At 66.4% G+C, this 223,592-nt stretch carries 220 protein-coding genes, 2 tRNA genes and 1 pseudogene (2 of these 223 cut by a window edge); 117 read left to right on the forward strand and 106 right to left on the reverse strand.

Translation table 11 applies throughout. From position 1 onward, the window contains the following. The 7 genes from ACFQ24_RS20860 to ACFQ24_RS20890 all read left to right on the forward strand — a co-directional run. Positions 1-947 carry the end of a glycoside hydrolase family 3 N-terminal domain-containing protein gene (locus ACFQ24_RS20860; protein WP_380914782.1) on the forward strand. It extends 1,414 nt beyond the left edge of the window, so 947 of the gene's 2,361 nt are visible here — the last part of the coding sequence; the start codon falls outside the window, past its left edge; the stop codon is at positions 945-947. A gap of 14 nt (positions 948-961) precedes the next feature. Continuing rightward, a complete protein-coding gene (gene manD, locus ACFQ24_RS20865) occupies positions 962-2,173 on the forward strand; it encodes a D-mannonate dehydratase ManD (protein WP_380914784.1) in 1,212 nt (403 codons plus the stop codon). Between the two features lie 5 nt (positions 2,174-2,178). After that, positions 2,179-3,477, forward strand: coding sequence for an MFS transporter (locus tag ACFQ24_RS20870; protein WP_380915443.1), 1,299 nt, complete (start codon positions 2,179-2,181; stop codon positions 3,475-3,477). Beyond that, positions 3,474-4,886, forward strand: a complete 1,413-nt coding sequence (gene uxaC, locus ACFQ24_RS20875; protein ID WP_380914786.1) for a glucuronate isomerase — start codon at positions 3,474-3,476, stop codon at positions 4,884-4,886. Before ACFQ24_RS20870 ends, uxaC begins: the two co-directional genes overlap by 4 nt. Next, positions 4,883-6,367, forward strand: coding sequence for a mannitol dehydrogenase family protein (locus tag ACFQ24_RS20880; protein WP_380914788.1), 1,485 nt, complete (start codon positions 4,883-4,885; stop codon positions 6,365-6,367). Before uxaC ends, ACFQ24_RS20880 begins: the two co-directional genes overlap by 4 nt. Before the next feature lie 123 nt (positions 6,368-6,490). Next, the gene (locus tag ACFQ24_RS20885) at positions 6,491-9,409 is read left to right on the forward strand and encodes a TonB-dependent receptor (protein ID WP_380914790.1); all 2,919 of its coding nucleotides are present in this window, start codon (positions 6,491-6,493) and stop codon (positions 9,407-9,409) included. A gap of 114 nt (positions 9,410-9,523) precedes the next feature. Beyond that, on the forward strand, positions 9,524-10,747 hold the full coding sequence (locus ACFQ24_RS20890) for an SGNH/GDSL hydrolase family protein (protein WP_380914792.1): 1,224 nt from the start codon (positions 9,524-9,526) through the stop codon (positions 10,745-10,747). Here the strand turns inward: ACFQ24_RS20890 and ACFQ24_RS20895 are convergent. Continuing rightward, a complete protein-coding gene (locus ACFQ24_RS20895; RefSeq protein WP_380914794.1) occupies positions 10,731-11,222 on the reverse strand; it encodes an Lrp/AsnC family transcriptional regulator in 492 nt (163 codons plus the stop codon). The two genes, ACFQ24_RS20890 and ACFQ24_RS20895, sit on opposite strands and share 17 nt — an antisense overlap. A gap of 98 nt (positions 11,223-11,320) precedes the next feature. On the opposite strand from ACFQ24_RS20895, the gene putA reads away from it, so the two are divergent. From putA to ACFQ24_RS20920, 5 genes are all read left to right on the forward strand, one after another. Next, on the forward strand, positions 11,321-14,923 hold the full coding sequence (gene putA / locus ACFQ24_RS20900) for a trifunctional transcriptional regulator/proline dehydrogenase/L-glutamate gamma-semialdehyde dehydrogenase (RefSeq protein ID WP_380914796.1): 3,603 nt from the start codon (positions 11,321-11,323) through the stop codon (positions 14,921-14,923). A 101-nt stretch (positions 14,924-15,024) separates the two neighbouring features. Then, positions 15,025-15,618: an SRPBCC family protein gene (locus ACFQ24_RS20905; protein WP_380914798.1), complete on the forward strand. Its 594-nt coding sequence runs from the start codon at positions 15,025-15,027 to the stop codon at positions 15,616-15,618. Beyond that, entirely contained in the window at positions 15,618-16,802 is a 1,185-nt protein-coding gene (locus ACFQ24_RS20910) for a zinc-dependent alcohol dehydrogenase (RefSeq protein WP_380914800.1), read from the forward strand. The genes ACFQ24_RS20905 and ACFQ24_RS20910 overlap by 1 nt, the downstream gene beginning before the upstream one ends. Positions 16,803-16,826: 24 nt before the next feature. Then, a complete protein-coding gene (locus ACFQ24_RS20915) occupies positions 16,827-17,615 on the forward strand; it encodes an SDR family NAD(P)-dependent oxidoreductase (protein ID WP_380914802.1) in 789 nt (262 codons plus the stop codon). A gap of 119 nt (positions 17,616-17,734) precedes the next feature. Beyond that, positions 17,735-17,917: a hypothetical protein gene (locus ACFQ24_RS20920; protein WP_380914804.1), complete on the forward strand. Its 183-nt coding sequence runs from the start codon at positions 17,735-17,737 to the stop codon at positions 17,915-17,917. Here the strand turns inward: ACFQ24_RS20920 and ACFQ24_RS20925 are convergent. The 8 genes from ACFQ24_RS20925 to ACFQ24_RS20960 all read right to left on the reverse strand — a co-directional run bounded on the left by ACFQ24_RS20925 (position 17,879) and on the right by ACFQ24_RS20960 (position 27,810). Further along, positions 17,879-18,190 (reverse strand): hypothetical protein, encoded by a 312-nt coding sequence (locus tag ACFQ24_RS20925; protein ID WP_380914806.1) that lies wholly within the window; start codon positions 18,188-18,190, stop codon positions 17,879-17,881. The genes ACFQ24_RS20920 and ACFQ24_RS20925 overlap by 39 nt on opposite strands. Positions 18,191-18,280: 90 nt before the next feature. Beyond that, entirely contained in the window at positions 18,281-20,671 is a 2,391-nt protein-coding gene (gene treY / locus ACFQ24_RS20930) for a malto-oligosyltrehalose synthase (RefSeq protein WP_380914808.1), read from the reverse strand. Continuing rightward, a complete protein-coding gene (locus ACFQ24_RS20935) occupies positions 20,668-22,395 on the reverse strand; it encodes a 4-alpha-glucanotransferase (RefSeq protein WP_380914810.1) in 1,728 nt (575 codons plus the stop codon). The genes treY and ACFQ24_RS20935 overlap by 4 nt, the downstream gene beginning before the upstream one ends. Before the next feature lie 2 nt (positions 22,396-22,397). Next, positions 22,398-24,098, reverse strand: coding sequence for a malto-oligosyltrehalose trehalohydrolase (gene treZ, locus ACFQ24_RS20940; RefSeq protein ID WP_380914812.1), 1,701 nt, complete (start codon positions 24,096-24,098; stop codon positions 22,398-22,400). After that, positions 24,095-26,200: a glycogen debranching protein GlgX gene (gene glgX, locus ACFQ24_RS20945; protein ID WP_380914814.1), complete on the reverse strand. Its 2,106-nt coding sequence runs from the start codon at positions 26,198-26,200 to the stop codon at positions 24,095-24,097. Before glgX ends, treZ begins: the two co-directional genes overlap by 4 nt. A 47-nt stretch (positions 26,201-26,247) precedes the next feature. Next, positions 26,248-26,475 carry a DUF2934 domain-containing protein gene (locus ACFQ24_RS20950; protein WP_380914816.1) on the reverse strand — a complete coding sequence of 76 codons (228 nt, stop codon included), beginning with the start codon at positions 26,473-26,475 and terminating at the stop codon, positions 26,248-26,250. 91 nt (positions 26,476-26,566) lie between these two features. After that, complete coding sequence (locus ACFQ24_RS20955; protein ID WP_380914818.1) at positions 26,567-26,917, reverse strand: hypothetical protein; 351 nt, start codon at positions 26,915-26,917, stop codon at positions 26,567-26,569. Positions 26,918-26,922: 5 nt separating this feature from the next. Next, complete coding sequence (locus ACFQ24_RS20960; RefSeq protein WP_380914820.1) at positions 26,923-27,810, reverse strand: iron-containing redox enzyme family protein; 888 nt, start codon at positions 27,808-27,810, stop codon at positions 26,923-26,925. A 227-nt stretch (positions 27,811-28,037) separates the two neighbouring features. Here ACFQ24_RS20960 and ACFQ24_RS20965 point away from each other — a divergent pair, with 227 nt between their 5' ends. The 3 genes from ACFQ24_RS20965 to ACFQ24_RS20975 are packed head-to-tail and all read left to right on the forward strand — an operon-like array spanning position 28,038 to position 30,784. Beyond that, positions 28,038-28,193: a hypothetical protein gene (locus ACFQ24_RS20965; protein WP_380914822.1), complete on the forward strand. Its 156-nt coding sequence runs from the start codon at positions 28,038-28,040 to the stop codon at positions 28,191-28,193. Then, on the forward strand, positions 28,183-28,737 hold the full coding sequence (locus tag ACFQ24_RS20970; protein ID WP_380914824.1) for a CinA family protein: 555 nt from the start codon (positions 28,183-28,185) through the stop codon (positions 28,735-28,737). Before ACFQ24_RS20965 ends, ACFQ24_RS20970 begins: the two co-directional genes overlap by 11 nt. Further along, on the forward strand, positions 28,724-30,784 hold the full coding sequence (locus tag ACFQ24_RS20975; RefSeq protein ID WP_380914826.1) for an NAD(+) synthase: 2,061 nt from the start codon (positions 28,724-28,726) through the stop codon (positions 30,782-30,784). The genes ACFQ24_RS20970 and ACFQ24_RS20975 overlap by 14 nt, the downstream gene beginning before the upstream one ends. 4 nt (positions 30,785-30,788) lie before the next feature. Here ACFQ24_RS20975 and ACFQ24_RS20980 read toward each other — a convergent pair whose 3' ends face one another. Together ACFQ24_RS20980 and ACFQ24_RS20985 are read right to left on the reverse strand one after the other, a co-directional pair. Then, complete coding sequence (locus ACFQ24_RS20980) at positions 30,789-31,520, reverse strand: Crp/Fnr family transcriptional regulator (RefSeq protein WP_380914828.1); 732 nt, start codon at positions 31,518-31,520, stop codon at positions 30,789-30,791. A gap of 209 nt (positions 31,521-31,729) precedes the next feature. Further along, positions 31,730-32,368, reverse strand: coding sequence for a Crp/Fnr family transcriptional regulator (locus ACFQ24_RS20985; RefSeq protein WP_380914830.1), 639 nt, complete (start codon positions 32,366-32,368; stop codon positions 31,730-31,732). Positions 32,369-32,585: 217 nt separating this feature from the next. On the opposite strand from ACFQ24_RS20985, the gene ACFQ24_RS20990 reads away from it, so the two are divergent. After that, a complete protein-coding gene (locus ACFQ24_RS20990) occupies positions 32,586-32,825 on the forward strand; it encodes a DUF6894 family protein (RefSeq protein ID WP_380914832.1) in 240 nt (79 codons plus the stop codon). 46 nt (positions 32,826-32,871) lie between these two features. Then, positions 32,872-33,618 (forward strand): Crp/Fnr family transcriptional regulator, encoded by a 747-nt coding sequence (locus tag ACFQ24_RS20995; protein ID WP_380914834.1) that lies wholly within the window; start codon positions 32,872-32,874, stop codon positions 33,616-33,618. A gap of 7 nt (positions 33,619-33,625) precedes the next feature. Here ACFQ24_RS20995 and ACFQ24_RS21000 read toward each other — a convergent pair whose 3' ends face one another. From ACFQ24_RS21000 to ACFQ24_RS21035, 8 genes are read right to left on the reverse strand one after another with little or no spacing between them, the layout of a single operon-like run. Continuing rightward, entirely contained in the window at positions 33,626-34,633 is a 1,008-nt protein-coding gene (locus ACFQ24_RS21000) for a UDP-glucuronic acid decarboxylase family protein (RefSeq protein ID WP_380914836.1), read from the reverse strand. 29 nt (positions 34,634-34,662) lie between these two features. Beyond that, a complete protein-coding gene (locus ACFQ24_RS21005; RefSeq protein WP_380914838.1) occupies positions 34,663-35,739 on the reverse strand; it encodes a CgeB family protein in 1,077 nt (358 codons plus the stop codon). Then, entirely contained in the window at positions 35,736-36,842 is a 1,107-nt protein-coding gene (locus ACFQ24_RS21010; RefSeq protein ID WP_380914840.1) for a CgeB family protein, read from the reverse strand. The genes ACFQ24_RS21005 and ACFQ24_RS21010 overlap by 4 nt, the downstream gene beginning before the upstream one ends. Before the next feature lies 1 nt (position 36,843). After that, positions 36,844-37,959, reverse strand: coding sequence for a CgeB family protein (locus ACFQ24_RS21015; RefSeq protein WP_380914842.1), 1,116 nt, complete (start codon positions 37,957-37,959; stop codon positions 36,844-36,846). Then, complete coding sequence (locus ACFQ24_RS21020; RefSeq protein WP_380914844.1) at positions 37,956-39,041, reverse strand: glycosyltransferase family 4 protein; 1,086 nt, start codon at positions 39,039-39,041, stop codon at positions 37,956-37,958. The genes ACFQ24_RS21015 and ACFQ24_RS21020 overlap by 4 nt, the downstream gene beginning before the upstream one ends. After that, positions 39,038-40,105 carry an SDR family NAD(P)-dependent oxidoreductase gene (locus ACFQ24_RS21025; RefSeq protein WP_380914846.1) on the reverse strand — a complete coding sequence of 356 codons (1,068 nt, stop codon included), beginning with the start codon at positions 40,103-40,105 and terminating at the stop codon, positions 39,038-39,040. Before ACFQ24_RS21025 ends, ACFQ24_RS21020 begins: the two co-directional genes overlap by 4 nt. Continuing rightward, positions 40,102-41,214 (reverse strand): NAD-dependent epimerase/dehydratase family protein, encoded by a 1,113-nt coding sequence (locus ACFQ24_RS21030; RefSeq protein ID WP_380914848.1) that lies wholly within the window; start codon positions 41,212-41,214, stop codon positions 40,102-40,104. The genes ACFQ24_RS21025 and ACFQ24_RS21030 overlap by 4 nt, the downstream gene beginning before the upstream one ends. A gap of 27 nt (positions 41,215-41,241) precedes the next feature. After that, a complete protein-coding gene (locus ACFQ24_RS21035) occupies positions 41,242-41,517 on the reverse strand; it encodes a hypothetical protein (protein ID WP_380914850.1) in 276 nt (91 codons plus the stop codon). Between the two features lie 8 nt (positions 41,518-41,525). Here ACFQ24_RS21035 and ACFQ24_RS21040 point away from each other — a divergent pair, with 8 nt between their 5' ends. Genes ACFQ24_RS21040 through ACFQ24_RS21065 form a run of 6 tightly spaced genes read left to right on the forward strand, consistent with a single transcriptional unit; the run spans position 41,526 to position 47,085 of the window. Beyond that, positions 41,526-42,158: a histidine phosphatase family protein gene (locus ACFQ24_RS21040; protein ID WP_380914852.1), complete on the forward strand. Its 633-nt coding sequence runs from the start codon at positions 41,526-41,528 to the stop codon at positions 42,156-42,158. Then, positions 42,155-42,964 (forward strand): TIGR04290 family methyltransferase, encoded by an 810-nt coding sequence (locus ACFQ24_RS21045; protein WP_380914854.1) that lies wholly within the window; start codon positions 42,155-42,157, stop codon positions 42,962-42,964. The genes ACFQ24_RS21040 and ACFQ24_RS21045 overlap by 4 nt, the downstream gene beginning before the upstream one ends. Continuing rightward, positions 42,961-43,884 carry a glycosyl hydrolase gene (locus tag ACFQ24_RS21050; protein ID WP_380914856.1) on the forward strand — a complete coding sequence of 308 codons (924 nt, stop codon included), beginning with the start codon at positions 42,961-42,963 and terminating at the stop codon, positions 43,882-43,884. Before ACFQ24_RS21045 ends, ACFQ24_RS21050 begins: the two co-directional genes overlap by 4 nt. Positions 43,885-43,895: 11 nt before the next feature. Beyond that, positions 43,896-45,017 (forward strand): inositol-3-phosphate synthase, encoded by a 1,122-nt coding sequence (locus ACFQ24_RS21055; protein WP_380914858.1) that lies wholly within the window; start codon positions 43,896-43,898, stop codon positions 45,015-45,017. Beyond that, a complete protein-coding gene (locus ACFQ24_RS21060; protein ID WP_380914860.1) occupies positions 45,014-46,018 on the forward strand; it encodes an MDR/zinc-dependent alcohol dehydrogenase-like family protein in 1,005 nt (334 codons plus the stop codon). Before ACFQ24_RS21055 ends, ACFQ24_RS21060 begins: the two co-directional genes overlap by 4 nt. Continuing rightward, positions 46,015-47,085, forward strand: a complete 1,071-nt coding sequence (locus ACFQ24_RS21065; protein ID WP_380914862.1) for a Gfo/Idh/MocA family protein — start codon at positions 46,015-46,017, stop codon at positions 47,083-47,085. Before ACFQ24_RS21060 ends, ACFQ24_RS21065 begins: the two co-directional genes overlap by 4 nt. Here ACFQ24_RS21065 and ACFQ24_RS21070 read toward each other — a convergent pair. The 5 genes from ACFQ24_RS21070 to ACFQ24_RS21090 form a co-directional block, all read right to left on the reverse strand. Beyond that, positions 47,028-48,308 carry a Coenzyme F420 hydrogenase/dehydrogenase, beta subunit C-terminal domain gene (locus tag ACFQ24_RS21070; RefSeq protein WP_380914864.1) on the reverse strand — a complete coding sequence of 427 codons (1,281 nt, stop codon included), beginning with the start codon at positions 48,306-48,308 and terminating at the stop codon, positions 47,028-47,030. The two genes, ACFQ24_RS21065 and ACFQ24_RS21070, sit on opposite strands and share 58 nt — an antisense overlap. 92 nt (positions 48,309-48,400) lie before the next feature. Then, a complete protein-coding gene (locus ACFQ24_RS21075; protein WP_380914866.1) occupies positions 48,401-49,468 on the reverse strand; it encodes a polysaccharide pyruvyl transferase family protein in 1,068 nt (355 codons plus the stop codon). 12 nt (positions 49,469-49,480) lie between these two features. Next, complete coding sequence (locus ACFQ24_RS21080; RefSeq protein WP_380914868.1) at positions 49,481-49,897, reverse strand: DUF6165 family protein; 417 nt, start codon at positions 49,895-49,897, stop codon at positions 49,481-49,483. Between the two features lie 4 nt (positions 49,898-49,901). Then, positions 49,902-50,840, reverse strand: coding sequence for a hypothetical protein (locus ACFQ24_RS21085; protein WP_380914870.1), 939 nt, complete (start codon positions 50,838-50,840; stop codon positions 49,902-49,904). A gap of 10 nt (positions 50,841-50,850) precedes the next feature. Further along, positions 50,851-51,327, reverse strand: a complete 477-nt coding sequence (locus ACFQ24_RS21090) for a DUF4142 domain-containing protein (protein ID WP_380914872.1) — start codon at positions 51,325-51,327, stop codon at positions 50,851-50,853. A 235-nt stretch (positions 51,328-51,562) separates the two neighbouring features. Here ACFQ24_RS21090 and ACFQ24_RS21095 point away from each other — a divergent pair, with 235 nt between their 5' ends. Genes ACFQ24_RS21095 through ACFQ24_RS21105 form a run of 3 tightly spaced genes read left to right on the forward strand, consistent with a single transcriptional unit; the run spans position 51,563 to position 53,954 of the window. Beyond that, positions 51,563-52,204: a class I SAM-dependent methyltransferase gene (locus tag ACFQ24_RS21095; RefSeq protein ID WP_380914874.1), complete on the forward strand. Its 642-nt coding sequence runs from the start codon at positions 51,563-51,565 to the stop codon at positions 52,202-52,204. A gap of 50 nt (positions 52,205-52,254) precedes the next feature. Continuing rightward, entirely contained in the window at positions 52,255-53,187 is a 933-nt protein-coding gene (locus ACFQ24_RS21100) for an ABC transporter ATP-binding protein (protein ID WP_380914876.1), read from the forward strand. Beyond that, positions 53,184-53,954: an ABC transporter permease gene (locus ACFQ24_RS21105; protein WP_380914878.1), complete on the forward strand. Its 771-nt coding sequence runs from the start codon at positions 53,184-53,186 to the stop codon at positions 53,952-53,954. Before ACFQ24_RS21100 ends, ACFQ24_RS21105 begins: the two co-directional genes overlap by 4 nt. Before the next feature lie 46 nt (positions 53,955-54,000). On the opposite strand, the gene ACFQ24_RS21110 is transcribed toward ACFQ24_RS21105, so the two are convergent. From ACFQ24_RS21110 to ACFQ24_RS21130, 5 genes are all read right to left on the reverse strand, one after another. Beyond that, positions 54,001-54,321: a hypothetical protein gene (locus ACFQ24_RS21110; protein WP_380914880.1), complete on the reverse strand. Its 321-nt coding sequence runs from the start codon at positions 54,319-54,321 to the stop codon at positions 54,001-54,003. Positions 54,322-54,414: 93 nt separating this feature from the next. Next, positions 54,415-55,725, reverse strand: a complete 1,311-nt coding sequence (locus tag ACFQ24_RS21115; RefSeq protein WP_380915445.1) for an MATE family efflux transporter — start codon at positions 55,723-55,725, stop codon at positions 54,415-54,417. A gap of 99 nt (positions 55,726-55,824) precedes the next feature. Next, positions 55,825-56,760, reverse strand: coding sequence for a DUF808 domain-containing protein (locus ACFQ24_RS21120; RefSeq protein WP_380914882.1), 936 nt, complete (start codon positions 56,758-56,760; stop codon positions 55,825-55,827). A gap of 85 nt (positions 56,761-56,845) precedes the next feature. Next, positions 56,846-57,076, reverse strand: coding sequence for a hypothetical protein (locus tag ACFQ24_RS21125; protein WP_380914884.1), 231 nt, complete (start codon positions 57,074-57,076; stop codon positions 56,846-56,848). Continuing rightward, positions 57,073-57,402 carry a hypothetical protein gene (locus tag ACFQ24_RS21130; protein WP_380915447.1) on the reverse strand — a complete coding sequence of 110 codons (330 nt, stop codon included), beginning with the start codon at positions 57,400-57,402 and terminating at the stop codon, positions 57,073-57,075. The genes ACFQ24_RS21125 and ACFQ24_RS21130 overlap by 4 nt, the downstream gene beginning before the upstream one ends. 115 nt (positions 57,403-57,517) lie before the next feature. Here ACFQ24_RS21130 and ACFQ24_RS21135 point away from each other — a divergent pair, with 115 nt between their 5' ends. After that, a complete protein-coding gene (locus ACFQ24_RS21135) occupies positions 57,518-57,820 on the forward strand; it encodes a plasmid stabilization protein (protein ID WP_380914886.1) in 303 nt (100 codons plus the stop codon). Between the two features lie 23 nt (positions 57,821-57,843). Beyond that, positions 57,844-58,221 (forward strand): VOC family protein, encoded by a 378-nt coding sequence (locus ACFQ24_RS21140; protein WP_380914888.1) that lies wholly within the window; start codon positions 57,844-57,846, stop codon positions 58,219-58,221. An 89-nt stretch (positions 58,222-58,310) separates the two neighbouring features. Here the strand turns inward: ACFQ24_RS21140 and rplI are convergent, their stop codons facing one another. From rplI to rpsF, 3 genes are read right to left on the reverse strand one after another with little or no spacing between them, the layout of a single operon-like run. Beyond that, positions 58,311-58,910: a 50S ribosomal protein L9 gene (rplI, locus tag ACFQ24_RS21145; protein WP_380914890.1), complete on the reverse strand. Its 600-nt coding sequence runs from the start codon at positions 58,908-58,910 to the stop codon at positions 58,311-58,313. Positions 58,911-58,923: 13 nt separating this feature from the next. Further along, on the reverse strand, positions 58,924-59,148 hold the full coding sequence (gene rpsR, locus ACFQ24_RS21150) for a 30S ribosomal protein S18 (RefSeq protein WP_004212076.1): 225 nt from the start codon (positions 59,146-59,148) through the stop codon (positions 58,924-58,926). Between the two features lie 14 nt (positions 59,149-59,162). Then, positions 59,163-59,585, reverse strand: coding sequence for a 30S ribosomal protein S6 (gene rpsF, locus ACFQ24_RS21155; protein ID WP_380914892.1), 423 nt, complete (start codon positions 59,583-59,585; stop codon positions 59,163-59,165). A gap of 285 nt (positions 59,586-59,870) precedes the next feature. Between rpsF and ACFQ24_RS21160 the strand changes: the two genes are divergently transcribed. Beyond that, on the forward strand, positions 59,871-61,271 hold the full coding sequence (locus tag ACFQ24_RS21160) for a GntP family permease (RefSeq protein ID WP_380914894.1): 1,401 nt from the start codon (positions 59,871-59,873) through the stop codon (positions 61,269-61,271). On the opposite strand, the gene ACFQ24_RS21165 is transcribed toward ACFQ24_RS21160, so the two are convergent. From ACFQ24_RS21165 to ACFQ24_RS21195, 7 genes are all read right to left on the reverse strand, one after another. Continuing rightward, on the reverse strand, positions 61,268-61,669 hold the full coding sequence (locus ACFQ24_RS21165) for a BLUF domain-containing protein (RefSeq protein WP_380914896.1): 402 nt from the start codon (positions 61,667-61,669) through the stop codon (positions 61,268-61,270). The two genes, ACFQ24_RS21160 and ACFQ24_RS21165, sit on opposite strands and share 4 nt — an antisense overlap. Positions 61,670-61,809: 140 nt before the next feature. Then, a complete protein-coding gene (locus ACFQ24_RS21170; RefSeq protein WP_380914898.1) occupies positions 61,810-62,175 on the reverse strand; it encodes an RcnB family protein in 366 nt (121 codons plus the stop codon). Between the two features lie 123 nt (positions 62,176-62,298). Further along, the gene (locus ACFQ24_RS21175; protein ID WP_380914900.1) at positions 62,299-62,901 is read right to left on the reverse strand and encodes a class I SAM-dependent methyltransferase; all 603 of its coding nucleotides are present in this window, start codon (positions 62,899-62,901) and stop codon (positions 62,299-62,301) included. Positions 62,902-62,946: 45 nt separating this feature from the next. After that, on the reverse strand, positions 62,947-64,152 hold the full coding sequence (locus ACFQ24_RS21180) for an ABC transporter permease (protein ID WP_380914901.1): 1,206 nt from the start codon (positions 64,150-64,152) through the stop codon (positions 62,947-62,949). A gap of 190 nt (positions 64,153-64,342) precedes the next feature. After that, complete coding sequence (locus tag ACFQ24_RS21185) at positions 64,343-65,044, reverse strand: ABC transporter ATP-binding protein (protein WP_380914903.1); 702 nt, start codon at positions 65,042-65,044, stop codon at positions 64,343-64,345. Positions 65,045-65,047: 3 nt separating this feature from the next. Then, a complete protein-coding gene (locus ACFQ24_RS21190; protein ID WP_380914905.1) occupies positions 65,048-66,607 on the reverse strand; it encodes an efflux RND transporter periplasmic adaptor subunit in 1,560 nt (519 codons plus the stop codon). Then, a complete protein-coding gene (locus ACFQ24_RS21195; protein WP_380914907.1) occupies positions 66,604-68,082 on the reverse strand; it encodes an efflux transporter outer membrane subunit in 1,479 nt (492 codons plus the stop codon). Before ACFQ24_RS21195 ends, ACFQ24_RS21190 begins: the two co-directional genes overlap by 4 nt. 159 nt (positions 68,083-68,241) lie before the next feature. Between ACFQ24_RS21195 and fabD the strand changes: the two genes are divergently transcribed. The 5 genes from fabD (at position 68,242) to mltG (ending at position 72,911) form a co-directional block, all read left to right on the forward strand. Continuing rightward, on the forward strand, positions 68,242-69,177 hold the full coding sequence (gene fabD / locus ACFQ24_RS21200) for an ACP S-malonyltransferase (RefSeq protein WP_380914909.1): 936 nt from the start codon (positions 68,242-68,244) through the stop codon (positions 69,175-69,177). A gap of 69 nt (positions 69,178-69,246) precedes the next feature. Beyond that, a complete protein-coding gene (gene fabG, locus ACFQ24_RS21205; protein ID WP_380914911.1) occupies positions 69,247-69,987 on the forward strand; it encodes a 3-oxoacyl-[acyl-carrier-protein] reductase in 741 nt (246 codons plus the stop codon). 193 nt (positions 69,988-70,180) lie between these two features. Next, complete coding sequence (locus tag ACFQ24_RS21210; protein WP_007689016.1) at positions 70,181-70,414, forward strand: acyl carrier protein; 234 nt, start codon at positions 70,181-70,183, stop codon at positions 70,412-70,414. 184 nt (positions 70,415-70,598) lie between these two features. Next, positions 70,599-71,858 (forward strand): beta-ketoacyl-ACP synthase II, encoded by a 1,260-nt coding sequence (gene fabF, locus ACFQ24_RS21215; RefSeq protein WP_380914913.1) that lies wholly within the window; start codon positions 70,599-70,601, stop codon positions 71,856-71,858. A 54-nt stretch (positions 71,859-71,912) separates the two neighbouring features. Further along, positions 71,913-72,911, forward strand: coding sequence for an endolytic transglycosylase MltG (gene mltG, locus ACFQ24_RS21220; protein ID WP_380914915.1), 999 nt, complete (start codon positions 71,913-71,915; stop codon positions 72,909-72,911). Between the two features lie 4 nt (positions 72,912-72,915). On the opposite strand, the gene ACFQ24_RS21225 is transcribed toward mltG, so the two are convergent. Then, a complete protein-coding gene (locus ACFQ24_RS21225; RefSeq protein WP_380914917.1) occupies positions 72,916-73,338 on the reverse strand; it encodes a sugar transporter in 423 nt (140 codons plus the stop codon). 112 nt (positions 73,339-73,450) lie between these two features. Here ACFQ24_RS21225 and ACFQ24_RS21230 point away from each other — a divergent pair, with 112 nt between their 5' ends. Both ACFQ24_RS21230 and ACFQ24_RS21235 read left to right on the forward strand, forming a co-directional pair. After that, on the forward strand, positions 73,451-73,990 hold the full coding sequence (locus ACFQ24_RS21230; RefSeq protein WP_380914918.1) for a peroxiredoxin: 540 nt from the start codon (positions 73,451-73,453) through the stop codon (positions 73,988-73,990). Beyond that, positions 73,987-74,496, forward strand: a complete 510-nt coding sequence (locus ACFQ24_RS21235) for a 2'-5' RNA ligase family protein (protein ID WP_380914920.1) — start codon at positions 73,987-73,989, stop codon at positions 74,494-74,496. The genes ACFQ24_RS21230 and ACFQ24_RS21235 overlap by 4 nt, the downstream gene beginning before the upstream one ends. A 3-nt stretch (positions 74,497-74,499) precedes the next feature. On the opposite strand, the gene ACFQ24_RS21240 is transcribed toward ACFQ24_RS21235, so the two are convergent. Then, entirely contained in the window at positions 74,500-75,726 is a 1,227-nt protein-coding gene (locus ACFQ24_RS21240) for an NAD(P)/FAD-dependent oxidoreductase (protein ID WP_380914922.1), read from the reverse strand. Between the two features lie 94 nt (positions 75,727-75,820). Beyond that, positions 75,821-75,897: transfer RNA gene (locus ACFQ24_RS21245), tRNA-Met, on the reverse strand. A 347-nt stretch (positions 75,898-76,244) separates the two neighbouring features. Between ACFQ24_RS21245 and ACFQ24_RS21250 the strand changes: the two genes are divergently transcribed. The 4 genes from ACFQ24_RS21250 to ACFQ24_RS21265 all read left to right on the forward strand — a co-directional run bounded on the left by ACFQ24_RS21250 (position 76,245) and on the right by ACFQ24_RS21265 (position 80,301). Continuing rightward, positions 76,245-77,654, forward strand: coding sequence for a circularly permuted type 2 ATP-grasp protein (locus ACFQ24_RS21250; RefSeq protein WP_380914923.1), 1,410 nt, complete (start codon positions 76,245-76,247; stop codon positions 77,652-77,654). Between the two features lie 4 nt (positions 77,655-77,658). Continuing rightward, positions 77,659-78,591: an alpha-E domain-containing protein gene (locus ACFQ24_RS21255; RefSeq protein ID WP_380914925.1), complete on the forward strand. Its 933-nt coding sequence runs from the start codon at positions 77,659-77,661 to the stop codon at positions 78,589-78,591. Between the two features lie 27 nt (positions 78,592-78,618). Continuing rightward, on the forward strand, positions 78,619-79,473 hold the full coding sequence (locus tag ACFQ24_RS21260; RefSeq protein ID WP_380914927.1) for a transglutaminase family protein: 855 nt from the start codon (positions 78,619-78,621) through the stop codon (positions 79,471-79,473). A 90-nt stretch (positions 79,474-79,563) separates the two neighbouring features. Then, positions 79,564-80,301: a peptidase gene (locus ACFQ24_RS21265; protein WP_380914929.1), complete on the forward strand. Its 738-nt coding sequence runs from the start codon at positions 79,564-79,566 to the stop codon at positions 80,299-80,301. A gap of 51 nt (positions 80,302-80,352) precedes the next feature. Here the strand turns inward: ACFQ24_RS21265 and ilvD are convergent, their stop codons facing one another. Then, positions 80,353-82,203, reverse strand: coding sequence for a dihydroxy-acid dehydratase (gene ilvD, locus ACFQ24_RS21270; RefSeq protein WP_380914931.1), 1,851 nt, complete (start codon positions 82,201-82,203; stop codon positions 80,353-80,355). 215 nt (positions 82,204-82,418) lie between these two features. Between ilvD and ACFQ24_RS21275 the strand changes: the two genes are divergently transcribed. Next, positions 82,419-83,096 carry a L,D-transpeptidase family protein gene (locus tag ACFQ24_RS21275; RefSeq protein WP_380914933.1) on the forward strand — a complete coding sequence of 226 codons (678 nt, stop codon included), beginning with the start codon at positions 82,419-82,421 and terminating at the stop codon, positions 83,094-83,096. 82 nt (positions 83,097-83,178) lie between these two features. On the opposite strand, the gene ahpF is transcribed toward ACFQ24_RS21275, so the two are convergent. From ahpF to ACFQ24_RS21295, 4 genes are all read right to left on the reverse strand, one after another. Continuing rightward, a complete protein-coding gene (gene ahpF / locus ACFQ24_RS21280; RefSeq protein ID WP_380914935.1) occupies positions 83,179-84,759 on the reverse strand; it encodes an alkyl hydroperoxide reductase subunit F in 1,581 nt (526 codons plus the stop codon). A gap of 169 nt (positions 84,760-84,928) precedes the next feature. Next, a complete protein-coding gene (gene ahpC, locus ACFQ24_RS21285; protein WP_373933601.1) occupies positions 84,929-85,492 on the reverse strand; it encodes an alkyl hydroperoxide reductase subunit C in 564 nt (187 codons plus the stop codon). Positions 85,493-85,658: 166 nt separating this feature from the next. Further along, positions 85,659-85,868: a toxin-antitoxin system HicB family antitoxin gene (locus ACFQ24_RS21290; RefSeq protein WP_380914937.1), complete on the reverse strand. Its 210-nt coding sequence runs from the start codon at positions 85,866-85,868 to the stop codon at positions 85,659-85,661. Positions 85,869-85,875: 7 nt separating this feature from the next. Next, the gene (locus ACFQ24_RS21295; RefSeq protein ID WP_380914939.1) at positions 85,876-86,763 is read right to left on the reverse strand and encodes an SPFH domain-containing protein; all 888 of its coding nucleotides are present in this window, start codon (positions 86,761-86,763) and stop codon (positions 85,876-85,878) included. 136 nt (positions 86,764-86,899) lie between these two features. On the opposite strand from ACFQ24_RS21295, the gene ACFQ24_RS21300 reads away from it, so the two are divergent. Beyond that, a complete protein-coding gene (locus ACFQ24_RS21300) occupies positions 86,900-87,886 on the forward strand; it encodes a threonine ammonia-lyase (protein WP_380914941.1) in 987 nt (328 codons plus the stop codon). A gap of 4 nt (positions 87,887-87,890) precedes the next feature. Here ACFQ24_RS21300 and ACFQ24_RS21305 read toward each other — a convergent pair whose 3' ends face one another. Genes ACFQ24_RS21305 through ACFQ24_RS21325 form a run of 5 tightly spaced genes read right to left on the reverse strand, consistent with a single transcriptional unit; the run spans position 87,891 to position 93,459 of the window. Beyond that, positions 87,891-89,204 (reverse strand): DUF3422 domain-containing protein, encoded by a 1,314-nt coding sequence (locus ACFQ24_RS21305; RefSeq protein WP_380914943.1) that lies wholly within the window; start codon positions 89,202-89,204, stop codon positions 87,891-87,893. 58 nt (positions 89,205-89,262) lie between these two features. Next, positions 89,263-90,024 carry a TIGR02186 family protein gene (locus ACFQ24_RS21310; protein WP_380914945.1) on the reverse strand — a complete coding sequence of 254 codons (762 nt, stop codon included), beginning with the start codon at positions 90,022-90,024 and terminating at the stop codon, positions 89,263-89,265. Then, positions 90,024-90,938 (reverse strand): sulfite exporter TauE/SafE family protein, encoded by a 915-nt coding sequence (locus ACFQ24_RS21315; RefSeq protein WP_380914947.1) that lies wholly within the window; start codon positions 90,936-90,938, stop codon positions 90,024-90,026. The genes ACFQ24_RS21310 and ACFQ24_RS21315 overlap by 1 nt, the downstream gene beginning before the upstream one ends. Before the next feature lie 56 nt (positions 90,939-90,994). Next, entirely contained in the window at positions 90,995-92,065 is a 1,071-nt protein-coding gene (locus ACFQ24_RS21320) for a hypothetical protein (RefSeq protein WP_380914949.1), read from the reverse strand. Then, positions 92,062-93,459: a glycosyl transferase family protein gene (locus ACFQ24_RS21325; protein ID WP_380914950.1), complete on the reverse strand. Its 1,398-nt coding sequence runs from the start codon at positions 93,457-93,459 to the stop codon at positions 92,062-92,064. Before ACFQ24_RS21325 ends, ACFQ24_RS21320 begins: the two co-directional genes overlap by 4 nt. A gap of 303 nt (positions 93,460-93,762) precedes the next feature. On the opposite strand from ACFQ24_RS21325, the gene ACFQ24_RS21330 reads away from it, so the two are divergent. From ACFQ24_RS21330 to ACFQ24_RS21350, 5 genes are all read left to right on the forward strand, one after another. Next, positions 93,763-93,936: a hypothetical protein gene (locus ACFQ24_RS21330; RefSeq protein WP_380914952.1), complete on the forward strand. Its 174-nt coding sequence runs from the start codon at positions 93,763-93,765 to the stop codon at positions 93,934-93,936. A gap of 36 nt (positions 93,937-93,972) precedes the next feature. Further along, positions 93,973-94,329, forward strand: a complete 357-nt coding sequence (locus ACFQ24_RS21335) for a hypothetical protein (protein ID WP_380914953.1) — start codon at positions 93,973-93,975, stop codon at positions 94,327-94,329. Positions 94,330-94,473: 144 nt separating this feature from the next. Next, positions 94,474-95,673 carry an ADP-forming succinate--CoA ligase subunit beta gene (gene sucC, locus ACFQ24_RS21340; protein ID WP_380914955.1) on the forward strand — a complete coding sequence of 400 codons (1,200 nt, stop codon included), beginning with the start codon at positions 94,474-94,476 and terminating at the stop codon, positions 95,671-95,673. 96 nt (positions 95,674-95,769) lie between these two features. Continuing rightward, positions 95,770-96,519 (forward strand): electron transfer flavoprotein subunit beta/FixA family protein, encoded by a 750-nt coding sequence (locus tag ACFQ24_RS21345; protein WP_380914957.1) that lies wholly within the window; start codon positions 95,770-95,772, stop codon positions 96,517-96,519. A gap of 21 nt (positions 96,520-96,540) precedes the next feature. Further along, entirely contained in the window at positions 96,541-97,470 is a 930-nt protein-coding gene (locus tag ACFQ24_RS21350; protein WP_380914959.1) for an electron transfer flavoprotein subunit alpha/FixB family protein, read from the forward strand. Between the two features lie 199 nt (positions 97,471-97,669). Here ACFQ24_RS21350 and ACFQ24_RS21355 read toward each other — a convergent pair whose 3' ends face one another. From ACFQ24_RS21355 to ACFQ24_RS21370, 4 genes are all read right to left on the reverse strand, one after another. Further along, a complete protein-coding gene (locus tag ACFQ24_RS21355) occupies positions 97,670-97,882 on the reverse strand; it encodes a hypothetical protein (RefSeq protein WP_380914961.1) in 213 nt (70 codons plus the stop codon). Positions 97,883-97,970: 88 nt separating this feature from the next. Further along, entirely contained in the window at positions 97,971-98,252 is a 282-nt protein-coding gene (locus tag ACFQ24_RS21360; RefSeq protein ID WP_380914963.1) for a hypothetical protein, read from the reverse strand. 12 nt (positions 98,253-98,264) lie between these two features. Continuing rightward, positions 98,265-98,741, reverse strand: a complete 477-nt coding sequence (locus ACFQ24_RS21365) for a hypothetical protein (RefSeq protein WP_380914965.1) — start codon at positions 98,739-98,741, stop codon at positions 98,265-98,267. Between the two features lie 98 nt (positions 98,742-98,839). Continuing rightward, positions 98,840-99,820, reverse strand: a complete 981-nt coding sequence (locus tag ACFQ24_RS21370; RefSeq protein ID WP_380914966.1) for a hypothetical protein — start codon at positions 99,818-99,820, stop codon at positions 98,840-98,842. 216 nt (positions 99,821-100,036) lie between these two features. On the opposite strand from ACFQ24_RS21370, the gene ACFQ24_RS21375 reads away from it, so the two are divergent. Together ACFQ24_RS21375 and ACFQ24_RS21380 are read left to right on the forward strand one after the other, a co-directional pair. Then, entirely contained in the window at positions 100,037-100,456 is a 420-nt protein-coding gene (locus tag ACFQ24_RS21375) for a hypothetical protein (protein WP_380914968.1), read from the forward strand. A gap of 1 nt (position 100,457) precedes the next feature. Further along, positions 100,458-101,027, forward strand: a complete 570-nt coding sequence (locus ACFQ24_RS21380; protein ID WP_380914970.1) for a hypothetical protein — start codon at positions 100,458-100,460, stop codon at positions 101,025-101,027. 277 nt (positions 101,028-101,304) lie between these two features. On the opposite strand, the gene uvrA is transcribed toward ACFQ24_RS21380, so the two are convergent. Then, complete coding sequence (gene uvrA / locus ACFQ24_RS21385) at positions 101,305-104,238, reverse strand: excinuclease ABC subunit UvrA (RefSeq protein WP_380914972.1); 2,934 nt, start codon at positions 104,236-104,238, stop codon at positions 101,305-101,307. Positions 104,239-104,685: 447 nt separating this feature from the next. On the opposite strand from uvrA, the gene ACFQ24_RS21390 reads away from it, so the two are divergent. Together ACFQ24_RS21390 and ACFQ24_RS21395 are read left to right on the forward strand one after the other, a co-directional pair. Next, positions 104,686-105,591 (forward strand): hypothetical protein, encoded by a 906-nt coding sequence (locus tag ACFQ24_RS21390; RefSeq protein WP_380914974.1) that lies wholly within the window; start codon positions 104,686-104,688, stop codon positions 105,589-105,591. A 574-nt stretch (positions 105,592-106,165) separates the two neighbouring features. Next, positions 106,166-106,531 carry a UrcA family protein gene (locus ACFQ24_RS21395; RefSeq protein ID WP_380914976.1) on the forward strand — a complete coding sequence of 122 codons (366 nt, stop codon included), beginning with the start codon at positions 106,166-106,168 and terminating at the stop codon, positions 106,529-106,531. A 275-nt stretch (positions 106,532-106,806) separates the two neighbouring features. Here the strand turns inward: ACFQ24_RS21395 and ACFQ24_RS21400 are convergent, their stop codons facing one another. Together ACFQ24_RS21400 and ACFQ24_RS21405 are read right to left on the reverse strand one after the other, a co-directional pair. Beyond that, complete coding sequence (locus ACFQ24_RS21400) at positions 106,807-107,568, reverse strand: LytR/AlgR family response regulator transcription factor (RefSeq protein ID WP_380914978.1); 762 nt, start codon at positions 107,566-107,568, stop codon at positions 106,807-106,809. 7 nt (positions 107,569-107,575) lie between these two features. Further along, positions 107,576-108,688: a sensor histidine kinase gene (locus ACFQ24_RS21405; RefSeq protein WP_380914980.1), complete on the reverse strand. Its 1,113-nt coding sequence runs from the start codon at positions 108,686-108,688 to the stop codon at positions 107,576-107,578. 149 nt (positions 108,689-108,837) lie between these two features. Here ACFQ24_RS21405 and ACFQ24_RS21410 point away from each other — a divergent pair, with 149 nt between their 5' ends. The 5 genes from ACFQ24_RS21410 (at position 108,838) to ACFQ24_RS21430 (ending at position 111,066) form a co-directional block, all read left to right on the forward strand. Beyond that, entirely contained in the window at positions 108,838-109,074 is a 237-nt protein-coding gene (locus ACFQ24_RS21410; protein ID WP_380914982.1) for a hypothetical protein, read from the forward strand. 79 nt (positions 109,075-109,153) lie between these two features. After that, on the forward strand, positions 109,154-109,408 hold the full coding sequence (locus tag ACFQ24_RS21415) for a hypothetical protein (RefSeq protein WP_380914984.1): 255 nt from the start codon (positions 109,154-109,156) through the stop codon (positions 109,406-109,408). 65 nt (positions 109,409-109,473) lie between these two features. After that, entirely contained in the window at positions 109,474-109,887 is a 414-nt protein-coding gene (locus tag ACFQ24_RS21420; RefSeq protein ID WP_380914986.1) for a hypothetical protein, read from the forward strand. 165 nt (positions 109,888-110,052) lie between these two features. Beyond that, entirely contained in the window at positions 110,053-110,601 is a 549-nt protein-coding gene (locus ACFQ24_RS21425; RefSeq protein ID WP_380914988.1) for a hypothetical protein, read from the forward strand. 165 nt (positions 110,602-110,766) lie between these two features. Further along, on the forward strand, positions 110,767-111,066 hold the full coding sequence (locus ACFQ24_RS21430; protein ID WP_380915449.1) for a GIY-YIG nuclease family protein: 300 nt from the start codon (positions 110,767-110,769) through the stop codon (positions 111,064-111,066). Positions 111,067-111,173: 107 nt separating this feature from the next. On the opposite strand, the gene ACFQ24_RS21435 is transcribed toward ACFQ24_RS21430, so the two are convergent. From ACFQ24_RS21435 to ACFQ24_RS21490, 12 genes are all read right to left on the reverse strand, one after another. Next, a complete protein-coding gene (locus ACFQ24_RS21435; RefSeq protein WP_380914990.1) occupies positions 111,174-112,040 on the reverse strand; it encodes an SDR family oxidoreductase in 867 nt (288 codons plus the stop codon). A gap of 81 nt (positions 112,041-112,121) precedes the next feature. Next, on the reverse strand, positions 112,122-115,049 hold the full coding sequence (locus ACFQ24_RS21440) for a PAS domain-containing protein (RefSeq protein ID WP_380914992.1): 2,928 nt from the start codon (positions 115,047-115,049) through the stop codon (positions 112,122-112,124). Between the two features lie 150 nt (positions 115,050-115,199). After that, positions 115,200-115,361, reverse strand: coding sequence for a hypothetical protein (locus ACFQ24_RS21445; protein WP_380914994.1), 162 nt, complete (start codon positions 115,359-115,361; stop codon positions 115,200-115,202). A gap of 26 nt (positions 115,362-115,387) precedes the next feature. Beyond that, the gene (locus ACFQ24_RS21450; RefSeq protein WP_380914996.1) at positions 115,388-116,155 is read right to left on the reverse strand and encodes a ZIP family metal transporter; all 768 of its coding nucleotides are present in this window, start codon (positions 116,153-116,155) and stop codon (positions 115,388-115,390) included. A 10-nt stretch (positions 116,156-116,165) separates the two neighbouring features. Further along, positions 116,166-116,678 (reverse strand): ferritin-like domain-containing protein, encoded by a 513-nt coding sequence (locus ACFQ24_RS21455; protein WP_380914998.1) that lies wholly within the window; start codon positions 116,676-116,678, stop codon positions 116,166-116,168. A 12-nt stretch (positions 116,679-116,690) separates the two neighbouring features. Next, entirely contained in the window at positions 116,691-117,647 is a 957-nt protein-coding gene (locus ACFQ24_RS21460; RefSeq protein WP_380915000.1) for a manganese catalase family protein, read from the reverse strand. A 26-nt stretch (positions 117,648-117,673) separates the two neighbouring features. Then, positions 117,674-117,928 (reverse strand): hypothetical protein, encoded by a 255-nt coding sequence (locus ACFQ24_RS21465; protein ID WP_380915002.1) that lies wholly within the window; start codon positions 117,926-117,928, stop codon positions 117,674-117,676. A 237-nt stretch (positions 117,929-118,165) separates the two neighbouring features. Continuing rightward, the gene (locus ACFQ24_RS21470) at positions 118,166-119,107 is read right to left on the reverse strand and encodes an alpha/beta hydrolase (protein ID WP_380915004.1); all 942 of its coding nucleotides are present in this window, start codon (positions 119,105-119,107) and stop codon (positions 118,166-118,168) included. Positions 119,108-119,133: 26 nt separating this feature from the next. Further along, positions 119,134-121,773, reverse strand: coding sequence for a glycoside hydrolase family 3 C-terminal domain-containing protein (locus tag ACFQ24_RS21475; RefSeq protein ID WP_380915006.1), 2,640 nt, complete (start codon positions 121,771-121,773; stop codon positions 119,134-119,136). Between the two features lie 130 nt (positions 121,774-121,903). After that, on the reverse strand, positions 121,904-123,046 hold the full coding sequence (locus tag ACFQ24_RS21480; RefSeq protein ID WP_380915008.1) for a glycoside hydrolase family 43 protein: 1,143 nt from the start codon (positions 123,044-123,046) through the stop codon (positions 121,904-121,906). A 192-nt stretch (positions 123,047-123,238) separates the two neighbouring features. Next, positions 123,239-124,777 (reverse strand): tryptophan halogenase family protein, encoded by a 1,539-nt coding sequence (locus tag ACFQ24_RS21485; protein ID WP_380915010.1) that lies wholly within the window; start codon positions 124,775-124,777, stop codon positions 123,239-123,241. Between the two features lie 65 nt (positions 124,778-124,842). Next, complete coding sequence (locus ACFQ24_RS21490) at positions 124,843-127,728, reverse strand: TonB-dependent receptor (protein ID WP_380915012.1); 2,886 nt, start codon at positions 127,726-127,728, stop codon at positions 124,843-124,845. Positions 127,729-128,008: 280 nt separating this feature from the next. On the opposite strand from ACFQ24_RS21490, the gene ACFQ24_RS21495 reads away from it, so the two are divergent. From ACFQ24_RS21495 to ACFQ24_RS21510, 4 genes are all read left to right on the forward strand, one after another. Beyond that, positions 128,009-128,692, forward strand: coding sequence for a SapC family protein (locus ACFQ24_RS21495; protein WP_380915014.1), 684 nt, complete (start codon positions 128,009-128,011; stop codon positions 128,690-128,692). 16 nt (positions 128,693-128,708) lie between these two features. After that, positions 128,709-129,719: a cupin-like domain-containing protein gene (locus ACFQ24_RS21500; protein ID WP_380915016.1), complete on the forward strand. Its 1,011-nt coding sequence runs from the start codon at positions 128,709-128,711 to the stop codon at positions 129,717-129,719. 50 nt (positions 129,720-129,769) lie between these two features. Next, positions 129,770-130,837 (forward strand): alpha/beta hydrolase, encoded by a 1,068-nt coding sequence (locus tag ACFQ24_RS21505; RefSeq protein WP_380915018.1) that lies wholly within the window; start codon positions 129,770-129,772, stop codon positions 130,835-130,837. A gap of 91 nt (positions 130,838-130,928) precedes the next feature. Continuing rightward, a complete protein-coding gene (locus ACFQ24_RS21510) occupies positions 130,929-132,890 on the forward strand; it encodes a sialate O-acetylesterase (RefSeq protein WP_380915020.1) in 1,962 nt (653 codons plus the stop codon). Positions 132,891-132,905: 15 nt separating this feature from the next. On the opposite strand, the gene ACFQ24_RS21515 is transcribed toward ACFQ24_RS21510, so the two are convergent. The 6 genes from ACFQ24_RS21515 to ACFQ24_RS21540 form a co-directional block, all read right to left on the reverse strand. Beyond that, positions 132,906-134,816, reverse strand: coding sequence for an NPCBM/NEW2 domain-containing protein (locus ACFQ24_RS21515; RefSeq protein ID WP_380915021.1), 1,911 nt, complete (start codon positions 134,814-134,816; stop codon positions 132,906-132,908). Continuing rightward, positions 134,813-137,146 carry a glycoside hydrolase family 95 protein gene (locus tag ACFQ24_RS21520; RefSeq protein WP_380915023.1) on the reverse strand — a complete coding sequence of 778 codons (2,334 nt, stop codon included), beginning with the start codon at positions 137,144-137,146 and terminating at the stop codon, positions 134,813-134,815. Before ACFQ24_RS21520 ends, ACFQ24_RS21515 begins: the two co-directional genes overlap by 4 nt. Beyond that, positions 137,143-138,705 (reverse strand): glycoside hydrolase family 43 protein, encoded by a 1,563-nt coding sequence (locus tag ACFQ24_RS21525; protein WP_380915025.1) that lies wholly within the window; start codon positions 138,703-138,705, stop codon positions 137,143-137,145. The genes ACFQ24_RS21520 and ACFQ24_RS21525 overlap by 4 nt, the downstream gene beginning before the upstream one ends. Then, on the reverse strand, positions 138,702-140,372 hold the full coding sequence (locus ACFQ24_RS21530) for a glycoside hydrolase family 43 protein (protein ID WP_380915027.1): 1,671 nt from the start codon (positions 140,370-140,372) through the stop codon (positions 138,702-138,704). The genes ACFQ24_RS21525 and ACFQ24_RS21530 overlap by 4 nt, the downstream gene beginning before the upstream one ends. A gap of 67 nt (positions 140,373-140,439) precedes the next feature. Then, on the reverse strand, positions 140,440-141,426 hold the full coding sequence (locus tag ACFQ24_RS21535; protein WP_380915029.1) for a glycoside hydrolase family 43 protein: 987 nt from the start codon (positions 141,424-141,426) through the stop codon (positions 140,440-140,442). A gap of 24 nt (positions 141,427-141,450) precedes the next feature. Beyond that, the gene (locus ACFQ24_RS21540; protein WP_380915031.1) at positions 141,451-143,115 is read right to left on the reverse strand and encodes a carboxylesterase/lipase family protein; all 1,665 of its coding nucleotides are present in this window, start codon (positions 143,113-143,115) and stop codon (positions 141,451-141,453) included. A 248-nt stretch (positions 143,116-143,363) separates the two neighbouring features. Here ACFQ24_RS21540 and ACFQ24_RS21545 point away from each other — a divergent pair, with 248 nt between their 5' ends. Both ACFQ24_RS21545 and ACFQ24_RS21550 read left to right on the forward strand, forming a co-directional pair. Then, positions 143,364-144,260: a hypothetical protein gene (locus ACFQ24_RS21545; RefSeq protein WP_380915033.1), complete on the forward strand. Its 897-nt coding sequence runs from the start codon at positions 143,364-143,366 to the stop codon at positions 144,258-144,260. 140 nt (positions 144,261-144,400) lie between these two features. Continuing rightward, positions 144,401-145,444, forward strand: a complete 1,044-nt coding sequence (locus ACFQ24_RS21550) for a LacI family DNA-binding transcriptional regulator (RefSeq protein WP_380915035.1) — start codon at positions 144,401-144,403, stop codon at positions 145,442-145,444. Here ACFQ24_RS21550 and ACFQ24_RS21555 read toward each other — a convergent pair. Beyond that, positions 145,408-147,042, reverse strand: a complete 1,635-nt coding sequence (locus ACFQ24_RS21555; RefSeq protein WP_380915037.1) for a glycoside hydrolase family 43 protein — start codon at positions 147,040-147,042, stop codon at positions 145,408-145,410. The two genes, ACFQ24_RS21550 and ACFQ24_RS21555, sit on opposite strands and share 37 nt — an antisense overlap. Further along, entirely contained in the window at positions 147,039-148,283 is a 1,245-nt protein-coding gene (locus ACFQ24_RS21560; RefSeq protein WP_380915039.1) for an MFS transporter, read from the reverse strand. Before ACFQ24_RS21560 ends, ACFQ24_RS21555 begins: the two co-directional genes overlap by 4 nt. Before the next feature lie 352 nt (positions 148,284-148,635). On the opposite strand from ACFQ24_RS21560, the gene ACFQ24_RS21565 reads away from it, so the two are divergent. Both ACFQ24_RS21565 and ACFQ24_RS21570 read left to right on the forward strand, forming a co-directional pair. Beyond that, on the forward strand, positions 148,636-151,545 hold the full coding sequence (locus tag ACFQ24_RS21565; RefSeq protein ID WP_380915041.1) for a TonB-dependent receptor plug domain-containing protein: 2,910 nt from the start codon (positions 148,636-148,638) through the stop codon (positions 151,543-151,545). Between the two features lie 402 nt (positions 151,546-151,947). Then, positions 151,948-153,801, forward strand: a complete 1,854-nt coding sequence (locus ACFQ24_RS21570) for a glycoside hydrolase family 127 protein (RefSeq protein ID WP_380915451.1) — start codon at positions 151,948-151,950, stop codon at positions 153,799-153,801. Positions 153,802-153,832: 31 nt separating this feature from the next. Here ACFQ24_RS21570 and trmB read toward each other — a convergent pair whose 3' ends face one another. The 5 genes from trmB to ACFQ24_RS21595 form a co-directional block, all read right to left on the reverse strand. After that, a complete protein-coding gene (gene trmB / locus ACFQ24_RS21575) occupies positions 153,833-154,540 on the reverse strand; it encodes a tRNA (guanosine(46)-N7)-methyltransferase TrmB (protein ID WP_380915043.1) in 708 nt (235 codons plus the stop codon). 256 nt (positions 154,541-154,796) lie between these two features. Then, positions 154,797-154,976 carry a hypothetical protein gene (locus tag ACFQ24_RS21580; RefSeq protein WP_380915045.1) on the reverse strand — a complete coding sequence of 60 codons (180 nt, stop codon included), beginning with the start codon at positions 154,974-154,976 and terminating at the stop codon, positions 154,797-154,799. A gap of 270 nt (positions 154,977-155,246) precedes the next feature. After that, positions 155,247-156,452: a methionine adenosyltransferase gene (gene metK / locus ACFQ24_RS21585; RefSeq protein WP_380915046.1), complete on the reverse strand. Its 1,206-nt coding sequence runs from the start codon at positions 156,450-156,452 to the stop codon at positions 155,247-155,249. 60 nt (positions 156,453-156,512) lie between these two features. Next, positions 156,513-158,141: an apolipoprotein N-acyltransferase gene (gene lnt, locus ACFQ24_RS21590; protein ID WP_380915453.1), complete on the reverse strand. Its 1,629-nt coding sequence runs from the start codon at positions 158,139-158,141 to the stop codon at positions 156,513-156,515. 8 nt (positions 158,142-158,149) lie between these two features. Beyond that, positions 158,150-158,788 carry a YqaA family protein gene (locus tag ACFQ24_RS21595; RefSeq protein WP_380915048.1) on the reverse strand — a complete coding sequence of 213 codons (639 nt, stop codon included), beginning with the start codon at positions 158,786-158,788 and terminating at the stop codon, positions 158,150-158,152. Positions 158,789-159,011: 223 nt separating this feature from the next. Here ACFQ24_RS21595 and ACFQ24_RS21600 point away from each other — a divergent pair, with 223 nt between their 5' ends. The 5 genes from ACFQ24_RS21600 (at position 159,012) to ACFQ24_RS21620 (ending at position 162,348) form a co-directional block, all read left to right on the forward strand. Next, positions 159,012-159,794, forward strand: a complete 783-nt coding sequence (locus tag ACFQ24_RS21600) for a hypothetical protein (protein ID WP_380915050.1) — start codon at positions 159,012-159,014, stop codon at positions 159,792-159,794. A 72-nt stretch (positions 159,795-159,866) separates the two neighbouring features. Further along, positions 159,867-160,481, forward strand: a complete 615-nt coding sequence (locus tag ACFQ24_RS21605) for a DJ-1/PfpI family protein (RefSeq protein ID WP_380915052.1) — start codon at positions 159,867-159,869, stop codon at positions 160,479-160,481. A 65-nt stretch (positions 160,482-160,546) separates the two neighbouring features. Then, complete coding sequence (locus ACFQ24_RS21610; protein WP_380915054.1) at positions 160,547-161,194, forward strand: glutathione S-transferase family protein; 648 nt, start codon at positions 160,547-160,549, stop codon at positions 161,192-161,194. A gap of 150 nt (positions 161,195-161,344) precedes the next feature. Continuing rightward, positions 161,345-161,911: a hypothetical protein gene (locus ACFQ24_RS21615; RefSeq protein ID WP_380915056.1), complete on the forward strand. Its 567-nt coding sequence runs from the start codon at positions 161,345-161,347 to the stop codon at positions 161,909-161,911. Positions 161,912-162,000: 89 nt separating this feature from the next. After that, positions 162,001-162,348 (forward strand): hypothetical protein, encoded by a 348-nt coding sequence (locus tag ACFQ24_RS21620; RefSeq protein WP_380915058.1) that lies wholly within the window; start codon positions 162,001-162,003, stop codon positions 162,346-162,348. A gap of 82 nt (positions 162,349-162,430) precedes the next feature. Here the strand turns inward: ACFQ24_RS21620 and ACFQ24_RS21625 are convergent, their stop codons facing one another. The 3 genes from ACFQ24_RS21625 to ACFQ24_RS21635 form a co-directional block, all read right to left on the reverse strand. Then, complete coding sequence (locus tag ACFQ24_RS21625; protein ID WP_380915060.1) at positions 162,431-163,159, reverse strand: hypothetical protein; 729 nt, start codon at positions 163,157-163,159, stop codon at positions 162,431-162,433. 276 nt (positions 163,160-163,435) lie between these two features. Further along, the gene (locus ACFQ24_RS21630; RefSeq protein WP_380915062.1) at positions 163,436-163,627 is read right to left on the reverse strand and encodes a hypothetical protein; all 192 of its coding nucleotides are present in this window, start codon (positions 163,625-163,627) and stop codon (positions 163,436-163,438) included. An 81-nt stretch (positions 163,628-163,708) separates the two neighbouring features. Next, on the reverse strand, positions 163,709-163,948 hold the full coding sequence (locus ACFQ24_RS21635) for a hypothetical protein (protein ID WP_380915064.1): 240 nt from the start codon (positions 163,946-163,948) through the stop codon (positions 163,709-163,711). Between the two features lie 148 nt (positions 163,949-164,096). Here ACFQ24_RS21635 and ACFQ24_RS21640 point away from each other — a divergent pair, with 148 nt between their 5' ends. The 11 genes from ACFQ24_RS21640 (at position 164,097) to ACFQ24_RS21690 (ending at position 172,207) form a co-directional block, all read left to right on the forward strand. Then, positions 164,097-165,413: a M28 family peptidase gene (locus ACFQ24_RS21640; protein ID WP_380915066.1), complete on the forward strand. Its 1,317-nt coding sequence runs from the start codon at positions 164,097-164,099 to the stop codon at positions 165,411-165,413. A gap of 31 nt (positions 165,414-165,444) precedes the next feature. Next, positions 165,445-166,752, forward strand: a complete 1,308-nt coding sequence (locus ACFQ24_RS21645) for a DNA-packaging protein (RefSeq protein ID WP_380915455.1) — start codon at positions 165,445-165,447, stop codon at positions 166,750-166,752. Between the two features lie 83 nt (positions 166,753-166,835). Then, the gene (locus ACFQ24_RS21650; protein ID WP_380915068.1) at positions 166,836-167,468 is read left to right on the forward strand and encodes an NAD(P)H-dependent oxidoreductase; all 633 of its coding nucleotides are present in this window, start codon (positions 166,836-166,838) and stop codon (positions 167,466-167,468) included. Positions 167,469-167,527: 59 nt separating this feature from the next. Continuing rightward, complete coding sequence (locus ACFQ24_RS21655) at positions 167,528-167,866, forward strand: hypothetical protein (RefSeq protein ID WP_380915070.1); 339 nt, start codon at positions 167,528-167,530, stop codon at positions 167,864-167,866. Between the two features lie 109 nt (positions 167,867-167,975). Next, positions 167,976-169,097, forward strand: coding sequence for a phage portal protein (locus ACFQ24_RS21660; protein ID WP_380915072.1), 1,122 nt, complete (start codon positions 167,976-167,978; stop codon positions 169,095-169,097). A gap of 15 nt (positions 169,098-169,112) precedes the next feature. Then, the gene (locus ACFQ24_RS21665; protein WP_380915074.1) at positions 169,113-169,421 is read left to right on the forward strand and encodes a DUF6127 family protein; all 309 of its coding nucleotides are present in this window, start codon (positions 169,113-169,115) and stop codon (positions 169,419-169,421) included. Continuing rightward, positions 169,418-169,819: an HK97 family phage prohead protease gene (locus ACFQ24_RS21670; RefSeq protein ID WP_380915076.1), complete on the forward strand. Its 402-nt coding sequence runs from the start codon at positions 169,418-169,420 to the stop codon at positions 169,817-169,819. The genes ACFQ24_RS21665 and ACFQ24_RS21670 overlap by 4 nt, the downstream gene beginning before the upstream one ends. Positions 169,820-169,895: 76 nt before the next feature. Then, positions 169,896-171,011, forward strand: coding sequence for a phage major capsid protein (locus ACFQ24_RS21675; protein WP_380915078.1), 1,116 nt, complete (start codon positions 169,896-169,898; stop codon positions 171,009-171,011). A 79-nt stretch (positions 171,012-171,090) separates the two neighbouring features. Continuing rightward, the gene (locus tag ACFQ24_RS21680; RefSeq protein WP_380915080.1) at positions 171,091-171,627 is read left to right on the forward strand and encodes a head-tail connector protein; all 537 of its coding nucleotides are present in this window, start codon (positions 171,091-171,093) and stop codon (positions 171,625-171,627) included. Next, positions 171,624-171,806 (forward strand): hypothetical protein, encoded by a 183-nt coding sequence (locus tag ACFQ24_RS21685; RefSeq protein ID WP_380915082.1) that lies wholly within the window; start codon positions 171,624-171,626, stop codon positions 171,804-171,806. Before ACFQ24_RS21680 ends, ACFQ24_RS21685 begins: the two co-directional genes overlap by 4 nt. Next, positions 171,803-172,207, forward strand: coding sequence for a DUF3168 domain-containing protein (locus ACFQ24_RS21690; protein WP_380915083.1), 405 nt, complete (start codon positions 171,803-171,805; stop codon positions 172,205-172,207). Before ACFQ24_RS21685 ends, ACFQ24_RS21690 begins: the two co-directional genes overlap by 4 nt. A gap of 102 nt (positions 172,208-172,309) precedes the next feature. Here ACFQ24_RS21690 and ACFQ24_RS21695 read toward each other — a convergent pair whose 3' ends face one another. Further along, on the reverse strand, positions 172,310-172,633 hold the full coding sequence (locus tag ACFQ24_RS21695) for a hypothetical protein (protein WP_380915085.1): 324 nt from the start codon (positions 172,631-172,633) through the stop codon (positions 172,310-172,312). Between the two features lie 55 nt (positions 172,634-172,688). On the opposite strand from ACFQ24_RS21695, the gene ACFQ24_RS21700 reads away from it, so the two are divergent. From ACFQ24_RS21700 to ACFQ24_RS21750, 11 genes are all read left to right on the forward strand, one after another. After that, positions 172,689-173,096 (forward strand): phage major tail protein, TP901-1 family, encoded by a 408-nt coding sequence (locus ACFQ24_RS21700; RefSeq protein ID WP_380915087.1) that lies wholly within the window; start codon positions 172,689-172,691, stop codon positions 173,094-173,096. Continuing rightward, positions 173,093-173,401 carry a gene transfer agent family protein gene (locus tag ACFQ24_RS21705; RefSeq protein ID WP_380915089.1) on the forward strand — a complete coding sequence of 103 codons (309 nt, stop codon included), beginning with the start codon at positions 173,093-173,095 and terminating at the stop codon, positions 173,399-173,401. Before ACFQ24_RS21700 ends, ACFQ24_RS21705 begins: the two co-directional genes overlap by 4 nt. Then, entirely contained in the window at positions 173,398-173,595 is a 198-nt protein-coding gene (locus ACFQ24_RS21710; RefSeq protein ID WP_380915091.1) for a phage tail assembly chaperone, read from the forward strand. Before ACFQ24_RS21705 ends, ACFQ24_RS21710 begins: the two co-directional genes overlap by 4 nt. Before the next feature lie 12 nt (positions 173,596-173,607). Continuing rightward, complete coding sequence (locus ACFQ24_RS21715) at positions 173,608-174,168, forward strand: tail tape measure protein (RefSeq protein ID WP_380915092.1); 561 nt, start codon at positions 173,608-173,610, stop codon at positions 174,166-174,168. Positions 174,169-174,179: 11 nt separating this feature from the next. Beyond that, positions 174,180-176,510, forward strand: a complete 2,331-nt coding sequence (locus ACFQ24_RS21720) for a DUF2460 domain-containing protein (RefSeq protein ID WP_380915094.1) — start codon at positions 174,180-174,182, stop codon at positions 176,508-176,510. Beyond that, entirely contained in the window at positions 176,507-177,328 is an 822-nt protein-coding gene (locus ACFQ24_RS21725) for a DUF2163 domain-containing protein (protein WP_380915096.1), read from the forward strand. The genes ACFQ24_RS21720 and ACFQ24_RS21725 overlap by 4 nt, the downstream gene beginning before the upstream one ends. After that, a complete protein-coding gene (locus ACFQ24_RS21730) occupies positions 177,325-177,696 on the forward strand; it encodes a peptidoglycan endopeptidase (RefSeq protein WP_380915098.1) in 372 nt (123 codons plus the stop codon). The genes ACFQ24_RS21725 and ACFQ24_RS21730 overlap by 4 nt, the downstream gene beginning before the upstream one ends. A gap of 30 nt (positions 177,697-177,726) precedes the next feature. Then, complete coding sequence (locus tag ACFQ24_RS21735) at positions 177,727-179,928, forward strand: phage tail protein (protein ID WP_380915100.1); 2,202 nt, start codon at positions 177,727-177,729, stop codon at positions 179,926-179,928. A gap of 32 nt (positions 179,929-179,960) precedes the next feature. Further along, on the forward strand, positions 179,961-180,458 hold the full coding sequence (locus tag ACFQ24_RS21740; protein ID WP_380915457.1) for a DUF2793 domain-containing protein: 498 nt from the start codon (positions 179,961-179,963) through the stop codon (positions 180,456-180,458). Between the two features lie 200 nt (positions 180,459-180,658). Next, positions 180,659-181,720, forward strand: a complete 1,062-nt coding sequence (locus ACFQ24_RS21745; protein ID WP_380915102.1) for an OmpA family protein — start codon at positions 180,659-180,661, stop codon at positions 181,718-181,720. Between the two features lie 437 nt (positions 181,721-182,157). Beyond that, entirely contained in the window at positions 182,158-182,694 is a 537-nt protein-coding gene (locus ACFQ24_RS21750; protein WP_380915104.1) for a superoxide dismutase family protein, read from the forward strand. A gap of 88 nt (positions 182,695-182,782) precedes the next feature. Here the strand turns inward: ACFQ24_RS21750 and thpR are convergent, their stop codons facing one another. Next, the gene (gene thpR / locus ACFQ24_RS21755) at positions 182,783-183,325 is read right to left on the reverse strand and encodes an RNA 2',3'-cyclic phosphodiesterase (protein ID WP_380915459.1); all 543 of its coding nucleotides are present in this window, start codon (positions 183,323-183,325) and stop codon (positions 182,783-182,785) included. 191 nt (positions 183,326-183,516) lie between these two features. Between thpR and ACFQ24_RS21760 the strand changes: the two genes are divergently transcribed. Continuing rightward, complete coding sequence (locus ACFQ24_RS21760) at positions 183,517-184,263, forward strand: Bax inhibitor-1/YccA family protein (RefSeq protein WP_380915106.1); 747 nt, start codon at positions 183,517-183,519, stop codon at positions 184,261-184,263. Positions 184,264-184,342: 79 nt separating this feature from the next. Here the strand turns inward: ACFQ24_RS21760 and ACFQ24_RS21765 are convergent, their stop codons facing one another. After that, a complete protein-coding gene (locus ACFQ24_RS21765; RefSeq protein WP_380915108.1) occupies positions 184,343-184,969 on the reverse strand; it encodes a glutathione S-transferase family protein in 627 nt (208 codons plus the stop codon). 151 nt (positions 184,970-185,120) lie between these two features. Here ACFQ24_RS21765 and ACFQ24_RS21770 point away from each other — a divergent pair, with 151 nt between their 5' ends. From ACFQ24_RS21770 to ACFQ24_RS21785, 4 genes and pseudogenes are all read left to right on the forward strand, one after another. Next, on the forward strand, positions 185,121-185,828 hold the full coding sequence (locus ACFQ24_RS21770; RefSeq protein WP_380915110.1) for a VIT1/CCC1 transporter family protein: 708 nt from the start codon (positions 185,121-185,123) through the stop codon (positions 185,826-185,828). A gap of 41 nt (positions 185,829-185,869) precedes the next feature. Next, positions 185,870-186,415 (forward strand): glutathione peroxidase, encoded by a 546-nt coding sequence (locus tag ACFQ24_RS21775; protein WP_380915112.1) that lies wholly within the window; start codon positions 185,870-185,872, stop codon positions 186,413-186,415. Beyond that, positions 186,412-187,725, forward strand: coding sequence for a M20/M25/M40 family metallo-hydrolase (locus ACFQ24_RS21780; protein ID WP_380915114.1), 1,314 nt, complete (start codon positions 186,412-186,414; stop codon positions 187,723-187,725). The genes ACFQ24_RS21775 and ACFQ24_RS21780 overlap by 4 nt, the downstream gene beginning before the upstream one ends. Before the next feature lie 80 nt (positions 187,726-187,805). After that, a pseudogene (locus ACFQ24_RS21785) lies at positions 187,806-188,441 on the forward strand (trimeric intracellular cation channel family protein); the annotation flags it as partial. Positions 188,442-188,457: 16 nt separating this feature from the next. On the opposite strand, the gene sppA reads toward ACFQ24_RS21785, so the two are convergent. Further along, on the reverse strand, positions 188,458-190,341 hold the full coding sequence (gene sppA, locus ACFQ24_RS21790; protein WP_380915115.1) for a signal peptide peptidase SppA: 1,884 nt from the start codon (positions 190,339-190,341) through the stop codon (positions 188,458-188,460). A 154-nt stretch (positions 190,342-190,495) separates the two neighbouring features. On the opposite strand from sppA, the gene gpmA reads away from it, so the two are divergent. From gpmA to ACFQ24_RS21830, 8 genes are all read left to right on the forward strand, one after another. Beyond that, a complete protein-coding gene (gene gpmA / locus ACFQ24_RS21795; RefSeq protein ID WP_380915117.1) occupies positions 190,496-191,182 on the forward strand; it encodes a 2,3-diphosphoglycerate-dependent phosphoglycerate mutase in 687 nt (228 codons plus the stop codon). A gap of 85 nt (positions 191,183-191,267) precedes the next feature. Further along, positions 191,268-191,756, forward strand: coding sequence for a 5-(carboxyamino)imidazole ribonucleotide mutase (gene purE, locus ACFQ24_RS21800; protein ID WP_380915119.1), 489 nt, complete (start codon positions 191,268-191,270; stop codon positions 191,754-191,756). 10 nt (positions 191,757-191,766) lie between these two features. Beyond that, positions 191,767-192,837, forward strand: coding sequence for a 5-(carboxyamino)imidazole ribonucleotide synthase (locus tag ACFQ24_RS21805; protein WP_380915121.1), 1,071 nt, complete (start codon positions 191,767-191,769; stop codon positions 192,835-192,837). Between the two features lie 35 nt (positions 192,838-192,872). Continuing rightward, the gene (locus tag ACFQ24_RS21810) at positions 192,873-193,373 is read left to right on the forward strand and encodes a dihydrofolate reductase (protein ID WP_380915461.1); all 501 of its coding nucleotides are present in this window, start codon (positions 192,873-192,875) and stop codon (positions 193,371-193,373) included. A gap of 8 nt (positions 193,374-193,381) precedes the next feature. Next, complete coding sequence (locus ACFQ24_RS21815; protein WP_380915123.1) at positions 193,382-194,308, forward strand: bifunctional riboflavin kinase/FAD synthetase; 927 nt, start codon at positions 193,382-193,384, stop codon at positions 194,306-194,308. Positions 194,309-194,351: 43 nt separating this feature from the next. Continuing rightward, positions 194,352-197,192, forward strand: coding sequence for an isoleucine--tRNA ligase (ileS, locus tag ACFQ24_RS21820; protein ID WP_380915125.1), 2,841 nt, complete (start codon positions 194,352-194,354; stop codon positions 197,190-197,192). Beyond that, entirely contained in the window at positions 197,189-197,704 is a 516-nt protein-coding gene (gene lspA, locus ACFQ24_RS21825; RefSeq protein WP_380915127.1) for a signal peptidase II, read from the forward strand. The genes ileS and lspA overlap by 4 nt, the downstream gene beginning before the upstream one ends. Then, positions 197,701-198,117 carry a DUF3035 domain-containing protein gene (locus ACFQ24_RS21830; RefSeq protein ID WP_380915129.1) on the forward strand — a complete coding sequence of 139 codons (417 nt, stop codon included), beginning with the start codon at positions 197,701-197,703 and terminating at the stop codon, positions 198,115-198,117. Before lspA ends, ACFQ24_RS21830 begins: the two co-directional genes overlap by 4 nt. 325 nt (positions 198,118-198,442) lie before the next feature. Here the strand turns inward: ACFQ24_RS21830 and dxs are convergent, their stop codons facing one another. The 7 genes from dxs to ACFQ24_RS21865 are packed head-to-tail and all read right to left on the reverse strand — an operon-like array spanning position 198,443 to position 204,561. After that, positions 198,443-200,359, reverse strand: coding sequence for a 1-deoxy-D-xylulose-5-phosphate synthase (dxs, locus tag ACFQ24_RS21835; protein WP_380915131.1), 1,917 nt, complete (start codon positions 200,357-200,359; stop codon positions 198,443-198,445). A 40-nt stretch (positions 200,360-200,399) separates the two neighbouring features. Next, positions 200,400-200,918 (reverse strand): AAA family ATPase, encoded by a 519-nt coding sequence (locus tag ACFQ24_RS21840; RefSeq protein ID WP_380915133.1) that lies wholly within the window; start codon positions 200,916-200,918, stop codon positions 200,400-200,402. Continuing rightward, a complete protein-coding gene (gene pnuC / locus ACFQ24_RS21845) occupies positions 200,915-201,484 on the reverse strand; it encodes a nicotinamide riboside transporter PnuC (protein ID WP_380915135.1) in 570 nt (189 codons plus the stop codon). Before pnuC ends, ACFQ24_RS21840 begins: the two co-directional genes overlap by 4 nt. Before the next feature lie 19 nt (positions 201,485-201,503). Further along, complete coding sequence (locus ACFQ24_RS21850; protein WP_380915137.1) at positions 201,504-201,971, reverse strand: Fur family transcriptional regulator; 468 nt, start codon at positions 201,969-201,971, stop codon at positions 201,504-201,506. Between the two features lie 45 nt (positions 201,972-202,016). After that, positions 202,017-202,343 (reverse strand): DUF423 domain-containing protein, encoded by a 327-nt coding sequence (locus ACFQ24_RS21855; protein ID WP_380915139.1) that lies wholly within the window; start codon positions 202,341-202,343, stop codon positions 202,017-202,019. Then, on the reverse strand, positions 202,340-204,139 hold the full coding sequence (locus ACFQ24_RS21860) for a cation:proton antiporter domain-containing protein (protein WP_380915141.1): 1,800 nt from the start codon (positions 204,137-204,139) through the stop codon (positions 202,340-202,342). The genes ACFQ24_RS21855 and ACFQ24_RS21860 overlap by 4 nt, the downstream gene beginning before the upstream one ends. Continuing rightward, positions 204,139-204,561, reverse strand: coding sequence for an iron-sulfur cluster assembly scaffold protein (locus ACFQ24_RS21865; protein ID WP_380915143.1), 423 nt, complete (start codon positions 204,559-204,561; stop codon positions 204,139-204,141). The genes ACFQ24_RS21860 and ACFQ24_RS21865 overlap by 1 nt, the downstream gene beginning before the upstream one ends. A gap of 111 nt (positions 204,562-204,672) precedes the next feature. Between ACFQ24_RS21865 and ACFQ24_RS21870 the strand changes: the two genes are divergently transcribed. Together ACFQ24_RS21870 and ACFQ24_RS21875 are read left to right on the forward strand one after the other, a co-directional pair. Continuing rightward, the gene (locus ACFQ24_RS21870; protein WP_380915145.1) at positions 204,673-205,131 is read left to right on the forward strand and encodes a YaiI/YqxD family protein; all 459 of its coding nucleotides are present in this window, start codon (positions 204,673-204,675) and stop codon (positions 205,129-205,131) included. Next, on the forward strand, positions 205,128-206,300 hold the full coding sequence (locus ACFQ24_RS21875; protein ID WP_380915147.1) for a BaiN/RdsA family NAD(P)/FAD-dependent oxidoreductase: 1,173 nt from the start codon (positions 205,128-205,130) through the stop codon (positions 206,298-206,300). The genes ACFQ24_RS21870 and ACFQ24_RS21875 overlap by 4 nt, the downstream gene beginning before the upstream one ends. Positions 206,301-206,327: 27 nt before the next feature. Here ACFQ24_RS21875 and ACFQ24_RS21880 read toward each other — a convergent pair whose 3' ends face one another. Both ACFQ24_RS21880 and ACFQ24_RS21885 read right to left on the reverse strand, forming a co-directional pair. Next, a complete protein-coding gene (locus tag ACFQ24_RS21880; protein WP_380915149.1) occupies positions 206,328-208,034 on the reverse strand; it encodes an ATP-binding protein in 1,707 nt (568 codons plus the stop codon). Between the two features lie 146 nt (positions 208,035-208,180). Beyond that, a complete protein-coding gene (locus ACFQ24_RS21885) occupies positions 208,181-210,229 on the reverse strand; it encodes a transglycosylase domain-containing protein (protein WP_380915151.1) in 2,049 nt (682 codons plus the stop codon). A gap of 110 nt (positions 210,230-210,339) precedes the next feature. Between ACFQ24_RS21885 and ACFQ24_RS21890 the strand changes: the two genes are divergently transcribed. Continuing rightward, positions 210,340-210,534 carry a hypothetical protein gene (locus tag ACFQ24_RS21890; protein WP_380915153.1) on the forward strand — a complete coding sequence of 65 codons (195 nt, stop codon included), beginning with the start codon at positions 210,340-210,342 and terminating at the stop codon, positions 210,532-210,534. Here ACFQ24_RS21890 and ACFQ24_RS21895 read toward each other — a convergent pair. Further along, on the reverse strand, positions 210,531-211,847 hold the full coding sequence (locus tag ACFQ24_RS21895; RefSeq protein ID WP_380915154.1) for an MFS transporter: 1,317 nt from the start codon (positions 211,845-211,847) through the stop codon (positions 210,531-210,533). The genes ACFQ24_RS21890 and ACFQ24_RS21895 overlap by 4 nt on opposite strands. A 142-nt stretch (positions 211,848-211,989) precedes the next feature. Here ACFQ24_RS21895 and pgsA point away from each other — a divergent pair, with 142 nt between their 5' ends. From pgsA to ACFQ24_RS21910, 3 genes are read left to right on the forward strand one after another with little or no spacing between them, the layout of a single operon-like run. Beyond that, positions 211,990-212,568, forward strand: a complete 579-nt coding sequence (pgsA, locus tag ACFQ24_RS21900; protein ID WP_380915156.1) for a CDP-diacylglycerol--glycerol-3-phosphate 3-phosphatidyltransferase — start codon at positions 211,990-211,992, stop codon at positions 212,566-212,568. A gap of 3 nt (positions 212,569-212,571) precedes the next feature. Then, complete coding sequence (gene moaD, locus ACFQ24_RS21905) at positions 212,572-212,826, forward strand: molybdopterin converting factor subunit 1 (RefSeq protein ID WP_380915158.1); 255 nt, start codon at positions 212,572-212,574, stop codon at positions 212,824-212,826. After that, a complete protein-coding gene (locus ACFQ24_RS21910; RefSeq protein WP_380915160.1) occupies positions 212,823-213,266 on the forward strand; it encodes a molybdenum cofactor biosynthesis protein MoaE in 444 nt (147 codons plus the stop codon). The genes moaD and ACFQ24_RS21910 overlap by 4 nt, the downstream gene beginning before the upstream one ends. Here ACFQ24_RS21910 and ACFQ24_RS21915 read toward each other — a convergent pair. Both ACFQ24_RS21915 and ACFQ24_RS21920 read right to left on the reverse strand, forming a co-directional pair. Beyond that, entirely contained in the window at positions 213,263-214,192 is a 930-nt protein-coding gene (locus ACFQ24_RS21915; protein ID WP_380915162.1) for a hydrogen peroxide-inducible genes activator, read from the reverse strand. The two genes, ACFQ24_RS21910 and ACFQ24_RS21915, sit on opposite strands and share 4 nt — an antisense overlap. 38 nt (positions 214,193-214,230) lie before the next feature. Further along, on the reverse strand, positions 214,231-215,004 hold the full coding sequence (locus ACFQ24_RS21920; protein WP_380915164.1) for a sulfite exporter TauE/SafE family protein: 774 nt from the start codon (positions 215,002-215,004) through the stop codon (positions 214,231-214,233). Between the two features lie 169 nt (positions 215,005-215,173). Between ACFQ24_RS21920 and epsC the strand changes: the two genes are divergently transcribed. Together epsC and ACFQ24_RS21930 are read left to right on the forward strand one after the other, a co-directional pair. Further along, positions 215,174-215,890, forward strand: coding sequence for a serine O-acetyltransferase EpsC (gene epsC / locus ACFQ24_RS21925; protein WP_380915166.1), 717 nt, complete (start codon positions 215,174-215,176; stop codon positions 215,888-215,890). Beyond that, entirely contained in the window at positions 215,890-216,228 is a 339-nt protein-coding gene (locus tag ACFQ24_RS21930) for a DUF2794 domain-containing protein (protein ID WP_380915168.1), read from the forward strand. The genes epsC and ACFQ24_RS21930 overlap by 1 nt, the downstream gene beginning before the upstream one ends. A gap of 11 nt (positions 216,229-216,239) precedes the next feature. Here the strand turns inward: ACFQ24_RS21930 and ACFQ24_RS21935 are convergent, their stop codons facing one another. After that, entirely contained in the window at positions 216,240-217,298 is a 1,059-nt protein-coding gene (locus tag ACFQ24_RS21935) for a hypothetical protein (RefSeq protein WP_380915170.1), read from the reverse strand. Positions 217,299-217,437: 139 nt separating this feature from the next. On the opposite strand from ACFQ24_RS21935, the gene ACFQ24_RS21940 reads away from it, so the two are divergent. Beyond that, positions 217,438-218,382: an NAD(P)H-dependent flavin oxidoreductase gene (locus tag ACFQ24_RS21940; RefSeq protein ID WP_380915172.1), complete on the forward strand. Its 945-nt coding sequence runs from the start codon at positions 217,438-217,440 to the stop codon at positions 218,380-218,382. Here ACFQ24_RS21940 and ACFQ24_RS21945 read toward each other — a convergent pair. Beyond that, positions 218,326-219,243, reverse strand: a complete 918-nt coding sequence (locus ACFQ24_RS21945; protein ID WP_380915174.1) for an alpha/beta fold hydrolase — start codon at positions 219,241-219,243, stop codon at positions 218,326-218,328. The two genes, ACFQ24_RS21940 and ACFQ24_RS21945, sit on opposite strands and share 57 nt — an antisense overlap. A gap of 120 nt (positions 219,244-219,363) precedes the next feature. Then, positions 219,364-221,328 (reverse strand): hybrid sensor histidine kinase/response regulator, encoded by a 1,965-nt coding sequence (locus ACFQ24_RS21950; RefSeq protein WP_380915176.1) that lies wholly within the window; start codon positions 221,326-221,328, stop codon positions 219,364-219,366. Between the two features lie 166 nt (positions 221,329-221,494). On the opposite strand from ACFQ24_RS21950, the gene ACFQ24_RS21955 reads away from it, so the two are divergent. From ACFQ24_RS21955 to cysD, 4 genes are all read left to right on the forward strand, one after another. Beyond that, on the forward strand, positions 221,495-222,403 hold the full coding sequence (locus ACFQ24_RS21955; protein WP_380915178.1) for a sugar kinase: 909 nt from the start codon (positions 221,495-221,497) through the stop codon (positions 222,401-222,403). Between the two features lie 49 nt (positions 222,404-222,452). Further along, a tRNA-Gly gene (locus ACFQ24_RS21960) sits at positions 222,453-222,526 on the forward strand. A gap of 35 nt (positions 222,527-222,561) precedes the next feature. Beyond that, a complete protein-coding gene (locus ACFQ24_RS21965; protein ID WP_380915180.1) occupies positions 222,562-222,948 on the forward strand; it encodes a hypothetical protein in 387 nt (128 codons plus the stop codon). Between the two features lie 147 nt (positions 222,949-223,095). Next, positions 223,096-223,592 carry the 5' portion of a sulfate adenylyltransferase subunit CysD gene (gene cysD / locus ACFQ24_RS21970; protein ID WP_380915182.1) on the forward strand. The gene runs 427 nt beyond the window's last position, so only the first 497 of its 924 coding nucleotides appear in the window; it begins with the start codon at positions 223,096-223,098; its stop codon lies beyond the right edge, outside the window.

Consider the following 223,592-nt stretch of genomic DNA (forward strand, 5'->3'; position numbering starts at 1 on the left):
CGCTGCTGGAGGGCATCACCGCGAAGCTCAAGGGCAAGGCGGAGGTCGTCCATGCGCAGGGCGTGTTCATCACGCAAAGCGAGGATCGGTCCGCCGATCAGGTGCTGCTGGCGGACCCGGCCAAGAATCGCGACTTGATCGCGCAGGCGGTGGAGGTTGCGAAGTCGGCCGACATCGTGATCCTAGCCGTCGGCGACACCGAGCAGACCAGCCGCGAGGGCTTTGCGAAGAACCATCTGGGCGACCGCACCAGCCTGGATCTGGTGGGCGAACAGAATGACCTGTTCGTGGCGATGAAGGCGACCGGAAAGCCCGTGGTGGTCTGCGCCATCAACGGCCGCCCGCCCAGCTATCCGACCGTCGCGGAGGGCGCGAACGCGCTGCTCGAATGCTGGTATCCGGGGCAGGAGGGCGGCACGGCCATGGCCGACATCCTGTTCGGCGACGTCAATCCGGGCGGCAAGCTGCCCGTCACCGTCGCGCGCGACGCGGGGCAGGTGCCGATCTTCTACAACCGCAAGCCGTCCGCCCGGCGCGGCTACGTGTTCGAGGATGTGTCGCCGCTTTATCCGTTCGGATACGGCCTGAGCTACACGAGGTTCGAGTTTGGAAAACCACGACTTTCCTCTTCGCGCATCGGCGTCGGCGGGGACGTGACGGTGGAGGTGGACGTGCGCAACAGCGGCGCGCGCGCGGGCGACGAGGTCGTCCAGCTCTATGTCCGCGACCGGGTCGCCAGCGTGACCCGGCCGATCAAGGAATTGAAGGGCTTCGAACGCGTCACCCTAGCGCCCGGCGAGACGAAAACCGTCCGCATCGCGCTCGGCCCGCAAGCCTTCTCGCTCTGGAACCTCGACATGGAGGAGGTGGTCGAACCCGGCCTCTTCGACATCATGGTCGGGCCGGACAGCGAAAATCTCCAGACCATCGCGCTTGAAATCATCTGAACAGGACTGCCTAAATGCCCAAGATCATTGATGCCAAGGTTATCGTCACCTGCCCCGGCCGCAATTTCGTCACGCTGAAGATCATTACCGATGCGGGCGTCTATGGCCTGGGCGACGCGACGCTGAACGGGCGCGAATTGTCGGTCGCAAGCTATCTGACCGACCATGTCATTCCCTGCCTGATCGGCCGGGACGCGCACCGGATCGAGGATATCTGGCAATATCTCTACAAGGGTGCCTATTGGCGGCGCGGACCCGTCACCATGTCCGCCATCGCGGCGGTGGACACCGCGCTCTGGGACATCAAGGGCAAGATCGCCGGCCTGCCGGTCTATCAGCTTCTGGGCGGGGCGAGCCGCGAAGGCGTGATGGTCTATGGCCATGCCAACGGCACCACGATCGACGACACGATCAACGCGGCGCTTGAATATCAGGCACAGGGGTACAAGGCGATCCGCATCCAGTGCGGCGTGCCGGGCATGGCGTCCACCTATGGCGTCAGCAAGGACAAATATTTCTACGAACCCGCCGACGCCGACCTGCCGACCGAAAATGTGTGGAACACGTCCAAATATATGCGTGTGGTGCCCGAACTGTTCAAAGCCGCGCGCGAGGCGCTGGGCTGGGACGTCCACCTGCTGCACGACATCCACCATCGCCTGACGCCCATCGAGGCGGGCCGGCTTGGCAAGGATCTGGAGCAATATCGCCCCTTCTGGCTGGAGGATGCGACCCCCGCGGAAAATCAGGAAGCGTTCAAACTGATCCGCCAGCACACCACGTCGCCGCTGGCGGTGGGCGAGATTTTCAACTCCATCTGGGACGCGAAGGACCTGATCCAGAACCAGCTGATCGACTATATCCGCGCGACCGTGGTCCATGCCGGCGGCATCACCCACTTGCGCCGGATCGCCGCGCTGGCGGACCTCTACCAGATCCGCACCGGGTGCCATGGCGCGACCGACCTGTCGCCGGTCTGCATGGCCGCCGCGCTGCATTTTGACCTGAGCGTCCCCAATTTCGGGGTGCAGGAATATATGCGCCATACCGAGGAGACGGATGCGGTCTTCCCCCATGCCTACACCTTCGCCAACGGCATGATGCATCCGGGCGAAGCGCCGGGGCTGGGCGTCGACATCGACGAGGAACTGGCCGCGAAGTACGAATATAGCCGCGCCTTCCTGCCGGTGAACCGGCTGGAAGACGGCACGATGTATAATTGGTGATCGCGATGACGCAGGCGATCCCTCAATTCTCCGGCCCCAAACCATCAGGAAAGGTCCGCTGGATCGTCTGCGGACTGCTGTTTGCGGCGGTGGTGCTGAGCTATGTCGATCGGCTGGTGCTGCCGACGCTGAAGCCCGATCTTCAGGCGCGTTATGGCTGGAGCGAAAGCGGCTATGCCGACCTCGCCATCTGGTTCCAGGCGGGATATGGCGTCGCCTATGTCTTCTTCGGCCGGCTGATCGACCGGATCGGCGCGCGGGCGGGCTATGCGCTCGCCGTCACGCTGTGGACGATCGGCCATGTCGCCCACATCTTCTTCACCTCGACAGCGGGGATGCTGCTCGCGCGCATTCCGCTCGCCATCGGGGAAGCGGGGACGTTTCCCGCCGCCATCGCCGCGACCAACGAATGGTTCCCCAAGAAGGAACGCGCCTTCGCCATCGGCATCTTCAACGCCGGGTCGAACGTCGGCGCGATCCTGACCCCGCTGATCGTGCCGATCATCGCGGTGTCGCTGGGCTGGCGCTGGGCCTTCATCCTGACCGGTCTGCTGACCGTGGTCTGGCTCGCCGCCTGGCTGACCTTCTACCGCCGTCCGCGCGAGAAGAAGAGCCTGACGCCCGAGGAGCTGGCCTGGATCGAGACCGATCCGGTGGAGGAACAGCGCCCGGTCAAATGGGCGACGCTGTTCCGCCATCGCCAGACCTGGGCCTATATGATGGGCCGCTTCCTGATCGATCCCGTCTGGTGGACCTTCCTCTTCTGGCTGCCGGATTTCTTCAACAAACAATATGGCGTCAAGATGCTGGACTTCGGTCCGCCGCTGATCGCCGTTTATCTGCTGGCGGATGTCGGGTCGGTCGCGGGCGGCTGGACATCGTCACGCCTGATGGGCCGGGGCTGGAGCGTCAACCGCGCCCGCAAGAGCGCGATGCTGCTGGCGGGCATGTGCGCCGTTCCCATCGCCTTCGCCGCGAGCGCGCCGTCCATGTGGGTGGCGGTGGGGCTGATCGGCCTGGCCTGCGCGGGCCATCAGGGGTTCTCGGCCAATCTCTACGCCTTGCCCGGTGACGTCTTCCCGCGCTGGATGGCCGGATCGGTCGTTGGCCTGGGCGGTCTTGCCGGGGCGGTCGGCGGGATGCTGATGGCGAAGTTCGCGGGCGTGATCCTCGAAACCATCGGCAGCTACGGCCCGATCTTCGCCGTCGCCTCGGTCGCCTATCTGGTCGCGCTCGGCGTCATCCACCTTCTTCTGCCCCGCTATCAGCCGGTGGCGATCACCCCTTCCGAAAGCGCCGCATGACACTGCCCCTGCGTCTACATCCCGACCGTCTGTTTCCGTCCGATCCCGCGACGCGCGCGATCGCCCGTTCGCTCTACGAGACGGTGAAGCACCTGCCCATCGTCAGCCCGCACGGCCACACTGACCCGCGCTGGTTCGCCTATGACGAACCCTTCGCCAACCCCGCCGACCTGCTGATCGTGCCGGACCATTATGTGTTCCGGATGCTCTACAGCCAGGGGGTGAAGCTGGAGGAGCTGGGCGTGCCTACGGTGGACGGCAGCCCGACCGAGACAGACCCGCGCGCCATCTGGCATCGCTTCGCTGCGCATTATCCTCTGTTCCGGGGCACGCCTTCGCGCATGTGGCTGGACTGGGTCTTTGCCGAGGCGTTCGGGATCGACGTGCGGCTGGATGCGACGACGGCGGATCATTATTACGACATCATCGACGCGGCGCTCAAGACCGATGCCTTCCGGCCCCGCGCGCTGTTCGAGCGTTATAATATCGAGGTGATCGCGACCACCGAGGGGCCGCTCGATCCGCTCGATCATCATCGCGCGATCCGCGCCTCGGGCTGGGGCGGGCGTGTCATCACCGCCTATCGTCCCGACCCGGTGATGGACCCGGACGATCCGCGCTTCATCGACAATGTCCGGCGCTTCTGCGCGATGGCGGGCGAGGAGGACAGCTATGCCGGCTATCTGCGCGCACATGAAAAGCGGCGCGCCGAATTTCGGGAGGCGGGCGCGACATCGACCGACCACGGCCATCCCAGCGCCTTCACTGCCAATCTCTCGCTCGATGAGGCGGAGGCGCTCTATGGCCGGGTGACCAGCGGGCCGGTCGACGCGAAGGATGCGGAGCTGTTCCGCGGCCATATGCTGGTGCAGATGGCGCGGATGTCTATCGAGGACGGGATGGTGATGCAGCTGCACCCCGGCGTCCACCGCAGCCATAATGACGCCGTCCGCGCGCGCTTCGGCCGCGACAAGGGCGCCGACATTCCGGTTGCGGGGGAATTCGTCCGGGCGCTCAAGCCGCTGCTCGACCTGTACGGCAATGATCCGCGCCTGACGCTGATCCTCTTCACGCTGGACGAGGATGTCTATTCGCGGGAGCTTGCCCCGCTTGCCGGCCATTATCCGGCGCTGCGGCTGGGGCCGCCCTGGTGGTTCCATGACAGTCCGGAAGGGATGCGCCGCTTTCGCGAACGGATGACAGAGACTGCCGGCTTCTACAATATGGTGGGCTTCAACGACGACACGCGCGCCTTTCTGTCGATCCCGGCGCGCCATGATGTCGCTCGCCGCATGGATTGCGCCTGGCTGGCGCAGCTGGTCGTCGAACATCGGCTGGAAGAAGATGAGGCGCATGAAGTCGCCCACGACCTTGCCTACGCCCTCGCGAAGAAAGCCTATAAGCTGTGAAGAGACTATCGTCCGCCGCGCTGGCGGATCTGCCCGGCGACGTGATCCGCCCGGCCTATGATCGTGTCGCCGTCCGCTGCGGGGTCGTGCATATCGGCATCGGGGCATTCCATCGCGCGCATCAGGCGGTGTTCTTCGACGACGCGCTGAACGGGGGCGACCTGCGCTGGGGCATCGTCGCCGCTTCGCTGCGCTCGCCGGCCGTGCGTGACCAGATGGAGCCGCAGGACGGCCTCTACACCATGCTGGTGCGTGACGGCGCGGCGGAGCAGGCGCGCGTCATCGGCGCTGTCCAGCGGGTCATCGTCGCGCCGGAAGAACCGCAGGCGCTGATCGAGGCGATGGCGTCGCCCGACACGCATATCGTCACGCTGACCATCACGGAAAAAGGCTACAAGCTCGATCCCGCGACCGGCGCGTTGATGGAGGAGGACGTGCAGCTGGCGGCCGACATCCTGTCGCTGGAGCGGCCGCAGACCGCGCCCGGCTTCATCGTCGCCGCGCTGGCGCGCCGGCGGGAAGCTGGCCTGCCGCCCTTTACCGCGATCAGCTGCGACAATCTGCCGCATAATGGCGCGCGGTTGCGGGATGCCGTGATCGCGCTCGCCGGCCGGCATGACCCGGGGCTGGCGGACTGGATCGCGGCGGAGGGGGCCTTCCCGCAGACGATGGTGGACCGCATCGTGCCCGCCACCACGGCGGCCGATGTCGCGGCTCTTTCGGCGCGGCTTGGCGTCGAGGATCGGGCGATGGTCAAGACCGAGCCCTTCCGCCAGTGGGTGATCGAGGATCGTTTTTGCGGCCCGCGCCCTGATTTCGGGGAGGGCGTGCAGCTGACGCGCGATGTCGCGCCTTGGGAGGAAGCGAAGCTGCGGCTGCTGAACGGCGCGCACAGCGGCATCGCCTATCTGGGGGGGCTGGCCGGGATCGACCATGTGCATGAGGTTCTGGCGCTGCCGGATGCGCGCCATTTCGTGGAAGCCCTGTGGGATGAGTCGGAAACGACGCTCTCGCCGCCCCCCGGCCTGAATGTCGCGACCTATCGTCGCGCGCTGATGGCGCGGTTCGACAATCCGACGCTCGCCCACCGGACGCGGCAGATCGCCATGGATGGGTCGCAGAAGCTGCCCCAGCGCCTGCTCGCGCCGGTCGCCGCGCGGATCGCAAGAGGGCAGGAGGCGGATGCGTTGTCCCTGGCGGTGGCGGCATGGATCCGATGGCAGGCGGGAGTCGATGACGCGGGGGCGGCCCATGCGGTGGACGATCCGCTGGCCGGCGAGATCGCGGTCTTGCTGTCGGACGCCAAGACGGCTGCGCAGCGAGTCGACATGATACTGGGTTTCGGTCTGGTCGTGCCGGCGGACCTCAGGGCGAGCAAGCATCTGCAACTGTCGCTGGTGCGCTGGCTGACCGCGCTGGAAGAGCGCGGCGCGCTCGCCGCCCTGCGTGAACTGCGACATTCCGGTCACAAAAAGATGTAACGTTACCATTTATCTTCTGGTGATATTGACAGCATAAAACCGCTCGCTATTAGGCAAAACTGATAGCGCTAACAGTCGGCTTGCAAACAGGCCATGGGCGCTAGGTTCGGAGAGGGTTTTCTCATGTCTGCTCATATTCACGCTTTTCGCGCTGCGCTTTTCGCAGCTTCCGCCGTCGGCTCGCTGACCCTGGCATCCGTCGCCTTTGCGCAGGACGCCGCCGCGCCGCAGGACGCCGCGCCGCAGGCCGCGCCTGCCGATGATGTCGCCGAGATCGTCGTGACCGGCATTCGCGGATCGCTGCAAAGCGCGACCAACGCCAAGAAGAATGCCGTCGCGTTCGGCGATGCCATCTTCGCCGAAGATATCGGCAAGCTGCCCGCCACCAACCTCGCTGAAACGCTGAACCGCATGCCGGGCGTCCGCCTGAACCGCGACATCACCGGCGAAGGCACGCAGGTCGCGATCCGCGGCCTTGGACCCAGCTTCTCGAAGGTGCTGCTGAACGGATCGCAGATCGCGGTCGCTTCGGACGGCGGCACGACGGGCGGTAGCGGCGACAACCGCCAGGTCGACCTGGACTTCTTCCCGTCCGAACTCTTCACCCGGCTGGACCTTGCCAAGTCGGCGACCGCTTCGACCATCGAAGGTGGCATCGCGGGCACGGTCAACCTACGTAACGCGCGGCCGTTCGACAAGCCGGGCACCCATGTCACCGTGGTGGCGCAGGGCCAATATACCGACAGCAATGACAAGGTCAGCCCGCGCGGTGCGCTGGTCGCCAGCCACACCACCGACACGTTCGGCATCCTGCTGGGCGTGGCGGGCGTGAAGACGAAGACCCGCGTCGACGGCTTCGATACGGTCGGCTGGACCGACGGCAATCTGGGCGTCGGTGATCCGGGCGGCAACAACTTCACCTGGGCCTCGGTCGTACCGCGCAACACCGGCCATGGCCTGGTCGCCGGGCAGCCGGTCGACGTCGTCGCGACGTCGGGCCTGACCCGCGACCAGCTCAGCACCGCGCTGATCCCGCGCCTCGCCCGCAACGCGCTGACCACCGGCGACCGCTCGCGCATCTCCGCTCTGGCCTCGCTCGAATGGCGCCCCAGTGATGAGCTGCACTTCGCGATCGACGGCATCTGGGCCAAGTCCACGCGCGACTTCACCCGCGTCAACATGAACTGGCAGGTCCGCAACTCCGGTCCGGGCACCAGCCCGCAGTCGACCGGCGGCATGATCCCGATCGACCTGACCGTGGACGAGAACAATGTCGTCACCAGCGGCACCTTCGCCAACTCCTCCTTCTTCCTGGAGGCGAGCCGCTTCAAGCAGACGACGCATTTCTGGAACATCAACCCCAGCGTGACGTGGCAGCCGACCGACAAGCTGACGGTCGTCGCCAACCTCAACATGTCCAAGAGCCGCTTCTTCCGCGAGCAGCCGACCTGGGCGTTCCAGACCACGCCACAGTCGGGCGTCGACGTCTATTATGACAATACGAACGGCTATTATCCGCAGATCACGACCAATATCGACCTGAACAGCCCGCAGGCCGGGTGGCAATGGTATCGCCAGAACGTCCAGAACGTCCGCCGCCGCACGGAGACGCAGGGCGCGCATCTGGACCTGACCTATGGCGACGAATATCTGAACGTGAAGCTGGGCGGCGCCTATGACCGCGCCAAGCGGAGCGTGCGCGCCTACGACAACAGCACCGCCTATCAGAACACCGTGTGCGGCGCGAACTGCGCCGGGCTGACCGGGTCCATCACCAACGCGCAGATCCCGCAATATCTGCTGCCGTTCCCGGTGAACAACTTCGGCCATCTCGCGAACCGCAACGTCGGCTACACCGCCTATGTCGTGCCCGATTTCCAGAAGATCATCGACGCGACCAACTATGAGCAGTTCCGCGACAATGCACCCGAAGCGCGCGGCGCGGTTACCGGCGGCGCGACCGGCGACGTCGATGAAAAGGTGTGGGGCGCCTATTTCGAGATCAACGGCAGGACGACCTTCCTTGGCCGTGACCTGGATGTGAATGCCGGCATGCGCTATGCGCGTACCCGGCAGAATGTTCTTGGTCCGAGCCAGGTCGGCCAGACCATCGTCAACATCTCCGCCGATTCCACCTACGAGAATTTCCTGCCCGCTCTGAACGTGACGTGGAGCGCGATGGACAATCTGAAGCTGCGCTTCTCCGCATCGCGGACGATGACGCGGCCGGAAGCGGGCAACATCCTGCCCGGCATCACCTTCTCCGACCCATCGGCGCTCGAAGCTACGGCGGGCAATCCCGGCCTCAAGCCGTTCACGTCGAACAATTTCGATATCGGTGGCGAATATTATACTGGCGGCATCGGCTATGTCGGTCTGACGGCGTTCCAGAAGAAGGTGAATGGATTTACGCAAAACCAACTCAGCACCGCTACGTTCGGCTCCCTGAATATTCCGTTCGAAAGCCTGCAATCGACGCAACAGGGCGCGCTGCGCGACCGGTCTTTGCGTACAGGCGTTGCGATCGAAGACCTGCCGATCAACCTGAACCGGCCGGTGAACCTGGACGCTATCCGACTTCGTGGACTTGAAGCGACCTGGGTGCAGCCGCTCGATTTCCTTGTGAAGGGCTTCGGCTTCTCGGCCAACGGCACATACATCAAGCAGTCGTCCAATTCGTTCGTGAACGGCGTCAAGCTGATCGCGACGGGTGTTCCGAAATGGTCGTACAATCTCCAGGGCTTCTACGAAGATCATGGCTTGTCGGTCAGCCTGAACTATGTGTGGAACGACAAGGCGGTGACGAGCGGGCCGGGGCAGAACGGCATTTCGACGGCGCGCCTGGGGAGCGATTCGCGCGGTCAGCTCGACCTGTCGGCCGGCTATCAGCTGCCCTTCTTCAACAAGGCGCTGCGCCTGACGGTGGACGTGCTCAACATCACCAACGAGCCGATCCGCAGCACATTTGCTTACGACAACGCGCCTTATTCGATCTTCTACCCCGGCCGCCAGGTTCTGGCCGGCGTCCGGGCGAACTTCTGATCCTCCCCCAAGGACACCTCGAGGGCCGGCCGCAACGCCGGCCCTTTTTCTTTCTGGACAATTGTTTCCGTTAAGGCTGAGCCTGTCGAAGCCCCTTTATGCTCGGGAGCCGAAATGCGATCGCTGTTCTTGCTGCCTTTGGCCCTCATCGCCGCCTCGCCCGTGCAGGCGAAGCAATGCGCCCCCGCCTGGGTCGCCGCCTGGGCCTCTGCGCAGTACAAGCCGGTCAACGACGCCGTGCTGCCGCCCGGCACGCTTGAGGACCAGACGCTGCGCCAGATCGTTCGCCCTTCGGTATCGGGCGATCGACTGCGCGTGCGCGTGTCCAATCTCGCCGGCACCCAGGCTTTGCGGATCGCCGGTGTCAGTATCGCGCGGGCGCTGGGCAGCGGATCGCCCGCGATCGATCCGGCCAGCATCACCGCGCTCCGTTTCGATGGCCGGGCGGATGTGGTCGTGCCGCCGGGGGCGGACTATCTCTCCGATCCGGTCACGCTGAAGGTCGCGGCGCTGGAAAATATCGCCGTCTCGATCCGCTATGACAGGGAGCCGGAGCAGACATCGCATCCGGGGTCGCGCGCGACATCCTGGCACTTGCCGGGCGATCATCTGGCCGATGCCAGGATGGCGGGCGCGGCGCATTTCGACCACTGGTTCCACCTAGCCGCGCTGGAGGTGGAGCGCTGCGCGCCGCCCCGCATGATCGTCGCGCTTGGCGATTCCATCACCGACGGGCGTGGCTCCACGACCAATGGCAACGACCGCTGGACGGACCGGCTGGCGGAGCGGCTGCAGGCCGATGCCAGGCACCGGGACATCGCCGTGGTCAATCAGGGGATCGGCGGCAACCGCTTGCTGGACGATGGCCTTGGCCCCAGCGCACTGGCGCGGCTGGACCGCGACGTGCTGGCGCAACCGGGCGTCACCCACCTCATCCTGCTGGAGGGCGTCAACGATCTCGGCACGCTGACTCGCGAGGCCCCCGTGAGCAGGGCGGCGCATGAGGCGCATGTCGCCCGCATCATCGGCGCGTACCGGCAGATCGTGGCAAAGGCCCATGGCAAGGGGATCAAGGCGATCGGCGCGACGATCCTGCCCTATGGCGCCAACGACTATTATCATCCCGATGCCCAGAATGAGGCGGACCGGCAGGCGGTGAACGCGTGGATCAGGGCGCCCGGCCATTTCGACGGGGTGATCGATTTCGACCGGGCGATGCGGGATCCGACGCATCCCGACCGGTTGCGCCCGGCCTATGATGTGGGCGACGGGCTCCATCCCTCGCCCGCGGGGTACAGGGCGATGGGCGGCGCGATTCCGCTCAGCCTTTTCGACTGACCCGCCGGCTTCCGGCCTCCAGCACCGTTTCCATCGCGACGAAGGTGGATGTGCTGGCGACATGGGGCAGGGCGCTGATCTTTTCGCCCAGCACGGCGCGGTAGCGGCGGATGTCGGCCGTCCGCACCTTCAGCAGATAGTCGAAATTGCTCGCCAGCATGTGGCATTCCTCGACTTCGGGGATGCGCCGTACCGCAGCGTTGAATTCGTTCAGGGCCTTCTCGCGCGTGTCGCTGAGCTTCACTTCGGTGAAGGCGACATGGTCCATGCCGAGCTTCGCCGGATCCACGATCGCGCGGAAGCCCCGGATGACGCCGCTGTCCTGCAAACGCCGCAGCCGCACCTGGCAGGGGGTCTTGGACAGGCCAACCGCCGCTGCCAGATCGGTCACGGTCATTCGTCCATCTTCCACCACAGCGGCGACGATGCGGCGGTCATGATCGTCCAATTCGACCTGAGGGGACTCATTCTTCATCCCATTCGCCTATCATGGCCGCTTAAATAAGTCATTCCGTCTCGTTCATGCTCTCCTAAAAGTCGGAACCACTTCGGCCTTTTTGCTATGTTCCCATGATGACCAGCCAGCCCCCCTTCGCCGCCTTCGCGCCCCCTGTCAGCCAGCCTACCCCGCTTCGCGAGGCGATCACCGCCGCTTATCGCCGGAACGAGGCGGAGGCGATGGCGCCCCTGATCGACGCCGCCACGCTGCCAGAGGGCACGCGCGCCGCCATCGCCACGACGGCGACTTCCCTCGTCACCGCACTGCGCGCCAATCACAAGGGCAGCGGGGTCGAGGGGCTGGTGCAGGAATATGCGCTGTCCAGCCAGGAAGGCGTGGCTCTGATGTGCCTGGCCGAAGCGCTGCTGCGCATCCCCGACAATGACACGCGCGACGCGCTGATCCGCGACAAGATCGCCGACGGCGACTGGGGATCGCATCTGGGCGGGGACAAGTCGCTGTTCGTCAACGCGGCGACATGGGGACTGGTCGTCACCGGCAAGCTGGTCGGCAGCGTGGACGACCGGGGCCTGGGCGCGGCGCTCACCCGCCTGGTCGCGCGCGCGGGCGAGCCGGTGATCCGGCGCGGCGTCGATCTTGCCATGCGGATGATGGGCGAACAGTTCGTCACCGGCGAGACGATCAAGCAAGCGCTGAAGCGCGCGCGGGAGATGGAGGCCAAGGGCTTTTCCTACAGCTACGACATGCTGGGGGAGGCGGCGACCACAGCGGCGGACGCTGCGCGCTACTATGCAGAGTATGAGAAGGCCATCCACGCCATCGGCAAGGCGTCGGCGGGTCGCGGCATCCATGCCGGCCCCGGCATCTCGATCAAGTTGTCCGCGCTTCACCCGCGCTATGCCCGCGCGCAGGCGGACCGCGTAATGAGCGAGCTGCTCCCCGCCGTGAAGCGGCTCGCGCTGCTGTCCAAGGGCTATGACATCGGTTTCAACATCGACGCGGAGGAGGCCGACCGGCTCGAATTGTCGCTCGACCTGCTGGAGAGCCTGGCGCTCGACCCCGATCTTGCCGGCTGGAACGGCCTTGGCTTCGTGGTGCAGGGCTATGGCAAGCGTTGCCCCTTCGTCATCGACTGGATCGTCGATCTGGCGCGCCGCGCCGGGCGCCGGATCATGGTGCGGCTGGTCAAGGGCGCCTATTGGGACGCGGAGATCAAGCGGGCGCAGGTGGATGGGCTGGAGGGCTTTCCGGTCTACACCCGCAAGCTGCACACCGACATCGCCTATGTCGCCTGCGCGCAGAAGCTGCTCGCGGCGCGCGACGCGGTGTTCCCGCAATTCGCGACCCATAATGCGCAGACGCTGGCGACCATCTACCATCTCGCCGGGCCGGATTTCGCCCTTGGGGATTATGAGTTCCAGTGCCTGCACGGCATGGGCGAGCCGCTGTATGAGCAGGTGGTCGGCGCGGGCAGGCTGAACCGGCCGTGCCGCATCTACGCCCCGGTAGGGACGCACGAGACGCTGCTCGCCTATCTCGTCCGCCGCCTGCTGGAAAATGGCGCGAACAGCAGCTTCGTCAACCGCATTGCCGATCCGGCCGTGTCGATTGACGATCTGGCGGCCGATCCGGTCGATGTCGTCCGCGCCATGCCGCATCCCGGCGCGCAGCATGACCAGATCGCGCTGCCGGCCGATCTCTACCCCGACCGCCGCAATTCGGCCGGCCTCGACCTCAGCAACGAAGCGACGCTCGCCAGCCTCAGCGATGCGCTGCGCCACAGCGCCACCATCGGCTGGACTGCCGCGCCGGAGGGCGGGGAAGGGGCAACGCGCCCGGTCCTCAACCCCGCCGATCATCGCGACGTGGTGGGCCATGTGACCGAAGCGTCGCCGGAACAGGCGCGCGCCGCCGCGATCCGCGCCGCCGCCTCGCTCTGGCCGAACACGCCGGTCGCAGACCGCGCAGCGATGCTGGAGCGCGCGGCCGACGCGATGCAGGCGCGCATGCCGATCCTGCTCGGCCTCATCGTTCGCGAAGCGGGCAAGTCCCTGCCCAACGCCATCGCCGAAGTGCGCGAGGCGATCGATTTTCTGCGCTATTATGCGGCGCAGGCGCGGTCGACCTTCGGCCCGCAGCAGCAGGCGCTTGGCCCCGTCACCTGCATATCCCCATGGAATTTCCCGCTGGCGATCTTCACCGGACAGGTCGCCGCCGCGCTGGTGGCGGGCAACCCGGTGCTGGCGAAGCCGGCCGAGGAAACGCCGCTGATCGCGGCTGAGGCGGTGCGCCTGCTGCATGAGGCGGGTGTTCCGGCCGACGCGCTGCAACTGCTGCCCGGCGAGGGGCCGATCGGGGCCGCCCTGGTCGCAGCGCCGGAAACCGCCGCCGTGATGTTCACCGGATCGACCGAAGTCGCGCGGTTGATCCAGAAGCAGCTCGCCACGCGCCTTTCGCCTGCGGGCAAGCCCATCCCCCTGATCGCCGAGACCGGCGGGCAGAATGCCATGATCGTGGACAGCAGCGCGCTGGCCGAACAGGTGGTGGCAGACGTGATCGCGTCTGCCTTCGACAGCGCGGGGCAGCGCTGCTCGGCGCTGCGCATTCTCTGCCTGCAGGAGGATGTGGCCGACCGCACGCTCGCCATGCTGAAGGGAGCGCTGGCGGAACTTCGGATCGGCCGCACCGATGCTCTCAATGTCGACATCGGACCGGTCATCACGGCGGAGGCGCGGGACGGCATCGGCCGCCATGTCGAGGCGATGAAGGCGCTGGGCCGCAGGGTGGAGCAGAGCCCGCTGCCGCCCGGATGCGCGCATGGAACCTTCGTGCCGCCGACGATCATCGAGATCGACAGCATCGCGGACCTGAACCGCGAGATATTCGGTCCCGTCCTCCATGTCCTGCGCTTCCGGCGCGACCGGCTGGACGCGCTGGTGGAGGAGATCAACGGCACCGGCTATGGCCTCACCTTCGGCCTGCACACGCGGCTGGACGAAACCATCGCGCGCGTCACCGAGCAGGTGAAGGTCGGCAACATCTATGTGAACCGCAACGTCATCGGCGCGATCGTCGGGGTTCAGCCCTTCGGCGGCTGCGGCCTGTCGGGCACGGGGCCGAAGGCTGGCGGGCCGCTCTATCTCGGCCGGCTCGTCACCACGCCGCCGGTCTTTGCCGAACGGGTGAGCCATCTGCGTTCGCCGCTCCATGCCTTTGCCGACTGGCTGGACGCGCAGGGGGAGGGCGAAGCCGCCGCGCAGGCGCGCCGCACAGGCGACTCGTCCGCGCTGGGCGTCGAACTGATGCTGCCGGGACCGGTGGGCGAGCGCAACCTTTATGCGCTGCACCCGCGCGGTCGCGTCCTGATGCGCCCTGCGACGCGGCAGGGACTGTACCGGCAGATGGCGGCGGTGCTCGCCACCGGGAATCGGGGCATTATACAGGGCATGACGCCGCCCCGCGGCTTACCGCGGGTAGTCGAGACATCGTTCAGCAGCATCGGCGAGGCGCCCTTCGCCGCCGTTCTGGTGGAAGGGGATGCGGCGAAAATCCTCGCCACGACCCAGGCGGTCGCCGATCTGCCCGGCCCGATCGCGTCGGTCCATGCCGACGATCATGGCCATGGCTACTGCCTCGACTGGCTGCTGGAGGAACAGTCGACCTCCATCAACACGACGGCGGCGGGTGGCAATGCCAGCCTGATGATGATCGGCTGAGCCCGCTCACATAGGTTAGGCCCCGCTTGCTTCCCGGTCCTTGGCCGGGAACGGTCGCGATGCGGCAACGGTTAGCCGGTCATCCCAACAAGGAGGCCAGCATGGGCGAAACCGTGACACCGTATCCCGGTGATGACGCGCCGTTGAGCGAATCCAAACATGGCGACCGGCAGGAAGCGGCCAGTCAGTTGATCGCGCACCCTGTCGGCGACACGCTGGTCGCCAAGACGGTGACGATCGCGCGACCCCGACAGGAGCTTTATGATTATTGGCGGGCGCTCGAACGGCTGCCGACCTTCATGGACAATGTCCTGTCGGTCGAACCGCTGGGCGGCGCGCGCTACATGTGGGTGGTGAAGGCTCCAGCCGGCAAGACCGTCGAATGGATCGCCGCCATCACGGAGGACGTGCCGGGCGAAGCGATCGGATGGGCGTCGGAGGAAGGCGCGGACGTGCCCAACCGCGGCCGCGTCGAATTTCGCGACGCGCCCGGCGGGCGCGGCACTTGGGTCACTGCCACCATCCTCTACGATCCGCCCGGCGGCGCGGTCGGCAGGATCATCGCCAAGCTGTTTCAGCGCGAGCCGGCGATCCAGGCGCGGCGCGACCTCCGCCGCTTCAAGCAGCTGATGGAAACCGGCGAGATCGCCACGGGCGCACGGAACCTGCGCGAATATGCTGAGGAGACGGACTGATGCGCGCATTGACCTGGCACGGCAAGCATGACGTCCGCGTCGATACGGTGGACGATCCCGAGATCATCAACCCCCGCGACGCCATCATCAAGGTGACATCCACCGCCATCTGCGGGTCGGACCTGCACCTGTATGACGGATATATCCCGACGATGAAGGCGGGCGACATCCTGGGCCACGAATTCATGGGCGAGGTTGTGGAGACCGGCCCCGGATCGACATTGAAGAAGGGGCAGCGGGTCGTCGTGCCCTTCACCATCAGCTGCGGCAGCTGCTTTCATTGCTCCAAGCATCAATATTCCGCCTGCGACAACGGCCTGCCCGCCGACAACCAGGACATTGCCCAGACGGCCTATGGTCAGCCGATGGCCGGGCTGTTCGGCTACAGCCATATGACCGGCGGCTATGCAGGCGGGCAGGCCGAATATGTGCGTGTCCCCTTCTCCGACGTCGGGCCAATCGTCATCCCGGACGGCGTGGAGGACGACAAGGTGCTGTTCCTGTCCGACATCCTTCCCACAGGCTGGATGGCGGCGGAAAATGCGCAGATCGAACCGGGCGACACCGTCGCGGTCTGGGGCTGCGGCCCGGTCGGCCTGTTCAGCGTCCAGTCCGCCTTCCTCATGGGAGCGGAGCGGGTAATCGCCATCGATCATTTCCCCCACCGCCTTGAACTTGCCCGCCGCTTCGGCGCGGAGACGATCAATTTCGAGGAGACGAAGACCTATGACGCGCTGATGGAGATGACCGGCGGTATCGGGCCGGACGCCTGCATCGATGCGGTGGGTCTGGAGGCGCACGGCTTCTTTGCGGACAATGTGTGGGACCAGATCAAGGTTTCGACCTTCATGGCGACCGACCGCACCCATTCGATCCGTCAGGCGATCCTTGCCTGCCGGAAGGGCGGGCGGGTGTCGATGCCTGCGGTCTATGGCGGCTTCGTCGACAAATTCCCGCTCGGCGCCTTCATGGAAAAGGGACTGACGCTCAAGACCGGGCAGACCCATGTGCAGCATTATATGCCCGCGCTGCTGAACGCGGTGATGGAAGGGAAGATCGATACGACCTTCCTCATCAGCCATCGCATGCCGCTCGAACAGGCGGCCGAGGGATATCGCATGTTCCACGACAAGCAGAATGAAGTGACCAAGATCGTGCTGAAGCCCGGCATGGTTCTCGCCTGACCGGCGCAGCAGAAGGAGATGGACATGGCTTCCGACACATTCGCCGTGGTGACCGGCGCATCGACCGGCATCGGCTTCGAACTGGCGCACCTTGCGGCTCAGGCGGGCCACGACCTGCTGGTGGTTGCGGACGAGCCGCTGATAGAAGCAGCCGCGCGCGATTTCGCGCAACATGGCGTGGCGGTCCAGCCGCTGGTGGCGGACCTTTCCACCATCGAGGGCGTGGACAGGCTGATCGCCGCGACCAACGGCCGCCCGATCGACATACTCTGCGCCAATGCGGGGCGCGGCATTGGCCACGGCTTTCTGGAGCAGGATGTCGCGGACTGGCGCAGGGTAATAGATACCAACGTCACCGGCACGCTTTACCTGCTGCAACAGGTGCTGAGGCAGATGGTAGCACGGAATGCCGGCAAGGTGCTCATCACCGGATCGATCGCGGGCTTCGTCCCCGGCTCCTTCCACGCGGTCTATAACGGCACCAAGGCCTTCGTGGACAGTTTCGCAGACGCCATCCGCAATGAACTGAAGGATGTCGAGGGCGTGACCATCACCACCTTGATGCCCGGCCCCACCGACACGGAATTTTTCGAGCGCGCCGACATGCTCGATACGAGCGTCGGCCAGGCGAGGAAGGATGACCCGGCGAAGGTGGCGCGCGACGGGTGGGAGGCGATGCTGGCGGGCAAGGGCAACATCATATCGGGCTGGAAGAACAAGCTGACGGCGGCCGCATCCCACATCGCGCCGGCGGCGGTGCTGGCGGAACAGCATCGCAGCATGGCCGAACCCGGATCAGGTAAGGCGGATTGACGGGAAGGGGCGATCGCTTTCGCGTTTGCCCCCTAACGCCCATAATATTGCCTTATGTCAGTGTCGGCCGGAACGTCCTGCTGTGCCCTGCATTCAGCCTTCGACAAGGAGAGATGCACATGGCCACCCTGATTTCGATCCGCTCCATCCCCGCCGACGAAGCGCTCTGCGGCAGCGGAGATGTGGATGCCTATCACCGCCAAATCCATGAGCGCCGCCGCGCGTGGCTGGGGATCGACAGGGACCGGACCCAGCCGGCCCGTTCAGGCCGCGATGGGATGGTGCAGCGCCGGGCCGAATAGCGCCCGCACCTGCTTCAGGCAGTTGTCGAGAGAGGGGCCCGCAAAATGTGTGTCCCTCCCATCGGCATGGCGGATGCTGACTTCCCAAAGCGTCTGGCCGTTGACGCACGCCGAGCGCGCCGCGCTGTCGCTGAAGCGGGGCGCTTCGGCGAGGCGTTCGCGATGCAGGAGGTGGCGGGCGATTGTCGTGTGGCTTTCCCGATGCGGATTGCACCGGATCTGAAAATTTTCGCTATGTGCCGCCAGCCATTCCAACATCGTACCGTCGATCATCGTGCCGCTCTCTCGTGAAGCGCAGGCGAACATGCCCGCTGCATAAGCGGAGACGCGTGTAAAAGGGGCAAGTTCCGTGTCCTTCAGCCGCTATTCATATAGGTTAACGAAATAGGGATCCCGCGCAAACATTCGTGCGGGCGGCAAGTCGTCCTCCCCTTCGAGGCGGGTGTCGCCCCACCATGGCTCGTCCGGCATTCCACCCCGTTCCACAATCGGCAGGCCGAGGCGCAGGGCGACGGCGCAGACCAGCCTCTTCCCCTCATGCCGCCGCTCGAAGGCGAGGATATGGCCGGCTCGCAGGCCGGTGGCGGGGATCGGCCGATAGCTGCCATGCGCGAACAGGGCAGGCGCGCTGTTGCGCAGGGCGCTCAGTCTGTGGACCAATCCGATCTTCCGCCCGTCTGCGCCTTCGTCATCCAGCAGCTTTGCTTGGCGGGCGACATAGTCCACCGCACGGCGATTGTCGGGATCGACCAGGCTGAAGTCCATTGCCTCGCACCCCTGATAGGTGTCGGGCACGCCCGGCACGCAGAATTTGAGTGCGGTTTGCGCCAGCGTGTTCGCCATGGCGGCGGGTGCGATGCGCTCTAGAAATGCGGACATATCTGCCCGGAAATCCTCTGCGGCGAGGAGCCGCTCGACGAGAAGCTGCGCCCGCCCTTCATAGTCGCTGTCCGGCGCTTCCCAGCTTGACCGCAGCCGCCCTTCGCGCAGCGATTTTTCCAGCCAGGCTGCGATCCGGCCGCTGAAATCGTCTGCGAGCGGACGCCCGGCCTCGTGCGGCCAGACGCCGATCAGCGTTTGGAGGATCTGGTAGCGATCGGCCGGATGGACGAGGAGATCGGGTTCCCGGTCGATCCACCGCGCCACCGCCTCCCGCCACAGGTCTGGCACTGCGCTCAGCACGGCCAGCCGAGCGCGCACATCCTCGCCACGCTTGTGGTCGTGGGTTGCGCTCGCCAGCATGGCGTGAGGGAAGAGGCCGCCTCGCTCCGACGCGCGACGGTGAAAGGTGTCGATGGAGATGGAGAACTGTTCCGGCGCGGAGCCGACATCATTCGCCGACAGCAGCGGCGCGTAGCGGTAGAAGGCGGTGTCCTCCACGCCCTTGGCGGCGATCGGCGCGGACAATTGCTGGAAGCGCCTGACCGCTTGCGCGACAAGCGTAGGGTCGCCCTGCTTGTCGCCGCTCAGCCAGTCCAGCACCAGCCGCGCGACATTCGCTTCGCCGGGCGGAAGATGAGGCTGAACGTCCTCCCATGCCTTGTCGCGCGCGGCCGTGTCGCTGGCAGGCGCGGCGCGACCGTCATGATAGGTGCGATACACGGGGAAGACCCACAGCAGCCGCTCGATCGCGCGGCGGAGCATCGCCGGGTTGATGGCTTCCATCGCGGGGGCCGCCGGGCGCTCCGCAGCGACCAACGCTTCGAACGCGGCGACGCAGGCCCCAAGCTGCGCGTCGAACTGCCAGGACAGCATGTCGCGGCGGGCCTGCGTCACGACCGCAAGCGGATCGACATGGGCAGGGTCGAAGGATTGCCACAGCGCCTTGAGCGGCTCTTCGCCCGCCGGATCGTGCAGCAGCGCGGTCGCGTCGCGCATGAAATCATAGCCGCTGGTCCCGTCCACGCCCCAGTCGGCGGGCAGCGCTTCGTCCGCCGCCAATATCTTTTCCACCACGATGTAGGCGCGGTCCTCCCCGTCGCGGATGGCGTCGAACCGCGCGCGCAGCGTCCGGCAATAGCCTGCCGGATCGGTCAGCCCATCGACATGGTCGATCCGCACCCCGTCGATCAGCCCTTCGCGGAACAGGTCGAAATAGAGGCGGTGCGTGTCTTCGAAGACGTGCGGGTCTTCGATCCGCAGGCCCGCCAGATCGTTGATAGAAAAGAAGCGCCGCCAGTTGAGGCTGTCATTGGCGGTGCGCCAGTGGACCAGCCGATAATGCTGCCGGTCGAGCAGGTCATGAAGGTCGCCGCCGGTCGATCCCGGCCGCAGCGGTAGCGCCTGTTCGCCATAGAGGACCAGTTGCCCCTCCTGAAGCCTCAAGTCGCCCGACGCGACGACTTCAGGCAGGGTCGCGCCCAGGATCGGCAGGATCAGCGGTCCACGCCAGTCGATGTCGAACCAGCGGGCATAGGGGCTGTCCGGCCCCAGCCTCAGCACGTCGTTCCAGTAGGGATTCTCGCCGCCGGCCACGCCCATATGATTGGGCACGATGTCGATGATGATGCCCATGCCCCGCGCGCGCAGGGCGGCCGCGAGCTGCCTGAACCCCTCGTCCCCGCCCAGTTCCGGGTTGATGCGGGTGGGGTCCACCACATCATAACCGTGGCTCGACCCCTTGCGCGCGGTGGTGATGGGGGAGGCGTAGACATGGCTGAAACCCAGGTCCGCGAGATAGGGGATGATCGCCTGCGCGGCGCTGAAAGGGAAGTCGCGCGTCAATTGCAGCCGATACGTGGAGCGAGGGATCATGCGCCTCTCTCCGCATTCAGCAAGGCGATGCGGCGCGCGACATCCTCCCGCCGCAGCAATTCGTCCACCGGCGCAGGGAGCCTGCGCCGCCAGTTGGGATGCTCGTCCACCGTGCCGGGCAGGTTCGGTTGCTCGACGAGCGCAGCCAGATCCTCCATCGGCACGATCAGCAGCGGACACGGCGTCTGCGTCAGGAAGGCTATGGCCCGGTCCACCACGGGGGCGGGATCGTCGTCTGCGGGTTGGGGCAAGCTGTCCCCGATCGCGGCCCAGAGCCTCTTGCGGTCCACCGCCCGCTCCTCCGCCGTCTGTCCGCCGCGATCGAGCTGGCGGTTCCACTCCAGGTCGCGCCCGGTCCACCAGCCCGCCAGCGTCGCCACATCGTGGGTGGCGCTCATGGCGACGGCGGTTTCGCGATAGTCCTCCGCAGGCAGGAAAGCACCGTCTTCGTCGCGGGAGAAGGGCAGGACCGCCATGCCGTAAATGCCGGCTTCCTCCAGCGCGTCGACGAAGCCCAACGGCCGGGTGCCCAGATCCTCCGCGATGACAATGGCGTCGGCGCGCCACGCCTCCAGCTTCACCAACCGCACAAGGTCGTCGAACGGATAGGTAAGATAGGCGCCGTCGCGGGCGGATCGTCCCCTTGGCACGACCCAAAGGCGTTGCAGTCCGAACGCATGGTCTATCCTGATGCCGCCGCCGGTGGGAATGTTGGCCCGCAGCATGGCAATGAAGGGCGCAAAACCGCTGTCGGCAAGGCCGAAGGGGCTGTAGCTGGTGAGGCCCCAGTCCTGACCGAGCGGCCCCAGAGGATCGGGCGGCGCGCCGATGCCGAGCGCGTTCAGGAACAGGCCCGGATCGTTCTGCGCCTCCATGCCTGCAGGGTCGACGCCCACTGCCAGGTCCGCGATCAGGCCGACCGCCATGCCCGCGTCGCGCGCGGCCTGCTGCACCCGGTCCAGTCCGGCTCGGGCATTGTGCTGGAGGAACGTCGCGAAATCCTCCGCGCCGTCGAAATTGCTTCGCAGCGCTTCCAGCTTGGCGGGCCCGGCCTGCGTCCAGTCGATCAGCGGATCGGACGTCGCGTTGGCAGAAGTCTCCGCTTCGCCCAGCAAGGCGTTGAGGGCGATGCGACTGGAGGGGGAATAGGGCGCGAACCGGCCCGGATCATCGATCGACAGCGCATGGACGGGGCTCAATGCCACGGCGTTCGCGCCGGCTTTCCCAAGCGAGGTGACGGCGCGGGCGAGATCGGCAAAGTCCCCGAAATCCCCCTGTCCGCGCAGAGACGGTATCTGAACGGCGACGCCCCAGCAGCGGCCCTTCAGTTGGCGGCACCGCTCGGGCGCGACTGCGATGGTGCAGGTCTCGTCCCCCGCCACCAGTTGGTAATAGCCCGGCTCCGCGATGCCTTCGCTGCTGATCCGGCTTGTGTCGCGCTCCACAACCGCCCCCGCTTCGTTGAGCAGGATGGCACTGTCGAACCCGTCCGGTAGTGAGAAGGGCGTGGCGCAATCGACCGTGATCAGGCACGGCATGCGCATCGCGCGCTCCATCAGCCGCCGCCAGCTCTCCATGATCTCCGCCGGCTCTTCAGCAGGAAGGTCGAGCGCCGCCAAGATTGCGCGCAGGCTGTCGTCGCTGACCTGCTGCTCCACGCCGTCGGCGTCGGTCCACAGCCGCGCTATGCCCGCCGCCGCCGCCAGCATGTGCAAGGGAGCCATCGTCATGCCAGCCACGCGGCGAAGCTGGCGGGGCCGCCTGCATCGCCCAGCAGGAACAGCGGTTCGCCTATATCGGGCGCGGCCACTTCCGTCTCGCCCAGATTGAGGAGGATGGTCAATGTTTCGCCCGACCCCATGCGCCATGATGCCAGTACCGCCGCTTCCGACAGGCTGCGCGCGCCCGCCGGTCTGCATCCGGCAAGCCTCGGTATAATCTGCTGCCGCCGCAGCGCCAGCAATTCGCGATAGAAGTCGCGCCATGCCGCTGCGTCCTCGCCCGCCGCGACGCGCGAGGCGTCGAAGGTCGCGACGGCGTTGGGATCGGGGATGTGCGCGCGCGCCTCTTCGCTGGAGAAGGCGGCGAAGGCGGCGAATTCCCGCCGCCGGCCCTCCCGCACGGCGTCGGCCAGTTCGTCGTGGAAATCGGTGAAGAAGAGGAAGGGGCTTTGCGCGCCGGATTCCTCCCCCATGAACAGCATCGGGATTTGCGGCATCAGCAACAGCAGCGCCGTCGCTGCCTTCAACCGCGCCGGCGTTGTGAGCCGGACCAGCCGCTCGCCCAGCGCCCGGTTGCCGACCTGATCGTGATTCTGGAGGAAGGCGATGAAGGCGGTCGGCGGCAAATGGCCGCTCGCGGAACCGCGTACCTTGCCGCCCTGATGCGGGGAAGGATCGCCCTGGTAGATGAAGCCTTCGGCGAGGCAGCGGGCCAGCTTCTCGGCCGGCCGCTCGGCGAAATCCTCATAATAGGCGTCGCGCTCTCCCGTCAGCAGGACGTGCATCACATTATGAAAATCGTCATTCCATTGCGCGTCGTAGCGGTCGGGCGACAGCCGGTCGGGATCGTTGCGCTCATTTTCCAGCATCAGATGGACATGCCGGTCCGGTCCCGTTGCGGACCGGATATCCCGCGCCAGTCCATCGAGGAAATCGTCATCACCGATCGCGTGGACCGCGTCGAAGCGCAGCCCGTCGAACCCATAATCGCCGAGCCACATCAGCGCATTTTCGCGAAAATAGGCGGCGACCTGAGAACGGTCCACCGCCACCGCGCCGCCCCAGGGCGTATGACGTTCGGCGTGGAAGAAGGAGGAGGCGTAGGCGCCCAGATAATTGCCGTCCGGCCCGAAATGATTGTAGACGACGTCGAGGAACATCATCAGCCCCTGCGCATGGGCGGCGTCGATCAGCGCGCGCAGGTCGGCAGGGGTGCCATAGGCCTCTGCCGGGGCAAAGGGCAGCACGCCGTCATAGCCCCAGTTGCGCGTGCCGCTGAACGCGTTGATCGGCATGAGTTCGACGGCGGTCACGCCGATGGCGGCGAGGTCCGGCAACAGAGCGGCGACGCCCGAAAAGCCGCCGCACAGGCCGACATGCAGTTCGTAGATCACCGTTTCCGCCCAGGGGCGGCCGCGCCATTCACCACCAGAAGCGGGCAGATCGACCAGCAGGCTCCAGCCATGGACCCCGCCCGACTGCGCGCGCGAGGCCGGATCGGGGACCGAGAGATCCGCATCGATGCGGAAGCGGTAGCGATCGCCCGCCTGAGCCGCCGTCTCCACCACATGCCAGCCGTCAGCATCGCACGTCATCGGTAGGTCCGGCGCGCCGTCCCGTTCCAGCGTCACCGCGTCCCGGTCCGGCGCCCACAGGCGAAAGCGCCAGCGATCCTCCTCCAGCCGGACCGGCCCCCAGAGGGTCATGCGGACGCCTCTTCACCCACCCAGCAGACCAGCACCGCCGAATGCGGCTGGACGCCATAGTCATCCTCGATCTCGAACGGCTCGCGATCGGGCTGGGCGCTGTCGATCAGCACCTCGCGTGTGGCGGACGGCGCGGGCAGGATGAAGTCGATGGGCGTATCGCCGGCATTGAGCAACAGGGTCAGAACCTCCACCTTGCCGTCGTCCCGCTGGGTCGCGCGGCGCATCACCAGCGCGCGGCCTTCGGGATTGTCCCAATCTTCCGGCGACAACGGATTGCCGCGTTCGTCCCACCATTCGATGTCGTTCACACCGACGCCGGGGGAGTCCTGTCCGTAAAGGAAGGTCGGCGCGCGCAGGACCGGATGCTGCTTGCGCAAGGCGATGAGGCGCGCGGTGAAGTCGAACAGCGCCTTGCCCTCTTCCCCTTCCATCATCGACCAGTCGAGCCAGCTGATCTCATTATCCTGGCAATAGGCGTTGTTGTTGCCGCCCTGCGTCCGCCCGAACTCGTCGCCTGCGACCAGCATCGGCGTCCCGAGCGAGGTGAGCAGGGTCGTCAGCATCGCCCGGCGCACCCGTCCGCGCGTCTCGTTGATTCCTTCGTCTTCGGTCGGCCCTTCCGCGCCCCAGTTGCGCGAGAGGTTGTTGTCATGCCCGTCGCGATTATCCTCGCCATTGGCCTCGTTGTGCCGCTCCTCGTAGGACACGAGGTCGGCGAGGGTGTAGCCGTCATGGCTGGTGAGGAAATTGACGCTGGCCCAGGGCCGCCGCGCACGCCGGTCGAACACGTCGCCCGAGCCGGAGAGCCGGGCGGCGAGGTCGCCGCGCTGGCCCGGATCGCCCCGCCAGAAGCGGCGGACGGTGTCGCGATATTTGTCGTTCCACTCGGCAAAGCCCGGCGGGAAATTGCCGAGTTGATACCCGCCCATGCCGACGTCCCATGGCTCCGCGATGAGCTTGAGCCGGCCCAGGATCGGATCCTGCCGCAGCACATCGAACAGGCCCGCATTGGGATCAAAGCCATGGTCCGTGCGCCCGAGCGTCAGGCCAAGGTCGAAACGGAAGCCGTCGATGCCGAAGCTGGTCGCCCAGTAACGCAGCGAATCCGCCACCATCTGGATGACGCGGGCGTGGGTCAGCTTGAACGTGTTGCCGGTCCCGGTATCGTTCAGGCAATAACGCGGATCGTCGGGCAGCAGCCGGTAATAGGTCGCATTGTCGATCCCGCGCCACGACAGGGTTGGCCCCATCTCGCTGCCTTCGCAGCTATGGTTGTAGACAACGTCGAGGATCACCTCGATCCCGGCCGCGTGCAGCCGCCGCACCGCCACGCGCAGTTCGTCATGCGTGTCGCTCGCGAAATAGCTGGGTTCGGGGGCGAAGAAGCTGAGCGTATTATAGCCCCAATAGTTGCGCAGCCCCTTTTCCTGCAGGAAACGGTCCTGGGTGAAGGCGTGGATCGGCATCAGTTCCAGCGTGGTGATGCCGAGGCGCTTCAAATGGTCGATAACCTTGGGGTGGGCCAGCGCGGCGAAGGTGCCGCGTTCCTGCGGTGGCGCGGCCTCCAGCAATTTGGTCAGGCCCTTGGCGTGCGCCTCGTATATCACGGTCTCGGACCAGGGCACATTGGGACGCACGTCGCGCGACCAGTCGAAACTGTCGTGCGTCACCACCCCCTTTGGCATTGCGGGCGCGCTGTCCCGCTTGTCGAAGCCTAGGTCGCCACGCCGCCCGCGCACCGGATAGCCGTGCAGCACGTCGTTCCAGCGCAGGCTGCCCGACAATTTGCGGGCGTAGGGATCGAGCAGCAGTTTGTTGGGATTGAAGCGATGCCCCTGTTCCGGCGCATAGGGGCCGTGGACGCGATAGCCGTAAAGCAGGCCCGGCCGCGCGTCGGGCAGGTAGCCATGCCACACCTCGTCGGTGCATTCGGGCAGGGTGAGGCGCGCCAGTTCCTTCTTCCCCTGCGGATCGAACAGGCACAGTTCCACCCGATCGGCGTTGGCGGAAAAGATGGCGAAGTTGACGCCCAGCCCATCGAAACTGGCGCCAAGCGGGTAGGGGGAGCCGCCCTCGAGGCGGTCGGGAAACTGGCTCAAGCGGCCTCCGGTCGTTCAGAGGGAAGAAAGGCGGGACGGGAAAGACGTCAGACCGTTTTCTTGCGTCGCTTGGGCTTGGCGAGTTCCTCCGCCGCAGCCCCGGTCGCAAGGGGATTGGGCAGTTCGACCGCCTCGCCGGGCGCGGTCACGTCCAGCGCCGCGATTTCCGCGGCCGCCTGCGCCCAATGTTCGTCCGCCAGTCCCTCGGGATGGCCCTGCGCTTCCCATATGGCGTGGGCGCGTTCGCGGATACGGTCGTCATTCTCTTGGGACATGGCTGGCCCTCCCTGTCGGCGCTGCTCGTCAGCGCTCCTTCAATGCGTGAGCCGACGATAGGATGCACCATCCTTTCGCCGGCGTGAAATTCTAATGGATGATGCGCCGGAGCGCCGGGACAAGGCGGGCGGCAACCGCGTCTTTGGAAACGACCGGCGCTTGAGGATGCTGGGCCGCGACGCTTCCGCCGATTGCGCCCGAGCAGAAAAGATAGGGAACGCCATAGGCATCCAGATCGTCGGCGATCAGGCCGACATCCTGGCGACCCAGACGGATGTCGAGCACCGCGCCGGCGGGCAGGCGGCCCGCCAAAGCGGCCGCGCCTTCGCTTAGCGTCCGGTGTGGCCCGTCGACGGCGAAGTCGGCGTCTTCCAATATATCCATGATCGCGGCCGCCACGGATGGATCGTCCTCGACCAGCAGGATGGTTTGCGTAGCCATGGTCGTCATGCCAGTCCGAAATGCGCGCGGTAGGCATCGAAGCAACGCGCGCCGCAGCGCAGGCGGATGAGCGCGCCTTCCGCCATCGCGGTCGCGCGGCGCGGGTCTTCCGCCACCAGCGGCTTGATAGCCTCCTCGTTCCAGTCCTTGCTGTGCTTGACGTCAAGCACCGCGTGCAGGTCGAAATATCGTCGCTCCGCATTGGACAGGCCGATACGTTTGAGCGCACGCGCGGTGTGCGCGGAGCGATCGGGGGCGGTCAGTTCGATGACGCCGAGCGCGCCGACGCTGTGCCAGGCATAGAAGCGCGATGTCGCCATGGCGGTCATGGCATTGGCAAGCGCCAGGCTTTCCCAGCAGGTCTGCTCGATGCGGGTCTCCAGATCGAGTATGTCGACCAATTGCGAGAGCATCGGGCCATGCATGCCCTTCACATTGCCGCGCCCCATTTCGTCCCAATAGTTGCGGGCCAGCTCCATCTTCGCCTGGGTCGGCAGCTTTACCTGCGTCATTGCGACCAGATCGTCGAACCCAGCCTCGCCCGCCGCTTCCTGGCCCAGGAACCAGCGTATCTGGTCCCGGTCGGCCTCGTCCGCGAGCCAGGGGAACAGCCGGTCGTGCTGCCCCGGCCCGGACTGCTTCAACTCCTCGAACCAGGCGATGAAGCCTTCGACATCGGTCGGGGCGCGGGCGGCCTCGGGGCGGACCTCCGCGCGCAGTTCCTCAATGAAGGCGCGTTCGAGGCGCGCCATGCGTGCGTCGGTCTCCAGCCGCTGCGCCACCGCCTCGTCTGGATAGGCGGGGGCGAGGCGGGACCGGTTCCACCGGCTGAGCTGCTCCTGAAAATTCTGTTGCAGGAACTGCGAGTCTTCGAACTTCAATCGGGTAGCCACGACAGGATGATCCTCTTTATCAGGCTTTGTGCGTGACTGAACAATCCCGCAGCGGCGCGGCCGTTCCGCAAAATCTGACTGATCCCGATCAATTTGACGTGTGCGAGGCCCAAATGTGCGGCTTTTTGCCCTGCTTTGCGATGCGGCCAAGCTGGGACTAACCTGTGTAAGGTTGTGCAGGAACCAACCCTGCGCCGCCTCCTTGTCCCCCGCAAAGAGGAGAGCGCATGAAAGACGAAAAAGCCCATCGCGAACGGCGACCCAACATCTCGACCGAGAACCAGCCGCCCGGCGCGGCGCGTCATCCGCGCGATACGCTGGACCGGCCTCCGGGAAAGGGGCCGGGCAGCAGCAGCGCGAAGGGGCGGCCCGATGGCGAATGACGCGGATGTGGCGGACGCTGCTGACGATGCCGCCGCCAAGACCTTGTCGCCGATCTTGCCCGCCGACATAGAGGACGCGGCCGCCGCCCTGCTGCGCGACGCCTGCGCGGCCGACCTCAGCCTCGTGACGGCGGAAAGCTGCACCGGCGGGCTCCTGTCTTCGCTGCTGACCGATGTGGAAGGCGCGAGCCATGCATTCGAGCGCGGCTTTGCCGTCTATAGCGAGGACGCGAAATGCGAGCTTCTGGGGATAAGGCGCGACGCGATAGAGGCATGCGGAGCCGTGAGCCGCGACGTGGCGGTCGCCATGGCGGAAGGGGCGCTCGCCCGGTCGCGGGGCGACATCGCCCTGGCCGTGACGGGCTATGCCGGTGCCGCACCCGATGGCGAGGAGAACGGCTTGGTCCACTTTGCCTGCGCCCGCAAGGGTGGTCCGACGCTGCATCGGGAAAAGCATTTCGGGGATATCGGTCGCGGCCCGGTGCGGATAGCATGCCTGCGTGTGGGACTGGACATGATGAGGCAGGCACTTGAGCGAAGCTGACGATTTTCTTTCCATTCATCGCCATGGCCTCGTCCGCGTCGCGGCGGCGACGCCTGCGGCAAGTGCCGGCGATGTGGCCGCCAATGCACGATCGATCCTGGCCGTGGCCCGGCAAGCGGCGGAGCGGCGGGCCGACCTTGTCCTCTTCCCCGAACTGTGCCTGTCCTCCTACGCGATCGACGACCTGCACTTGCAGGATGCGCTCCTGGACCGGGTCGAGCAGGAGGTCGGCCATCTGGTCGCCGCCAGTGCCGACCTTCCGCTGCTGCTGATCGGCGCACCTTTGCGGCGGGCGGGGCGGGTCTATAATTGCGCCCTTGTGATCGCGCGGGGACGGCTGATCGGCGTGGTGCCGAAAAGCTACCTGCCCAACTATCGCGAATATTATGAGAAGCGCTGGTTCGCGTCCGGCGCGGGTCTCACCGGGCTCGACATCGAGGTCGCGGGCATGACCGTTCCCTTCGGCACGGACCTGCTGTTCGCGGCGGAAGGGTTTGCCGATTTCATCTTCCATGTCGAAATCTGCGAGGATTATTGGGCGCCGCTGCCGCCCTCAACCTTCGGGGCGATGGCGGGCGCGCTGATCCTGTGCAACCTGTCCGCGTCCAACATCACCATCGGCAAGTCGCGCGACCGCCATCTTCTGTCCGCGTCGCAATCGATGCGCTGCGTCGCCGCCTACGCCTATTCCGCCGCCGGCGCAGGGGAAAGCACCACCGACCTTGCCTGGGACGGTCAGGCGATGGTGCATGAACTGGGTGATCTGCTGGGCGAATCCGGCCGCTTTGGCGATAGTCCGGAATTGTTGCTGGCCGACATTGATGTGCAGCGGGTCCGGCTGGAGCGGATGCGCAACGGCACCTTCAACGACAGCGCAGCGGCGGCCGGTCATCCCGAAACCCGCTTCCGCCGCCTGTCCTTCCCCTTCACGCCTGCCAAAGCCGACATGGGCTTGCATCGCCCCGTCCGCCGCTTTCCCTTCGTGCCCGCCGATCCGCTGCGGCTCGACGCCGATTGCTACGAGGCCTTCAACATCCAGGTGGAGGCGCTTGTCACCCGGTTCCGCGCGACGGCGGGGCGACATATGGTGATCGGCGTTTCCGGCGGTCTCGATTCCACTCATGCGCTGATCGTCGCGGCCAAGGCGTGCGACCGCATGGGACTGCCCCGCTCGACCCTGTTGGGCTACACCATGCCGGGCTTTGCGACCGGCGAGCAGACGAAGGGCAATGCCTGGGCGCTGATGAACGCGCTCGGCATCACGGGCGAGGAAATCGACATCCGTCCCGCCGCGCGCCAGATGCTCGCCGACATGGACCACCCCTTCGCGCGCGGGGAGGCGGTCTATGACATCACCTTCGAAAATGTGCAGGCGGGCCTGCGCACCGACTATCTGTTCCGGCTGGCGAACCGCCATGGCGGCTTCGTCATCGGGACCGGCGACCTCAGCGAGCTGGGGCTGGGCTGGTGTACCTATGGCGTTGGCGACCAGATGAGCCATTATGCTGTCAACAGCGGGGTGCCCAAGACGCTCATCCAGTTCCTGATCCGCTGGTGCATCGCAACCGACCAGTTCGACGATCCCACCAAGCGGATATTGGACGCCATATTGAACACGGAAATCTCGCCCGAATTGGTTCCGGCGGGGGCGGGCGGCGCGTTGCAGAGCACGGAATCGAAAGTCGGGCCTTACGCGCTCAACGACTTCTTCCTGCATCATATCGTGCGCTTGGGCCTGCCGCCGTCCAAGGTCGCCTTCCTCGCCTGGCATGCCTGGGGGGATGCGGCAGTCGGGGAATGGCCGCCCGATTATCCTGAGGACGCGCGCGTCGCCTACGACCTGCCGACGATCCGGCGCTGGCTGGACAATTTCCTGTACCGCTTCTTTGCGATCAGCCAGTTCAAGCGATCGGCGCTCCCCAACGGACCGAAAGTCTCGGCGGGCGGCGCGCTGTCGCCGCGTGGCGACTGGCGCGCGCCCTCCGATGGCGTCGCCGGGCCGTGGCTCGACGAACTGGCGAGCGCGCTCGGCCCGCGCCAGGACTGATCGATCAGGCGGAGTGCCGCCCGGCCCAGGCCGCAGGACGGAAATCGACCAGTTGCGCCAGCTTTTGCCATTGGGGAACCATGATCTCCCGTCGGTTCCTCTGGATGATGCCGTCGCTTTCAAGGGCGCGCAGCGTGCGGTTCACATGAACAGTCGTCATGCCGGTCGCGTCCGCCAGTTCCGATTGCGTGAACGGCAGGCTGAAGACGCAGCCGTCAAAGCCGCCCCCGGGATGGCTTCGTATCACCAGTTCGTAGAACAGATGCGCGATCCGCCCGCGCGCGTCGCGGCGGCCCATATTGGCGACCCACGCCCGGGTGATGGAAAGCTCCGCTTCGGCTTCCGTCCACAGGGCCGAAGCGATGGCGGGACAGGTGCGGCTCAGGTCCAATATGCTGTCGATCGGCACCGCGGCGACCCGCACCGATGTCAACGCCTGAACGAAATCCTCCGCCGCCGGCGGTGGCAGCGATGGTAGGTTCAATATGTCGCCAGGGCCGTGGATGCCAATGATATGCCGCAACCCCTCGGCGGAAAAACGGTGCCGGTGGGCGAGGCCGCCGAGCAGGATGTGGCAGCTGGTCGCCCGGTCGCCTTCCTGGATCACATAGCCCCCAACAGGCAGGCTCCGTTCCTGGAACGGCAGCGCCAGTAGGGCCGCGTGGTCAGTGGGCGACAGGTTCATCCTGCCTTTCAGACGTGTGGCAAGGGGGGCGAGAATATGCTGCACGGTCACGACGCGCGCCCCGCTTTTCTACCCAATATTTGATCCTGTCATGATCCGTCATGTTGGTGGCGCGGGCCAAGAAGCTCTCGCGGCGCGACAGCATGGACATGCTTCCTGCCGAGAGCGCCGCACCTTGCTCCAAAGACGGAACTGCGGACGCTAACATATGCTAACTAGGTTGTAATTTTTCTGTCAGGCTTGGAAAACCGGGTTTTTCATCACGCCGGGGCGTCGTTCACGGATATGGCGGCCGCTTCGCGCAGGGCCGCTATGTCGGGTATGCGCAGCCATTTGGACTGCAGTTCGATCAACCCGCGCGTCCGCATCGTCTGGAGGGTGCGATTGACATGCACCGGTGTCAGGCCCGTGACGTCCGCAATGTCCATCTGCGTCAGCGGCAGGGAGCATTGCTGGCCGTAGGCCAGGCCGCACCCGCGCATCCGCTCGAACAGTTCCAGCAGCAGGTGCGCCAGCCTCTCAAGAGCCGTTCGCCGGCCCAGCGTAACCAACCAGCTCGCCTGCCGTTCGGACCCATCCACCATATTCTTCCAGAAGCTGGCCTGGATGTCGCCCGAACCCGAAGCGGGAATCTGGCACGGCGCCTTGCGCGCGCGCACATTGGTGAGCGCAACGATGGGCTGGGAAGGCCGCCGGCCGAGCGCCCAGTGCGGTTCGCAATAGTCGCCGGGCAGATAGAGCGCGGTGATCTGTCGCCGGCCGTCCGGCAAAAGCCGGTACCGCGAGGCCCAGCCTTCCAATATCTGATAGAGACCGTCCGGCTTCTCATTTTCCCGCGCGAGAAACTCGTGCGGACGAAAGAAAACCAATGCGTCTTCTGCTGCAACCTGGCTTAACATGGTTATCCCCTGTCAAGCCCCCCTAAAGTGCATGATAGGCGCATGGTGCCTTTTCAAATTCACTTATGTTGCCTTTGTCCGATTTTTTTTTCAGGCGGACCGCCATTTCCACCGCCCTGGCTGAACCCGTTCACCGGTCGGCAATATTTGGGTCGGCGGATCGCCTTGCCTGGCGCGACTCGAGGGAACTCTTTGCCCGCCCCGGTCTTGAAGCGGCATGGAACGCTATCACATCAATCTCTTCAACGACGCGGACATTCTGGACGAGGAGGGACAGGAGTTTGTCGACCTCGCCGCCGCGCATGCGGAAGCGATGCGCAGCGCGCGCGAAGTCATTGCCGATCATGTGATGAACGGCCGGCCGATCGACCTTCGCCACCGCATGGAAATTACCGACAATGCGGGCAAGCTGTTGGATATGATCCGATTCGGCGACGCGATCAGCATCGTGTCGTAAAGCTTATGCCGGCGCAGGTCAGCGCCATTGCGACTGAAGGAGTATCATGCCGCGCGGTCACCCCGCCTTCGACCTGTTCGTGCGCAAATTGTCGCAACGCTCCATCCTGACGGAGGATGAGCGGCAGGCGATCCTTTCGCTGAACGGCAGGGAGATGGAGGTGGAGCCGCATCGCGACATCGTCGGGCCGGGGCAGGTCACGGACACATCCTGCTTCGTCGTGTCGGGCCTCGCCGCGCGGTTCGGGCAATTGAGAGACGGCCGGCGCCAGATCACCGCCATCCATATTCCCGGCGACATGTGCGATCTCTATTCGCTGATGCTGCCCAAGGTGGAATGGGCGCTTCAGGCCCTGTCCGCCCGGCTGACGATCGTGAAGGTGCCGCATCGCGACCTTGCAGCCTTGTGCCGTGCCTATCCTGGGATCGCTGAAGCCTTCTGGCGCGATTGCGTGGCGGATGGGTCGATCCTGTCGCAATGGGTGGTCAACGTGGGCCGGCGGGATGCGCGGATGCGAACCGCCCATCTGTTCTGCGAACTGGGCGTCCGCATGGAAAAGGCGGGGCTTGGGCAGCGGACCCGCTATCGCCTGCCGGTGGTGCAGGTGCAGCTTGCCGATGCCCTGGGCGTGACGCCGGTCCATATGAACCGGGTCATCCGCTCCATGCGGGAGGATGGCTTGATGACGATCAGGGCGCGGGAGGTCCACATATCCGACTGGGCGGCGCTCGCCACCGCAGCCGGGTTCGATGAAGGCTATCTGGAACTGCGCCAGGAAGCGCGACGCCTGTAGCGGCTCGTTATTCGGCGGCGATGTGGACCGGCGCGATCTGTTCGCAGGGCGCGCCGATCTCCGCGGCGAAGAAGCGGCAGGTGCGCTGCAATCCGTCCTCCAGCGTCACGCGCGGCGACCATCCCAGCAGTTCGCGCGCGCGGCTGATGTCCGGCCGGCGACGGCGCGGATCGTCAACGGGCAACGGGCGATGGACGATCCGCGACGGGGATCCGGTTTCTGCGATGATCCGTTCGGCAAGCTCAACGATGCTATATTCCTCGGGATTGCCGAGGTTGACGGGTGCGAGTTCCGGCAGGTCCGCCTCCATCAGCGCGATCAGCCCGTCCACCATGTCGGACACATAGCAGAAGCTGCGCGTCTGCGACCCGTCGCCATAGATGGTGATGTCTTCGCCCGAGAGCGCCTGGCACAGCAGGTTGGATACGACGCGCCCGTCATCGGGATGCATGTTGGGGCCGTAGGTGTTGAAGATGCGCGCCACCCGCACGTCGGCGCGGCCTGAACGCGCGAAGTCGAACGCCATGGCTTCGGCCGCGCGCTTGCCTTCGTCATAACAGGCGCGGGGGCCGGTGCAGTTGACCCAGCCGCGATAGTCCTCCCGCTGCGGATGCGCTTCGGGGTCGCCATAGACTTCGCTCGTGGAGGTCAGCAGGAAGCGCGCGCCGGTCTGTTCGGCAAGGCGCAGCAGATGGTCGGTGCCGACGACGCTGGTCAGCATCGTATGTTCGGGGTCCGCCTGATATTGGGGCGGAGAGGCCGCGCAGGCCAGATTGTAGATGCGGCTGATGTCGCGGCGGCGGGCGATCGCGTCGGGCAGCGGATCGACGACATCGGCGCGGATGAAGCGGAAATCCGGCTCCGCTTCGAACGGCTGCAGGTTGATCGTGCGCGCGGTCTGCAAATTGTCGAGGCACAGCACCTCATAGCCGCGATCCAGCAGCGCGCGGCAGAGATGCGACCCGATGAAACCCGCGCCGCCAGCGACCAGTGCGACCTGTTTGCCTTGCCTCATCCGTTGCGATCCTCCTGTTGCTATGTCGTTCATTCTGCCGCCACCGCGCACCGTCCGGCCGCGTCCTGCGCTTCTTCCAGATAGCGTTCGAGTTCGGCCGCCCGGCAGGCAGCGCTATGGCCGGTCAGGATGCGCTCGCGCGCTGCGGCGCCAACGGCGCTTGCGTCCTCCGCCAGCCACGCGACGATGTCGTCGCTTCCTTTCGCCAGCAGGATTTCGCTGCCGGGGCGCAGCAGCTCGTCGATGCCGGGCCATATGTCCGACAGGATGGGCGTGCCGCAGGCCGCAGCCTCGAACAGCCGGACCGAGGGCGACCAGCCCGCCGCGATCATGTCGGCGCGCGTGACGTTCAGCGTGTAGCGCGAGGCGGAATAGAAGGCGGCGTGATCGGCGGGCGGCAGGTGGTCGATCCGCTCCACATTGGCGGGCCAGTCGATATCGTCGGGATATTGCGGGCCGGCCACGGCGAAGCGTTTCTCCGGCATCCGGCGCGCGGGATCTATCAGCAGCGCCTCCAGCGTCGGCTGCCGGTCCGGGCTGTAAGTGCCGAGATAGGTGAGATCCCACCTCTTTTCGACGGGCATCGGCCGATAGGCGTCGATATCGACCGAGCAATAGAGCGCGCGCGCCATGGGCGATCCATATTCGCGCTCCAGCAGGTCCAGCGTCGGCCCGCCGGTGAAGGAGCAATAGAGATCATAGCCGGCGATCAGCTCCGCCGTCAGATAGTCGCAGCGCCCCTCGCGGAGGGCAGTCAGCGTGACGGGCGTGTCGATGTCGTAGAAGGCGGTGACGCCCTGCGCATGGTCGAGGGCATAATGGCCGATGGCGATCCCGTCCGGCACATAGGAGCCGACGATCACGGCGTCAGCCGCAGCGATCTCCGCCCGCCACGCGTCCAGACCGGGGAGGTCGTCATAGAAGGCGAGCCGGCAATAGTCGGGCGCGTCAAGGTCGCGATGCGCCGCATACCAGGGGACGTTTCGTTCGAGGAACAGGATGTCATGCCCGCGCGCCGCGAAGGCGGACAGCAGCGCGCGGAAGGTGGTGGCATGACCGTTCCCCCAGGAGGAGGAGAGGCTGAGGCCAAGGACGACGATCTTCATGCGCGCTCCATTTCCGGAAGGTCGGCGGCGCGCGCGGCGGCGGCATCGCGCAGGATGGCATCCACCTGCGCGCCACGCAGCGCATAGCTATGCTCGCGCAATACCCGGGCCCGCGCCGCCTCTCCGATAGTGCGCGCCCTGTCGGCGGTCAGGGTGGACAGATGATCCGCCACATCCTGCCCGTCGCGCGCGACCAGCACTTCCTTGTCCGGGGTCAGGAACATCTCTATCCCTTCCCATGCGTCGGTGATGAGGCAGGCGGCCGCGCCCGCCGCTTCGAACACCCGGGTTGCTGGCGAAAAGCCGATCTGCGCCATGCTGTCGCGCGCGACGTTCAGCACCGCGAGCGGGGTGCAGTTGAACGCATTATGTTCGGCGGTATAGACATGGCCGCGATGGCGGACATTGGCCGGCATCGCCTTGCTCTCCCAGCCATTGCCGCCGATCAGGAACGACCGGTCGGGCAGCAGCGCGGCGGCCTTCAGGAAATATTCCTCCACCCGCGCCTCCCGGTCGGGCAGGCGGTTGCCCAGGAATGCGAGGTCGCAGGCGAAGCGGGGGTCGGGGGCGACGGGCAAATGGCTGTCCGGGTCCAGTGCGTTATAGACCGGGATGCAACGACGCGCGCCCATGCCGCAATAGGCGTCCACGACCGGATCGCCGCCGCCATAGGTCAGTACCATGTCCAGCCCCGGCAGCGCTGCGCGCACCGGATGATCGGGATCGGCGCGCATTTCGTCCAGCGTGGCGGCGGCGTCCACATCCCAGAAGATGCGCAGCGCATGGGGCGCGGCGCGCCGCATCACGCCGTCCAGCAATTCCGCGTCGAACACGCCGACGCCGCTCGCCTTCACCACGACATCAGCGTCGGCGGCCTCGTCCATGACCTTGGTCAGCGCTTCCGGCGTCGCGTCATAGACCACGACCCGCGCCCAGTCCGGCGGATCGATGTCGCGATGCTGCTGACGGTCGAAAGCATCCGGCTCGTAGAAGCATATCTCATGCCCGCGCGCCGCCAATTGCTTCAGGATGCCGCGATAATAGGTCGCTGCCCCGTTCCAATAGGAGGACAGCAGGCTTGATCCGTAAAAGGCGATCTTCATGTCAGGCTCCCACCAGGCTGGCGGGCGTCGGCGCGCCAAGCCCCTCGACTATGTCCAGAAGTTCCCGCGCGCGATGGGCGCAGCTGTGGCGCGCCCGTACCGTTTCAAGCCCGCTCCGCGTCAGGCTCTCGCGCAATCCTTCGTCCTGCGCGATCGCGCGCAGGTGCCGCACCATCTCCGCGCCGTCCCGCGCGTAGAGGAAGTCCTCGTCCGGCCGGAACAGCCCTTCGCTGTCGCGCCAGGGTGCGGACACCAGCGGGATGCCGCAGGCCAGCGCCTCGAACATGCGGATGGTCGGGATGCCGGGCAGCAGATCGGCATAATAGCGGCGCGGCACATGCACCGTCGCCAGATGCCGCGCAAAGATGGCGGGCGCGGCGGCGTTGGCCGCCCAGCCATGATAGCGCACGCCATAGCGGTCCAGCGCCGCGCGGGCTTCATCCGGATAGCGCACGCCATAGATGTCGAGCGGCAGGCCCGCCGCCTCGGCCGGACGGAACAGAAATTCCTCCAGTTCCGCCGTACGTTCCCCGTCGCCCCAATTGCCGATCCATACGATCCCCTCGCGCGGGGCTTCCTGTGCGGGCGGATGGAAATGGTGAATGTCGGCCGCTTCGTGCCAGGTCCAGACGAGGCTTCCCCAGCCCCAACTGCGATAGACTTCCGACAAGGCCTCGCCGAACGCCAGCACGCCGTCATAGCCCGACAGGTCGAAGGCGCGGATAGCGTCCGGATCGGACACGGCGCGATGATGCGTGTCGTGGAAGAGGAGAGTGAAGCGCGCGCCCTGCGCCCGCATTCGCCCCAGCCGCGCGACCAGCGACGGCTCGTTCCACTCATGCATGATGACGAGATCCGCGCCGTCGGTCAGCGCCTCTACATCGGCATCCGCCCCATAGCTTATCGTCCGTAATTCAGCATAGGCGGCGCGGAAGGGCGCCAGCCCCGCGTCGCCATGATCGCGGATCAGGTTGGTGAGGCTCCAGTTTCCCTCCGGCTCCAGCGCGACGACATCATGGCCGAGCGAGCCGAGTTCGCGCAGCACGCCGCGCAGGAAATGCGCATTGCCATGGTTCCAGCAGGACAGCAGCGAATGGGTGAAATAGACGATCCTCATGCCGCCACCCGATCCTTCAGCCGGTCGTAGAGGCCGGCCATCCGGCTCGCCATCGCGCCCGGCGTGTAGCGCGTCGCGCGCTCCCGCGCCCGCTCGCCGGCCTCGTGACGGGCGGCGCTGTCCTCGATCATCGCCTCGATGGCGTTGGCGAAGCCGCCCGCGTCACATGCCGGTACGAAGGTTGCTGCTCCGTCCCATAGTTCGCGGAAGGTGGGGATGTCCGAGAGGATGAGCGCGCATCCGGCCGACGCTGCTTCCAACACCGCCAGACCGAAGGGTTCGTAGAGCGCGGCGGACGCGAAGACCGGCCGCGCGCCCAGATGCTGGGCCAGTTCCGCTTCGCCGAGCGATCCCAGCCGGTGCAAGGCCTGAAAGGCGGGGCCGTCTCCCTGCGGCGAAAACGATGGCCCCGCCGCCTTGAACGGCACCGTCAGCTTCGCTGCCGCGCGATCCAGCGTGGCGACATTCTTGCCTTCGTCCCACAATCGCCCGGCGGTAAACGCCTGATCGTGGGGCGTCAGGGAAGGGCAGGGCAGCGCCCGCCCATTATGCACCGGCATGGGGGCCACGCCATAGATGCGCCGTACGTCCGCTGCGAAGGCGGCACTAGGCGCAACCGTCAGGCTGGCGTTGCGCAGTCCCTTCGCAATCAGCGCCGTGCGCCATCCGAAGTCCGTGGGCATCGGTCCCTTTCGCACGGCCTGCCACCAGCTCGCCACGCAGCTGTGCAGCACGGCGACCACCGGGCAGGGGTAGCGGCCGATGCTGGCGAGCGCGGGCGTATGCAGCTGCACCAGATCGGCGCGCAGGTCGCCGGCCATCTGCGCCAACCGCTCCTCCGCCGCCACGACCTCCGCTGCATCCTCAGCGATCCAGTCGAGCGGCAGGCCGGTGTCGATCAGGTCCAGATGGGCGATGGACGCCGCCTTCGCGCGCTGCTCCGCTGACGCAGCCGGTCCCATCACCGCCAGCGTGACCCGGTAATCGAAAGCGCCCAGCGCCTCGGCCAGATCGACCGAATATTGCCACACGCCGCCTACCGCGTCAGTGGTCAGCAGCAGATGCCGTTCGCCCGCCATCATGCACGCTCCGCGATGCGCGCGGGCGCAGCCTCGGCGCGCTGCCGCATCAGCCAGTCCGCAAGGTCCGCCACGCCCTGCCGCCATGGCTTGCGCGTGCGCGGACCGATCGCGGAATAGAGCGCGCGCGTGTCCGCGACGAAATAGCGCTGGTCGCCCGCGCGCCAGTCGGCCGCCTCGATTTCGATGGGATGCCCCAGATAGTCCCCGATATGGCGGATCAGCTGGCGCAGGCTGACGGCATTATCGATGCCGCCGCCAAGGTTGAACACGCGGCCGGGCAAGGCGTGGATGTTGCGCCAGAGGCTGAGATAGGCGTCCACCGCATCGCCCACATCCAATATGTCGCGAACCTGGAAGCCGTCGCCGTAAAGGGTGATGGGTCGCCCCTCCAGCGCGCTGATCAGGAAGTGGGCCACCCATCCCTGATCCTCCGTCCCCATCTGCCGCTGGCCGTAGATGCAGCTCATCCGCAGCACGGCGGTCGGCACGCCGAAGCTGCGGCCATAATCCAGCACATATTGGTCGGCCGCGCCCTTGGAGCAGCCATAGGGCGTGTGGAAATCGAGCGGGCGGGCCTCGCCAATGCCATGGGCGGCGATGGCGGCGTCCTGTGGCACATAGCGGTCGCCATCGAGCGCGAAATCGATATCCTCAAGGCCCCCATAGACCTTGTTGGTCGAAGCGAAGATGACCGGCGGCGGCGTGGCGCAGCGCCGCGCGGCTTCCAGCAGGTTGAAGGTGCCGAGCGCGTTGACGGCAAAGTCGGCGGCGGGATCGGTCAGGCTGGTCGTCACCGCGACCTGCGCCGCCATGTGGAACACCGCCTTGCACCGGCCGACCGCGTCCTTCAGCGGCGCTGCGTCGCCCATGTCGGCGATCATCGCCTCGATCCGCTGCCCGTGCCGCTCCTCCAGCCAGCCGAGGTTGCGCTCGACGCCGGGCCGGGCGAGGGAGTCATAGACGATGACGTCATGCCCTTCGCTTGCCAGCCGGTCGGCGATGTTGCTGCCGATGAAGCCGGCACCGCCGGTCACCAGCACGGGCCGGGGATCGCCCGCGCTCACGCCACCAGCCCGCGCGCTTCGAGTTCGGCCCGCGCCTCCGCCACCCGATCCTCGGCGGTCTGCTCGGCCACCCATTCCGCCAGTTCGGCAAGACCTTCGCTGAAATCCTGCCGCGCTTCGAAACCCAGCGTCCTTGCCGCCTCGCTCGTGTCGCAGAAGCAATGGCGGATGTCGCCGGTGCGCGCCTTGCCCACGATTTCGGGATCGACATCGTTGCGGCCCATCGCGGCGGCGAGCGCCTGCGCTACCTGCGTCACCGAACGGTCCTGGCCTGATCCGATGTTGAAGGTGCCGCCTGCCGCCTGCGGCAGTTCCAGCGCGTCGGCGAAGGCGCGGGCGACGTCGCTCACATGCACGAAGTCGCGGCGCTGCTCCCCATCCTCGAAGATCATCGGCTTTTGCCCGTTCAGCAGCCGGGAGGCGAAGATCGCCAGCACGCCGGTATAGGGATTGGACAGTGCCTGGCCCGGCCCGTAGACGTTGAACAGGCGCAGGCACACGCCCTCCATGCCGTAGGGCGCGGTCATGATATGGGTGGTGCGTTCCTGCACATATTTGTTGAGGGCGTAGATGGAAGCGAGGTTGGGCCGCTTCCATTCGGGCGTCGCGACTGGGGTGAGCGGGCGGCCCTGCGCGTCGGTCGGTTCCCAATTCTTCTGCCCGTCGCGGATCGTCCCGCGCTCGGCATCCTGCACCAGCGCGCCGTCCGCATCGCGATAGAGGCCCTCGCCATAGATGCTCATGGACGACGCGGTGACGACGCGGCGCACCGGCTTTGCGATCAGCTGCTCGAACAGGACGGCGGTGCCGACATCGTTCACAGAGGTGTAGCGTTCCACCTCATACATGGACTGGCCGACGCCCACTTCGGCGGCGAGGTGGACGACGCTGTCGATGCCCTGCAACGCCCGTTCGACCAGCAGCGCGTTGCGCACGTCGCCCTGGATCAGCTCGACCTCGTTCGGCAGGTCTTCGGGGCGTTCGCCCTTGCCGTGGACCTGCTCGATCAGGCTGTCGAGCACGCGCACCTCATGGCCGCGCTCCAGCAGTTCCTGACATACCCTGCGGCCGATGAAGCCCGCGCCCCCGGTTACGAGTATCTTCTCCACGCCCACTCCCTTTGCTGATGGGGATGCTCATGCGGCCGAGGAAGGCATGATGGTCATGCACAGCCGAGCATATGGCGGAGGAACATCATCTTCTTCCGCTCGGTTCCGGGGGGATGATGAAGAAGAACATCGCATGTGTAATGCGGCAAGGATGGCGTAATCAGGATAAGAAGGAATAACATATATTGAAAGCTTCAGTTGATTAATGATGCAGGTTATTTTTGTTTCGTTATAGTTGCGCAAGGGTTTGATATTGCGTTTCGCAGCTGGAACTATGCGTGGCGTGACGATGTTGAACGGCATCTATGTTGATGCTGTCTCCAGAAAATCGCAGTGCTGTCCTTTCGGGAACGACGTGCCTGCATCTCGTGCGCCACGGCGCGCATGGCGATGTCGGACGCCGGCTGAGCGGCCGGGCGGAGGCTGGCGGCCTTAGCTTGATCGGTAGCGGGCAGGCGACGCGCGCGGCCATCGCCTTGGGCAGGCTTGATGCCGTCCATGCCAGTCCGCGCCGGCGCACGCTTGAGACCGCATCCATCATCGCGGCGCAGCACGGCCTGACGGTCGAAGAAGCGGACGCGCTCGACGAGATCGATTTCGGCGCCTGGAACGGCGCGTCCTTCGATGCGCTGGCCGACGATCCCGCCTGGCGCGCATGGAACAGCAACCGGGCCACGGCCCCGACCCCCGGAGGAGAAACCATGGTTCAGGCAGTCAGGCGGGCGGTGGCTCATCTGGAAGGATTGGTGCGGCAGGGCGCGGGCAGGCAAGGCAACATCGCCTGCGTCACCCATTGCGACATCATTCGCGGCGTCGTTGCGCATTATATGGGGCTCAGCCTCGACAACATCCTGTGCTTCGATGTCGATCCCGGATCGATCACCACGCTGCGCTTCGCACCGGGCGAAACCCGCGTCACGCGCATCAACATGGTGCCGGCATGAGGATGGCGACATCCGCGACCAAGGAGGACGGCGCGTTGCGCCGCGCGATCGAGGCGCTTGGCCCCTGGTTTCAGAATTTGCGGATCGGCGGGATCGAAACCGCGCCCGATCATTTCCTGGGCGACTATCCCGCCTTCAAGTTCGCGCGGTTCGAGCCGGCCCTGCCGCAGGACTTGACCGGCAAGACCGTGCTCGACATCGGCTGCAATGCCGGCTTCTACTCGCTGGAGATGAAGCGGCGCGGCGCGGCGGAGGTGCTCGGCATCGACACGGACGACCGCTATCTGGCGCAGGCGCGTTTCGCCGCCGATGCGCTCGGCTTTTCCGACATGCGCTTCGAAAAGCTGTCGGTCTATGATGTCGGGGCGCTGGGCCGGCGGTTCGATCTCGTCATCTTCATGGGCGTACTCTACCATCTGCGCCACCCGCTGCTGGCGCTGGACCTGATCCGCGAGCATGTGGCGGGCGACCTGATGCTGTTCCAGACGATGCAGCGCGGGCCGGCAGATGTCCTCCAGGTGCCGGAGGACGCGCCCTTCCATGTCGCCGCTACGGACCAGCCGCCCACCTATTTCGACAATCCCGCCTATCCGCGGATGCACTTCATCGAACGGCGCTACGCCGGCGACTGGACAAACTGGTGGGCCCCTAATGCCGCCTGTTCGCAGGCGATGCTCCGCGCCGCCGGCTTCTCGATCGAAGCGCAGCCGGAGGAGGAAGTCTATCTCTGCCGCGTCGCTCCTGTCCCCTATGCGGACTGGATGGGCGAGCCGGCGGTCTATCCCGCAAGAGGAAGCAAGCCATGATCGAAGCCGCGATGATCTGGAACGAACCCAACAACAAGTCGCATTGGGATCCGGAGGTCGATCCCGACTGGTCGCTCTATGCCGACATGGTGCTCCGCGCCGGCGGGGCGATCCGTGCCGTCAATCCGGCCGTCACCCGCGTGCTGGGCGGCATGTCGCCGATCGATCCGCACTGGGTCAACCGGATGCGGGATCATGGCGCGCTTGACGCCGTCGACGTGGTGGCTGTCCATGGCTTTCCGCTCGACTGGAACCTGTGGCCGATCCACGCCTGGCCCGACAAGATCGCGGAGATCGAGGCGGTTGTGCCCGACAAGCCGGTATGGGTGACCGAAGTCGGCGTCGGCTCCTTCGGCGCGGAGGAGGTGCAGGTCTTCGGCGTCAATCGCACCGCCGAATTGCTGATCGGCCGGGTGCCGCGCATCTACTGGTACAGCCTCTATGACCTGCCGCAGGAGTGGGGCGCGACCACCCGCCATCGCGAGGCGGAAGGCTCCAGCTATTATCGCCATTTCTACATGGGCCTCATCCGCGAGGACGGCACGCCCAAGCCGGCGCTGGACGATTATGCGAAGGTCGCGGACCGGATGGGCCTGATGCAATGGTTCCATTTCGAGGATCCGCGCCTGGACGATGCCGTCGCCTGGATGAAGCGGCTGGGCGTCCGGCACCTGCGCACCGGCCTCAGCTGGGCGGACAGTTTCCGCCCCAACGCCATCGACTGGTTCGACCGGCAGATGGAGGCGCTTGAGCCTTTCGACGTCACCGTCACCTTCTGCTTCACGCCCGAACATCTGGGCATCGCCCCGCACCACAGCAGCGCCGTGCATGATCCGCAGGCCTTCGCCGATTTCTGCGCCTGGATGATCGAACGCTACGCCCCGGCGCAGGCTGCGCTGCCGGTCGCCCGCACCGCCTGACGGAGACTATCATGCCCCAATCCCCCATCAACATCGGCATCGTCGGGGTGGGCAATTGCGCCAGCTCGCTGGTGCAGGGCCTCACCCATTATCGCGCGGAGAGCAACGATCATCACGGGTTGATGCATTGGGAGATTGGCGGCTATCGGCCCTGCGACATCCGCGTCGCCGCCGCCTGGGACATCGACCGGCGCAAGGTCGGGCGCGACGTCGCCGAAGCCATCTTCGCCAAGCCCAACTGCACCCAGACCTTCTGCCCCGATCCGGCGGCATCGGGCACGATCGTCGAGATGGGCCGCATCCTGGACGGCGTCGCGGACCATATGGCGGATCATCCCGACGACCGCACCTTCCTGCCCGCCGAAGCGGCGGAGGCGACCCGCAAGAGCGTCGTCGCCCGACTGCGCGCCGCCAAGGTCGACGTGCTCGTCAATTACCTGCCGGTCGGATCGCAGCAGGCGACCGAATTCTACGCCGACTGCGCGCTGGAGGCGGGCGTTGCCTTCGTCAACGCCATCCCCGTTTTCATTGCCAGCGATCCCGGCTGGGCGCAGCGCTTCGCGGCGGCCGGCGTGCCGATCATCGGCGACGACATCAAGGCGCAGCTCGGCGCGACGATCGTGCATCGCGTGCTCACCGACCTGTTCGCCAAGCGCGGCGTGAAGCTCGACCGCACCTATCAGCTCAACACTGGCGGCAACACCGACTTCCTGAACATGGCGAACCGCAAGCGCCTCAAATCCAAGAAGATATCCAAGACCGAAGCGGTCCAGTCCGTTGCTGAAACCCGGCTGGACGACGACAATATCCATGTCGGCCCGTCCGATTATGTCGCCTGGCAGAATGACAACAAGGTCTGCTTCCTGCGCATGGAAGGGCAATTGTTCGGCGGCGTGCCGATGAACCTGGAACTGCGCCTGTCGGTGGAGGACAGCCCCAATTCGGCCGGGGTCGCGATCGACATGATCCGCTGCGCGAAGCTGGCGCTCGACCGGCGGATCGGCGGCCCGATCCATCCCGCCGCCGCCTATTTCTGCAAGCATCCCCCGCAGCAGATGACCGACGATCAGGCGCATGAGGCGCTGGAAGCGTTCATCCATGACGGCGCGCGCGTGGCGGTGGCGGCGGAATGAGCGAACTCCTAGAACCCGCCGCCCGTCCGACGACGCAGGCGAAGACGATGCGCGCCGCCACAGTGACTGCGCCAGGCACGGTCCGCATCGACCATGTCCCGCTGCCTGAGCCGGGGCCGGGTCAGGTGCGCATCCGGCTGGAAGGCTGCGGCGTCTGCGCGTCCAACCTGACACCCTGGGCCGGCCCGGAATGGCAGCACTATCCGCTCGATCCCGGCGCGCTCGGCCATGAAGGATGGGGCGTGGTCGATGCCGTGGGAGACGGCGTGACATCTGTCCAGGTCGGTGTCCGCGTCGCCGCTCTGTCCTATGCCAGCTATGCCGATTACGACATCGCGCAGGAACAGGCGGTGGTGCCGCTGCCGCCAGAACTAGATGCCATGCCTTTTCCGGGTGAGCCCTTGGGCTGCGCGTTCAACATCTTCCGCCGATCTGACATCCGCGCGGGGCAGACGGTGGCGATCATCGGCATCGGTTTCCTGGGTGCGATCCTGACGCGACTGGCGACGGACGCCGGCGCGCGCGTCATCGCCATCTCGCGCCGCGAATCCTCGCTCGCGCTCGCCCGGGACTATGGCGCGGCCGAAACGATTGCCATGGACGATCATAACCGCATCATAGAACAGGTGAGCGCGCTGACCGAAGGCCGGCTATGCGATCGCGTCATAGAGGCGGTGGGCAAGCAATGGCCGCTCGATCTCGCCGCCGAACTCACGGCCGAACGGGGCCGCCTCGTCATCGCGGGCTATCATCAGGACGGCCCCCGGCAGGTCAATATGTGGCTGTGGAACTGGCGCGGCATCGACGTCATCAATGCGCACGAGCGCGACCCGATGATCTATGCGCAGGGCGTGCGCGAAGCGGTGGAGGCGGTCGCTTCGGGCCGGCTCGACCCGGCACCGCTCTATACCCACCGCTACCCGCTCGAACGGCTGGGCGAGGCGCTGGACGCCACGCGCGACAAGCCCGACCATTTCGTCAAGGCGATCATCACCCTATGACCCTGCTCACCGCCGCCCCCGCGCCCTCCGTCGATCTCGATCGTCCCCGTATCGGCTTCCTCGGCGTCGGCTGGATCGGCCGCAACCGCATGGAAGCGATGCTGGCGAGCGGCCGGATCGAAGTGGCGGCCATTGCCGATGCGGTGCCCGGCAATAGCGAGGAAGCGGCGCGTCTCGCACCTGATGCGGTCCTGTGCGACAGCCTTGACGCGCTGCTCGACCAGCATCTCGACGGCCTCGTCATCGCGACGCCCAGCGCGCTTCACGCCGATCAGTCGATCCGGGCGCTGGAACGAGGCGTCCCCGTCTTCTGCCAGAAACCGCTTGGCCGTAATCTGGCGGAAGTGAAGGCGGTGATCGCCGCCGCCCGGTCCGTCGACCGGCTGCTGGGCGTCGACCTTTCCTATCGTGGCACCGCCGGCATGCGCGCGATCCGGGAGCGGGTGCGGGCGGGCGAACTCGGGCACATCCATGCCATCGACCTCGTCTTCCACAACGCTTACGGCCCCGACAAGCCGTGGTTTTACGATCCGGCGCTGTCGGGCGGCGGATGCATGATGGACCTGGCCGTCCACCTCATCGACCTCGCGCTCTGGACGCTCGACTTTCCGGCCGTTGAAAGCATCAGCGCCGACCTCTTCGCGAAGGGGCGTCCACTGTCCGATCGCGCAACGCAGGTTGAGGATCTGGGCTTCGCCACGCTGCGCCTGGCGGGCGGGACGATGGTGCGGGTCGCCGCCTCCTGGCACCTCCACGCCGGGCAGGACGCGGTGATCGCGGCGGACTTTCACGGCGACCGCGCCGGAGCGGGCTTCCGCAATGTCGGCGGTTCCTTCTACGATTTCGAGTCGAGCCTCTTCCACGGAACGGCGCGGGAGCAGCTGGCTGCACCGGGCGATGCATGGGGCGGGCAGATGGCGGCGCAATGGGCCGAACGGCTGACTGCTTCGCCCGGCTTCGATCCGGCCTGCGAACGGCTGGCCGATGTCGCCGCCGTGCTGGACGGCATCTATCGCGCCGCCGGTCCAAGCCAGTCGAACAACCTGCCCAGCCGCCCGCGCGAGTAGGTCAGCGCCTGATACACCGTCAGCATCGCCCGTCCGCCTCCGATGAACAGGGCAGGCCGGCGCAGCCGCCGCGCCGCCCGGAACAGCGCCACGCTCCCCCGCGCGATGGCGTGGCGGCCACGATAGATGAGCTTGCGCCGTATCGGCAGGTCATGACCGGGTGTCACCCGCTTGAGCGGCCGGATCGCGCCATGCCGCCAACTCAGCCGATAGGCGAGGCCTTCGCGGCGCTGCCGAAATCCCGCCGCCTGCGTTTCGACGACGAAGGCGGCGTCCACCGGTTTCAGCGTCACGCGCCCCTCGGCGCAGCCTTGTTCGATCAGGTCGAGCATCGCGCGCGACCGCACGACCACGACATTGGTCCCGCGCCCGTCCGACGAATAGGGTTCTACCCAGGCGTCGCCGAAGCTGATGTCGGCGGTCTCCGCCACTACATCGTCGCACCAGTCGCACGCCCGGTTCTGGAAAAAGCCGGAACCCCAGTCGCCATCGACCAGATGCCACCAATCCTGCGCCCGCGTCGCGCCATCGCGGTGAGTCAGCTTCGCCCGATACCAGTTGGCGGGGCGGGTGGCATCCTTCACGCGGAAGTCGACCGCCTGCACATCCTCGATCCGCGTCTGCATCTGCCAGGCGAAGCTTTCGACCATGTGCCGGCTCTTCATATGGCCGCACACCAGCCCGAGCGTATGGACGATTCGTTCGCGCAGCAGCGGATGCTGCCGCCGCGCCAAATGGACGGCTTTGATGAAGCAGGGGATGCCGACCACCGCATAGCGGCCCGGAATAGCCAGAATCTCGCGCAGGATGGCGGACAGTTCGATCGGATAATAGCGTGACTTGGCGCCGCTTCGCAGGGCATCGACGTTTCGGGATATGCGGTAGCGGAACAAGGCGCCCTCGGCGGGATCGACGGGCGCGACATGGGCGACGCCATCGACCAGGCCACGCCGGAGCAATTCTTCCGCGACCCAGCCCGCCATGCCCCCCGAACTGCCCCGTTCGCGGTATTGCCCCTCCTCGGCGTGGCCGACATAGGCGCGGTGGAACCGGCCTATCGCCGGGTCCACCGCCGCCGCATGGGAGAAGCACTCCGCGGCGATCACATCCTCGTTCGCGGCATGGGGAGAGAAGGGGCAGAGCGTGGCGAAGTCCAGAGAGGGCTGCGTCCGCCAAGCGGGATCCCCCGCCGGCTTCAGTTGGCCCTCGGCGTCCCAGCCCATGCGTGCGCTCGCGTCGCGGCTCAGGCCCGCACAGGCGCCGCATCCTATGCACAGGCCCGCCTTGGCCATAGCCTCCGGGCTGAGCGGCGCGTTCACGCGGTCAGAACCCGCTTGAGGAACCGGTCAGACTCGCCTCGCAGTCGTGCCAGCGGGGATGCCACATCGGCGGGTTCGGCCAGCAGCCTGCCATAGGCCGGCGTGCCGGTTTCCGCCGTCAAGATTCGCTCCTCTATGCCCAGGCTGCGCATCAGCCCCTGCACCTTGTTGCGGCGATAGGGCGTGGGGGCGGTAATCAGCGGACGATCATGCGCCAGCGCGAAGACGCATCCGTGGAAGAAGTTGGTGACCACCGCTTCCGCCCCCGCCATCAGCCGGTTGAACAGGTCCGGGTCGGCATCCAGCCTTTGTTCGTCCGCCCAATCGTTCCGATAACCGAGGCTGACCAGCCTGACATCCCGATCCCGCGCCCAGCGCCGGACCGGCTCCATCAGCCAGCCGGGGAAATTATGGCCATAAACCACCGCATAGGCGCGCCGTTCCATGGCCTCGCCAGCACGGGATGGCGGGAATTGCAGGCACGGGTCGAGCACCATGTCCGGCTCGCGGCCCGTGGCGGCCCGCACGATGTCCCGGCTGTTCCCGTCCCGAACCGACAGCGCGGAAAAGGCGTCCAGCCGCCCGGCCCAATAAGGCGACAGGCCACGCCCCGCATCCTGATTGCCGAAGCTCGCCGCATAGGAGGCCAGCCGGCCGCCAAAACCTTCGCCATAGAAGGTGGCGCAGCCGCCATACCAGGGATGCTCCAGATTCCACACCTCGTCACTCCCGACGATCACCAGGTCGTGGCTTGTTTCGGGGCGGTCGAGCGGGAAGGGTTCGGACAGCGGCAGGCGCGCAAAAGCATCGCGGAAGGCGCGAGTCTTGCGCGCATAGGCAGGGAAGTCGGCGCGGGGCGTATGGAGCGGCAGCGTCGGACGGAAGGCGCAGCGCAGCTCCGCCCGCTCGGCCGCGACGGAATGATGGTCGAGCAGGACCGCGTCCGCGCCCATCGCGCGAACGCCCTCCACCAGGCAGCGCGCCTGCCAATAGGAGCCGTAATTGATGCAGCGATGGAAGGTCAGGATGCCGACCGACAGCCGACTTTCGCCGGAAGGAGCCAAGTCCGCCTTCATTCAGCCGCGCCCGCCGGAAGCCGTGCGGGCGGCATAGCATTTCTCCTCGACGAGTTCCGATTGCAACAGCATGTTGATCCGTCGCTTCACCGCCGCCCGCCGGTCGTTCATCCGATAGACGGAGCGCGCCAGCCGGATGAAGGCGGGGCCGAAGCGCGCCGCCGCCTCCTCGTTCCGGATCGCATCCTCAATCTCCCAAAGCCGCTCGTTGATCCGCCGCAGCAGCCGAACCGCCCGCGCGACATCCTGCCGTTCCAGCGCGGTGGTGGCGATGCCGCCGACCAGCTGATATTCGCGCCCGACATGGGCCAGGGCGCCGGGGGCGCTGATACGGTCTCGCTTGATCTCCAGAATCGTCATCTTGTCCAGCAATTCGCCCCAGCTCACTGGGACGACGGGGGTGACAAAGGCGGTCATGGCGCTATCCGGTCCTGCGGGCGAAGGCAGTAAGGTCTCTCTCGACCTCCTTCACCACCGACGCCCAGTCGCCCGGCCGAGGCTGGGCATAGATGTGCATGGACAGATACCAGGGGGTGGAATCCATCCTCATCGGCCAGCGCCAGTCCGGCTCCGCCTTCAGCAGCAGCCATGCCGCCTTGCCCATCGCGCCGGCGAGGTGGGCGATCATCGTGTCGACCGTGATGACCAGGCTGGCCGCCGCCACCAGCGCGGCGGTCGCCTCCATGTCGAACGGGCATCCTTCGGGGTTGAGGACGGGCAGGGTGCTTCGCCCGGTCGTCAGGGTGATGACGGGGGCCTGGTCGCACAGCTTTTCGAGCAGCGCAGGCGGAACGGTGCGGCCGTCGTCCCAGTCGCCTGCCGCATGGCACAGGCCGATCGTGCCCGGGGGAAGGATGGCCTTGCGCAGGGGGAGATAGGGGCAGCGCACGTCATGGGGACGCATACGCAGGGCGAAGCACAGCTCCGTGATCTCGATGTCGCATTCGGACGGCGGAAGCGGGCGGGCGGGATCGAAGGGCGCGAACCGGATCGATCCCGCATCCGCCGCCAACGCCATCCGGCGCAGCAGCGGGATCAGCCGGGGCTGCGCCTCGATCGTAACCGAAGCGGCGCTTGCCGCCAACATCGGCAGGAAGCGGGCGAACTGGATGGTATCACCCAACCCGTGGTAGCAGCGCACCAGGCAATGCCGGCCGCGATAGTCCCGACCGTCCCACACCCACCGCAGATGATAGGGGAGGGACGGGTCGTCACGGCTCGCCGGGTCGCGCGCGCGCAGGTCCGCTTCGGAAATCGCCCAGGCGGCGGCGTAATCCTGCGCGCGCATGGCGGCGACCCAGGATGATGCATCCGCCTCGGTTCGATCCAGTTCCGCCTGCTCCCCGCCGGTCATCGCCATGCCCGGAAGATCACATGCCTTGCAGCATCATGATATGATGCTCGACCACCGGCGCGATCTTGCCGGCGACGGCCTTCAGCGGCACCTTGTCGCCCTTGCTGGCATAGCCCTGATGCAGCGCTAGCGCCTTCTGGTGCGCCGCCTTCTGCTGCGTCACGTACATCTTGTCGCGCGCCTCGCCGGTCGCTCCACGCAATTGCGCGATCATCTGCGCCTGTTCGGGCATCAGCGCGGGGGGCTTGGGCTTCAGGCCTGCCTGCGTCGCGGCCTTCACGACCATTTGCGTGCTGTTCGTATGATCCTTGACCATCATGGTCGCGAACTCCCGGACCTTGGCGTTCTTCGTGCTTTGCAGCACCAGCTGGCTGGACTGCCGCTCATAAAGGTCGCTGGCGCCCGCCGCCTTCACGAAGTCCGGCGCGGTGGCGGGCTGGGCCAGGGCGGGGGAAGCAATGCAGAGCGCAGCGGCGACGAAATAGCGTTTCATGAACGACTCTCCTGGTATGAAGGGGCATAGGAAGGCCGCATCGGCGCGGCTCGGATCGATGTCGCTTTCAACCGGGCCGGCGCAGCCCGGTTCCTGCGCCGCAGCCGGTGCGCTTACCCAGATTAGGGGGCATTGTAGCGCATTTGGCCTTGCGGCTTTGACGAAAGTCAATCGACGCGGGGCATCCGCCACGTTAAGGGAGGGCGAATGGATAGAGAGCGGTCGCATTTCGCCCATGCAGCATAAGCCAAAGCGCAGCCGGGCGATCGCCTTGCCGAACAGCGAGTTTCGCGCCCGCGCCACCGAATATCTCGATTTCCTTGCCGCCTGGGTGAAGAAACCGCGCCAGACTGCATCGGTCGTACCGTCCAGCCGCTATCTGGCGCGGCTGATGGTGTCGCGCATCGATCCGCGCGACGAAGGGCGCGTGCTCGAATTGGGCGGGGGAACCGGAGTCTTCACCCGCGCTATCCTGGAAACCGGCTTGCCGCCCGAGCAATTGGAAGTGGTGGAGATCAATCCCGGCTTCGCCCGCGGGCTGCGCCGCCATTTCCCGCTCGTGTCCGTGCTGGAAACCCCGGCGCAGATCGTGTCCACCGCCACGGCCGGCGCGCCGGGCGACTATCAGGTGGTGGTCAGCGGTCTTCCGCTCCTGGCCATGGACCGGCACATGCATGCCGACATCCTGTCCGAATCCTTCCGCATGTTGCGGCCGGGGGGCAGCTTCGTCCAGTTCACCTATTCCATGCGCCCGCCTGTCAGCCGCGACATTCTCGACGCGCTCGACCTGGATGTCGTCCGCGCCGGCCAGACGGTGCGCAATTTCCCGCCCGCGACCGTCTTTCGCTTCTTTCGGCGCGGCGAACAGCTTGCCTGAAGCCGTAGCGCTCCTATCTTTGCGGCAACGCAAAAGGGGCAGAGCCATCCATGGCATCCATCATAGAGGTTAACGGCCTGACGAAACGCTATGCGTCGGGCTTCGAAGCGCTGAAGGGCGTCGATCTTTCCATCAACGAAGGCGAGATATTCGCGCTGCTCGGTCCCAACGGCGCGGGCAAGACGACGATGATCTCCATCATCTGCGGCATCGCCCGCCCGACCGGCGGCAGCGTCACAGTGGCCGGCCATGACATCCTGCGCGACTATCGCGGCGCGCGCTCCGCGATCGGCCTCGTGCCGCAGGAGCTTTCCACCGACCAGTTCGAGCGGGTGATCGACACCGTCACCTTCAGCCGGGGCCTCTTCGGCAAGCCGCGCAACGACGCCTATGTGGAGAAGGTGCTGCGCGACCTCTCGCTCTGGGATAAACGCCACAGCAAGATCCTCGAACTGTCGGGCGGGATGAAGCGCCGCGTGATGATCGCCAAGGCGCTGTCCCACGAACCGCGCGTGCTCTTCCTCGACGAACCCACGGCGGGCGTGGACGTCGAGCTGCGCCGCGACATGTGGAAGCTGATCGGCGAACTGCGCCAGACCGGCGTCACCATCATCCTCACCACCCATTATATCGAGGAGGCGGAGGAGATGGCCGACCGCGTCGGCGTCATCACCAGGGGCGAACTGTTGCTGGTCGAGGAAAAGACCGCGCTCATGAAGAAGCTGGGCAAGAAGACGCTGACCATCGTGCTGGCCGACCCGATCGATGCGGTGCCGGCGGCGCTGGCGGACTGGAACGTGACGCTCCACGCCGAAGGCAGCGAGATCGAATATATTTTCGACACGCAGGCTGAGCGCACCGGCGTCTCCTCCCTGCTGCGGCGGCTGGGCGATCTCGGCATCGGCTACAAGGACTTGAACACCCGGCAAAGCAGCCTGGAGGATATCTTCGTTAGCCTCGTCCATCAGGAGAAGGCCGCATGAGCCTCCAGAATTTGCGCGCCATCGCCGCCATCTACAAGTTCGAGCTGCACCGGTTCCGTCGCACGCTGCTGACCGGCCTGATGGTCCCGGTCATCACCACCTCGCTCTATTTCGTGGTGTTCGGCGGCGCGATCGGATCGCGCATGACGGAAGTGGACGGCATTCCCTATGCCGCCTTCATCGTGCCTGGCCTCATCATGATGTCGATGTTCACCGAAAGCATCTTCAACGCCAGCTTCGGCATCTACATGCCCAAATTCACCGGCACTATCTACGAACTGCTGTCCGCGCCGGTCTCCGCGACGGAAACGGTGATCGCCTATGTCGGCGCGGCCGCGACCAAGTCGCTGATCGTCGGCACGATCATTTTCGTGACCGCGCATCTCTTCGTGGACGTGCCGGTCGCGCACCCCTTCGCCATGGCCGCCTTCATGGTGCTGATCGCGGTCAGCTTCTGCCTGTTCGGCTTCATCCTTGGCATCTGGGCGCAGAGTTTCGAGCAGTTGCAGGTCATCCCGCTGCTGCTCATCATGCCGATGACATTCCTGGGCGGCGCCTTCTATTCTGTGCATATGCTGGCCGAACCTTGGCGCACGATCACGCTTTTCAACCCGATCGTCTATCTGATCTCCGGCTTTCGCTGGACCTTCTTCGGCCGCGGCGACGTGGGGATCGAGTTCAGCCTGTTGTTCGTCGCGGGGATGCTGACGGTCTGCCTCGGCATCATCGGGTGGATGTTCAGGACGGGATACCGGCTGAAGAAATGAAAAGGGCGGCCATTGGCCGCCCGCTTTTCGTTTCTGTTCCCTGCTGTCAGGCGGCGGCGCTTTCCGGCTGGATGGCGAACAGCGTCACGCCCTTATATTTGTCGTCGCCTTCGTTGTAGAGGCCGTACATCCCGTCGAACGCCTCATCCAGAACCTGGAGGTCGGACAGGCCGGCGACCTTGAACGTGCCCAGCTTCAATTCGCGCGGCGGGCGTCCATCCCGGTCGGTCGTCACGGCGTCGATATACATCTCGTCATGACGGGTATAGAGGATGTGGGGTGCCAGCGTGACCACCATCTTGTTGTAGGTCACCTTCAGGCACTTCTGGAGCGCAATGGCTTGCAAAATCTCGGTCGGGGCTTGCATGATGCCGGTTTATTGACCGATTTGCGCGATTCTTTCAATTGCTTTGTGCGTCGCACCATGATCCTTCCGTGCAAGCGACGCGACGAACCGCCCTCAATCCGGCACCAGCCCCAGTCGCTCCCGCATCGTCCAGCGCGCGATCAGCAGTAGCGCCACCGCGCCAAGGCCGCTCGCCAGACCCAGCCATATGCCGACCCCCGCCATGCCGAACGGGAACGCCAGCAGCGTGCCGACGCCGATGCCGACCACCCAATAGCCGACCAGCGCAAAGATCATCGGCACCTTCGTGTCCTGGACGCCGCGCAGCACGCCCGCGCCGACTGCCTGCGCGGAATCGACCAACTGGAACAGTGCCGCGATGCTCAGGAAGCTGATTGCCAGCGTGGCGGTCCGGGCATTCGCCGGGTTCGACAGGTCGAGAAAGGCCGACACCAAAGTCCGCGGCATCAGCACCAGCAGCGCGGCGGCGCAGCAGGCAAAGCCAGTCCCGATCATCAGCGCCAGCCAGCCCGCGCGGCCCACGCCGGCAGGATCGCGTTTGCCATAGGCGATGCCGACCCGCACCGTCGCCGCCTGACCGATGCCCATCGGCACCATGAAGACGAGCGCGGCGATCTGGATCGCGACGGCATGGGCCGCGAGCGAATCCCGGCCGATGAGGCCCATCAGGAAAGCGGACGCGTTGAACACGGTCGTCTCGAAGCCCAGTGTGATCGCGATCGGCAGCCCCAGCGTCCAGACCTGCCGGTGGCGTTCCCGGTCGCGCGTCCAGAACCGCCCCATCAGCCGGTAGCGGCGGAACCGCCGGTCGAGCAGGATGACGGCCAGCAGGCCGAAGAACAGGAAGCAGGACGACAGGCTGCTCGCCAGCCCCGCGCCGAACAGTCCCAGTTCGGGCAGGCCGAAATGACCGAAGATCAGTGCCCAACCCGCCGCGACGTTGATCGGAATGGCGGCCAGCATGATGATGAGGCCCCAGACCGGCCGCTCCAGCGCCGCGATGAAGTTGCGCAGCGTGGTGAAGCAAAGGAACGGCAGCAGCGCCCATTGCAGGCCGTGCATCAACTGCCCGGCCTCCCGCGCCAGATCGGGGGCCTGCCCCATGGCGCGCAGGATCGCCTCGCATTCCCACAGCAATGCCCAAGCGGGCAGGACGAAGAACAAAGCGGCGCGCAGGGTCTGGTGAACCGTCCGCCGCACGTCGCGCACGCTGTTGCGCCGGCGTCCCCGCTCGCTCGCGATCAGGGGAGAGGCAGCCGTGACCAGCCCCATGCCGAAGATCAGCAGCGCGTGGAACAGGTTGATGGCGAGCGCGCCCGCCGCAACACTTTCCGCGCCCCGCCGGCCGAGCAGCAGCAGGTCGCTGGCGGCAATCGCCGACCAGGCAACATTGCCCGCGATCATCGGCAGCGCCAGCGTGATGAGCGCGCGCGCCTCGATGCGCCAGGGGGAGGGGTGAGTCACGTCAGTTCGTCTGTGTTTTGAATGGGGAGGGGATGGCGATCAGTGCTTCTTCGACGGCACCAGATGGAGCGCCGCGACGATGATGCCGCCGATGACCGCGCCGACCAGCGCCGAACCGGCCGCGTTCACGATCCATTCGACAGCGCCGCCGATCGCCGGCACGGCATGCGCCGCGCCTTCCGCGACATGGTGGATCGCGCCGGGGACCAGATCCCAGTGGAATTCATGCAGGCCATGGACGATGAGGCCGCCGCCCACCCACAGCATCGCGGCCGTGCCGACCACGCCCAGCACCGACATCAGCACCGGCATCGCTTTCACCAGGCCGCGACCCATCGCCTGCGCTCCGGCGGAAGAGCGCTTGGCGAGGTGGAGGCCGATATCGTCCATCTTCACGATGAAGCCGACGACGCCATAGACGCCCGCCGTGATGAGGATGGCGACCACCACCAGGATGACTGCCTGTTCCCAGATCGGCACGCCTGCGACCTCGCCCAAGGCGATCGCCATGATCTCGCCCGACAGGATGAAGTCGGTGCGGATCGCGCCCGACACTTTCTGCTTTTCAAGCTCGGCCGAACTGAGCGTCGCTGCGGCCTCGGTCGCTTCGTCATGCCCTCCGCTTATCGCCTCGACGATCTTCTCGACCGCCTCGAAGCACAGAAAAGCGCCGCCCAGCATGAGCAGCGGAGGCAGCAGCCACGGCGCGAAGGCGGAGAGCAGCAGGGCGGCCGGCAGCAGGAAGAGCAGCTTGTTGCGCAGCGACCCCCGCGCGATCTTCCAGATGATCGGCAGTTCGCGCTCGGGGCTGAGGCCCATGACATAATTGGGCGTCACGGCGGTATCGTCGATCACGACGCCCGCCGCCTTCGACCCGGCCTTGCTGGCTGCCCCTGCGACATCGTCCAGCGAGGCGGCGGCCATTTTTGCGATCCCCGCCACATCGTCGAGCAGCGCGATCAGACCCGAAGGCATAGTCATTCCCCTGTTGCGGGCGGCACCGCCCGTTGCCTGCCTCATAGAGGCGGCGGTTCAGGCGGGCAATGGACTGTTGCAGGCGTTAATAATTGCCGGGCGGGTCGCTGGCGGGAAAGCTCTCGTCGACCTGCTCGTCCACCTTGTCCCACTCCGTGTCGCCCGTCTGGGGGCCGGCATCCCGCACGATGCCGGACGATCCGGCCGGGCCGCGATCATCCTCGCGCGGCTGGGCCGTTCCCATCCAGTCGCGCCAGCCCTTGAAAGCGAAGGCGCCCAGGCCGGTGACGATGGCGAGTTTCAACAACCCCTTCATGATGACCTGTCCTCTTTGCGCAGATGCACCCAATCCGCCCGGTCGTGGCCGATCGCGTCCTGCGTGAGCCGCATGTCCCCTTCCTCGTCCGCTCCGCCGGGGGAGTCTCCGTCTGCTGCCGGCTGGGGCACCTGCCAGCGTTCCCGCAGCGCCGCGTCGATCATCCGTTCCCACGCATCCTGATCGCCCGCAGCGCGCATGGCCGGGTCCGGTTCCTTCAGGATCGCCAGGATGCTGGCGGCGGCCTCCACCTTCGCAGGCCAGGCGTCGGGTTCTCCGGCCGCCAGGTGCCGCGCCAGCTTCTCGATCAGGGATCGTTCTTCCATGGTGGCCGAACGCACCGGCTGCTTGCCCGTTCCGTCATTCGTGACGCTGCCGCACCGATATGAACACATAGGTTGGGCGGTCGTTGGAAAGCCATCGAAGTCAAGGAGAGATCCGATGCCGCAGGGTGACAAGAGCAGCTACACCGACAAGCAGAAGCGCAAGGCCCGCCATATCGAAGAAGGCTATGAGGAGCGCGGCGTTTCGGAGGACGAGGCGGAGCGCCGGGCCTGGGCCACCGTCAACAAGGAATCGGGCGGCGGCAACAAGTCAGGCTCCGGCCGCGGCAAGCTGGACACCCATGTCTCATCGCGTAAGGGCGGACGGAAGGGCGGCGCGGCGTCGGCCCGGCGTTCGGCGGCGGACCGCTCTGCCGCGGCGAAGAAGGGTTGGGAAACCCGGCGCAAAAAGGCGAGCTGACGCTTCGGGAAAGGAGGCGGTATATGATTCATCACCTGTCGGTCGGCACGTCAGACCTGGACCGGGCGCGCGCCTTCTACGATCCCGTCATGCGGGAACTCGGCCTGCGCCGCACGCTCGATGTCGAAGATGCCGTGGGCTATGGCGCGGGAATCACTTCGTTCAGTCTCAACCGGCCGGCGGATGGCAGGGCTGCGACGGTCGGGAACGGAACGCATGTCGCCTTCGAGGTGGAAACGCGCGCTGCGGTCGATGCCTTCTTCAGGGTCGCGCTGGCGCACGGCGGCACCGGCGATGGCGAGCCGGGCCTGCGACCCGAATATGATGCGCATTATTATGCGGCCTTCGTGCGCGATCCCGACGGCAACAAGATCGAGGCCCTGACCTTCGCTGCCGCCTGACTGCGAGGCGGCTTAGTCCCTTCCCCTAGCCCCAACAAAAAAGCCGCCCCACGACAGGGCGGCTTTCCTGTTTCGATCCCGCGAAGAAATCAGGCCTCTTCGGCCGGCTCTTCGTCAGCGGCCGTCGTGGCGATCTCGCCCGGCTCGGCATTGGGATCATAATCTTCGGTGAAGCCGCTCTCGTCCTTTTCGAACAGGTCGGCCATCACGTCGACGCCCTGCGCCTGAAGGTCGGCTTCGTCCGGCGAGCGGGCGACGTTGACCGAGATGGTGGTGACGACTTCGGGGTGCAGCGCGACCTTGACGTCGAACAGGCCCAGCGTCTTGATCGGGCGTTCCAGCACGATCATCGCCTTGGTGACGTTGGTCACGCCATCGGCGTGCAGCGCTTCCACGATGTCGCGGACCGCGACCGAACCATAGAGCTGGCCGGCGTTGGACGACTGGCGGATCAGGACGATCTGCTTGCCGTTGACGCCTTCGGCAGCCTTTTCGGCGTCCGAACGACGGGCCGCATTGTCCGCCTCGATCTTCGCGCGGTTGGCTTCGAAGACCTTCTTGTTGGCGGCATTGGAACGCAGCGCCTTCTTGTTGGGCAGCAGGAAGTTACGGGCATAGCCGTCCTTCACGGTGACGACGTCGCCGATCGCGCCCAGCTTCTCGATGCGCTCAAGGAGAATGATTTCCATGGGTCTTTCTCCCTTACTTCACGATGTAGGGCAGCAGGCCCAGGTGACGGGCGCGCTTGATGGCCTGGGCCAGCTCGCGCTGCTTCTTGGCCGAAACGGCCGTGATGCGGCTGGGGACGATCTTGCCGCGCTCGGACACGAAGCCCTGCAGCAGACGGACGTCCTTATAATCGATCTTCGGCGCATCCTTTGCGGCGAAGGGGCAGCTCTTGCGGCGGCGGAAAAACGGGCGTGCCATGGTTTCAGATCTCCTTATTCGCCAGCCGGGGCTTCTTCGCGCTCGCGGCGCGGGCCACGGTCGCCGCGGTCACCACGATCGCCGCGCGGGCCACGATCGCCGCGCTCGGGGCGGTCCTGCTTGCGCATCATCACCGACGGGCCGGTTTCCAGCGCGTCGACCTTGACGGTCATGTAGCGAATGATGTCTTCGTTGATCTGCGTCTGGCGCTCCAGTTCCGCGACGACGCCGGCGGGGGCGTCGATGTTCAGCATCACATAGTGCGCCTTGCGGTTCTTGGCGATCTTGTAGGCGAGCGAACGCAGGCCCCAGGTCTCGACCTTGGTAACCTTGCCGTCCATATCCTCGACGATCTTGGTGGCGGTTTCCGCCAGAGCGTCCACCTGCGCCTGTGCCAGATCCTGGCGCGCAAGGAACACATGCTCGTAAAGAGCCATGTTTAGCCTCATCTGTTGGCCGATCGCTGACGCCCACCCCATGTGGTACGCCCCTCCGGCTGTCGTCTCAAAAAATGCTTCGCACGGGCCGCGAGTCACCCCGACGCCCAAGCGAAGGCGCGCCTATGACGGAAAGCCGGCGGAAAGGCAAGGGAGGGATTCTCTCTCCTTCGCTTCGGCCTGAGCTTGTCGAAGGCCGTCTTTTCTTTTTATCTAACGCCTCGCCTTAAAGAGGGCGAAGGGCTTCGACCGGCTCAGCCCGAACGGTTGTAACTGGGGGGATGAATGGCCGTCGCGATAGCAGCCCTGTCCCTCATCCTCCTCATGATTGCCGCCTATCGCGGCATGAGCGTCATCCTCATGGCTCCGCTGCTGGCGATGCTGGCGGTGTTCCTGACCGATCCCGCCGCGGTCCCGGCCGCATTCTCCGGCCTGTTCATGGAGCGGGTGGCGAGCTTCCTGAAGCTCTATTTCCCGGTCTTCCTGCTTGGCGCGCTGTTCGGCAAGCTCATCGAGATGTCCGGCTTCTCGCGCGCCATCGTAACGGCAGTCATCGGCCTCGTCGGGGCGGGCAGGGCGATTCCGGCGATCATGATCGTGACGGCGCTGCTCACCTATGGCGGCGTATCCGTCTTCGTCGCCGTCTTCGCCGTCTATCCCTTCGCCGCCGAGATGTTCCGCCAGGCGGACATTCCCAAGCGGCTGGTCCCCGCCGCCATCGGCCTTGGCGCGATCACCTTCACCATGGACGCCTTGCCGGGCACGCCGCAGATCCAGAACATCATCCCGACCAGCTTCTTCGGCACCACAACCTGGGCCGCGCCGGCTCTCGGCCTGATCGGATCTATGTTCATAATGACAGCAGGACTGACCTATCTTGGCTGGCGGCGGCGCAGGCTTGTCGCGACGGGAGAGGGCTATGGCGCGCCGGAAACGCTGGTCAACGAACCCGACGCCGCGGCCGACGAAGCGCGCGTCCACCCCTTGGTCGCGCTCTTGCCGCTGCTGGTGGTCGGCCTTGGAAACCTCGCGCTCACGCTCGCCATCCCCTGCTGGTTACCGGGCGATTATGTGTCGCTTTCGCTGTCCGGCATGGCGGAGCCGGTGGCGCTCAAGGTCTCACAGATGACGGCGCTCTGGGCGGTGGAAGGGGCGCTCCTCGCAGGCATTTCGACAATCCTGATCTTCGCCTTCGGCCCGGTCGCCAGACGCTTCGCCGAAGGATCCAAGGCTGCCGTGGGCGGCGCCCTGCTGGCTGGCATGAACACCGCAGTCGAATATGGATTTGGCGCGGTGATCGCGGCGCTGCCGGGATTCCTGATGGTGAAGGAGGCGCTGAAGGCCATTCCCAACCCCCTCATCAACGAGGCCGTGACCGTCACGTCGCTTGCCGGCATCACCGGCTCGGCGTCCGGCGGGCTGTCGATCGCGCTGGCGGCCATGGCGGATCAGTTCATCGCGGCCGGCGACGCCGCCGGCATCCCGCGCGAGGTGCTGCACCGCATTGCTTCCATGGCCTCGGGCGGCATGGACAGCCTGCCGCACAATGGCGCGGTCATCACCCTGCTGGCCGTCACCGGCCTCACCCATCGGCAGGCTTACAAGGACATCTTCGCCCTGACGCTCATCAAGACGCTCGCCGTGTTTTTGGTCATCGCCGTCTATTATCTGACGGGGCTGGTCTAGCCGCGGTGCATCTCCGCCGATCCAACGAAGTGCGCGCGGGTGGACGGGCCGGCCTGTTCGAGGAGCGCGGCCACCTTGTCCTTCAGGCTGTCGGAAGGGCGCGCGGCATCGTCATAGGCCATGTCCCATGCGCCGAATTCGCGTGTCTCTATCGCTGTCTCACGCAGCTTCACCAAAGCGCCATGCCGCCCATCCTTCGCGATCCGGGCGTAGACACGCTCCACCGCCTCCTTCGGGCCTTCCAGAACCTGAAGGAAGCGGCGGCTGTTGAACAGCAGCAGTCCGGTCACATCCTCCGCTCGGTTGCGCACGGCTGACGCGGCAGCGATGCCGGCGCATTGCTGGGCGGTCATCGCGCCCGTCGCGCTGCTGATATACATGATCTGGTGCAAGGGCATGATGTTTCCCGATGTTGGCGCCCCCCGGCGCCTTTCATCTAGGATGAAATCCTTGATAAACCGCTACTTATTCAAAATCATGAAAACGCCCCGGAGGGAGAGGCTCCGGAGCGTTCGCACATTGGCACTGCTCGGGTGGATTACCGCAGCGCGCTGCCGATCACGGCACCGATGATCCCGCTGGTGAGCGCCACCAGCACCGCGTCATTGCCGGACCGAACCCAGTGATAGCCGCGGGGCGGGGCCGACAGGCGATAGTCGCGATAGTTGTTGATGACGCGGTAGTTGGTCGCATAGCGACGGTCGAACCGCCGTCCCTTGGCCCAGCGATGGCCGCGATGGTCGTTGCGAACGACCGTCTTCTGGCGAACGACGGTGCGGCCGTGCGGTCCCTGCTTGACGACGCGGACGGTTTCGCGGTGCGGCGCTGCCTGCGCCTGCGCGGTGATGACGGGGCTCACGACCAGCGTGGCGGCAGCCAGGCTCATCAGCATCTTCTTCATCATGGCGTTTAGCTCCTCTGGAAATTCGGGCGCCTTCCCGGCCTCGAAGTCAGAGATAGAGGCCGTTTGTCGCGCGCTTGTCCCACCAGCGGGCAAAGAGTGTCGGAAATTGTATCAAGAGCCGATTTAGTCTGAACGACGGTTCAGGAAACGGAACACAGCGGCCGCTTTCGCCTCTCCGCTGGTCTCGCGCACCACATGGTCCGCGATCTTTTCCACCCGGTCCCTCGGCAGCGGCGCGCGCCACGGATCGCCGACCAGCACTTCGATCCCTGTATGGACGCAGCGTTGAAGGAAAGCGCTGACCCGGCGCGCAAGCGCGTCGTCATAAAAGAGGTCGCCCAAAAGGATCAGGTCCGCTGGCGGCACCGGGCCATCCAGCATATCGGCTTGCACGATGGCGATGTCGATGCCGTTCAACGCCGCGTTCAGCCGGGCGGCCGTGACGGCGTAGCGGTCGACGTCCGCCGCCAGCACCTGGGCGGCACCGCTCAGGGCGGCAGCGATCGCGACGATGCCCGATCCTGTCCCCAAATCCACGACCCGCCGTCCGCTAACCAGCCATGGATGATCGATCACGTGCCGCGCCAACGCCAGCCCGCCGCCCCAATGATAGGCCCAATAGGGCGATCCGAATCCGTCTGGATCGCCCCCGGCCAGCCGGTGCAGGCCGCTGGTGGGCACGGCGCCATGCAGGCGTATCTCGGGAATGTCCGGCACAGCCTGCACGGGCAGATGCGCCCGGATGAACGCTGCCGGATCGATCGCCGCCGCCTATTCGTGCCGCAGCGCGTCGATGGGATTGAGCGCCGCCGCCCGCCGCGCGGGGAAATAGCCGAACACCACGCCGATGGCCGCGGAAAAGAGGAAGGCGATGAGGTTCACCTTGATATCGAACAGGAAGGGCACCTTCATCAGCGGAGCGATGGCGACGGACGCGACCAGCGCCAGGAACAGGCCGATCAGCCCTCCAAGGCAGGACAGCACGATCGCTTCGACCAGGAACTGCATCAGCACTTCCCGGGCGACCGCACCGATGGCAAGGCGGATGCCGATTTCCCGCGTCCGCTCCGTCACCGACACGAGCATGATGTTCATGATGCCGATGCCGCCGACTAGCAGCGAAATGGCGGCGACCGCGCCCACGATCTGCGTCAGGATGGTTGTGGTCCCGGTCAGCGTATCGCTGATCTGCTTGGTGTCGAAGACGTTGAAATTATCCTCCTGGCCCGGCTTCACCTTGCGCCGTTCGCGCATCAGATCCTCAAGGCTGGCCTGCACGGTGCTGGTATCATAGGCATCGTCCACCGCGACCATGATCTGGCTGATGTCGCGGTCGCCGGTGAAGCGGCGCTGCACGAACTTGATCGGCATGACGACGACATCGTCCTGATCGCCAAAGCCGCCCTGGCCCCGCGTCGCGAGTACCCCGATCACCTGACAGGACACGCCCTTGATCCGCATCCGCTTGCCCACCGGTTCGGTCCCCTGGAACAGGTTGGTGCGCACCGTATTGCCGATGATGCAGACGGACCGGCCGGCTTCCTCTTCGTCGGGCAGGAACAGGCGGCCGTCCGCGACCTTCCATTGCTGCACCTCCGAATAGGCCGATGTGGTGCCATAGACGGTCGTAGACCAGTTATTCCCTTCGTAGATCGCGGTGCCGCTCGACTGAACGACAGGGGCGACGGCGCGCACGCCGGTCAGCTGGTTCTCGATGGCGGTGAGGTCCGCTTCCTTGAAATCGGGAGGGCGGGGACCGCCGCCGCCGCGTCCGAAACCCTGGCCGGGGCGCAGTTGCAGCACGTTCGCGCCTAGCGAACTGATCTGCTCGCGCACCGCGGCGGTTGCGCCGTTGCCCAGAGTCACCATCGTCACCACCGCCGCCACGCCGATGATGATGCCCAGCGTCGTCAGGAAACTGCGCAGCTTGTGCCGGTTGATCGCCCGGAAGGCGAGAATGACGGTCGTGCCTAGCATCTCGTTTCTCCTCGCCGCTTGGGGGAGAGGATAGCGTAGCTTGCCGGCTTGCTGGCTAGCGCAGCTTGGAGAGGGGATTGCGGACCGCTGGCTTCGCGCTGCCCCCTCTTCCAACTCCGCCTAGGCTCGTTCCTCGCCAAGGCTGCATATCCTTCTCCCCCGAAGGGAGAAGGTTTGTGCGTCGCCAACTTCACGCCGCCACTCCCTGTTCGATCCGCTCCACCAGCCCATCCTTGAAGTGCACGATGGTACGGGCGAAGGCGGCCATGTCGGGTTCGTGCGTGACCATCAGCACGGTAATGCCGCTGTTCCGGTTAAGGTCGGTCAGCAATTCCATGATCTCGACCGAACGCTCCGAATCGAGGTTGCCGGTCGGCTCGTCGGCCAGCAGCACGTCGGGCTGGGTCACGATCGCGCGGGCGATGGCGACGCGCTGCTGCTGCCCCCCCGACAGTTCGGCGGGCGTATGGTCCCACCATTTCTTGAGGCCTACCTTGTCGAGCGCCGCCATCCCCATTTCGTAGCGCAGCTTCTTGTCCTCGCCGCGATAGAGGAGGGGCAGCTCGACATTCTCCAGCGCGGTGGTGCGCGACAGCAGGTTGAAGCCCTGAAAGACGAAACCCAGATAGCGCCGCCGCAGCAGGGCGCGTTGGTCGCGGTCCAGCCTTTCGACATGCCGTCCCTTGAACAGGAATTGTCCGCCCGAAGGCACGTCGAGGCAGCCAAGAATGTTCATCGTGGTCGACTTGCCGGAGCCCGAGGGGCCCATGACCGCCACGAAATCGCCCTGCGCGATGTCCAGGTCGATACCCTTCAATGCCTGGAACGCGGTCGGTCCTTCGCCATAGACCTTGGTCACGCCGCGTAGGGAGATGATCGGATCGTCCGCCACGGATCAGGTTCCGCTCTGCCGTCCGGTGCCGCGCGCTTCCGGCCGGGCCGGCCTGTCGTCCATAGGCGCGACGGGCGCGGTTTCCGGCGCCCGTTCGCCCGATCCGCTGGTCGAATTGCCGACCGTGCCGATGCTGGCCGGACGACCGTCCGCCGCCGGGTTGCGCCGCCGTTCGCCACCGGCCGGTGCCTTGCGGTCGGCGCCCTGATCGCGCTGGTCCTCGGCCGGCGCTTCCTGCCCCTTGGCAAGCTGGCCTGTGATGACGCGCATGCCGGGCTTCAGATCGCCGCCGGTGATGACGGTACGCGCACCGTCGGTTGCGCCGACGACCACCTGCAGCGCCTTGGGCTTTCCATCCTCGCCCACGATGTAGACGGTCTGGCTGCTTCCCGCGCCGAAATTGACCTGGCGGTTCGCGCCGCCCCGGCGGAAACGGCGGGGGCCGGGCAGGACGCTGGTGATGCCGCCGCCCTGTCCCGCGCCGTCGCTGGGCTTGAACCGCAGCGCACTGTTGGGGACGAGCAGCACGTCGCGCAGTTCCTGCGTCACGATGTCGGCGGTCGCGGTCATGCCCGGCCGCAGGATTTCGTCGCCATTGTCGATGCTCAGCACCGCGGTATAGGCGACCACGGTTCCGGTCGTGCTGGCGGTCGTGCTGCTGCCGGACGAGGAGGAAGAGCTGCTGCTCGATGCGTTGGAACCGACGTTCACGCGGGTCACGCGCGCCGGGAAGGTGCGGCCCGGAAAGGCGTCAACAGAGAACGTCGCATTCTGCCCGTCCTTGACCTGTCCCACATCCGCTTCATCCACCGCGACCTCGACCTCCATCTTGGTCAGGTCTTCCGCAATGGTGAACAGCACCGGCGCGTTGAGCGAGGCGGCGACCGTCTGGCCCGGCTCGATATCGCGGGACAGGACGACGCCAGTGACGGGCGACACGATCTGCGCGATCGACAGGTTGGTCTGCGCGCTGGAAAGCTGGGCGCGCGCAACGTTGACCTGCGCCTGCGCGGCTCGAAGCGACCCGAGGGCGGATTGATATTCCGCACGCGCCGAATCCAGTTCGGTCTTTGCCGGCACCCGGCCGCCGGACAGACGGAACACATTTTCCTGCCGGTCGAGCGTTGCCTTCGCCAGCGCGACCTGCGCCTGCGCCTGCGCCACGCTGGCCTGCGACGATGCGACCTGCGCCCGGTTCTGGTTCACCGTGTCGACTAGCCGGCGCGTGTCGAGTTCGGCGAGCCTCTGCCCGCGCGTTACTCGGTCGTTCACGTCGACATAGACGGCGGTGATCTTGCCTGATTGTTCGGAGCCCACGTCCACCTGATTGACCGGCTTCAGATTGCCGGTCGCCGACACGCTGACGGTCAGGTCGCCGCGACGCACTTCCCGCGTGGCGTAACTGGGCCTGTCCCCGTCCGAAAAGCAGCGCGAAATGAGGAGGAGCAGGATCAGCAGGCCGACGCCGATCCCACCCCTGATCGCCCATTTGCGCCAGGGCCTCTGCGGCTTGGCGCCCAGAAAATCGTCGATCTCCTGATCCTTCGTCACGTCATTGCTCATCGCGCTTGGGTTTCCATATTCTGCCAGCCTCCGCCCAGCGCGTTATAGAGCTGAGCGATGGCCAGAACCTCGTCGGATTGCGCCGACGCCAAGCTGTTGCGGGCGTTCAGCAAGGTGGATTCGCTGGTCAGCAGCGTCTGGAAATCGATAAGGCCGGCCTGATACTGGCTGCGGGCGAGGATTGCGGCATTGTTCGACGCGTCCAAGGCGATGGCGAACTCCGCCTTGCGGGCGCGGGCGCTGCTCAGTTGCGCGACCGCGTTCTCGACATCCTCAAGAGCGGTCAGCACGCTTTGCTTATAGGTGGCGAAGGCGGCGTCGGCGGCAGCGCGTTGCGACCGGACCTGGGAGCGCAGCCTCCCGCCGTCGAAGATCAGCTGCTGCACATTGCCGAATATGCCGCCTGTGATGAGGCTGAACAGGTCGCGGAAGGCGTTGGACGTGGTGCCGATGTTGCCGCTGATCCCGAGCGCGGGATAGAGCTGTGCCTGCGCCACGCCGATCCGCGCGGTCGCCGCCGCCAGCGCGCGTTCGGCGCTGCGCACGTCCGGCCGCTGGCGCAGCGTATCGGCGGGGATGCCGGTGGCGATCTGCGTCGACGCGGAGGGTATGGGCGCGGGCGTTTCCAGCGTTCGCGTGGCCTCGCCCGGTGCCTGCCCTGTCAGCACCGCAATGCGGTTGAGACTGCCGCGCAGGCTCGCCTCCAGCTGCGGGATGGTGGCATTGGTCTGCGCCAGCTGCGCCCTTGCCTGCTGCTCGTCCAACGAGGAGACGAGGCCCGCCTGCAGCCGCCAGCCTGCGATCCGGTAATTATCCTCCTGCACCTTCTGCGTTTCGCGCGCGATCCGCAGTTGCTCCTGCGCCAGCCGTGCCTGGACATAGTTGGTGACGAGTTCGGATATGATCGTCATGCGGACGTTGGCGAGGTCGTACCCTGAGGCGGCCAGATCGGCCCGTGCCGCCTCGCTGCCGCGCGCCAGTTCGCCGAACAGGTCGATCTGCCAGCTGGCATTCACGCGCGCATTATAGCTGCTCGACCAGTTGCTTCCCCCGCCGCCGATCGGGTTGCCGTTGGAGTCCAGCCGCCCGCCCGCATCCTGGCTGCTATAGTTGCGGCCGCCCGTGGCGGCGCCGCTGAGCTGCGGCAGGAACGTGGAATTTGCCTGGATCAGGCTTTCGCGCGCCTGTCGAAGGCGGGCTTGCGCCTGCACGATGTCCAGATTGCCCGTGATCGCGCGGTCGATGAGCGCGCTCAGGGTTGGGTCGTTCAGCCGCGTCCACCACTGCGCAAGGTTCGCGTCGCTGACCGGCTGTCCCGCGCCTGCGCCATAATAGGCGTCCGGCACGCCCAGCGCGGCGGGCTGCGGCGCGTGATAGTCCGGCCCGGCGGCGCACGCCGACAGCAGCAGAGCGGTGCCGAAACAGCCCCCGATCGAAGCAATGCGATATCGCACCTTTTCCTTGCTCTCCGTCATCGTTAAAGGGGCCGCCACACTTTCGCCCGGGGTCGGGCCGGCATCGTCATGATCTGACTGCCGCAGGCATATGTACGGCTCAATGACATTTATGTCTCAAAGTGTAACGATGGTGATGGGACGCGCCTTGCGAGGGCGCGACAATGTAAGGACGTGAGGATGCGGGCATTTATCTTTCCGGGGCAGGGCAGCCAGGCTGTCGGCATGGGCAAGGCGCTGAGCGAGGCGAGCCCGGCGGCCAGGGAACTGTTTCAGGAGGTCGATGAGGCGCTGTCGCAGCATTTGTTCCGCATCATGGTGGACGGTCCGGAAAGCGACCTGACGCTCACGGAAAACGCGCAGCCCGCGATCATGGCGAACGCCATCGCCACGCTGCGCGTGATGGAGCGGGAAGGGGGCTTTCGCCTTGCCGACAAGGGCGACTATGTCGCAGGGCACAGCCTTGGCGAATATAGCGCGCTCTGCGCGGTGCAGGCGTTCGACCTCTCCACGACCGCGCGGCTGCTCAAGCTGCGCGGGCAGGCGATGCAGGCCGCCGTGCCGGTGGGCGAGGGCGCAATGGCGGCGCTGCTCGGGGCCGACATCGAAAGGGCGCAGGCGCTGGCGGATGCCGCGGCGCAAGGCGAAGTCTGCACCGTCGCCAACGACAATGATCCCACGCAGGTCGTGATTTCCGGCCATCGCGGCGCGATCGAGCGCGCGGTCGCCATGGTGAAGGATCATGGCATCAAGCGCGGTGTGCTGCTCCCGGTGTCCGCGCCGTTCCACTGCCCGCTGATGCAGCCGGCCGCCGACGCAATGGACGAAGCGCTGGGCAAGGCGACGATCACCGCGCCGTTGCTGCCCGTCTATGCCAACGTCCTTGCCGCGCCGATCGCCGACCCGGAAGAGATCAAGGCGCGCCTGGTCGAACAGGTCACCGGCCGTGTCCGCTGGCGCGAATCCATCGCCGCCATGTGGGGGGCGGGCGTTACGGACTTCGTAGAACTGGGCGGCAAGGTGCTAGGCCCCATGGTCAAGCGCATCGCGCCCGATGCTATAGTGCGCAGCGTCGTGACGATGGACGATATTGAGGCGGCGCTGGCCTCTTTCTGACGTCCCGACATCGCATTTGAAACAAGGCCCTGCGGGATGCCGGGGGCGAACGCACGAAAGGACATAAGGATGTTCGACCTTACAGGCATGACCGCGCTGGTGACCGGCGCTTCGGGGGGCATCGGTTCCGCCATCGCGAAGGCGCTGGCGGCGCAGGGGGCGGCGCTTGCCGTCTCGGGCAGCAACGAGGAGAAGCTCAAGGCGTTCGCGGCGGAGCTTGGCGGCGATCACAAGGCTCTGGTCTGCAACCTGTCCGATCCGGCGTCGGTGGACGCGCTGGTGCCGCAGGCGGTGGAAGCGCTCGGCGGCAAGATCGACATCCTCGTCAACAATGCCGGCGTCACGCGCGACAACCTCATCCTGCGCATGAAGGACGAGGAATGGAGCCAGGTCATCCAGATCAATCTGGAGGCCGCGTTCCGCCTGGCCCGCGCCGCGGCCAAGCCGATGATGAAGGCGCGCTTCGGCCGCATCATCTCCATCACCTCGGTCGTGGGCGTGACCGGCAATCCGGGCCAGGCCAATTATTGCGCGTCAAAGGCCGGCATCATCGGCATGTCGAAATCGCTGGGGCAGGAACTGGCGAGCCGGGGCATCACCGTCAACTGCGTCGCGCCTGGCTTCATCCGCTCGGCCATGACCGATGCCCTGACCGACGCGCAGAAGGGCGGCATTCTGGCGAAGATCCCGGCTGGCGATCTTGGCAGCGGGGACGATATCGGGGCCGCGGTCGTCTATCTGGCGAGCCGCGAGGCCGGCTACGTCACCGGGCAGACATTGCACGTCAACGGCGGGATGGCGATGATCTGACGATGCCGCTCGCATTCTGGCGAATGAAAGCTTGCGATCGAGCCGGTGGAGCGCTTTTGTTGCCAGACCATTGCCCTGCCCTGATGAAGGGACTTGGCGGCCTTCCCTCTTGCCTCTATCGGGGCTTGGCACTAGGGCATGCCTTAACGGTTGTTCACAGACCATCAACGATACCCAGTAAGAAGGACCTCTCATGAGTGAGACCGCGGATCGCGTAAAGAAAATCGTCGTCGAGCATCTGGGCGTCGAAGCCGAAAAGGTGACCGAAGACGCCAGCTTCATCGACGATCTGGGCGCAGACAGCCTGGACATCGTTGAACTGGTCATGGCGTTCGAAGAAGAATTCGGCGTGGAAATCCCCGACGACGCGGCGGAAAAGATCGCCACCGTCAAGGACGCCATCGATTATATCGACAGCAAGCAGTAAGGCGGCGATGGCCCGACCCCGCATGGGGAGGGCCGCCCCTGTTGCGTGAAGAAACGGCTCCTCCTGTCCGGCGATCCCGGAATATGGGGGAGCCTTTTCTTATCTGGCGCGCGGTTTGAAAGCGCGCCGCCACTGGCTACATGGGCGGCTGCAAGCCCATGAAGAAGAATATCGGAGCAAGTATATGCGTCGTGTCGTCGTCACCGGCCTTGGCATGGTCAGCCCGCTCGGCGGGGATGTGGAAACCAGCTGGAAGAACATCATCGCGGCCAAGTCCGGCGCGGCTACGATCACGCGCTTCGACGCGACCGATTACAAATGCCGCATCGCGTGCGAAGTGAAGCCGGTCGGCCACGAATGGGCTTATGATCCGTCGATCGACGTCGATCACAAAATCCAGCGGCAGGTCGACCCCTTCATCGTCTACGGCATTTCCGCCGCCAGCCAGGCGCTGCGCGACGCCGGCCTCGACAATATGAGCGAGGAAGAGCGGCTGCGCGCCGGCTGCTCGATCGGATCGGGCATCGGCGGCCTGCCGGGCATCGAGAGCGAATCGCTGGTGCTTGCGAACAAGGGGCCGGGCCGCGTGTCGCCCCACTTCGTCCACGGCCGCCTCATCAATCTGATTTCCGGGCAGGTCTCGATCAAATACGGCTTGATGGGGCCGAACCATGCCGTCGTCACGGCTTGCTCGACGGGTGCGCACTCGATCGGCGACGCCGCCCGCATGATCGCGATGGACGACGCCGATGTGATGCTGGCGGGCGGCGCGGAAAGCGCGATCTGCCCGATCGGCATCGCCGGCTTCGCACAGGCCCGCGCGCTCAGCACCAGCTTCAACGACACTCCGGAAAAGGCGAGCCGCCCCTACGACGTCAACCGCGACGGATTCGTCATGGGCGAGGGCGCGGGCGTGGTCGTGCTCGAGGAATATGAGCGAGCCAAGGCGCGCGGCGCGAAAATCTATGCCGAGGTTATCGGCTACGGCCTGTCGGGTGACGCCTATCATGTCACCGCGCCCCATCCGGAAGGCAATGGCGGCTATCGCTCCATGGAAATGGCGCTGAAGAAGTCGGGGCTCAGCCTGGCGGATATCGACTATGTGAACGCGCACGGCACTTCGACTCCGCTCGGCGACGAGCTGGAATTGGGGGCGGTGAAGCGGCTGTTCGGGGAGCATCTGTCGACCATGTCGATGTCGTCGACCAAGTCGGCCATCGGCCATCTGCTGGGTGGCGCGGGCGCGGTGGAGAGCATCTTCTGCATCCTCGCCATCCGCGACCAGATCGTTCCGCCGACACTCAACCTCGATGAACCGAGCGAGAGCTGCAAGGGCGTCGACCTGGTTCCGCATGTGGCCAAGGAACGGAAGGTCCGTGCGGTGCTGAACAACAGCTTCGGCTTCGGCGGCACCAACGCCTCCCTCATCATGAAGGCGGTGTGATCCCGCTGCCTGCTTTGCCGCACCCCGGCGGCGGCGGGGGAATGGAAGGCTGACATGGCTCGCCCTGCCCGCTCCACGCCCGCGCGCCGCTTTGGTTGCGTCATCCTGCTGCTCGGCTTAGCTGTCGCTGCCTTCGTCGGCTTCCGCTTCGTCATCGGCTGGACCGAAAAAGGCCCGGCGGCGCAGGATGTCAGCATCACCGTGCGCGAAGGCGCGACCCTGTCCGACGCCGCTGTCCTGTTGAAGCAGGCAGGCGCGGTGCGCTCCGCCGACGCATTCCTGACCCGGGCGAAGGTTTTCGGCGGATCGAAACCGATCAAGGCCGGCGAGTTCCACATTCCCGCAGGTGCCAGCAACAGCGACATCCTGTCCATCCTTCAGGGCGGCAAGACGGTGACCCGCCTCATCACCATCCCCGAAGGCATGCCGTCCATCCTAGTGCATGAGCGATTGATGGCGAACGATCAATTGACCGGCACCATCCCAGTGCCGGAAGAAGGCAGCGTCCTCCCCGACAGCTATGCCTTCGACAAGGGCGAGCCGCGCGTCGCCGTGTTGAAGCGGATGCAGGCGGCGATGGACAAGGAATTGGCGCAGCTATGGCCCGGCCGCGAACCCGGCTTGCTGGTCAAGACGCCCAGGGAGGCCGTCATCCTGGCCAGCATCGTGGAAAAGGAAACCGCCGTTCCCGCCGAACGGCCGACCGTCGCCGGGGTCTATTACAACCGCCTGCGCACGAACATGATGTTGCAGGCCGATCCCACGATCATCTATCCGATCACCCGGGGCAAGCCGCTGGGGCGGCGCATCCGCAAGTCGGAAATCGCCGCGGTCAACGACTATAATACCTATGCGATGGTCGGACTGCCCAAGGGGCCGATCGCCAATCCGGGTCGGCTGTCTATCTTCGCCGTGCTGCACCCCGAAAAGACGAGGGCGCTCTATTTCGTCGCGGACGGGAAGGGCGGCCACATTTTCGCAGACACCTACCAGCAGCATAATGAGAATGTGCGCAAATGGTTCGAAATCCGGCGCGCCCGCGGCGAGCTTTAATTCGCTATCTCAACACGTCCTTCGCCACCAGCGACCGGGCATAGGCGAGCTGCACGATCGCGATCAGGATGACCAGGGCGGGGAAGCCCGCCGCGACAACGATCCCCTTTTGCGCGATCAGGTCGGTAGCGCCCAGCGTATAGCCGAACTGGACCAGCACCGCGATCAGCGACACGAGGAACAGGGTGGCGGCGGCCGCCTTCTTCATCAGCAACAGCAGCGCGCCCAGTGTGCCGGCGCCGACCGCCACGGCATAGACCACCCACAGCCAGGACGGCATTTCAGCGAAGATGCGCGCGCCCACAGGATCGGTCTTTGCCAGTCCGGTGAGGTCCATGCCATATTGCATGACCCAGGCGGCGACGCCCATCAGGTTCCAGAGCAGCAGGACGATGCCGATGATGGTGACGGAACGCGACGTGGACATGATGCGTGTTACCCCCTCTCCCTTGGTCGCCGGCTTGCCGGGCGCCTCTGCCTGATCCTATACCGAATCGGTTCCGCGCGAAAGCGGCGCGGGCTTCCCAAAGGAGATATGCATGCTCGGACGCTCCATCCCAGATGTGGTCCTCAAGACGCGGGTGCGCGACGACAGCATCGACGGCCCCAACCCTTTTCGATGGCAGGATGTGCGCACCGCCGACCTCTTTGCCGGCAAGCGCGCCGTGGTATTTTCGCTGCCGGGCGCGTTCACGCCCACCTGCTCAACCGAGCAATGCCCGGCCTTCGAACGGGCAAGCCAGGATATCCGCGAGGCAGGGGCGGACGATGTCTATTGCATATCGGTCAATGACGCCTTCGTCATGTATCAGTGGGCCAAGCATCTGGGCGTCAATTCCGTGAAGATGCTGCCCGATGGGTCAGGCGATTTCACCCGCCGCATGGGCATGCTGGTCAAGAAGGAGCATCTGGGCTTTGGCGAGCGCAGCTGGCGCTATGCGATGGTGGTCGACGACAACCAGATCGTCGCCTGGTTCGAGGAGCCGGGCATCAACGATGTGGGTGAGGACGACGATCCCTACGGCGAAACCAGCCCCGAACCCGTCCTCGCATGGCTGAAGGCCAATCCGCGTCCATGACCTTGCCAGCGCCCATCATCGTCACGGCGTTGATGGGCGCGGCCGATTTCGCCTGGGCTGATGCTTTGCGCCGGGCGCATTTTCCGCCTGAGCGCAACCATCTTTCCGCCCATATCACCCTGTTCCATCACCTGCCGCCATCGATCCTGCCGGAACTGTCCGGGCGGCTGAAGCGGTTCGGCACCCTGCCGCCGCCCGATGCGCGGTTAAGCGACGTCATTCTGCTGGGCCGCGGTGTCGCCTATCGAATCGAAAGTCTGGACCTCATGGCCTTGCGCGATGAGCTGGCAGAGGGCTTTGCGGGCCTTCTGACGCCGCAGGACAGCCAAAGGCCACGCCTTCACATCACCGTCCAGAACAAGGTGTCGCCCGACGATGCGCGGGCGCTTGCAGACGCGTTGCGCACCGGTTTCCGCCCACGACCTATCGTCATCGCGGGCCTCGCCGCCTGGCACTATCGCGGTGGACCGTGGGAACTGGCGATGAAGGCGATGTTTCGCGGTTAGGGCTCAGGCGAGCCCAACCTCCTTCAGCGGCACGCTGGCGTCGCCGAGCTGCGCAATGTCCAGCATTGCGCCGGACAGCACATGGGCGCGCCCCTGCACATAGTCCTTGACCGCGTTGACGCAGTCGAGCGCGATCACCCTTCCACCCTTCAGATAGACGATGGAAAAGCTGCGCGCCGCCGGGTCGCCGCGCAGCACGGTCTGATCGAAGCCGACCGAGAGGCCGACCGTCTGGAGCTTCAGGTCATACTGGTTCGACCAGAACCAGGGGACGGCATCATAAGGCTCTTCCTTGCCCAGGATGTGGGCGACGGCGGTCTTGGCCTGGTCATTCGCGTTCTGGACGGATTCGACCCGCATATGCGCGCCGCCGGCAAAGCGGTTCGCATGGGTGGCGCAATCGCCGACGGCATAGATGTCCGGCAGGGAGGTGCGGCAATATTCGTCCACATCCACCCCGTTGCCCCCCACAGCACCCGCCGCGATCAAGGGGCCCGTTTCGGGCACGATGCCGATGCCCACGATCACCATGTCGGTTTCGATCCGCTCGCCATCCGCCATCAGCACGGCCGCGGCCTTGCCGTCCACGACTTCGATACAGTCCATCCTGGCGCCGGTGCGCAGGTCCACGCCATGGGCGCGGTGTTCCGCCTCGTAGAAGCGCGACAATTCCTCCCCGGCGACGCGCGCCAGCACCCGGTCGAGCGCTTCCAGCAGCACCACCTGCTTGCCGAACTTCGTCAGGACCGCTGCCGCTTCAAGGCCGATATAGCCGCCGCCGACGATCGTAACATGACGCACCGCGTCCAGCTTGCCCATCATCGCGTCGACATCGTCGCGGCGGCGGACGGCATGGACATTCTGCGCGCCCGCGCCGTTGCAGGTCAGCATGCGTGGCGATCCGCCGGTGCACCAGATCAGCTTGCCATAGCCGATCTCCTCGCCGCCCGCGTTCACGAACCTGCCTTCAGGGTCGACGCTCTTCACCCGCCTGCCCAGCAGCAGGTCGACCTTGCGCTCTTCCCAGAAAGAGGCAGGGCGGATCAGGATGCGATCGAACGTCTTTTCGCCGGCAAAATATTCCTTCGACAGGGGCGGCCGCTCATAGGGCGGATCCTTCTCATCCCCGATCATGCCCACGCTGCCCTCGAACCCCGCTTGGCGTAGGGCAATAGCCGCCTGCGCTCCCGCATGGCCGGCACCGACGATCAGGACATCGTAGAAACTCATCCGCTCGCAATCCTCTGCACCGCTGTTTTGCCCGCTCTTAGGCGCGCTTTGCGGAAGGAGGCAAGCAGCATGTGGAAGGGATGGGTGATGCAGATGGTAGCGGAGGAGGGACTCGAACCCCCGACACGCGGATTATGATTCCGCTGCTCTAACCGGCTGAGCTACTCCGCCCCATGGGCTATCGGGGCGACGGCCCCGTGGTGAGGCGGCGCTATACGCAGGCGATGGGGAGCGGTCAACGGGCCTTTTGCGGGATGTGCGAAAATCCTGTTCGGCCATCTGTGCCCCAATTCCCCGTTGCGCGGGAAAGGGCAGAGCAAGATCAGGCATCGCGCCTGTGAAGACTGCCGCATGGTCGGACAGGGAAGTGCCTGACGTCATGGCGTCTTTATCAGCCTTTGCACGTTTTAGGACAGGCGCCAGGCATTCACGGCATTTTTTCTGTTGCAATCGCGGTTCCGCCGCGCCCTACTGTTGCAACGCACAACCGGCCCAATGGCCGAGGGAGGATTGTCCACTTGCCCTTCCATGAGATGTTTGAGCCTGACGGTTCGATCCGAGGCTGTTACGACGAAGTGCAGCAGTGGGTGGAACGAACCGGCATCGCCGGGCTCAATCGCCGCATGGACGAGGCCGAAGCGATCTTCCGCCGCATCGGCATCACCTTCGCGGTTTACGGGGAAGGGGGCGACCCGGAACGGCTGATCCCGTTCGACCTGCTGCCCCGCATCTTCACGGCGCAGGAATGGCGCATCCTGGACAAGGGCATTCGCCAGCGCGCCCGCGCGCTCAACGCCTTTTTGCATGACGTCTATCATCGCGGGGAAATCGTGAAGGCCGGCATCATGCCCGCCGACATCATTTACCAGAACAGCGCTTATCTTGCCGAAATGGCGGACTTCACGCCGCCCGGCAAAGTGTACAGCCATATCGTCGGCATCGATATCGTGCGGACGGGGCCGGGCAGTTTCGAGGTGCTGGAAGACAATTGCCGCACCCCCTCCGGCGTGTCCTACATGCTGGAAAATCGCGAGATCATGACGCGCATGTTCCCGGAGCTTTTCGCGCAAGGGGTGGTCGCGCCGGTGGACGATTACCCCGCCGAGCTGCTGAAGTCGCTCAAGGAGGTCGCGCCGCCCGCCTGCAAGGGCGATCCGGTGGTGGTGGTGCTCACGCCCGGCTCGCTCAACAGCGCCTATTATGAGCATAGTTTCCTCGCCGACCTGATGGGCGTCGAACTGGTCGAACCGGCGGACCTGTTCGTCGAAGACGACCGCGTCTGGATGAAGACGACGCTGGGGCCGAAAGCGGTCGACGTCATCTATCGCCGTATCGACGACGAATATATCGATCCGCTGGTTTTCCGCCCCGACAGCCTGCTGGGCGTGCCGGGCATCTTCAACGTCTATCGCAATGGCGGCGTGACGCTGGCGTCCGCGCCCGGATCGGGCATAGCGGATGACAAGGCCGTCTATATCTATGTGCCGGAGATGATCCGCTTTTACCTTGGGGAAAAGCCGATCCTGGACAATATCCAGACTTGGCAGTGCGGGAAGCCCGACGAACTCGCCTATGTGCTGGAGAATCTGCACGAACTGGTCGCCAAGGAAGTGCATGGGTCGGGCGGTTACGGCATGCTGATCGGACCCAAGTCCACCAAGGATGAGATCGCGGCCTATGCCGATCGCATCAGGGCCAATCCGGGCGAGTTCATCGCGCAACCGACGCTCGATCTCTCCACGGTGCCGACGCTCGGCCCAGCGGCAGTGGTTGGCCGCCATGCGGATTTTCGTCCCTACTGCCTGGTGGGTAAACAAATCCGCCTCGTCCCCGGCGGCCTTACCCGAGTCGCGCTGACCGAAGGATCGCTGGTGGTGAATTCCAGCCAGGGTGGCGGGGTCAAGGACACCTGGGTTCTGCAGGATTGATGACATGCTGAGCCGGACCGCAGAAAACCTCTTCTGGATGGCGCGCTACATGGAGCGCGCCGAAGCAACCGCCCGACTGCTCACCATGGGACAGCGGATGGCGATCCTGCCTGGCGCGCATCATCGGGACGAATGGCGTTCGGTCGTGCGCGCGACCGGGGCGGGGCATCAATTCCCCGACGGCACGATCGTCACGGAGGGTGACGCCATCGCCTGGCTGATGCTCGACCTCGACAATCCCAGTTCCATCCGGGCCTGCCTGCTCAAGGCGCGTGCCAACGCCAAGTCCGCCCGCACCATGTTGACGCAGGACATGTGGGAAGCGCTGAACGAAGGCTGGCGCAAGCTCGACAGCTATGACGTGTCGGAGGCTCGCCAGCAGCTGCCGGCGCTCATCGACTGGGTGAAGACCCGCGTCATGACCTTCCGCGGCGCGGCGCATTCGGGGCAGCTGCGCAACGAGGGGCATGATTTCCTGCGGACCGGCTCCGCACTGGAACGGGCGCAGATGACGCTGCGCCTGCTGGACGTCAAATATTATGTGCTGTTGCCCGAAACCGAGGTGATCGGCGGCAATCGCGATCATTATCAGTGGACGTCGGTGCTGTACGCCCTGTCGGGCGCGCGCGCTTATCATCATGTCTATGGCGGCACCTACACGCCGTGGCAGATCACCGATTTCCTGATGCTGAACCGGCTGTTCCCGCGCAGCGTCGCCTATTGCTACGATCAACTGGCCTATCGACTCAACCGGCTTGCCGGATGGCACAATGCGCGTGCGGCGTGCCATGACACGGTGCAAGAATTGGTCGCGGGGCTGGAGGCGCAGGACAGCGGCGAAATCTTCCGGCGCGGCCTGCATGAGACGGTGCAGGGCGGCCTCATGATGACGAACCGCCTGGGGCAGGAGATCGCCCAGGCCTATCATTTCGGCTGACGGCAGGCAGGGGAGGGGCGCTCCGCCATGAAATTGCTGGTCCGCCACCAGACGGTCTATCGCTATGCGGCATCCGCTGGACGAGTGGCGATGCGCCTCAAGCTGATGCCGGTCAATACGCCGATGCAGACTGTCGAGGACTGGCAGGTCAGTATAAATGGCGATCCGCTGACCGGCTTCCGTTCCAACAGCTATGGCGAAATGGAGGCGGTCTGGATCCGCCATGATCGCCTGGACGATGCGGTCATCGTTGCCGAAGGGCTGGTGGAGACGCGCGAGACGCACGGCATAGTGGGCCATCTCTCCGGTCGCGTGCCACCGGCCTATTATCTCCGCGATACGCCGCTGACCCGCGCATCGGAAGGGATAGCGGCCATGGCTCGCGATCTGCCGGACGGGGGCGGACCGCTCAATCGCCTCCACGCCTTGTCCGCCGCCGTCAACGATGCCGTCTCCTACCGCGCCGGCGTCACCAGCGCCGACACGAGCGCGGCGCAGGCCTTCGCGATCGGCGCGGGCGTGTGCCAGGATCATGCGCAGATATTCATCGCCGCCGCCCGGTCGCTCGGCGTCCCGGCACGCTATGTTTCCGGTTACCTGCTCGCGGGCGACGGCGATCTGCTGCACGAAACCCATGGCTGGGCGGAGGCTTTCCTGCCGGACCTTGGCTGGATCGGCTTCGATCCGTCCAACCGCGTCTGTGTGACCGATCGGTATCTCCGTCTGGCGAGCGGCCTGGATGCCGACGATGCGGCGCCTATCCGGGGTTCGGTCACGGTGGCGGGCGACATCAGCATCGATGCGGATGTCCGCATCGCGGTGGCGCAGGATGGCGTGGAGGAACGGCAGTTGCAGCGCCAGCAGCAACAGACTAGGCCCTAGACCGACAGGACCGATTCCCAGCGATCGCGTGCCGGGCGAAGTCCGGCGAGTGCGAACGCGCCAACGAGAATGTGAGGAGGCCGGGGGGCCATGACCTATTGTGTGGCGGTGCGCGTGGACCAGGGACTGGTCATGCTGTCCGACACCCGCACCAATGCGGGAATGGACAATATCGCGCGCTTCCGGAAGAGCTTCACCTATCATGTGCCGGGCGAACGGGCGATCACAATGCTCTGTTCGGGCAATCTGTCCATCACCCAGGGGGTGAAGGCGGTGCTGAGCAAGGCGATCAAGGAATCCGCGCTCGATCCCGATGTGGAAACCATCCTCAATTGCGACACGATGCATCGCGCCGCGCAGATCGTGGGCGACGCGATGCGTGCCATGCAGAGCCGGTATCGGGAAAGCATCGAGATGGGCGGGTCCGGTTCCGGCGCGTCCATCATGATCGCGGGCCAGCGACGGGGCGGCAAGCCCAGGCTCTACCTCATCTATTCCGCCGGTAACTTCATCGAGGCGACGGAAGACACGCCCTTCTTCCAGATCGGCGAGCATAAATATGGCAAGCCCATCCTCGACCGCATCATCCGTCGCGAAACCAGCCTGGAAGATGCGGTGAAGGCGGTGCTGGTGTCGATGGATTCGACCCTGCGCTCCAATCTTTCGGTGGGCATGCCGCTCGACCTGACGGTGATCCCGACCGACATATACGACTTCCGCGTCCGCACCCGCATCGAAGCCGATGACGAGGAGTTCGCCCGCATTTCCCACAGCTGGGGCGCAGCCCTGCACAAGGGGTTCAAGGATCTGCCGAACGTCCTGGACTAGGGCTGGCGACGGGCGCGCGCACTTGGCCAGCCTTCCTGTCTCAGGCGAAGGTCATTTCTCGATCTGGCTGACGTCGCGCACCGCGCCCTTGGCGGCGTTCGTCGTCATCGCCGCATAGGCGCGCAGCGCCGGCGTCACTTCGCGCTTGCGGCCGAAGGGCTTCCACGCCTTGGCCCCTCGCGCTTCCATATCTGCCCGGCGTGCGGCGAGCACGGCGTCGTCCAATTCGACATTGATGGCGCGCGCGGGAATGTCGATCAGGATCGGATCGCCCGTTTCGATCAGCGCGATCATGCCGCCTTCGGCAGCTTCGGGCGAGACATGGCCGATCGACAGGCCGGACGAGCCGCCGGAAAAGCGCCCGTCGGTGATGAGCGCACAGACCTTCCCCAGCCCCTTCGACTTCAAATAGCTGGTCGGATAGAGCATTTCCTGCATGCCCGGACCGCCCTTTGGCCCCTCATAGCGGACGATGACGATGTCGCCGGGCTTCACCTCATTGCCAAGGATGCCCGCCACCGCCGCGTCCTGGCTTTCATAGACGCGCGCGGTGCCGCGAAAGACATGGATGCTTTCGTCCACGCCCGCCGTTTTCACGATGCAGCCTTCCGGCGCAAGATTGCCGAACAGCACGGCCAGGCCGCCATCCTTGGAAAAGGGATGGTCGATCGAGCGGATGACGCCCTCTGCGCGGTCGGTGTCCAACTCCTCCCAGCGCGCCGACTGGCTGAAGGCGACCTGCGTCGGTACGCCGCCGGGCGCCGCGCGATAGAAGGTGCGCACGTCTTCGCTGTTGGTGCGGGTGATGTCCCACCGCGCAAGCGCATCGCGTAGCGTGGCGCTGTGGACCGTCGGGAGCGACGGATCGACAAGTCCCGCGCGCTCCAGTTCGCCCAAAATCGCCATGATGCCGCCGGCGCGGTGGACATCCTCCATATGCACGTCGTTCTTCGCAGGCGCGACCTTGCACAGGCATGGAACGCGGCGCGAAAGCCGGTCGATGTCCGCCATGGTGAAATCGACGCCACCTTCATAAGCCGCGGCGAGCAGGTGCAGCACCGTGTTGGTGGACCCGCCCATCGCGATGTCCAGGCTCATGGCGTTTTCGAATGCCGCGAAATTGGCGATCGACCGGGGCAGGACGCTGGCATCGTCCTGCTCATAATAGCGCTTGGTAATGTCGACGATCAGATGGCCAGCCTCACGGAACAGGCGCTCACGATCGGCATGGGTGGCGAGCACGGAGCCGTTGCCGGGCAGCGACAGGCCCAGCGCTTCGGTCAGGCAGTTCATCGAATTGGCGGTGAACATGCCCGAGCACGATCCGCAGGTCGGGCAGGCGGACCGTTCGATCGTCTGCACTTCCTCGTCGGTGTAGCTGTCGTCCGCGGCGACGACCATGGCATCCACCAGGTCGAGCGCGACTTTCTTACCGCGCACGTTCGCCTTGCCCGCTTCCATCGGGCCGCCGGACACGAAGACCACGGGGATGTTGAGGCGCATCGCCGCCATCAACATGCCCGGCGTGATCTTGTCGCAGTTGGAGATGCACACGATGGCGTCGGCGCAGTGCGCGTTGACCATATATTCGACGCTGTCGGCGATCAGGTCGCGGCTTGGCAGCGAATAGAGCATGCCGCCATGGCCCATGGCGATGCCGTCATCGACCGCGATCGTGTTGAATTCCTTCGCGACGCCGCCCGCCGCCTCGATCTCGCGCGCGACCAGTTGGCCCAGATCCTTCAAATGGACGTGGCCGGGCACGAACTGGGTGAAGCTGTTGGCGATGGCGATGATCGGCTTGCCGAAATCCTCGTCCTTCATGCCCGTCGCGCGCCAGAGGCCCCTGGCACCCGCCATGTTGCGGCCGTGGGTGGTTGTGCGGGAACGGTAGGCAGGCATTGTGAACGGTCCTTGACGAGGTGGAAAGCGGCCCCTCTACAGCCAAGCGGCCTTGGGTGAAACATATTATTCCTGCCGCGAGGCCTATTTTCCCTTTCGTGCTTCGTGGGGCATCACCGCATTCCTTTTGTTACGTGAGCGGTCTGATGTGCCAGCGCGGGACGTGGGCCTGCAACAGGCCTGACATCCGCTGCGATCATGGTTAAGAAAGGGTTATGCCAAACTTTCGGCGATCCCTGCTTCGCTATGCGCCCGTCCTGCTGGCCACCGCCGCGACAACGAATGCCTCCGGGCCGGCAGTGGCTCAGGGCGCGGATGATGGCCTGTCGCCGGGCACCTATCGCTGGATGGCGGAAGGGCCGTTTCAGGGGCCGATATATCTCATCATCAGCATCGAGAAGCAGCGAGTCCATGTCTATGATGGAGACCGGTTGATCGGCATTGCGCGGGTATCGACTGGGACGAAGGGGCATCGGACTCCGACCGGCGAATTTCCGGTCCTCCAGAAACGCCAATGGCATCGATCCAATCTCTACAGCAATGCGCCGATGCCCTTCATGCAGCGGCTGACATGGGACGGGATCGCGCTTCATGCCGGGCATGATCCGGGCTATCCGGCCAGCCATGGGTGCATCCGCCTGCCCTATGCCTTTGCGCGTCAGCTTTTCGCCCTGACGACGATCGGCACGCCGGTCGCGGTGACGCAGGATCGCCTTACGCCGGCGCTCAAGCTGGATGCGCTGGTGGCGGGCGATCCAGCCAGTGCGGTCGTGACCTTCGGAACGGCGGTTCAAGCGGAGAAGGTGGCTGTGACGGAGCCATCCCGCCAGGCCGATGTGCCGATGCTGGAGGTCGATCCATCGATATTCGGCATGGGCCTCAGGCGTCGCTGACGAACGTCGCGCCCGAACACTCGGGACAGCTTCGGGCGGCTGGCTAGGATGCCGGCCGCCCGTCCGTGGCCCGCTCAGAAGTTCAGGCTGCCTGTGCGGCTTCTTCCACCGCCGGCAGGCGGATGAGGTAATCGAAAGCGGAAAGCGCCGCCGTCGATCCCGCGCCCATCGCGATGACGATCTGCTTGTAGGGCACGGTCGTGCAGTCCCCCGCAGCGAAGATGCCGGGCTGGCTGGTTTCGCCGCGCGCGTCGATCTCGATCTCGCCGCGCGGGGACAGGGCGATCGCGTCCTTCAACCATTCGGTGTTGGGGACGAGGCCGATCTGGACGAAGATGCCTTCCAGTTCGACGTCATGCTCGGTGCCGTGGTTGCGGTCCTTGTAGGACAGGCCGGTCACCTTCTCGCCATTGCCGTCGACCTTGGTCGTCAGAGCGGAAGTGATGATCTTCACGTTGGGCAGGCTGGCGAGCTTGCGCTGGAGCACGGCATCGGCGCGCAGCTGGCTGTCATATTCGATCAGCGTCACATGGGCGACGATGCCGGCGAGGTCGATCGCGGCCTCGACGCCGCTGTTGCCGCCGCCGATCACCGCGACGCGCTTGCCTTTGAACAGCGGGCCGTCGCAGTGCGGGCAGTAGGCCACGCCCTTGTTCTTATACTCGTCCTCGCCGGGAACGCCCATCTGCCGCCAGCGCGCGCCGGTGGAGAGGATGACGGTGCGGCCCTTGAGCGACGCGCCGTTTTCCAGCACGATTTCATGATAGCCGCCTTCGGTCCTGGCCGGAATCAGCTTCGCGGCCTTCTGAAGATTCATGATCTCGACGTCATAATCCTTGACGTGCGCCTCCAGCGCGGAGGCGAGTTTCGGGCCTTCGGTGCGGCTCACCGAGATGAAATTCTCGATGTCCATCGTGTCGAGCACCTGCCCGCCGAAGCGCTCTGCGGCAACGCCGGTGCGGATGCCCTTGCGCGCCGCGTAGATGGCAGCCGCCGCGCCGGCGGGGCCGCCACCGACCACCAGCACCTCGAACGGATCCTGCGCCTTGATCTTTTCGGCAGCGCGCGCTGCTGCACCACTGTCGATCTTGGCGACGATCTGCTCCAGCTCCATGCGGCCGCTGGCGAAGGGCTCGCCGTTCAGGAAGACGGTGGGCACCGCCATGACCTTGCGCGCGTCCACTTCCTCCTTGAACAGCGCGCCGTCGATGGCGACGTGGCTGATACGAGGGTTGAGCACGCTCATGAGGTTCAGCGCCTGCACGACATCCGGGCAGTTCTGGCAGGACAGCGAGAAGTAGGTCTCGAACGCATAGTCGCCGTCCAGGTCTTTGATCTGCTGGATCAAGTCCTGCGCCGCCTTCGACGGGTGGCCGCCCACCTGTAGGAGCGCGAGCACCAGAGAGGTGAATTCATGTCCCATCGGCAGGCCGGCGAAGGTGACGCCGATGTCGGTGCCCGCGCGGCGGATCATGAAGCTCGGCTTGCGCGCGGCGCTGCCTTCTACCACGCTCACCTTGTCGGACAGCTCGGCAATCTCGCCCAGCAATTCTTTGAGCTCGCGCGATTTCGCGCTGTCGTCCAGCGACGCCACCAGCTCGATGGGCTGCGTGATGTTCGCCATATAGGCCTTCAACTGGCCCTTGAGATTTGCGTCCAACATGATCGTAGCTCCGTTGATGGCGCGCCGGTCCGGGGCGCGCGGCTATCGCGGCGGCGGCGCGCAACGGCACCGTCCGGTCAAAGATAGCGATGATGATCGGGATAAAAAGCCCGCCGGGCCGGGGAGGTGCCTCGACCCGGTCCGGCGGGTGCCTTTTCAGGTCTTTGCGTTAAATCTTGCCGACGAGGTCGAGCGAGGGGGCGAGGGTTTCCGCCCCTTCTTCCCACTTGGCGGGGCAGACTTCACCCGGGTGGCTGGTCCAGTATTGCAGCGCCTTGATCTTGCGCAGCAGCTCGGCGGCGTTGCGGCCCACGCCTTCGGGGGTGATTTCGACCAGCTGGATCACGCCTTCGGGATCAAGCACGAAGGTGCCGCGATCGGCAAGGCCGACGCCTTCACGCAGCACGCCGAACTGGTTGGAGATGTCGTGGTTCTGGTCGCCAAGCATGTAATAGTTGATCTTGCCGATGGCCGGCGAGGTGTCGTGCCAGGCCTTGTGGCAGAAGTGCGTGTCGGTCGACACCGAATAGACTTCCACGCCCATGCCCTGAAGCGTGGGATAGATGTCCGCCAGATCTTCCAGCTCGGTCGGGCAGACGAAGGTGAAGTCGGCCGGATAGAAGAAGAAGACGGCCCACTTGCCCTTCACATCGGCGTCGGTGACATCGACGAACTTGCCTTCCTTGTACGCGGTGGCCTTGAAGGGCTGAAGGGGAGTGTTGATGAGAGCCATGGGCTATCCAGTTCCTTGCTTGAGGGTTGCTGTTGCAATGCCGCATGTATGAATTCGGCAGGCCAATGGGAAATTGGTTTTATCGGACGGGAAGATCGATAAAAGCGATCACGACCGGGCCTATTGATCGACCGGTTTAGCGACATGCGGCATAAGCGTTGGTGGTTCAATCCGCCTTTGGCGGGCGACCGCGCCGCGGCATCGCCGGGTCCGCTAGCGCCACCCCCCGCCGGGCCAGGGCTTCCCGCAGGAGCAATTCGACCTGTGCGTTCACGCTTCGCAATTCTGCTGCGGCGCACCGTTCCAGCGCGAGATAGAGCGCCGGGTCGAGTCGCAACGGGAAGGCCTTGCGCGCGGAGGGAACGTCCTTCGGCACCACCGACCTATTGATAGAGGGTGCCGGTGTTGACCACGGGCTGGGTGTCGCGCTCGCCGCAGAGCACCACCATCAGGTTGCTGACCATGGCGGCGCGGCGTTCATCGTCCAGTTCCACGACATTCTTGGCGGACAGTTGCTCCAGCGCGAGTTCGACCATGAATACGGCCCCCTCTACCAACCGGGTGCGGGCGGCGATCACGGCTTCGGCCTGCTGCCGTCGCAGCATCGCCTGCGCGATTTCCGGCGCGTAGGCGAGGTGGGTGAGCCGGCATTCGTCGATGCTGACCCCGGCGATGGCGATGCGGTCCTGCAATTCCGCTTGCAACTCGTCCGCGACATGCGCGCCGTCGCCGCGCAGCGTCTTTTCCTCATGGTCGAAATCGTCATAGGGGTAACGCGACCCGATCGCCCGGACGGCGCTTTCGATCTGGATTTCGACAAAGGATTTGTAGTCGTCCACGTCGAACAGCGCCTGCGCGGTGTCGGTCACGCGCCAGACCACGTTGGACGCGATTTCCACGGGATTGCCGCGCTTGTCGTTGATCTTGAGCTTTTCAGAGGTCACGTTGTGGACGCGGACGCTGACCTTCTGGCGGCTGAGCCAAGGGAGAACCCAGCGTAGTCCGGCAGTGCGGTCCGTGCCCTTGTAGTCGCCGAACAGCAGGATCGCGGCGGCCTGGTTCGGCTGGATCAGGTAGAAGCCGGGCACCGTAAAAATGAACAGCGAAATAGACAGCAAAAGGAGGATCGCGCCGAGCGCGTCGCTGCCTTCCGAACCGATCAGGCCGAACCCTGCAATCGCGCCGATGATGCAGAGCGCAAGCAGCAAAAGCATGATATAGCCACTGGCGGTCGAGGCCGGCTTTTCGCGGGTAGCCTGAAGCAGGGTCATGACGTGATCCTCGTATTGATTATGATATCATAATTATATCATTTTATTTGCCCGATCAAGCAGGCCGCGCCGCCGCCATTGGCGCTTCATCGCGCGGTCCGGCGCAGCTAGGGATCCGGTCAAAGGAGCCCACCCAATGCCGCACATGCCCGCCATTACCGCCGAAGATGTCCTGGACGCCGCCCGGATGATCGCGCCCGCCGCCGTGCGGACGCCGTTGCTGGAAAATGCGGTGCTCAACGAACGCTGCGGTCGCCGCGTGTTCATTAAGTTCGAGGGTGCGCAGCGCACGGGATCGTTCAAGTTCCGTGGGGCTTACAACCGGCTTGTTCGGCTCGATGCCAAGGAGCGGCGGGCTGGCGTCGTCGCCTGGTCTTCGGGCAACCATGCGCAGGGGGTGGCGGCAGCAGCGAAGATGCTCGACATGCCCGCGATCATCGTGATGCCGGCCGATGCACCTGCGATCAAGCTGGCCAACACGCGCGCGTTGGGCGCGCAGGTCATCACCTATGATCGTCATATGGAAAACCGGGAGGAGATCGCCACCGCCCTGGCGCAGGCGCGCGGCGCGACCTTGGTGCCGTCCTTCGACGATCCGTACATCATTGCCGGGCAGGGCACGGCGGGGCTGGAGATAGTGGAACAGGCCGCGGAGGCCGGCGTGGAGGTGGGCCAGATACTGGTCTGTTGCGGCGGCGGAGGGTTGACGGCCGGCATCGCCACCGCCGTCAAGGCGCGCGCGCCCGACACCCGCATCTATACGGTCGAACCCGCAGGCTTCGACGATACGGCCCGGTCGCTGCTGAGCGGCGAGCGAGAAAGCGTGCGACCTGATGCGCGCACCATTTGCGACGCGCTGATGTCGCCCAGCCCCGGCGCGTTGACCTTCCCGATCAACCGGGCGCTGGTGTCGGGCGGGCTGGTGGTCGATGACGACCAGGTGCGCGACGCGATGCGGTTCGCCTTTTCCACGCTGAAGCTGGTGGTGGAGCCGGGCGGCGCGGTCGCGCTGGCGGCGATGCTGGCGGGCCTCGCGCCGCAGGACGAAGGCGCAAGCGCCATCGTGATGTCCGGCAGCAATGTCGACGGCGCGGATTATGCCGCGATCGTGGGCGGCGCGTGACGGATCAATGATCGGTGGGATCGCCGCCGCGCGGTCGCTTCACCTTCTTGAGCTGACGCAGCCCGGCCCAGACCGCCACGACGATGGCCGGTATCAGGGCCAGGTCGATCCAGCTGGGGAGGTGCGCGCCCTGCGCCTCCAGCGCTTCCTTCAGATAATGCCACAGGCCCAGCGCATAATAGCTGATCGCAACGACCGACAGCCCTTCGACCGTGTGCTGGAGGCGCAGTTGCAGGCCGGTGCGCCGGTCCATCGATGCCAGAAGATCGCGGTTGCGCCGGGCCAGCGCGGTATCGACGCGGGTACGCAGCATCGCGCTGGTCCAGGCCGTCCGCTGCGACAAATCCTCCAGCCGCCGGTTGAATGCATCGCAGGTCCGCATGGCAGGCAGCAGCCGCCGTTCGGTGAAATCGTCGAGCGAGCGATAGCCGCGCACCGGCGCGACATCGAGCCGGCGGATGCGATCGAGGCATAGTTCCGCATAGGCGCGGGTCGCGCTCATCCGGTAACGGGTTTGCGCCACGATCTGCGCCAGTTTGGCGCTGAGCGCGGAGAGTTGCTCCAGCACCGCGTCGGCGTCCGCGCTGGGCTGCGCCACCTGCGCCGTGACATCCGTGAGCCGCCGTTCCAGCGCGGCGACAACGGGCGTCGCCCGCTGCGCTTCGGGCAGGCCCAGCAGCGCTATCTTGCGGTAGTTGCCGAGTTCCTGAAGCCGCTGGACCAGCAGGGCGGGCTCGGCCCCCTCCAGCCCCCGATCATGGATGAGCAGGCGGCCGAAGCCGCTGTCGTGCAGGCGGAAGTCGCTCCATATCCGGGCGCGGCCCTGCGCTACGTCGGAGATGATGAGATCGTCGGATGAGAAGTGCGCGACGACGGTTGCGCGGTCGGGTTCGTTGCCCACCAGCGCGATCTGGGTCGACCGGATGATGCGACCGGGCAAATGGTCCATCCAAGGCGCGATCGCGTGGAAAGGTGCGAGGTCGAAGGGCGGTCCATCGGTCGCGGCGATGAAGCTGTAGGTGATGAATTCGCTGTGCCGTTCCCATGAAAAGCCGAGCGTGTCGAGCGGGCAGGCGAAGAAGCGATCCCCCTCGTGCGGGCGCTCCACTTCGGGCGGGAGCAGGCGGTCGAGCATGGCGATGCTGGCGCGGGCTTCCTCATCATCTACCATCAGCATGAACTGGACCGCGCGGGAAGGGGTGCGCAGGCGAGGCATCTTGCGCACATGCATCTCGCGCGAGAGCGAGGCGCGCAGAGGGTGGCTGAGGGCGTCCAGCTGGTAGAAGGGATGTGCTTCCCCGCGATCCGTTTCGCCCATCTGCCATCCCCCCTAACGTCCTTCTATGTCCACCAGTCCGACATAAAGGGGCCGGAAGTCAAATGCGTTTGGCGATGGCGCCCGCTGCCCACCCCATGCCGACCGCAAGCGCAATGGCCGCGAGGCCGTAGAGGAAGGACCAATGCTCCGCCGCGCTGGCCATGAACTGCTCGAAGCCCGACTTGCGGACGGTGATGTCGCGCACCGCGGCCGCGACGACGCGGCCGTTCTGCACCAGGAACGTCTCGGCGGTATAATCGCCCACGATCACGCGCGCCGACAGAGGCAATCGGGCACGGTACAGCACGCCATCGCTGATCTCGACTGTGCCGGGGCGCTCGACGAACAGGCCCGACCGTTCACGCAGGGCGACGAGGCCGCTTTCGAAGCGGCTGAGTTCAGCGCTGTCGTTGAGCGAAGAGGGGGAGAGTTGCAGCTTGTCCACGCCCAGTTCGTAAATGGCGGCGGTGCGTTCGTCGACGATCCGGTCGATCGGTCGCGACGATGCCATGGCGTAGAAGCTGGGCGCGGAGCGGAAGCGTGCGGTGTCGGCATTGACCCAGATGCCGGCAACCTTCTGTTTTTCGCGCATGACGATGGATTGTTCCGGCCCCTTCAGCACCACGACGATGTCGGCCGGCTTTTCGGGGCGACGGCCATCGGGATAGACGATGGCACCGAACAGCAGCAGGTCCGCGCCGGTGAAGCTGTACTGGATCTCCACGTCGCGCTGCGACACGTCGGGCACCAGTTCGGGTGCCTCCGCTCCGCCCAACGGCAGGGCGCTGACCGCAAGCAGCAGGGCGGCGGCCTTGCGCATCAGCCCAGCTCTATCGTGTAGATGGCGTCCGGTCGCCAGCCCAGCCCCAGCGCCATGCGCGCTGCGACCAGCAGCACGATGGCGGCGAGCAGGATGCGCAGATATTCCGGCCGGATCGTCATGGAAAGGCGCGTGCCGACCTGCGCGCCGGTGACGCTGCCCACCAGCAGCAGCATGGCGAGCACGAGATCGACGGCCTTGGTCGTCATCGCGTGCATCATCGTGGTCGCCATCGTGACGAACAGGATCTGGAACAGCGATGTGCCGACAACGGACTGGGTCGTCATGCCGAGCAGGTAGAGCATCGCCGGCACGAGGATGAAGCCGCCGCCCACGCCCAGCAACATGGTGAGGATGCCGGTCGCCACGCCCAGCAGCAGGGGAGCAAGGGGGGAAATATAAAGGCCCGAGCGATAGAAGCGCCAGCGCATGGGCAGCGCGGCGACGAGCGGATGGTGGCGGCGCTTGCGGGCGGGCGCGCGCCGGCCGGTCTTGAGGGCGATGAGCGCCTGGATCGATTCCTTGGCCATCAGCCCGCCGATGCCCCCCAGCATCAGGACGTAGAGGATGCCGATCACCGTATCGATCTGCCCCAGATGCTGGAGCAGCCGGAAGATCAGAACGCCTAGCCCCGCGCCCACGACCCCGCCGGAAATGAGGACTCCGCCCATGCGGAAGTCGACCGTGCCACGCGATATGTGGGTGACGACGCCCGAAACGCTGGCGCCCGTCACCTGGCTGGCGGCCGAGGCAGCGGCGACGGTCGGCGGGATGCCGTAGAAGATGAGGAGCGGCGTCGTGAGGAAACCGCCGCCCACGCCGAACATGCCCGACAACAGCCCTACGACTCCGCCCAGCGCGACGATGACGAGCGCGTTCACCGAAAGGTTGGCGATGGGCAGATAGAGATCCATGCTGGCCTTCGGTTAACCCCAAAGACGCCCGGCATAAAGGCGAAAGCCTCGCGGGATCAAAAATCCGCGCCGAGCGTCAGGGCAAGCCCGGACGCCGGGCGGGCGTTGCCGGCGATGCGCTGACGCCATTCGAGCGACAGGCGGGCGTTGGCGTTGGGGAGGGGCAGGCGCAGCTGGAGTTCGGGACTGGCGTCGAGGCGGCTGACGCCCGGTTGTGCGCCGCCCGAAAGCGCCGCGCCGACGCGGACAGGCGCACCCTGCACCGGGGCAAGGAGCGACATCTTGCCGTCGATGAACAGGTCCGTATGGCGAAAACCGACGACGCCGGCCTGCGCATAGCCTTCCGCCTCCAGCCCCTTTGCGATCGGCGTGGGGCCAAAGCCGCCGACGGCCGTGATCGCATTGGCGTCGCGCGCTCCGGTGCCAAGCGCGATGCGGCGTTCGGCGGCGATGGTGACGGGGATGGCGCGTACAGGCTGGAAGGCGACGCCCGCTGCCGCTTCGGGCGCGGCCGGTCGCTGGAGCGCGCCGGTGAGGCGGCCATAGGCGGTCAGACGCGACGATCCCCGGTCGGACAGCAGATAGTCGACGCGGATGCCGGCCTGCGATCCGCCGAGGCGGCCGACCGACGCGGCGTCCGGTGGTTGACCGCTGCCGTCGCGCCAAAGCACCCAACTGCTGGCCCGCCACCGGTGCTGCGCCGGCGCGGAGGACAGGCTGGGGGGCGGCGAAGCCGTGACGGGAAATGCGGCGATGTCGAGGTCGCCCGTCCCATAATGGCGATTGGCGAAACCGTCCGAAAAATGGATGAACTGCAGGAGGTCGATCCTGGCGTCAGGCTCGTGCCCGGATTCGAACTGCCGAGGCGTGGCCGGGCGGTTGAATGAAGGCCCAGGGGCCGATGCGGGGGCTGGCGGAAGCAGCGCTGCGGTAGGGACGTGCGCAAGGGTGATGCTGTGCGCGCGTGCGCGCGGCGCCCAGGCCGCAGGAGCAGGGGAAGCGGCCGCAACCGGAGCGGGCGTGGGCCGGACAAGGAGCAGTTGCTCGCTTGCAACGCGCAATCCGACCCAGCCAAGCATCACGAGCAGAAGGAAGCGCAGGGGGCGGCTGTGGACGGCACCGGTCATGCGTCGGCCTGTATGTCGGGGAATCGGTGGCTGGTCTTGTCCCAGCGGAGCGGCTTGCCGAAGAGCGACCTGCCGTAGAGGAAAATGGCACGACGCGCGGCCAGGATAGCGATGTAATTGGCGATGACGGTGCGCGGGATTGCGCCCAGGCCCTGCCGCCAGCCATAGACCCGGCCGGTGAAGAGCGCGCGCATGACCATCCGCCATGTCATCAGCATGACGTTCGCGGTGAGCAGTCCTTCCATGAAAGGCGAGACGTGAAGCGGCGGAACCGGGATCAGCAGCCCGATCAACAGGATCGCGCCCCACAGGATGAAGGAGAGATAGGCGGCGCACAGGACCAGCGCCGCTACCGTCGCGCGCCGGTCGCGGATGCGCATCCACCATTCGGCGGGGCCGCCGCGCCAGCCCAGCCGGTCCCATCCCGCGAGCGATATGCCGACCATCCAGCGCGCCTTCTGCCGCACGGCTTCGTGCAGCGTGTCGGGGAAGAATTCGCGGGTTGCGACGAGTCCGCCGCGCCCGTCGCCCATCCGCACGAACACGCCGCGTCCACCCATGTCGCTGATCCGCAGACCCACCTCATAATCTTCGGTGAGCGAGGAGGGATCGAACGGGCCGCCGTGACGGGCGTCTACCAGCTGCCCCAATATCCCACGTTCGAAGGCGCAGGCGACCCCGGCGGAGGGAATGGACGCGCCAAGCGCCTCCCGCACGGTGAGTAGCCGCCCGTGCGACTCGGCAAATTCGTCACAATAATGATCGGCGATCGCCCGGTTGAACCAGCCGCCGCGGCCGGGAAGGGGCAGGACCGGCAATTGGACGAGCGCGAAGCGGTCGATCATGAAGTCGAACAGGCGGATCTCATCGGCATGGACGACATCTTCGGCGTCGTGGAGGAGCACCGCCTTGAACGCGACGCCCTCCCGCGCCTCGCACGCGGCCATCGCCCGCCAGAGCGTGTTGAGGCAGTCGGCCTTGGTCGTGGGGCCGGGGCGGGGATTGACCGCGACGACGATGCGCGGTTCCCCTTCCGCCACGGAGGCGAGTGCCGTGATAGTGTCCGGATCGTTGGGATAGACGCCGACAAAGATGCGGTAGCGCGCGTCCTGCCATTGGCTGAGTGCGTGGCGCAGCATCGGCGCGATCACATCGGCCTCGCGCCAGGCGGGGATGAAGACGGCGATGGTTCCGGGTTCGATCGAGGCCGGGAGGGTGGCGGTGGTCATGCGCGGGTGGCGCGCATAAATAGCCAGGTCGCGCCAATATTTCCGCGCAAGGAAAAGCAGGTCCATGAGCAGATCGTCGATGCCGCCGATCCACAGGCCGACCATGGCGAAAAGCAGCAGTTCGCTGTGAATTGCCTGCAGTCCGGCCGCCACCGCATCGCCCAAGCCGAACGCCCCCAGCTTTTTCCCTGCAGATCATGGCACTTACGCAGAGCGGCTCCAAGCCTTTTGGGTGATTTGTTGAAACGCGCTCCCGAAGCCTGAGCAAGCAAGGCTTCTCCGGCGACCGGACGAGGCTGCGGCAGGGCGGCTCGTGGCCTGGCCGAGCCGATGACGGTCGCCAGAGCGGTGCCGGCATGCTATAGAGTCGTTCGACGATCCGCATTTCGTGGCCGCTTATACGGGCTCCGACAGCCGGTATCGTCCCATCGACCAGACTTCCAGACGCAAAGAGGAGGAGGGCGAGACATGGAGACGGATGTCAATTATCTGCTGCATCGGCAGCAAATGGCGCTCATCCGCGCGCAGGGCAGCCAATCGGAACAAGGCAAGGCCGCCTATGAAGGGCTGGCGCGCGGCTATGCGAGCCGGATCAATGCCTACAGGCAGGCGAACCAGCGGATGATCCTGCCCTCCCACTGACAGCGCGGTCGCCCGGCGGAAGGAGAGTCGCCGTTCTTGCGCCACCCGGTCGGGAGCGCCAGAACGCACGGCATGAAATATGGTCTTCCCACAATATTGTTGAGCCTTGCTGGTCTCGGCCTGTCCGGTTGCGCATCCCTGTCGCCCGAGTCGCGGGTCAGGGCGGGGCTGATGGAAGCCGGGCTGTCCGAGCGAACGGCGTCCTGCATGGCAAAGCCGATGGCGAAAGACCTCAGCGTCATGCAGTTGCGTCGGCTCCAGTCGCTGGGCGGAATCCGCAAGTCGCATAGGAACGGCGTGAACAGCGCCGAACTGCTGCACAGGCTGCGCGCTTTGCAGGATCCAGAGATCATCGCGGTGACGGGGAGGGCCGCCATCACCTGCGCATTCTGACGTAATTTCGCTGTTTTCCGGCCAATTGCCGCCGCCGCGTTTTGCAATTTTGCAAAACGATTTTGCAAATCCCGCTGGTCTGTGGGGTTCACCTGTGCTTATCGGTCCGTCATCTGCTTCACCGCAAAAGGACGGGCCCGACCCATGAACATTCACGAATATCAGGCCAAGGAACTGCTGGCGAAATATGGCGCGCCGATCGCGGCGGGCTATGCCGCCTTCTCGGTCGACGAAGCCGTCGAAGCCGCAAAGAAGCTGCCCGGGCCGCTCTATGTCGTGAAGTCGCAGATCCATGCCGGCGGTCGCGGCAAGGGCAAGTTCAAGGAACTCGGCCCCGATGCGAAGGGCGGCGTCCGCCTCGCTTTCAACCTCGACGAGGTAAAGGCCCATGCGACCGACATGCTCGGCAACACGCTGGTGACGATCCAGACCGGCGAAGCGGGCAAGCAGGTCAACCGCCTCTACGTCACCGACGGCGCGGACATCGCGAAGGAATTCTACCTCGCGCTGCTGGTCGACCGCGCCACCAGCCGCATCGCCTTCGTCGTGTCGACCGAAGGCGGCATGGACATCGAGGAAGTCGCCCATTCGACCCCTGAAAAGATCCACAGCTTCTCGGTCGATCCGGCTTCGGGCTTCCAGCCGCACCATGGCCGCGCCGTGGCCGCCGCGCTGGGCCTGACGGGCGATCAGGCGAAACAGGCGGCCAAGGTCGCCTCCTCGCTCTATGCCGCATTCCTCGACACCGACGCCGAGCAGATCGAGGTCAATCCGCTGGCGCTGACCGAGCAGGGCAACCTGCTGGTGCTCGACGCCAAGGTCGGCTTCGACGGCAACGCCATGTTCCGCCACAAGGACATCGCCGAACTGCGCGACCTGACCGAGGAAGATGCGGCCGAAGTCGAAGCGTCGAAGTACGACCTCGCCTACATCAAGCTCGATGGCAACATCGGCTGCATGGTGAACGGCGCGGGCCTGGCCATGGCGACGATGGACATCATCAAGCTGAACGGCGAATTCCCCGCCAACTTCCTGGACGTGGGCGGCGGCGCCACCACCGAGAAGGTGACCGCGGCCTTCAAGATCATCCTGAAGGATCCGGCGGTGAAGGGCATCCTGGTCAACATCTTCGGCGGCATCATGAAATGCGACATCATCGCCAACGGCATCGTCGCCGCCGCCAAGGAAGTGAACCTGTCGGTCCCGCTGGTCGTCCGCCTGGAAGGCACCAACGTCCAGCAGGGTAAGGACATATTGGCCAATTCGGGTCTGCCCATCGTCCCGGCGGACGATTTGGGCGACGCGGCCAAGAAGATCGTGGCGGAAGTGAGGAAGGCAGCCTGAGGCACTTTCCCGCCTGACCGAATAATTTGAGGGTGCGGGTGGTCCGGGAACGGGCCGCCCGCGCCCGCGCTGGCATTGATAACGGAGGATGTTGCAATGAAGATCCTTGTGCCCGTGAAGCGGGTGATCGACTATAATGTGAAGCCGCGGGTGAAGGCGGACGGAACCGGCGTGGACCTTGCCAACGTCAAGATGAGCATGAACCCGTTCGACGAGATCGCGGTCGAGGAAGCCATTCGCCTGAAGGAAAAGGGCGCGGCGACCGAGGTCGTCGCCGTTTCCATCGGCGTCGCCAAGGCGCAGGAAACGCTGCGCACTGCTTTGGCCATGGGGGCGGACCGCGCCATCCTGATCCAGACGGATGACGAAGTCGAGCCGCTGGGCGTCGCCAAGCTGCTGGCCAAGGTGCAGGAAGAGGAAGGCGCTAGCCTCATCATCCTGGGCAAGCAGGCCATCGACGACGACAGCAACCAGACCGGCCAGATGCTGGCCGCGCTGCTGAACCTGCCGCAGGGCACCTTTGCGTCGAAGGTCGAGATCGAGGGCGACAAGGTCAACGTGACCCGCGAGGTCGATGGCGGGCTGGAAACGGTGAAGCTCTCCACCCCCGCGATCGTCACCACCGACCTGCGCCTGAACGAACCGCGCTATGCGTCGCTGCCCAACATCATGAAGGCCAAGAGCAAGCCGCTCGCGACCAAGACGCCCGCCGATTACGGCGTCGATATCGCGCCCCGCCTGACCACGCTGAAGGTCGAGGAGCCGGCCAAGCGCTCGGCCGGGATCAAGGTCGCCGATGTCGACGAACTGGTCGGCAAGCTGAAGGCCATGGGCGTCGCCGCCTGATTTTCCGAAGGGAAGAAGATAATGAAGACTCTGGTTTGGGTTGAACATGAAGGCGGCGCGGTCAAGGATGCGACGCTTTCCGCCGTCACCGCCGCTTCGAAGCTGGGCGAGGTGCATCTGCTGGTCGCCGGTCAGGGCGTGGACGGCGTCGCCGCCGAGGCCGCCAAGATCGCTGGCGTGGGCAAGGTCCATGTCGCTGACGACGCGGCGTTCGGCCACGCGCTTGCCGAGAATGTCGCGCCGCTGATCGTCGAACTGATGGCCGATCATGACGCATTCGTCGCGCCGGCCACCAGCAACGGCAAGAATATCGCGCCCCGCGTCGCTGCGCTGCTGGACGTCATGCAGTTGAGCGACATCCTGTCGGTCGAGAGCGAGGACACGTTCACGCGGCCCATCTATGCCGGCAACGCGATCGCGACCGTCCAGTCGAAGGACGCCAAGAAGGTCATCACCGTGCGCGGCACCGCGTTCGAGAAGGCGGCGCGCGAGGGCGGCAGCGGCACGGTGGAAGCAGTCGCCTCGACCGGGGACAAGGGCCTCAGCAGCTTCGTCGGCGCGGAGATCGCCAAGCTGGAGCGTCCCGAACTCACCAGCGCCAAGATCATCGTGTCGGGCGGCCGGGCATTGAAGGATGGCGAGACGTTCGAGCAGCTGATCTTCCCCTTGGCCGACAAGCTGGGTGCGGCGGTCGGCGCGAGCCGGGCCGCGGTGGACGCCGGCTATGTCCCCAACGACTATCAGGTCGGCCAGACCGGCAAGATCGTCGCGCCGGAAGTCTATGTCGCGGTCGGCATTTCCGGCGCGATCCAGCACCTTGCCGGCATGAAGGACAGCAAGACCATCATCGCCATCAACAAGGATGAGGACGCGCCGATCTTCCAGGTGGCGGACATCGGGCTGGTCGGCGATCTGTTCAAGGTCGTGCCGGAACTGACCGAAAAGCTGTAAGCCGCTTCACACCGGGTAGGAAAGAGGGCGCGGAGATCCGTCTCCGCGCCCTTTTTCTTGTCATTTTCAGCGGAAAGACGCGGTCCTGACACAGGAAACCGCCCGCCTGCTGCCGTGAGAGGGGGGACGCGGCAGCGGGCGGGCGGTGGCCGGCGGCAATGCGGGGGGGGATGCGCCGCCGGAGGGGAAGCTGTTGCTATCAGTGCGGCAGCGGCACGCTCGGCGCGGTATTGCTGCTGACGATCGGGCTGGTCGAGGTCGAGCCGCTGTCGGCGCGCTGCTCGTCCAGCTTTGTCTTCGCGTCGTTGTAGCGGCCGACCAAGTCGTTCTTGAACTCGGTCAGCTTGCCTTCGTCATACAGCTTCTTGCCCACATAGCCGGCGATCGCGCCGAAGATCAGGGTCCGGATCATTGCGTGTCTCCTTGAAAGGTTTGGAGGAATAACCGGCCGCGCGGCGAAGGGTTCCGGGGAATTCGACGCCGGCGGCGCACGGTTTGGCTCAGCGGCCGGGCGGGTCGTGGGGCGCGGGCATGGTGACGGGGCGCAGCCCTTCGCGATCCTCCGCCGCGACCGGGGCGGTGGGATCGGGCCGGTAATGATCGTCGGCGCGGCGCGTGCCGTCCGGGTGCGCGTCCGTCAGAAGATCGACGGGCGTGTGGCCTGGATCGTCCTGCGCCGAGAGGGCGTCGGGGAGCGGCGTGTCGGACTGTGCGGCGGGGCGGCGGGTGGCGTAGGTCCAGCCGAGCGCGGTGCCGGCGAGGAGGGCGAGGGTGCGGAGCATGGGGCTTCCTTTTCAGTTGCGGTAAATGGCGGGCGCTTCGACCGTGGGCATGGCCGCCGGTTCGATGCTGGTGGCGTGGCCGAGCTTGACCGGGGCGGGGGGCGGCCCCGGATCGGTGGGAAAGGTCTTGCCGGTGGTGCGGTCGAGCCGGCGGGCGGTGACGATGTCCAGCGCCAGCGCGCCGGCGACGAAGGCGATCGCGCCCCACACCGCCTTGCGCGCGGGGGCGCGGGTGGCGGCGAGGCCGAGCGCGGTCAGGTCCATCGCGTCGCCCGCCACCCGGTTCCACACCAGCGCGCTGTGGGCGGGCGCGGCGAGCAGGCCCGCGCCCGCCAGCAGCTCCCGCGCGCCGAACGCCTTGAGCGTCGCGCGGCCGCCGCGCGTGTCGCTGCCCAGCGCGCGGGCGATCCGCCGGGTCGCGCCCAGTTCGGCAAGGCCGATGGCGATCGAAAACAGACCAAGGCCGTAGCCCGTGGCTTCTGCAGTCATGGCTGCTCTCCCGTTCATGCCTGAGTGTCAGGTCGGGAACGGGGGCGGAGGGCGGGGGTTCCGGCGCTGTCGCTTACCTGCGTTAGGGCAGGGCGCGGTCAGTCGGCGGGCGCTTGGGGCGAGAGCGGCTTTGGTGGCGCGAAGAAGGCGTTGCGGGCGCGGATCGCGGCGATCTCATAGGGGAGGCGCGCGACGGCATCCTGCGCGTCGAGCGCCGCTTCCTCCTCCGGCGTCAGGTCGCGCTCGTAGAAATCGGGATCATAGGGTTCCTCGCTCTGGTCGCCGTCAAAGCCGGGCGGCGGCGGGAAGTCGGTACGCTGGCGGCCAAGGGCATCGTCATACCATACGCCGCGCAGCCGCCCGGCCGCTTCTTCCGGCGGCAATTCCATGAGGCGGACGGGCGGTTCGGGCGGAAGTTCACACCGTTCCTGACCGTCGGAAATCTGCGGGATATTGGCGGCCGAGGAGAGGAGGGCGACGCGCTGCGCGATGAAGAGCGCGACGCTGGCGGTGGTGGCGAAGGCGGGGTGGGCAGGGGCGGCGGTGGCTTGCGCGGAGGGAGTGGCTTCGGCTTGCGCTTCGGGCATGGCTTCAGGCGTTTTCGGGGCGGCGTCGGGCGGCGGGCAGAGCAGGTCGCAATAGGCGACGAAATCCTGCGCCACGATGCGGGCGAGCGCGGCGTCGGACCCTTCGGCCGGGCTGTCGGCCATGCGGTCCAGCCGCGAGAGCATCGACATGGCGAGCCGGTTGTCATGGCGGTGGCGGCGCATTTGCGTGCCGTCCTCGTCGCGGGTGACGACATCCTCCTGCCCCTCGATGGCGCGGGCGAGCAGCGTGTCGGCGAGCCGCGCGCGGGCGATGAGGATCGCCGCGTCCCACCCCAGGCGAAAGGCGGTGCCGTCGCGGCGCAGGCGCAAGGCATAGGCGGCGCGCTCGGAAATCTGCACCGCTTCGCAGGCGGCGCGGACGATGCCGGTGGCGGCGAGCGTTTCGACGAAGAGGCGTTGGCGCTGCGGGCTCCAGCCGTCGACGCGGACTTGGCTAGCCGGGACGGGGAGGGTGATGTCGTGGAAGGTCATGGCTGTGCGCTCCCGGATGGAAAGGGTTTGCCGGGAGGGTAAGGGAGCGGTGGGGATGTAGGACAGGGGGGTGCTGGCACGCCATTTATATGCGACGATCAGGACAAGGCCGCTTCAATAGCGCTTAGCTGAGCGATGCTAAATTCGAAGGCGTCAATATTTGCCACACACCGGCCTCCGCACTAATGTCATGAAGTGGTAAGCCAAGGGGGAATTGTGACAAAGAAAAAAATCCTATTTTTTGTATCTGCGATAATCGGCATAGTCCTTGTCTATGCTGTAGCATTTTCTATTCTTAAGAAAGCTGCGCCTGATTGGCCAACAAGGGGACAAATAGGAGATAGTCTAAATATAATAACGTCGTTATTTTCAATACTGGGTTTTCTCATTTTACTAAGCACGCTTCGCCTACAACTCAGAGAAATGAACCGTATGAAGAGGATTTCTGAACTGGAAACAGGAAAAATTTTGATCCAACACTATGAGCAAAAAAGGGAGGTTCTGGAGCAGGAACGGGAGCGGGCTGAAGGGCCCAGGCGTGCAAACTTGACTGTAGGGATTCGAGAAAATTCCAAAAAAATTGAAAGATTATATGAAATTATGGATAAGAATTATGATGCAATAGGGGACTTTTGACATGTATGGAAATATTCTCACAAATGTACAAATCGCAAAACTAAGGCAGAATTCAGCGATAAGTATTGATCCATATTCTAAATCCAATCTCAAAGAATCAGCTTATACTTTAAATCCTCTAGGAATTGAGAGGCTTTCCGATAACGGAAAATGGGGAAATATAATAGAATTGAATGAAAATAATGAAGAAATAATTCTACTTCCGGGAGAATACGTAAAGGTCGTTATTAAGCAAAGAATTATATTTCGGGAAAGAGGGCTTGTAGGAAACTTTATAATATCTTCAAGTAGTATCGAGTCGGGGCTTCTGGTTGTATGCGGCCAGATCGATTCGACCTACGGGAATGATGGTCAAGCCATAAAGTTCGGATTGAAAAATTTGCTTGATGTCAACAATTACATAAATCGCAAAACTCGATTGGCTCATATGCAAATCATCGATTATCGAGGAAGTTCTTTTGATCCAGTAAAGCTCTCAATGGAAGAAAAGAAAGTCTGGAAAGACCGGATAATAGATTGGGATATTTTCGGAGATGATGGACCGAACTACAGTTCTGCGGATGAAGTGTAAGGCCATAAAATAAATTGACTGGTATGTTTTTTTATATTATGGTATCTTAAATAACATTCTAGCGTTGTGGTCGATCAGTGGGTGCCGCGGTCGGCATGTCCAAGATCGTTAGCGACGGCTTCCCTATCCTTATACGGTCTCCGCGCGATCAAATGCCGAGGGCGCAGTCATTCTGCGGCCTCGGTCTTCGGCTGGGCCAAAAGGGGGGCGAGGTAGTGGCCGGTGAAGCTCCTCGGTTCCTTCACCACCTTCTCCGGCCCTTCGACTTCGTTCTCGACTACGCCCGAACTTCGCTCAGGACAGGTTCGTCCCCGGTTGTCATTCCCAACATCGGTCGGAGATAGTGGCCGGTGAAGCTCCGTGGGTTCTGGGCGACCTTTTCGGGGACGCCCGCCGCGACGACCTCGCCGCCTTTCACGCCGCCCTCCGGGCCCATGTCGATGATCCAGTCGGCGGTCTTGATGACATCCAGATTGTGTTCGATCACGACCACGCTGTTGCCCTGGTCGACCAGCGCGTGGAGGACTTCGAGGAGTTTGCGGACGTCTTCGAAATGCAGGCCGGTGGTGGGTTCGTCCAATATGTAGAGGGTGTTGCCGGTGGCCCGGCGGGAGAGTTCCTTGGCGAGCTTCACGCGCTGGGCCTCGCCGCCCGAGAGGGTCGTCGCCTGCTGGCCGACCTTGACGTAACCCAGGCCCACTTCGGCGAGCATCGCCATCTTGTCGCGGATGGGGGGGACGGCCTTGAAGAATTCGACCGCATCCTCGACCGTCATGTCGAGCACGTCGGCGATGGACCGCCCCTTGAACTTCACCTCCAGCGTCTCGCGATTGTAGCGCGCGCCGTGGCACACGTCGCAGGTGACGTAGACGTCGGGGAGGAAGTGCATCTCGATCTTGAGCACGCCGTCGCCCTGGCAGGCTTCGCAGCGGCCGCCCTTGACGTTGAAGCTGAAGCGGCCGGGCTTGTAGCCGCGCGCCTGGGCTTCGGGGAGGCCGGCGAACCAGTCGCGGATGTTGGTGAAGGCGCCGGTATAGGTGGCGGGGTTGGAGCGCGGGGTGCGGCCGATGGGCGACTGGTCGATGTCGATCACCTTGTCGCAATGGTCTAGGCCCGTCACCTTGTCATGCGCGCCCGCGAGGATGCGCGCGCCGTTGAGGGCGCGGGCGGAGGCGGCGTAGAGCGTGTCGATGGTGAAGCTGGACTTGCCCGATCCCGATACGCCGGTGATGCAGGTGAAGGTGCCGAGCGGGATCGACGCGGTGACGCCGCGGAGGTTGTTGGCGCGGGCGTTGTGGACGGTGAGCTTCTTGCCGGTGCCCTTGCGGCGCTTTGCGGGGACTTCGATGCGGCGGGTGCCGTTGAGGTAATCGGCGGTCAGGCTGTCCTTGTGGGCCAGGATTTCGGGCAGGGTGCCCTGCGCAACGATCTGCCCGCCATGGACGCCCGCGCCCGGCCCCATGTCGACGATATAGTCGGCGTGGCGGATCGCATCCTCGTCATGCTCGACGACGATGACGCTGTTGCCGAGGTCGCGCAGGCGTTTGAGGGTCACGAGCAGGCGGTCATTGTCGCGCTGGTGCAGGCCGATGCTGGGTTCGTCGAGGACGTAGAGGACGCCGCTGAGGCCGCTGCCGATCTGCGAGGCGAGGCGGATGCGCTGGGACTCGCCGCCCGACAGGGTGCCGCTGGTGCGGTCGAGGTTCAGATAGTCGAGGCCGACATTGTTGAGGAAGCCGAGGCGCTCGACGATTTCCTTGAGGATGGCGCGGGCGATCTGGTTCTGCTGGTCGTTGAGTTGCGCGGGGAGGGTGGAGAAGAAGCCCAATGCGTCCACCACCGAGCGGCGGGTGGAGATGGAGATGTCCTCTCCCGCGATCCTGACCGCGAGCGCTTCGGGCTTGAGGCGCGCGCCGTGGCAGGTTTCGCAGGGCTGGGCGCGTTGGTATTTGGACAGTTCCTCGCGCATCCAGGCGCTGTCGGTTTGGAGCATACGGCGGTTGAGGTTGCCGATGACGCCCTCGAACGCTTTCTTCACCTCATAGCTTTTGCGGCCGTCCTGAAAGCGGAGCGTGACCGGCTTGCCGCCGGTGCCGTGGAGGATGATGAGCTGCACCTCGCCGGGGAGGTCGGCCCAGGGGGTGTCGAGGCTGAAGCCGAACTCCTTCGCCAGGGAGCCGAGCACCTGCATATAATAGGGGCTGGGCGGGTTGGATTTCGCCCAGGGGACGATCGCGCCCTTCTTCAGGGAGAGGGCTTCGTTGGGGACGACCAGTTCGGGGTCGAACTCCTGCCGCTCGCCCAGGCCGTCGCAGGCGGGGCAGGCGCCCTGGGGGGCGTTGAAGGAGAAGAGGCGCGGCTCGATCTCCGGAATGGTGAAGCCGCTGACCGGGCAGGCGAATTTTTCGGAGAAGACGATGCGGTTGGCGGGGATGGAGGCGCCTTTCATCTTCTTGTCGGATTGCGTCTCGTCCTCGCGACCGGGGACCACGCCATCCGCCAGATCGACATAGGCGAGGCCGTCCGCCAGCTTCAGCGCCTGTTCGAAACTGTCGGCGAGGCGCGTGCCCATGTCAGAGTCTACGGCGAGGCGGTCGACGACGACTTCGATGTCGTGCTTGTACTTCTTGTCGAGCGCGGGCGCGTCCTCGATTCCGTACATCTCGCCGTCGATGCGCACGCGGGTGTAGCCCGCCTTCTGCCATTCCAGCAGCTCCTTGCGATATTCGCCCTTGCGGCCGCGCACGACGGGGGCGAGCAGATAGAAGCGGGTGCCTTCCGGCAGGGCCATCACGCGATCGACCATCTGGCTGACGGTCTGCGCGCTGATGGGGAGGCCGGTGGCGGGCGAATAGGGAATGCCGACGCGCGCCCAGAGCAGGCGCATATAGTCGTAGATTTCGGTGACGGTCGCGACGGTCGAGCGGGGATTGCGGCTGGTCGTCTTCTGCTCGATGCTGATCGCCGGGCTGAGGCCCTCGATATGTTCGACATCGGGCTTCTGCATCATCTCCAGAAACTGGCGCGCATAGGCGGACAGCGACTCCACATAGCGGCGCTGCCCCTCCGCATAGATGGTGTCGAAGGCGAGGGAGGATTTGCCCGATCCCGACAGGCCGGTGATGACGACGAGGGAGTCGCGGGGCAGATCGACGTCCACGCCCTTGAGATTATGCTCGCGCGCGCCGCGGACGCTTATGTGGGTCAGCATTCGCTACAGCTCTGCTTCTGAATATGGGTAAGGCTCATGGGGCGATGTTCTATCTTCGTTCCTGACGGGGGTCTAGGGCGAAGATAGGGAGTAGGGTCGCGAAGGAAAAGGAGGCATCCGACGCGCGATTGTGCGGTCCCGGCGCAGGTCGTGGTCCGGTTTCAGGCTCCGGACTGGACCCTTGATGGGAGTCACGCGCCTCCCATCAACTTCGCTGGCGGACAGGCATTATAGGTTCGTATCCGTCCATCTGCCTATAACTGGATCATTATGGAGGATGATCGACAATAGAGTTGAGAAGATGTCGAACCTGCGTAATATTCATGGCGGGGGGTCCGGGGGACCATTATGAACAGGGGAAGAGTAGGGGCCGTCACAGCCCTGTGTTTTGTCGTGAGTGCCTGCGGTGAGCAGACGGGGCGGCCGGCCTTTCTATCGGACCGCGGCGTGAGCAAGGAAGTCGTCGATGCCAAGGGCGACGAGCCTACGGGTGACGGGCTACTCTATCAGTTCAAGCTCGCGGCGGCTGCCGCCAAGCCGACCGTCGCCAGCGGCCAATTGAGCGTGCCCGATACCGCGCGACAGCGCGCGTTCATGGAAGCGGGCTTCGCGCTGATCCTGGCGCGGTGCAACGGCTATATCCTCGCCAAGGCCGACCGGCAGCGCGGCGTCAACGTGACGCGAGACGCGTTCGCCCCGATCACGGCGCTGGCGACGGGCATCGTGGCGCTGGTGAGCAGCGGCGAAAGCGTGGACAGCGACGTACTGACGGCGCTGTCGCTGGGCACCACCGCCGCCAGCGCGGGCTTCCGCATATACGAGCAGCGGTTTCTGTTCGGCGCGGAGAATGTCAATTCGGTGCGGCGGCTGGTCCTGAAGGCTCTGACCGACAATGCCGACGAAGCGCTGCGCAAGACCGACGAAGTGGCGAAGCAGATCGCAGCGGAGAAGGCGCGGGGCGGCGCGCAGCAAAACCGGGAGGCGCTGAGCTATTCCCAGGCAGTGATATACCTGATCAACAACCAGTCCATCTGCTCGCCCGGCCATATATTGGAACTGGTGAACGGTGCGATCAGCGCGGGCAAGATCGAGTCGATCAGCTCGACGGACAGCAAGCCCGCTGCCCCGGCGAAACCGGAGGATGGCGGACAGGCGGCCGCCGGTGGCGGGGGCGCTGGAGCCGGCGGAGGCGGGGGCGGCGCGGCCCTGCCGGCTGCCGGTGCGGGGCAACCGGGCGCCGGTGCAGCTCAGCCAGGCGCGGGCAATCCGCCAGCGGAGGGGGCCCAACCGCCGCCGCCCCCTGCGCCTGCCGGTAGCCTGAACGTCGTGACAACCACGGTCGCCCCGTCCTAACGGCAGCCCCCATGTCGTTCATCCTTCGTCGCCCGCCGTTCGTCCCGGCGCGATGGCGTCTGGCTTGTGGAACCGGCGGGTTGTCGAAGGGGTGGGGCGGTGGCGTGTCGCTGGAGTAGGATGCAGGCACAGGGGCGGTTCACCCGAGGTTCAGCGCCGATGGCGTCGTTTCGCCCCTGACGGTTTTCCTGCATCCGGTGTGCCCGACAGCGCCTGGATACGCCCCCGGCCTTCCCTTGCGCCGGGGGCGTTTTCATTTTCATTCCATCGTTGCGATTCCCGCTTTCCGTTACGGCATGGCTGTCGTTCGTTTGGCGGCAGATGTCGTTCGTCGTGCCGTTCGTCTGGCCCGGCCGGCGTTTCGTCGGTCGCTTCGTCGTTGGCCGACGCATGTCGCGCCCGGGTCGAAGCGGACGCGCGGCGGGCGGTCGGCGAGGCTAGAGAGGAAGGGCGAACGGGGACGGACGCTGTCTTCCTCCAGACCCTTTGAGAGCGTCCCCCCGTTCGCACCCGGAGCCCGCGGCCCCCTAATCGCGCGGCACCGGCCAAAGAAGGTTTTTGAGGAGATACGCCCATGTCCATGTCGTTCAAGATCGCTGCCATCGCCAGCGCTACCGTCGCCCTTGCCCTGACCGCCGGCGCCGCCGGTGCGGCCGGGATCAACGACTTCCAGTCCAACGGCCGCTCCGTCGAGGTCCGCCATGGCGACCTGGACCTGACCAAGGCGGACCAGCGCCAGCAGCTGCAGACGCGGATCAGCCGGGCCGCTTCGCGGGTCTGCTCCAAGGGCGGCCTGAACGAGCAGCAGGCGTGCCGCAAGCTGGCGATCGCGCAGGTGCAGCCGCGTATCAGCGCCGCGATCGCCCGCGCCGAGACGAAGGAGCGCTATGCCGACGCGACGCCCGCCGCGCGCGAGGCGCGCACGGTCGTGGGGAACTGACGGCGGCGATGCTGTTTCCCGGCGGCTGGCCGGGGCACGAAGGCGGAAAGGCCCGGCGGAGGACGCCGGGCCTTTTTGGTCACCCTGAACTTGTTTCAGGGTCCATTTACTGGATCGCGCCCTGGCTTATTGGGCGAAATGGATGCTGAAACAAGTTCAGCATGACGAATGACGCTACGACGGCCCTGGCCGATGTCATGCTGGGCTGATCGGGGCCAGCTTTTTCGGAAGGCAGCGGGGCCGCGGATCAGGTCCGGGGTGACGATGCGGGACGCCTAGCGCCCGGTCATCGCGCGGGCGTTGGCGAGGAAGGTGCGGCCGATGCGGATTTCGCTGCCGTCCGCGAGGGCAGCGAACCAGACGCCGCTGCCGTCGTGGCGCAGGCGGGCGATATGGTCGCGGCGCACGATGTGGCTGCGGTGCAGGCGGACGAACTGCTGCGGGTCGAGCCGTTCCTCCAGGCTGCTGATCGTCTGGTGGAGGAGATAGCTGTGGGTGCCGACATGGAGGCGCATATAGTCGCGCTCCGCCTCTATCCGGTCGATCTGGTCGGCGGCGATGCGGATGAGTTCGCTGCGGTGGGGCACCCAGAATTCCTCGGCCCATTCGGGTGCCGGCGCGGCGGGGGCGGCGGCGACATCCTCCGGCGCGCGGTTGCGCAGCGCGATCTCCACCCGGCCGACCGCGCGGGTCAGCCGATCATGGGCGACGGGTTTCAGCATATAGTCGACGGCGGCAAGGTCGAACGCTTCCACCGCGAAGCCTTCAAAGGCCGTCACGAAGATCACCGCCGGGCGGATGCCCATGCGGCCGACCGCGCGGGCGACGCCGATCCCGTCCAGCAGCGGCATCGCGATGTCGAGCATGACGAGATCGGGCCGTAACCCCTCGATCAGGCGGAGCGCGGCTTCCCCGTCCGTCGCGGTGCCGACGAGGGCGATGCGCGGTTCGCGGGCGCAGAGCATCTGGAGCCGTTCGATCGCGAGCGGTTCGTCGTCGACGATCAGGGTGCGGATGGACGGCGCGGTGTAGGACATGGGACGGTCAGCAGCCCTTGCGGACGATAGGGAGGGTGAGGAGCACGGAAAAGCCGTCCCCCTCCCGCGCACCATAGACGATGCGGCCCTGTTCGCCAAAGCGCGCGGTCAGCCGGTCGCGGACATTGGCAAGGCCGATGCCGCTGCCCGCGTCGCCGGGGCCGGGGGGATTGTCGCCATCATCGGTGACGGCGATGTGCATGAGGTCGCCATCCTCCCGCGCGGTGATGGCGATGGTGACGGGGCTGGAGGTGCGGGACACGCCATATTTGATCGCGTTTTCCACCAGCGGCTGGAGGATGAGGCCGGGCACGCAGGCATTCATCAGGCTGTCGGGCACATCGATCTGCGCCGTCAGCCGGTCGGGGAAGCGCACCGCCTCAATGTCCAGATAGAGTTTCTGGAGATGCACTTCCTCCTCCAGCGGCACATCGTCCAGCGGATCGCCGGTCAGGCTGGTGCGGTAGAAGTTGGAGAGCGACATGATCATCCGCTCCGCTTCGTCGGGGCGGTTGCGCATGACGAGCGTGGAGAGGGAATTGAGCGTGTTGAACAGGAAATGCGGGTTCACCTGATAGCGCAGGGAGCGCAGTTCCGCCTGTTGCGCGGCGCGTTCCAGCCGGGCGGCGCGGCGTTCGGTGCGGTGCGCTTCGCTGGCATAGGCGAGGGCGAGATAGAGGCCGGCCCAGGCGGACAGGAAGAAATAGCGGCTGATCGCATCTTCGACGATGGAGATCAGGACATAGCCCTTTTCCGCCATCTCCTTCTTCGTTTCGGCGTCGGGAAAGAGGCTGACGGGATCGTAGACGTTGAAGATATAATAGTTGGCCGCCGCCATCGCGAGCGCGAAGGGCGCGGCCAGCGAGAAGGCGGCGACGATGCGGACGATGAGCGGCTTGCCGTCGAAGCGGCGCAGCGCGAGGTAGAGGATCCAGGTGACGATGATGCCGATGGTCGCGACCACCATGCGGCGCGCGGCCAGTTCCCACTGCGCGTCGAAGCCGATCACGGCCGCGCGCAGGCTGACGATGACGGTGTAGAAGAACCAGAAACCCAATATGGAATAGAGCGCGACCGCGGGCGCGACGCCGCGATCGCCGTCTTCGGCAATGTCGTTCATCGGTCTGTTTTACGCATGTCCGGCGGGAATGTCTCTAGCGGCGACGCGTTGCTGGTCGAAGCGCGGTCAACGTTGGTCGAAGCGGAACCGGCGCAAGGGGCCGTCCGTTGATCCCTGCGAACCCGTTTCGGGCGATCGAGGAGAGAATGATGAGCGAGGAAAGCACGGATCTGGCCAAGGATAGGGGCGTGCGCCCCAACAGCCGCGAGGAAGCCGGCGTCGCGCGCGAAAGCGACGATCAGGACCATGCGCTGAGCACCGAGGAGAAGCTGGACGAAGGCATCGAGGATTCGATGGACGCGTCCGACCCGCCATCGTCCACCAAGCCGGGCAGCCATGGCGACCCGGTGCCCTCTTCCGGGTTCAAGGAGGAGGACGACCAATAGCGGCACCGCCGACCTTATGCTACGCTGGCGGCGGCAGAGCGAAACCGCCGCCGCCCTTTGCGAGAGGAGCCAGACCGACATGCCGACTTCCTGCACCCCCGCCATCGAACGGATCGCCCGCGTACTGGCCGGCCGTCAGTTGAGCCTGAACGGCGAGGGCAGCGATCCCCATGCGGCGGGCGCGGTGGATGCGGCCTGGCCCGATCATGTCGACGATGCCTATGCGATCCTGCATACGCTACGCGAACCCGACGCCGACATGGCGCAGGCGGGCGATGTGGCGGTGTGGCGCGCGATGATCGGCGCGGTGCTGGAAAAGCGCGCCGGGGCGTGACGGCGATCGCACCCGGATAAGGATATGGTAAGGTCGATCCGGCATGAGCGTGGCGGGAGGCCATCATGTACCAGATCCATTTCCGCCACGACATCAATCTGTTGGACATCGCCTGGCACGGCCTGTTCGATCCCGAGACCGTCGCGTCCTACGCCCGTGAGGTGAAGGCGCGGTTCGTGCAAGAACGCTTCCTGCCCGGCTACCTGCTGCGCATGGACATGAGCCGCAGCGCCGTGCAGCCCCAGGATGCGGTGGCGGCATTCCGCGAGCATCTGGGCGAGGGGGAAATTTCCGCGGGCATCGCGCATCGCCATCGTGACGCCGAGCGCCATCGCCACATTGCAGGTCCGGCGCGAGATGACGCAATCCTATCTGCGGATCTTCGCGCAGGCCGGCGAAGCGCTGGCCTGGCTGCTGGAACGGGAGCGTGCGTTGGCCTGATCCGGCGAGGCTGGACGCGCCGCCCGGACCGCCGCTGACCATGCCCAGACTTCTCTTTTCGTCGCAGTCACATAAGATACATATTGCACCGCACAACGAAATCTGTTCCCTTTGCTGAACAGCGGTGGAACGGGCGCTTAAGCCTTCGGTAACCAAGGCGGGCGCATATTTCATCCTGCGACTTCAAGTCGGAGGGCAAGATTATGGGCACCAGTGCAAGACCGGCGGACGGGGCTGTCACCCTGGCGGAACTGCGAGAATTCGCCAGCTTCCCGTCAGCCACCCAGCGGTACATCAGACGGTCGCTCGACATCGGGCTGCATCGCCGCGACGCGATGAAGCTGTGGTCGCGCGACATGGTGGAGGAAGCGTCGATCCGGGCGCAGGCGCGCATCTACGGACGGCTGGACGAGATCAAGGCGCGGGTGCCCGACGACAGCGGCCTGGAACAGGTGGAGCCGTTCATGGCCCCGCTGGTGACGGTGTCGGCCTTCGACCTGGGGCAGGACAGGCTGTCGAGCTTTTCCGCCTATCGGTTCCTCTATGAGCGGTTGCTGGGCGCGGGGGCGCGGCCATGGCTGCCCGGCGCCTTCTGCGCGGCGGCGAGCCTGCCGCACCTTCACCCCGACAAGCGGCGCGCGCTGCTCCAGTCGATCAGCGAGGCGGCGGCGACGGCGGCGGGATGGTCCAACCGGGAGCCGACCTTCTATCCCGAATGGGTCGAGAAGGTGGATTTGAGCAAGGCGAACTGAGGGGGCGTTCTGCCGGTTTGCGATTCGCCTGCACAAGGGCCGCGCGGCGTCGGGGGGCGCTGGCGCGGCCTTTTTTGTAGGCGGCGACGGTACGCGATTGGCCACTGTGCCCTAAGCACGTCACCCCGGCTTGACCCGGGATCCCGCTTTTTCAATTCTGTCATGATGGACGGGGAGGACAGGGGCGGCTGGGTCTATATCATGGCCGACCGTTATCGGGGGACGATGTATGTCGGCGTCACGGCCGACATTGCCGCTCGCGTTCATCAACATCGGTCGGGTACGGGTTCGGATTTTTGTGCGCGCTACGGACTGTTGCGGCTGGTCTGGGCCGAGCGCGGCGAGGACATCGTTGCCTGCATCGAACAGGAGAAGCGGGTCAAACGCTGGCGCCGGGAATGGAAATTCGCGCTGATCGAGCGTAGCAACCCTGAATGGCGGGACTTGTCCGGCCTTCTGGGATGACAAGGCAGCGGGACCCCGGGTCAAGCCCGGGGTGACGAGAAGTGGGATTGACCGACCCACCATATCCCCCATCAACGATCCCGACTGTCTTTAGCACAAGACCGCCCTCACCCGTTCACGATGGTGCCGCCATTGGGGTGGAGCACCTGGCCGCTCATATAGCTGCTGTCGTCGCAGGCGAGGAAGAGGAAGGCGGGGGCGACTTCGTTGGGTTGGCCGGGGCGGCCCATGGGCGTGCCTTCGCCGAAATGCTCCAGCTTTTCAGGACTTGCGCCGCCGCTGGGGTTGAGCGGGGTCCAGATCGGGCCGGGGGCGACGGCGTTGACGCGGATGCCCTCCTTCACCAGATTTTCCGACAGGCTGCGGGTGAAGGCGGTGATCGCGCCCTTCGTGCTGCTATAGTCCAGCAGTTCCTTTTCGCCCTGATACATGGTGACGGACGTGCAGTTGACGATCGCCGCGCCGGATTTGAGGTGCGGACGCGCCGCCTGCGTCAGGAAGAACATGCCGAAGATGTTGGTCTGGAAGGTGCGGCGCAGCTGATCCTCGCTGATGTCGGTGATATCCTTGTCCGGATGCTGTTCGCCTGCGTTGTTGACGAGAATGTCGAGCCGGCCGAAGCGGTCGATCACCTGGGCGACGGCGGCGTCACAAAATGCCTTGTCGCCGATGTCGCCGGCGATGGTGAGCGCGTCGCGCCCCTCCGCCGAGACGATGCGGGCGGTCTGGCGCGCATCGTCATGTTCGCAGAGATAGAGGATGGCGACGTCGGCCCCTTCGCGCGCGAAGAGGGCGGCGACGGCGCGGCCGATGCCGCTGTCCGCGCCGGTGATGAGCGCGACCTTGCCCGCGAGGCGGCCGGAGCCGGGATAGCGCGGTTGCCATTCGGGCTTGGGATCCAGTTGGGACTCGTGACCGGGCAGGCCGTCCTCATGGATCATGTCGTCGGGGGCGTCTGACTCGAGCTGGGGCATGGGTTGTCTCCTTTCACGGAAGGGCAACACATGGGGCCGGGGCTTGTTCAGCGACGCGCGGCGGAGAGTGCGTAACGCATGTTAAGCCATCATCCCGGCGATGCGTTCCGCGAGCGTTTCCATCGCGAAGGGCTTGGTGACGAGCGCCATGTTGGGGGCGAGCTGGCCGCTGCCCAGCACGGCGTTTTCGGCATAGCCGGTGATGAAGATGACGCGGAGGGACGGGATGCGGGCGAGCGCGGCATCCGCCACCTGCCGCCCGTTGAGGCCGCCGGGCAGGCCGACATCGGTGATGAGCAGATCGATGTCGTGCCTCTGGTCGAGGATGGCGAGAGCGCCGGGGCCGTCCTCCGCCTCCAGCACATGATAGCCCGCGTCCTGCGCTACCTCCACGGCGAGCATCCGCACCGTGGGTTCGTCATCGACGACGAGGATGGTGCCGAGGCTGGCGGGATCGGGCGCGTCGGTCCGCGCGGCGGGGCCGATGTCCGCCCCGTCCAGCTCCGCGTCCGCGCCCTCCAGCCGGGGGAGGTAGAGGCACATGGTCGTGCCCGCGCCGACTTCGGTATAGATGCGCACCTGCCCGCCCGACTGGCGGACGAAGCCGTAGATCATGGAGAGGCCAAGGCCGGTGCCCTGACCCATCGGCTTGGTGGTGAAGAAGGGGTCGAAGGCGCGCGACACGACGTCCGGTTCCATGCCGGTGCCGGTGTCGGTGACGGCGACGCTGACATAGCCGCCGGGCAGCAGGCCAACGTCGCGAGCGGCGCGATCGTCGAACAGGCGGTTCGCCGTCTCTATGGTGATGCGCCCGCCGCCCGGCATCGCGTCGCGCGCGTTGATGCAGAGATTGAGGATGGCGTTTTCAAGCTGGTTGGGATCGACCAGCGTGGGCCAGAGACCGACCTGTCCCACGGTTTCGAGATGGATGGCCGGGCCGACGGTGCGGCGGATCATGTCTTCCAGATCGCGGATCAGCCGGTTGACGTTGGTGGGCTTGGGATCGAGCGTCTGGCGACGGGAGAAGGCGAGCAGCCGGTGGGTGAGGGCGGCGGCGCGGCGCACCGCCCCTTGCGCGGCGACCGAATATTTCTCCAGTTCGTTGGCGCGGCCCTGCTTGATGCGGATCTGGATCATTTCCAGCGCGCCGGAAATGCCGGTCAGCAGATTGTTGAAATCATGGGCGATGCCGCCGGTGAGCTGGCCCACGGCTTCCATCTTCTGCGCCTGGCGCAATGCTTCCTCGGCCCGGTCGCGCTCGGCGGCGGTGACGCCCACCTCTTCGGTCAGCCGCTGCTTGTCGCGCTCCAGCTGGCGCTCGATCGCCTTGCGCGCGGACACGTCCATCATCGCGCCGACCATGCGCAGCGGCGCGCCGTCCGCCGAGCGCAGCACATAGCCGCGGTCGAGAATGTCGGCATGGGTGCCGTCGGCGCGGGCGAAGCGATATTCGTCAGTCCAGTCGGTGCCGTCGCCATCGATGACCGCGTGGATGCTGGCGTCGATGCGGGCGCGGTCGTCGGCATGGATATGGCCGATCCACCAGTCGCCGGTCGGATCGACGTCCTTCAGGCAATGGCCGTAATTGCGCTCCAGCGCCTCGTTCCAGGTGACGTGGTTGGCGCGCAGATCCCAGTCCCAGACGGCATCGTTGGTGGCGCGGCCGGCGAGGCGAAGGCGCTCCTCGATCTCGCGCCGGGCGGCGTCTGCCTCGCGCTCGGCCGATACGTCCTGCACCGTGCCGACGAGGCGGATGGGATCGCCACCGTCGAAGAAGGCGAGGCCATGGGCGCTGACATGGCGCAGCTTGCCGTCCTCTATGCCGATGGTGCGATATTCGACCTCAAACCGGTGATTGCCTTCGGGGTCGAATGCGGCGGTGACGGCGCGGTCGGCACGCTCCCGATCGTCCGGGTGGAGGCCGGCGAGGAAGGCGCTGTCATAGCTGACCGGTACGCCGGGCGACAGGCCGAACAGTTCGCGGCAGCGATCGTCCCACACCAACGTCCCTTCGCGCGGGCGATAGTCGTAGCGGCCGAGTTCGGCGGCGCGGGCGGCGAGTTCCAGCTCCTCGCGGCTGCGTTCCAGCGCCTCTTCGGCGCGGCGGCGTTCGCTAAGGTCGGTGAACAGGACGGCGACATGGTTGAGATGCGGCGCGTCGACGCGATAGGCGTGGACCAGGAACCAGCGGTTATCGAGCGCGCTCGCCGGCAATTCCACCTGTTCGGACTGGCCGGTGCGCGCGACGCGGCCGTAAAGGTCGAACCATGTCTGTTCATGATCGGGCGCGATATCGCGCATCCAGCGGCCGACCGGGTCCGCGATGCCGCTCTGGCGGGTGAAGGAGTCGTTCACTTCGAGGAAGCGATAGTCGACGGCGCGGCCTTCATCGTCGAACTTCATCTCTATGACGCAGAAGCCCGCGTCGATGGAGTTGAACAGGCTGCGGTAGCGGGCCTCGCTGGCGCGCAGCTCCACCTCGCCCCAGGCGCGGTCGGCGGCTTCGCGGGTGCGCAGCGCGACATCCTCCGCCAGCGCGATGTCGGGCAGGCTCCACATGCGCGGCCCGCCGTCATGGACGTAGAAAATGCCCTCCAGCCGCCCTTCGCGCAGGATCGGCACGACGATGAGGGCGCGGGTCTGGATGCTGGCCCAGCCGGCGGCATGATCACGCACGCGGGGGTCGGTGTCGCTGTCCTCCACCACCAGCGTCTGGCCGGTGCGCAGTTCGGCGATGACCTCCGGCCCGAAACTGTCCAGCAGCCGCGCTTCGCCTGCAAGGCTGGGCAGGGAGCCTGACCAGTCGGCATCGACGCGGACGTGAAGCCCGTCCGCCGTTATTGCCGCGACGCCGCACCGGCCCGCCTGCAGCCGCTCGCCCAGCATTTCCGCGGCGGCGGCGAGCAGCGCATGGGGATTGTCCAGCCCACGCAGCCGGTCGATCAGGGCGATCTGGAACGCTTGCCGGTCGATCAACTGTTCGCGGCTGAGATGGGCGGATCGGGGCATCGGGCTACTCGATAGGCGACATCATGCTTCTAAGCTGCCCGGCGCGTTGAGCAAGTAGGATCAATCTGATTTCGATCAGGACAGGGAGTTCCGTAGCGGCGGTGGGTGGAGGCGAGGGGCGCGCCGGCCAGGGCGCGCCCGCATCGCCCTTCAGGGCGTATCGCGCCGCGTTTCGTCGTCGATGCTTTCGGGCACGGCAGCGTCCTTGCCGGGCTGGTCAGGGCCATCCTCCGTGCCGGGGCTGCCTTCCTGCGGCGGGGGGATGTCGGGGCTGCCTTCGGCGGGCTGGTCTTCGGTGTCGGGCTTGGTCATGCGCTTTCTCCTTCTTGGGTCGGGTTTCAGGCGAGGGCGACGTCGAGGCAGGTCATGAGGGCTAGACCGGCAAAGAGGCTCATATGAGCGGCGCGGCCTTCGTCCTGCAGTTCGGGCGCGATCTGTTCCATGACCACGCCGATCATCGCGCCGGCGGCAAGGCAGAGGGCGACGGGCAGGAGCATGGCGAACCGATCGACCAGCAGCGCGCCCACGGCGCCGAAGACCGGCTCCACCAGGCCCGACAGCAGCGCGCCAGAGAAAGCCACGGCCGGGCGGTGCCGCAGGGCAAGGGCGCTGGCGACGGCGAGCCCTTCGGGCACATTCTGGATGCCGATGCCGAGTGCGGTGGCATAGCCCTGACCCCCGGCGTCCTGCGCGAAGCTGACGCCGACGGCGAGGCCCTCGGGGGCATTGTGGAGCGTGATCGCCGCGACCAGCATCCAGATGCGATGGCCGGTGCGGTCGATGCCGTCAGCGCCGGTGAAACGATCCACCGAGAAGCGGCCGAGCAGCAGCATCAACGCGCCGCCCGCCATCAGCGCCAGCGCAACGGTGGAGGCAGCGGGCCAGCGGCCCATGCCCAGCCGGTCCAATATGCCGATCGCAGGCACGATCAGCGAGAAGAAGGACGCGGCGAGCATGACGCCCGCCGCGAAGCCCAGCATGACGCCCTGATAGCGGGCAGCGGCGCGGCCCACCCCCAGGATGGGCAGGCCGCCAAGGCCGGTGGCCGCGCCCGCCGCCAGACTGGCCAGCGTGCCGGCGAGGACCGGCGGCAGGGCGTCGGTCATGATCGCCGGGTCAATGGCTGGCCTGTTCGCCCTGGCTGCGCAGGGCAAGGAAGCGATCGATCACCTTGGGCAGGGTTTCGTCGAGGAAGGTGACCATGGCCAGTTCCTCGCGCAGGCTTTCCTCCAGTTTCGGGATCGCGGCCTCGAAACCGCCAGCCTCGGCCATGGCAATCAATGCCTTGTAGGCCGCTGCTTCGTAATTTTCGAAGGCATAGTTGGCGAGGCTGTTCTTGACGATCTCATCCGGGGCGAGCGCGTGGGAGAGCGCGGCGACGCTCCCCCCGAATTTGAGCGCCGCGTCCTTCAATGCGGATGGGCTTTCCCCGAAACTGTCGAGGATCGATTCCAGCCGTTCGATCTGACGCTCGGTTTCGCCGCGATGGGCGCGCAGCTGCGCCTCCACCTCGGCATAGTTGGCGAGATGTTCGATCTGGCGGTCCATAATGCCGAGCGCCTGATGCTCGACCGCATGGGCGTCGCGCAGGCCTACGATGAAGATGTCGCGAACGCTGTCGGGGTTCATCGGCATCTCCCTTCAGACCGCCGTCTTGGCGAGGGCCTGCGCCCGTGCATCATCCATGTCGGACGCGCCGCCCAGATCCTCGTCGGACAGCTTGCCCGCGCCTGGGCCGCCGCCAAGGTCCGCGCCGGTGACGGGGCTGAGGTTCGGGTCGGACTTCAGGCGGCCGGTCATGGCCGCATAGTCCTGCATTTCCTGATCGCCGAGTTGCACTGACGCCTGGCCGTCGCCGCTGTCCGCGGGAAGGCTGGCGGGGATGTCGTCGATCCGTTCCCACTGCTCGCCCTCGTTCCAGGGGCCGAGCGCGTCGCCTTCGCCCTGCGACGTGTTGACATAGGTGTTGGCGAAGGCGGCGAGGCCCGGCAGCTTGCCCGGCGGGAAATTGTCCTTGATCGAATAGAGCGCCTTTTCAAAGCTCTTCTGGTGTGCGACCTCGCGGGTCATGAGGAAGCCGAGCGCATCCTTTATGCCGGCGTCGTCGGTGATGTTGATCAGCCGTTCGTAGACGATCTTCGCGCGGCTTTCGGCGGCGATGTTGGAGCGCAGGTCGCAGGTCGGATCGCCGCGGCTGTCCACATAGGCGGCGGTCCATGGCACGCCCGACGAGTTGGTGAGGGCGGGGCCGCCGCCATAGAGGATCGACTGGGTATGGCTGTTGCCGCCCGCGTTGATGGAGAGATAGAGGTCGGCTTCCTCCATCGTCGCTTCGGTCAGGCTGGACTTCGCGCCCTTGTTCAGCATGGCGACGATCGAGCCGATCACTTCCAGATGGCTGAGTTCTTCCGTCGCGATGTCGAGCAGCATGTCCTTGCGGCCCGGATCGTCCTCTGCGAGGCCCTGCGTGAAATAGCGCATCGCGGCGGCGAGTTCGCCGTCGGGGCCGCCGAACTGCTCCAGCAGCAGCGAGGCAAGCGCCGGGTTCGGCTCGGCCACGCGGACGGTATATTGCAGCCGCTTGTTGTGCATGAACATGGGAAGAGTCTCCTAGAGGAAGGGGTTCAGGCGATGGGGGGACGACTGGATGAGGGTGTCAGGCGGCGGACGAAGATGGCGAGCGCGGCGGCCATGGCGACGAGCGCGGCCAGGCCCGCGACGCCGGCCAGGATGAGGTCTGCCCGCAAGGCGGTGCCGGTCCATTGGGCGTAGGCGAGCATCAGCAACAGGGCGATGCCGGCGGCGTCTATGGCCGCGCCGAGCAGCAGCCGGAACGGCGCGGGGGCGCGGGTGGGGGATGGATTGCGATGTGGGGACACGGGGGTCGGCTCCGCTGTCTGGATGACATGCTAAGGCCTTGGCGGGCCTTAGCGTTCCGGTGCGGTGGCCGTGGCGCTGACGCAGGTTAGCGGGCGTGATCCCAGGCTATAGGGGAAGGGTGCGGCGTGGGTCGGAGCAGAGGGGAAGAAGCGGGATCCCGGGTCGAGCCCGGGATGACGGGCGCATGTGGATGGGGGCGAGCGCGCGAAAGGTGGCCCGCCCCGCGCCTTATGGCGTCACTTGCCCTTGGGGGCGAGCCAGCCGTGCATGTCGAGCCAGCGGACGAAGGCGTCGAACCAGCCGGTGCTGGTGGTCTTCTTGGGATACATGCCGAAACCGTGGCCGCCCTGTTCGAAGAGGTGGAATTCCACCGGGCGCTTGGCGGCGCGCCAGTCGTCGATCAGCTTGAAGTCGCGATTGCCGAACAGCGGATCGTCCGCGGCGATGCCGGCGAACATCGGCGGGGCGTCGGCGGGGACGGTCATGCTGCCGAGCGGGCCGTAGATGTTGCCGACGAAGGCGGGCTTCGCGTCGGTGGAAAGGGCGGTCGCCATGGTCAGCATCGCGCCCGCCGAAAAGCCGATCATGCCGATCCGGTCGGGATCGACATGCCATTGCGCGGCGCGGCTGCGGATCAGGCGGAAGGCGGCCTTGCTGTCTTCCAACTGAGGGGCGAGGTTCATCGCGGCGCGGTTGGCGGCGGGCAGAGGCGCGCGCGCCGCGCCGGCGAACATTTCCGCCATCGACTTTTCAAAGCCCGCCATGTCGGCCGGCGTCTGGTTCAGGCGATATTTGATGACGAAGGCGGCGATGCCCTTGGCGGCGAGTGCCTTCGCCACGTCATAGCCTTCATTGTCCATCGACAGCGTGCGGAAGCCGCCGCCCGGCGCGACGATGATCGCCGCGCCCGACGCCTTGGCGGGATCGGGCAGGAAGGGGGTGAGGGTCGCCATGGTCACGTTGCGGGCGAAGCGGCTGCCATATTGGCGGTGCCAGCTTTCGGTCGCCTTCGCGCCGGGGAGGGGGCCGGTGCCGAGGTCGATCGCGTCCGGCTGGGCCGGGATCGCCATGGGCGTCATCTTGTCCTGGTCCTCCTGCGCCTGCGCGAAGGCGGGAGCGGCCAGCGCACAGGCGGCGAGGCCGAGGGCGATGCGGCGGGTGAGCGACTTCAATGCCATTGCAAAAATCCTGCTCTAAAGCGTTGTTATTTGGGCAGGGGAACAGACTTCGTGACGCTGTAGCGGACCTGCTGCGTCTGCACGCCTTCGCCGGGCTGGCCGCTGCCGATGCTCAAGGCATAGTCGCCGGGGATGAGCGCGCGTTCGCCCGCCATGGTGACGAAGCTCAGGTCGCGGGGCGAAAGGGTGAAGACGAGGTCGCGGCTTTCGCCGGGTTTGAGCGACACGCGCTGGAAGCCGCGCAGGGCGATCTTCGGCGCGCCCTCGAAGCCGGGCGGGGTGATGTAGAGCTGCGCGACGTCATCGCCCGCGCGCGCGCCGCTGTTGGTGATGCGGGTGCGCACGGTGATGCCGTTTTCGACTGCGCCGCCGACCGGATCGATCGCAGGGGCGGTGTAGGTGAAGCGGGTGTAGCTGAGCCCGTCGCCGAAGCGATAGACGGGCGTGCCCTTGAAATAGCGGTAGGTGCGGCCGTTCATGCCATATTCGGTGAAGGGCGGCAGGTCCGCGACGCTCTTGTAGAAGGTCAAGGGCAGGCGGCCGCCGGGATCGGTCTTGCCGGAGAGGACATTGCCCACGGCAAGGCCGCCCGACTGGCCGGGATACCAGGCCTCCAGGATGGCGGAGGCATTGTCCTTCGCCCAGCTAAGGTCGATGGCGCTGCCGTTCATCGCGACGACGATCAGCGGCTTGCCGGTGGCCTTCGCCTTTTCAAGGAAGGTGCGCTGGTCGGCGGGCAGGTCGAGCGTGGTCTTGTCGCCGCCCGAGAAGCCCTCGACCTTGACCGGCATCTCTTCGCCTTCAAGGTCGGAGGTGAGGCCGACGACGGCGACGATCACGTCGGCATCCTTCGTGCCGGCGGCGAGATCGCGGTCGAGATTGTCGGTAATCCGCTTCCAGAAGATGGCCGGGGCGGCGGGGATGCCGCTTTGCCCCTGAAGGCGGACGGCGTAGCGCTGGCCCTTGGTCATGGGCACGTCGACCAGCTTCAGCGGTTCGGCCCAGCGGCTATAGTCGGATGCCGAGACGACCGGCTTGCCGTTCAGCGACACCTCCCCCTTCACGCCGGTCAGCGCGAGGCGGTAGAGGCCGGTTTCGGGGGCGATTAGATAGCCGGTCCAGATGATCTTATGCTCGTTCGCCACCTGCTTGAACTCGGCGGCGCGGGAGACGATGCTTTCTTCCGTGCGGACGAGGACGGGCTTGGCCTGATACTGGTCCTTGGCGGTGGCGTTATAATATTCGGCGCGGATGCCGGGCTTGCCATCCGGCGTGCGCAGCGCCGTGCCGGGGACGAGATCGCCATCGGTGATGGAGGGGCTGAACGGGATCAGCGTGACGGCGGCGCCGGGCATCGCCTGTTTGAGGCCGTCCGCGACCGAGATGGGCGGCGCGCTCTTGGCGGAACTATAATTGCCGCGCAGCACGCGGGTGGCGTCCGCCAGCGGACCGGCCAGAGCGATCCTGGTGCCGGGCTTCAGCGGCAGGACGCCGTCATTCTTGAGGAGGACGAGGCTCTTTTCCGCGGTGTCGAGGGCGAGTGCCTGATGCTGCGCCGTGCCGATGGCCTTGACCGGCATGGCGTTGGGCTTGCGCGCCGACAGGCCGGGCAGGTCGCCGTTGCGCAGCCGCGCGGAGAAGAGGCGGACGAGCGCGGTGTCGATATCCTCGACGCTGATATGGTTTTTCGCCAGCGCGTCCTTGTACCGGTCGCCAAGGCCCTGCTTGCCGCCGAGCGTCGCGTTGTTGCATTCGCTGTCGACGCCCCGGCGCAGCGCGACCGCGACGCCGGTGGCGGCGTCGGGGGCAAATTTGTGATGATCATAGATGTCGACCACGGCGTCGCAGTCCGACACGACATAGCCCCTGAACCCCCAGGCGTCGCGCAGATAGTCGGTGAGCAGCATCGGGCTGCCGCAGGCGGGTTCGCCATCGACGCGGTTATAGGCGCACATGATCGAGCCGGCCTTGCCCTCTACGATGGCGGCGCGGAAGGCGGGGAGGTAGGTGTCCTCCAGGTCGCGCTTGCTGGCGAAGATATTGTCGGTGTGGCGGCTCGGCTCCGGGCCGGAATGCACGGCATAATGTTTGGGCGTGGCGACGACATTGGGCAGGTCGGGATTGTCGCCCTGCATGCCCTGAATGAAGGCGACGCCGATATGGGCGGTGAGGAAGGGATCCTCGCCATAGGTTTCCTGCCCCCGGCCCCAGCGCGGATCGCGGAAGATGTTGATGTTGGGCGACCAGGTGTCGAGCCCGGTGCCGATGCGGCCGAGATGCCCGGTCTGGCGACCGAGCGTATGCAACGCCTGCACCTCCGTGCTGATCGCGGACGCAACCTGCTTGACCAGGGGTGCGTCGAAGGTCGCGGCGAGGCCGATGGGTTCGGGGAAATTGGTGGTCGGCACCGCGCCGATCGCGCCGTGCAGTGATTCCGTCCACCAGTTGTAGGCGGGGATATTGAGGCGGGGAATGGCGGGCGCGGTGTTGAGAAGCTGATCGACCTTCTCGTCCAGGGTGAGCTGGCCGACGATGGCGCGGGCCTTGGCATCGGCCTCCGTCCAGACGTCGCCTGCAGGCGCTGCGGCGGCCTGCGCATGGGCGAGGGGCGAGGTCGAAAGGCACAACATCGCGCCGGCCGCGCGCAACAGATAGGCGGTCTTCATGTCAGTCTCCCCGAGGCGGTGGCGCCGCTGGCCGGCGTCCTGATGCTGGCGGGGGAGCCATGCGCCCGCCCCATATGTGTCGTAAAAAAAAAGGCGCGGGGGAGGGCACTTCCCCCGCGCCCGGGCGCGCTCAGTCGGCAGCGCCTTTCTTCACGAACGGATTGATCGTCTGGATCGTGCCGTCCGGGTTATACTTCAGTTCCGTCACCTTGACGTTGCGCAGGCGGGTCTGGCCGGACAGCTGGCTGTCGGCGTAGAAGAGCCACCATTTGCCGCCCCATTCCACGATCGAATGGTGGGTGGTCCAGCCTTCCACCGGCTCCAGGATGCGGCCCTTGTAGGTGAAGGGGCCGTAGGGGCTGTCGCCTATGCCATAGACCAGATAATGGGTGTCGCCGGTCGAATAGCTGAAATAATATTTGCCCTTATATTTGTGCATCCACGACGCCTCGAAGAAGCGGCGGTCATGGTCGCCGCCCAGCAGCGGCTTGCCCTTGTCGTCGACGATCTGGATTTCGCGCGGGGTTTCGGCAAATTCCAGCATGTCGCCGGACATCTTCGCCACGCGCGGGGCGATGGCGGGCTTGTCGTCCTGGCCGAGGTCGGTCTTGGACCCGTTGGCGTCATATTTGCCGCCCAGGTTACGCTGAAGCTGGCCGCCCCAGATGCCGCCGAAATACATGTAGCTCTGCCCATCGGTGTCGGTGAAGACGGCCGGATCGATCGAGAAGCTGCCCTTGATCGGCTGCGGCTGGGCCTTGAACGGGCCGGTCGGCGACTTGGAGGTCGCGACGCCGATGCGGAACGCGCCTTCCTTGTCCTTGGCCGGGAAGTAGAGATAATAGGTGTCGCCCTTCTTCGCGGCGTCGGGCGCCCACATCTGCTTGTCGGCCCAGGGCACGTCCTTGACGTCGAGCGCGACCGGGCCGACCGTCACCGGGCCGCCGATCTTGTCCATCGACAGGATGCGATAGTCGCGCATTTCGAAATGCGCGCCCAGATCGTCCTCCGGCGTCGGGCCGTCAATGTCGTGGCTGGGATAGACATAGATCTTGCCGTCCCAGACATGGGCGGACGGATCGGCGGTGTAGATGTCCTTGACCAGCGGCTGCGACAGATATTCGGATGCGTCGCGCCTGGCTTCCTTGCCGGCGGCGGCGTTCGGCGCGGCATCGTTGGTGGCGGACTGCTGGCATCCAGACAGAAGCGCGGCCGTGGAAAGAAGGGCGGTGAGGAGGGGGGCGGCGCGACGGGCGCGCAGGGATTTGGTCATGCTGATCCTCTCAAGTTGTCTGGCATTTGGATAACGCTAACATGGAATGGGCGCAATCCTTGTTACGGATGGTTCGCATGGGCGGATGATGGTTTGCAATCTGGCGAAAACCGCTCTCTGGTAAAAATGATAGCGCAATCATAATGGGCCGGCTGGACGGTTGTTGCGAAGCCTTGTCAACGAGGCGGCCGGTCAGACCGGCTGCAATCCGTGGCTTACGATCTTGTCGATGAGGTCGCGGTGGCGCGGCAGGCCGGCGCGCAGCTTTTGCGTCATCGCGGCGTTTTCGCGCATCGCGCGGCTGGCGAGCGAGGCGTCGCGGGTCAGCGCGCCGCGATCCACCTCCGTGCGGAAGCCCATGCCGTAGAGCACATATTGATAGCTGGCGACGGGAAACACCTCCTCCACCCGGTCGAATTCCTCATGGAAGCCGGGCGGCTGGTATTTCCACAGCAGCAGCAGATCCTGAAGCCGGTCGGGGATGGATTCGGGCCGGACATTGTCGCGCCAGAAATCGCTGTCGGTGCGCTGGGTCAGGACATAATGGAGCTTCAGGAAGTCGATGATCCGGCCCCAGCGATAATGGGTGGTCGCGTTGAAGCGCCGGGCGACGATGTCCATCACCTCGCGATTGGCGGGCATCTGTTCGGCGATGATCTTCGCCGACAGTTCGATGAGGACGATGGCCGAAGCCTCCAGCGGTTCCAGGAAGCCGGCGGCGAGGCCCACCGCGACGCAATTGCCCTTCCAGAACGTCTCGCGGTGGCCCGAGCGGATCTTGATCTTGCGCGCGGACAGGCCTTCGGCGGCGGGGCCGACATAGGCGCGCAGCTCGCGCTCCGCCTCTTCGTCCGAGATATGGTTGCTGGAATAGACATGGCCGGTGCCGCGCCGCGACTGCACGCCGATGTCCCAGATCCAGCCCGCGCTCTGCGCCGTCGAGATGGTGTGCGAGGCGATCGGGCTGTCGGGCGCGTCATAGGGCACCTGCATCGCGAGCGCGGTGTCGCAGAAGAGGATGTCGTTGCAAGGCTTGAAGGGCACGCCCATCACCCCTTCGATCAGCAGCGCCTTGAACCCGGTGCAGTCGACGAACAGGTCGCCCTCCACCTCGCCCGCCTGGGTGGTGCGGATGGCGCGGATGTCGCCATTGTCGCGCATCAGCACGTCTTCCACATCGGCCAGCACATGACGCACGCCGAGCTTTTCGCAGCAATGGCGTTGCAGGAAGGGCGCGAACTTGCCGGCGTCGAGATGATAGGCATAGTTGGCGAGCGCGTCATATTCGGCGGTCGCCATCGTCTTGGGCGCGAGGCCCTCGTCGCAGATGCGCCCCTGCGAGCAGACGCTGTTGCAGAAACTGTCATCGCCGTCGGCGGCGAGCCAGTGCGGGGCTAGGTTCACCTGGCCGAAGCTCTGGGGCAGCATCAGCGGATGATAATAGCCGTCATGCGGCGCGCCGGTGGTCCAGCGGGCGAAATAGGCGCCCTGCTTGAAGGCAGCGTCGCATTCGCGGAAGAAGTCTGTTTCGGAAACGCCCATGCGCGACAGGGTGCTGCGCATCGTGGGCCATGTCCCTTCGCCAACGCCGATGATGGGGACGTTGGGGGATTCGACCAGGGTGACGGTGAAGTCGGCGCGTCCCTGATGCCGCGCGGCGATGACGCCGGCGGTCAGCCATCCGGCGGTTCCGCCGCCGACGATGACGATGTTGCGGACCGGAGTGACCATGGGACAAGGATACCCCTGAAAAGGGAGGGGGTGTCAAGCGACACCCCCTCCAGGGCGAGACACGGTTAGAAGCGGTAGCGCACGCCCGCAGTGAAGCGGCGACCGTAGGCATAGACATCCAGCAGCTGGTTCGAGAACCGGCCGTGGGTGCTCTGCGTTTCGTTCGTGATGTTGAGCGCTTCGCCGAAGACGCTGAACTGATCGGTCAGACGGATGTTCGTGCTGAGGTCGATCTGAAGCGCCGAATTGACGAAGGTCGGCTCCGCGCCATAGAGCGAGTTGTTCTGCGCCTGGCCGAACTGCGACAGATATTTGTCGCGCCAGTTGAGCGCAGTCCGGAATTCGAAGCCGTTCTTGTCATAGAAGGCCACGAGGTTCGCGGAGTTGGCGAGACCCGTCACGGCAAAGCCGCTGGTCGACAGGTCGGAGCGGTCATAAGGCTTGTTGGTTTCGACAAAGGTGGCGTTGGCGTTGAAGCCGAAGCCGCTGTCGCCGAACACATGCTGCCAAGCGAGTTCCACGCCGCGGACGGTCGCGTCGGGGCCGTTCACGCGCCGCGAGACGGTGAACTGCGCCGGCTGGCCGGTCGACGGGTCGATGACGCCGTTGATGGTGGCCCGTTCGGTGCCCGCGACGATGAAGTTCGACACATTCTTGATAAAGAAGTTCACCGACGCATAGCTGTTGCGCTGGTAATACCACTCCGCCCCGAAGTCGAAATTCTCGGCCAGATAGGGCTTGAGCGCCGGGTTGCCGCCAGTGGCGGTGAGGGCGCCGACGCGCTGGCCGCTGCCGACGTTGAGCACCGGCGTGAGCGTGTTGAGGCCCGGACGGGTCAGCGTGCGCGAAGCGTCGAAGCGGACGTGGAATTTGTCCGTGATTTCCAGCTTCATGTCGATGGCCGGCAGGAAGTAGGAATAGGTGCTGCTGGTCGACACCGGCTGCTCGGGCGTGAAGGCGATGGTCAGCAGCGTCGGGTCCGCCGCGCTGCCCACGATCGAGGTCGGAAGGCGACCGATGCCCGCCGAGATGATCTTCGTGCTTTCCTCACGGCCACCGGCGTTGACCTTGAAGGGCATGCCGGCGATTTCGGTGTTGAAGCTGGCGCTGATCCAGGCCGACCAGCTCTTTTCCAGGATGTTCTGGACGCTGCCTGGGTCGAGGGCGAGGTCGATCGTGCCGTTGAAGCCGGTGCAGCAGCCGGTGTTGTAACCCGGCGTGTTGGGGCCGACCCACAGGCTTTCCAGATATTGCGAATAGGCGCGGGCGTCATAGTTCAGCAGGACCGGCGGCAGCGAGCCGCTGAAGCCCGGAATCCAGCCCTTCGTGCTGATCGTGCCCTGGATCAGGCTGGCGGGGATCGGGACGCCGGAGGTGCGGCCCGACGGTGCGCCGTAACCCGCATAGGCCTGCCAATAGTTGTTGGCGAAGGTGTTGCGGTTCTGGAGGGAGAATTCATCCTCCATGTACCGGCCGCCGACCTTGATCGTCAGGTCGTCCTGCTTCCAGGTCGCGCCCAGACGGAACTGCTTGATTTCGTCGCTGTTCTTCTGCGCGGTGCGGACGGTTACGTGCGATCCGATGATCGACTGGTCGGTGAACCGACCCTGGTTGCCCGCGGGGCCGTAGGTCGTGAGTTCGGGAATGACCTTGCTGCTGTCGCCGGTGACGCGGACGCCGAGGCTGGTGCCAAGCAGGCCGCCATAACCTATGTCGGCGCCCTCGCTGCTGACCTGCCCGTCGGGGTTTAGGCGGCTTTTGGAATAGCTGGCGTCAGCGTCGAACGTCAGATTTTCCGTTGCGTCCCACTTCAGGTTCAGGCCGACCTGGTTGGTTTCCAGGATATTCTTGTCGGTTCCGGCGGTGAAGTCCGTGGGGGTGCTGGCCTGCGTGAAATCGACGATCGTGCCGTTGCCGTCCAGTTTGACGCCACGCAGGTCGTCCTGGTTGAACCAGACGCCGAAGCCGTCGATGTCGGTCGTGACCTTCTGACGCGAATAATTGTCGTCGATGGTCAGCAGGATGTCGTCGGACGGCTGCCACTGGAAGGCGATGCGGCCGTCGATCCGCTCATCCTTGGTGTAGCGCTGGTCGGCGCCATATTGCTGCGGATACCAGGCGGTCGTGTTCTTGATTTCATCCGGGTTACGATTAGGCGTGCCCGGTTGCGACGGACGGCAGATGGTCGCCGCGCTGCCGGAAATCTGGCACGGCGCGATCCTGTTACCCTGCCAGCCCGAAACGAACACGCGATTCGTCTGTGTGTCGCGGCGGGTGTAGATGGCGTCCACCAGAATGCCCATCGTGTCGTCGGCGAAGGTGGTGCTGAACAGGCCGCCCACGGTCGGAACGACCTTGCCCGATTCATCCTGCACCGAACCCGACGCGCTCATCGCGACGCGGGTGCCCGGCTTGTCGAAGGGCTTGGGATAGGAGATGTTGAGCGTCGCGCCGATGGAGCTGCTGGACAGCGAGAGTTCCGGCGTCTTGTAGACGGCGAGCTGACCCACGAAGTCCGCGCCGACCGTGGTGAAGTCGACCGAGCGGCCGCCCGACGCGGTCGAGATGCGGCGGCCGTCCACCAGCGTTTCGTTGAAGTCGCCGCCGAAGCCGCGGACCGAGATGCCCTGCGGTTCGCCGCGCGAGCCGTTCCGCTGGATCGAGACGCCCGGCAGGCGCTGCAGCGAGGCGGCGACGTTGGAGTCCGGGAACTTGCCGATGTCTTCGGCCGAGATGACATCAACCACGCCGGAGGATTCGCGCTTGATGTCGAGGTTGCGCTGAAGCGATCCGCGAATGCCGGTGACGACGATGTCGGCGTCGCTGGCTTCGGCTGCGGCCGACCCCTGTGCGAAGGCGGGCGTGGCGGCGACGAGCGCCATCAGGCTGGCCGTGGCGGCGAGCGCGACGCGGCGGCGTGCGGACGAAATATCTATGGGATTGTAACTCATGATCCTCCCCTTGGGTCACAGTCTCGCATGACCGCCGCCGCACCATTGCCGCGCCGATCCTTTTATTCAGCAGGGGGGAGTTGCTTCCGCCTATGCAGGCAGATTTCATCATCCTCCCGGCTCTTCTTTTTTTCTGAGAGAAATGTTAGCGCTATCGAAACGGCCGATCAAGCGAAATTATATAGGATATGGTCGCAGGACGTAAAAGCGGTTAACCCGCTAGGAAATGCTGGGATTCGCGCTGCGGAAAAAGAGGCGCGGGACGAGAATGGGAGGGGTCATGGATAGTCTGGAACTGGTCAATAGTGGCGCACATGCAACAGTGCGGATGAGACCCGCCCACAGGGGCGCGAACGCATTCGTGCGCATCGTGCTGGGCGAATTTGCTGCCGCGTCGGCCGCCTGCCCGCTGCTTTTTTCCAAACATGCCGAAACCGGCGCCTTCTATGCCGGCGCGTTGATGGGCTTTGCGGAGGGCGAGGATTTGACGCTGTCGCCCGACGACCGGCCGGCTTTCCTCCCGCTGGAGGCTGCGCGGGAAGGCTTCTTCGCGGCCGACGAGAATATCGCGCTGGATCCGGCCCATGCCCGCTTCGCGGCGGCGGACGGCGAATCGCTGTTCGACATGGAGGGGCAGCCGACTGCGGCGTTGAAGGCGGTGCAGAAGGCGCTGGGCCGGCTGATGGCGGACGGGCAGGCGACCGATGCCTTCATCGCCGCGCTGCTGGCCCATCGGCTGATCGAGCCGATCGATATCGCGCTCAGTTTCGATGATGGCGAGCGGCTACGACTGGAGGGGCTCTATACGGTCAGCCTGGACGCGCTGGGCGACCTGGACGATGCGGCGGTGCTGGCGCTGTTCCGGGCGGGGCATTTGCAGTTCGCCTATATGATGGCGGCGTCGTTGCAGCATATCCCGCTGATGGCCCGCCGTCGCAACGCCCGCCTGGCCGTCCCGGCCTGACGCCGGCGACCGCGCCATGACCCCCACCGATGCCGCCGTGCAGGAGATCGCCGCCCGCGATGTGCAGGGCCGGGAGGGATTGCGCGCCCTTGCCGAGGCGGGGCGGCCGGTGGCGATCCGGGGGCTGGGCGATGACTGGCCGGCGGTGGCGGCCGCGCGGGAGAGCGATGCCGCCGCGCTCGCCTATGTCGGGCGATTCGACGCGGGACTGACCGCCGAATATTTCGCAGGCGATGCCGCGCTCGCCGGGCGTTATCATTATGGCGACGGGCCGGACGGCTTCAACTTTGCGCGCGAGTCCCTGAGCGTTTCCGCGGCGCTCGCCCGGATCGCGGCCAATGCGGCGGGCGAGGGCACGGGCTATATGGGGTCGTTGCCGGAGGAGACCTATTTCCCCGGTTTCGCGGAAGAGAATGTCTGCCCGCTGCTGGGACCGGAGGTGCGGCCCCGGCTGTGGCTGGGCAACCGGTCCACCGTTGCCTGCCATTACGATACCTATGACAATATCGCCTGCGTGGTGGCGGGGCGGCGGCGCTTCACCCTCTATCCGCCCGAGGCTATCGGCGATCTGTATGTCGGGCCGATCGACCATACGCTGTCGGGGCAGCCGGTCTCGATGGCGGCGGCGGACCCCGACAATCCCGCCTATCCGCGCTTTGCAAGGGCGCAGGAACGGGCGGTGAGCGTGCTGCTGGAACCGGGCGATGCGCTCTATATGCCCAAGCTCTGGTGGCATCAGGTGGAGGCGCTGGGGCCGGTCAACATCCTGGTCAATTATTGGTGGGACGAATTTCGGGCCGGGCCGGATTCGCCGCACACCGCGATGCTGCTGGCGATGATCGCGGTGGCGGAACGACCTGCGGCGGAGCGGGCGGCGTGGCGCGCCTTTTTCGATCATTATGTCTTTCGTCCCGACGGCCACCCGCTGGCGCATATGCGGCAAGAGAAGCACGGCGTGCTGGGGCCGCTGGCGGCGGGGAATTACGGGCGGATACGGACTTTGGTGATGAGGCTGCTGCGCGGATGAGAGGCGCGGGCGGGGGTTTCTTTCGGACGTTTCAGGCAGGAGAGAGTGGGATGAAGCGACTGGCATGGGCGGCGGCGATGATGGGCGCTACGGTGCTGGGGGCGTCTGCAATCGCGCAGGTGGCGACGCCGGGGGCGCAGGCAATCGCAGGCGCGAAGGCCGTGACGATCCAGCGGATCAAGGTGCACAGCGCCGCGATCGAGGGCAATCTGGAGGGTAACGCGGCCGACCGCGACGTGCTGGTGGTGCTGCCGCCCAGCTATGGCAAGGAGCCGAAGCGCCGCTATCCGGTGCTCTATGCGCTGCACGGCTATTCGATCGGCGCGGAGCAATGGGCCGGGGAAATCCATGTGCCGGCAACGATCCAGAACGCCTTTGCCAAGGGCGCGAAGGAAATGATCGTCGTGCTGCCCGATTCCAAGACGGTGCACAACGGGTCGATGTATTCCAGTTCGGTGACGACCGGCGATTTCGAGCGCTTCATTTCCCACGACCTGATCGCCTATATCGACGGCCATTACCGCACCATCGCCAAGCGGGAGAGCCGGGGCCTGGCCGGCCACAGCATGGGCGGATACGGCACCAGCCGCATCGGCATGAAGCATTCCGACATGTTCGGCGCGCTTTACATCATGAGCCCCTGCTGCCTGTCGGCGCGGACTGCCGGGCCGATCGACGCGAAGGCGGTGGCAACGTTGGAGCAGGTGAAGACGGAAGCCGATTCGGCGAAGCTGCCCTTCCTGCTGCGCGCACAGCTGGCGGTCGGGGCGGCATGGTCGCCCAACCCCAAGGAGCCGCCCCTCTACATGGACCTGCCGGTCAAGGGCGGCGTGGTGCAGCCGGATGTGCTGGCGCGATGGGCGGCCAACGCGCCGCTGGCCTTCGTCGACCAGTATATAGGCAATCTGAAACGATACCGCGCGATCGCGATCGACGTGGGCGACAGGGACGGGCTGAAGGACGATGCGCAGAAGCTGCACGAGACGATGGAGAATAGCGGCGTCGCCAACAGCTTCGAAATCTATCCTGGCGACCATACGAGCGGCGTGTCTTTTCGGGTACAGGACAAGGTCATGCCCTTCTTCTCGCGGAATCTGGATTTCGGGACGGCGAAATAGACAGGCGAGCCGCCCGCATCGGGCTGTCATGTTAGCGTTAACAACAACGTGCGGGGCGGGCAGCTACAGCCGCCTCGCGGAAGGAGATGCGATGACGTTCCCACATCATGCACGCCGGTCACTGGCCTTGGCCGTGAGCCTGATTGCCCTGTCCGCCACGGCGGCCGACGCCGCGCCCCGGTTCGATCCGCTATTCAGCGACCATGCCGTGATCCAGCGCGACCATCCAGTGACGGTCACCGGACGCGCCGAGGCCGGGGAGGTGGTGTCGCTGTCCTTCGCCGGGCAGACGCGGGAGGTCCGCGCCGACCGCGACGGACGGTTCGAGGCACGGTTCGATCCCGTCGCGACGCCCGGGCCGGTGACGCTGGAGGCGCGCGCACCGTCCGGCACCGCGAGCGCGCGCGACGTGGCGGTGGGCGACGTGTTCCTGTGTTCCGGCCAGTCCAACATGGAGCTGGAAGTGCGGTTCGCGCAGGATGCACGGGGGCAGACCGGTGGATCGGCCGACGACCAGCTGCGCCTGATGCTGGTGCCAAGGGCCGTGGCGGACACGCCGCTGCGCGATTTTCCCAAGGCGCCGGTGTGGCGCGCGGCGGGGCCGGACAGCGTTGGCGATTTTTCTGCCGCCTGCTTCTACATGGCGCGGGAATTGCGCAAGACGGCGAAGGTGCCGATCGGCGCGATCGCGAGCAGCTGGGGCGGATCGCGCATCAGCCCTTGGATGGGCGCGCGGGCGCAGGCGGCGGTGGGGCAGTCGGCGCAGTCGGACCTCGTCGCGCTGCACGGCCGCGATCCGATCGCCGCAGAGCGCGCGGCGAGCCGGGAATGGGAGAGCTGGTGGCGCAAGGCGACGGGCGACGCCGCCGGCAAGGAGCCGTGGCAGCCGGGCGCGGCGCTGGACTGGACGCCGGTGCCGAAGATCGGGCCGTGGGAGGAATGGGGCGTGTCGGCGCTGTCCGCCTATAATGGCATGGTCTGGTATCGCCGCGACATCGACCTGACAGCGGCGCAGGCCAGGGCGGCGAATGCGAGGCTGTCGCTCGGCCTGCTGGACGATGTCGGCCGGGTGTGGATCAACGGCAAGACGGTCGGGATGAGCGCCAGAAGCTGGCAACCGAGCAGTTTCGACGTGCCGCCCGGCGTGCTGAAGGCCGGGCGCAACGTCCTGGTGGTCAATGTGCTGGACGGATATGCCAATGGCGGGCTGTCGGGACCGGCCGAGGTGTTGAACCTGTCGCTGGGCGCGGCGGGCGATGTGCCGCTGGGCGAGGGGTGGCGCTATGTCGTGCCGGCGCAGACGCCGGACGGCGCGCCGCGCGTGCCATGGGGCGACACGACCGGCATCGGCACGCTCTATAACGGGATGATCGCGCCGCTGGGGGCCATCGGGCTGAAAGGGGTGGCCTGGTATCAGGGCGAGTCCGATGTCGATCTGCCCGGTTATGAGGATCGGATGCAGGCGATGATGGCCGATTGGCGGCGGCAGTTCGGATCGCCCGACCTGCCCTTCGTCGCGGTGCAGCTGGCCGCCTATGGCGCGCCGGTGACGCAGCCGGAGGACAGCGGATGGGCGGCGATGCGCCAGACGCAGTACCGGGCGATGGCGGCGGACGCGCATGGCGGGCTGGCGACGGCGATCGACATCGGCGATCCGTTCGACATCCATCCGGGCGAGAAGCAGGAGGTCGGCCGCAGGCTGGCGCGGGCGATGCGGGCGGTGGCCTATGGCGAGCCGGTGTCGCGCAGCGGGCCGCAGGGGGCGCGGGCGACGGCGACCACCGATGGCGGCGCGGCGATCGACTTTACCGGGCTGACGGGCGGGCTGCATACGCGCAGCGCCGCGCAGGCCATCGGCTTCGAGCTGTGCGGGGCGGAGGCGGGAAGCTGCCGCTTCGTGCCCGGCCGGGTGGAGGGGACGCGGGTTGTGCTGGCTGGCGACGGCCGGCCGGCGACGCGGGTGCGCTATGCCTGGGCGGACTCGCCGGTGGTGAACCTGTATGACGAAGCGCCGTTGCCGGTGGGGTCGTTCGAGCTTCCCATCGCGCGATGACGGCGGGCGGGGACGTCAGCGCAGGAGCGCGGCGTCCCCCCAGCTGACGGGCACGGCGTTGCCCTTTACCCCATCGGCGCGGGCGACGAGTTCGAGCAGCTTCACGCCCTTGACGTCAGCGGCGATGGCCTGCGCTGGCTGGCCCCGGCGGAGCGGCGGGGTGCTGGCGAGCGGCTTGCCGTCACCATAGAGGAAGAAGCGCACCGGCTGGTCGCCGTCCAATGCGCTGTCGTCCACGCCGACCTGCGCCGAGAATCGGGCGAAGCCGGCGTTGCGCACTTCCAGGCGGCTGTTGGCGAGGATGCCGACGCCCGAGGTGAAAGTCTTGCCCGCGATCGTCAGCGGCTGGTTGTAGGGGGTGAAGTCCGCCATCGCGCCGCCCCAGCCGGCATACATGGGGCGCTCGCCAATGCCGCGCGTACCGCGCCAGTTGGGGATCGAGCGGTAGATGGTGGGATCGGGTTCGGGCTGGACCACGCCATCGGCGGCCGGGTTCACCATGCCGGGCTGTTCGGAGAGATAGAGGCCGTCGGCCAGCACCCGTTCGCCCTTTGCCCGGAAGACGACGGTTTCGCGCGGCGCGACGCGCAGCTTCATTTCCTTGGTGAAGTCGCTCTTGGCTCCGGTCCAGAGATTGGCGAGTGCGACCGGGCGGTCGGCGCGGAACTTGAGGTGATCGGCAGTGAGCACGGCGTCGATGGGGGCAAGGCCGCGATTGAACAGCGCAACGGCCTTGTCGCCGTTCGCGAGCGTCTTGACGAGGATCTGGAAGCCGTCCGCGTCGAAGGCCATCACTGCCTGGTTGCCGGCGGAATCCTGATTGAGGGCGATGAGGTCGGCATTGCCGAAAATGTCGATCAGCGGCTGCGGCGTCGAGCGCAGGTCCGCGCCGATCAGCAGCGGCGCGTTCAGCATCGCCCAGAGCGCGAAGTGGGAGCGCGCCTCCGTCAGGTGATCCGCGTCGAAATCGCCCTTGCCGATGAAGAGCATGTCGGGATCGTTCCAGCTGCCCGGATGCGCATAGAAGGCGCGGCGGGCGGCGCTGTCAAAATTGGTGAGCATCCGGCCCCAGTCGGCGGAGATGTCGTCGCTGGTGCGGGAGATGTTGCCCACGTCCTTGCCCCAGCTGCGGACATTGGCGCTGCCCCAGATGCAGAGCGAGAGCATATAGTCGCCGTCTGGATTGTAGCGGGCGAGCGACTGGTTGATGTCGGCGAACAGCGCCTTCACCGCCGGGACGTTCGAGCGGGTGACGCTGTGCTGGTCGATGATGGGGACGAGCGCGCGGAACTGGCCGCTCCGCACGCGGGGCGCATCGTCCGCGAAGGCGCGGATGCCGCAGCCGTCCACCTTGATCGCGTCGAAACCCCAATCGGAAAAGAAGAGGCGGATGTCCTTGTCGGTGTGGCCGTAGAGGCCGACTTCCCGTTCCGCCACAGTGCCTTCGGGCAGCTGGGTCGGGCCGTCCGAATAGGCCTGCGAACAGGTGTTGCGGCCAAGGTCGGAATAGATGCCCGCCTTGAACCCCATGGCGTGGAGCCGGTCGGTGAGGGGGCGGAAGGAGGGCGTGCCCTTGTTCCTGCCGGTGAGCGCGGAGGGGAATTTGTCCGCGCGCAGGATCAGGCGATCATCGCTGGTGCGGCGCTTCAAGGCCCAGCCATCGTCGATGTTGATGTAGCGATAGCCCTTTTCCGCGAGGCCGCTGTCGAGGATGCGACGGGCCGAGCCCATCAGCTTCTCCTCGTCGATTTCGGTGAAGAAGGCGTTCCAGCTGTTCCAGCCCATCGGCGGAAGCTGGGCGCTGCCCGCTGCATAGGCGGTCCAGCGGCCGGTGGGAGCGAGCGGGTCGGCGGGGGCGGTTTGGGCGGACAGGCTGGTTCCGGCGCAGAGCAGGGCGATCGGCAGGAGGAAGCGGCGCAGGGTCATGCGAAATCCTTGGGGGTCAGCGTGACCGGCGTTCCGGCCTTGAGCGTCAGGGTACGGCTTTTCCCGCCGAGGCGGACGGTGCGGGGGCCGGACAGGGCGGGGCGGAGGATCGCGCGGTCGAGGGTGCCGTCCCGCCAGTGGACGTCCACGGCGCAGCGGCCCCGAGCCTGGAGGCCGGTGACGCGGCCGGCCGGCCAGGCTTTCGGCAAGGCGGGCAGCAGGTCGATCCTGTCGCCATGGCTGTCCATCAGCATTTCGACGATGCCCGCCGCGCCGCCGAAATTGCCGTCGATCTGGAAGGGCGGATGCGCGTCGAACATATTGGGATAGGTGCGTTCGGGGCCGAGCAGGAAGCGCAGTATCTCATGCGCGTGATCGCCTTCGCGCAGCCGCGCCCACAGGTTGATGCGCCATGCGGTCGCCCAGCCGGTCGCGCGGTCGCCGCGTATCTCCAGCGTGCGGCGGGCGGCGGCGGCGAGCGCGGGGGTGCCTTCCGGCGTAATCTGGCGCGACGGATGCAGGCCGTAGAGATGCGAGACGTGGCGGTGATTCTGTTCGGGCGCGTCGCTGTCCCAATCCTGCTGCCATTCCTGAAGCTGGCCCTGACGTCCGACCTTGTAGGGGGCGAGTTTGTCGCGGGCGGCGCGCATCTCCGCGACGAGCGGCGCGTCGGTGCCCAGGATCGTGGCGGCCTCCATCGTCTGGGTGAAGAGGTCGCGCAGGATGCCCATGTCCATCGTCGGCCCGGCGCAGATGGTGCCGCCATGGCCGTGGGGATTTTCGGGGCTCATCGACGGGTTGGTGACGAGGAAGCCGGTGGTCGGATCGCGCTGGAGCGTGTCGAGGAAGAAGCGGGCGGAGCCTGCCAGCAGCGGGTAGATTGACGCGAGGTAAGTGCGGTCGCGGTTATAGTCGTAATGATCCCACAGATGCGTGCAGAGCCACGCGCCGCCGGTGGGCCAGAGGCCGAACTGCGCGCCGTCGATGGGGGCGGTGGCGCGCCAGAAGTCCGTGTTGTGATGCGCCACCCAGCCGCGCGCGCCATACATGGTCCGCGCGGTGCGCGCGCCCGTGACGGCGAGTTCGCGCACCATCTGGACCAGCGGCTCGACGCATTCGCCCAGCGCCACCGGCTCGGCGGGCCAATAATTCATCTCCGTATTGATGTTGATCGTATATTTGGAGCCCCAGGGGGGATTGAGGCTGTCGTTCCAGAGGCCCTGAAGATTGGCGGGCTGGCCGCCGGGGCGGGACGAACAGATCAGCAGATAGCGGGCATAGTGGAAATAGAGGGCGGCGAGCGCGGGATCGTCGCTGGTCTGGGAGGCGGCGATGCGCTCGTCGGTCGGGAGTGCAGCAGCGGGCGTGGTGCCGAGGTCGAGCGCGACGCGGCGGAACAGGCGCTGGTGCGCGGCGGCGGTGTCGGCGGCGATGCGCGCGAAGGGGTGGGTCTTCGCCTTTGCCAATGCCGCGGCGGTGGCGGCGAGGGGGTCGCCGGAGACATCGTCGAAGCGGCGGGCGCTGGTCGCCATGGCGAGGAGCAGGGTGACGGTCTTCGCGCCACGGATGGAGAGGCGGCCGTCGGGGCTTTGGGTCGCGCGGCCGCCGTCGATGCTGGCGGTCAGGCGGGCGGCGAAGCGGACATTGCCTTCGATGCCCTTGGACGAACCGTTGCGGCCGGTGAGGAGCAGGCCGGTGGGGCCGTCCGCCGCGATCTGAACGTCGCGCTGCGGGGAGCGGAGGGCGATGTCCACGTCGAGCTTGCCGGTCGAGGTCAGGCGGATGGCGAGGATGTTGTCGGCGGGCGACGCGATGACCTGACGGACATGGGTCGCGCCGTTCGCGGTGAAGCGCGTGGTCGCCATCGCGGCGTCGAGATCGAGCTCGCGATGATAGGCGCTTTCCTTCCCGAGGCCCGGAAAGTCGAGGATCAGGTCGCCCAGCGTCTGATAGGGCATTTGCGTGAGCGGCTTTGCCATCAGCATCTTGTTGGCGAGCGCTTCGGCTTCCTCGATCCGGCCGGCGAAGATGAGGTCGCGGACTTTGGGCAGGTTCGCCTTCGCGTCCGGGTTGACCGGGTCGTAGGGCTGTCCCGCCCAAAGAGTGCTTTCGTTGAGTTGCAGCTTTTCCTGCGCCGTGCCGCCGAAGACCATCGCGCCCAAGCGGCCGTTGCCGATGGGCAGGGCCTCCGTCCACTTGGCGGCGGGCTGGCGATACCAGAGGGTGAGCGGGTGGGGCGCGGTGGGGGCTGCGTCGGCGGGACGGACGGTGGCGAGCGCGGCGGTGCCGGCCGCCATCGCGGCAAGGCTCTCGCGGCGGCTGAGGGTCATGGCTGCACTCCTGTGGGGAGGGGTTGGAGCGTGAAGCTGTCCACGTCGAGATAGCCGCCGGTCGGGGCGGGATTGTAGCAGGAGAGGGCGATCTGCTGCCCTTGGAAGGTGCCGGTGCGCCAGTCGAAGGCGAGCGGGAAGCTGTCGCCGGCCTGCCGCCATTCGACATTGTCGAGGCTGTAGGCGACGCGGCCGAGCTTCGTGTCGAAATCCATGTCGGTGCGCAGCCAGAGAGCGCGGCCCTTGATGGGAATCGACGGGATGCGGACCTGCGTGACCGGGCCGTCCTTGGTGCTTTCGGTCAGCATCATCCGCAGCGCCTTGCCGCCCTTCGCGCCGCCGACGACCGAAAGCTGGGCATTATATTTGCCGAAGCTGCCGAGGCCGCAGACGTCGCCGGACCGGATGCCAGCGGTGTCGAGCTTTGCGATGGCGCGCATCTTCGGCCCCTGCGCCTTTTGCGTCAGCGTGTTGCGCGCGGTCCAGATGCCGTCTGCCTGGGTGGCGTGGAGGCGGAGGAAGCCAGGGCGTTCCTTGAGCGACCATTTGCTGTCGTCGGGATTATGGTTCCATTGCCATTGCAGGCCGAGCTTCGGGGCGGAGAAATTGTCGGAGGTGGGCGGCTCGGCAAAGGGATGGCCCAGAATCGGCTTTGGCGAGCGTTCGGGCACGAAGTCGGGCCGGTCGGGCGTGCCCCACCAAGGCCAGCCGTCCTTCCAGAAGATCGGGCTGATATTGGTCATGCGGCCGATCGCGCCCGCGTCCACCATGACGAAGCCGTACCAGCTGCCATCGGGCATATCGACGATCGCGCCCTGATGGCCGCCGGTCCTGTCGTCGATCGACGGCTTGGTTTCCCATGGTCCCCAGAGGCTGCGCGAGCGCGAGACGGTCATCGCCAGCTTGCCGGGGATGGCGTTGAAGAGATAATAATAGCCGTCGTGGCGGACGATCTTCGATCCTTCCGCGCCCTTGTTGTAATAGGTGACCTTCGCGGCGGTGACGGCGGAGAGATCGTCGTTGAGGGTCAGCAGCGTGACCGTGCCGTCGCTGCCGATGGAAGTGCCGAGATAGGCGGTGCCGTCGCCGTCGATGAAGAGCGCGGGGTCGAAGGCTTCGCGGTCCAGTTCCTTGTAGGTCCAGGGTCCGGTGATGCTGGCCGAGCGATAGATGCGCGTCTTGTGCCCGACCGGGGTGACCGCGAGGTAGAACATGCCCTTGTGGCGGCGGAGGCTGGCGGCGTAGAAGCCGTGGCGATAGTCGCCGCCGTTTTTCAGGTCATAGCGCGGGTCGCCATCCAGCCGGTCGACGACATGGGAGACGATGCGCCAGTTCACCAGATCCTTGGAATGAAGGATGGTGACGCCCGGCGAATTGGCGAAGGTGGTCGAGACGAAATAGAAATCATCGCCCACGCGGATGATGTCGGGATCGGGATAATCGGCGAAAAGGACGGGATTGCGGTAGGTGCCGTCGCCCTGGTCCGAGCGCCAAACTTGCGCGGGGGCGGCGGTGGCGAGCGTGGCGGCGAGCGCGAGTGCGAGGGGGCGCACGATCACGACGCCGGCGTGTAGTGATAGGGGCCGACCACCGTGCCGACGAAGCCGCCGGCCTTCTTCGTGCTGAGCAGCGTGGCGTCCACATTGGCCTTGAGCGTGCGGGTCTTGCCACCCGCGCCATAGTCGAACGCCATGGTGCCTCCGGTGATGCGGATGGTCAGCGTGATCGGGCCGGCGGTCGCGACGGGGGCGGAGGCGACCAGCGTGTCGGCGTCGGCGGCGTCGCGGGTGTAGAGCGCGACGACCGGCTTTCCGGCGATGCGGGTGAGGCCGAAGAAGAGGTTGCTGCGGTCGCTTTGCACGGCGGCGAGGCCGGCGCGGTCGCCATCCTTTTCCGGCGCATAACGCAGGGTGGTGGAGAAGGTCGCGTTGGCATGCTGCTGGCGGCGGCCGATGAAGGCGGGGACGCCGTTCAGGTCACCGATGGGCGCGCCGCTCTCCAGCTCCAGCGCGCCGTCCTTGAGAGTGTAGAAGGGCTGCTTCGGAGTGCGGATGCCGATCCATTGCATCGGCAGCGCCTTGCCGTCGAAATTCTCGACATAGGAGAAGTCGCCGCTGGTGGGGATGGGCGGCTTTGGCTGGGCGGGGAGGTTCGGCACCTTGAGCGCGTGGGGGATGGCCTGCCCGCGCGGGAGGATGACGGGCCAGCCGTCCTTCCACGTCACCGGCAGCAGGAAGGTTTCGCGGCCGATATTATAATGGTCGTCGCGGTCATAGGGGCGGACGGCGAGGAAGGTCGCCCACCAGTCGCCTTTCTGCGTCTGGACAAGCTGGGCATGACCCGCCGAGCCGATGAAGTCGGGCCGCTGCGGATCGAGATCGCGCTGGGTGAGGATGGGGTTGCCTTCATAGGGGATGTACGGCCCGCGCAGTTCCTTCGAGCGGAAGACGACCTGCGAATGGTTGACGCTGGTGCCGCCTTCGGCCGCGGTCAGATAATAATAGCCGTCCTTCTTGAAGATGTGCGGCCCTTCGATCCAGACGGGCTTCTTGGCTATGTCGACGCCACCGTTGATGAGCTGCGTGCTTTCCCCCACCATCTTGCCGGCGCGCCAGTCATATTCCTGGATCCAGATGGCGCGGTGGCCGTCATAGCGGGGCGGTTCGTTGGGGGCGCGGTTGTTGACGATATAGGCCTTGTCGCCCTCCCAGTAGATGGAGGGGTCGATGCCTTCGAAGGGCAGCCAGATGGGGTTGGACCAGGGACCGGCGGGGTTCTTCGCCGTGATGATGAAGTTGCCCTTACATTCGACGCAGGTGTTGACGATGTAGAAGGTGCCGTCGTGATAGCTGATCGCCGGGGCGAACACCGCCTGGGATATGCGGCGGCCGGTGAAATCGAGCTGTTCGGGCCGGTCGATCGCGTTGCCGATCTGGGTCCAGTTGACCAGATCCTTCGACTTGAAGATCGGCAGGCCGGGATAATGGGCGAAGGAGGAATTGACGAGATAATAGTCGTCGCCCACCCGCAGGACCGAAGGGTCGGGATAATAGCCGGTCAGGATCGGATTGCGATATTCGCCGGGCTTTACTGTCACCTTTTCGATCGACTGGCCCTTGTAGCTGAAGCTGTCGAAGCGCGCGGGCGCGGCGTTGGCGGACAGCGATGTGGACAGCAGCGCCAAAGGCAGGGCGGCGATGGCAAGGGTCCGGTACGGCACGGTCATGTCTCTCCTCCAGGCGCCGCGATGTGACGGCGGCTGCCGATCTGATAACGCTAACAATTGTCGGAGTCTATTGTTTGGGCGCGGTCACGCCGGCATCCGTTTGCACGACCGGCTTCATCGTGCCGTCAGAGTTATACTCCAGCCGTTCGACCGTGACGGCGCGGCGGCCGATCGAGCCGTTGAGGTCGCCGATGGCGAGCGCGGCATTGTGCAGGAAGATGTACCATTGCCCCTTGAACTGGGCGATGCCGGGATGAATGGTGAAGCTGTATTTGCCCGATCCGGTGAGTTCGCCGCGATAGGTCCAGGGGCCGTTGAGCGAGGTGGCGGTGGCGTAGGAAATGCGCTCGTCCCGGTGGGTGGCGCGGTCCAGCGAGGCGTAGGTGAGATAATAGAGCTTGCCGCGCTTGTGCAGCCAGGGGCCTTCCTCGAAATGGAGCGGGGTGATCTCGCGGATGGGGCCGTCCAGCTCGATCATGTTGGGCTTCAGCTTGGCGATATAGGCCTGGCGGTTGCCCCAGGCGATCCAAGTCGTGCCATCGTCGTCGGTGAAGACGGTGGGGTCGATGTCCTCCCAGCTATGGGTGCCCTTGGGCGTCATCTGGTTGGTGATGAGGGCGGAGCCCTTCGCGTCCTTGAAGGGGCCGGTGGGGGTGTCGGAAACCGCGACGGCGATTGCCTTGCCGGGATGGGTGTTGTCGTGCTCGACCGCGGCGTAGAACCAGTATTTGCCGTTCTTCTTGATCGTCTGGGAGGCCCAGGCGTCCTTCTTCGCCCATTTGAAGTCGCTGACGTTCATGATCGGGCCGTGATCGGTCCAGTGGCGCATGTCGGTGGTGGAATAGACCAGCCATTCCTTCATGTTGAACATCTCGTCCCGCTGCGCCTCGTCATGGCCGACATAGAGGTAGAGGCGGTCGCCATCGACCATCGGCGCGGGATCGGCGGTGAACTTGTCGCGGATGATGGGATTGGCGCCGGGCGCTGCGTCCTGCGAGAGGGCAGGCGTCGCCAAAGCGGCGAGGGCGAGGAAGGAAAGCAGCGTCCGGCGCATGGGGGTAAAGTCCTTGATGGGTTTTCAGGTGAGGATGATGCGGCGCGCTGCGCCTTCGGGATCGTCGACCATGCGGCACTGATCGTCGAAGACCATCGTGGCGCAGCGGGTGGCGTTGGTGGGCGTCCAGGCAAGGCCCTGCTGGCTGGGGTTGCCGGTGCGGGCGAAATTGGCCCAGGCGGTCGCCATGGTGCGGGCGAGCTTCTGCGCCTGCGGCGTGTTGCCGGTGCCCTGATCGCAGAGCGCGGTGTTGTCGAACACGAAGGCGAGATCGGCGGTGTGCCAGGCGCCCGCGACGCCATCCAATTGGGGTGACTGCCACTGGAAGAGATATTGGTAGGTGGGCGCGGCCCCGGCCTGCTTGTCGCGCAGGGCGACCATCGACTGGATGCGGTTGCGATAGCCGAGCGAGGAGACGCCGTAGGAGAGGGTGCGGATCGCCTTTTCCGGGTGATCGCGCTTCATCTGGGCGATGAGCGCGTCGGCCTTTTGCGCGCCATATTGGCCGGCAAGCTCGGCGCGCCATTCCGCCTCGGTCGGGTTGGAGCCGAAGCGCATCCCTTCCTCGCTGGTGTTGCCGATCAGCATGGGGACGTCGCGCGACACGTCGGGCGCGGCGTCGAAGAAGGAGCGGACGGTGATGACCCGGCCGTCCATCGTCGGGTTCCAGCCGACGCGCGGCGTTGTGGAGGGGCCGCCCGCCCCGCGCGGACCGTTGATCTGCTCCGCGACCTTGTTGCCCGCCGCGAAGAGCGTGGCCCAGTCCATCTTCTGCAGCGTTGCCATGTCGCGCGGGCGGACGCCCAGTTCCCGGATGACGCGGCGGGAGAAATCGCGCGATTGCTCCAGTGTGGGGATGTTGCCGCCGCCGCCCGACTGCGCCGCCGCGCGGTGGATGAGACCTTTGCCCGACGGCATGCCCATGAGCGTCGTCACCTTCGACGCGCCGCCCGACTGGCCGTAGATCATGATGCGATCGGGATTGCCGCCGAAGGCCGCGATATTTTCCCGCACCCAGCGCAGCGCGGCGATGCAGTCGGTCATGCTGACATTGACAGATTCGGCATAGGCGTCGCCGCCCATCTCCACGAGGTCGAGGAAGCCCAGCACGTTGAGGCGGTGGTTGATCGACACCTGAACCACGTCATGGTGCCGCGCCATCTGCGCGCCGTCATGCGAGGCGAGTTCGTAGGAGGAGCCGAAGGCGAAGCCGCCGCCGTGGAAATAGACCATGACCGGGCGGTTGCCCGAGAGCGAGGGCGTCCAGACGTTGAGCTTGAGCATATCCTCGCCCAGGAAGCCGTCGGTCCATTGCTGGAGGAAGGTATGTTCCTTGGCGCGGAAGCTGTGCAGCGTCTGCGGGCAGTTCGCGCCATAGGCGAGCGCGTTGTAGGGATCGGTCCAGGGCTTGGGCGGCTTGGCGGGCAGCCAGCGATTTTCGCCGCCGGTGTCGTCGCCATAGGGGATTCCCTTGAAGGTGAAGACGTCGCCCGCGACATAGCCGCGCACCGGGCCGTAGCGGGTCTTCGCGATAGCATTGCGCGGAGTGGTGCAGGTGCCGGCGCCGCCAGACGAGCGGGCCGGGCGGGTGGCGGCGGCCGCTTCGCCGGGCAGGAGCGCGGCCGCGCCGCCCAGAGACGACGCCAAAAGCGCCTGACGTCGATCGAAAAGCATGGCCCGTTCGGTCATCCAGCATCCCCTGTAAATTATCGCGATCGATTACCGCGCCGACGTTATTGCCCGCTTCGGGTGGTCGGCGGCAGAATCCTATACGATCCAGAAGGGCGGTCAATAACTCCCACAAATATTTTGCACGCCAACGTTGTCAGGCTGGATTCCGCTTATGCTGTGCCGCATGACATCGTGTAAACCGCAAAGGCGGCGCGCAAGCCGGCGCGGCCCCGCCGGCCGCATAGTCGTACATTTGGGAGAGGATGATGCGCGCGTTGATCACAGTCGGGCTGAGCTTTGTCATGGCGGCCGCCGCGTCGGCCCAGCCGGCAGTCGAGGAGGGGAGCGGCCCCTATCCCGCAATCTACGAAGCGCGGGCGGACCTGCCGGACCAGGTGGTCTATCGGCCCAGGGACTTGAGCAAGGTCGGGCGGGAACAGCTCGGCATCTATGTGTTCGGCAATGGCGGGTGCGGCGCGGACGGGACGGCGTCGCGCAATCACCTGCTGGAAATCGCGTCGCACGGCTATCTGGTGATCGCGCCGGGCCGCATACCGGGGCCGGAGCCGCGAGAGGCCGAAGCGGGCGGTGGCCCTCGTCCGGGGCAGCTGACGGCGCAGACGCGCACGGAGCAGCTGAGCCAGGCGATCGACTGGGCGCAGCGCGAGGCGGCACGGCCGGGCAGCCCGTTCCACGGCAAGGTGGCGGCGGACAAGGTGGCGGCTTCGGGCTGGAGCTGCGGCGGGTTGCAGGCGCTGAGCGTCGCGCAGGAGCCGCGCGTCAGGACCGCCGTCATCATGAACAGCGGCTTCTTCAATGAAGGGGCGAACCCGATTTCGGGCGTCGTGTCCGACAAGAAGCTGCTGAACGGACTGCACGGCCCCATCCTCTATGTGCTGGGCGGCAAGGAGGACATCGCCTACGCCAACGGGACCGACGATTATGCCCGCATCAGCGCCGTGCCGGCCGCGCTGGTCAACATCCCCGTCGGCCATGGCGGCACCTATATGCAGCCGCACGGCGGGCTGGGCGCGGAGGTGGTGGCGGCCTGGCTCGACTGGCAGCTGAAGGGCGACGCGGCGGCGGGCGCGCGGTTCAAGGGCGCGAACTGCGGCTATTGCAGCGACAAAAGGCTGACGATCGAGACCAAGGGCCTCCGCTAAACGGGTCGGCGGCGTTCCGGGCCGGGTCGGGGGCGCCCGGCGGGGCAGGAGCGTCGATCTACGCCCTTTTGCCCCCTTTGCCAGCGGCGGCGGCTGGACTAGATCGAGCTTTGGCTTTGTTGAAGGCAAAGGGGGTGGGCATGGCGAGACCGGATCGTCCGGCGCGGGGCGCGACGATCGTCGATGTGGCGGCGCGCGCGGGCGTATCGTCCATGACGGTGTCGCGGGTCATCAACGGGCGGTCGGGGGTGAGCGCCGAGACGCGGGCGGCGGTGGAGGAGGCGATCAAGGCGCTGGCCTACACGCCCAATGTCGCCGCGCGCAATCTGGTGACGTCGAGCGAGCTGCGCATCGGGGTGATCTATTCCAATCCCAGCGCCGCCTTCATGAGCGAATTCCTGACCGGCGTATTCGAGGAGGCGTCGGCCCGCAGCGCCCGGCTGATGCTGGTGAAGGGCGAGGGCGGGCGGCCGCCGCCGACCGCTGCGGTGGAGGAGCTGGTCGAATCCGGGGTAAGCGGCGTGCTGCTGGCGCCGCCACTGGGCGAGGCGCCCGAAGTGCTGCGCGTGCTGCGCGGCGCGGGGTGCATCATGGCGGCGGTGGGCGCGTACCAGTCACCGGACACGATCTGCGTGCGGATCGACGACCGGGCGGCGTCCTATCAGATGACGCGGCTGTTGCTGGACCTGGGCCATCGGCGGCTGGGCTTCGTGCTGGGCAATCCCGACCAGGCGGCGAGCGCCGAGCGCATGGCGGGATTCTACGCCGCCGTGCGCGAGCGGGGCGGGGTGGAGGTGCAGGTGGCGCAGGGTGACTTCACCTATATGTCGGGCCTGGCCGCCGCCGAGCAGTTGCTGGGCGCGGGCGACCCGCCGACCGCGATCTTCGCCAGCAATGACGACATGGCGGCGGCCGTCGTCTCCGTCGCGCACCGCCGTCATCTGGACGTGCCGGCCGAACTGACCGTGGTGGGATTCGACGACACCACCGCCGCGCTGACGCTATGGCCGCCGCTGACGACCGTGCACCAGCCGGTGCGCGCACTGGCGGCCGAGGCGCTGGGCCTGCTGATCGCAGAGATCGGCGCGAACGGCCGCAATTCGCGGGTGCCGCGCGAAAAGATATTGGAGCACCGGATCGTCGAGCGTCAATCCACCGGGGCGCTCAAAGCCCCTTCCCGATAGACGAAGCGGGCGAAGTCGGCGGGCGTGCCCGCGCCCGACAGATCCTGGCACGCCATGCCGACGAACGCGCCGGTGAAGTTGGGGAGGCGGGGCAGGCTGACTTCATCCGACAGGATGCTGGCGTCGTGGACGTCCGGCAGGATGCGCCAGTCGGGGTCGCCCCCCGCCCGCCAGCCGAAGGTCAGGCGGTCGCCGTCGACATCGGCGCGCAGGTCGATCATGCCGTCGGGCAGGCCGTCCGCCAACACTTCGAAGCTGTTGCCTTCGGGATTTTCGGGCGAGGCGGTGAGCAGTTGGAGCTGGCGTCGTCCCTCCTCCGCGCTGATGCAGAGATAGTAAAATTTGGTGCTGTTATAGTAGTAGATGAGGCCGGCGGCCTGCTGGAAGCAGCGGGGGGCGAAGTCGAGGGAGGTCGTCGCGGTGAAGCGGAAGGCGGTCTGCCGCCGCGCCACCAGCGCCTGTTCGAACAGGCTGCCCACGGTCTCCCGGCCATGGAGGCGCAGGAAGCCGGGGCGCTCCGTCAGGCTGAACAGCCGGTCGGCGTGCGGGCTGCGCAGCCATTGCAGGTCGAGCGGGAGGTCCGGCGCGTCGAAGCGGCCGTCCCAGGGGACGATATCCCAGGGCGCTGGCGGCAGGTCGGGCGCGGGCGGGGTCGGATCGGGGTGTGCGTCGCCGGCGATGGTGCGCAGCCAGCCATCCTCGCCCCATTGCATCGGCTGGATCGCGGTTTCGCGGCCCATGACGCAGCGCTCGCGCCCCGACAGCGGACGGCCGCACAGATAGGCGAGCCATGTCGTACCGTCCGCCAGTTCGACCAGGTCGCCATGCCCCGCGCGGGTGATCTCCATGTCCTTCCGCCCCGCGCTGGTGAGCACCGCGCCGTCGGGATGCACCTCATAGGGGCCGAGCAGGTCGGGCGAGCGGGCCATGACCACGGCATGATCCCAGCCGGTGCCGCCTTCCGCCACGAGCAGGTGGTAGAAGCCGCCGCGCTTGTACATATGCGGCCCTTCGGTGAAGCCGCGTTCCGTGCCCTTGAAGATCAACGTGGGTTCGCCCACCAGCTTCATCGTCGCGCGGTCCAGTTCCTGCGCCTGGATGCCGGCGAAGCGGCCATGGCCGGGGCGATGGTCCCACAGCATGTTGAGCATCCAGCTGCGCCCGTCATCGTCGTGGAACAGGGCCGGGTCGAAGCCGCTGCTGTTGAGATGCACGGCGTCCGACCAGTCGCCGTCGATGGTGTCGCAGGTGACGACATAGTTGGGGAAGTCCCGCAGCGACATGCCCTTCGCGCCCTGCACCGTGGTCGCGCCATAGCGTTTGACATCGGTGTAGATCAGCCAGAAGCGGCCATCGGCGTAGCTGAGGTCCGGCGCCCAGACGCCGCAGCTGTCGGGATCGCCGCGCATGTCGAGCTGCCCCGGCCGATTGAGCGGACGGGCGACCAGCCGCCAATGGACGAGGTCGCGGCTGTGGTGGATCTGGACGCCCGGATACCATTCGAAGGTCGAGGTCGCGATGTAGAAATCATCGCCCACGCGCAGGATCGACGGGTCCGGATTGAAGCCCCGCAGGATGGGATTGGAGATGTTCGTCATTGAGGCTTGCGCACCAGTGTCCACAAAAGGGCGGCGCCGAGCAGGTCGAGCACGCCGAGCAGGATGAAGAAGGGTTCGTAGCCGACTTGATCGACCATCTGCCCCAGGGAAAGCGAAAAGATCAGCACGCCCAGATTGCCCGCCAGGCCCGCCATGCCCGCGGCGGTCGCGACCTCGTTCTTCGCGAACAGATCGGACGCCATGGTGATGACGGTGACGGACAGCGTCTGGTGCGCGAAGCCGCCCAGGCACAGCAGCGCGATCGCGGCATAGGGATTGGTCGCGAAGCCCACGAAGGCCATGCCGGTCATCAGCACCGCCCCGAGGGAGAAGGCCCAGCGGCGCGCATCGATGAGGTCGACGCCGCGCCGCTGAAGGAAGGCGACGACCGCCGGGCCGAACAGGCAACCGAGATCGGCGGCGAGGAAGGGCAGCCAGGCGAAGAGGGCGATCTGGGTCAGGTCGAAGCCGCGCACGCGCGCGAGGTAGAGCGGCATCCAGAAGGAGAGCATCCCCCACACCGGATCGGCCAGCAGGCGCGGCAGGGCGATGCCCCACAGATCGCGGCGGCGGGCGAGGGTCAGAACCGAGGGCTTGGCTGCCTTCGCGGCGAGGCGCAGTTCCTGGTTGTTGAGGATGTAGTCGCGTTCCTCCGCGCTGAGGCGAGGGTGGCGCATCGGGCTGTTGTAATGGAGATACCAGAGGATCGCCCAGACGAGGCCGATGCCGCCCGCGACGACGAAGGCCAGCCGCCAGCTGTGCACCATCACCGCCCAGGCGACCAGCGGCGGGGCGAAGACCGCGCCGAAGGACGCGCCGATATTGTAGATGCCGCCGGCGACGCCGCGCTCCTTGGACGGGAACCATTCCGCGACCAGCTTCTGCCCCGCCGGCTGGGCCGATCCTTCGGCAAGGCCGAGCAGGCCGCGCAGCGCGGCGAAACCGAACCAGCCGTTGACCAGGCCGTGCGCCATGGTGACGAGCGACCAGACCGCGACGCAGAGGGTGAAGCCGATTTTGAGGCCCACGCTGTCGAGGAAATAGCCGGCGAGCGGCTGGAGCATCACGCCGAGCTGGAACGCGCCGGTGATCCAGCCATATTCCACGCTGCTGATCCTCTGTTCTTCCAGGATCACCGGCGCGGCGACGCCGAGCACCGAACGCGACAGGTAATTGATGACCATCGCGCCCACGAACAGGCCGATGATGGTCCAGCGGAACTTTCCGACGAGTTTCAGCATGGCGCGACGAGGCCAGCCGAATCGGGCGCCTGCCCGATTTTCCCGAAAGGGGCGGCGCGGCGTGTCCGGGTGCGGACCGTGCCGGCTTGCGGGCATTTGTGGTTCAAAAGCAACATCCCCTCTCAATAACTCTTGTCAGAGTATTGACAACAACGATCGTCCAGTTAGTAGGCTCTTGTTAGCGCTAACTACAAATCTGTCGAGTCTTTGTTACGGGCTGGGCGGCAGCGGCGTAACAACGGGGCCTGATCGCCCCGCAATCGGATGCAAAGCATCATCATATGGGGAGAGCAGGATGTCAGGTTTCCAGTTTCAACGTGGTCTGATGCGCGCGGGTTGCGCGATGGCGAGCATGGCGGCTTTGTCCGTCGGCCTCGCCTATGCGCCTGCCTTCGCCCAGGCCGCGGGTCAGGCCGCCACGAGCCAGACCGCCGCGCCCCAGGAGGGGGAAGAGCGCGCCGCCGCTCCTGACATCATCGTCACCGGATCGCGCATCAAGGCCAGCGGCTATACCGCGCCGACGCCGACCACGGTGGTCGATGAGACCGCGATCCAGGCGAATGCGCAGCCCAACATCTTCACGACCATCGCCCAGCTGCCCTCGCTCCAGGGGTCCAGCGGCACGCAGACCAACACCTTCAGCACGTCGAGCGGCCAGCAGGGTCTCAGCAGCTTCTCGCTGCGCGGCCTGGGCGCGATCCGCACCCTGACCCTGCTGGACGGCCAGCGCGTCGTAGGCGCCAACGTGACCGGCACGCCCGACATCAGCCTCTTCCCCCAGTTGCTGGTCCAGCGCGTCGACGTGGTGAATGGCGGCGCGTCGTCCTCCTACGGGTCGGACGCGGTCGGCGGCGTGGTGAACTTCATCACGGACACGCGCTTCAAAGGCCTGAAGGGCAACATCCAGGGCAGCATCACCGACTATGGCGATGACGAGACCGTGCTGGTCCAGCTCGCCGGCGGCAAGAGCTTCGCCGACGACACCGTCCACCTGATCGTCAGCGGCGAATATAGCGACGAGGCGGGCGTCGGTCCCGGCCCGTTCGGCATCGGCCTGGCCGGCGGGCGCGACTGGTTCATCCAGCGCACGCTGGTCAACCGCAACATCACCAATGACGGCAACCCGCAGCTGGTGCTGCGCGACTATGCCCAGTCGATCGGCTTCACCAAATATGGCCTGATCACCGCCGGTCCGCTGCAGGGCATCGCGTTCGACCAGTCGGGCCGGCCCTTCCAGTTCCAGTACGGATCGAACGGCGTGCCGGCGCGCAATGCGGCGGGCACGGTCATCGGCTGCGACTTCGGCTTCTGCCAGGGCGGCGACGTGTCGGGCAACGTCGATTCGGGCCGGTCGATCAAGTCGGCCATCGAGCGGTTCAACATCTACAGCCGCCTCGGCTACGACTTCGCGCCCAACAACGAGGTCTACGTTACCGTTAACGTCGGCCAGGTGAAGACCAACAACCAGCCGATCAATGGTCAGAACCGGCCCAACCTGACGATCCAGTGCGAAAACCCGTTCGTGCCGCAGATCGTGCGCGACCAGTGCGCCGCGTCCGGCATCACCAGCTTCCGCTTCGGCACCAGCAACGCGGCGCTGGGCAATACGCGGGTCTATACCGACCGCCGCCAATATCGCTTCGTTGCGGGGGCCAAGGGCGAGTTCCCGGTGCTGGGCACCGACTGGAACTACGACGCCTATTATGAGCATGGCATCAACTACACCGACATCGACGTGAAGAACATCCTGCTGTCGCGCCGGTTCGACCGGGCGATCGACGCGATCAGCCTGAATGGCGTGATCGTGTGCCGCGATCCGGTGGCGCGCGCCAACGGGTGCCAGCCGCTCAACATCATCGGCGGCACGCCGTCGGAAGCGGCGCTGCGCTATGTCCAGCCCGAAAACGGACCCTATCAGCGCACCAAGCAGACGCAGGACGTGGTCAGCCTCAACTTCTCGGGCCAGCCCTTCGATAGCTGGGCGGGTCCGGTGTCGGTCGCGTTCGGTGGCGAATATCGCCGCGAATTCTACCGCGTGAACGCCGATCCCTATGGCGCGGGCGGCACCAACACGCCGTTCAACGCCGACTATCCGGCCGATCCGGTGCTGCTGGCGGACGGCGTCAACTGGTATGCGGGCAATTATCGCAACGGCCGTGGCGCTTATAACGTCAAGGAAGGCTATGTCGAAGTCGACGTGCCGGTCATCAATTCGGACGCGGCGGGCCGCGCCAACATCAACGCCGCCGCGCGCGTCACCAACTATTCGACGTCGGGCACGGTGTGGACGTGGAAGGTCGGCGGCACCTGGGAACTGCCGATCGACGGCTTCCGGCTGCGCGGCGTGACGTCGCGCGATATCCGCGCGCCCAACCTGTCCGAACTGTTCGCAGCGCCCGTCACCACGACGCTGCCGAACTTCTTCGATCCGTTCAACAACCGCAACGTGCTGGCGCTGCAATATACGGTCGGCAATCCCGAACTGACGCCGGAAATCGCGCGCAACACGACCGCCGGCATCTCGCTGTCCAACCCGTCCTGGCTGCCGGGCTTCAGCGCGTCGTTCGATTGGTACAAGATCAAGATCGACGACGTGATCGGCAGCCTGGGCGCGGGCGATATCGTGAACTACTGCTTCACCGGCATCCTTCCGCAGACCTGCAACTCGTTCAACCTCAACAATCCGAACGGGCCGAACTTCATCAACGTCCAGTCGTTCAACTTCGCGTCGATCAAGACCGAGGGTTTCGACATCGAGGCAAGCTATCAGTGGCGCAATCCGCTGGGCCTGCCGGGTACGCTGACGCTGCGCGGCCTGGCCACCCATGTCGCCAAATATATCAGCGACACGGGCCTGCCCGGCACCATCCCCAACGACCAGGCGGGGCAGAATCTGGGCGCGACCCCGGACTGGAAATGGATGGCGCAGCAGACCTATTCCAACGACCAGTTCTCCTTCTTCCTGCAGGAACGCTGGTTCAGCGACGGCGTCATCAGCAACAATTATGTCGAGTGCGAACCCGGCAGCTGCCCACTGTCGACCGGCAACAACCAGACGATCAGCCCGCAGGACAACCAGATCCCCGGCGCATTCTACATGGACGTTGGCGGCACCTATAATCTGACGCCGCAGATCACCGCCTATTTCAAGGTGGACAATCTGTTCAACCGCGACCCCGCGATCGTCCACATCTTCTCCAACCCCGCGCTCTACGACGCGCTGGGCCGGACCTATCGCGCGGGCGTCCGCTTCAAGATGTAACCGGAAAGCCGCGCCGGGGCGGTCCGTAAGGGCCTGTCCCGGCGCGGACTACGACACTGGGGAGAGGACTGGAAAAAGATTTGCCCTGAAACGGCGGCATCGCGATCACCATCCTCCCGTCGCCTTGCCTGCTTCCTCTCCCCCTTTTCTTCGCGCCGGGTCCGCCCGGCTCCTTTTTTGACAGGACACGCCGGATCGAGCGGCGATTTCCGGCAGGGAATGGTTGCCTTTTGTCGGAGTAGAACGGTAACATCCCTGCATGCCAGCGCGCAGCGCGCCACAGGAGAGACCACCGTGCCCCATCTTCGCCCTTGCACCGGCCCGTCGCGCCGGGACTTGCTCGCCAGTGCGGGCGCCGCCGCTGTGACGGCTGGCCTGGGGGCCGTGTTGCCGGCCACGGCAATGGCGGCCGAGGCCGCGCCCGGCGCGGTGGCGAAGCCCGCGCGGCTCCAGCCGTTCGACATGGCGGACGTGACGCTGGCGGAGGGACCGTTCCTCCACGCCCAGCGGATGACGGAGGCCTATCTGCTGCGGCTTCAGCCCGATCGGATGCTGCACAATTTCCGCGTCAATGCGGGGTTGAAGCCCAAGGCGGCGGTCTATGGCGGATGGGAGTCCGAGCCGACCTGGGCCGAGATCAACTGCCACGGCCATACGCTGGGCCATTATCTGTCCGCCTGCGCGCTCGCCTACCGATCCACCGGGGACAAGCGGTTCAAGACGCGGGTGGACTATATCGCGGGCGAACTGGCCGCCTGCCAGAAGGCGGCGGGATCGGGGCTGGTCTGCGCCTTTCCCGACGGGCCGGCGCTGGTGGCGGCGCATATCCGCGGCGACAAGATCACCGGGGTTCCCTGGTATACGCTGCACAAGGTCTACGCGGGGCTGCGCGACGGGGCGCTGCTGGCGGACAGCGCGGTGTCGCGGGAGGTGTTGATGCGGCTGGCGGACTGGGGCGTGGTTGCGACCCGGCCGCTGACCGACGCGCAGTTCGAGGCGATGCTGGCGACCGAACATGGCGGCATGAACGAAATCTATGCCGACCTCTATGCGATGACCGGCAAGGACGAGTATCGCGCCCTGTCGCAACGCTTTTCCCACAAGGCGGTGATGGAGCCGCTGGTGAAGGGGCGCGACCTGCTGGACGGGATGCACGCCAATACGCAGGTGCCCAAGATCGTCGGGTTCCAGCGCGTCTATGAAGTGACGGGCGACGATCGTTACGCGCAGGCGGCGTCCTTCTTCTTCCGCACGGTGGCGCACACCCGGTCCTTTGCGACGGGCGGGCATGGCGACAATGAGCATTTCTTCGCCATGGCCGATTTCGACCGGCATGTGTTTTCGGCCAAGGGGTCCGAAACCTGCTGCCAGCATAATATGCTCAAGCTCGCGCGGATGCTGTTCATGGCCGATCCGCAGGCCGACTATGCCGACTATTATGAGCGCACGCTCTACAACGGCATCCTGGCCTCGCAAGACCCGGACAGCGGCATGGCGACCTATTTCCAGGGCGCGCGGCCGGGGTACATGAAGCTGTACCATACGCCCGAGGACAGTTTCTGGTGCTGCACCGGAACGGGCATGGAGAATCACGTCAAATATCGCGATTCCATCTATTTTCACGACGACCGGGCGCTGTACGTGAACCTGTTCGTGCCGTCCGCCGTCGCGTGGAGGGAGAAGGGCGCGACGCTGGTGCAGCGCACGACCTTCCCCGACGCGCCGACGACAAGCCTGCAATGGAAGCTGCGCGCGCCCACCGAGATCGCGCTGAAGCTGCGGCATCCGCGCTGGAGCCGGACGGCGGTGGTGCTGGTGAACGGGCAGGAAGCGGCACGCTCCGCGACGCCGGGCAGCTATGTCGAGCTGGCGCGGACATGGAAGGATGGCGACCGGGTCGAGCTGCGGCTGGCGATGGAGCCTGCGGTCGAGCGCGCGCCGGCCGCGCCCGACATCGTCGCTTTCACCTATGGGCCGATCGTGCTGGCGGGCGCGCTGGGGCGGGAGGGGCTGGTGCCCGGTGCGGACATCATCGTCAACGAACGCAAATATGGCGAATATAACAAGAGCGAGGTGGCCGTGCCGACTATCGCGGGTGACCCCGAGCGGCTGGCGAGCCAAGTGAAGCCGGGCGCGGGGCCGCTGGAATTCAGCATCGCGGCGGAGGATGGCGCGCCGGTGCGGCTGATCCCCTATCACCGCATCGCGCATGAACGCTATGCGACCTATTGGAAGGTGAAGCCGCGCACGGCCTGATCGGGCCGACCCGGCGCGGGGGGGCGCGGGGTCAGTCGGCCAGCGGGCGGCGGCGGTAGCGGAAATACCAGACTTCGTGGCCGAGGCGGCGGGCCTTTGCCTCGTAGCGGGTTTCGGGCCAGCCGCCGGGGCGGTTCTGAAAGTCCTTCGGCTCGCTCGCCAGCCAGTCGAAGTCGGGATGGCCGTTCATCACCATCAGCGCCCAGCGCAGATAGACCGGATGATCGGTGCCGAAGCGGAATTCGCCGCCGGGCTTCAATTTCCGCGCGATCATCGCGACCGGGCCGGGGTTCATCATGCGGCGCTTGGCGTGGCGCGCCTTGGGCCAGGGGTCGGGGTGGAGAAGATAGACGAAGCTCAAGGCTCCGTCGGGGATGCGGGCAAGCACCTGGAGCGCGTCGCCCATGTGCAGGCGGATATTGGGCAGGCCCTGGTCGCGGACATGGCCCAATGCCTGGACGACGCCGTTGAGGAACGGCTCCGCGCCGATGAAACCGTGATCGGGCAGCAGGTCGGCGCGCCAGGCGAGATGCTCGCCGCCGCCGAAGCCGATCTCGAAATGCAGGGGCCGGTCGGTGCCGAAGAGGGACGCAGCGCTGACTTCGCCTTCCTCCGGCACGGAAATGGCGGGGAGGAGGGTGTCGACCAGTTCCTGTTGGCCCTTGCGGAGCTTTGGCCCCGACTGGCGGCCATAGAGGCGGTTGAGGGTGGTCGGATCGCCGGACTTGTGCGCTGTCATGGGGTGCGCCGATAGCGGGGCGCGGGCGCGGGGGCAAGCGGGCGGCGTCGCGAGGGAGGCGACGAGGGAACCCACGATCCTGCCCCCTTCCGCCGGTCCCTTGAGGAGGGCAGGACAGGAGAAGGGGGCAGGAAGTCAAGCGGCTGGCCGGGCGGCGCAGGGAACGCGGCCCTTGGCCGGCAGGGGCGGGTCTGAACCCCTTCCGCCGGTTCGTCGACTTTTTCAGGGACGGTTCAGTGCAACGTAACGGGGGAGATTATTTGCACTTGATGAAGCGGCCTTTCGCATCCTTGCAGGGCGCCTTTTTGACGGGCGCCTTGGGGGTGCATTTGACGAACTTGCCCTTCGCGTCCTTGCAGGGTGCGGCGGACGCGGGAGCGACGCTGCCGCAGGCCAGGGCAAGTCCGAGGAGGGCAGTGGCAACCAACTTGGTCATGGGTCGTCTCTCAATGCAGAAGAGAGGGGTTGCCGGGCTCGACAGGGGTGCGAGCCCGACGCCCTGTTTATGCGCCGGAGGGCGGCGCTTTCCTAATGAACTTTTCGTCATGTTGGGGACAGGAAAGGGGACGCGAAAAGGGCGCCGGAGCGGGTGCTGCCGACGCCCTTTTTCGGGTTGGGGTGTGGGGCTGCGGCCCTCCCCGCTGCGACTAGGGCGCTGCGCGCCCGAGTCTCGCTGCCCCTCCCCGCGCGGGAGGGGGTATGACTGTCAGAGGGCGGCCTTGAGCTTTTCGACCAGGTCGGTCTTTTCCCAGGGGAAGAAGTCGCCTTCGGGCTTGCGGCCGAAATGGCCATAGGCGGCGGTGGGCTGGTAAATGGGCTTGTTGAGGCCGAGATGGGTGCGGATGCCGCGCGGGGTGAGGCCGCCGAGGTCCGCGATGGACCTGATCGCGTCCTCGATCTTGTCGTCACCAACGGTGCCGGTGCCGTGGGTGTCGACATAGAGCGAGAGCGGTTCGCTGACGCCGATCGCATAGGCGATCTGGATGGTGCAGCGGGTGGCGAGGCCGGCGGCGACGACATTCTTGGCGAGGTAGCGGGTGATGTAGGCGGCCGAGCGATCGACCTTGGTCGGATCCTTGCCGCTGAACGCGCCGCCGCCATGGGGCGACGCGCCGCCATAGGTGTCGACGATGATCTTGCGGCCGGTGAGGCCGGCGTCGCCGTCCGGCCCGCCGATTTCGAAGCTGCCGGTCGGGTTGATGTGATAGACCGTCGCGTCGGACAGCAGGTTGGCGGGAAGCACCTCCGCGATGACGCCCTTCACATAGTTTTTGAGTTCCGCTTCCTTGTCGCCGGTGTCGTAGCCCGGCGCATGCTGGGTCGAGACGACGATGGCGGTGGCGGCGACGGGCTTGCCGTTTTCGAAGCGGAGCGTCACCTGGCTCTTGGCGTCGGGTTCGAGGAAGGGGGCCGCGCCCGAGTGGCGGTCGGCGGCCATTTTCGCCAGGATCTTGTGGCTGTAGTCGAGCGTCGCGGGCATGAGGTCGGGCGTTTCGTCGCAGGCGAAGCCGAACATGATGCCCTGGTCGCCCGCGCCTTCATCCTTGTTGCCGGCGGCGTCCACACCCTGCGCGATGTGGGCGGACTGGGCGTGGAGATTGTTTTCGAAGCGGAAGCTTTCCCAGTGGAAGCCGTCCTGCTCGTAGCCGATGCGCTTCACCGTATCGCGGACGGCCTTTTCGATTTCTTCCTGCGCGCCCGGAGCCCATTGGCCGTTTTCATAGACGCCCTTGCAGCGGATTTCGCCGGCGAGGACGACGAGCTGGGTCGTGGTCAGCGTTTCGCAGGCGATGCGGGCTTCGGGATCCTTGGACAGGAACAGGTCGACGATGGCGTCGCTGATCTGGTCCGCGACCTTGTCAGGATGGCCTTCGGACACGGATTCCGAGGTGAAGAGATAGTTCGAACGCATGGTTGCTCCAGTCTGATGCTGTGTCTGCGTATAAAGAAATCTTTATGTGCAGCGGACGCCTTAGCGGGCGGCGCGGCGCGATGCAATGGCGGCGGCGATCAGCAGGCCGGCGAAGAGGAAGGGGAGGAGGTTGCCGAGGCGCGCGAACAGCGTGGGCGGGAGCGCCGGGGGCAGGCCGGAGTCGAGATAGCCGGCGCGGTGGAGGCCGAGCGATCGCAGCACCTGGCCGCGCGCGTCGATCACCGCCGAAACGCCGGTGGGGGTGGAGCGGAGAATGGGGATGCCCTCCTCCAGCGCGCGGAGGCGGGCCTGCGCGAGATGCTGGACCGGTCCCCAGCTGCCGAACCAGGCGTCGTTGGACGGGTTGAAGAGGAAGGCGGGGCGGTTCTTCGCGTCGACGACTTGCCCTGAGAAGATGATCTCGTAGCAGATCTGCACGCCCATCTTCATTTCCGGGCGGCCGGTGGCGGCGGGCAGGGTTAGGTTTTGCGGACCGGGGCCGGGATAGAAGTCCGCGTCGCCCGGCACGAGGCGGGAGAGGCCGAGCGGGGTCAATATCGCCCGCATCGGCAGATATTCGCCATAGGGCACCAGATGCGCCTTCGAATAGCGGCCGGCGATGGTCGCGCGGGGGGTCACGATCCAGAGGCTGTTGTTCGCGCCGGCGAGCTTCTGCGTCGTGACGCCATTTTCGGTGACGGGCTTGAACCAGACCTTGTCCGCGCCGGTCATCAGCAGGTCGCCGGGACCGAGCAAAGCGGCGAGGCGGGCGCGCCAGTCGGGCTCCATGTCGAGATAGGCGGGGATGGCGGCTTCGGGCCAGAAGAGCAGGCGCGGGGCGGGGCGCGGCTGGCCCGAGAGGGCGGCGAGGGTGCGGAAATGGCGATATTCCGCCTCCACCGAATATTTCTCGTCCTGGCCGATATTGGGCTGGACGATGCGGATGCGCGGCGCGCCGGGCGGGGTGGGGGGCGCGGGGGAGAGGTTGCCCCAGAGGGCGAGGAGGAGGAGCGGGAGCCCGAGGATCGCGGCGGGGCGGAACTGGCGGCGCAGGGCGAGGAGGAGCGCTCCGGCGGCGAGGATGGCGAGTGCGCCGAGGCCATAGGTGCCGATCAGCGTCGCGGCGATGGCGATGCCGGTGGGCAGCAGGCTGACGCCCAGCGGGTTCCAGGCGAAGCCGGTAAAGAGGGTGGCGCGCAGATATTCGGCGACGAGCCAGGTGGCGGCGAAGAAGAGGGAGAAGGTGGCGCTGGCACCCACCCCGCTGCGACCAGGCGGCTGCGCCGCCAAGTCTCGCTGCCCTTCAAACGAGTCGCGTGCCTCGTTCGAACTGGAAAGGGAGGGGCGTTTGCGGGAGAGCCACCATGCGCCCAGCGTCGCCAGGCCCGGATAGACCGCGAGATAGAGCGAGAGCAGGATCACCGCGCCATAGCCGAACCAGTGCGGCATCGCGTCCTGATAGGTGAAGGCGTGGGCGATCCAGTTGAGGCCGAGGGTGAAATGCCCGACCCCGAACAGCCAGCCGCGTGCGAAGGCGGCGCGGCGGTCGGGGGCGGCTTCGACGAGGGCGATCAGCAGCGCGAGGCAGGCGAGGGTGACGGGCCAAAGCCCAAGCGGCTCGAACCCTGTGGCCGACAGGAAGCCGGCGGCGATCGCGGCCAGGCGCGGACGGGCAAGGATCGCGCGCATGGGGGCGCTTAGCGGCCGATCGTCGCCATGGTGGCGTTGCTGCACTTGTCGCTCTTGTGCGTGCCCCCGCTCAGCATCGAGGCGGCGAGGAAGCCGCCGACGATCAGCAGCAGGAAGCCGGCGGAGAGCAGGGCCAGATATTTCTCGATGAACGCCTTGATGGGGCGGCCGAATTTCCAGAACAGGAAACCGACCAGGATGAATTGCAGCCCGCGGCTGAGGATGCTGGCCCAGAGGAAGGTGAAGAGCGAGAGGCCGACGAAGCCCGCCGTGATGGTGATCAGCTTGAAGGGGATGGGCGTCGCGCCCTTGATCAGGATGATTTCCGCCCCGTAATCGCGCAGATAGCAGGCGGCGACCGGGAATTTGGCGGAAAGGCCGAGTGCGGCGAGGATCTGATGCCCGAGCGCCTCATAGAGGAAATGGCCGATCGCATAGCCGAACAGCCCGCCCAGCACGGAGGCCAGCGTGCAGATCACCCCGAAGCGGATCGCGCGTTCGGGCTTTGCCAGGCACATGAGGCCGAGCAGCGGATGCGGCGGGATCGGGAAGAAGCTCGATTCCATGAAACTGACGGCGAAAAGCCATCCTTCGGCATGGCGGTGCGCGGCCTTTGCCAGCGTCCATTGATAGAGCCGTGTAAGCATCGGAGGCTGACCTAGCCGAGATCATTCCGGGTCGCCAGCGCTTTCGCAGGTGCAGCGTGGAGAGCGGCTGGTTTGTTTGAGCGCCTCCGGCCTGCCGGGAGCCTTTAGAGTGCCTTCGGCCTGCCGGGAGTCTTTTGAGCGCCTCCGCCCAACAGGGCTACGGCGTTGACCTTCACGCGCCGTCTGGGCATGACGCCATCTTCTGCTTGTCCGGTCGCGCCAATTGAACATCCCTCCGATTCCCTGGGCCAAGGTGCGGCAGCGCGCGGGCGGGCTGGCTTTCGCGCTGGTGCTGAACCTGCTGCTGCTGCTGGCGCTATTCACCCTGTCGCCGCGCTTCGAGCCGCCCAGGCAGGAGGATCGGCTGCCCGTCACCTTCGACGTCGAGGCGGGGGAGAAGACCGAGCAAGCCCAGGCCAAGGCGGAAAAGGCGCAGAAGCGCGAGCAGGACCAGGCCGCCCCGCAAAAGGCCGCCGAGCCGGTGGTGCGCCCGCCCGTCCCGGTCGAGAAACCCGCCGAGCAGCCGCCGTCCCCATTCCCCTTCCTGACGCTGAGCCGCGAGCAGATGGCGTCGGCCGACATCGGCAACATGCCCAAGGCGGCGCAGGGCGCAGGCGCGGGCAAGGGCGACAGCGCGGCGGTATCCGGGCCGGGCGAGGGGCCGGGCGGGGTCCAGCTGTTCGAGGCGGAATGGTATCGGCGGCCGAGCCATGCCGAACTGTCCCCCTATATCCCCGCCGACGCGCCGGCGCGGGGCTATGGCCTGGTCGCGTGCAAGACGGTCGATCATTATCATGTCGAAAATTGCCAGACGCTGGGCGAAGCGCCGCTGGGGTCGGGCTTTGCCAAGGCAGTGCGGCTGGCGGCGTGGCAGTTCCTGGTGCTGCCGCCGCGCGTCAACGGCAAGGTCATGGTGGGGAGTTGGGTGCGCATCCGCATCGACTATACCCGCACGATGGTGGGCGACGACGGACCAGGACGCGACGGACAGGCGAGCGGCGAATAGCCTTTCCGCGCCGGGTGGACCGCGCGCTTGGCGCGGCCCCGCGGCATGAGGGCTGCGAGGGAGAGCAAGGCGATGCGCGCGGCAATTGTGACGTTCGACGGATACAACGAACTGGACAGCTTCGTCGCGCTGGCGCTGCTGAACCGGGCGGCGGGATGGCGGGCGGAGATCGTTTCGGATAGGCAACGAGTTGTGTCGATGAACGGGGTGGGCATCGACACTGCCCAGCCGATCGAGGCGCTGCCCGATTATGACGTGGTGCTGATCGGCAGCGGGGTGCGCACGCAGGCGGTGGCGGCGGACGCGGCGCTGATGGCGCGCATCCGGTTGGACCCGGCACGGCAGATTATCGGGGCGCAATGTTCGGGCGCGCTGCTGCTGGCGCGGCTGGGCCTGCTGGACGACATGCCGGTATGTACCGACACGACCAGCCGGCCCTTCGTCGAGGCGGCGGGGGCGGCGGTGATCGAGGCACCGTTCCATGCGCGGGGCATGATCGCGAGCGCGGGCGGGTGCATGGCGGCGCATTATCTGGCGGCCTGGGCGATCGCGACGGGCAGCGGGGCAGAGGCGGCGCGGGCGGTGATCGACTATGTGGCACCAGTGGGCGAGAAGGCGGAGACGGTCGCGCGGGTGATGGGCGTGGTGACGCCCTTCCTGACGCCGCAGGAAACAGTTGCAATCTGATACGGGATCGCCATGCTGCGGCCCGACCGGATGACTGTCCGACCTGATGAGAGGAGGATGCCTGTATGATTATCCACGGAGCGCGGCCGTCGCCCTTCGTCCGCAAGGTGATCGTGTTCGCGGCGGAGAAGGGGATCGACGTGGAAGTGCAGCCGGCGGGTTTCGGCCGGGGCGGCGAGGGCTATCTGAACGGATCGCCCTTCGGCAAGATACCCGCGCTGGAGGATGGCGATTTCCTGCTGTGCGATTCGACCGCGATCATAACCTATATGGATGCACTGAAGCCCGGCGAGGAGATGATCCCGGCCGAACCCAGGGCGCGGGCGCGGACGATATGGTATGAGGAGTTTGGCGACACCATCGTGCAGGCAGCCGGGGCGAAGATCTTCTTCAACCGGGCGGTGGCCCGCTTGGTGAAGCGCGAGCCGGACCTGGCGGCGGCGGACCGGGCGGAAGCCGAGGAGATGCCGAAAATCTACGATTATCTGGAAGGCGTGCTGCCGGAGGATGGCTGGCTCGTCGGGGGCCGCTTCACGCTGGCGGACCTGGCGGCGGCGTGCCCGATCATCAACGTCGCCTATGTGTCGGACGCGCCGGAGAGCGGGCAGTGGCCCAAGCTGGCCGCCTGGCTGGCGGCGGTGAAGGCGCGGCCGAGCGTCGCCGCGGCGCTGGAGGCGGAAGCGCCGACGATCGCGCCGATGCTCGCCAAATAACCTATCTGGAACATTCTGCTTGACAGCGTCACGCTGATCTGGCAGAGATGTGGATATTGGGAAATTGTGACTCGCCGGTGCGGCGTTCGGAAGGGCTGGTCCTGCGAGGGGCCGGCCCTTTTCGGCGTGCGCGCGGCAGGAGGGGGCATCATGGGCAAGAGCGAGGGCAGCGTGCTGGTGACGCAGCGGCAGCGCGCGGGGGGCGAGAGCCGGCCCCAGCAGCGCAAGCGCCGGTCGGACGGGTGGAGCAAGGCGGACGAGGCGCTGTTCCTGCAGATGCTGGCGGAGACCTGCAACGCCAGCGAGGCGGCGCGCGCGGCGGGCAAGTGCCGGGCGGGAGCCTATCGCAAGCGGGCGGCCGACCCCGCCTTCGCCCGCGCCTGGGACGAGGCGCTGGACATGGGCTATGCCGAGATCGAGCTGATGCTGATGCGCGCCGCTCTGTTCGGCAGCGAGAGCGAGGAGGTGACGAGCGACGGCGAGGGCGCGGTCAAGGCGCGCAAGGTCCGGCGCGCGCCGGACCTGGGCGTGGCGCTGCGCCTGTTCCTGGCCTATCGCGATCGGGTGGCGGGCATCCGCGCGCAGCGACGCGTGAGGGGGCAGGCGGGGAAAGGAGCGGGCGGCGGGGACGGGCGGCCCGACAGCGCCGCCGCGATCGCGCAAGTCGAGGCGATGATGGCGGAGATCGCCAGGCGGCGTGCGGCGGCGGGGGCGTGAGGGTTCGGGCGAAGGGGGTTGGCCGCCGGCGCGTGAACCTCTATCGCGGGTGGCGCGTTGCCGGGGCGAACGGGATGAGAGGAACGATTATGCGAGCGAGGATGGCGGCGGGTGTGGCGCTGATGTTGGCGGCTGGATTGTCCGTTGGGCTGGCGGGATGCGGCGAGAAGGCGGAGCAGCCGGTGGCGGCCAATGTTGCCGCGCCGGACGCCGGGGCGGCTGCGGAGGTGGCGAAGCTGGACCCGAGCCTGCGCGACGGCGTGTTCCAGAAGGCGATCAAGGCGAGCGGCGCGGCCTGCCCCGCCGTCACCGGATCGGAACGCGCCGAGCTGCGCCCCGGCGTGCGCGGATGGCGCGTGCATTGCGACAATGACAGCGCGCATCTGATCGAGATCTTGCCCGATGGCACGGCGAAGGTGACGAGCCGGCGGGATTGAGGGGGGCTGGGGGCTGACTGACCGGAAAAATCGTGAAGGCGCGATTGGCGGACGAGCGACCTTGGCAGTATTGGTGCCTACATTATCCGTGGTTAACCTGTTCCCGCGCCCGCGCCGCGATTGCGGCGACACGACCGTTGGGCTTGTCCGACGGCGTTTCATTGCGTACGGCGACCCCCTTTGTTCTATAGAGACGGTATCGCCTCACAACCAGGGCGGCAAACACCGCGAGCCCGATAACCGACCTCAGGCCCATTTCCCGTCCCATCATGGGAGTGTGATCAAAGGCACGTGGAAACAGACTGCCAATCACATCGATTAGCAGTGCAGGCCCCACGATAAAAAGAGCCACGATCTCCAATGTCTGGAATGCTACTGGACGACCGGACGGCAAAGGGGCGCTCGGCATGTCCGCGAGACTTGCTTCGACGCGAGCAATAGCCCGCCTTGTGCCAAACCAATGGTACGCTACCACGAGCAACGGCCACCAAGTTAATATGATGAGCGAGCCTATAAACGAGGCACCGGGCACCATGGAGCCGTCGATAATGCGGTCCAGCCCTGAGGAATGCATAAGGCTGAGCGTCATGATCGTGATGGGAATTGTTAGGATGAAGCCCCACTTCAAAGCGGCGTTAACGGGCTGCATTGTCCGAGCAAAGTCGAGGACCAGTGTTTGGTGTTGATCAGAGGTGAGCCATACGGCTCGTTTGCCATCGTTTCGTACCATACGGATACCATTGGCGTCGCGGAAGCTACGATGCTCAAAACGGCGCGTGGCGGCGACGATGAGAGGATTAGGGGTCATCATTTCAGTCCTCTCTACCGTGAACCGTCCGGTAGGTTATCGCGAAAAGGTAAACAGCAGCTTTGTCTGAGCGTTCTTCTTTCTGAAAAATGCGACGGCTTCCAGGATCAGTTTGCCGCCCTTTTCTGAGCATTTTTGGCTCGATCCCTGCCATTTTCGTCACCCCGGGCTTGACCCGGCATCCCGCTTTCTTGGGGGCTACTGAGCGAGCGGGAGTCCGGCCCAAGGCCGGGGTGACGATTGGGTGGGGTTGGGGGCCGCCGGCCGCCGCCTCGCCTCCTAGTGCAGCAGCGCCCAGAGGCCGGCGATGAGGGTGGCGCCGCCGATGGGGGCGGCGAGGAGGAGGATGAGGTTGACGCCGATGAGGAGGGCCAGCGTCCTTTGCTGGCGCGCGGTCAGGCGGCTGGCGGGCGGTTCGGGCTGCGGCTCCCAGGGGGGCGGAGCGGGATAGTCCTTGAGGTCCAGGAACATGGCGACTTCTCGCAGTTGCGGGAGAGGTCATCATGCCCGGCTTTGATCGCCGCGCCAGCCGGGTTGCGGTTTGTCGAGCCGTCAGCGCGGCGTGTCGTTGTCGCGCGCGCTGTCGTTGCCGAGCGCCCGGTCGCTGGCGAGCGCCAGGGCCTGCGCGCTGCCGGTGGCGGGCTTTACCGTGTCGGGTTTGTGCGCGATCACGCCCGCCGCGAGCGAGCCGCCACCCACGATGAAGGCCGCGCCAAGGATGGAGAGGAGGAGGCGCGGATCGGTGCGCTGGCTGGGATAGGGGTTCTTGTCGTCGAAACGCATCATGCCCATGGGCAGGTCTCCTTTGTTGCGGTTGCGAACGGTGCGACAATGGAGCAGGCGGCGCGCCGGTTCCACTAACGGGCCGTGACATTTTGTTGCGGAAATCCCTTGCTGCGAGCGGTTTACAAGCGTGCAACAGACGGCCAGAACGAGCGTCATGACAAAGACATCGCTGATCGCCGCCGCCCTGATCGCCGCATCTGCGGCCGGTTCTGTATCCGCCGAGACCAGCGCGCCCGATCCGGCGCGGCTGAAGGCGACGGTCGAGAGGCTGGTGAGTTTCGGCACGCGCCATACGCTGTCCTCCGCGACCGACCCCAGGCGGGGGATCGGCGCGGCGCGCAAATGGGGCGCGGCGGAGTTCGCGAAGATATCCAAGGGGTGCGGCGGGTGCCTGACCGTCGAGACGGTGGCGGAGCGCTTCACCGGGCCGCGCGCGCCGCAGGGCGTGGAGGTGGTGGACGTGATCGCGATCCAGAAGGGGACGGGAGACCCCAGCCAGGTGGTGATCGTTGCGGGCCATATCGACAGCCGCGTGAGCGACGTCATGAACGTGACGAGCGACGCACCGGGCGCGAACGACAATGCGTCGGGCACGGCGCTGGTGATCGAGGCGGGGCGGGTGCTGGCGGGGGAAAAGTTCGACGGGACGATCGTCTATGCGCTGCTGTCGGGGGAGGAACAGGGGCTGTGGGGCGGCAAGTTGCTGGCTGAGACGGCGAAGAAGCGCGGATGGCAGGTGCGTGCGATGCTGAACAACGACATCGTCGGCAACACGGTCGGCCAGAACGGCCGGATCGTGGCGGACCGGGTGCGCGTCTTTTCCGAAGGGGGGCGCTTCATCGAGGATCGGGCGGCGGCACTGACGCGCCGGGCGATCGGCGGCGAGGATGACGGGCCTTCGCGCGCGCTGGCGAAAAAGATCGACGGCATCGCGGAGGCCAATCCGCAGATCGGGCTGGACGTGTTTGCGGTACGGCGGTTTGACCGGTTCGGGCGCGGCGGGGATCATTCGCCTTTCCTGGAGCTGGGCTTTCCCGCCGTGCGCTTTTCGGTGGGGATCGAGAATTACGACCGGCAGCACCAGGATCTGCGGACCGAGAATGGCCGGGTCTATGGCGACACGGTGGAGGGAATGGATTTCCCCTATCTGGCGAAGGTGACGGCGTTGAACGTGGCGGCGCTGCGGGTGCTGGCCGATGCGCCGGCCGCGCCCGCCAGCGTGTCGCTGGACGGGGCGCTGTCGATGGACACGCGGGTCTTCTGGGACGCGGTGCCGGGGGCTGCGGGATATAAGGTCTATTGGCGGCGCGCGGACGCGCAGGACTGGACCGACAGCCGGGCAGTCACTGGCGTGACCGAGACGGTGTTGAAGGATGTGGTCGTGGACGACCATTTCATCGGCGTGGCGGCGGTGGCGAAGGATGGCTCCGAAAGTCTGGTGACGTTCGGCGGGATGGCTCCACGCAGATAGGGGAGCGCGCCTCCCCATGAGGGGGAGGATGATGCGGGTTTCGGATCGGGAATGGCTGGCGGGCGAGGATGCGGCCGTGCGGGCGGCGTTGCTGCGGCGGCTGGACGCCGGGGCGGCGGAGCGGCTGGCGCGGGAATGGCGCTTTCTGGCGCGCCCGGCGCAGCTGGAGCCGGACGGCGACTGGCGCGTGTGGCTGATGATGGCGGGGCGCGGTTTCGGCAAGACGCGCGCCGGGGCGGAATGGGTGCGCGGCATCGCGGAGGCGGACCCCAAGGCGCGGATCGCGCTGGTGGGCGCGACGCTGGGCGAGGCGCGCGCCGTGATGGTGGAGGGCGCGTCGGGCGTGCTGAGCGTCGCGCCATGGTGGGCTCGGCCCGACTATGCGCCCGCGCTGCGGCGGCTGACCTGGCCCAATGGCGCGATGGCGATGCTGTTCGGCGCGGCGGAGCCTGAGGGCCTGCGCGGGCCGCAGTTCAGCCATGGCTGGGCCGACGAGATCGCCAAATGGGCAGGCGGGGAAGCGGCGTGGGATAATTTGATGATGGGGATGCGGTTGGGCCGTTCCCCACGCGTGCTGGCGACGACGACGCCCCGGCCGGTGCCGCTGGTACGGCGGCTGGTGGCGGCGGAGGATGTCGCGGTGACGAAGGGCACGACCGCGGAGAATGAAGCGAACCTGGCCCCCGGCTTCGTCGCGGCGATGGCGGCGCAGTATGGCGGCACGCGGCTGGGCCGGCAGGAGCTGGACGGCGAACTGATCGAGGAGGTGGAGGGCGCGCTGTGGACGCGCGATCTGATCGAGCGGTGCCGGGTGGCGCATGTGCCGGAGGTGTTGACGCGGGTGGTGGTGGCGGTCGATCCGCCGGCGAGCGCGGGCGGAGACGCGTGCGGCATCGTGGTCGCGGGGATTGGCGGAGACGGGCGCGGCTATGTGATTGCGGACGCCAGCGTCGAGGGGCAGCGGCCCGAAGGCTGGGCGCGGGCGGTGGCGGCGGCCGCGATGCTGCACGGCGCGGACCGGGTGGTGGCCGAAGCGAATAATGGCGGGCAGATGGTGGAAAGCGTGCTGCGCGCGGCGGAGGCGGGGCTGCCGGTGCGTCTGGTCCATGCGAGCCGGGGGAAGGCGGCGCGGGCGGAGCCGGTGGCGGCGCTTTACGAGGCCGGGCGGGTGGCGCATCGCGGCGCCTTCCCCGCGCTGGAGGACCAGTTGTGCGGGCTGCTGGCGGGCGGCGGCTATGTCGGGCCGGGGCGGTCGCCGGATCGGGCGGATGCGCTGGTGTGGGCGATGAGCGAGCTGATGCTGGGGAGAATGGGCGAGGCGCGGGTGCGGGGGATGTGAGAGGAAAGTTGCACAGTGCAACCTTTTCTTTTGCGGGGCCGGCGCTATATCGGGCCGATTACGTCCCCAAGGAGATATCGTCCATGCTGATCGACCGCCTCAACTGGCGCTATGCCACCAAGAAGATGAACCCGGACAAGGCCGTACCCGAGGAGAAGCTGGAACGCATCCTGGAAGCGGTTCGGCTGGCGCCGACGTCGAGCGGCTTGCAGCAATATGAGGTGATCGTCGTCACCAACCGCGAAATCCGCGAGAAGATCAAGGCGATCGCGTGGAACCAGGAGCAGGTGACGGACGCGTCGCACCTGCTGGTCTTCGCCGCCTGGGACAATTACACCGCCGACCGCATCAACGGCATGTTCGACCTGGTGAACGAGGAACGCGGGTTCAGGAACGAGGGCTGGGAAGCCTATCGCCAGATGTTGCTCGGCACCTACCCGCCGCGCGACGCGGAGGTGAATTACCAGCATGCCGCGCGGCAAGCCTATATCGGGGTGGGCATCGCGCTGACCGCCGCCGCCTTTGAAGAGGTGGACGCGACCCCGATGGAAGGGTTCGACCCCGACAGCCTGGACGAGATACTGGACCTGCGGGCGCGGGGGCTGCGCTCCGTCGTCATCATGCCGCTGGGCTATCGCGCGGACGAGGGCGACTGGCTGGTCAACCTCAAGAAGGTGCGGCGGCCGGTGGAGCAGTTCATATCGCGCGTGGATTGAAGAACAGGAACCGGGGCGCGGGCGAAGCCGTTTCATGGCCAGCATAAGGAGTGCGTGACATGAAAAGGATGACGTTGATGGCGGTCGCAGCGGGCGTGTCGCTGGTCGCCGCGCCGGTGATGGCGCAGAGCCTCAACAGCAAGGACCGGGCGCGGATCGCGCGGGCCGATCCCCGCGACCGGGACGATGTGCGATACTGCCTGATCCAGGGCAAGAAGGGCCGCGACAAGGGCACGGTGATCGGCGCGGCGGGCGGTGCGGGCGTCGGGCTGTTGGCGGGTGGCGGCGTGGGCGATGCGCTGCTGGGCGCGGGCGCGGGCGCTGTGGCGGGCCGGCTGATCGGCAAGGGCCAGGGCACGGATTCGGCCTGCGACGAGGTGTTGGCACGGAATCGGTAAGGGGGGCGATCCCCCTCTCCAAGTTTCGCTAGGGCGGCTGCGCCACCCAAGCTCCACTATCCTCTCCCCCCGACGGGGGAGAGGTTTTTTTTATGGCGGGGAGCAACCCATGAAATGGTTTACCAAAGCGGCGCGCGAGGATGCGCGGCCGGTGCTGGCGCGTGCCTGGGGCACGGGGGCGGTGGCGCTGGGCGAATGGCCGGCGAGTTATGAGGCGCAGCTGCGTAGCGGCGTCATGGGCAATGCCGTCGCGCAGCGGGCGATGCGGCTGGTGTCGGAAGGCGCGGGGGCCTGTGCATTGAAGGCGCGGGGCAGCGAGGAGGGGGCGCGGGTGCTGGCGCTGGTCGGGCGGGCTTCGGCGGGGCAGGGGCTGATCGAGACGCTGGCCTGTCACCTGCTGCTGCACGGCAATGCCTATGTCCAGATCATCGCAGGCGCAGACGGGTTGCCGGCCGAGCTGTTCGCGCTGCGGCCCGAGCGGGTGTCTGTAGAGGCGGACGCGCGGGGGTGGCCGGCGGCCTATCTCTATCGCGTGGGGGAGAGCGTGACGCGGCTGCACCCCGAGGATGCGGCGGGGCGGACGAGCGTGCTGCACATGAAATCGCTGCATCCGCTGGACGATCATTATGGGCTGGGCTGCGCGGGCGCGGCTGCGGGCGCGGTGGCGATCCACAATGCGGCGAGCGTCTGGAACAAGGCGCTGCTCGACAATGCGGCGCGGCCGAGTGGCGCGATGGTTTATGAGCCGGGCGACCGATCGGTGCTGTCGCCCGAACAATATGAGCGGGTGAAGCGCGAGATGGAGGCGGCCTTTGCGGGGGCAGCCAATGCCGGGCGGCCGATGCTGCTGGAAGGGGGCTTAAGCTGGAAGGCGATGAGCCTGACGCCCGCCGAGATGGATTTCGTGGGGTTGAAGAGCGCGGCGGCGCGGGAGATCGCGCTGGCCTTCGGGGTGCCGCCGATGCTGATGGGGCTGCCCGGCGACAACAGCTACGCCAATTATCGCGAGGCGAACAAGGCGCTGTGGCGGCAGGCGATCCTGCCGCTGGTGGCGAAGATCTGCGGCGGATTGAGCCAGGGCCTCAGCGGATGGTGGCCGGGCGTCGTGGTGGAGGTGGACCTGGACGCGGTGCCGGCGCTGTCGGACGAGCGCGCTGCGCTGTGGGAGCGGGTGGCTGGGGCCGATTTCCTGACGGCGGACGAGAAGAAGGCGATGCTTGGGATCGGGTGAGAGCAGGAGGGCGACATGAAGGAGGAGATGCTGGCGCGGCTGGTCGCGCAGGCGGACGGACAGGTGGCCGACATGGTGACGATCCGCGCCCTCATCGAGGAAGCGAGCGAGATCGGCGCGGGGCGGGCGCTGGAGCGGCTGGGCCTGGCGGATCGTAGCGCGGAGGGCGACGTGCGGGAATTGCGCGAGCTGCTGTCCGCCTGGCGCGACGCGAAGAAGGCGGCGCGCGGCGCGGTGATCGGCTGGGTGGTGCGGATCGCCATGGCGCTGGTCTTGCTGGGGATCGCCGTGAAGACGGGGCTCGTGGGATTGGTGAAGGCATGAGCGGCGACCTGCGCTTTGCGGGCTATGCGGCGATATTCGACCGGGTGGACCGGGGCGGCGACGTGGTGCGGGCGGGAGCCTTCGGCGAGGTGGCGGCGGCGGGCGTGCCGCTGCTGTGGCAGCATGGGCCGGGCAGCGTCATCGGCCGGATCGAGAGCGCGCGGGAAGATGGGCGCGGGCTGCGGGTGATCGGCCGGGTGTCGCGCGCGACGGCGGCGGGGCGGGAAGCGGCGGCGGCGCTGGAGGCTGGCGTGGTGGACGGGTTGAGCTTCGGCTATCGGGTGCGGCAAGCGCGGGGCGCGCGGCCGAGGGAGCTGCTGGCGCTGGAGCTGGTGGAAGTGAGCGTGGTCACGCACCCGATGCAGCCGCTGGCGCGGGTGGTGCGGTTGGAGGGGTAGACGCCACGCTATCCAGGATTTTGCTGGGCGGTCCATTCGGGCCGCCTTTTTTTGTTTTGCAAGCGGGAGAAAGTGCATGACGGATCAACTGGAAGCGAGCCTTGACGCGGTGGCGCAGGGGGAGCGGATCGAGGGGTTGGCGCAGGAGGTGGCGGCGCTCAAGGGTGCGTTGCTTGCGCAGCGCAGGCCGGCGCTGGATGGGGTGAAGGGCGGCGTCGAAGACCCGGCCCGGGCGGCGTTCGTGGAGCGTTACCTGCGGCAGGGACTTGAGGCGGGCGTGGAGCTGAAGAGCTTTTCGGGCGCGTCTGGCGCGGCGGGCGGCTATGCGGTGCCGCGCGAGATCGACCAGCTGATCGGATCGACGCTGAAGGCGATTTCGCCGATCCGCGCCATCGCCAATGTGGTGCGCACGGGCAGCGCGGGATACCGCAAGCTGGTGACGGCGGGCGGCATCGTGTCGGGCTGGGCGAGCGAGGTCGGCGCGCGGGCCGAGACGGGGACGCCCGCCTTCAACGAGATCGTGCCGCCTTCGGGCGAATTGTTCGCCAATCCGGCCGCATCCCAGGCGATGCTGGACGACGCGCAGTTCGACGTCGAGGGATGGCTGGCGAGCGAGATCGCGCGGGAGTTTGCCACGGCGGAAGGCGCGGCCTTCGTTAACGGCAACGGCACCAACAAGCCCAAGGGCTTCCTGACCTATACGACCACCAACGAGGCGGACGCGGTGCGCGCGTTCGGATCGCTGCAATATGTGCCGTCGGGCGCGGCGGGCGGGTTCGCGGCGAGCAATCCGCAGGACCGGCTGATCGACCTCATACAGAGCCTGCGCGCGCCATACCGCCAGGGGGCGAGCTTCGTGATGAACAGCGCGACCTTGTCGGTCATTCGCAAGATGAAGACGGCGGACGGGGCGTTCCTGTGGCAGCCGTCGATGGCGGCGGGGCAGCCGGCCACGCTGCTGGGATATCCGGTGGTCGAGGCGGAGGACATGCCCGACATTGCCGCCAATAGCCTGTCGATCGCGTTCGGCAATTTCCACGCGGGCTATGTCATCGCGGAGCGCAGCGAGACGAGCATCCTGCGCGACCCGTTCAGCAACAAGCCGTTCGTCCATTTCTATGCCGTCAAGCGGATCGGCGGCGGGGTGGCGAATTCGGAGGCCATTAAGCTGATGAAGTTCGCCGCTTCGTAAGCGGCCGGACGAAGGGGGCGACTTGAGGGAGGGGCGTGCGCGCTCCTCCCTTCTTTTTTGGCGGCGGGAGACGGGGTCCATGCTGACGGACGGGGAAAGCGGGGCGACGGCGGCGTCGCTGGCGGAATTGAAGGCCTATCTGCGCATCGGCGGCGTGGAGGAGGATGGCGCGCTGGAGGGGCTGCTGCGCGGCGCGGGGGCGCTGTGCGAGCGGTTCGTGGGACAGTGGCTGATCGCGCGCGAGGCGCGGGAGACGGTGGCGGCGAGCGCGAGCTGGCAGCGGCTGACGGCGCGGCCGGTGCTGGCGGTAACTGAGGTGGCGGCGATCGATGCGGAGGGCGTGGCGCAGCCATTGCCGGTGGACGGCTATGCCGTGGATATCGACGCGCAGGGCGACGGATGGGTGCGGGCGACGCGCGCGGGCGAGGCGCGGCTGCTGTCGGTCACATATCAGGCGGGGATGGCGCCGGCGCTGGACGGGGTGCCCGAGGCTCTGCGGCAGGGGATCGTGCGGCTGGCGGCGGACCATTATCTGGCGCGGGGCAGCGAGAGCGCGACGCCGCCCGCCGTGGTGAGCGCGCTGTGGCGGCCGTGGCGGCGGATGCGGCTGGCATGAGGATCAGGACGATGCTGGAGGATCGGGCGGCGCGGCGGCGCGCGGAGATCGCGGAGGCGCTGCGGGCGGAAGGCATCGAGGCGACGGTCGAGGGCGAGGCGGTGCGGGCGCGCGCGGCGGGGCTGATCGCGCGCTGGATGCGCGACCTGGCCTTAAGAGAAGCAGGGAGAGGGGCATGAGCGCGGAAGTGGGGGTGCGTGGCGCGGTGATCGCCGCCTTGCGCGGAGACGCGGCGCTGATGGCGCTGGTGAACGGCGTGCATGACGGCGAGCCGGGCCGGGCGGCGGTGCCCTATGCTTTTGCGGGCGAATGTATCGGCAGCGACTGGGGCGGCAAGGACGTCGAGGGACGCGAGCTGCGGCTGACGGTCGGGCTGGTCGTCGCGGGCGACGCGACCGATGCGCTGGGCGCGATGATCGTGCGGGTTGAGGCGGCGATGGCTGTGATTCCGCCGGCGGACGGGTGGCGCGTGGTGAGCGCACGGCTGGCGCGGTCGCGGGTGGCGCGCGCTGGCCCTGGTCCGGCGGGCGGATGGCGCGCGGTGGTGGATTACCGGCTGCGGTCGGTGCGGGAGGGGTAGGAGCGGCCCCCTCTCAACTGCGCCATAAGGCGGCTTGCGCCGCCAAGGCTTCGTATCTCTCCCCCGCCTGCGGGGGAGAGAGGGGGGGAGCGGATGCGGGCGTCAGCTGGGGCGGCTGTTGTCCTCATATTCCGAGGTGATCTTGTCGACATATTCCGAGATCTGATCGTCGGCGTCGGAATTGGCGGCGCTGTCGGACATCTTGTCCGCCTTGTCCTGCGCGACGATGGCGGCGCGGAAGGCGGCTTCCTTGTCGGCGCAGGCCTTCTTGAGTTCGGCCTGGAAATCGCCGGTCGTCAGCTTCTTGTCCAGCGCGGGCTGCACCTGCGCCGACAGGCACTTCGCAAATTCCTTGCGGCCATTGCCCACGGCGTCGGCGGAGGGCGCGGCGGCGAGCATCATCGCAAGCGAGGCGGCAACAATCATGGGAACCTCTCCATATCCTGCATTTTGCACGGTTTGACTGAAGAAAGGATGCGACATGGCGGTCGAAAAGGGAAGTGCTTTCTTGCTGAAGGTGGGCGACGGAAACACACCGGCAACATATGCGACGGTGGCCGGGATGCGGACCACGCAGCTGTCCGTGAACGGCGAGGCGGTCAACATCACCAGCAAGGATTCGGGGGGCTGGCGCGAATTGCTGTCGGGCGCGGGGGTGCGGTCGGTCAGCGTGTCGGCGGCGGGCCTGTTCACCGGATCGGCGGCGGAGGTGCGCATCCGCAACCATGCGCTGTCGGGCACGATCGAGAGCTATGAACTGAGTTTCGAGAGCGGGGAGCGGATGCGCGGCCGGTTTCTGGTCACGCGGCTGGACTATGCCGGCGACTATAATGGCGAGCGCAATTATGCGCTGAGCCTGGAAAGCTCCGGCGCGGTGGTGAGCCTGTGAGCGCGGCCAATCCCGAGCGCGGGGAGGCGGCGCTGGAGATCGGCGGCGAGGCGCTGGCGCTGCGGCCGACATTCGGCGCGCTGGTGGCGGCGGAGGCGGAAGTCGGGCCGCTGTTCGCGCTGGTGGAGCGGGCGGCCGATGGCAGATTGTCGCTGGGCGATCTGGTGGCCTTGTTCTGGCATTGCCTGGTGGATCGCGACCGGATGACACGCGAGGCGCTGGGCGAGGCGGTGGTGGCCGTGGGCCTGGCCAAGGTGACGCCGGCGCTCAAAGCCATCGTGCAGCAGATCTTGGCGGGACGGTGACGCGCTTTGCGGCGTGCGCGGCGCGGTTGGCGGGGGTGGCGGGATGGCTGCTCGGCTGGCGGCCCGAGGAATTCTGGCGCGCGACCCCGGCGGAACTGGCGTGCGTGCTGCGCGCCGCGCGCGGGGAGGATGCGCCGGGCGAGGGCGTCGACGGGGCGGAGCTGGCGCGGCTGATGGGGGCGATGCCGGATTGAGGGGAGGCGGGGATGGACGAGGAAATCGAGACGCTGGTCGTGCGGGTGCGGGCCGACACGGCGGGGCTGAGCCGCGATGTCGAGGCGATGCGCGCGGGGCTGGAGGGGCCGCTGGGCGACGGGGCGGAGCGGGCCGGGAGACGGATCGAGCAGGGGCTGCTGCGGGCGGTGCGGACGGGCAAGTTCGGGTTCGAGGATCTGCGGCGGATCGCCGTGGGGGTGCTGGGTTCGATCGCGGCGAGCGCGCTGCACGGCGCGCTGGGCGGCGGCGGATCGGGCGGGGCGGGCGCGAGCCTTGTCAATCTGGGCGCGTCGCTGCTGACCGGGGCGCTGGGCCTGCCGGGGCGGGCGACGGGCGGGCCGGTGGCACCGGGCCGCGCCTATCTGGTGGGCGAGCGGGGGCCCGAGGTCTTCGTGCCGACGACCAGCGGGCAGGTTCATGCAGGGGCGGGCGGCGCGCGCGACGTGCGGGTGAGCATCGCCGTCAACGGGCGTAGCGGCGAGAGCGAGGCGCGGCTGCTGGCGCGCAGCGCGCGGCAGGTGGCGCGGGCGGTCAAGGGCGCGATAGGATAGGAGAAGACGCGATGGGCGGCCTGCAATATTGGCTGGCGGACGAGCGGCGCGGGCAGGAAAGCCGCTTTATCAAGCGCTTTGCCGCGACGCACTGGACCGTCAATTTCCCCCGGCCGATGATGGCGAGCGTGGTGACGACCGGGCCGGACGCGCTGCGGATGGATGCGGTCTTCTACGGGTCGGGCGATCTGGCGGGGCTGATCTGGGACGCGGAGGACCGGTGGAGCCATCCCTTGTTGGCTTATGAGACGGCGCGGGATTTTCGCGCGTGCCGGCTGTCCTTCCGCTGGCGGTCTGGCGGCGTGCGCAGGCTGGATGAGACGCATGGGCCGACGCTGACGATCGAGGGGCGGGACGCGGAGGGAAGCCCGCGCGCCTGGTATGTGCGGCTGTGGAATTATGCGGAAGGCGGGCCGGAGGACGCGGTCGTCACGCTCGATTTCGCGAGCCTGGTGGGCGGATACCGCCTGCCGGAGGAGGCGGACCCGGTGTGGGCGGGGGACATCGACCGGATGTTCATATCGCTGGTGCCGCCGGGCTATGACGAGGGCGACACGCCCTTCCCCGCGGCAGTCGAGGGCTGGGCGGAGCTGAGCGACATCGCCTGCGACGGTGCGGGATCGGTGATCGCGGTGGGCGACGTGATGCTGCCGGAACATGGGCTGTCGATGGCGACCGGCTATGACGATGCATTCAACCAGACGCCGCAGCGCATCGTCGAGGCGATCCATGCGCTCGGCTATCGCGGGGCGATCAACCATTATGTGGGGATGAGCCATTATTTCCGGCTGGAGCGCGCCGGAGGAGGCCTATTCGTGAGCTTGGCGGGCGGGGTGCTGAACGGGCCGTGCGCGGCGTGGCACCGGGACTTTGCGGATCGCGCCAGGGCGATGGGGATGGGGGTCATCTGGTCGCTGTCCTACGAACTGTTCGATGCGCATTGCTGGGGCGACTGGAAGCAGCGGGCGGAAAATGGCGATCCGGCGCTGACCGGATGGGTGCCGCCGTCCACTTTGCTGTCGCCGGCGCATGAAGGGGCGATGGCGTATCTGAAGGCGGTGGCGGGCGCGTTCGTCGGGATCGCGCAGGCGGCGGGATTGCCCGTGCTGTTCCAGGTGGGCGAGCCATGGTGGTGGGTGATGCCGGGGGATGGGCGGATATGCCTGTATGACGACGCGGCCCGGACGGCGCTGGGCGGCGATCCGGTGTCGATCCCTAGTGTGTGGGCCGGGTTGGACGCCGCGCAGACGGCGTTGCTGGATGCGGCGGGGGCGGTGCTGGCGGCGTCGACGGCGGCGCTGTGCGCGCATGTGAAGACGCTCGCGCCCGGTGCCGTGACGCATCTGCTGGCCTATCTGCCGACCATCCTCGATCCCCGCGCGCCGGAGGCCAAGCGGGCCAATATGCCGGTGGGGTGGGCGAGGCCCGCCTTCGATGTGTTGCAGCTGGAAGATTATGACTGGGTGACGGAGGGGCGGCCGACGCTGACCGCGCGGGGCGTGGCACTGGCGACCGAGCGGCTGGGCTATCGACAGGAGGAGCAGCATTATCTGGCGGGCTTCGTGCTGCTGCCGGAACAGGCGGGACAGTGGCGCGCAATCGCCGACGCCGCGCAGGCGTCGGTGGCGCGCGGGACGGCCGCGACCTTCATCTGGGCGCTGCCGCAGATATGCCGCGACGGGTTCACCTGTTTCAACTTTGCCGGGGAGGATGATGTGCAGGAATTTGACGACGTAGTCTTTCCGCTTGCGATCGGGCGCGAGGCGAGCGTCAGTCCTGCCTTTTCGACCCAGATCGTCGAAAGCGTGTCCGGCCACGAGCGGCGCAGCAGCGACTGGGCGGATGCGCGCCTGTCCTTCGACGCCGGGTCGGGGGTGCGGTCCGACAGTGACATGGCGGCGCTGATCGCCTTCTTCCGCGCGCGGCGGGGCGCGGCGCGCGGGTTCCGCTTCACCGATCCCTATGACGACCGCAGCGGACCGCCGGGCGCGCCGCCGTCGCCCATCGACCAGCGGCTGGGCACAGGCGACGGGGTGTCCGCCGAGTTTCCGCTGATGCGCCATTATGGCGAGGGCGCGGAGGCGCAGGGGCGGCGCATCACCCGGCCGGTGCCGGGCAGCATCCGCGTGGCGGCGGACGGGGTGGAGATGACCGACGGGTGGAGCCATGTCGGCATGGGCGTGATCGCTTTCGATGCCGCACCGGCGGCAGGAGTCGTGCTGACGGCGGGATACCGGTTCGATGTGCCGGTGCGCTTTGCCGAGGACCGGCTGGAGATCAACCGCGCGACCTTCGCCGCCGGGGAAGCGCCCTCGGTGCCGCTGGTGGAGATACGCGAATGAGCGCGGCGGAGATGCTGGGCAAGCCGCTCTGCACGCTCGCCTTCTGCTGGCGGATCGAGCGGCGGGACGGGGTGGCGGTGGGGCTGACCAGCCACGACCGCGACCTGAGGGTGGGGGGCCTGACATACCGCGCCGCGCCGGGGATGACGCCTTCGGCGGTGCGGGGCGGCATTGGGCTGGACGGCGGGGACAGCGACGTGGCGGGCGCGTTGACCAGCGATGCGCTGACCGAGCGCGACCTGATGGCCGGGCGATGGGACGGGGCGGCGCTGGAGCTGCGGCTGACCGAATGGGAAGCGCCGGGTGCGCTGTGGCTGTTGCTGGCGCGCGGGACGATCGGCGCGGTGGCGCGGACGGGCGCGGCCTTCACGGCGGAGCTGATCGGCGCGGCGGCGGCGCTGGGTGCGCCGGTCGCGCCGTCCACCTCGCCCGATTGTCGCGCGACGCTGGGCGACCGGGCGTGCCGGGTGGACATGGCGGCGCGGCGGAGGATCGTGCAGGTGGCGGAGGTCGAGGAGGCGTCGGTCGTGATGGCTGGCGGGGGGCTGGAGGCGGGAGCCTATGCCTTCGGTACGCTGCGTTGGCTGACGGGCGAGAATGCGGGGATGACGCAGGCGGTGACGGACAATGACGCGGACGGGCTGACCCTGGCTGATCCGCCGGCCTTTGCGGTGGCGGCGGGGGCGCTGGCGCTGCTGACGCAAGGGTGCGACCGGCAGCTGGCGACCTGCGCCGAGCGGTTCGGCAACGCCGTCAATTTTCGCGGCGAGCCCTACCTGCCCGGCATGGACCTTCTGACCCGATATCCCGGCGCATGAGCGGGGCGGCGGTGGTGGCCGCCGCCCGCGCGATGATCGGCGTGCCGTTCCGGCTGCATGGCCGGGGGCGCGAGGGGATCGACTGCGTCGGGCTGGCGGCGGTGGCGACGGGGCGGGAGGGCCCTTCCGCCTATGGATTGCGGAGCGGGGACGTGGGCCGGGCGGAAGGCTGGCTGCGCGCGGCGGGGCTGGTGCGGGTGGAGCAGGGCGAGCCGGGCGACCTGGCGCTGGTGCGGCCGGGGCCGATGCAACTTCACCTGATGATCTGGACGGGGACGGGCTTCGTCCATGCCCATGCGGGATTGCGGCGGGTGGTGGAGACGCCGGGGGCTTCGCTTTGGCCCATCCTGGGCTGGTGGCGGGGATGAGGACTTGGGAACGGATTGGGGGAACCGGATATGGCGACGATGGTGCTGACGGCGGTGGGGACGGCGCTGGGCGGGCCGATCGGGGGCGCGATCGGTGGGTTGATCGGCAATGCGTTCGACCATGCGGTGCTGTTCCGGCCCAGAGGGCGGCAGGGGCCGCGCATGGCGGATTTGCAGGTCCAGACGTCGAGCTACGGAACGCAGGTGCCGCGCCTGTTCGGCACGCTGCGCGTGGCGGGGACGGTGATCTGGGCCACCGACCTCATTGAGAGCGTGACGAAGACGAGCGGGGGCAAGGGACGCGGGAGCGTCACCAGCTATGCCTATTCGGCGAGCTTCGCCGTGGCGCTTTCGGCGCGGCCGATCCGCACGGTGCGGCGCATCTGGGCGGACGGCAAGCTGCTGCGCGGGGCGGCGGGGGACTTCAAGAGCGAGATGAGCGGGTTCCGCCTGTACCTTGGCGGAGAGGATCAGGCGGCCGATCCGCTGATCGCATCGGCGCAGGGGACGGACCTGACCCCGGCGCATCGCGGCGTCGCCTATGCGCTGTTCGAGGATCTGGCGTTGGCGGATTATGGCAACCGGATACCGTCGCTGACCTTCGAGGTGGAGGCGGACGAGGGGGCGGTCGGGCTGGGGCGGATCGCCGCGGAACTGAGCGAGGGCGGGGTGGCCGGGGATGCCGGGCTTGCCGATGTCGATGGCTTTGCGGCGGGCGGCGCGGATGTGGCGGAGGCGATCGCGCCGCTGGTGGACGCCTGGGGCCTGGCGCTGTGCGAGGGTGAGGCGGGTTTGCGGCTGCGCGCGGCGGGGCGGGACGCAGAGGCGGCGATCGAGGCGGAGGCAGCGGCGCGGCGGGCGAACGGCCGGGCGATGGCGCCGCGCGAACAGTCCGGCGGGGCGGCCGACCGGACGCCGGTGGCGGTCAGCCTGCGCCATTATGATGCCGCGCGCGACTATCAGAGCGGGGTGCAGCGGGTGGTGCGGCCGGGGCCGGGCCGGCAGGAGCAGGGGATCGACCTTCCCCTGGTGATGGCGGCGGACGAGGCGCGGGCGCTGGCGGCCGAGCGGCTGGGCGCGGGCTGGGCGGGGCGGGCGACGATGACGCTGCGCTGCGGCTGGGACGTGCTGGTGCTGGAGCCGGGGATGACTGTGGCGGTGGCGGACGCGCCGGGGCTGTGGCGGATCGAGGAACGCGAATGGGAGGCGATGGCCGTGCGGCTGGCGCTGCGCCGGGTGCCGGGCGCGGGCGGATCGGTTCCGGCAGGGGCGTCGCCGGGCGCGATCGTGCGGCCGCCCGATGCACCGCATGGGGCGACGACGCTGAGGATCGTGGATTTACCGCCCTTGCGGGACGGCGTGGCGGGTGTGCCGCTGCTGGTCGTCGCAGCGAGCGGCGGGGCGGGATGGCGCAGCGCGGCGCTGTTCCTGATCGACGCCAGTGGCGACGCGACGCCGATCGGCCGCAGCGCCCCGCGCGCGACCCTGGGGCAGGCGGTCACGCCTTTGCCGGAGGGCAGCGCCATGCTGGTGGACCGGAGCAGGGCGCTGACCGTCGCCCTGCTGGCCGAGGACATGATGCTTGTCGGCGCGGACGAGCCGGCGCTGACGCAGGGGCGCAACCTGTGCCTGGTCGGACGGGAGCTGATCCAGTTCGAGGCGGCGGTGCCGATCGGGGCGGGGCTGTGGCGGCTGACGGGTCTGCGCCGGGGGCTGCGCGGCACCGAATGGGCGATGGCGGGGCATGAAGCGGGCGAGCCCTTCCTGCTGATCGAGGAGGAACGGCTGGCGGAGCCGCTGGCACTGGCGGGATTGACCGGCGAGGCGGGCGCGATGTTGAAGGTCGCGGCGCTGGGCCTGGGCGACGCCGACGCGGTGGAGGCGGAGGCGACCGTTCGGGGGGAGGCGCTGATCCCGCCGTCGCCGGTTCATCTGCGTGTGGAGAGAGTGGGGGACGAGCTGGCGGTTCGATGGGTGCGGCGCAGCCGGGCCGGGTGGCGCTGGACGAGCGGGAGCGACGTGCCGATGGCCGAGGAAAGCGAGCGCTATGCGGTGCGGGTGCTGGACGGAGACAGGCTGGTGCGCGGGGCCGAAGTGGCGGAACCGGCGTGGACCTATAGCGCGGCGATGATCGCCGCGGACGGCATTGCCGGGACCATGGTGACGATCGAGGTGGCGCAGGTCGGCACGCGGGCGATGGGCCGGGCGGCTCGGGTGACGGCCGCCCTCTGACATCGAGGCAGGATGCGAGGAAAGGGACGATGATGGACAAGACACCGCGCTGGGCGCTGCCGATGCTGTTCGCCGGGCAGGCGCAGAAGGAACTCTTCCACAATGAAGCGCTGACGCTGATCGACGCGCTGCTGCACGGGCGGGCGCAAAGTGCCGATGTGGCAGTGCCGCCGTCCGCGCCGGAACCGGGCCAATGCTGGGTCGTTGCCGATGGAGCGAGCGGCGCATGGGAGGATCATGAGGGCGATATCGCCTGCTGGACGGAGGGCGGATGGCGTTTCCTGATGCCAAAAGCGGGCCTTTTCATTGATCTGGCGGACAGGGGACATGCCATTTTCCATGACGGGAGCCAGTGGCGCGATGGCGCGATACGGAATGACGGCCTCTATGTGGAGGATGAACGGGTCGTGTCGGAACGACAGGCGGCGATCGCGGCCCCTTTCGGCGGCGCAACAATTGACGCGGAGGCCCGCGCCACCATCGCCGCCATTCTGGCCGCCCTCCGTGCGCATGGGCTGATCGCTGCCTGATATTTGCGCGCGCCAAGTTTTGACTTGATGAAGACGTTGTTTACTTCAAAAATGTGTCATATTACTTCCTTGCGCAGCCGCCAAAGGTGGTAGTGCGTTATTTTTGCAACGGTTTCACTAATTGTGGACTTGCCATGAAACTTTCTTCCCGATACAGGGTTTCAGCAGTCCTTCGTGACACTTTTGAAAGGGGAATTCAGATGCGGAAGCTTGCCCTCGCGGCTGCGCTTGCGACCAGCGCCCTGGCCACTCCGGCCATGGCGCGCGACGATAGCTGGTATGTTGGCGTCGACGCCGGCGTGCTGCTCGTCGAAGACCAGACCGTCACCGCGACGCCGGCTCGCGCGGCGATCCCGTCGGTCGATTACCACAAGGGTTATGATTTCGACGCCAACATCGGCTACGACTTCGGCGGCTTCCGCCTCGAAGCAGAAGCCGCTTACAAGCGTGCGAAGATCGACCTTGACCAGACCGGTTTCGGCGGCGCGGCCTCGGCCCTGTCGTTCATGCTGAACGGCCTGCTCGACTTCGGTCCCGATGACGGCTTGCAGGGCTTCGTCGGCGGCGGTGTCGGCGTTTCGCGCGGCAAGCTGGCTTCGGACATCGTCAACGACAGCGACACCGGTTTCGCCTGGCAGGCGATCGCTGGCGTTCGCTACCCGCTGACCAGCAATGTCGACGTCTCGCTGAAGTATCGCTTCTTCAACCAGGACGACATCAAGCTGATCCCGGCCTACTCGACCGCCTATGCGGCCGCCGGTTCGGACATCGAAACCAAGCTGCGCACGCACAGCGTCCTGCTCGGCCTGACCTACAACTTCGGCGAACCGGCTGCTCCGCCGCCGCCTCCGCCGCCTCCGCCGCCCCCGCCGCCCCCGCCGCCCCCGCCGCCGCCTCCGCCGGTCGCAGAGTGCAACCCGGGGCCGTACATCGTCTTCTTCGAATGGGACAAGTCGGACATCACGCCTGACGCCGCCACCATTCTGGACAACGCGGTTTCGGCCTACAGCAGCTGCGGCAGCGCCCAGGTCATGCTGGCCGGTCACGCTGACCGTTCGGGTTCGGCCTCGTACAACGTCGGCCTGTCCCAGCGCCGCGCCGACGCGGTCAAGGCCTATCTGGCTTCGAAGGGCATCCCCGACGGCGTCATCACCACCCAGGCCTTCGGTGAATCGAAGCCCCGCGTGGAAACGGCCGACGGCGTCCGCGAAGTGCAGAACCGCCGCGTGGAAATCAGCTACGGCCCCGGCGCGGGCATGTAAGCCGATTGTCCCTCCTTCGGGATGGACGACAGATGAGGGGCTGGTCGCAAGACCGGCCCCTTTTTCTTTGCCGGGCGACTGGCGGGTGGTTTCTTGAGTCGGGCATCGCCTTGGAAGCCTTGGACGCCTTGGCGGCGGGCCGGCGCGGGTAGTGCCAACGGAGACTGGGGAACTAACGGGGCGTCGGCTTGGCCCGAGCGCTTCGCGTAAAATTGAGGCGCGGTGCCGAGTGCAGCCTGTCCCTCCGGTTATCCATGGGGGTCGGGCAAACAAAAGCATGGGCAGGCCGGGCCAGATCGCGCCAGTGCCGCGCGAAGGCGAGAGGCCAGGCGGCGGGGCCGTGACAAATCGATGCGGATCGGCAACAAAAGCGCTTTCCCGGCGTTTGCGCCTTGATATCCCGATGTCTTGAAATCCCGACCTTGCTGGAGCCCCCCATGAAGATTCTTCCCGTCCTTGCCGCTGCCCTGCCGATCATGGCCGGGGCGTCCGCGTGTGCCACCGCAACGGAAACCCGTGCGGCTCCCACTGCTGCCGCCAAGCTGGTGGCGGGCGACGGCGCGGCACGAGGCACGGCTACCGTGACTCAAGCGGGCGAGGGCCTGCAAGTCGTCGTCCGGGCGACTGGACTGACGCCCGGCATCCATGCCGTCCATATCCATACGACCGGCAAGTGCGTCGGCCCGGATTTCGCCAGCGCGGGCGGTCACTGGAATCCGACCGCGCGCCAGCATGGCAAGGACAATCCGGCCGGCATGCATATGGGCGACATGCCCAACATAACGGTGGGGCCGGACGGCAGTGGCGCGATCGAATATCGGGTCGCGGGCGGATCGATCAGCGACGGCGCGACGCCCTTGCTGGATGCGGACGGCGCGGCGATCGTGGTCCATGCGCAGGCGGACGACAATGTGACCGATCCCGCCGGCAATGCGGGCGGGCGCGTGGCCTGCGGCGTGCTGGCCGCGAAATGAGGATCAGGGGCGGGCGCGGACGGGCCGCGGCCGCCGGGCTTGTCTCACAAGTGCTGCCGGTTGCCCTGGCTGGGTTAGCTTTGCGGCGTCAGGGCGACGGCGCGGCAGGATAGTGGCTGACCGCTTCGTAGAGCGCGCCGGCATGGCCGAGGTGACTTTGATAGAGGGTAAAGCCGTCCACGCGGAACGGGGTGCCGGCAAATCCCGCATGGCGCGCGAGGAACGGATCGACGAAGCCCCCGGTCCGGCCGAAACGGGCCAGCGTGACATGGGGCAGGTAAGCCCGTCCCTCCGGCGGTAGGCCGACAGCGACGCAGGCGCGATCGACCTTCCGGTGCAGCCGTTCCAGCGGATCGCGCGGCTGGACTCCTACCCAGAGCGTATCGACCACGCTCTTGCGCTCAAAGCGGCCGACGCCGTCGAAATGGACATCGAAGGGCGCGAAGCGGATCGCGGAGAGGGCGTCGGCTATGTCGTTGGCGCGATGGCGGTCGACTTCACCGATGAAGCGGAGCGTCAGGTGCAACTGCGCGTCATCCTGCCAGCGGGCGGCTTCCACCCCGGCCTGTAGGGTGGCGAGCGCGGCGCGCTGATCGGCGGGCGGGCGGATGGCGACGAACAGGCGGTGCATGGGGCCTTTATAGGTTGCGCGATCGGCGTTCGCCATGCCGGGAGGCGACAGGAGGACGGCAGAACGCCGGCGCGCGTTCCGACATGACCCGATTGTAACGAAGCGGCAATGCGGCTTGGGCTTGAAGTCGGGCACGGATGGGACGATAATGGGAACACCGGCGCGACTTGCCGGCAAAGGAGAAGATTTTCATGGCCAACTGGTCCGATCCCCGTCCTGGCACGGAAGCCCGCATCCCGGGCTTTGGCGGCGCGACCGCGGCGCGTGGCGAGGCGTTCGACGCCGGGCTGCGCCGCTACATGCTGTCGGTCTATAATTATATGGCGAGCGGCGTGCTGCTGACGGGCATCGTCGCGCTGCTGTTCGCGTCGAGCGGCATGGCCTATCAGGTGTTCGTCGGCCCCGGCATCCTGAAATATATCGTGATGTTCGCGCCGCTCGCCTTCGTCATGGTGCTGAGCTTCGGCATCAACCGGCTGTCGACCTTTGCGACGCAGGCGCTTTACTGGGCCTACGCCGCCGTGATGGGCGTGTCGCTTTCCTACATCTTCCTGGCCTATACCGGCACGTCGATCGCGCAGACCTTCTTCGCGACGGCCGCCGCGTTCGCGGGCCTCAGCCTCTGGGGCTATACCACGAAGAAGGATCTGTCGGGCTTCGGCACCTTCCTCATCATGGGCGTGGTCGGCCTGCTGGTCGCGAGCCTGATCAACATCTTCCTGAAGTCGAGCGCGATGAACCTGGTGATCAGCGGCGTCGGCGTGCTGCTGTTCGCCGGCCTGACCGCCTATGACACGCAGAAGATCAAGAGCATCTATTCCTATGTCGCGGGCACGGACATGGTGGGCAAGTCGGTGGTGATGGGGGCGCTGAACCTCTATCTCGACTTCATCAACATGTTCCTGTTCCTGCTGCGGCTGTTCGGCGATCGCCGCTGATCGCTGGCGAAGACTGGCAAAGAAGAGGCCCGGTGGAGCGATCTGCCGGGCCTTTCTCTTTGCGTCGGGTGCGGGCGGTTCAGCCCTGTTTCTGCGTGGCGGCGATCAGCGCGCCGTCAATCTCCTTCTGCCGCTTGTAGGCGGGCCGTTCCCGCAGGCGGGCGGCATAGGCCTCAAGCAGCGGGGATGAGGGGATGGATTTGAACGACAAGCCCCAGTCGACCTGCGCGCCGACATAGACGTCGGCGGCGGTGAATTGGTCGCCGCAGATCCAAGCGTCGCCGCTGACCGCGGTTTCGAGCGTGGCGACGGTTTCATCGAAACTGCCATAGCCGGCCATCCGCTCCCGTCCTTCGGGCACGACGAAGCCGAGCGCGCGGTTGGTGACGGCGGCTTCCACCGGGCCGGCGGCGAAAAACAGCCAGCGATAATAAGCGTGGCGTTCGGCAGGCGGCGGGGCGAGGCCCGCGGCCGGGAAAGTATCGGCCAGATAGGCGCAGATCGCGGCGCATTCGGTAACGACGCGCCCGTCATGGACGATCGCGGGCACCTTCCCCATCGGGTTGATCGCGCGATAGGCGGCGGATTTCATGCCGTCATCGCTGTAATCGAGGACGACCGTTTCATAGGGTTCGCCTACTTCCTCCAGCATCCAGCGGACGATCTGCCCGCGTGACATGGGATTGGTGTAGAAGGTGATGGCCATGAACGCTCTCCCCGATAAGGCCGACGCGACCGAAGGAAGAAGCCGCTGGCCTCATTCTAGCTGTCGGTCTGGAGTGCGTCCAGCAAGGCTCGACGCCGGGCGAAAGGATCGGCATGAGCAAGGGATGCAGGACACAGGAACAGGCGCAGCTATGCCGACCACCAGCGATCAGCCGCATCATGCCGTTCATTATGTGAACCGGGTGGGGTGGCTGCGCGCGGCGGTGCTGGGCGCGAATGACGGGATCGTGTCGACGGCCAGCCTGATGACGGGCATCGCGGCGTCGGGCGCGAGTGGGCAGTCGGTGCTGCTGTCCGGCATCGCTGCGCTGGTCGCGGGCGCCATGTCTATGGCGGCGGGCGAATATGTGTCGGTGAGCGCGCAGGCGGATACGGAACGCGCGGATCTGGCCAAGGAGAAGAAGGCGCTGGTGACGCAGCCCGACGCCGAATGGGCGGAATTGCGCGACATCTATGTCGAGCGGGGGCTGGCGGTGGAACTGGCCGGAGAGGTGGCGCGGCAGTTGATGGCCGCGGATGCGCTGGGTGCCCATGCGCGTGACGAGCTGGGCATATCGGAGATCGCGACGGCGCGGCCGGTGCAGGCGGCGATGGCGTCGGCCGCCAGCTTTGCCGCCGGGGCCGCGCCGCCGGTGCTGGCGGCGGCGATCCTGCCAGGGTCGGGCGCGGTGGCGGGAGTCGTCGGTCTCAGCCTGCTCTGCCTTGTCCTGCTGGGCCATGTCGGCGCGCGGCTGGGCGGGGCGAAGCCGGCGCGGTCGATCGCGCGGACGCTGTTCTGGGGGGCGCTGGCGATGGCGGCGACGGCGGGCGCGGGACATCTGTTCGGCGCGGCGATTTGATGCCAAGGTCCGCCCTATCCCGATTCCCAGGAGACAGTCCCGTGGCCGACATCCAGAACATCCCCCTCAAGACCATCAAGGGCGCGGACGCGACCCTGGGCGATTATGCCGGCAAGGTGGTGCTGGTGGTCAATGTCGCGTCCAAATGCGGGCTGACGCCGCAATATGAGGGGCTGGAGACGCTCTATGCCGGCTATCGCGAGAAGGGGCTGGTGGTCGCAGGCTTTCCCGCCAATGACTTTGGCGCGCAGGAGCCGGGCAGCAACGAGGAAATCGCGACATTCTGCACCACCAATTTCGGCGTCGATTTTCCGATGTTCGAGAAGATCGTGGTGACCGGGCCGGACAAGCATCCGCTCTATGCCGCGCTGACGAGTGCCAAGCCGGATGCCCAGGGCGAAGGCGCGGCGTTTCGCGAGAAGCTGGTCGGATATGGGATCACACCCAATCCCGAGCCGGAGGTGCTGTGGAATTTCGAAAAGTTCCTGATCGGCAAGGACGGGCAAGTGGCGGCGCGCTTTGCGCCCACGACCGCGCCCGACGATCCGGCGCTGGTGGCGGCGATCGAGGCGGAACTGGCGAAATGATCGCAAGGGGGATGATCGCGGCCGCGCTGCTGATTGGCGGCGCGCCGATGGCGCATGCGGCGCTGAGCCCGGCGGAGCGCAAGATCGACGCGACGGTCGAGGCGGGATATGAGCCCGCGGTCGGGCTGCTGGAGCGGCTGGTCAATCAGAATAGCGGATCGATGAACCTGGCGGGCGTCAGGGCGGTGGCGGACATGCTGCGCCCGGAGTTCGAGGCGCTCGGCTTTGCCGTGACGTGGAAGCCGATGGATGCGGCCAAGCGCGCCGGGCACCTGATCGCCGTGCACAAGGGCAAGGCGGGCACGACGAAGATGCTGCTGATCGGGCATCTGGACACGGTGTTCGAGCCGGATTCGCCGTTCCAGACCTTTGTGCGGGAAGGGGATTTCGCGCGCGGGCCGGGCGTCGCCGACGACAAGGGCGGGGTGGTGACGATGCTGCTGTCGCTGAAGGCCATGCAGGCGGCCGGGACGCTGAAAGCCGCCAATATCGAGGTGGTGCTGACCGGAGACGAGGAGGATGCGGGCGATCCCGTCACCATCGCGCGCGCCGACTTGATCCAGGCGGGCAAGCGGGCGGACGTGGCGCTGGATTTCGAGGGGCTTAGCCAAGAGGGCGGCAAGGATATGGGGTCGATCGCGCGGCGATCCTCCAACAGCTGGACGGTGACCGCGACCGGCAAGTCGGGGCATAGTAGCGGCATCTTTTCCGCGGCGGCGGGCGACGGCGCGATTTACGAGCTGGCGCGGATCGTGACGACCTTCCGCAAGGAACTGCCCGAGCCGAACCTGACGTTCAACGTCGGGCTGATCGGCGGGGGGCAGAGCGCGGACGTGGACAAGGACGGCGTGCGCATCGCCGTGACGGGCAAGACCAACATCATCCCGCCGATCGCGGTCGCCAAGGGCGACTTCCGCACGCTGAGCGAGGAGCAGACGCAGCGCGTCCGGGCGAAGATGCAGGCCATTGTGGAGCAGGGCCACGTGCCTGGCACGGGCGCGACCATCGCGTTCGACATGGGCTATCCGTCGATGGCGCCCACGGCGGGCAACCGGGCGCTGCTGACCAAGCTGAACGCGGTCAATCGCGACCTGGGTCTGGAAGAGATGGCGGCGCTCGATCCGCTCAAGCGCGGGGCGGGCGACATTGCCTTCGTCGCGGCGGATACGGACGGGCTGGTGGGGCTGGGCCTCGCGTCGAGCGGCGATCACAGTCCGGCGGAGAAAGCGGACCTTTCCACGATGAAGCGGCAGGCGAAGCGCGCCGCGATCCTGATGAGCCGGCTGGCGGGCGAGAAGGGGCGGAAGTAGGGGCGTTGCGATGGAGCGAGGGTGAAGGGCGCGCAAGCGCTTCTCGACTTCGCTCGAAGCGAACGGTTAGAGAGAGGGCCATGCTTTCGCCGACACCTTCGCTCGCTACGTCCATTGGCCCGGTTTTGGAGACGCTGAGCATCGTCGGGACGTTCGTGTTCGCCGCGTCCGGCGCGCTGGCGGCGGCGCGGCTGCGGCAGACGCTGGTGACGTTCGCCTTCTTCGCACTGGTGACTGGCGTGGGCGGCGGCACGGTGCGCGACCTGCTGATCGGTGCGCCGGTCTTCTGGGTGGTGGACCCGGTGCCGGCGATCGCCTGCATGAGTGCGGCGGTGGTGGTGTGGTTCAGTCCGCGCCGCTGGTGGAGCGAGCGGGCGCTCGACTGGCTGGACGCGATCGGGCTGGCCGCCTTTGCCGTGTTCGGCGCGGCCAAGGCGATGAGCTTTGGCGTGCCGCCCTTCGTGGCGGGGATGATGGGCGTGGTGACGGGATGCGTCGGCGGGATCATGCGCGACCTGCTGGCGGGCGAGCCGTCGATCCTGCTGCGGCCGGAGCTATATGTAACGGCGGCGGCGTTCGCTTCGGGCCTGTTCGTGGCGCTGCGCTGGGTCGGGCTGGACGTGCCGGTGGCGGGCGTGGTGGCGGCGCTGCTGGGCTTTGCTCTGCGGGCGGTGGCGATCTGGCGCGGGCTGGGGCTGCCGGGTTATCGGGAGGAGGGTAGGGCCGGCGGGCCTATTTCAGCCACGCCGCCAGCAACGCCAGTACGCCCTGCTCACCCGTTCCGCTGCGCTGCCTGGGCGCGCCATAGCCGCGGCATTCGAGGCAGTCGGCGCGGATGCCGGCACCGGTGACGAGCGCCTTTACGTCCGACACCGCCTGCATCGCCCAGCCGCGCTGGCGCAGGGCCTGGCGGGCGAGCATGTCGCGCGGCGCGCTGGCATCATCCTCTTCGCGGTCGACGATCGCTTGCGCCCATTGCGCCCAGGGATCGGGTTGCTTTTCGATATAATAGGGGCGGGCCTTGGCCGGATCGATCTTCGCGCGGCGGGCGGCTTCGGCGATGGCGTCGTCCAGGCCGCCGAACCGGTCGACAAGGCCGATCTGGCGCGCAGTGCCGCCGTCCCAGACGCGCCCCTGCGCGATGGCATCGACCTGCTGCGGCGATTTGTGGCGCGATTGCGCGACGATGCCGACGAAGCGGCGGTAGATGTCCTCCACGCCCATCTGCATGATCTGGTCGAATTCGGGCGTGGTGCCGCCGGCGACGTCGGGCTGGCCGGACAGCGGGGTGGTGCGCACCCCGTCGGTGGTCACGCCGATCTTAGCAAGCGCCCCTTCGAAGCTGGGGATGATCCCGAACACGCCGATCGATCCGGTGATCGTGTCCGGCTCGGCAAAGATCACGTCGCCCGGTGTCGAGACCCAATAGCCGCCGCTCGCGGCGACATTGGCCATGGAGACGACGACCGGCAGGCCGGCCTCCTTTGCCTGGAGGATGGCGCTTCGGATCTTTTCCGATGCCATGACCGAGCCGCCCGGCGAATCGACGCGGACGACGAGCGCCTTCAGATTCTTTTCGTCGAGCGCGGTCAGAAGCAGATCCGACAGGGTGTCGCCCGCCGCCGTCCCTGGTCCCCCTTCGCCATCCACGATGTCCCCGGCGACGGTCAGGACGCCGATCTGCCCATCATTGGCGGGCTTGCGCGCCTTCACATAGCGGTCGAAGTCGATGGTGGCGAAGCTGCCGGGCTTGTCGATGCTGGCATCGCCCGCAAGCGTCGCGACATGGTTGCCGAAGGCGCTGGCGTCGCCCAGCTTGTCGACGAGGCCGGCGGCCAGCGCGGCCTTGGCGATGTCGCCATTGGTGGCGCGGGCGGCGGCGAGGGGGTCGGCGGCATAGGCGGCGATCTTCGCCTTCGGCCGGGCCTTCGCCACATCGTCCTGCCAGTCCTGCCACAACGCGTCGGCCAATGCCTGATTGGCCTGTTTCGCTTCGGGCGACTGGTCGGTGCGGATGAAGGGTTCGACGAAGCTCTTGTAGGTGCCGACGCGATAGACATGGGTGTTGACGCCGAGCTTGTCGATCAGCCCCTTATAGTAGAGGTTCGATCCGCCACGGCCGAGCAGAGCGACGCCGCCCAGCGGGTCGCTCCATATCTCGCTCGCGTGCGCGGCGAGCTGATAGCTGTCGTCGCTGTAGAGGGTGGCGTAGGCGAGCACCGGCTTCTTCGCCGCGCGGACGGCGTCCAGCGCCTTGCCGACGCGGGCGAGGGCGACCTGACCGCCGCCCATGAACCCGTCCAGATTGAGGACGACCGCCTTCACCTTCGCGTCGTTGCGCGCGGCATCGAGCGCGGCGACGATGTCGGACAGGCGATATTCCTTCGCGTCGCCGCTGGAGCCGGTGAGGAGCGCGGTGGCGCTGACCTCGGCGGGCTGTTCGACGATTGTCCCATCGAGGTCGAGGAGCAGCGCGCCGCTGCTGACCGATTGCGCGGGCTTGGGCGAGTAGGACAGCGCGGCATAGAGCGCGCCGAAGAAAAGCAGCAGGAACAGGAGGACCAGCCCGTCCTTGATCGCGACCAATATGCGCCACGCGCCCTTCACAAACGCCAAGTTGCTGCTTCCTTCTTTTGCCGCCCTGTGGCTATCCGATGGGCGGCGCGACTGCAATGTGGGGCGTGCAGGACCAGCGACAAGCTTGCGCCCGCGATTTTGGCCGTTATGGGATGCGCATCATTCGCCGCTCATCGTGCAGGAGACGCGCCCAATGCCCACTCTCGTCCTGATCCGCCACGGCCAGTCGGCCTGGAACCTGGAAAACCGCTTCACCGGATGGTGGGACGTGGATTTGACCGATAAGGGCGTTGAGGAAGCGCGTGCAGCCGGCCGATTGCTGGCGGAAAAGGGGCTGGACTTCGACCAATGCTATACCAGTTTCCAGACGCGGGCGATCAAGACGCTTAACCTGGCGCTGGAGGAAATGGGGCGGCTGTGGCTGCCGGTCGAGAAGGACTGGCGGCTCAATGAGCGCCATTATGGCGGGCTGACCGGCCTCAACAAGGCCGAGACGGCGGCGAAGCATGGCGACGATCAGGTCAAGATCTGGCGGCGCAGCTTCGACATTCCGCCGCCGGTGCTGGAGGCGGGCGGCGAGTTCGACCTGACCAGGGATCGCCGCTACGATGGCATCGCCATCCCCTCCACCGAAAGCCTGAAGGACACGATCGCCCGCGTGCTGCCCTATTGGGAGGCGCGCATCGCCCCGGACCTGAAGGCGGGCAAGCGGGTCGTGATTTCCGCGCACGGCAATTCGCTGCGCGCGCTGGTCAAGCATCTGTCCAACATCCCCGACGACGAGATCACCGAGCTGGAGATCCCGACCGGCCAGCCCATCGTCTATGAACTGGCGGACGATCTGAGCGCGACCGACCGCTATTATCTGTCGGAACGCTGAGACGGCGGGCGCAGATGGCAATTGCCCCCCGGCGGCCCGGCCGCTAAGGGGCTTTGCTTTCCAGGCCGCCTGAAGGGAAACGGGCATGAGCGAGGCAGTCACGGTCGGCATCATCATGGGATCGCGGTCCGATTGGGACACGATGCGCCATGCCGCCGAGACTCTGGAGGCGCTGGGCGTGCCGCATGAATGCAAGGTGGTGTCCGCCCACCGCACGCCGCAGCGGCTGTATGATTATGCGACCGGAGCGGCGACAAGGGGCCTGAAGGTCATCATCGCCGGGGCGGGCGGGGCGGCGCACCTGCCGGGCATGGCGGCGTCGATGACCCGCCTGCCGGTGCTGGGCGTGCCGGTGGAATCCAAGGCGCTGAGCGGCATGGATTCGCTGCTGTCCATCGTCCAGATGCCGGGCGGCATTCCCGTGGGCACGCTGGCGATCGGAAAGGCGGGCGCCATAAACGCGGGGCTGATGGCGGCGGCGATCCTGGCGACGAACGACGCGGCGCTGGCCGGCCGGCTCGACGCTTGGCGCACGCGGCAGACCGAGGCGGTGGCCGAGACGGTCGAGGACTGAAGGCTTTTCCATGACGACCATCCCGCCCGGTTCGACCATCGGCATCCTTGGCGGCGGCCAGCTCGGCCGGATGATCGCCATCGCGGCGGCGCAGCTGGGATATCGTACGCACATCTATGCGCCGGAGGAGAGCGGCCCGGCGGCCGACGTGTCGCCGCGCTGGACGCGGGGGGCGTATGTCGACGCGGCGGCGCTGGCGGCCTTTGCCGATGGCGTCGATGTCGTCACCTACGAATTCGAGAATATCGATCCCTCAGCAGTCGAGACGCTGGCGCATCATGGCCTGGTGCGGCCGGGCGCTGAGGCGTTGCGGGTGGCGCAGGATCGGCTGGCGGAAAAGCGCTTCGTCTGCAATCTGGGCGGGCTGACCGCGCCCTTCGCGCCGGTCGAGAGCCTGGACGATCTGGAAGAGGCGATCTCCGCGATCGGCAGCCGGGCGATATTGAAGACCAACCGCATGGGCTATGACGGCAAGGGACAGGCGCGCCTGTCGGAGCCGGGCGACGCGGTCGGTGCATGGAACGCCATCGGGCGGCAGAGCGCGATCCTGGAAGGGTTCGTGACCTTTGCCGAGGAATTTTCGGTGATTCTGGCGCGGGGCGCGGACGGCGAAGTGCGCTTCTGGGACTCCCCCGCCAATGTGCATGTCGATGGCATATTGTCGACATCCACCCTGCCGGCCGGCCCGGTCATCGTCGGGCAGGTGGAGCAGGCGCGGGGCATGGCGCGCAAAATCGCCGACGCGCTGGATTATGTCGGCGTGCTCACCTGCGAATTCTTCGCCAGCGCGGATGGGCCGGTGTTCAACGAGATGGCGCCGCGCGTCCATAACAGCGGCCATTGGACCATCGAGGGCGCGGTGACGAGCCAGTTCGAAAATCATGTCCGGGCGATCTGCGGCCTGCCGCTGGGCGACACCGGGCTTGCCGCGCCGCGCGTGGAGATGCGCAACCTGATCGGCGAGGACGCGCATCAATGGCCCGCCATCCTGTTAGACCCCGCCAACCATCTGCACCTCTACGGCAAGCATGAGGCGCGGCCGGGGCGCAAGATGGGGCATGTGACCCGGCTGGACCTGTGAGCGCGTCGGGCGGCGGGAAGGCGGAGGGACCGGAGATCGTCCTGGTCCTTGCCCGCGCGGACAATGGCGTGATCGGCAAGGATGGCGACCTGCCCTGGCGGCTCCCCGCCGACCTCAAGCATTTCAAGGCGCTGACCGCCGGGCATCCCATGATCATGGGCCGGCGGACGTTCGACAGCCTGCCCGGGCTGTTGCCGGGGCGGCGGCATATCGTGCTGACGCGCGACCGGGGCTGGCGCGCGGAGGGGGCGGAGGTCGTCCATGACATCGGGGAGGCCATCGCGTTGGCAGGTGAGCCCTGCGCCATGGTGATCGGCGGGGCCGAGATATACGGCCTGTTCCTGCACCATGCCGACCGGATCGAACTGACCGAAGTGCATGACAGCGTCGAGGGCGACGCCGCCATCGCCTATCCCGATCCGGCCGACTGGCGGGAGGTCGCGCGTGAGGAACATCCGGCGCGGGACGGCAGACCGGCCTATAGCTTCGTCACCTTCCGCCGCGTGGATTGCCACGCTTCGGTCCCGTCCCTATAGGCCGCGCCATGGAGCGGCTTTCCAGCAGCGCCCCGGTCCCGGCCCATCTGCGCGGGAGCGTGATGGCGCTCGGCAATTTCGACGGCTTTCATGCCGGGCATCAGGCGGTGGTCGGCCGCGCCGTAGCGCTCGCCCGCGCCGAGGGACGGCCGGCCATCGTCGCGACCTTCGATCCCCATCCCATGCGCCTGTTCAAGCCAGACGCAGCGCCATTCCGCCTGACTACGCTGGACCAGCGGGCCAGACTGTTCGCGGCGGCGGGCGCGGACGCGATGCTGGTGTTCGAGTTCACCGCCGACCTCGCCGCGCTCGATCCAGCCGCCTATGTCCGGTTGCTGACCGAAGGCATGGGCGTCACGGCGGTGGTCACGGGCGAGGACTTCACCTTCGGCAAGGGGCGCAGCGGCACGGTGGAGAGTTTCGGCGCGCTGGGCCTGCCCGCGCAAGCCGTGGGCGCGGTGCGGGACGAACAGGGCGTCATTTCCTCCAGCCGCATCCGTGAGGCGCTCAAGGCCGGAGACTGCGGGGAGGCCGCGCGGCTGCTGACCCGGCCCTTCGCGATTCAAGGTGTGGTGCAGCATGGCGACAAGTTGGGCCGCACCATTGGTTTCCCGACCGCCAATATCGACATGGGGGCCTATCTGCGGCCGGCCTATGGCATCTATGCAGTGCGCGGCCTGCTGCCCGACGGGCGGGTGCTCGACGGGGCGGCCAATCTGGGCGTGCGGCCGAGCTTCGATCCGCCCAAGGAACTGCTGGAGCCGCATTTCTTCGACTTTGCCGGAAACCTCTACGATCAGATGATCGAGGTGCAGTTGATCCGCTATCTCCATGCCGAGCGGAAATATGAGGGGCTGGGTGCGCTGGTGGCGGGCATCGCGCAGGACTGCGTGGATGCGCGGCAAATCCTTGCGGGAATGCCCGCCGTCGCCTAATGCCGCGCGATATTTCCGCACGAAGCGAAACTGCGCGAGCCCTATGACCGACCAGCCCGACTATAAGTCCACCGTCTTCCTTCCGCAAACCGACTTCCCGATGAAGGCGGGGCTTGCCGCAAAGGAACCCGCCATCGCGGCGAAGTGGGACGCGATGGACCTGTATGGCAAGCTGCGCGAGAAGCGGGCGGGGCGCGAACGCTTCATCCTGCATGACGGCCCGCCCTACGCCAATGGCGATATCCATATGGGCCATGCGATGAACAAGGTGCTGAAGGACATCATCGTCCGCAGCCAGTCGCTGCTCGGCAAGGACGCGCCCTATGTGCCCGGCTGGGACTGCCATGGCCTCCCCATCGAATGGAAGATCGAGGAGGAATATCGCAAGAAGAAGCTGAACAAGGACGAAGTGCCGGCGGCGGAATTCCGAGCGCAATGCCGCGCCTATGCCGACAAATGGGTCGACGTGCAGCGCGAGCAGTTCAAGCGGCTGGGCATCATGGGCGATTGGGAAGACCCCTATCTGACCATGAAGTTCGACGCCGAAGCCACCATCGTCGGCGAACTTTTGAAATTCGCAGAGAGCGGTCAGCTGTATCGCGGGGCAAAGCCGGTGATGTGGTCGCCGGTTGAGAAGACCGCGCTCGCCGAGGCCGAAGTCGAATATGAGGATGTCGTGTCGACCCAGATCGATGTGGCGTTCGAGATCGTGGAAGCCCCGAACGCACCGGAACTGGTCGGCGCCCATGCGGTGATCTGGACGACGACGCCCTGGACCATCCCGGTGAACCAGGCTTTGGCTTACGGGCCCGAGGTTGAATATGTGCTGATCGGTGATCGTGGTGAGCCCGCCATGCTGCTCGCTAAAGAGCTGGTTTTAAATGGCGACGTCCTACACCGGCTTGGCAAAGCACGGGAAATTGATCTGCTGTGGGAGGGCAAAGGCTCCGACCTTGCCGGAGCCATCGCCCGCCACCCGATGCACCATCTCGGCGGCTTCTTCGCTAAGCCGCGTCCCTTCCTCCCCGGCGATTTCGTCACGACCGACGCGGGCACTGGGCTCGTCCACATGGCCCCGGACCATGGCGAGGACGACTTTGCCCTCTGCAAGGCGAACGGGATCAACCCGGTCTTCGCGGTCGAGGGGGACGGCAAATATCGCGCCGACTGGGCGTGGCTGGGCGGGCAGGGGAGCGTCATCAATCCCAAGTTCGTCAGCAAGGACGGGCCGATCTGTTCCGATCTTCGCGAAGCGGGCGCGCTGCTCGCCGCGTCGGACGATTTCCGGCACAGCTATCCGCATAGCTGGCGGTCCAAGGCGAAGATCATCTTCCGCTGCACCCCGCAATGGTTCATCCCGATGGACCAGCCGCAGGGCGGATTGCCGCCGATGGCGGACGAAGCCACGCTGGTCGGCAACGGCCCCACCCTCCGTGAAATCGCGCTCGACGCCATCGCGCATACGCGCTGGGTGCCCGAGCGCTCTACCAACCGCATCCGATCGATGGTGGAAGGGCGCCCGGACTGGGTGATTTCCCGCCAGCGCGCCTGGGGCGTGCCGATCGCGCTCTATGTGCATCGCAAGAGTGGCGACTATCTCGTTGATCCGGCGGTCAATGCGCGCATTGTTGAGGCGTTCAAAGCCGGCGGCGCGGACGCCTGGTTCGGGGCGGATCATCAGGCGCTGCTCGGCCCGGATTACGACCTTGCCGACTATGAGGTCGTGAACGACATTCTCGACGTGTGGTTCGATTCCGGTTCGACCCACAGCTTCGTGGTCGAGGGGCGCTATGGCGAGGGTGTGCGCGCGGACCTTTATATCGAAGGGTCGGACCAGCATCGCGGCTGGTTCCAGTCTTCGCTGCTGGAAAGCTGCGGCACGCGCGGACAGGCCCCCTACAAGGCGGTGCTGACCCACGGCTTTGCGCTCGACGGGTCGGGCAAGAAGATGTCCAAGAGCCTGGGCAATGTGGTCGACCCCCTCAAGATCATGAGCGAGAGCGGTGCGGACATCCTGCGCGTCTGGGTCGCCAGCACCGACTATTTCGACGATGTGCGCATCGGCAAGGAAGTGCTGGCCGGTTCGTCCGATGCCTATCGCAAGTTGCGCAATACTTTCCGTTACATGCTGGGCGCTCTTTCCGATTATGATGAGGAAAGCGAGGCGGTGTCCTATGCGGAGATGCCGGAGCTGGAGCGCTATATGCTCCATAGGCTGGCGCAGCTGGACGCGGAACTGCGCGCGGTGGTGGATAAGGGACAGGGCAGCGAGAGCTGGCTGGAATTCAGCCGCTATACGCGCGCCATCTTTGACTTCGCCAATAGCGACCTTTCCGCCTTCTTCTTCGATATCCGTAAGGACTGCCTCTATTGCGATGCGAAGGGCGATCCCAAGCGCCGCGCCTACCGCACCTTGCTCGACACGCTGTTTCACGCGCTGGTTCGCTATGTCGCGCCGATCATTCCCTTTACGGCCGAGGAAGTGTGGCAAAGCCGCTTCCCAAGTGACGAGGACAGCGTCCATTTCCTGGAATGGCCGGAGATCGACGCGCGGTGGATCGATGGGCATCTGGACGAGAAATGGCGCGAGCTGCGCTACCAGCGCGAGCAGGTGAACGAGGCGATCGAACCGTTCCGGCGCGAGAAGCAGATCCGCTCCAGCCTGGAGGCCGATGTCACCATGGGCGAATTGTTGCCGGTTGGCGACGTGGATTTTGCCGAGGTCGCGATCGTCGCGCGTGTGACCATGGGCGAGGGCGACGGCATCATTGTGCGGCCGAGCGACTGGCATAAGTGCGGGCGCTGCTGGCGGCTGCTGCCGGAAGTCACCGGAGACGGCGCGCTGTGCGACCGGTGCGACGCGGTGCTGAAGGCGGACGCATGAAGACGCAGGTCAACCACCGCCCGCTGGGGCTGACCGTCGCAATCGTGACGCTCGCTCTCGACCAGCTCGTCAAATATACCGTCACCTATCCGCTGGCGCTGCAGAGCCGCGCGGACGAGGGGATCGAACTGCTGCCGATCTTCCGACTGCGCTGGCTGGAGAACAGGGGCGTGTCGATGGGCTTCTTCCATGCCGATACCGATGCGATGCGATGGGCGCTGGTGGGCATGACCTTCCTGATCGCGGGCTTTGTCGGCGTGTGGATGTGGCGCGAGAAGGCGCGGCAGGACGTCGCGGCGCTGGGCCTGGTGCTGGGCGGCGCGATCGGCAACATCGTGGACCGGGTGCGGCTGGGCTATGTCGTTGATTATGCAGACCTGCATTTCGGCAACTGGCGGCCGTTCCTGATTTTCAACCTGGCGGACGCCGCGATCACCATCGGCGTGCTGATCCTGCTTGCGCGGGCGTTGCTGCTGCGCGACAAGGGCGCAAAGACGGAGACTTTGAAGTGAAGCGTAACCTGATCCTGGCCGTCGGCCTCGTTGCATCCCTGTCGGCCTGTGGCGGCGGTGGCGGCCTGTTGAACCGGGATCGTCCGGATGAATTCGCGGTGTCGCGCGCCGCGCCGCTGGTGATCCCGCCCGACTTCGCGCTAGTGCCGCCCGCGCCCGGCACGCCCGCAGCGGCGGCGGTCGATTCGCGGACCGAGGCGATGCAGGCGATGTTCGGCGGTCCCGCTCCGCGCAGTGCTTCGGAAACGGCGGCGCTGAACGCCGCCGGCCGGGCCAATGCCGCGGCTGGCATCCGGTCGCAGGCCGGCGACCCGGGCACCGAAGTCGTGGACAAGGGTGCGACCACCCGCGACATCATCGCCGCGCCTGAGGGTGACGGCCAGAATGCGCGCGCGGCAGTGCCGCAGCAATAAGCGACGATCATGTAGGGGCCGCGCCCGGTTCGTTCCAGGACGAGCCGGGGCGCTTTCTTGTGTCGCCTAAGCAGGCGCAGGCGCGTCGCCGGAATGCTCCGTTATCGCGCATGAAAGGCCGGGTGGAGCGCTGATAATCGGCGCGTTTGCCTCGCCGCTATCGTTGGCAAGGCTGCCTTATAGAAACTGGTCCGCCCCGATCCTGTCGTTCGGCGCGGTAAGGCAAAGACGCATGGCCGGCCTTCGGGTTCCCGGCTCATGGCGGCATGACGTCAGCTTCATGCTGCTGCGCAACGAGCCGGTCTGCCGGGCCGGGGCGGTCCCCTCAGGCCCGCGCCTCCGCGCCGACGCTGTTGTGGCGCAGCGCCGTAAGGACCGTCTCGACGATGGCGTCGGCGTCGAGGCGGGCGTCAGCATATTGCTTTTCCGGCTTGTCCTGATCCTGGAAGATGTCCGGCAGGCGCAGCGTACGCAGTTTGAGGCCATTGTCGATCAGGCCCAGATCGCTGGCGAGGGTCAGCACATGCGCGCCCAGGCCCCCGATCGCCCCTTCCTCTATCGTCACGGCGACTTCATGGCTGGTGAGGAGGCGGCGGATCAGCGCCTCGTCCAACGGCTTGGCAAAGCGCAGGTCGGCGACGGTGGCGGACAGGCCGCGCGCCTCCAGCGCGTCCGCCGCCTTCATCGCTTCCTCCAGCCGGGTGCCGAGCGAGAGGATCGCGACCTGCCGCCCTTCGCGCACGATGCGGCCCTTGCCGATCTCCAGCCGTTCGGGAACCTCCGGCATGGCGACGCCGGTGCCGTTGCCGCGCGGATAGCGCACGGCGATCGGGCCGCTATCGTGCAGCGCGCAGGTATGCACCATATGGGTCAGCTCCGCCTCATCGGCGGCGGCCATCACTACGAAATTGGGCAGGCTGGCAAGATAGGTGACGTCGAAGCTGCCCGCATGGGTCGAGCCGTCGGCGCCGACCAGCCCCGCCCGGTCGATGGCGAAACGGACGGGCAGGTTCTGGATCGCCACGTCATGCACCACCTGGTCGTAGGCGCGCTGAAGGAATGTGGAATAGATGGCGCAGAAGGGGCGCATCCCTTGCGCGGCGAGGCCGGCGGCGAAGGTGACCGCATGTTGTTCGGCGATGCCGACATCGAAGCTACGATCGGGGAAGGCGACGGCGAACTTGTCGAGGCCAGTGCCGGACGGCATGGCCGCGGTGATGGCGCAGACGGCGGGGTCGCGCCGGGCTTCGGCGATTAATGCCTGCGCAAAGACATTGGTGTAGCTGGGCGGACCGGGAGGGGCCTTCGCCTGCGCGCCGGTGATGACGTCGAACTTCTGCACGCCATGATATTTGTCGGCCGCCGCTTCGGCCGGGGCATAGCCCTTGCCCTTCTGCGTCACGACATGGATGAGGCAGGGGCCTTCGGCCGCATCCCGCACATTTTCCAGCACAGGGATCAGATGGTCGAGATTATGGCCGTCGATGGGGCCGACATAGTAGAAGCCCAGCTCCTCGAACAAGGTGCCGCCGGTCGCCATGCCGCGCGCATATTCGTCCGTCTTGCGCGCAGCCTGCTGCAGGGTGCGGGGCAGCTTGCGGGCGAGCCGCTTTGCAAGGTCGCGCAGGCCGAGAAATTCGCGGCTGGAAACGAGCCGGGCGAGATAGGCGGAGAGGCCGCCCACCGGCGGGGCGATCGACATGTCATTGTCATTGAGGATGACGATCAGCCGGTTGCCCGCTTCCCGCGCGTTGTTCATCGCCTCATAGGCCATGCCCGCCGACATCGCGCCGTCGCCGATGACGGCGATCGCCTTGCCCGGCTTGTCCTGCATCCGGTTGGCGATGGCGAAGCCAAGCGCCGCGCTGATCGAGGTGGAGCTGTGCGCCGCGCCGAACGGATCATAGTCGCTTTCGGCCCGCTTGGTGAAGCCGGACAGGCCGCCGCCCTGCCGCAGCGTCCGGATCCGGTCCCGTCGGCCGGTCAGGATCTTGTGCGGATAGCATTGGTGGCCGACATCCCAGATGAGCTTGTCGGCCGGCGTATCGAACACATAGTGGATCGCCGTGGTCAACTCCACCACGCCAAGGCCCGAGCCAAGATGACCGCCAGTCACCCCGACCGCTGCAATGGTTTCCGCCCGCAGTTCGTCGGCCAGTTGGCGCAACTGTTCAGGCGCGAGCTTTCGCAGGTCTTCGGGCGTGTTGACGGTGTCGAGCAGCGGCGTGGCGGGATTGGACATGATGACGTGCCTACTCGTTTTCTACGCCCAAGTCGAACCTTTAGCTTGCGGGCGTGATCGCCCGTACAGCTTCGACGGCATGGGAAAAGCGCGCATTCCAGTCTCCCCCAACCGACAGCCATGGCACTCCGGCCTGCTCCAGCATGTCCCGGCAAATGCCGGCGAAGCGCGTCCGCACAGCGTCGTCACCATAGATGCGAACGGCGTCGGGCACCCAGGGCACGTCCGGCTCCATCAACAGATACAGGTCGGCATGGGGATATGTCAGCAGGTCCGTTGGGACATGGCCGATCATCATGGCCGCCCAGGCGGCCGTCATCAGCGCGTCGGTATCGGCGAAGAGGAAATGCTTGGCGCGGGGTTTGGCCGTCTCGATCATCTCCGTCTGGGCGCGGCCGATGAGCAGCAGGTCGGCTTCGTCCATGTCGACGCCGTGCGTTTCGGCATAGGTGCGGCCATATTCGGGCACCCAGATCGTGCCGAAATGCCGGGCAAGCCGTTCCGCCAGCACTGATTTACCGGTGCTTTCGACGCCGTGCAGGACGATGGTGCGGATCATGCGACCGCCTGCCGGATGGTCCGGCTCCAGGCGATCAGCCCGCCCACGGCGATGAGCAGGAAGAGAGCGTAGAGGATGGAGGTGGCGACGAGGCCCCGGCTCCAGAACAGGCCGGTGGCGAGCGCATCGACCGCGATCCAGAGCGCCCAGCTTTCCACCTTCCGCTGCGACTGCAAAATCTGGGCAGCTACGCTCACGCCCGCCACCGCCGAATCAGCGAAGGGGGCAGCGGCATCGGTGAAGCGGGCCATGAGCAGGCCCCACCCGATCGCCGCGCAGGCCGTGCCGACAAGCCATGCCAGCCGGGCGGTGGAGAACAGGCAAGTAACGGCGACGCCGCCATCTTTCACCCTCTCGCTGCCGGCCCAATTCCACCAGCCGTAGAGATTGATGACGAGGAAGAAGATCTGGAGCAGCGCATCGCTGTAGAGCTTCGCGTCGAAAAAGACGAAGAAGTAGAGCGTCACCATCGCGATGCCGAACGGGTAGTTCCACAGCGACCGGCGCGCGACCAGCAGGATGTTGACGAGGCCAAGGGCCGCCGCGACCCATTCAAGGATGGTCATGGAGCGGCGCGTTTCGCCGTCAGTGGCAGGCGCTGCAGGTGCCGCGCACCTCGATCACCGGGCGGACCGGCACGAACCCGGCCTTTTCCGCTGCCGACCGCAGCGATCCGGTGATCGGATCATCGTCGATATGCGTGACTTGCCCGCATGTGTCGCACACCAGGAAGATGCAGTCGTGGTGACAGCCCGGATGGGCGTTGGCGATATAGGCGTTCGCGCTTTCCACGCGCATGGCGATGTTGTTGGCCACGAACAGGTCAAGGATGCGATAGACGCTGTTGGGTGCCACGCGCTTGCCCCGCGCCTTCGACACGGTGTCGGCAATGTCGTAGGCGGACGCCGGCTTGTCCTCCGCGGCGAGCGCGTCGAAGATAGCGGCGCGCATCGGCGTCCATTGTTCGTTGCGGCCCTCCAGCGTCGCGCGGGCGGCATCCGCCAGCCCGTCGCCGGTGGGTTCCTGATGGTGGTGATGCGCGTGGGTGGCCATCGCACTTATCTATGTTGTGTCGCGCGGGACGGCAAGGGCAGCCCGCTATCGCCCCGCAAAGCGCCAGGCGGCCCAGAGCCATGCCGCGATCATCATCGTGCCGCCGATCGGCGTGACGGCGCCCAGCCAGCGGGGGCCGCCCAGCGCCATCGCATAGAGGCTGACGGCGAAGATCGCCGCGCCCGCGAGCATCAGCGTGGCGGCTCCGCGCGCGGGACCGACGATCGCCAGCGCGGCTACGGCGTGGATCAACTGGTAGAGGCCGCCTGTGCGGAGCCAATCCGCCGCCTTGGGATCGGCCACGCCATGCGCGCCGAACGCGCCTGCGCCGATGGCCAGCGCCGCCGACAGGCAGGCCAGGATCGCGATCATGCTTCTTCTCCGTCGCCACGGCTCAGCAGTCGCATCCCCTTGCCTGGCCGGTACATGAGATGCTTGGCGGCGAGCAGGCTGCCATGTTCGATCTGGAGCGCCATGCGCTGATCGTCATTGTGCCGATATTGCCGCTCCACCTCTTCCGCCTCCTCGGGTGGAACGCCCAGCGCTTCCATCGCCCGGACCCCCATGCAGATCGCGGATTCATAGACTTCGCGCACCACCCCGGCCAGTTCCATGCCCTGCAATTCCATCACCTGACGCCGGTCGAAGGCGCGAACCATCAGGGCGGCTTGCGGGAAGGCTTCGGCAATCGGCTCCAATATGCGCCGGTCGAGCGAGGCGTCGTCGATGCAGAAGGCGATCAGCCGCGCTTCGTCCGCGCCCGCCCGGCGGAGAAGGTCGATGCGGGTGCCGTCGCCATAATAGACCTTCATGTCGAAGCGGCTGGACACCTCTATCTGCGCGGGCTTCTTGTCGATCAGGACCACGCCGAAGCCGTGGCCCATCAGCATCTGGGCGACCGTCTGGCCGAAGCGGCCATAGCCCACGATGATGGCGGAGCCGCGTGGGGCGTCGTCCGGTCCTGCCGGCTTTTCGCCTTCCTTGGGCTTTGCGAATTCGAAGCGGCGCGCGAAGAGCATCAGGAAAGGCGTGGTCGCCATCGAGAAGGTGACGATAGCGCTGAACAGGCTGGCGGCCTCCGGCGCGATCAGCAACGCATTCTGCGCCTGGGTGAAGAGGACGAAGCCGAATTCGCCGCCCTGGCTGAGCAGCAGGCCCGCGCCCAGCGCCTGCTGCCCCGGCATGCCGAAGAGGCGGGCAAGGCCGGAGATCAGCGCGGCCTTGGTTGCGACCAGGATCGCCGCCATGGAAAGGACGAAGAGCGGATTGGCGGCGACGGTGCGCAGGTCCAGCACCATCCCGACCGCGAGGAAGAAGAGGCCGAGCAGGACCGAGCGGAACGGCTCGACATCGGCCTCAATCTCATGCCGGTAGGGGGAATCGGCGAGCATGACGCCCGCGATGAATGCGCCGAGCGCGGTGGAAAGATGCAGCGCGTGCATGAGTGCTGCGGCGGCAAGGACGGTGAACAGGCCGACCGCCACGAACAGCTCGCGCTCGTCCAGCCGCCCGACCAGCGCCAGCAACGGCCGCAGCACGAAGCGGCCCGCCAATACGAGCCCCGCGATGGCGGCGACGGTGTAAGCGGCCGTCATCCATCCCGGCGGCCCGCCCGCATCCGCCGGATTGCGCGACAGCGCGGCGATGATGGTGATGAGCGGGACGATCGACAGATCCTGGAACAGCAGGATCGAAAACACCTTTTCGCCGAAGGGGGAGTTGATGCGGCCGCTCGACTTCAGGCCGGGGAGAACCTGCGCGGTGGAGGACAGCGCCAGCGGCAGCCCCAGCGCGATCGCCGCGCCCCAGGTGAAGCCTGTCGTGTAGAAGATGATCGCCGTCAGTACGCAGCCGCATGTCACGACCTGCGCCATGCCGAGCGCGAAAATGTCGCGCTTCAGCCGCCAGAGGCGCGCCGGATGCAGTTCGAGGCCGACGAGAAACAGCAGCAGGACGATGCCGATCTCGGCGATGGCGAGCTTCGATTCCGCGCCGCCGACAAGGCCGAGGCCCTGCGGCCCGACAAGTGCGCCGGCGACGAGATAGCCCAGCACTGCGCCCAGGCCGAAGCGGCGGAAGAGGATGACGAAGAAGAGGCCGACCCCCAGCAGGATGACGCCTTCGTTCAGCAGGATGTCGGTGGCGCTGACGGGTGCGTGCGTTTCCATCAGGCGTCCGCCATGCGGGCGGCTTCCGCGATCGCCTCGAACCCCAGCCGGATGGACGCATGGCGGGCGGGATAGCCGCGCGCCGGCGCGAGCACGGCAAGGCCGGGCCAGAAATCGAGATCGTCGCTTTGCCCGGCCAGATAGGCGGTCAGCCGGTCGCGCGCCTGCGCCAGTTCTTCCGCCGACAGGCCGATGGCGTGCCCGGCCATCAGGGCGGCGGATGCCTGACCCAGCGCGCAGGCCTTTACGTCCAGCCCCATGTCCGCCAGCCGCCCGTCCGCCATGCGCACATCCGCCGTGACGCGCGAACCGCATGTGGGCGACCGTTTCTCCACGCTTGCCTGAGGGTCTGGCAGGCGCTGGTGATGCGGGATGCTCGCGGCGAGCCGCAATATGTCCTTGTTGTAGAGGGGGGCGCTCATGCCGATCCATGTAGGACAGGATCGGCACGGGGTGAAGGTGGCGATTGGCGCGCGCGGGAAATAAGCGGCGCCGTCCTTGTCTCATGCCGCCACGCAGCCTATCGGCGGCCCATGCGCATATTGGTCGATGCCGACGCCTGCCCCGTTAAGGAGGAAATCTACAAGGTCGCGTGGCGGCACGAGGTTGCGGTGTCGATCGTCAGCAACAGCTTCATCCGCGTCCCCGCCCATCCCCTGATCGAGCGGGTGGTGGTGAGCGACGGCTTTGACGCGGCGGACGACTGGATCGCGGAGCGGGCCGATGCGCGGTCTGTGTGCATCACGGCGGACATATTGCTGGCGGACCGGTGCCTGAAGGCCGGCGCGGTGGTGATCGCGCCCAACGGCAAGCCTTTCACGACAAGCTCCATCGGCGCGGCGGTGGCGACGCGCGCGATCATGGCCGACCTGCGCGCCGGGGCCATGGGTGACGCCGTTGGCGGGCCGCCGCCTTTTACGAAGGCGGACCGGTCGCGCTTCCTGTCGGCGCTCGATGAAGCGCTGGGGCGAATGAAGCGGGCGGGCCGATGAGCGATCATGACATCATCGTCCTGGGAGCGGGCGCGGCAGGCATGATGTGCGCGGCGGTGGCGGGGCAGCGGGGGCGGCGCGTTCTGCTGGCCGACCATGCCGACGCGCCGGGCAAGAAGATTCTGATCTCCGGTGGTGGGCGGTGCAATTTCACCAACATCCACACCGCGCCGGACCGCTATCTGTCCGCTAATCCGCACTTCGCCAAATCGGCTCTCGGCCGCTATGGTGCGCGGGACTTTCTGGCGCTGGTCGAACGCTATGGCATTGCCTGGCATGAGAAGACTTTGGGGCAGCTTTTCTGCGACGGATCGGCGAAGCAGATCGTCGCGATGCTGGTGGAGGAATGCGACAAGGGGTGCGTGACGATGGCGCTCGGCCAATCCGTCACGGACATCGGTCATGGCGATGGCCTCTATCGCGTCAGGCTGGGCGACAGGGAGCATCGTGCCCCGGCGCTGGTGCTGGCGACCGGCGGGCCGTCCATTCCGAAGCTGGGGGCGACGGGCTTTGCCTATGACGTGGCGCGCCGGTTCGGCCTTTCGATCGTCCAACCGCGCCCCGCGCTGGTGCCCTTCACGCTCGGGCCGGAGGAGGCGCTGTTCCAGTCCCTGTCGGGCGTGTCCGCCGATGTGGAGGTCCGTTGGGGCAAGACGCGGTTTCGCGAGGCGGCGCTGTTCACCCATCGCGGGCTTTCCGGCCCCGCGATGCTGCAGATCAGCAGCTATTGGCAGCATAGGACGGCGATCTGCGTCGATTTCCTGCCGAATCGTGCGGCGGGCTGGCTGATCGAAGCGAAGCGGGAACGACCGCGCGTGACGCTGCGCAAGCTGCTGACAGAGGCCCTGCCGGAACGGCTGGCCGATGCGCTTCTGTCCCGGCTGGACATGCACGGCGAATTGGGCGCGCAGAGCGACAAGGTGCTGCGGCGTATGGAGGCGCAGATCGCGGCCTGGCCGTTCACGCCATCGGGCACGGAAGGCTATGCCAAGGCGGAGGTGACGGTGGGCGGCATCGCGACGGCGGGCCTGTCATCGCGCACGATGGAAGCTGTGAAGGTGCCCGGCCTCTATGCCATCGGGGAAGCCGTGGACGTTACTGGCTGGCTGGGCGGCTATAATTTCCAATGGGCTTGGGCCAGCGGATGGGCGGCCGGGCAGGCGGTCTAGAGCTATAGGCCCGACGCGCTAGCGCAATCAGCTGACCTGCGCCCGCGCGGCGGCGATGCTGGCCTGAAGATGGGCGCGGCGGAATGGCTTGGACAGGCGCACCACGTCCGGCGCGATCAGGTCGATACCCTGATAGCCCGAGATGATGAGCAACGCGACGCCGGGATGATCCATCCGCAGGCGCAAAGCCAGTTCCGCGCCGGTCATGCCGGGCATCACATGATCGGTGATGACGATGTCCGGCGTGTAGCCCGCCTCGATCATCGAGATCGCCAGTTCGGCATGGTCGATGTCGATCACTTCATAGCCCATGTCGATCAGCATCTCGCGGGTGCTGTTGCGCACCAGCCCGTTGTCGTCGACCAGCAGCACCTTGCCCTGCGCCTTGCCATCGACTGCGTCCGTGGATTCGCTTTCGCCTTCCGGCTGCTTGCGCTGCTCGACCGGCAGCCAAAGCTGGACCTGCGTGCCCAGGCCCGGCGCGCTGTCGATCGCGAGTGCGCCGCCAAGCTGGCCGACGAGCCCGTGCGCCATCGACAGGCCAAGGCCCGTGCCTTGCCCTGCGGGCTTGGTGGTGAAGAACGGCTCGATCGCGGCGGCCTTCACCCGGTCATCCATGCCGATGCCGGTGTCCGCGACCGTCAGGCACACATAGCGGCGCGGCGGCAGCGGGTCGGGAAGGCCATCGCTGCGCAGTTCCGCCGACAGGGTAAGCCGTCCCCCTTCCGGCATGGCGTCGCGGGCATTGACCGCCAGGTTGATGATCGCCAGTTCAAGCTGGTGGCCGTCCGCACGGACCGGCGGCAGGTCGTCGGGCAGCTCGACGGACAGGTCGATGCGCGGCCCCAGCGTGCTCACCAGCAGCGCCTGCATCCCGGCGACAAGGGAGGCCAGGTCGACGGCCGTGGGCTGCAAGGGTTGACGCCGGGCGAAGGCCAGAAGCCGCTGCACGAGCGTCTGCGCCGTTTCGGCCGCCTGCATCGCCATCGCCGCGGTGCGTTCCAGCCGATCGGGCGCGCGGCCCGAAAGGATGAGGTCGAGGCCGCCGATGATCGGGGTCAGCAGATTGTTGAAATCATGCGCGACATGGCCGGTCAGCTGGCCCATGATTTCCATCTTCTGGATCTGGCGCAGCGTGTCCTGCGAGCGCTGCAGTTCCTTCGTCCGGTCGCGCACACGCCGGTCCAGCTGGCCGTTGAGCGTTTCGAGCGAGGCGAAAAGCCGGCCATTTTCCAGCGCGGTGGAGGCTGCTCTGGCCAAGGCTTCCAGCAGCGCGACCTGATTGTCCGTAGGTTCGGCCGCTTCGGACCAATAGGCCCCGACGGCGGCGATCGGGTCCGGCCGGCCGATCGGCACCATGATCATGCTGCGGACGAAGGTGCGGCGATAGGCGTCCACGGGCACGCGGGCATCCATGAACACGTCGGGGATGACGACAGTCTGGTGGTTCTGCATCGCCCAGCCTGATACGCAGCGCTGCATGGGGAAGCGCTGGCCCGCCCACAGCGGCTCCATCGCGTCCTCGGCGATATAATGGCATTTGTCTTCGTCGCGCAGGATGATGGCGATCCCTTCCGCGCCCACCGCGCGGCGGGCGAAGGCACGAAGCACCGATATGATCGCATCTACCGATCGTGCCCCGGCGAGGGCCTCCATCGCCTCGGCAGCCAGGCTCCACCGTGCGGCCAGCGCCTTCTGCTCCGAACCGTAATCGCCTTCAACCTTCTCACCCATGGGCGAACCTTCATGACGTGCGAACCGTTGCCTCTATATCATTGAAAGGAAGCGCAGGTAAAATCGGGTCGTCGCAAAACTGCCGGCAAGATGAGCAACAAGACCCTTATCGGATGTTAACCAGCAAGGCTTTTGGAAAGCGGCCGTCAGGGCGGCCCGTCGCTTTCTTCGGGCTGGGTGGGCGCAACGCGCGGCGGCGCGGCCTGCGGCGGCGGCGGAGCGGGCTGGTCCACCGGCAGGCGAATCTGATTCGGGCCGATATTCAGCGTCATGCCATTTTCATCGACGCCCACACCGACATTGCCGATGCCGCTTTCCAACGCGACGTTGGCGATGGCGTTGACGAGATCGGGATCCTGCTCCGCGTCGGACGTGTCCTCGACCGGCTCGTTGATCGCTCCGGCCATGAAATTGCGCCAGATGCGCGCGGGCACGCCTCCGCCCGCCGCGCCGCCGGGAAGCGGGGCATTGTCGTCATTGCCGATCCAGACCGCCGTGACGAGGCCGCCGGCATAGCCGACGAAGATGGCGTCACGACTGTCCTGCGTCGTTCCGGTCTTGCCGAAGGTGCTGGTCCGCAGCGCAGCCGCGCTGCCCGTACCGCGATTGGCGGCGGAGGAGAGGAGATCGCGGATCATGTCCAGCTGATCCTCGCTGAAGCGGCGTTGCCGCTGCATCAGTTTCTCGAACCAGCCCTGTTCTTCGGGCGGCAGGCCGTGCGCCATGACGGGGTAGCTGCCCGCCGCGACCGCCGCATAGGCCTCGGCCAGTTCGATGAGCGGGATTTCCGACGTGCCGAGCGCCAGGCTCAGATCTTCCGTCAGTGGGGCGGTGACTCCAAGATCGCGGGCGACCTTGATGACATTGTCGACGCCGACCTTCTGCGTCAGGCGCACGGCCGCGACGTTGCTGGATGCCGCGAATGCCTGGCGCAGGGTGATGCGGCCGCGATATTTCCCGCCATGATTGGCCGGGCGATAGGTCCCGGTGGTGATCGGCGTGTCGTCGATCATATCGTCGGGCGACATGCCCGCGCGGAAGGCGGCGAGGTAGACGAACAGCTTGAAGGTCGAGCCGGGCTGCCGCCTTGCCTGCACCGCGCGGTTGAAGCTGCTCTTCGCATAATTCTTGCCGCCGACCATGGCGACGACGCTGCCATCGGGCTTCATCGCGACTAGCGCCGCCTGCGCCTGCCCCAGCGGCGCGCGGCGGATCGCGGCTTCGGCCAGGCGCTGGATGCGCCAGTCGAGCGTGGTCGCGATGTCCTGTTCCCCATAGACCGCGCCCGCCCGGTCGCGTGCGTGGGGCAGCACCCAGTCGGCGAAATAGGTGCCGCTGGTCGGATCCGCCTCCTCATGCACGTTGAGGCGCGCGGGGGGCAGGGCGTTGCGTTCCGCCTGCGTGATATAGCCCGCGTCGACCATCGCCTGCGTCACCAGCGCGGCTCGGGCGCGGGCACCCTTCAAATTGGTGGTGGGCGCGAGGCGCGAGGGCGCTTTCAAAAGGCCCGCCAGCATCGCCGCCTGCGGAATGGTGAGCCGGTCGGGGGCGCGGTTGAAATAATGGCGGGCGGCCGCGCGCAGGCCGTAGACATTGTCGCCGAAATAGACGTTGGAGAGATACCGCTCCATGATCTGGTCCTTGGTCAGCCAAACCTCCAGCCAGACCGCGATCAGTGCCTCCCGCGCCTTGCGCCCGAAGGTGCGGTCGCTGGACAGGAACACGCCCTTCGCCAGCTGCTGGGTGATGGTGCTGCCGCCCTGCGATGCGCCGTCCGACCAGAGATTGTGCCACATGGCGCGGGCGATGCCGCGGGGATCGACGCCCCAATGGCTCTGGAAGCGCCGGTCCTCGATCGCCATGAACGCCTGGGGCACATGGGCGGGCAGTTCGGCGACGGTGACGGGCCTTTCGATCACCGCGCCGCGCCGGGCGATCAGGTGCCCGTCCGCCGACATGAGCGAGATGCTGGGCGGGGCGATGGGCTTCAGCGACCGCGAAAGGGGAGCCGTCACCGCCAGCCACGCGACAAGGATCATCATCAGGGCCAGGCCGGCCGCCACGATCCATCCGAAAATCTGAAGCCGGCGACGCCAGGGCGTGGGCCGCGCGAAGGCGCTGGGCGGACCTTCGCCAAAGGGGCGCGGATCGGAGAAGGCGGGCTCGGCGGCAGGATCGTGCATCGGTTCGGTCATGCTGTATTATTCACATCATACAGTCAAGGTCTGTCCCGCGCCGGGACAGCGGGATATTAACCAGGAATCGCGATGGCCGAATTGGTAAATTATCCGTTAACAGCATCGCCATGCGAAACCGACCGCTCGTCCTCACCACCGAATCGGCCCGCCATCCGTTCCGCCAGCGGCTGCCGGCCCATGTGCTGCGCGTAAGGCAGGAACCGGCCCCCTGCCGTCGCCCTGCCGATGACGACAAGGACTGGAAATTGTTCGGATTGAGCTTCGCAGCCTTCTTCACGGCTTTCTACAGCTTCATCTTCTAGGCTTCCTGGCAAAGGGGGCCGTCGCAGGCCTTGTGCAGCTTCCACGCCATCGCGGCGCAGGGGAGGGACAGCACGGCGACAAGCAGCAACTGCATCACCACTGAAACACCTGCGATGCTGAGGCCGATCGCGCACAGTGATCCCGCCACCATCGCGCCCGAATTGACGATATTGTTGGCCGCCACGGTGCGCGCCGCCTCGCATTTTTCGACCGTGGTGGTGAGGAAGGCGTAGAGCGGCACCACGAACATGCCGCCGAAGGTCGCCACCCCCAGCAGGCAGAGCGACAGCGGCACGGCCAGCCGATGGGCCAGGAAATCGGCCAGCGACAGCATTTGTCCGTCCGGCGCGGGCGTCCACAGGTCGCACACGACATGGAAAGCCACGATGCAGGCGCCCATGCCGATCACCGATGCCGGCGCATATTTGGCTGAGACATGCCCCTGGAGCAGCCGGTTGATCGCGATCGACCCGATGGCGATGCCGATGGAGAAGATGGCGAGGAACAGGCTCGCCACCGGCTTGTCGGCGGTGAGGACATTCTTCACCAGCGGCGGGAACTGAATGAACAGGATCGAGCCAACCGCCCAGAAGAGGCTGATCGACATGATCGCCAGGAAGAGCCGGCGGATGTGCATCGTCCCGCGTACCAGCGCGATCGACGAGCGGATTATGTGATAGTCGATCGGCTGCGCTTCGAGCAGGGAAGGGGCGGACGGCACCTGCCGCCCGGCGACGTAGCCGATCAGCGCGGTCACGACGATGCCGACCGCCGCCGCTTCTACCGGAATGAGGCCAGCCAGGATGGTGCCGGCGAGAATCGCGATATAGGTGCCTGCCTCGACAAGGCCGGTGCCGCCCAGCACCTCGTCGTCGTGGAGATGCTGCGGCAGGATCGCATATTTGATCGGGCCGAAGAAGGTCGAGTGGATGCCCATCGCAAACAGGGCCGCCAGCAGCAGCGGAATGGCGATGCTGTGGACCGCGATGCCGCTCCAGATCAGGGCCAGCCCCGCCGCTCCGACCGCCATGATGAGGATTTCGGCCGCCTTTACCCAGCGGATGATCGTCGCCTTGTCGCGTTGGTCCGCCAGCTGTCCCGACAGGGCGGACAGGAGGAAGAAGGGGAGGATGAACAGCCCCGTCGCCAGCGCGGAGAACCATGTTTCGGACCGTTCGTCATTATAGACCTGATAGACGACGAACAGCACCATCGCGTTCTTGAACAGATTGTCGTTGAACGCGCCCAGCAGCTGGGTGATGAAAAGCGGCAGGAAGCGGCGCTTGTTCAGGAGCCTGAGAGAGGCTTGCATGGATGAGGGAGTCTTCTTACCCGTTAGCGACCGGGCCGGGGTCTAGCCGCTGGCAGCCTCCCTGTCCAATGCGAAGCGCGCACGGCCGCAAGGCCCGATCGCGTCGCTTGTGCGATGCTTCGGACTGTGGCAGTCGGCAGCGATGCTGACGCTGCCCAACCTGCTGACGCTTTCGCGCATCCTTACCGTGCCGTTGCTGGTTGCCCTGCTCTGGCCGGACGAGGTGGCGGGAGTTGGCCTCGGCGCACGCTGGACCACCGGCTATGCGCTGGCGTTCGGCCTCTACTGCCTGATGGGCGTCACCGACTATTTTGACGGCTATCTGGCGCGCGCGCAGGGCACGGTCTCGAAACTGGGCGTGTTCCTCGATCCCATCGCCGACAAGATCATGGTGGGGGCGGTGATCCTGATGCTGGCGGCGACGCGCGATATCGTCGGCGTTCACCTGGTTGCCGCGATGATCATCCTGTTGCGGGAAATCGCCGTGTCGGGCCTGCGCGAATTTCTGGCCGGGCTCCAGGTGTCGGTGCCGGTGTCCCGGCTTGCGAAATGGAAGACGACCTTCCAGATCATCGCGCTGGGCGCGCTGATCCTGGCGGGCGCGGTGCCGCAATTCCCCTTCGTGCAGATGGTCGGCATCGCGACGCTGTGGGCGGCGGCAATCCTGACGCTGATCACCGGCTGGGATTATCTGCGCGTCGGCATCAGCCACATGGATTGAGCCATGCTGAAGATCGTCTATTTCGCCTGGGTTCGCGAAGCCATCGGCCGCGACGAGGAACAGATCGAGCGGCCGGGGCCGGGTTCGACCGTGGCCGACTTGATCGCTCTGCTCGTGGCGCGCGGAGGCGGCTATGCCGAGGCGTTGGCTGACAGCAGCCGCCTTCGCGCCGCCGTCGACCAGCGGTTCGTGCCGATCGACAGCCCGATCGGCGACGCGCGCGAGATCGCGCTCTTCCCCCCGGTCACCGGCGGATGAGGCGCGTCGCTGTCCAGACGGAGGATTTCGATGTCGGGGCCGAACTCGCCGCGCTGGAGGCGCTGGGCGGGGGCGGCGTCGCGAGCTTTACCGGCGTGGTGCGCGGGGAGGGCGGCCTGATTGCGCTGGAACTGGAACATTATCCGGCAATGACGCAGGCGCAGGTTGGGCGCATCGTCGATGAGGCGCTGGCGCGCTGGCCTTTGCTGGGCGTCAGCGTGATCCATCGTTACGGCCGGCTGGAGGCCGGCGCGCGCATCGTCTTCGTCGGCACGGCGTCCCGCCACCGCACGGCGGCGCTGGAAAGCTGCGCCTTCCTGATCGACTGGCTGAAATCGGAAGCGCCCTTCTGGAAGAAGGAGCATTTCGCAGCCGGCGCGACGGCCTGGGTCGCAGCGCGGGCCGAGGACGAAGCGAAAGCGAAGGGCTGGACCGGCTAGGCCGCCTGGGGCAGCCGGCCGTTCGCCTCCGCCGCTTCGCGCAGGATGCCGGCCAGCAGGCGGAATTCCTTTTCCCGCGGGCTGTTGCGCCGCCAGACGAGCGCGATGTCGCGGGACGATCGTTCGGACTGCACCGGCCGCGCGGCGATGCTGGTATGATCCAATATGCCGCTGGCGATCGCCATTTCCGGGATCATGGTGACGCCAAGGCCGTTGTCGACCATCTGGATCAGCGTGTGGAGCGAGGTGCCCATCATCGTCGCGTTGGCGCGCAGGTCCGTGCGGTTGCAGGCGGCGAGGGCATGATCCTTGAGGCAATGACCGTCCTCCAGCAGCAGCAGCTTGCTTTCGTCGATCATGTCGGGATCGACCCATTCCGGCGGGTCGCTCGGTTCATCGCGCGGGAAGGCGACATAGAGCCGGTCCTGGAACAGGATCTCGCTGTCCACCTCTCCTGTGGGAAAGGGCAGGGCCAGCAGCACGCAATCCACCGCGCCGTGGCGCAGCGATTCGATCGCGGCCTGCGTGGTTTCCTCGCGCAAATAGAGTTTGAGTTCGGGCCGGTCCGACCGGAGCCGTGGCAGCAGCCGTGGCAGCAGGAAAGGGGCAATGGTGGGTATGACGCTCATCCGCAGCTCGCCCGTCAGTGGCTTGCCCGATGCTTCCGCGATGGCGGTCAGTTCCTCCGCCTCCCGCAATACGCGATGCGCCTTGTCCACGATCCGGTCGCCCAAGGCAGTGAAGCGGACCACCCGCCGGGTCCGTTCCACCAAGGTTACGCCGATCAGCGATTCCAGTTCGCGGATGCCCGCTGACAGTGTCGATTGCGTGACGAAGCAGCTGTCGGCCGCCTTGCCGAAATGGCCGTGCTGCTTCAACGCTACAAGATATTGCAACTGCTTGAGCGTCGGCAGGTAATTGGACATTATCGGCTTCCTCGATCAGAAGCCCGAATATAAGTGGTTCAGCCGATAAATCCAAGCCATTTAGCCACGCCCACCATCGACGTGAGCGTCAGGATGACGCCCACCGCCGAGAAGAGGAGGCGGGGGGCGACCCGGCGGGCCAGCATGGCGCCGAACGGCGCGGCCACCACGCCGCCGATCAGCAGGCCGACCGTATAGGTGGTGAAGGCCTGCCACCCCAGATGCAGCAGGAAGGTGAGGCTGATCGAGCTGGTCAGCACGAATTCGACCGTATTCACCGTGCCGATGGTATGGCGCGGACTCGACCCCTGAAGCAACAGGTTGGATGTCACGATCGGGCCCCATCCGCCGCCGCCGGTCGCATCCATGAACCCGCCCACGAGCCCAAGGGGCGCGACCCAGCGGGGGTCGCGCTGCTTGGGCGGCAGATGGAAGCCGCGCCAGATAAGGTAGAGGCCGATGGCGGCGAGATAGGCCTGCACGAACGGCTTGATCACCGATCCGTCGATATTGGACAGGACATAGGCTCCAGTCACGCCGCCAATCACGCCGGGAATGATGAGTTTGGCGAACAGCCGCCAGTCGACGTTGCGGTGCAGGATGTGGCTGATCGCCGACACGCCGGTGGTGAAGGTTTCCGCAACATGGACGCTGGCCGAAGCGCGGCTCGGCGGAACGCCCAGGGTCAGCAGTAAAGTGCTGGATATGACGCCATAGGCCATGCCCAGCGCGCCATCCACGATCTGCGCACCGAAACCGATGAGGATGAAGGGCCAGATGTCGCCGAAATTGGCGACCAATGTGTCGAACATCCATTACCCTTCGCAATATTGTCTATCGGCTAGATTGTAATAATGCTGCGCGGCAAGCAAGTTTCTGTTTGCGTCCAGGAAGCCCCGCTGCCCGCCCTGACTGGAAAAAGCGGGACGTGTCGCTTATATCCATCGTCTAGAAGATTTAGGGACGGTCAGGAACATCGGGATGGTGCGCAGCCTCATTGCCTATCTGGATTCGATCAAGAGTCGCGATCCCGCGCCCCGATCGCGTGCCGAGATCCTGCTCTATCCCGGCGTGTGGTCGCTTGCCTTCCATCGCATCGCGCACCGGCTCTATCGCGCGCGGCTGTTCTTCCTGGCGCGCGCGGTCAACCATCTCTCGCGTTTCCTGACCGGCAACGACATTCATCCCGGCGCGAAGATCGGCAAGCGTTTCTTCATCGACCATGGCTTCACGGTGATAGGGGAAACGGCGGAGATTGGCGACGATGTGACGCTATACCAGAATGTGACGTTGGGCGGTACGGACCCGGCCAATGGCATTGCGGGCAAGCGGCATCCCACGTTGCGGGACGGCGTGATCGTAGGATCGGGCGCGCAGGTGCTGGGCCCGATCGAGGTCGGTGCCCGCGCTCGCGTCGGCGCCAATGCCGTCGTGACGAAGGATGTCGCGGAAGCGGCGACGATGGTCGGCATCCCCGCGCGCGCGATGCTGGTCGACGTCACCGCCTATCAGCGCGACTTCATGCCCTATGGCACGCCCTGTTCGGATTGCTTCGATCCCGAAAAGCAGAAGCTGGAAGCGCTGCAATGCGAGGTCGAACAACTGCAGAAGCGGCTGGCCCAGCTGCTGGCGGAGCGTCAGAACCCTTTTCCGGCGAAGGCTGACATCTCCGTGGCGCAGGAGCGTAGCCGGGCCTGATGACCAATGTGACGCCGTTTCCCGGTTCGTCGCCCGGACAGATCGGGTTCGACCGGATCGAATTGCAACGGATCATGGACCTGTACGGGCGGATGGTGGCGGCGGGTCACTGGCGCGACTATGCGATGGATATGGGGCGGGAGGCGGCGGTGTTCAGCGCCTTTCGCCGTACCGCCGAACGGCCCGAATATCGGATCGAAAAGCGTCCGGCGCTCCGTCACCGGCAAGGCATGTGGGCGCTGGTGGGGGAAGGCGGGCAGGTGTTGAAGCGCGGGCAGGAGTTGCAGGGCGTGCTTGCGCCCGTCGAGCGCAAGCTGATGCGGATCGTCGAGGAGTAGGGCGGCAGCCGTCAGGCCGCGGCCCGGTCCAGATAGGGCAGCCGGTCTGTCAGCACCGGCGGCAGTCCATGGACGACCAGCGCGCGGGCATTGTGCCAGAAGGCGGACAGCAGCAGTAGCGCCGAACCGATGACCAGCGCCGTCAGCGCCCAGGACAGTTCCACCGCGCCCGCCTGCCTGAACAGGGCGTAAAGGGCGAAGAGCACATAGGCGAGGCTGGACACCAGCAGCGCGCGCCGGTCTATCGCCAGGGCCACGAGGCCGAAGGCGATGTAGAGCGCCACCACCAGCAGGGCGCGGCCGGCGCCGATCTCCTGACCGTTCAGAACTCCCAGCAGATTGAACAGCGAGTGCGCAATCATCGGTGCGGCGGTCAGGTGCAGCCAGAAGGCGACGTCCGACCGGCGCGTGGTGCGCGCGCGATCGCCCATGTCCCACCGCATCGCCAGCGCGAAGATCGCGAGGCCCGTGCCAAGCAGCAGCAGGAAGCCGATCCGCGGCGCATCGGGGAAGACGGACATGACGAGACCCGCCAGAACGGCAGCGCCCGCCGCCGATCCCGCCGCGACGGTGATCGGGACCATGAAGCGCCGCCAGTGGACCCACGCCGCCAGCGCCGCACAGGCCGCCGCGCCCGACAGGATCAGCGACGCCTGACTGTCGCCGGCATGGGGGAATATCTGCATAGCAAGAGCGAACAGGGCAAAGCCGATGCCGCCCACGAAACCGGCCAGCAGCAGGATGGAGGGCAGCGCCATTCGCCGTTGCCGCGTGAAGAACTCCGCCAGGCCCCAACTGGCAGCGGCGACCAACAGACCGGACATGAAGACCGGCTGATGGTCGGGGGCGCCGAATCGCAGCAGGTTGCCGAGCCATCCGACGGCCACCAGCAGGATGACGCCGGCGATGGATACGAAGATATCGTTGAACCCGGTGAGCAGGCGAAAATGTTCCTCGTCCACCACCGGGCTGGCGCGGAGCCGCGCTACATGGTCCCGCAACGCCTGGGCCGCCGCGGGGGTGATGATCCCGGCCGCTACGGCATCCTGCAAATCGCTCTCGCTATACATCTATCCTGCTCCCCGTCAGCGCGAAGGTGTCCTCTCATACCATGGGTGTATTAATACATCAATACACCAAGATTGGGCCTTTTGCGCGCGTCCCGCCGGTGTTAGCGCCGGTGGCGATAAGAGAGGAGACGCGTGTTTCATGACCCTTCCGGCCTTGTTCAAGGATCGTCTGGCGCTGCCGCTGATCGGATCGCCGATGTTCATCATCTCGCAGCCGGAGCTGGTAATGGCGCAGTGCCGCGCCGGTATCGTCGGCTCCTTCCCCTCGCTCAACGCGCGGCCTTCGGGCGTGTTCGAGGCGTGGTTGCAGCAGTTGCAGGACGAACTGACGGATGCGGACGCGCCGTTCGCGGTCAACCTGATCGTCCATCGGTCGAATGCGCGGTTGGAGGAAGACCTGGCGCTGTGCGTCCGCTACAAGGTGCCGATCATCATCACGTCGCTCGGGGCGCGGGAGGATGTGAACCAGGCGGTGCACAGCTATGGCGGGATCGTGCTGCACGACGTCATCAACGATCGCTTCGCGCGAAAGGCGATCGAAAAGGGCGCGGACGGGCTGATCTCGGTGGCGGCCGGGGCGGGCGGACATGCCGGCACGCTGTCGCCGTTTGCGCTGGTGCAGGAGATACGGCGCTGGTTCGACGGGCCGCTCGCCTTGTCGGGATCGATCGCCACCGGGCGCGCGATCGCCGCCGCTCGGATGATGGGGGCGGACCTTGCTTATATGGGGTCGCCCTTCATCGCGACGGCGGAAGCCAATGCCGACGCTGCCTACAAGCAGATGATCGTCGACAGCCATGCGGACGACATCGTCTATTCCGACGTTTTCACCGGCGTCCACGGCAATTATCTGCGCCCCAGCATCGTGGCCGCCGGGCTGGACCCCGATCAGTTGCCCCAAGCGCGGGATATGGACTTTGCCAGCATGACCGGCGGCGCGAAAAAGGCGTGGCGCGACGTGTGGGGGTGCGGGCAGGGGATCGGCGCGATCGACAAGGTTCAGCCCGCCGCCGATTTCATCGCGCAACTACGATCGGACTACCGATCGGCCATCGAAGCGTTCGCCCTCCAGGAACGCGCGTAGCTCGCCCATGAACCGGTCGAACCGGTCATGGTGCAACCAGTGGCCGGCATGGGCGAATTCAACGAGCCGGGCGTTGCGGAAATGCTTGATGCGCCCGTCCTTCACCGGGTTGGAGGCCCAGCTGTCCGTGCCGAGGCACAGCAGCGTGGGGCAGGTGATCTGTTCCCAGAAGGCCGGAAGGTCCATGTCGGACGCCGCATGGGGCGCCATGACGTTGAGATAGGGATCGAATTTCCAGCTATAGCTGCCATCCTCGTTACGGTTCATGCCGTGAGTGGTCAGGTGCAGCGCCTGTTCGACGGACAGGCGCTCGTTCCTCTCCTGCATACGACCGACGGCAGCTTCGATGGTGGGATAACGCCGGGGCGGCTTTGCCGCGCGCGCCCGCCGCTTGTCGATCCACTCCCGCCATTCGTCGGGCAGCGGCGTTTCCTTCTTATCCTTCAGCCTGGCGGGCGCGAGGCCCAGTCCTTCGATCGCGACGATCCGCTGCACCTTTTCAGGGTAGAGGCCAGCGTAGCGCAAGCTCACCGAGCCGCCCAGCGAGTGACCCACGATCATGACCGGCGACCGGCCGAGAATATCGACCAGCTGCGCCAGGTCGTAGACGAGATTGGCGATCATGTAGGAGCCGTCGGCCGACCAGCCGCTGTCGCCATGGCCGCGCAGGTCAGGCGCGATGACATGATAGTCTTGCGCCAGCGCACGCGCCGTCCAGTCCCAGCTGCGCGCATGGTCGAAGCCGCCATGCACCAGGATGAGCGTCGGTGCGGAGGGATTGCCCCAGTCGAGATAATGGAGCCGCGTCCGCAACGAGGTGTAGAAGTGCGAACTGGGAGTCGGCGCGATCGATGGGGTCATCCGGTCCTGCTGCGTGAGGAGAAGGCTGTATCGCCCCCATGGGGCGATCCGCCCTCCGGTTGCAAGCGCCCCGTTCACGAATCTCCGCTGTTGTCCCGTTTCCGTCCAGTGGCTTCGATGTCAAAGACGGGGGATGATTGCGTCTCCGGCGGATAGCAGGCGTCGGGCGGCGGCGTCGCGCCCCGCGCACGCGACTGCGCTCGCCAGTTCCGCCTGGCGGAACGGTTTGTCGAGCCGGGGCCGCCGGCTGGCATGGGGCGGCAGTTCCGCGAAACCTGTGATGATGATGACCGGAAGGTCCGGCCGCAGCGATTCGATCGCGTCCGCCAGCTGCGCGCCTGTCATGCCCGGCATGGCATGGTCGGTGACGACCAGGTCCACGTCACCCCGCTCCAATATGCGGAGCGCGTCCTGCGCCGACGACGCCTGGAAGACGGTATGGCCCAAATCCTCCAGCATGCCCGCGGTGTTGGTCAGCACCAGATCGTCATCGTCCACCGCCAGGATGACGAGCGGGATCGTTTCGGCCGGATCTTCGTCCAACTGTACGACGAGTGGCGCCCCGATATCCGGCTCCGCCACGGGGAGCCATAGCGATACGGTGGTTCCCTTGCCCAATTCGCTGGAGATGGTGAGCGATCCGCCGCACTGCTGGGCAAAGCCATGCACCATCGAGAGGCCAAGGCCGGTTCCCTTGCCCACGCCCTTGGTGGTGAAGAATGGCTCGCGCGCCCGTTCCAGCGTTGCGGCATCCATGCCTTCGCCCTCGTCGATCACGGACAGGCGCACATAGGCGCCGGGCTGGAGATCGGGGCGCCGCGATTCGACAACATCCACCTCCGCCGCGTCGATCACGATCCGTCCGCCATCCGGCATGGCGTCCCGTGCATTGACCGCCAGGTTCAGCAGCGCCAGCTCCAGTTGCGCGGGGTCGGCATGGGCGGTGCGCAACATGGCGGGAAAGCGCGTTTCGATCGCGACCGCCGCACCGAGAGTCGTCCGCAGCAGTTCAGCCATGCCGCGCACCAGGCCGGTGCAATCGACGCCCTGCAGTTTGAGCTCCTGCTTGCGCGCGAAGGCCAGCATCCGCTGCGTGAGGGTCGCGCCCCGTTCCGCCGCAGTCATGGCGTTGTCCAGATAGCGGGCAATGTCGCCGCCCGAGGCGAGTCGTTGCCGGGCGAGGTCCAGACTGCCAACGATGACGGCCAGCAGATTGTTGAAATCATGGGCGACACCGCCTGTCAGCTTGCCGATGGCGTCCATCTTCTGCGTCTGGACGATCGCGTCGCGCGCCTCGTCCAGCGCTTTCTGCGCTTCCATCCGCTCGGTCAGGTCGCGGGTGATCTTGGCAAAGCCGATCAGGCGACCACTATCGTCCCGAACAGGGTCGAGCACGACATGCGCCCAGAAACGCGTGCCGTCCTTGCGGATGCGCCAGCCTTCCGCCTCGAACCGACCTTCGGTTGCGGCGGTATGCAACGCGCGGGAAGGCAGGCCGGCAATCCGGTCCTCCTCGCTATAGAAACGCGCGAAATTCTGGCCGAGTATCTCATCGGCCTTGTAGCCCTTGAATCGCTCCGCGCCCATGTTCCAGCTGGTGATGGTGCCGACCGGGTCCAGCATATAGATGGCGTAGTCCGTCACGCTCTGCACCAGCATGCGGAACCGTTCCTCGCTCTCCCGCAAGGCTTCCTGCGCGGCGCGCCGTTCGGTCAAGTCGCGCGTCACCTTGGCAAAGCCCAACAGCCGGCCGTCGCCATCGCGGATAGGATCGATCACGACGGTCGCCCAGAAGCGTGAGCCGTCGTTGCGCACGCGCCAGCCTTCCGCTTCGAACCGCCCTTCATGTTCTGCGGTGTGCAGGGCGATGGCGGGAATGCCGGCCGCCTGATCTTCCGGCGTATAGAAGCGAGAAAAATGCTGGCCCACTATCTCTTCGGCTTCATAGCCCTTGAAGCGCCGCGCGCCCGCGTTCCAGCTGATGATCAGGCCGGCGGGATCGAGCATGTAGATCGCGTAGTCGGTGACGCTTTGCACCAACAGCTCGAACCTGTTGCTGGTCTGATCGAGAGAAGCCGTAATCATGTAATCCCCGCTAGAAGCGTCGACGGACGCATTCCTGCCAAGGGGGCAAACGCAATATCACCCATAACGTTCCGTGCCGATGGCGAGGGCTGGGCCTTGACTTGAAGGAGGGCGCTGCCCACCAAGCCGCCTTCAAGGGACAGACCGGAAGGATATGGCGAAGGACATGGCGGACAGGGCGACGATCACGGTCATTGGCGAAGCTATGCTGGAGCTCAGCCGGGGCGAGGGCGACAGCTGGAACCTGCGCTATGGCGGCGACGTCATCAACACCGCCGTCCACCTTGCGCGATCCGGGGACAGGGTCCGCCTTGCCAGCGCGCTGGGCGCCGATCCGATGAGCGCGCAGCTGCGGGCGCAATGGGAAGCGGAGGGGGTGGACACCACATTGGTGATCGCCGCCCGCGATCGGCTGCCCGGCCTATACGCCATCGAAACCGATGCGAGCGGCGAGCGCAGCTTCCACTATTGGCGCAGCGAGGCCGCGGCGCGCCGCATGTTCGCGCTGCCCGAAAGCGCCACGATGATGGCCGAGGCGGCAAGGTCCGACCTGCTTTATTTCTCCCTCATCACGTTGGCGATCCTGCCGGACGAGGGACGCGAGGCGTTGCTGGAGCTTTGTGCGCAGGTGCGGGCCAATGGCGGGCGGATCGCGTTCGACGGCAACTACCGGCCCCGCCTGTGGGAAGATGCCGCCACGGCGCGTCGCTGGAGGGACCGCGCCATCGCCTATTGCGACATCGGGTTGCCGACATTGGCGGATGAGGTTGAGATGGGGGAAGCGGACGACGCCCGCGACGCCGCCGCCCGCTGGGGCGCGGGCGAGGGGCGGGAGATCGTCGTCAAGCTGGGCGGCGATGGCTGTCTGGCGGGCGGGGAAATCATCCCCATTCCACAGGCGCTGACGGTCGTGGATTCGAGCGGGGCGGGCGACGCGTTCAACGGCGGCTATCTCCATGCGCGGCTGGCTGGCGCATCGGTGCGGGACGCTGCGTTGGCGGGGCACCGGCTGGCCGGATGGAATATCGGGCGGCGCGGCGCGATCCCGCCCAGGGATGCCGACGCGCCCTATTGACAGTCGTTGACAGCGGACCATGGTCTGCGCCATGGACGCTGGACCTCAGGCGGGTGTAGCTCAATGGTAGAGCAGCAGCTTCCCAAGCTGACGACGGGGGTTCGATTCCCCTCACCCGCTCCACTGTCCCATTATGCCCCGGCCTCCCAGGATTTCGCTTGCAGCGCGTGGTCGTCGATGTAGCCTGCCTTCGGGAGGACCATATGGGCGATATTGCGATTGGAGTGGATGAGGTCGCTGCGCACAATCTGTTGCTCGCGCTCGGGTTGGAGGCATCGGAGGACAGGATTGCGGAGGCGGCCGCTCATATGCGCGCCCACCGGACTTCGGCCGAGCATTTGCTGCTGGACAAGGCGCGCGACGATCTGTTCACGCATCTGGAGAGCGCGTTTCGGCGTTTCCGCACCCATGACGATCATTGGAACGCCGGCTATGCCGCGGCGGAGACTGAGGCGGTGAATTGGTTCGCGGCGCGCCCTTACGTCGATGCGGTCCCGGCCGCGCGGACGAAGGGCGATATTCTGCGCGCCATGATCCGCCACTAGAAGGCGGGGCCCCGCGACGGACGCCATTAGCCCTGAAAGAATTTCTACGGTCTGACGGACTGGCGCCGTGTGGCCGCTCCCCATATTGGCGGAGGTGCGGTCCGCTATTGGAAGATCGCGCATATTCGACCCCTAGGAGGATTGCCGGTGGCGATCGACGCGAAGACCCTGACCCATCTTGAGCGGCTGGAGGCCGAGAGCATCCACATCCTGCGCGAGGTCGTGGCCGAAGCGGACAGGCCGGTGATGCTCTATTCCGTGGGCAAGGACAGCGCCGTGATGCTGCATCTGGCGCGCAAGGCCTTCTATCCCTCGCCGCCGCCCTTTCCGCTGCTGCATGTCGACACGACCTGGAAGTTCCGGGCCATGTACGAGCTGCGGGACCGGATGGCGCGGGAAAGCGGCATGGAACTGCTGGTCTATCACAATCCGGAAGCGGAGGCGCGAGGGATCAACCCGTTCGACCATGGCCCTCTGCATACCGATATGTGGAAGACGGAAGGGCTGAAGCAGGCGCTCGACCTCTACGGTTTCGACGCGGCGTTCGGCGGCGCGCGGCGTGACGAAGAGAAGAGCCGGGCGAAGGAGCGCATCTTCTCCTTCCGCACCGCAAGTCATGGCTGGGATCCCAAGAACCAGCGGCC

Origin of the sequence: Sphingobium olei (genome assembly GCF_042678845.1) — a bacterium.
In the GTDB taxonomy this organism is placed as follows: domain Bacteria; phylum Pseudomonadota; class Alphaproteobacteria; order Sphingomonadales; family Sphingomonadaceae; genus Sphingobium; species Sphingobium olei.

Excerpts from the sequence above, each read along its gene's own strand:
- manD (WP_380914784.1), top strand. The coding sequence starts at position 962 with ATGCCCAAGATCATTGATGCCAAGGTTATCGTCACCTGCCCCGGCCGC.
- ACFQ24_RS20870 (WP_380915443.1), top strand. The coding sequence starts at position 2,179 with ATGACGCAGGCGATCCCTCAATTCTCCGGCCCCAAACCATCAGGAAAG.
- uxaC (WP_380914786.1), top strand. The coding sequence starts at position 3,474 with ATGACACTGCCCCTGCGTCTACATCCCGACCGTCTGTTTCCGTCCGAT.
- ACFQ24_RS20885 (WP_380914790.1), top strand. The coding sequence starts at position 6,491 with ATGTCTGCTCATATTCACGCTTTTCGCGCTGCGCTTTTCGCAGCTTCC.
- ACFQ24_RS20890 (WP_380914792.1), top strand. The coding sequence starts at position 9,524 with ATGCGATCGCTGTTCTTGCTGCCTTTGGCCCTCATCGCCGCCTCGCCC.
- ACFQ24_RS20895 (WP_380914794.1), bottom strand. The coding sequence starts at position 11,222 with ATGAAGAATGAGTCCCCTCAGGTCGAATTGGACGATCATGACCGCCGC.
- putA (WP_380914796.1), top strand. The coding sequence starts at position 11,321 with ATGACCAGCCAGCCCCCCTTCGCCGCCTTCGCGCCCCCTGTCAGCCAG.
- ACFQ24_RS20905 (WP_380914798.1), top strand. The coding sequence starts at position 15,025 with ATGGGCGAAACCGTGACACCGTATCCCGGTGATGACGCGCCGTTGAGC.
- ACFQ24_RS20910 (WP_380914800.1), top strand. The coding sequence starts at position 15,618 with ATGCGCGCATTGACCTGGCACGGCAAGCATGACGTCCGCGTCGATACG.
- ACFQ24_RS20915 (WP_380914802.1), top strand. The coding sequence starts at position 16,827 with ATGGCTTCCGACACATTCGCCGTGGTGACCGGCGCATCGACCGGCATC.
- ACFQ24_RS20920 (WP_380914804.1), top strand. The coding sequence starts at position 17,735 with ATGGCCACCCTGATTTCGATCCGCTCCATCCCCGCCGACGAAGCGCTC.
- ACFQ24_RS20925 (WP_380914806.1), bottom strand. The coding sequence starts at position 18,190 with ATGATCGACGGTACGATGTTGGAATGGCTGGCGGCACATAGCGAAAAT.
- treY (WP_380914808.1), bottom strand. The coding sequence starts at position 20,671 with ATGATCCCTCGCTCCACGTATCGGCTGCAATTGACGCGCGACTTCCCT.
- ACFQ24_RS20935 (WP_380914810.1), bottom strand. The coding sequence starts at position 22,395 with ATGGCTCCCTTGCACATGCTGGCGGCGGCGGCGGGCATAGCGCGGCTG.
- treZ (WP_380914812.1), bottom strand. The coding sequence starts at position 24,098 with ATGACCCTCTGGGGGCCGGTCCGGCTGGAGGAGGATCGCTGGCGCTTT.
- ACFQ24_RS20950 (WP_380914816.1), bottom strand. The coding sequence starts at position 26,475 with ATGTCCCAAGAGAATGACGACCGTATCCGCGAACGCGCCCACGCCATA.
- ACFQ24_RS20955 (WP_380914818.1), bottom strand. The coding sequence starts at position 26,917 with ATGGCTACGCAAACCATCCTGCTGGTCGAGGACGATCCATCCGTGGCG.
- ACFQ24_RS20965 (WP_380914822.1), top strand. The coding sequence starts at position 28,038 with ATGAAAGACGAAAAAGCCCATCGCGAACGGCGACCCAACATCTCGACC.
- ACFQ24_RS20970 (WP_380914824.1), top strand. The coding sequence starts at position 28,183 with ATGGCGAATGACGCGGATGTGGCGGACGCTGCTGACGATGCCGCCGCC.
- ACFQ24_RS20985 (WP_380914830.1), bottom strand. The coding sequence starts at position 32,368 with ATGTTAAGCCAGGTTGCAGCAGAAGACGCATTGGTTTTCTTTCGTCCG.
- ACFQ24_RS20990 (WP_380914832.1), top strand. The coding sequence starts at position 32,586 with ATGGAACGCTATCACATCAATCTCTTCAACGACGCGGACATTCTGGAC.
- ACFQ24_RS20995 (WP_380914834.1), top strand. The coding sequence starts at position 32,872 with ATGCCGCGCGGTCACCCCGCCTTCGACCTGTTCGTGCGCAAATTGTCG.
- ACFQ24_RS21000 (WP_380914836.1), bottom strand. The coding sequence starts at position 34,633 with ATGAGGCAAGGCAAACAGGTCGCACTGGTCGCTGGCGGCGCGGGTTTC.
- ACFQ24_RS21005 (WP_380914838.1), bottom strand. The coding sequence starts at position 35,739 with ATGAAGATCGTCGTCCTTGGCCTCAGCCTCTCCTCCTCCTGGGGGAAC.
- ACFQ24_RS21010 (WP_380914840.1), bottom strand. The coding sequence starts at position 36,842 with ATGAAGATCGCCTTTTACGGATCAAGCCTGCTGTCCTCCTATTGGAAC.
- ACFQ24_RS21015 (WP_380914842.1), bottom strand. The coding sequence starts at position 37,959 with ATGAGGATCGTCTATTTCACCCATTCGCTGCTGTCCTGCTGGAACCAT.
- ACFQ24_RS21020 (WP_380914844.1), bottom strand. The coding sequence starts at position 39,041 with ATGATGGCGGGCGAACGGCATCTGCTGCTGACCACTGACGCGGTAGGC.
- ACFQ24_RS21035 (WP_380914850.1), bottom strand. The coding sequence starts at position 41,517 with ATGCCGTTCAACATCGTCACGCCACGCATAGTTCCAGCTGCGAAACGC.
- ACFQ24_RS21040 (WP_380914852.1), top strand. The coding sequence starts at position 41,526 with ATGCTGTCTCCAGAAAATCGCAGTGCTGTCCTTTCGGGAACGACGTGC.
- ACFQ24_RS21045 (WP_380914854.1), top strand. The coding sequence starts at position 42,155 with ATGAGGATGGCGACATCCGCGACCAAGGAGGACGGCGCGTTGCGCCGC.
- ACFQ24_RS21050 (WP_380914856.1), top strand. The coding sequence starts at position 42,961 with ATGATCGAAGCCGCGATGATCTGGAACGAACCCAACAACAAGTCGCAT.
- ACFQ24_RS21055 (WP_380914858.1), top strand. The coding sequence starts at position 43,896 with ATGCCCCAATCCCCCATCAACATCGGCATCGTCGGGGTGGGCAATTGC.
- ACFQ24_RS21060 (WP_380914860.1), top strand. The coding sequence starts at position 45,014 with ATGAGCGAACTCCTAGAACCCGCCGCCCGTCCGACGACGCAGGCGAAG.
- ACFQ24_RS21065 (WP_380914862.1), top strand. The coding sequence starts at position 46,015 with ATGACCCTGCTCACCGCCGCCCCCGCGCCCTCCGTCGATCTCGATCGT.
- ACFQ24_RS21070 (WP_380914864.1), bottom strand. The coding sequence starts at position 48,308 with ATGGGCTGGGACGCCGAGGGCCAACTGAAGCCGGCGGGGGATCCCGCT.
- ACFQ24_RS21080 (WP_380914868.1), bottom strand. The coding sequence starts at position 49,897 with ATGACCGCCTTTGTCACCCCCGTCGTCCCAGTGAGCTGGGGCGAATTG.
- ACFQ24_RS21085 (WP_380914870.1), bottom strand. The coding sequence starts at position 50,840 with ATGGCGATGACCGGCGGGGAGCAGGCGGAACTGGATCGAACCGAGGCG.
- ACFQ24_RS21090 (WP_380914872.1), bottom strand. The coding sequence starts at position 51,327 with ATGAAACGCTATTTCGTCGCCGCTGCGCTCTGCATTGCTTCCCCCGCC.
- ACFQ24_RS21095 (WP_380914874.1), top strand. The coding sequence starts at position 51,563 with ATGCAGCATAAGCCAAAGCGCAGCCGGGCGATCGCCTTGCCGAACAGC.
- ACFQ24_RS21100 (WP_380914876.1), top strand. The coding sequence starts at position 52,255 with ATGGCATCCATCATAGAGGTTAACGGCCTGACGAAACGCTATGCGTCG.
- ACFQ24_RS21105 (WP_380914878.1), top strand. The coding sequence starts at position 53,184 with ATGAGCCTCCAGAATTTGCGCGCCATCGCCGCCATCTACAAGTTCGAG.
- ACFQ24_RS21110 (WP_380914880.1), bottom strand. The coding sequence starts at position 54,321 with ATGCAAGCCCCGACCGAGATTTTGCAAGCCATTGCGCTCCAGAAGTGC.
- ACFQ24_RS21115 (WP_380915445.1), bottom strand. The coding sequence starts at position 55,725 with ATGATCGCGGGCAATGTTGCCTGGTCGGCGATTGCCGCCAGCGACCTG.
- ACFQ24_RS21120 (WP_380914882.1), bottom strand. The coding sequence starts at position 56,760 with ATGCCTTCGGGTCTGATCGCGCTGCTCGACGATGTGGCGGGGATCGCA.
- ACFQ24_RS21125 (WP_380914884.1), bottom strand. The coding sequence starts at position 57,076 with ATGAAGGGGTTGTTGAAACTCGCCATCGTCACCGGCCTGGGCGCCTTC.
- ACFQ24_RS21130 (WP_380915447.1), bottom strand. The coding sequence starts at position 57,402 with ATGGAAGAACGATCCCTGATCGAGAAGCTGGCGCGGCACCTGGCGGCC.
- ACFQ24_RS21135 (WP_380914886.1), top strand. The coding sequence starts at position 57,518 with ATGCCGCAGGGTGACAAGAGCAGCTACACCGACAAGCAGAAGCGCAAG.
- ACFQ24_RS21140 (WP_380914888.1), top strand. The coding sequence starts at position 57,844 with ATGATTCATCACCTGTCGGTCGGCACGTCAGACCTGGACCGGGCGCGC.
- rplI (WP_380914890.1), bottom strand. The coding sequence starts at position 58,910 with ATGGAAATCATTCTCCTTGAGCGCATCGAGAAGCTGGGCGCGATCGGC.
- rpsR (WP_004212076.1), bottom strand. The coding sequence starts at position 59,148 with ATGGCACGCCCGTTTTTCCGCCGCCGCAAGAGCTGCCCCTTCGCCGCA.
- rpsF (WP_380914892.1), bottom strand. The coding sequence starts at position 59,585 with ATGGCTCTTTACGAGCATGTGTTCCTTGCGCGCCAGGATCTGGCACAG.
- ACFQ24_RS21160 (WP_380914894.1), top strand. The coding sequence starts at position 59,871 with ATGGCCGTCGCGATAGCAGCCCTGTCCCTCATCCTCCTCATGATTGCC.
- ACFQ24_RS21165 (WP_380914896.1), bottom strand. The coding sequence starts at position 61,669 with ATGCCCTTGCACCAGATCATGTATATCAGCAGCGCGACGGGCGCGATG.
- ACFQ24_RS21170 (WP_380914898.1), bottom strand. The coding sequence starts at position 62,175 with ATGATGAAGAAGATGCTGATGAGCCTGGCTGCCGCCACGCTGGTCGTG.
- ACFQ24_RS21180 (WP_380914901.1), bottom strand. The coding sequence starts at position 64,152 with ATGCTAGGCACGACCGTCATTCTCGCCTTCCGGGCGATCAACCGGCAC.
- ACFQ24_RS21190 (WP_380914905.1), bottom strand. The coding sequence starts at position 66,607 with ATGAGCAATGACGTGACGAAGGATCAGGAGATCGACGATTTTCTGGGC.
- ACFQ24_RS21195 (WP_380914907.1), bottom strand. The coding sequence starts at position 68,082 with ATGACGGAGAGCAAGGAAAAGGTGCGATATCGCATTGCTTCGATCGGG.
- fabD (WP_380914909.1), top strand. The coding sequence starts at position 68,242 with ATGCGGGCATTTATCTTTCCGGGGCAGGGCAGCCAGGCTGTCGGCATG.
- fabG (WP_380914911.1), top strand. The coding sequence starts at position 69,247 with ATGTTCGACCTTACAGGCATGACCGCGCTGGTGACCGGCGCTTCGGGG.
- ACFQ24_RS21210 (WP_007689016.1), top strand. The coding sequence starts at position 70,181 with ATGAGTGAGACCGCGGATCGCGTAAAGAAAATCGTCGTCGAGCATCTG.
- fabF (WP_380914913.1), top strand. The coding sequence starts at position 70,599 with ATGCGTCGTGTCGTCGTCACCGGCCTTGGCATGGTCAGCCCGCTCGGC.
- mltG (WP_380914915.1), top strand. The coding sequence starts at position 71,913 with ATGGCTCGCCCTGCCCGCTCCACGCCCGCGCGCCGCTTTGGTTGCGTC.
- ACFQ24_RS21225 (WP_380914917.1), bottom strand. The coding sequence starts at position 73,338 with ATGTCCACGTCGCGTTCCGTCACCATCATCGGCATCGTCCTGCTGCTC.
- ACFQ24_RS21230 (WP_380914918.1), top strand. The coding sequence starts at position 73,451 with ATGCTCGGACGCTCCATCCCAGATGTGGTCCTCAAGACGCGGGTGCGC.
- ACFQ24_RS21235 (WP_380914920.1), top strand. The coding sequence starts at position 73,987 with ATGACCTTGCCAGCGCCCATCATCGTCACGGCGTTGATGGGCGCGGCC.
- ACFQ24_RS21240 (WP_380914922.1), bottom strand. The coding sequence starts at position 75,726 with ATGAGTTTCTACGATGTCCTGATCGTCGGTGCCGGCCATGCGGGAGCG.
- ACFQ24_RS21255 (WP_380914925.1), top strand. The coding sequence starts at position 77,659 with ATGCTGAGCCGGACCGCAGAAAACCTCTTCTGGATGGCGCGCTACATG.
- ACFQ24_RS21260 (WP_380914927.1), top strand. The coding sequence starts at position 78,619 with ATGAAATTGCTGGTCCGCCACCAGACGGTCTATCGCTATGCGGCATCC.
- ACFQ24_RS21265 (WP_380914929.1), top strand. The coding sequence starts at position 79,564 with ATGACCTATTGTGTGGCGGTGCGCGTGGACCAGGGACTGGTCATGCTG.
- ilvD (WP_380914931.1), bottom strand. The coding sequence starts at position 82,203 with ATGCCTGCCTACCGTTCCCGCACAACCACCCACGGCCGCAACATGGCG.
- ACFQ24_RS21275 (WP_380914933.1), top strand. The coding sequence starts at position 82,419 with ATGCCAAACTTTCGGCGATCCCTGCTTCGCTATGCGCCCGTCCTGCTG.
- ahpF (WP_380914935.1), bottom strand. The coding sequence starts at position 84,759 with ATGTTGGACGCAAATCTCAAGGGCCAGTTGAAGGCCTATATGGCGAAC.
- ahpC (WP_373933601.1), bottom strand. The coding sequence starts at position 85,492 with ATGGCTCTCATCAACACTCCCCTTCAGCCCTTCAAGGCCACCGCGTAC.
- ACFQ24_RS21295 (WP_380914939.1), bottom strand. The coding sequence starts at position 86,763 with ATGACCCTGCTTCAGGCTACCCGCGAAAAGCCGGCCTCGACCGCCAGT.
- ACFQ24_RS21300 (WP_380914941.1), top strand. The coding sequence starts at position 86,900 with ATGCCGCACATGCCCGCCATTACCGCCGAAGATGTCCTGGACGCCGCC.
- ACFQ24_RS21305 (WP_380914943.1), bottom strand. The coding sequence starts at position 89,204 with ATGGGCGAAACGGATCGCGGGGAAGCACATCCCTTCTACCAGCTGGAC.
- ACFQ24_RS21310 (WP_380914945.1), bottom strand. The coding sequence starts at position 90,024 with ATGCGCAAGGCCGCCGCCCTGCTGCTTGCGGTCAGCGCCCTGCCGTTG.
- ACFQ24_RS21315 (WP_380914947.1), bottom strand. The coding sequence starts at position 90,938 with ATGGATCTCTATCTGCCCATCGCCAACCTTTCGGTGAACGCGCTCGTC.
- ACFQ24_RS21320 (WP_380914949.1), bottom strand. The coding sequence starts at position 92,065 with ATGACCGGTGCCGTCCACAGCCGCCCCCTGCGCTTCCTTCTGCTCGTG.
- ACFQ24_RS21330 (WP_380914952.1), top strand. The coding sequence starts at position 93,763 with ATGGAGACGGATGTCAATTATCTGCTGCATCGGCAGCAAATGGCGCTC.
- sucC (WP_380914955.1), top strand. The coding sequence starts at position 94,474 with ATGAACATTCACGAATATCAGGCCAAGGAACTGCTGGCGAAATATGGC.
- ACFQ24_RS21345 (WP_380914957.1), top strand. The coding sequence starts at position 95,770 with ATGAAGATCCTTGTGCCCGTGAAGCGGGTGATCGACTATAATGTGAAG.
- ACFQ24_RS21350 (WP_380914959.1), top strand. The coding sequence starts at position 96,541 with ATGAAGACTCTGGTTTGGGTTGAACATGAAGGCGGCGCGGTCAAGGAT.
- ACFQ24_RS21355 (WP_380914961.1), bottom strand. The coding sequence starts at position 97,882 with ATGATCCGGACCCTGATCTTCGGCGCGATCGCCGGCTATGTGGGCAAG.
- ACFQ24_RS21360 (WP_380914963.1), bottom strand. The coding sequence starts at position 98,252 with ATGCTCCGCACCCTCGCCCTCCTCGCCGGCACCGCGCTCGGCTGGACC.
- ACFQ24_RS21365 (WP_380914965.1), bottom strand. The coding sequence starts at position 98,741 with ATGACTGCAGAAGCCACGGGCTACGGCCTTGGTCTGTTTTCGATCGCC.
- ACFQ24_RS21370 (WP_380914966.1), bottom strand. The coding sequence starts at position 99,820 with ATGACCTTCCACGACATCACCCTCCCCGTCCCGGCTAGCCAAGTCCGC.
- ACFQ24_RS21380 (WP_380914970.1), top strand. The coding sequence starts at position 100,458 with ATGTATGGAAATATTCTCACAAATGTACAAATCGCAAAACTAAGGCAG.
- uvrA (WP_380914972.1), bottom strand. The coding sequence starts at position 104,238 with ATGCTGACCCACATAAGCGTCCGCGGCGCGCGCGAGCATAATCTCAAG.
- ACFQ24_RS21395 (WP_380914976.1), top strand. The coding sequence starts at position 106,166 with ATGTCCATGTCGTTCAAGATCGCTGCCATCGCCAGCGCTACCGTCGCC.
- ACFQ24_RS21400 (WP_380914978.1), bottom strand. The coding sequence starts at position 107,568 with ATGTCCTACACCGCGCCGTCCATCCGCACCCTGATCGTCGACGACGAA.
- ACFQ24_RS21405 (WP_380914980.1), bottom strand. The coding sequence starts at position 108,688 with ATGAACGACATTGCCGAAGACGGCGATCGCGGCGTCGCGCCCGCGGTC.
- ACFQ24_RS21410 (WP_380914982.1), top strand. The coding sequence starts at position 108,838 with ATGAGCGAGGAAAGCACGGATCTGGCCAAGGATAGGGGCGTGCGCCCC.
- ACFQ24_RS21415 (WP_380914984.1), top strand. The coding sequence starts at position 109,154 with ATGCCGACTTCCTGCACCCCCGCCATCGAACGGATCGCCCGCGTACTG.
- ACFQ24_RS21420 (WP_380914986.1), top strand. The coding sequence starts at position 109,474 with ATGTACCAGATCCATTTCCGCCACGACATCAATCTGTTGGACATCGCC.
- ACFQ24_RS21425 (WP_380914988.1), top strand. The coding sequence starts at position 110,053 with ATGGGCACCAGTGCAAGACCGGCGGACGGGGCTGTCACCCTGGCGGAA.
- ACFQ24_RS21430 (WP_380915449.1), top strand. The coding sequence starts at position 110,767 with ATGGACGGGGAGGACAGGGGCGGCTGGGTCTATATCATGGCCGACCGT.
- ACFQ24_RS21435 (WP_380914990.1), bottom strand. The coding sequence starts at position 112,040 with ATGCCCCAGCTCGAGTCAGACGCCCCCGACGACATGATCCATGAGGAC.
- ACFQ24_RS21440 (WP_380914992.1), bottom strand. The coding sequence starts at position 115,049 with ATGCCCCGATCCGCCCATCTCAGCCGCGAACAGTTGATCGACCGGCAA.
- ACFQ24_RS21445 (WP_380914994.1), bottom strand. The coding sequence starts at position 115,361 with ATGACCAAGCCCGACACCGAAGACCAGCCCGCCGAAGGCAGCCCCGAC.
- ACFQ24_RS21450 (WP_380914996.1), bottom strand. The coding sequence starts at position 116,155 with ATGACCGACGCCCTGCCGCCGGTCCTCGCCGGCACGCTGGCCAGTCTG.
- ACFQ24_RS21455 (WP_380914998.1), bottom strand. The coding sequence starts at position 116,678 with ATGAACCCCGACAGCGTTCGCGACATCTTCATCGTAGGCCTGCGCGAC.
- ACFQ24_RS21460 (WP_380915000.1), bottom strand. The coding sequence starts at position 117,647 with ATGTTCATGCACAACAAGCGGCTGCAATATACCGTCCGCGTGGCCGAG.
- ACFQ24_RS21470 (WP_380915004.1), bottom strand. The coding sequence starts at position 119,107 with ATGGCATTGAAGTCGCTCACCCGCCGCATCGCCCTCGGCCTCGCCGCC.
- ACFQ24_RS21475 (WP_380915006.1), bottom strand. The coding sequence starts at position 121,773 with ATGAAGACCGCCTATCTGTTGCGCGCGGCCGGCGCGATGTTGTGCCTT.
- ACFQ24_RS21480 (WP_380915008.1), bottom strand. The coding sequence starts at position 123,046 with ATGACCAAATCCCTGCGCGCCCGTCGCGCCGCCCCCCTCCTCACCGCC.
- ACFQ24_RS21485 (WP_380915010.1), bottom strand. The coding sequence starts at position 124,777 with ATGGTCACTCCGGTCCGCAACATCGTCATCGTCGGCGGCGGAACCGCC.
- ACFQ24_RS21490 (WP_380915012.1), bottom strand. The coding sequence starts at position 127,728 with ATGAGTTACAATCCCATAGATATTTCGTCCGCACGCCGCCGCGTCGCG.
- ACFQ24_RS21495 (WP_380915014.1), top strand. The coding sequence starts at position 128,009 with ATGGATAGTCTGGAACTGGTCAATAGTGGCGCACATGCAACAGTGCGG.
- ACFQ24_RS21500 (WP_380915016.1), top strand. The coding sequence starts at position 128,709 with ATGACCCCCACCGATGCCGCCGTGCAGGAGATCGCCGCCCGCGATGTG.
- ACFQ24_RS21505 (WP_380915018.1), top strand. The coding sequence starts at position 129,770 with ATGAAGCGACTGGCATGGGCGGCGGCGATGATGGGCGCTACGGTGCTG.
- ACFQ24_RS21510 (WP_380915020.1), top strand. The coding sequence starts at position 130,929 with ATGACGTTCCCACATCATGCACGCCGGTCACTGGCCTTGGCCGTGAGC.
- ACFQ24_RS21515 (WP_380915021.1), bottom strand. The coding sequence starts at position 134,816 with ATGACCCTGCGCCGCTTCCTCCTGCCGATCGCCCTGCTCTGCGCCGGA.
- ACFQ24_RS21520 (WP_380915023.1), bottom strand. The coding sequence starts at position 137,146 with ATGACCCTCAGCCGCCGCGAGAGCCTTGCCGCGATGGCGGCCGGCACC.
- ACFQ24_RS21530 (WP_380915027.1), bottom strand. The coding sequence starts at position 140,372 with ATGACCGTGCCGTACCGGACCCTTGCCATCGCCGCCCTGCCTTTGGCG.
- ACFQ24_RS21535 (WP_380915029.1), bottom strand. The coding sequence starts at position 141,426 with ATGCGCCGGACGCTGCTTTCCTTCCTCGCCCTCGCCGCTTTGGCGACG.
- ACFQ24_RS21540 (WP_380915031.1), bottom strand. The coding sequence starts at position 143,115 with ATGACCGAACGGGCCATGCTTTTCGATCGACGTCAGGCGCTTTTGGCG.
- ACFQ24_RS21545 (WP_380915033.1), top strand. The coding sequence starts at position 143,364 with ATGCGCGCGTTGATCACAGTCGGGCTGAGCTTTGTCATGGCGGCCGCC.
- ACFQ24_RS21550 (WP_380915035.1), top strand. The coding sequence starts at position 144,401 with ATGGCGAGACCGGATCGTCCGGCGCGGGGCGCGACGATCGTCGATGTG.
- ACFQ24_RS21555 (WP_380915037.1), bottom strand. The coding sequence starts at position 147,042 with ATGACGAACATCTCCAATCCCATCCTGCGGGGCTTCAATCCGGACCCG.
- ACFQ24_RS21560 (WP_380915039.1), bottom strand. The coding sequence starts at position 148,283 with ATGCTGAAACTCGTCGGAAAGTTCCGCTGGACCATCATCGGCCTGTTC.
- ACFQ24_RS21565 (WP_380915041.1), top strand. The coding sequence starts at position 148,636 with ATGGCGGCTTTGTCCGTCGGCCTCGCCTATGCGCCTGCCTTCGCCCAG.
- ACFQ24_RS21570 (WP_380915451.1), top strand. The coding sequence starts at position 151,948 with ATGGCGGCCGAGGCCGCGCCCGGCGCGGTGGCGAAGCCCGCGCGGCTC.
- trmB (WP_380915043.1), bottom strand. The coding sequence starts at position 154,540 with ATGACAGCGCACAAGTCCGGCGATCCGACCACCCTCAACCGCCTCTAT.
- ACFQ24_RS21580 (WP_380915045.1), bottom strand. The coding sequence starts at position 154,976 with ATGACCAAGTTGGTTGCCACTGCCCTCCTCGGACTTGCCCTGGCCTGC.
- metK (WP_380915046.1), bottom strand. The coding sequence starts at position 156,452 with ATGCGTTCGAACTATCTCTTCACCTCGGAATCCGTGTCCGAAGGCCAT.
- lnt (WP_380915453.1), bottom strand. The coding sequence starts at position 158,141 with ATGCGCGCGATCCTTGCCCGTCCGCGCCTGGCCGCGATCGCCGCCGGC.
- ACFQ24_RS21595 (WP_380915048.1), bottom strand. The coding sequence starts at position 158,788 with ATGCTTACACGGCTCTATCAATGGACGCTGGCAAAGGCCGCGCACCGC.
- ACFQ24_RS21605 (WP_380915052.1), top strand. The coding sequence starts at position 159,867 with ATGCGCGCGGCAATTGTGACGTTCGACGGATACAACGAACTGGACAGC.
- ACFQ24_RS21610 (WP_380915054.1), top strand. The coding sequence starts at position 160,547 with ATGATTATCCACGGAGCGCGGCCGTCGCCCTTCGTCCGCAAGGTGATC.
- ACFQ24_RS21615 (WP_380915056.1), top strand. The coding sequence starts at position 161,345 with ATGGGCAAGAGCGAGGGCAGCGTGCTGGTGACGCAGCGGCAGCGCGCG.
- ACFQ24_RS21620 (WP_380915058.1), top strand. The coding sequence starts at position 162,001 with ATGCGAGCGAGGATGGCGGCGGGTGTGGCGCTGATGTTGGCGGCTGGA.
- ACFQ24_RS21625 (WP_380915060.1), bottom strand. The coding sequence starts at position 163,159 with ATGATGACCCCTAATCCTCTCATCGTCGCCGCCACGCGCCGTTTTGAG.
- ACFQ24_RS21630 (WP_380915062.1), bottom strand. The coding sequence starts at position 163,627 with ATGTTCCTGGACCTCAAGGACTATCCCGCTCCGCCCCCCTGGGAGCCG.
- ACFQ24_RS21635 (WP_380915064.1), bottom strand. The coding sequence starts at position 163,948 with ATGGGCATGATGCGTTTCGACGACAAGAACCCCTATCCCAGCCAGCGC.
- ACFQ24_RS21640 (WP_380915066.1), top strand. The coding sequence starts at position 164,097 with ATGACAAAGACATCGCTGATCGCCGCCGCCCTGATCGCCGCATCTGCG.
- ACFQ24_RS21645 (WP_380915455.1), top strand. The coding sequence starts at position 165,445 with ATGCGGGTTTCGGATCGGGAATGGCTGGCGGGCGAGGATGCGGCCGTG.
- ACFQ24_RS21650 (WP_380915068.1), top strand. The coding sequence starts at position 166,836 with ATGCTGATCGACCGCCTCAACTGGCGCTATGCCACCAAGAAGATGAAC.
- ACFQ24_RS21655 (WP_380915070.1), top strand. The coding sequence starts at position 167,528 with ATGAAAAGGATGACGTTGATGGCGGTCGCAGCGGGCGTGTCGCTGGTC.
- ACFQ24_RS21660 (WP_380915072.1), top strand. The coding sequence starts at position 167,976 with ATGAAATGGTTTACCAAAGCGGCGCGCGAGGATGCGCGGCCGGTGCTG.
- ACFQ24_RS21665 (WP_380915074.1), top strand. The coding sequence starts at position 169,113 with ATGAAGGAGGAGATGCTGGCGCGGCTGGTCGCGCAGGCGGACGGACAG.
- ACFQ24_RS21670 (WP_380915076.1), top strand. The coding sequence starts at position 169,418 with ATGAGCGGCGACCTGCGCTTTGCGGGCTATGCGGCGATATTCGACCGG.
- ACFQ24_RS21675 (WP_380915078.1), top strand. The coding sequence starts at position 169,896 with ATGACGGATCAACTGGAAGCGAGCCTTGACGCGGTGGCGCAGGGGGAG.
- ACFQ24_RS21680 (WP_380915080.1), top strand. The coding sequence starts at position 171,091 with ATGCTGACGGACGGGGAAAGCGGGGCGACGGCGGCGTCGCTGGCGGAA.
- ACFQ24_RS21685 (WP_380915082.1), top strand. The coding sequence starts at position 171,624 with ATGAGGATCAGGACGATGCTGGAGGATCGGGCGGCGCGGCGGCGCGCG.
- ACFQ24_RS21690 (WP_380915083.1), top strand. The coding sequence starts at position 171,803 with ATGAGCGCGGAAGTGGGGGTGCGTGGCGCGGTGATCGCCGCCTTGCGC.
- ACFQ24_RS21695 (WP_380915085.1), bottom strand. The coding sequence starts at position 172,633 with ATGATTGTTGCCGCCTCGCTTGCGATGATGCTCGCCGCCGCGCCCTCC.
- ACFQ24_RS21700 (WP_380915087.1), top strand. The coding sequence starts at position 172,689 with ATGGCGGTCGAAAAGGGAAGTGCTTTCTTGCTGAAGGTGGGCGACGGA.
- ACFQ24_RS21715 (WP_380915092.1), top strand. The coding sequence starts at position 173,608 with ATGGACGAGGAAATCGAGACGCTGGTCGTGCGGGTGCGGGCCGACACG.
- ACFQ24_RS21720 (WP_380915094.1), top strand. The coding sequence starts at position 174,180 with ATGGGCGGCCTGCAATATTGGCTGGCGGACGAGCGGCGCGGGCAGGAA.
- ACFQ24_RS21725 (WP_380915096.1), top strand. The coding sequence starts at position 176,507 with ATGAGCGCGGCGGAGATGCTGGGCAAGCCGCTCTGCACGCTCGCCTTC.
- ACFQ24_RS21730 (WP_380915098.1), top strand. The coding sequence starts at position 177,325 with ATGAGCGGGGCGGCGGTGGTGGCCGCCGCCCGCGCGATGATCGGCGTG.
- ACFQ24_RS21735 (WP_380915100.1), top strand. The coding sequence starts at position 177,727 with ATGGCGACGATGGTGCTGACGGCGGTGGGGACGGCGCTGGGCGGGCCG.
- ACFQ24_RS21740 (WP_380915457.1), top strand. The coding sequence starts at position 179,961 with ATGGACAAGACACCGCGCTGGGCGCTGCCGATGCTGTTCGCCGGGCAG.
- ACFQ24_RS21745 (WP_380915102.1), top strand. The coding sequence starts at position 180,659 with ATGCGGAAGCTTGCCCTCGCGGCTGCGCTTGCGACCAGCGCCCTGGCC.
- ACFQ24_RS21750 (WP_380915104.1), top strand. The coding sequence starts at position 182,158 with ATGAAGATTCTTCCCGTCCTTGCCGCTGCCCTGCCGATCATGGCCGGG.
- thpR (WP_380915459.1), bottom strand. The coding sequence starts at position 183,325 with ATGCACCGCCTGTTCGTCGCCATCCGCCCGCCCGCCGATCAGCGCGCC.
- ACFQ24_RS21760 (WP_380915106.1), top strand. The coding sequence starts at position 183,517 with ATGGCCAACTGGTCCGATCCCCGTCCTGGCACGGAAGCCCGCATCCCG.
- ACFQ24_RS21765 (WP_380915108.1), bottom strand. The coding sequence starts at position 184,969 with ATGGCCATCACCTTCTACACCAATCCCATGTCACGCGGGCAGATCGTC.
- ACFQ24_RS21770 (WP_380915110.1), top strand. The coding sequence starts at position 185,121 with ATGCCGACCACCAGCGATCAGCCGCATCATGCCGTTCATTATGTGAAC.
- ACFQ24_RS21780 (WP_380915114.1), top strand. The coding sequence starts at position 186,412 with ATGATCGCAAGGGGGATGATCGCGGCCGCGCTGCTGATTGGCGGCGCG.
- gpmA (WP_380915117.1), top strand. The coding sequence starts at position 190,496 with ATGCCCACTCTCGTCCTGATCCGCCACGGCCAGTCGGCCTGGAACCTG.
- purE (WP_380915119.1), top strand. The coding sequence starts at position 191,268 with ATGAGCGAGGCAGTCACGGTCGGCATCATCATGGGATCGCGGTCCGAT.
- ACFQ24_RS21805 (WP_380915121.1), top strand. The coding sequence starts at position 191,767 with ATGACGACCATCCCGCCCGGTTCGACCATCGGCATCCTTGGCGGCGGC.
- ACFQ24_RS21815 (WP_380915123.1), top strand. The coding sequence starts at position 193,382 with ATGGAGCGGCTTTCCAGCAGCGCCCCGGTCCCGGCCCATCTGCGCGGG.
- ileS (WP_380915125.1), top strand. The coding sequence starts at position 194,352 with ATGACCGACCAGCCCGACTATAAGTCCACCGTCTTCCTTCCGCAAACC.
- lspA (WP_380915127.1), top strand. The coding sequence starts at position 197,189 with ATGAAGACGCAGGTCAACCACCGCCCGCTGGGGCTGACCGTCGCAATC.
- dxs (WP_380915131.1), bottom strand. The coding sequence starts at position 200,359 with ATGTCCAATCCCGCCACGCCGCTGCTCGACACCGTCAACACGCCCGAA.
- ACFQ24_RS21840 (WP_380915133.1), bottom strand. The coding sequence starts at position 200,918 with ATGATCCGCACCATCGTCCTGCACGGCGTCGAAAGCACCGGTAAATCA.
- pnuC (WP_380915135.1), bottom strand. The coding sequence starts at position 201,484 with ATGACCATCCTTGAATGGGTCGCGGCGGCCCTTGGCCTCGTCAACATC.
- ACFQ24_RS21850 (WP_380915137.1), bottom strand. The coding sequence starts at position 201,971 with ATGGCCACCCACGCGCATCACCACCATCAGGAACCCACCGGCGACGGG.
- ACFQ24_RS21855 (WP_380915139.1), bottom strand. The coding sequence starts at position 202,343 with ATGATCGCGATCCTGGCCTGCCTGTCGGCGGCGCTGGCCATCGGCGCA.
- ACFQ24_RS21860 (WP_380915141.1), bottom strand. The coding sequence starts at position 204,139 with ATGGAAACGCACGCACCCGTCAGCGCCACCGACATCCTGCTGAACGAA.
- ACFQ24_RS21865 (WP_380915143.1), bottom strand. The coding sequence starts at position 204,561 with ATGAGCGCCCCCCTCTACAACAAGGACATATTGCGGCTCGCCGCGAGC.
- ACFQ24_RS21870 (WP_380915145.1), top strand. The coding sequence starts at position 204,673 with ATGCGCATATTGGTCGATGCCGACGCCTGCCCCGTTAAGGAGGAAATC.
- ACFQ24_RS21875 (WP_380915147.1), top strand. The coding sequence starts at position 205,128 with ATGAGCGATCATGACATCATCGTCCTGGGAGCGGGCGCGGCAGGCATG.
- ACFQ24_RS21880 (WP_380915149.1), bottom strand. The coding sequence starts at position 208,034 with ATGGGTGAGAAGGTTGAAGGCGATTACGGTTCGGAGCAGAAGGCGCTG.
- ACFQ24_RS21885 (WP_380915151.1), bottom strand. The coding sequence starts at position 210,229 with ATGACCGAACCGATGCACGATCCTGCCGCCGAGCCCGCCTTCTCCGAT.
- ACFQ24_RS21890 (WP_380915153.1), top strand. The coding sequence starts at position 210,340 with ATGCGAAACCGACCGCTCGTCCTCACCACCGAATCGGCCCGCCATCCG.
- ACFQ24_RS21895 (WP_380915154.1), bottom strand. The coding sequence starts at position 211,847 with ATGCAAGCCTCTCTCAGGCTCCTGAACAAGCGCCGCTTCCTGCCGCTT.
- pgsA (WP_380915156.1), top strand. The coding sequence starts at position 211,990 with ATGCTGACGCTGCCCAACCTGCTGACGCTTTCGCGCATCCTTACCGTG.
- moaD (WP_380915158.1), top strand. The coding sequence starts at position 212,572 with ATGCTGAAGATCGTCTATTTCGCCTGGGTTCGCGAAGCCATCGGCCGC.
- ACFQ24_RS21910 (WP_380915160.1), top strand. The coding sequence starts at position 212,823 with ATGAGGCGCGTCGCTGTCCAGACGGAGGATTTCGATGTCGGGGCCGAA.
- ACFQ24_RS21915 (WP_380915162.1), bottom strand. The coding sequence starts at position 214,192 with ATGTCCAATTACCTGCCGACGCTCAAGCAGTTGCAATATCTTGTAGCG.
- ACFQ24_RS21920 (WP_380915164.1), bottom strand. The coding sequence starts at position 215,004 with ATGTTCGACACATTGGTCGCCAATTTCGGCGACATCTGGCCCTTCATC.
- epsC (WP_380915166.1), top strand. The coding sequence starts at position 215,174 with ATGGTGCGCAGCCTCATTGCCTATCTGGATTCGATCAAGAGTCGCGAT.
- ACFQ24_RS21930 (WP_380915168.1), top strand. The coding sequence starts at position 215,890 with ATGACCAATGTGACGCCGTTTCCCGGTTCGTCGCCCGGACAGATCGGG.
- ACFQ24_RS21935 (WP_380915170.1), bottom strand. The coding sequence starts at position 217,298 with ATGTATAGCGAGAGCGATTTGCAGGATGCCGTAGCGGCCGGGATCATC.
- ACFQ24_RS21940 (WP_380915172.1), top strand. The coding sequence starts at position 217,438 with ATGACCCTTCCGGCCTTGTTCAAGGATCGTCTGGCGCTGCCGCTGATC.
- ACFQ24_RS21945 (WP_380915174.1), bottom strand. The coding sequence starts at position 219,243 with ATGACCCCATCGATCGCGCCGACTCCCAGTTCGCACTTCTACACCTCG.
- ACFQ24_RS21950 (WP_380915176.1), bottom strand. The coding sequence starts at position 221,328 with ATGATTACGGCTTCTCTCGATCAGACCAGCAACAGGTTCGAGCTGTTG.
- ACFQ24_RS21955 (WP_380915178.1), top strand. The coding sequence starts at position 221,495 with ATGGCGGACAGGGCGACGATCACGGTCATTGGCGAAGCTATGCTGGAG.